Origin of the sequence: Rhizobium sp. S96 (assembly GCF_030382195.1) — a bacterium.
GTDB lineage: Bacteria > Pseudomonadota > Alphaproteobacteria > Rhizobiales > Rhizobiaceae > Rhizobium.
Map to the genome: position 1 here is coordinate 1 of NZ_JAUDRY010000009.1, position 228,537 is coordinate 228,537.

210 protein-coding genes, 5 tRNA genes and 2 other RNA genes are annotated in these 228,537 nt (G+C 60.3%); 127 read left to right on the forward strand and 90 right to left on the reverse strand.

Annotated elements, in window-relative coordinates; translation table 11 throughout:
• Positions 1-82: 82 nt before the first annotated feature.
• Positions 83-2,191 (reverse strand): type I restriction-modification system subunit M, encoded by a 2,109-nt coding sequence (locus tag QTL94_RS11050; RefSeq protein ID WP_289801569.1) that lies wholly within the window; start codon positions 2,189-2,191, stop codon positions 83-85.
• A 431-nt stretch (positions 2,192-2,622) separates the two neighbouring features.
• On the opposite strand from QTL94_RS11050, the gene QTL94_RS11055 reads away from it, so the two are divergent.
• Positions 2,623-4,233 (forward strand): capsular polysaccharide export protein, LipB/KpsS family, encoded by a 1,611-nt coding sequence (locus QTL94_RS11055; protein ID WP_289801570.1) that lies wholly within the window; start codon positions 2,623-2,625, stop codon positions 4,231-4,233.
• Entirely contained in the window at positions 4,230-5,405 is a 1,176-nt protein-coding gene (locus tag QTL94_RS11060) for an aminotransferase class I/II-fold pyridoxal phosphate-dependent enzyme (protein ID WP_289801571.1), read from the forward strand. The genes QTL94_RS11055 and QTL94_RS11060 overlap by 4 nt, the downstream gene beginning before the upstream one ends.
• Here the strand turns inward: QTL94_RS11060 and neuC are convergent.
• Positions 5,378-6,544 carry a UDP-N-acetylglucosamine 2-epimerase gene (neuC, locus tag QTL94_RS11065; protein WP_289801572.1) on the reverse strand — a complete coding sequence of 389 codons (1,167 nt, stop codon included), beginning with the start codon at positions 6,542-6,544 and terminating at the stop codon, positions 5,378-5,380. The two genes, QTL94_RS11060 and neuC, sit on opposite strands and share 28 nt — an antisense overlap.
• Before the next feature lie 92 nt (positions 6,545-6,636).
• Between neuC and neuB the strand changes: the two genes are divergently transcribed.
• Together neuB and QTL94_RS28320 are read left to right on the forward strand one after the other, a co-directional pair.
• Positions 6,637-7,659: an N-acetylneuraminate synthase gene (gene neuB, locus QTL94_RS11070; RefSeq protein ID WP_289801573.1), complete on the forward strand. Its 1,023-nt coding sequence runs from the start codon at positions 6,637-6,639 to the stop codon at positions 7,657-7,659.
• Positions 7,660-7,681: 22 nt separating this feature from the next.
• On the forward strand, positions 7,682-8,326 hold the full coding sequence (locus QTL94_RS28320) for an acetyltransferase (protein WP_354666059.1): 645 nt from the start codon (positions 7,682-7,684) through the stop codon (positions 8,324-8,326).
• On the opposite strand, the gene QTL94_RS11075 is transcribed toward QTL94_RS28320, so the two are convergent.
• Positions 8,314-9,540, reverse strand: coding sequence for a polysaccharide biosynthesis protein (locus QTL94_RS11075; RefSeq protein ID WP_289801574.1), 1,227 nt, complete (start codon positions 9,538-9,540; stop codon positions 8,314-8,316). The two genes, QTL94_RS28320 and QTL94_RS11075, sit on opposite strands and share 13 nt — an antisense overlap.
• A gap of 81 nt (positions 9,541-9,621) precedes the next feature.
• The gene (locus tag QTL94_RS28325; RefSeq protein ID WP_354666056.1) at positions 9,622-10,497 is read right to left on the reverse strand and encodes an acylneuraminate cytidylyltransferase family protein; all 876 of its coding nucleotides are present in this window, start codon (positions 10,495-10,497) and stop codon (positions 9,622-9,624) included.
• Here QTL94_RS28325 and QTL94_RS11080 point away from each other — a divergent pair.
• Positions 10,432-11,559: a nucleotidyltransferase family protein gene (locus QTL94_RS11080; protein ID WP_289801743.1), complete on the forward strand. Its 1,128-nt coding sequence runs from the start codon at positions 10,432-10,434 to the stop codon at positions 11,557-11,559. The genes QTL94_RS28325 and QTL94_RS11080 overlap by 66 nt on opposite strands.
• A 394-nt stretch (positions 11,560-11,953) precedes the next feature.
• Entirely contained in the window at positions 11,954-13,897 is a 1,944-nt protein-coding gene (locus tag QTL94_RS11085; protein WP_289801575.1) for an acyltransferase family protein, read from the forward strand.
• A 343-nt stretch (positions 13,898-14,240) separates the two neighbouring features.
• Here the strand turns inward: QTL94_RS11085 and QTL94_RS11090 are convergent.
• Positions 14,241-14,316: transfer RNA gene (locus QTL94_RS11090), tRNA-Ile, on the reverse strand.
• 152 nt (positions 14,317-14,468) lie between these two features.
• Between QTL94_RS11090 and QTL94_RS11095 the strand changes: the two genes are divergently transcribed.
• Together QTL94_RS11095 and QTL94_RS11100 are read left to right on the forward strand one after the other, a co-directional pair.
• Positions 14,469-15,209 carry an SIMPL domain-containing protein gene (locus tag QTL94_RS11095; RefSeq protein WP_289801576.1) on the forward strand — a complete coding sequence of 247 codons (741 nt, stop codon included), beginning with the start codon at positions 14,469-14,471 and terminating at the stop codon, positions 15,207-15,209.
• Positions 15,210-15,459: 250 nt separating this feature from the next.
• The gene (locus QTL94_RS11100) at positions 15,460-15,843 is read left to right on the forward strand and encodes a BRA0787 family protein (protein WP_065693537.1); all 384 of its coding nucleotides are present in this window, start codon (positions 15,460-15,462) and stop codon (positions 15,841-15,843) included.
• A gap of 65 nt (positions 15,844-15,908) precedes the next feature.
• Here the strand turns inward: QTL94_RS11100 and QTL94_RS11105 are convergent, their stop codons facing one another.
• A complete protein-coding gene (locus QTL94_RS11105; protein WP_289801577.1) occupies positions 15,909-16,622 on the reverse strand; it encodes a GntR family transcriptional regulator in 714 nt (237 codons plus the stop codon).
• Between the two features lie 267 nt (positions 16,623-16,889).
• On the opposite strand from QTL94_RS11105, the gene QTL94_RS11110 reads away from it, so the two are divergent.
• From QTL94_RS11110 to QTL94_RS11135, 6 genes are all read left to right on the forward strand, one after another.
• Positions 16,890-17,972: an ABC transporter ATP-binding protein gene (locus QTL94_RS11110; RefSeq protein WP_289801744.1), complete on the forward strand. Its 1,083-nt coding sequence runs from the start codon at positions 16,890-16,892 to the stop codon at positions 17,970-17,972.
• Between the two features lie 31 nt (positions 17,973-18,003).
• Positions 18,004-19,302: an ABC transporter substrate-binding protein gene (locus QTL94_RS11115; protein WP_065693540.1), complete on the forward strand. Its 1,299-nt coding sequence runs from the start codon at positions 18,004-18,006 to the stop codon at positions 19,300-19,302.
• A gap of 207 nt (positions 19,303-19,509) precedes the next feature.
• A complete protein-coding gene (locus QTL94_RS11120; protein ID WP_289801578.1) occupies positions 19,510-20,424 on the forward strand; it encodes an ABC transporter permease in 915 nt (304 codons plus the stop codon).
• Position 20,425: 1 nt separating this feature from the next.
• A complete protein-coding gene (locus tag QTL94_RS11125; protein WP_289801579.1) occupies positions 20,426-21,247 on the forward strand; it encodes an ABC transporter permease in 822 nt (273 codons plus the stop codon).
• Positions 21,248-21,251: 4 nt separating this feature from the next.
• The gene (locus QTL94_RS11130) at positions 21,252-21,992 is read left to right on the forward strand and encodes an aspartate/glutamate racemase family protein (RefSeq protein ID WP_289801580.1); all 741 of its coding nucleotides are present in this window, start codon (positions 21,252-21,254) and stop codon (positions 21,990-21,992) included.
• 120 nt (positions 21,993-22,112) lie between these two features.
• Entirely contained in the window at positions 22,113-22,601 is a 489-nt protein-coding gene (locus QTL94_RS11135) for a heme-degrading domain-containing protein (RefSeq protein WP_289801745.1), read from the forward strand.
• 133 nt (positions 22,602-22,734) lie between these two features.
• Here the strand turns inward: QTL94_RS11135 and QTL94_RS11140 are convergent, their stop codons facing one another.
• Positions 22,735-23,004 carry an antibiotic biosynthesis monooxygenase gene (locus QTL94_RS11140; RefSeq protein ID WP_065693545.1) on the reverse strand — a complete coding sequence of 90 codons (270 nt, stop codon included), beginning with the start codon at positions 23,002-23,004 and terminating at the stop codon, positions 22,735-22,737.
• Between the two features lie 208 nt (positions 23,005-23,212).
• Here QTL94_RS11140 and QTL94_RS11145 point away from each other — a divergent pair, with 208 nt between their 5' ends.
• On the forward strand, positions 23,213-23,794 hold the full coding sequence (locus QTL94_RS11145; RefSeq protein ID WP_289801581.1) for a hypothetical protein: 582 nt from the start codon (positions 23,213-23,215) through the stop codon (positions 23,792-23,794).
• A gap of 44 nt (positions 23,795-23,838) precedes the next feature.
• Here the strand turns inward: QTL94_RS11145 and QTL94_RS11150 are convergent, their stop codons facing one another.
• Complete coding sequence (locus tag QTL94_RS11150) at positions 23,839-25,098, reverse strand: AGE family epimerase/isomerase (RefSeq protein WP_289801582.1); 1,260 nt, start codon at positions 25,096-25,098, stop codon at positions 23,839-23,841.
• Positions 25,099-25,270: 172 nt separating this feature from the next.
• Between QTL94_RS11150 and metH the strand changes: the two genes are divergently transcribed.
• A complete protein-coding gene (gene metH, locus QTL94_RS11155) occupies positions 25,271-29,044 on the forward strand; it encodes a methionine synthase (protein ID WP_289801583.1) in 3,774 nt (1,257 codons plus the stop codon).
• 94 nt (positions 29,045-29,138) lie between these two features.
• On the opposite strand, the gene QTL94_RS11160 is transcribed toward metH, so the two are convergent.
• The 8 genes from QTL94_RS11160 to QTL94_RS11195 all read right to left on the reverse strand — a co-directional run bounded on the left by QTL94_RS11160 (position 29,139) and on the right by QTL94_RS11195 (position 36,931).
• Complete coding sequence (locus tag QTL94_RS11160; protein ID WP_289801584.1) at positions 29,139-30,008, reverse strand: hypothetical protein; 870 nt, start codon at positions 30,006-30,008, stop codon at positions 29,139-29,141.
• A 76-nt stretch (positions 30,009-30,084) separates the two neighbouring features.
• Positions 30,085-30,390 (reverse strand): NIPSNAP family protein, encoded by a 306-nt coding sequence (locus tag QTL94_RS11165; RefSeq protein WP_047505879.1) that lies wholly within the window; start codon positions 30,388-30,390, stop codon positions 30,085-30,087.
• Positions 30,391-30,459: 69 nt separating this feature from the next.
• Positions 30,460-31,800, reverse strand: coding sequence for an MFS transporter (locus QTL94_RS11170; RefSeq protein ID WP_289801585.1), 1,341 nt, complete (start codon positions 31,798-31,800; stop codon positions 30,460-30,462).
• Between the two features lie 147 nt (positions 31,801-31,947).
• Positions 31,948-33,009: an ABC transporter ATP-binding protein gene (locus QTL94_RS11175; RefSeq protein ID WP_289801586.1), complete on the reverse strand. Its 1,062-nt coding sequence runs from the start codon at positions 33,007-33,009 to the stop codon at positions 31,948-31,950.
• A 14-nt stretch (positions 33,010-33,023) separates the two neighbouring features.
• On the reverse strand, positions 33,024-33,812 hold the full coding sequence (locus tag QTL94_RS11180; RefSeq protein WP_289801587.1) for an ABC transporter permease: 789 nt from the start codon (positions 33,810-33,812) through the stop codon (positions 33,024-33,026).
• A complete protein-coding gene (locus QTL94_RS11185) occupies positions 33,809-34,702 on the reverse strand; it encodes an ABC transporter permease (protein WP_113520057.1) in 894 nt (297 codons plus the stop codon). Before QTL94_RS11185 ends, QTL94_RS11180 begins: the two co-directional genes overlap by 4 nt.
• Before the next feature lie 72 nt (positions 34,703-34,774).
• Positions 34,775-35,878, reverse strand: a complete 1,104-nt coding sequence (locus QTL94_RS11190; protein ID WP_113520056.1) for an ABC transporter substrate-binding protein — start codon at positions 35,876-35,878, stop codon at positions 34,775-34,777.
• 180 nt (positions 35,879-36,058) lie between these two features.
• Positions 36,059-36,931: a MurR/RpiR family transcriptional regulator gene (locus QTL94_RS11195; protein ID WP_065693555.1), complete on the reverse strand. Its 873-nt coding sequence runs from the start codon at positions 36,929-36,931 to the stop codon at positions 36,059-36,061.
• A 177-nt stretch (positions 36,932-37,108) separates the two neighbouring features.
• On the opposite strand from QTL94_RS11195, the gene QTL94_RS11200 reads away from it, so the two are divergent.
• The 6 genes from QTL94_RS11200 (at position 37,109) to QTL94_RS11225 (ending at position 44,668) form a co-directional block, all read left to right on the forward strand.
• Positions 37,109-37,882: an N-formylglutamate amidohydrolase gene (locus QTL94_RS11200; RefSeq protein WP_289801588.1), complete on the forward strand. Its 774-nt coding sequence runs from the start codon at positions 37,109-37,111 to the stop codon at positions 37,880-37,882.
• Between the two features lie 124 nt (positions 37,883-38,006).
• A complete protein-coding gene (locus tag QTL94_RS11205; protein WP_289801589.1) occupies positions 38,007-39,554 on the forward strand; it encodes an amino acid permease in 1,548 nt (515 codons plus the stop codon).
• Between the two features lie 149 nt (positions 39,555-39,703).
• On the forward strand, positions 39,704-41,071 hold the full coding sequence (locus QTL94_RS11210; RefSeq protein ID WP_065693558.1) for a glutamine synthetase family protein: 1,368 nt from the start codon (positions 39,704-39,706) through the stop codon (positions 41,069-41,071).
• A 108-nt stretch (positions 41,072-41,179) separates the two neighbouring features.
• Entirely contained in the window at positions 41,180-42,565 is a 1,386-nt protein-coding gene (locus QTL94_RS11215) for an aldehyde dehydrogenase family protein (RefSeq protein WP_289801590.1), read from the forward strand.
• Positions 42,562-43,713: an iron-containing alcohol dehydrogenase gene (locus QTL94_RS11220; protein ID WP_289801591.1), complete on the forward strand. Its 1,152-nt coding sequence runs from the start codon at positions 42,562-42,564 to the stop codon at positions 43,711-43,713. Before QTL94_RS11215 ends, QTL94_RS11220 begins: the two co-directional genes overlap by 4 nt.
• A 241-nt stretch (positions 43,714-43,954) precedes the next feature.
• A complete protein-coding gene (locus QTL94_RS11225; RefSeq protein ID WP_289801592.1) occupies positions 43,955-44,668 on the forward strand; it encodes an AAA family ATPase in 714 nt (237 codons plus the stop codon).
• 91 nt (positions 44,669-44,759) lie between these two features.
• On the opposite strand, the gene QTL94_RS11230 is transcribed toward QTL94_RS11225, so the two are convergent.
• The gene (locus tag QTL94_RS11230; protein WP_289801593.1) at positions 44,760-46,112 is read right to left on the reverse strand and encodes a L,D-transpeptidase family protein; all 1,353 of its coding nucleotides are present in this window, start codon (positions 46,110-46,112) and stop codon (positions 44,760-44,762) included.
• Positions 46,113-46,351: 239 nt separating this feature from the next.
• On the opposite strand from QTL94_RS11230, the gene QTL94_RS11235 reads away from it, so the two are divergent.
• The 3 genes from QTL94_RS11235 to QTL94_RS11245 all read left to right on the forward strand — a co-directional run bounded on the left by QTL94_RS11235 (position 46,352) and on the right by QTL94_RS11245 (position 48,012).
• Positions 46,352-47,191, forward strand: a complete 840-nt coding sequence (locus QTL94_RS11235; RefSeq protein ID WP_289801594.1) for a DUF4432 family protein — start codon at positions 46,352-46,354, stop codon at positions 47,189-47,191.
• A 69-nt stretch (positions 47,192-47,260) separates the two neighbouring features.
• Positions 47,261-47,599, forward strand: coding sequence for a protein tyrosine phosphatase family protein (locus QTL94_RS11240; protein WP_289801595.1), 339 nt, complete (start codon positions 47,261-47,263; stop codon positions 47,597-47,599).
• A gap of 71 nt (positions 47,600-47,670) precedes the next feature.
• A complete protein-coding gene (locus QTL94_RS11245) occupies positions 47,671-48,012 on the forward strand; it encodes a RidA family protein (protein WP_037178894.1) in 342 nt (113 codons plus the stop codon).
• A gap of 45 nt (positions 48,013-48,057) precedes the next feature.
• Here QTL94_RS11245 and QTL94_RS11250 read toward each other — a convergent pair whose 3' ends face one another.
• The 4 genes from QTL94_RS11250 to QTL94_RS11265 are packed head-to-tail and all read right to left on the reverse strand — an operon-like array spanning position 48,058 to position 52,836.
• Positions 48,058-49,716, reverse strand: coding sequence for a thiamine pyrophosphate-binding protein (locus tag QTL94_RS11250; protein ID WP_289801596.1), 1,659 nt, complete (start codon positions 49,714-49,716; stop codon positions 48,058-48,060).
• The gene (gene caiB / locus QTL94_RS11255) at positions 49,713-50,915 is read right to left on the reverse strand and encodes a succinate--glutarate CoA-transferase (protein WP_289801597.1); all 1,203 of its coding nucleotides are present in this window, start codon (positions 50,913-50,915) and stop codon (positions 49,713-49,715) included. The genes QTL94_RS11250 and caiB overlap by 4 nt, the downstream gene beginning before the upstream one ends.
• Before the next feature lie 18 nt (positions 50,916-50,933).
• A complete protein-coding gene (locus QTL94_RS11260) occupies positions 50,934-51,893 on the reverse strand; it encodes a DMT family transporter (RefSeq protein ID WP_065693566.1) in 960 nt (319 codons plus the stop codon).
• A 13-nt stretch (positions 51,894-51,906) separates the two neighbouring features.
• Positions 51,907-52,836 carry an alpha/beta hydrolase gene (locus tag QTL94_RS11265; protein ID WP_289801598.1) on the reverse strand — a complete coding sequence of 310 codons (930 nt, stop codon included), beginning with the start codon at positions 52,834-52,836 and terminating at the stop codon, positions 51,907-51,909.
• Between the two features lie 152 nt (positions 52,837-52,988).
• Here QTL94_RS11265 and QTL94_RS11270 point away from each other — a divergent pair, with 152 nt between their 5' ends.
• The 5 genes from QTL94_RS11270 (at position 52,989) to metF (ending at position 59,489) form a co-directional block, all read left to right on the forward strand.
• Complete coding sequence (locus QTL94_RS11270; RefSeq protein WP_289801599.1) at positions 52,989-53,726, forward strand: ribonuclease T2 family protein; 738 nt, start codon at positions 52,989-52,991, stop codon at positions 53,724-53,726.
• A 75-nt stretch (positions 53,727-53,801) separates the two neighbouring features.
• Positions 53,802-55,610: a hypothetical protein gene (locus QTL94_RS11275; protein WP_289801600.1), complete on the forward strand. Its 1,809-nt coding sequence runs from the start codon at positions 53,802-53,804 to the stop codon at positions 55,608-55,610.
• Between the two features lie 134 nt (positions 55,611-55,744).
• Positions 55,745-57,394 (forward strand): energy-dependent translational throttle protein EttA, encoded by a 1,650-nt coding sequence (gene ettA, locus QTL94_RS11280; protein WP_065693569.1) that lies wholly within the window; start codon positions 55,745-55,747, stop codon positions 57,392-57,394.
• Between the two features lie 167 nt (positions 57,395-57,561).
• Positions 57,562-58,587, forward strand: a complete 1,026-nt coding sequence (locus tag QTL94_RS11285) for an ArsR/SmtB family transcription factor (RefSeq protein WP_065693570.1) — start codon at positions 57,562-57,564, stop codon at positions 58,585-58,587.
• Positions 58,588-58,589: 2 nt separating this feature from the next.
• Positions 58,590-59,489, forward strand: coding sequence for a methylenetetrahydrofolate reductase [NAD(P)H] (gene metF, locus QTL94_RS11290; RefSeq protein WP_289801601.1), 900 nt, complete (start codon positions 58,590-58,592; stop codon positions 59,487-59,489).
• A gap of 520 nt (positions 59,490-60,009) precedes the next feature.
• Here metF and QTL94_RS11295 read toward each other — a convergent pair.
• The 4 genes from QTL94_RS11295 to QTL94_RS11310 all read right to left on the reverse strand — a co-directional run bounded on the left by QTL94_RS11295 (position 60,010) and on the right by QTL94_RS11310 (position 64,171).
• On the reverse strand, positions 60,010-61,251 hold the full coding sequence (locus QTL94_RS11295) for a lytic murein transglycosylase (protein WP_289801602.1): 1,242 nt from the start codon (positions 61,249-61,251) through the stop codon (positions 60,010-60,012).
• An 82-nt stretch (positions 61,252-61,333) separates the two neighbouring features.
• On the reverse strand, positions 61,334-62,131 hold the full coding sequence (locus QTL94_RS11300; RefSeq protein ID WP_289801603.1) for a glycoside hydrolase family 25 protein: 798 nt from the start codon (positions 62,129-62,131) through the stop codon (positions 61,334-61,336).
• A 130-nt stretch (positions 62,132-62,261) separates the two neighbouring features.
• Positions 62,262-62,930 (reverse strand): class I SAM-dependent methyltransferase, encoded by a 669-nt coding sequence (locus QTL94_RS11305; RefSeq protein ID WP_289801604.1) that lies wholly within the window; start codon positions 62,928-62,930, stop codon positions 62,262-62,264.
• On the reverse strand, positions 62,927-64,171 hold the full coding sequence (locus tag QTL94_RS11310; protein WP_289801605.1) for a BtaA family protein: 1,245 nt from the start codon (positions 64,169-64,171) through the stop codon (positions 62,927-62,929). Before QTL94_RS11310 ends, QTL94_RS11305 begins: the two co-directional genes overlap by 4 nt.
• Before the next feature lie 173 nt (positions 64,172-64,344).
• On the opposite strand from QTL94_RS11310, the gene QTL94_RS11315 reads away from it, so the two are divergent.
• Positions 64,345-65,736: a serine hydrolase domain-containing protein gene (locus tag QTL94_RS11315; RefSeq protein WP_289801606.1), complete on the forward strand. Its 1,392-nt coding sequence runs from the start codon at positions 64,345-64,347 to the stop codon at positions 65,734-65,736.
• Here QTL94_RS11315 and QTL94_RS11320 read toward each other — a convergent pair whose 3' ends face one another.
• From QTL94_RS11320 to QTL94_RS11335, 4 genes are all read right to left on the reverse strand, one after another.
• Entirely contained in the window at positions 65,737-66,654 is a 918-nt protein-coding gene (locus QTL94_RS11320; protein WP_289801607.1) for a transglycosylase SLT domain-containing protein, read from the reverse strand.
• Positions 66,655-66,768: 114 nt separating this feature from the next.
• Positions 66,769-67,404 (reverse strand): LysE family translocator, encoded by a 636-nt coding sequence (locus QTL94_RS11325; RefSeq protein WP_065693578.1) that lies wholly within the window; start codon positions 67,402-67,404, stop codon positions 66,769-66,771.
• Between the two features lie 58 nt (positions 67,405-67,462).
• Positions 67,463-68,674: a pyrophosphate--fructose-6-phosphate 1-phosphotransferase gene (locus QTL94_RS11330; RefSeq protein ID WP_289801608.1), complete on the reverse strand. Its 1,212-nt coding sequence runs from the start codon at positions 68,672-68,674 to the stop codon at positions 67,463-67,465.
• An 88-nt stretch (positions 68,675-68,762) separates the two neighbouring features.
• Complete coding sequence (locus QTL94_RS11335) at positions 68,763-69,638, reverse strand: DMT family transporter (RefSeq protein WP_289801609.1); 876 nt, start codon at positions 69,636-69,638, stop codon at positions 68,763-68,765.
• Between the two features lie 222 nt (positions 69,639-69,860).
• Between QTL94_RS11335 and QTL94_RS11340 the strand changes: the two genes are divergently transcribed.
• The 6 genes from QTL94_RS11340 to rnpB all read left to right on the forward strand — a co-directional run bounded on the left by QTL94_RS11340 (position 69,861) and on the right by rnpB (position 75,051).
• Positions 69,861-70,568, forward strand: coding sequence for a J domain-containing protein (locus QTL94_RS11340; RefSeq protein ID WP_289801610.1), 708 nt, complete (start codon positions 69,861-69,863; stop codon positions 70,566-70,568).
• On the forward strand, positions 70,565-71,329 hold the full coding sequence (locus QTL94_RS11345) for an N-acetylmuramoyl-L-alanine amidase (protein WP_289801611.1): 765 nt from the start codon (positions 70,565-70,567) through the stop codon (positions 71,327-71,329). Before QTL94_RS11340 ends, QTL94_RS11345 begins: the two co-directional genes overlap by 4 nt.
• A gap of 260 nt (positions 71,330-71,589) precedes the next feature.
• The gene (locus tag QTL94_RS11350; protein ID WP_065693583.1) at positions 71,590-72,111 is read left to right on the forward strand and encodes a lytic transglycosylase domain-containing protein; all 522 of its coding nucleotides are present in this window, start codon (positions 71,590-71,592) and stop codon (positions 72,109-72,111) included.
• Positions 72,112-72,210: 99 nt separating this feature from the next.
• Positions 72,211-73,398, forward strand: a complete 1,188-nt coding sequence (locus tag QTL94_RS11355) for an NAD(P)/FAD-dependent oxidoreductase (RefSeq protein ID WP_289801612.1) — start codon at positions 72,211-72,213, stop codon at positions 73,396-73,398.
• A gap of 12 nt (positions 73,399-73,410) precedes the next feature.
• Complete coding sequence (locus QTL94_RS11360) at positions 73,411-74,601, forward strand: NAD(P)/FAD-dependent oxidoreductase (protein ID WP_289801613.1); 1,191 nt, start codon at positions 73,411-73,413, stop codon at positions 74,599-74,601.
• A 54-nt stretch (positions 74,602-74,655) separates the two neighbouring features.
• An RNA gene (gene rnpB, locus QTL94_RS11365) (RNase P RNA component class A) lies at positions 74,656-75,051 on the forward strand.
• Between the two features lie 44 nt (positions 75,052-75,095).
• On the opposite strand, the gene QTL94_RS11370 is transcribed toward rnpB, so the two are convergent.
• Positions 75,096-75,287: a hypothetical protein gene (locus tag QTL94_RS11370; RefSeq protein ID WP_065693585.1), complete on the reverse strand. Its 192-nt coding sequence runs from the start codon at positions 75,285-75,287 to the stop codon at positions 75,096-75,098.
• Positions 75,288-75,565: 278 nt separating this feature from the next.
• Here QTL94_RS11370 and QTL94_RS11375 point away from each other — a divergent pair, with 278 nt between their 5' ends.
• The 13 genes from QTL94_RS11375 to murB all read left to right on the forward strand — a co-directional run bounded on the left by QTL94_RS11375 (position 75,566) and on the right by murB (position 90,128).
• Positions 75,566-75,904: a hypothetical protein gene (locus tag QTL94_RS11375; RefSeq protein WP_289801614.1), complete on the forward strand. Its 339-nt coding sequence runs from the start codon at positions 75,566-75,568 to the stop codon at positions 75,902-75,904.
• A 400-nt stretch (positions 75,905-76,304) separates the two neighbouring features.
• Positions 76,305-76,745 carry a division/cell wall cluster transcriptional repressor MraZ gene (gene mraZ, locus QTL94_RS11380; RefSeq protein WP_065693785.1) on the forward strand — a complete coding sequence of 147 codons (441 nt, stop codon included), beginning with the start codon at positions 76,305-76,307 and terminating at the stop codon, positions 76,743-76,745.
• Between the two features lie 14 nt (positions 76,746-76,759).
• A complete protein-coding gene (rsmH, locus tag QTL94_RS11385; RefSeq protein ID WP_289801615.1) occupies positions 76,760-77,785 on the forward strand; it encodes a 16S rRNA (cytosine(1402)-N(4))-methyltransferase RsmH in 1,026 nt (341 codons plus the stop codon).
• A 1-nt stretch (position 77,786) separates the two neighbouring features.
• Positions 77,787-78,197, forward strand: a complete 411-nt coding sequence (gene ftsL, locus QTL94_RS11390) for a cell division protein FtsL (RefSeq protein WP_065693588.1) — start codon at positions 77,787-77,789, stop codon at positions 78,195-78,197.
• A gap of 2 nt (positions 78,198-78,199) precedes the next feature.
• Positions 78,200-79,951, forward strand: a complete 1,752-nt coding sequence (locus QTL94_RS11395) for a peptidoglycan D,D-transpeptidase FtsI family protein (RefSeq protein WP_065693589.1) — start codon at positions 78,200-78,202, stop codon at positions 79,949-79,951.
• A gap of 67 nt (positions 79,952-80,018) precedes the next feature.
• Positions 80,019-81,479 (forward strand): UDP-N-acetylmuramoyl-L-alanyl-D-glutamate--2,6-diaminopimelate ligase, encoded by a 1,461-nt coding sequence (locus QTL94_RS11400; RefSeq protein ID WP_289801616.1) that lies wholly within the window; start codon positions 80,019-80,021, stop codon positions 81,477-81,479.
• Positions 81,476-82,909 carry a UDP-N-acetylmuramoylalanyl-D-glutamyl-2,6-diaminopimelate--D-alanyl-D-alanine ligase gene (locus tag QTL94_RS11405; protein WP_289801617.1) on the forward strand — a complete coding sequence of 478 codons (1,434 nt, stop codon included), beginning with the start codon at positions 81,476-81,478 and terminating at the stop codon, positions 82,907-82,909. The genes QTL94_RS11400 and QTL94_RS11405 overlap by 4 nt, the downstream gene beginning before the upstream one ends.
• A gap of 22 nt (positions 82,910-82,931) precedes the next feature.
• Complete coding sequence (gene mraY / locus QTL94_RS11410) at positions 82,932-84,032, forward strand: phospho-N-acetylmuramoyl-pentapeptide-transferase (RefSeq protein ID WP_065693592.1); 1,101 nt, start codon at positions 82,932-82,934, stop codon at positions 84,030-84,032.
• A gap of 7 nt (positions 84,033-84,039) precedes the next feature.
• Positions 84,040-85,452 (forward strand): UDP-N-acetylmuramoyl-L-alanine--D-glutamate ligase, encoded by a 1,413-nt coding sequence (gene murD / locus QTL94_RS11415; RefSeq protein ID WP_289801618.1) that lies wholly within the window; start codon positions 84,040-84,042, stop codon positions 85,450-85,452.
• A gap of 1 nt (position 85,453) precedes the next feature.
• On the forward strand, positions 85,454-86,608 hold the full coding sequence (gene ftsW / locus QTL94_RS11420; protein ID WP_065693594.1) for a putative lipid II flippase FtsW: 1,155 nt from the start codon (positions 85,454-85,456) through the stop codon (positions 86,606-86,608).
• A 6-nt stretch (positions 86,609-86,614) separates the two neighbouring features.
• Positions 86,615-87,745 (forward strand): undecaprenyldiphospho-muramoylpentapeptide beta-N-acetylglucosaminyltransferase, encoded by a 1,131-nt coding sequence (gene murG, locus QTL94_RS11425; protein ID WP_289801619.1) that lies wholly within the window; start codon positions 86,615-86,617, stop codon positions 87,743-87,745.
• The gene (murC, locus tag QTL94_RS11430; RefSeq protein WP_113520023.1) at positions 87,742-89,157 is read left to right on the forward strand and encodes a UDP-N-acetylmuramate--L-alanine ligase; all 1,416 of its coding nucleotides are present in this window, start codon (positions 87,742-87,744) and stop codon (positions 89,155-89,157) included. The genes murG and murC overlap by 4 nt, the downstream gene beginning before the upstream one ends.
• Positions 89,154-90,128 (forward strand): UDP-N-acetylmuramate dehydrogenase, encoded by a 975-nt coding sequence (murB, locus tag QTL94_RS11435; protein ID WP_289801620.1) that lies wholly within the window; start codon positions 89,154-89,156, stop codon positions 90,126-90,128. Before murC ends, murB begins: the two co-directional genes overlap by 4 nt.
• Before the next feature lie 3 nt (positions 90,129-90,131).
• Here the strand turns inward: murB and QTL94_RS11440 are convergent, their stop codons facing one another.
• Positions 90,132-91,229, reverse strand: a complete 1,098-nt coding sequence (locus tag QTL94_RS11440; RefSeq protein ID WP_289801621.1) for a metallophosphoesterase — start codon at positions 91,227-91,229, stop codon at positions 90,132-90,134.
• Positions 91,230-91,343: 114 nt separating this feature from the next.
• The gene (locus QTL94_RS11445) at positions 91,344-92,648 is read right to left on the reverse strand and encodes an MFS transporter (protein WP_065693786.1); all 1,305 of its coding nucleotides are present in this window, start codon (positions 92,646-92,648) and stop codon (positions 91,344-91,346) included.
• Between the two features lie 213 nt (positions 92,649-92,861).
• Here QTL94_RS11445 and aqpZ point away from each other — a divergent pair, with 213 nt between their 5' ends.
• The 9 genes from aqpZ to ligA all read left to right on the forward strand — a co-directional run bounded on the left by aqpZ (position 92,862) and on the right by ligA (position 105,095).
• Positions 92,862-93,548, forward strand: coding sequence for an aquaporin Z (aqpZ, locus tag QTL94_RS11450; RefSeq protein WP_289801622.1), 687 nt, complete (start codon positions 92,862-92,864; stop codon positions 93,546-93,548).
• Positions 93,549-93,785: 237 nt separating this feature from the next.
• A complete protein-coding gene (locus QTL94_RS11455) occupies positions 93,786-94,712 on the forward strand; it encodes a D-alanine--D-alanine ligase (RefSeq protein ID WP_113520020.1) in 927 nt (308 codons plus the stop codon).
• A complete protein-coding gene (locus QTL94_RS11460) occupies positions 94,700-95,632 on the forward strand; it encodes a cell division protein FtsQ/DivIB (RefSeq protein WP_289801623.1) in 933 nt (310 codons plus the stop codon). The genes QTL94_RS11455 and QTL94_RS11460 overlap by 13 nt, the downstream gene beginning before the upstream one ends.
• Positions 95,629-96,960 (forward strand): cell division protein FtsA, encoded by a 1,332-nt coding sequence (gene ftsA / locus QTL94_RS11465; RefSeq protein WP_065693602.1) that lies wholly within the window; start codon positions 95,629-95,631, stop codon positions 96,958-96,960. Before QTL94_RS11460 ends, ftsA begins: the two co-directional genes overlap by 4 nt.
• A gap of 56 nt (positions 96,961-97,016) precedes the next feature.
• Positions 97,017-98,759 (forward strand): cell division protein FtsZ, encoded by a 1,743-nt coding sequence (gene ftsZ, locus QTL94_RS11470; protein WP_065693603.1) that lies wholly within the window; start codon positions 97,017-97,019, stop codon positions 98,757-98,759.
• Positions 98,760-99,046: 287 nt separating this feature from the next.
• Positions 99,047-100,003 carry a UDP-3-O-acyl-N-acetylglucosamine deacetylase gene (lpxC, locus tag QTL94_RS11475; protein WP_065693604.1) on the forward strand — a complete coding sequence of 319 codons (957 nt, stop codon included), beginning with the start codon at positions 99,047-99,049 and terminating at the stop codon, positions 100,001-100,003.
• Positions 100,004-100,277: 274 nt separating this feature from the next.
• Positions 100,278-101,144 carry an outer membrane protein assembly factor BamD gene (locus QTL94_RS11480; protein WP_198928748.1) on the forward strand — a complete coding sequence of 289 codons (867 nt, stop codon included), beginning with the start codon at positions 100,278-100,280 and terminating at the stop codon, positions 101,142-101,144.
• Between the two features lie 6 nt (positions 101,145-101,150).
• Positions 101,151-102,824 carry a DNA repair protein RecN gene (gene recN, locus QTL94_RS11485; protein WP_289801624.1) on the forward strand — a complete coding sequence of 558 codons (1,674 nt, stop codon included), beginning with the start codon at positions 101,151-101,153 and terminating at the stop codon, positions 102,822-102,824.
• Positions 102,825-102,932: 108 nt separating this feature from the next.
• The gene (ligA, locus tag QTL94_RS11490; RefSeq protein ID WP_289801625.1) at positions 102,933-105,095 is read left to right on the forward strand and encodes an NAD-dependent DNA ligase LigA; all 2,163 of its coding nucleotides are present in this window, start codon (positions 102,933-102,935) and stop codon (positions 105,093-105,095) included.
• Positions 105,096-105,127: 32 nt separating this feature from the next.
• Here ligA and QTL94_RS11495 read toward each other — a convergent pair whose 3' ends face one another.
• Positions 105,128-105,655, reverse strand: coding sequence for a GNAT family N-acetyltransferase (locus QTL94_RS11495; RefSeq protein ID WP_289801626.1), 528 nt, complete (start codon positions 105,653-105,655; stop codon positions 105,128-105,130).
• 271 nt (positions 105,656-105,926) lie between these two features.
• On the opposite strand from QTL94_RS11495, the gene QTL94_RS11500 reads away from it, so the two are divergent.
• From QTL94_RS11500 to QTL94_RS11510, 3 genes are all read left to right on the forward strand, one after another.
• A complete protein-coding gene (locus QTL94_RS11500; protein WP_289801627.1) occupies positions 105,927-106,517 on the forward strand; it encodes a 3'-5' exonuclease in 591 nt (196 codons plus the stop codon).
• 99 nt (positions 106,518-106,616) lie between these two features.
• Complete coding sequence (locus tag QTL94_RS11505; RefSeq protein WP_289801628.1) at positions 106,617-107,111, forward strand: CreA family protein; 495 nt, start codon at positions 106,617-106,619, stop codon at positions 107,109-107,111.
• Between the two features lie 114 nt (positions 107,112-107,225).
• A complete protein-coding gene (locus tag QTL94_RS11510; RefSeq protein WP_289801629.1) occupies positions 107,226-108,095 on the forward strand; it encodes an aldose 1-epimerase family protein in 870 nt (289 codons plus the stop codon).
• A gap of 70 nt (positions 108,096-108,165) precedes the next feature.
• On the opposite strand, the gene QTL94_RS11515 is transcribed toward QTL94_RS11510, so the two are convergent.
• A complete protein-coding gene (locus QTL94_RS11515) occupies positions 108,166-108,636 on the reverse strand; it encodes a chemotaxis protein CheW (RefSeq protein ID WP_065693612.1) in 471 nt (156 codons plus the stop codon).
• Between the two features lie 2 nt (positions 108,637-108,638).
• A complete protein-coding gene (locus tag QTL94_RS11520; RefSeq protein ID WP_289801630.1) occupies positions 108,639-110,603 on the reverse strand; it encodes a methyl-accepting chemotaxis protein in 1,965 nt (654 codons plus the stop codon).
• 360 nt (positions 110,604-110,963) lie between these two features.
• Here QTL94_RS11520 and QTL94_RS11525 point away from each other — a divergent pair, with 360 nt between their 5' ends.
• The 3 genes from QTL94_RS11525 to QTL94_RS11535 are packed head-to-tail and all read left to right on the forward strand — an operon-like array spanning position 110,964 to position 113,592.
• Positions 110,964-111,566, forward strand: coding sequence for an SCO family protein (locus QTL94_RS11525; protein WP_065693614.1), 603 nt, complete (start codon positions 110,964-110,966; stop codon positions 111,564-111,566).
• A gap of 4 nt (positions 111,567-111,570) precedes the next feature.
• A complete protein-coding gene (locus tag QTL94_RS11530; protein ID WP_289801631.1) occupies positions 111,571-112,698 on the forward strand; it encodes an FAD-dependent oxidoreductase in 1,128 nt (375 codons plus the stop codon).
• Between the two features lie 15 nt (positions 112,699-112,713).
• On the forward strand, positions 112,714-113,592 hold the full coding sequence (locus QTL94_RS11535; protein ID WP_065693616.1) for a 50S ribosomal protein L11 methyltransferase: 879 nt from the start codon (positions 112,714-112,716) through the stop codon (positions 113,590-113,592).
• Positions 113,593-113,751: 159 nt separating this feature from the next.
• On the opposite strand, the gene QTL94_RS11540 is transcribed toward QTL94_RS11535, so the two are convergent.
• Complete coding sequence (locus QTL94_RS11540) at positions 113,752-113,925, reverse strand: hypothetical protein (RefSeq protein ID WP_198928749.1); 174 nt, start codon at positions 113,923-113,925, stop codon at positions 113,752-113,754.
• 275 nt (positions 113,926-114,200) lie between these two features.
• On the opposite strand from QTL94_RS11540, the gene QTL94_RS11545 reads away from it, so the two are divergent.
• Positions 114,201-116,036, forward strand: a complete 1,836-nt coding sequence (locus QTL94_RS11545) for an aminopeptidase P family protein (protein WP_289801632.1) — start codon at positions 114,201-114,203, stop codon at positions 116,034-116,036.
• Between the two features lie 15 nt (positions 116,037-116,051).
• Here the strand turns inward: QTL94_RS11545 and QTL94_RS11550 are convergent, their stop codons facing one another.
• Together QTL94_RS11550 and QTL94_RS11555 are read right to left on the reverse strand one after the other, a co-directional pair.
• Positions 116,052-116,360, reverse strand: coding sequence for an AzlD family protein (locus QTL94_RS11550; RefSeq protein ID WP_289801633.1), 309 nt, complete (start codon positions 116,358-116,360; stop codon positions 116,052-116,054).
• A 1-nt stretch (position 116,361) separates the two neighbouring features.
• Complete coding sequence (locus QTL94_RS11555; RefSeq protein ID WP_289801634.1) at positions 116,362-117,078, reverse strand: AzlC family ABC transporter permease; 717 nt, start codon at positions 117,076-117,078, stop codon at positions 116,362-116,364.
• Between the two features lie 68 nt (positions 117,079-117,146).
• Here QTL94_RS11555 and QTL94_RS11560 point away from each other — a divergent pair, with 68 nt between their 5' ends.
• Positions 117,147-117,458, forward strand: a complete 312-nt coding sequence (locus QTL94_RS11560; protein WP_502944123.1) for a DUF2164 domain-containing protein — start codon at positions 117,147-117,149, stop codon at positions 117,456-117,458.
• Here the strand turns inward: QTL94_RS11560 and pncA are convergent, their stop codons facing one another.
• Complete coding sequence (gene pncA / locus QTL94_RS11565; protein ID WP_289801635.1) at positions 117,459-118,085, reverse strand: bifunctional nicotinamidase/pyrazinamidase; 627 nt, start codon at positions 118,083-118,085, stop codon at positions 117,459-117,461.
• 107 nt (positions 118,086-118,192) lie between these two features.
• Entirely contained in the window at positions 118,193-119,467 is a 1,275-nt protein-coding gene (locus QTL94_RS11570; protein ID WP_289801746.1) for a sugar MFS transporter, read from the reverse strand.
• A gap of 315 nt (positions 119,468-119,782) precedes the next feature.
• Between QTL94_RS11570 and QTL94_RS11575 the strand changes: the two genes are divergently transcribed.
• Positions 119,783-120,289, forward strand: a complete 507-nt coding sequence (locus QTL94_RS11575; RefSeq protein WP_289801636.1) for a GrpB family protein — start codon at positions 119,783-119,785, stop codon at positions 120,287-120,289.
• A 22-nt stretch (positions 120,290-120,311) separates the two neighbouring features.
• Here QTL94_RS11575 and QTL94_RS11580 read toward each other — a convergent pair whose 3' ends face one another.
• The 3 genes from QTL94_RS11580 to QTL94_RS11590 all read right to left on the reverse strand — a co-directional run bounded on the left by QTL94_RS11580 (position 120,312) and on the right by QTL94_RS11590 (position 123,893).
• Entirely contained in the window at positions 120,312-121,952 is a 1,641-nt protein-coding gene (locus QTL94_RS11580; protein ID WP_289801637.1) for a Na+/H+ antiporter, read from the reverse strand.
• A 237-nt stretch (positions 121,953-122,189) separates the two neighbouring features.
• Positions 122,190-122,687: a hypothetical protein gene (locus QTL94_RS11585; RefSeq protein ID WP_289801638.1), complete on the reverse strand. Its 498-nt coding sequence runs from the start codon at positions 122,685-122,687 to the stop codon at positions 122,190-122,192.
• A 369-nt stretch (positions 122,688-123,056) separates the two neighbouring features.
• Positions 123,057-123,893, reverse strand: a complete 837-nt coding sequence (locus tag QTL94_RS11590) for a siderophore-interacting protein (RefSeq protein ID WP_289801639.1) — start codon at positions 123,891-123,893, stop codon at positions 123,057-123,059.
• Positions 123,894-124,179: 286 nt separating this feature from the next.
• Between QTL94_RS11590 and QTL94_RS11595 the strand changes: the two genes are divergently transcribed.
• A complete protein-coding gene (locus QTL94_RS11595) occupies positions 124,180-124,527 on the forward strand; it encodes a hypothetical protein (protein WP_289801640.1) in 348 nt (115 codons plus the stop codon).
• Positions 124,528-124,698: 171 nt separating this feature from the next.
• Complete coding sequence (locus QTL94_RS11600) at positions 124,699-124,959, forward strand: hypothetical protein (RefSeq protein ID WP_289801641.1); 261 nt, start codon at positions 124,699-124,701, stop codon at positions 124,957-124,959.
• Between the two features lie 316 nt (positions 124,960-125,275).
• Here the strand turns inward: QTL94_RS11600 and QTL94_RS11605 are convergent, their stop codons facing one another.
• The gene (locus QTL94_RS11605; protein WP_289801642.1) at positions 125,276-127,771 is read right to left on the reverse strand and encodes an ATP-dependent helicase; all 2,496 of its coding nucleotides are present in this window, start codon (positions 127,769-127,771) and stop codon (positions 125,276-125,278) included.
• A 223-nt stretch (positions 127,772-127,994) separates the two neighbouring features.
• Positions 127,995-128,423 carry a hypothetical protein gene (locus tag QTL94_RS11610; protein WP_289801643.1) on the reverse strand — a complete coding sequence of 143 codons (429 nt, stop codon included), beginning with the start codon at positions 128,421-128,423 and terminating at the stop codon, positions 127,995-127,997.
• 204 nt (positions 128,424-128,627) lie between these two features.
• Between QTL94_RS11610 and QTL94_RS11615 the strand changes: the two genes are divergently transcribed.
• From QTL94_RS11615 to QTL94_RS11630, 4 genes are all read left to right on the forward strand, one after another.
• Positions 128,628-129,782 (forward strand): efflux RND transporter periplasmic adaptor subunit, encoded by a 1,155-nt coding sequence (locus QTL94_RS11615; RefSeq protein WP_289801644.1) that lies wholly within the window; start codon positions 128,628-128,630, stop codon positions 129,780-129,782.
• Positions 129,779-132,934, forward strand: a complete 3,156-nt coding sequence (locus QTL94_RS11620) for an efflux RND transporter permease subunit (protein WP_289801747.1) — start codon at positions 129,779-129,781, stop codon at positions 132,932-132,934. The genes QTL94_RS11615 and QTL94_RS11620 overlap by 4 nt, the downstream gene beginning before the upstream one ends.
• A 251-nt stretch (positions 132,935-133,185) precedes the next feature.
• Entirely contained in the window at positions 133,186-134,181 is a 996-nt protein-coding gene (locus QTL94_RS11625; protein WP_065693631.1) for a flagellin N-terminal helical domain-containing protein, read from the forward strand.
• Between the two features lie 203 nt (positions 134,182-134,384).
• On the forward strand, positions 134,385-135,050 hold the full coding sequence (locus tag QTL94_RS11630) for a YiaD family glycine zipper/OmpA-like lipoprotein (protein WP_065693632.1): 666 nt from the start codon (positions 134,385-134,387) through the stop codon (positions 135,048-135,050).
• A gap of 51 nt (positions 135,051-135,101) precedes the next feature.
• Here QTL94_RS11630 and QTL94_RS11635 read toward each other — a convergent pair whose 3' ends face one another.
• Complete coding sequence (locus QTL94_RS11635; protein ID WP_065693633.1) at positions 135,102-135,509, reverse strand: DUF2000 family protein; 408 nt, start codon at positions 135,507-135,509, stop codon at positions 135,102-135,104.
• Positions 135,510-135,542: 33 nt separating this feature from the next.
• On the opposite strand from QTL94_RS11635, the gene QTL94_RS11640 reads away from it, so the two are divergent.
• Positions 135,543-136,430: an AraC family transcriptional regulator gene (locus QTL94_RS11640; RefSeq protein ID WP_065693789.1), complete on the forward strand. Its 888-nt coding sequence runs from the start codon at positions 135,543-135,545 to the stop codon at positions 136,428-136,430.
• Here QTL94_RS11640 and QTL94_RS11645 read toward each other — a convergent pair.
• A complete protein-coding gene (locus tag QTL94_RS11645) occupies positions 136,390-137,484 on the reverse strand; it encodes an AbrB family transcriptional regulator (RefSeq protein ID WP_065693634.1) in 1,095 nt (364 codons plus the stop codon). The genes QTL94_RS11640 and QTL94_RS11645 overlap by 41 nt on opposite strands.
• Positions 137,485-137,650: 166 nt before the next feature.
• Positions 137,651-138,553 carry a LysR family transcriptional regulator gene (locus QTL94_RS11650; protein WP_289801645.1) on the reverse strand — a complete coding sequence of 301 codons (903 nt, stop codon included), beginning with the start codon at positions 138,551-138,553 and terminating at the stop codon, positions 137,651-137,653.
• Between the two features lie 91 nt (positions 138,554-138,644).
• Between QTL94_RS11650 and QTL94_RS11655 the strand changes: the two genes are divergently transcribed.
• From QTL94_RS11655 to QTL94_RS11665, 3 genes are all read left to right on the forward strand, one after another.
• Positions 138,645-139,679, forward strand: coding sequence for an aldo/keto reductase (locus tag QTL94_RS11655; protein ID WP_289801646.1), 1,035 nt, complete (start codon positions 138,645-138,647; stop codon positions 139,677-139,679).
• Positions 139,680-139,785: 106 nt separating this feature from the next.
• On the forward strand, positions 139,786-141,198 hold the full coding sequence (locus QTL94_RS11660) for an FAD-binding oxidoreductase (RefSeq protein WP_289801647.1): 1,413 nt from the start codon (positions 139,786-139,788) through the stop codon (positions 141,196-141,198).
• Between the two features lie 201 nt (positions 141,199-141,399).
• On the forward strand, positions 141,400-145,155 hold the full coding sequence (locus QTL94_RS11665) for an AsmA family protein (RefSeq protein WP_289801748.1): 3,756 nt from the start codon (positions 141,400-141,402) through the stop codon (positions 145,153-145,155).
• 253 nt (positions 145,156-145,408) lie between these two features.
• On the opposite strand, the gene QTL94_RS11670 is transcribed toward QTL94_RS11665, so the two are convergent.
• The 5 genes from QTL94_RS11670 to ssrA form a co-directional block, all read right to left on the reverse strand.
• Positions 145,409-146,347, reverse strand: a complete 939-nt coding sequence (locus QTL94_RS11670; protein ID WP_289801648.1) for a hypothetical protein — start codon at positions 146,345-146,347, stop codon at positions 145,409-145,411.
• Between the two features lie 266 nt (positions 146,348-146,613).
• Positions 146,614-146,829, reverse strand: a complete 216-nt coding sequence (locus QTL94_RS11675; protein WP_065693639.1) for a ribbon-helix-helix domain-containing protein — start codon at positions 146,827-146,829, stop codon at positions 146,614-146,616.
• A 97-nt stretch (positions 146,830-146,926) separates the two neighbouring features.
• Positions 146,927-147,121 (reverse strand): DUF4169 family protein, encoded by a 195-nt coding sequence (locus QTL94_RS11680; RefSeq protein ID WP_289801649.1) that lies wholly within the window; start codon positions 147,119-147,121, stop codon positions 146,927-146,929.
• Between the two features lie 50 nt (positions 147,122-147,171).
• Positions 147,172-147,684, reverse strand: a complete 513-nt coding sequence (locus tag QTL94_RS11685; protein WP_065693641.1) for an SspB family protein — start codon at positions 147,682-147,684, stop codon at positions 147,172-147,174.
• A 130-nt stretch (positions 147,685-147,814) separates the two neighbouring features.
• Positions 147,815-148,184, reverse strand: a transfer-messenger RNA (tmRNA) gene (gene ssrA / locus QTL94_RS11690).
• Between the two features lie 115 nt (positions 148,185-148,299).
• On the opposite strand from ssrA, the gene QTL94_RS11695 reads away from it, so the two are divergent.
• The 5 genes from QTL94_RS11695 to QTL94_RS11715 all read left to right on the forward strand — a co-directional run bounded on the left by QTL94_RS11695 (position 148,300) and on the right by QTL94_RS11715 (position 153,589).
• Entirely contained in the window at positions 148,300-149,094 is a 795-nt protein-coding gene (locus QTL94_RS11695) for a thymidylate synthase (protein WP_113523613.1), read from the forward strand.
• Positions 149,095-149,106: 12 nt separating this feature from the next.
• Entirely contained in the window at positions 149,107-149,619 is a 513-nt protein-coding gene (locus tag QTL94_RS11700; RefSeq protein ID WP_289801650.1) for a dihydrofolate reductase, read from the forward strand.
• A gap of 156 nt (positions 149,620-149,775) precedes the next feature.
• Complete coding sequence (hflK, locus tag QTL94_RS11705; RefSeq protein WP_289801651.1) at positions 149,776-150,861, forward strand: FtsH protease activity modulator HflK; 1,086 nt, start codon at positions 149,776-149,778, stop codon at positions 150,859-150,861.
• Between the two features lie 3 nt (positions 150,862-150,864).
• Positions 150,865-151,800: a protease modulator HflC gene (gene hflC, locus QTL94_RS11710; RefSeq protein WP_289801652.1), complete on the forward strand. Its 936-nt coding sequence runs from the start codon at positions 150,865-150,867 to the stop codon at positions 151,798-151,800.
• 199 nt (positions 151,801-151,999) lie between these two features.
• Positions 152,000-153,589 carry a DegQ family serine endoprotease gene (locus QTL94_RS11715; protein ID WP_289801653.1) on the forward strand — a complete coding sequence of 530 codons (1,590 nt, stop codon included), beginning with the start codon at positions 152,000-152,002 and terminating at the stop codon, positions 153,587-153,589.
• Positions 153,590-153,620: 31 nt separating this feature from the next.
• On the opposite strand, the gene serB is transcribed toward QTL94_RS11715, so the two are convergent.
• The gene (gene serB, locus QTL94_RS11720; protein ID WP_289801654.1) at positions 153,621-154,511 is read right to left on the reverse strand and encodes a phosphoserine phosphatase SerB; all 891 of its coding nucleotides are present in this window, start codon (positions 154,509-154,511) and stop codon (positions 153,621-153,623) included.
• On the opposite strand from serB, the gene miaA reads away from it, so the two are divergent.
• Positions 154,510-155,403, forward strand: coding sequence for a tRNA (adenosine(37)-N6)-dimethylallyltransferase MiaA (gene miaA / locus QTL94_RS11725; RefSeq protein ID WP_289801655.1), 894 nt, complete (start codon positions 154,510-154,512; stop codon positions 155,401-155,403). The two genes, serB and miaA, sit on opposite strands and share 2 nt — an antisense overlap.
• A gap of 9 nt (positions 155,404-155,412) precedes the next feature.
• On the opposite strand, the gene QTL94_RS11730 is transcribed toward miaA, so the two are convergent.
• Complete coding sequence (locus QTL94_RS11730; RefSeq protein WP_289801656.1) at positions 155,413-157,509, reverse strand: ATP-binding protein; 2,097 nt, start codon at positions 157,507-157,509, stop codon at positions 155,413-155,415.
• A gap of 345 nt (positions 157,510-157,854) precedes the next feature.
• On the opposite strand from QTL94_RS11730, the gene QTL94_RS11735 reads away from it, so the two are divergent.
• Together QTL94_RS11735 and ilvN are read left to right on the forward strand one after the other, a co-directional pair.
• Positions 157,855-159,648 carry an acetolactate synthase 3 large subunit gene (locus tag QTL94_RS11735; RefSeq protein WP_289801657.1) on the forward strand — a complete coding sequence of 598 codons (1,794 nt, stop codon included), beginning with the start codon at positions 157,855-157,857 and terminating at the stop codon, positions 159,646-159,648.
• Positions 159,649-159,674: 26 nt separating this feature from the next.
• Positions 159,675-160,247: an acetolactate synthase small subunit gene (gene ilvN / locus QTL94_RS11740; RefSeq protein ID WP_065693651.1), complete on the forward strand. Its 573-nt coding sequence runs from the start codon at positions 159,675-159,677 to the stop codon at positions 160,245-160,247.
• A gap of 74 nt (positions 160,248-160,321) precedes the next feature.
• Here ilvN and QTL94_RS11745 read toward each other — a convergent pair whose 3' ends face one another.
• On the reverse strand, positions 160,322-161,299 hold the full coding sequence (locus QTL94_RS11745; RefSeq protein WP_289801658.1) for a LysR family transcriptional regulator: 978 nt from the start codon (positions 161,297-161,299) through the stop codon (positions 160,322-160,324).
• An 85-nt stretch (positions 161,300-161,384) separates the two neighbouring features.
• Between QTL94_RS11745 and QTL94_RS11750 the strand changes: the two genes are divergently transcribed.
• Positions 161,385-162,509: an alkene reductase gene (locus tag QTL94_RS11750; protein WP_289801659.1), complete on the forward strand. Its 1,125-nt coding sequence runs from the start codon at positions 161,385-161,387 to the stop codon at positions 162,507-162,509.
• 66 nt (positions 162,510-162,575) lie between these two features.
• On the opposite strand, the gene QTL94_RS11755 is transcribed toward QTL94_RS11750, so the two are convergent.
• Positions 162,576-163,424 carry an aldo/keto reductase gene (locus QTL94_RS11755; protein WP_289801660.1) on the reverse strand — a complete coding sequence of 283 codons (849 nt, stop codon included), beginning with the start codon at positions 163,422-163,424 and terminating at the stop codon, positions 162,576-162,578.
• 157 nt (positions 163,425-163,581) lie between these two features.
• Between QTL94_RS11755 and QTL94_RS11760 the strand changes: the two genes are divergently transcribed.
• A complete protein-coding gene (locus QTL94_RS11760) occupies positions 163,582-164,175 on the forward strand; it encodes a LysE family translocator (protein WP_289801661.1) in 594 nt (197 codons plus the stop codon).
• On the opposite strand, the gene QTL94_RS11765 is transcribed toward QTL94_RS11760, so the two are convergent.
• Both QTL94_RS11765 and QTL94_RS11770 read right to left on the reverse strand, forming a co-directional pair.
• Positions 164,167-164,643: a DUF2269 family protein gene (locus QTL94_RS11765; protein WP_289801662.1), complete on the reverse strand. Its 477-nt coding sequence runs from the start codon at positions 164,641-164,643 to the stop codon at positions 164,167-164,169. The two genes, QTL94_RS11760 and QTL94_RS11765, sit on opposite strands and share 9 nt — an antisense overlap.
• Positions 164,643-165,926 carry an SDR family oxidoreductase gene (locus QTL94_RS11770; protein ID WP_289801663.1) on the reverse strand — a complete coding sequence of 428 codons (1,284 nt, stop codon included), beginning with the start codon at positions 165,924-165,926 and terminating at the stop codon, positions 164,643-164,645. The genes QTL94_RS11765 and QTL94_RS11770 overlap by 1 nt, the downstream gene beginning before the upstream one ends.
• A gap of 98 nt (positions 165,927-166,024) precedes the next feature.
• On the opposite strand from QTL94_RS11770, the gene nthA reads away from it, so the two are divergent.
• The 3 genes from nthA to QTL94_RS11785 are packed head-to-tail and all read left to right on the forward strand — an operon-like array spanning position 166,025 to position 167,692.
• Positions 166,025-166,678: a nitrile hydratase subunit alpha gene (gene nthA / locus QTL94_RS11775; RefSeq protein ID WP_502944125.1), complete on the forward strand. Its 654-nt coding sequence runs from the start codon at positions 166,025-166,027 to the stop codon at positions 166,676-166,678.
• Positions 166,675-167,334, forward strand: a complete 660-nt coding sequence (nthB, locus tag QTL94_RS11780; protein ID WP_289801664.1) for a nitrile hydratase subunit beta — start codon at positions 166,675-166,677, stop codon at positions 167,332-167,334. The genes nthA and nthB overlap by 4 nt, the downstream gene beginning before the upstream one ends.
• Positions 167,321-167,692 (forward strand): nitrile hydratase accessory protein, encoded by a 372-nt coding sequence (locus QTL94_RS11785; RefSeq protein ID WP_289801665.1) that lies wholly within the window; start codon positions 167,321-167,323, stop codon positions 167,690-167,692. The genes nthB and QTL94_RS11785 overlap by 14 nt, the downstream gene beginning before the upstream one ends.
• 3 nt (positions 167,693-167,695) lie before the next feature.
• On the opposite strand, the gene QTL94_RS11790 is transcribed toward QTL94_RS11785, so the two are convergent.
• The 3 genes from QTL94_RS11790 to QTL94_RS11800 are packed head-to-tail and all read right to left on the reverse strand — an operon-like array spanning position 167,696 to position 169,392.
• Entirely contained in the window at positions 167,696-168,478 is a 783-nt protein-coding gene (locus QTL94_RS11790) for an anti-sigma factor family protein (RefSeq protein WP_289801666.1), read from the reverse strand.
• Positions 168,475-168,990, reverse strand: a complete 516-nt coding sequence (locus tag QTL94_RS11795) for an RNA polymerase sigma factor (protein WP_289801667.1) — start codon at positions 168,988-168,990, stop codon at positions 168,475-168,477. Before QTL94_RS11795 ends, QTL94_RS11790 begins: the two co-directional genes overlap by 4 nt.
• A 21-nt stretch (positions 168,991-169,011) precedes the next feature.
• Positions 169,012-169,392 carry a COG4315 family predicted lipoprotein gene (locus QTL94_RS11800; protein ID WP_065693661.1) on the reverse strand — a complete coding sequence of 127 codons (381 nt, stop codon included), beginning with the start codon at positions 169,390-169,392 and terminating at the stop codon, positions 169,012-169,014.
• A 135-nt stretch (positions 169,393-169,527) separates the two neighbouring features.
• On the opposite strand from QTL94_RS11800, the gene QTL94_RS11805 reads away from it, so the two are divergent.
• Complete coding sequence (locus tag QTL94_RS11805; RefSeq protein WP_065693662.1) at positions 169,528-170,655, forward strand: ATP-dependent DNA helicase; 1,128 nt, start codon at positions 169,528-169,530, stop codon at positions 170,653-170,655.
• A gap of 41 nt (positions 170,656-170,696) precedes the next feature.
• On the opposite strand, the gene QTL94_RS11810 is transcribed toward QTL94_RS11805, so the two are convergent.
• Complete coding sequence (locus QTL94_RS11810) at positions 170,697-171,392, reverse strand: MerR family transcriptional regulator (RefSeq protein WP_289801668.1); 696 nt, start codon at positions 171,390-171,392, stop codon at positions 170,697-170,699.
• Between the two features lie 429 nt (positions 171,393-171,821).
• On the opposite strand from QTL94_RS11810, the gene QTL94_RS11815 reads away from it, so the two are divergent.
• The gene (locus QTL94_RS11815) at positions 171,822-172,574 is read left to right on the forward strand and encodes a pyridoxine 5'-phosphate synthase (RefSeq protein ID WP_289801669.1); all 753 of its coding nucleotides are present in this window, start codon (positions 171,822-171,824) and stop codon (positions 172,572-172,574) included.
• Between the two features lie 50 nt (positions 172,575-172,624).
• On the opposite strand, the gene QTL94_RS11820 is transcribed toward QTL94_RS11815, so the two are convergent.
• Positions 172,625-173,512 carry an SDR family oxidoreductase gene (locus tag QTL94_RS11820; RefSeq protein ID WP_289801670.1) on the reverse strand — a complete coding sequence of 296 codons (888 nt, stop codon included), beginning with the start codon at positions 173,510-173,512 and terminating at the stop codon, positions 172,625-172,627.
• 119 nt (positions 173,513-173,631) lie between these two features.
• Here QTL94_RS11820 and QTL94_RS11825 point away from each other — a divergent pair, with 119 nt between their 5' ends.
• Entirely contained in the window at positions 173,632-174,051 is a 420-nt protein-coding gene (locus QTL94_RS11825; RefSeq protein WP_289801671.1) for a winged helix-turn-helix transcriptional regulator, read from the forward strand.
• Here QTL94_RS11825 and QTL94_RS11830 read toward each other — a convergent pair.
• From QTL94_RS11830 to QTL94_RS11845, 4 genes are all read right to left on the reverse strand, one after another.
• The gene (locus tag QTL94_RS11830; RefSeq protein WP_289801672.1) at positions 174,048-175,265 is read right to left on the reverse strand and encodes an MFS transporter; all 1,218 of its coding nucleotides are present in this window, start codon (positions 175,263-175,265) and stop codon (positions 174,048-174,050) included. The genes QTL94_RS11825 and QTL94_RS11830 overlap by 4 nt on opposite strands.
• A gap of 74 nt (positions 175,266-175,339) precedes the next feature.
• Positions 175,340-175,957, reverse strand: a complete 618-nt coding sequence (locus QTL94_RS11835) for a TetR/AcrR family transcriptional regulator (protein ID WP_289801673.1) — start codon at positions 175,955-175,957, stop codon at positions 175,340-175,342.
• Positions 175,958-176,018: 61 nt separating this feature from the next.
• Positions 176,019-176,936: a bifunctional helix-turn-helix transcriptional regulator/GNAT family N-acetyltransferase gene (locus tag QTL94_RS11840; protein ID WP_289801674.1), complete on the reverse strand. Its 918-nt coding sequence runs from the start codon at positions 176,934-176,936 to the stop codon at positions 176,019-176,021.
• A 69-nt stretch (positions 176,937-177,005) separates the two neighbouring features.
• On the reverse strand, positions 177,006-177,710 hold the full coding sequence (locus tag QTL94_RS11845; protein WP_289801675.1) for an aspartate/glutamate racemase family protein: 705 nt from the start codon (positions 177,708-177,710) through the stop codon (positions 177,006-177,008).
• A gap of 213 nt (positions 177,711-177,923) precedes the next feature.
• On the opposite strand from QTL94_RS11845, the gene QTL94_RS11850 reads away from it, so the two are divergent.
• Positions 177,924-179,189, forward strand: a complete 1,266-nt coding sequence (locus tag QTL94_RS11850; RefSeq protein ID WP_289801750.1) for an NAD(P)/FAD-dependent oxidoreductase — start codon at positions 177,924-177,926, stop codon at positions 179,187-179,189.
• Positions 179,190-179,233: 44 nt separating this feature from the next.
• Here the strand turns inward: QTL94_RS11850 and QTL94_RS11855 are convergent, their stop codons facing one another.
• Positions 179,234-180,280, reverse strand: a complete 1,047-nt coding sequence (locus QTL94_RS11855; RefSeq protein ID WP_065693671.1) for an NAD(P)-dependent alcohol dehydrogenase — start codon at positions 180,278-180,280, stop codon at positions 179,234-179,236.
• Between the two features lie 491 nt (positions 180,281-180,771).
• Here QTL94_RS11855 and QTL94_RS11860 point away from each other — a divergent pair, with 491 nt between their 5' ends.
• Both QTL94_RS11860 and QTL94_RS11865 read left to right on the forward strand, forming a co-directional pair.
• Positions 180,772-182,262 carry a hypothetical protein gene (locus tag QTL94_RS11860; RefSeq protein ID WP_289801676.1) on the forward strand — a complete coding sequence of 497 codons (1,491 nt, stop codon included), beginning with the start codon at positions 180,772-180,774 and terminating at the stop codon, positions 182,260-182,262.
• Between the two features lie 41 nt (positions 182,263-182,303).
• Complete coding sequence (locus QTL94_RS11865) at positions 182,304-183,539, forward strand: autotransporter family protein (protein ID WP_354666060.1); 1,236 nt, start codon at positions 182,304-182,306, stop codon at positions 183,537-183,539.
• A gap of 140 nt (positions 183,540-183,679) precedes the next feature.
• On the opposite strand, the gene QTL94_RS11870 is transcribed toward QTL94_RS11865, so the two are convergent.
• Entirely contained in the window at positions 183,680-184,069 is a 390-nt protein-coding gene (locus tag QTL94_RS11870; RefSeq protein ID WP_289801677.1) for a cupin domain-containing protein, read from the reverse strand.
• 271 nt (positions 184,070-184,340) lie between these two features.
• Here QTL94_RS11870 and QTL94_RS11875 point away from each other — a divergent pair, with 271 nt between their 5' ends.
• From QTL94_RS11875 to ilvC, 3 genes are all read left to right on the forward strand, one after another.
• Positions 184,341-185,249 carry an AraC family transcriptional regulator gene (locus tag QTL94_RS11875; protein WP_289801678.1) on the forward strand — a complete coding sequence of 303 codons (909 nt, stop codon included), beginning with the start codon at positions 184,341-184,343 and terminating at the stop codon, positions 185,247-185,249.
• A 165-nt stretch (positions 185,250-185,414) separates the two neighbouring features.
• Positions 185,415-186,065, forward strand: a complete 651-nt coding sequence (locus tag QTL94_RS11880) for a TetR/AcrR family transcriptional regulator (protein ID WP_065693675.1) — start codon at positions 185,415-185,417, stop codon at positions 186,063-186,065.
• A gap of 51 nt (positions 186,066-186,116) precedes the next feature.
• Complete coding sequence (gene ilvC / locus QTL94_RS11885; protein WP_065693676.1) at positions 186,117-187,136, forward strand: ketol-acid reductoisomerase; 1,020 nt, start codon at positions 186,117-186,119, stop codon at positions 187,134-187,136.
• 48 nt (positions 187,137-187,184) lie between these two features.
• On the opposite strand, the gene QTL94_RS11890 is transcribed toward ilvC, so the two are convergent.
• Both QTL94_RS11890 and QTL94_RS11895 read right to left on the reverse strand, forming a co-directional pair.
• The gene (locus QTL94_RS11890; protein WP_289801679.1) at positions 187,185-187,772 is read right to left on the reverse strand and encodes a class I SAM-dependent methyltransferase; all 588 of its coding nucleotides are present in this window, start codon (positions 187,770-187,772) and stop codon (positions 187,185-187,187) included.
• A 79-nt stretch (positions 187,773-187,851) separates the two neighbouring features.
• Positions 187,852-188,109 carry a GlsB/YeaQ/YmgE family stress response membrane protein gene (locus QTL94_RS11895; protein WP_065693678.1) on the reverse strand — a complete coding sequence of 86 codons (258 nt, stop codon included), beginning with the start codon at positions 188,107-188,109 and terminating at the stop codon, positions 187,852-187,854.
• 142 nt (positions 188,110-188,251) lie between these two features.
• Between QTL94_RS11895 and QTL94_RS11900 the strand changes: the two genes are divergently transcribed.
• Together QTL94_RS11900 and QTL94_RS11905 are read left to right on the forward strand one after the other, a co-directional pair.
• Complete coding sequence (locus QTL94_RS11900; protein WP_289801680.1) at positions 188,252-188,716, forward strand: YidB family protein; 465 nt, start codon at positions 188,252-188,254, stop codon at positions 188,714-188,716.
• A gap of 201 nt (positions 188,717-188,917) precedes the next feature.
• Positions 188,918-190,141, forward strand: a complete 1,224-nt coding sequence (locus tag QTL94_RS11905) for an aminotransferase-like domain-containing protein (protein ID WP_289801681.1) — start codon at positions 188,918-188,920, stop codon at positions 190,139-190,141.
• A gap of 21 nt (positions 190,142-190,162) precedes the next feature.
• On the opposite strand, the gene QTL94_RS11910 is transcribed toward QTL94_RS11905, so the two are convergent.
• Complete coding sequence (locus tag QTL94_RS11910; protein ID WP_289801682.1) at positions 190,163-191,221, reverse strand: aldo/keto reductase; 1,059 nt, start codon at positions 191,219-191,221, stop codon at positions 190,163-190,165.
• Positions 191,222-191,400: 179 nt separating this feature from the next.
• On the opposite strand from QTL94_RS11910, the gene QTL94_RS11915 reads away from it, so the two are divergent.
• The 8 genes from QTL94_RS11915 (at position 191,401) to QTL94_RS11950 (ending at position 199,972) form a co-directional block, all read left to right on the forward strand.
• Positions 191,401-192,378, forward strand: a complete 978-nt coding sequence (locus QTL94_RS11915) for an ABC transporter substrate-binding protein (protein WP_289801683.1) — start codon at positions 191,401-191,403, stop codon at positions 192,376-192,378.
• A 16-nt stretch (positions 192,379-192,394) separates the two neighbouring features.
• Entirely contained in the window at positions 192,395-194,089 is a 1,695-nt protein-coding gene (locus tag QTL94_RS11920; protein ID WP_289801684.1) for an ABC transporter permease, read from the forward strand.
• On the forward strand, positions 194,077-195,105 hold the full coding sequence (locus QTL94_RS11925) for an ABC transporter ATP-binding protein (protein WP_289801685.1): 1,029 nt from the start codon (positions 194,077-194,079) through the stop codon (positions 195,103-195,105). Before QTL94_RS11920 ends, QTL94_RS11925 begins: the two co-directional genes overlap by 13 nt.
• Positions 195,106-195,175: 70 nt before the next feature.
• Positions 195,176-196,285 (forward strand): endonuclease/exonuclease/phosphatase family protein, encoded by a 1,110-nt coding sequence (locus QTL94_RS11930; RefSeq protein WP_289801686.1) that lies wholly within the window; start codon positions 195,176-195,178, stop codon positions 196,283-196,285.
• A complete protein-coding gene (locus QTL94_RS11935; protein ID WP_289801687.1) occupies positions 196,282-197,028 on the forward strand; it encodes an NUDIX hydrolase in 747 nt (248 codons plus the stop codon). Before QTL94_RS11930 ends, QTL94_RS11935 begins: the two co-directional genes overlap by 4 nt.
• Positions 197,029-197,092: 64 nt before the next feature.
• Positions 197,093-198,004 carry a PhzF family phenazine biosynthesis protein gene (locus QTL94_RS11940; protein WP_065693686.1) on the forward strand — a complete coding sequence of 304 codons (912 nt, stop codon included), beginning with the start codon at positions 197,093-197,095 and terminating at the stop codon, positions 198,002-198,004.
• Between the two features lie 126 nt (positions 198,005-198,130).
• Positions 198,131-198,206 (forward strand) — tRNA-Lys (locus tag QTL94_RS11945).
• 359 nt (positions 198,207-198,565) lie between these two features.
• Complete coding sequence (locus QTL94_RS11950) at positions 198,566-199,972, forward strand: adenylate/guanylate cyclase domain-containing protein (RefSeq protein ID WP_289801688.1); 1,407 nt, start codon at positions 198,566-198,568, stop codon at positions 199,970-199,972.
• 71 nt (positions 199,973-200,043) lie between these two features.
• Here the strand turns inward: QTL94_RS11950 and QTL94_RS11955 are convergent, their stop codons facing one another.
• Positions 200,044-201,669 (reverse strand): arylsulfatase, encoded by a 1,626-nt coding sequence (locus QTL94_RS11955; RefSeq protein ID WP_289801689.1) that lies wholly within the window; start codon positions 201,667-201,669, stop codon positions 200,044-200,046.
• 294 nt (positions 201,670-201,963) lie between these two features.
• On the opposite strand from QTL94_RS11955, the gene QTL94_RS11960 reads away from it, so the two are divergent.
• The gene (locus tag QTL94_RS11960) at positions 201,964-202,248 is read left to right on the forward strand and encodes a BON domain-containing protein (protein WP_065693689.1); all 285 of its coding nucleotides are present in this window, start codon (positions 201,964-201,966) and stop codon (positions 202,246-202,248) included.
• A 94-nt stretch (positions 202,249-202,342) separates the two neighbouring features.
• Here the strand turns inward: QTL94_RS11960 and QTL94_RS11965 are convergent, their stop codons facing one another.
• Complete coding sequence (locus QTL94_RS11965) at positions 202,343-202,555, reverse strand: hypothetical protein (RefSeq protein ID WP_113523571.1); 213 nt, start codon at positions 202,553-202,555, stop codon at positions 202,343-202,345.
• A gap of 112 nt (positions 202,556-202,667) precedes the next feature.
• Entirely contained in the window at positions 202,668-203,849 is a 1,182-nt protein-coding gene (locus tag QTL94_RS11970; protein WP_289801690.1) for an MFS transporter, read from the reverse strand.
• Between the two features lie 178 nt (positions 203,850-204,027).
• Here QTL94_RS11970 and QTL94_RS11975 point away from each other — a divergent pair, with 178 nt between their 5' ends.
• The 4 genes from QTL94_RS11975 (at position 204,028) to QTL94_RS11990 (ending at position 209,859) form a co-directional block, all read left to right on the forward strand.
• Positions 204,028-204,792 (forward strand): TIM barrel protein, encoded by a 765-nt coding sequence (locus QTL94_RS11975; protein WP_502944126.1) that lies wholly within the window; start codon positions 204,028-204,030, stop codon positions 204,790-204,792.
• A gap of 124 nt (positions 204,793-204,916) precedes the next feature.
• Positions 204,917-206,143: an adenylate/guanylate cyclase domain-containing protein gene (locus QTL94_RS11980; RefSeq protein ID WP_289801691.1), complete on the forward strand. Its 1,227-nt coding sequence runs from the start codon at positions 204,917-204,919 to the stop codon at positions 206,141-206,143.
• Between the two features lie 122 nt (positions 206,144-206,265).
• Positions 206,266-207,597, forward strand: a complete 1,332-nt coding sequence (locus QTL94_RS11985) for an NAD(P)/FAD-dependent oxidoreductase (protein ID WP_289801692.1) — start codon at positions 206,266-206,268, stop codon at positions 207,595-207,597.
• Positions 207,598-207,792: 195 nt separating this feature from the next.
• Positions 207,793-209,859, forward strand: a complete 2,067-nt coding sequence (locus QTL94_RS11990) for an acyltransferase family protein (RefSeq protein WP_289801693.1) — start codon at positions 207,793-207,795, stop codon at positions 209,857-209,859.
• Between the two features lie 82 nt (positions 209,860-209,941).
• Here QTL94_RS11990 and QTL94_RS11995 read toward each other — a convergent pair whose 3' ends face one another.
• The 4 genes from QTL94_RS11995 to eco form a co-directional block, all read right to left on the reverse strand.
• The gene (locus QTL94_RS11995; protein WP_289801694.1) at positions 209,942-210,418 is read right to left on the reverse strand and encodes an NUDIX domain-containing protein; all 477 of its coding nucleotides are present in this window, start codon (positions 210,416-210,418) and stop codon (positions 209,942-209,944) included.
• A gap of 391 nt (positions 210,419-210,809) precedes the next feature.
• On the reverse strand, positions 210,810-212,219 hold the full coding sequence (gene chrA, locus QTL94_RS12000) for a chromate efflux transporter (RefSeq protein ID WP_289801695.1): 1,410 nt from the start codon (positions 212,217-212,219) through the stop codon (positions 210,810-210,812).
• Between the two features lies 1 nt (position 212,220).
• Positions 212,221-213,036, reverse strand: coding sequence for a chromate resistance protein ChrB domain-containing protein (locus QTL94_RS12005; protein ID WP_289801696.1), 816 nt, complete (start codon positions 213,034-213,036; stop codon positions 212,221-212,223).
• 140 nt (positions 213,037-213,176) lie between these two features.
• Entirely contained in the window at positions 213,177-213,680 is a 504-nt protein-coding gene (gene eco, locus QTL94_RS12010) for a serine protease inhibitor ecotin (protein ID WP_289801697.1), read from the reverse strand.
• Between the two features lie 297 nt (positions 213,681-213,977).
• On the opposite strand from eco, the gene QTL94_RS12015 reads away from it, so the two are divergent.
• Entirely contained in the window at positions 213,978-214,394 is a 417-nt protein-coding gene (locus QTL94_RS12015) for a hypothetical protein (protein WP_289801698.1), read from the forward strand.
• Positions 214,395-214,598: 204 nt separating this feature from the next.
• Here the strand turns inward: QTL94_RS12015 and QTL94_RS12020 are convergent, their stop codons facing one another.
• Positions 214,599-215,039, reverse strand: a complete 441-nt coding sequence (locus QTL94_RS12020) for a hypothetical protein (RefSeq protein ID WP_289801699.1) — start codon at positions 215,037-215,039, stop codon at positions 214,599-214,601.
• 214 nt (positions 215,040-215,253) lie between these two features.
• Between QTL94_RS12020 and QTL94_RS28445 the strand changes: the two genes are divergently transcribed.
• Positions 215,254-215,529 (forward strand): DUF7957 family protein, encoded by a 276-nt coding sequence (locus QTL94_RS28445; protein WP_502944127.1) that lies wholly within the window; start codon positions 215,254-215,256, stop codon positions 215,527-215,529.
• Positions 215,530-215,617: 88 nt separating this feature from the next.
• Here QTL94_RS28445 and QTL94_RS28450 read toward each other — a convergent pair whose 3' ends face one another.
• Both QTL94_RS28450 and QTL94_RS12025 read right to left on the reverse strand, forming a co-directional pair.
• Positions 215,618-215,737, reverse strand: a complete 120-nt coding sequence (locus tag QTL94_RS28450) for an immunity protein Imm33 domain-containing protein (RefSeq protein ID WP_502944128.1) — start codon at positions 215,735-215,737, stop codon at positions 215,618-215,620.
• A 60-nt stretch (positions 215,738-215,797) separates the two neighbouring features.
• The gene (locus QTL94_RS12025; RefSeq protein WP_289801700.1) at positions 215,798-216,439 is read right to left on the reverse strand and encodes a dihydrofolate reductase family protein; all 642 of its coding nucleotides are present in this window, start codon (positions 216,437-216,439) and stop codon (positions 215,798-215,800) included.
• A 114-nt stretch (positions 216,440-216,553) separates the two neighbouring features.
• Here QTL94_RS12025 and QTL94_RS12030 point away from each other — a divergent pair, with 114 nt between their 5' ends.
• The 3 genes from QTL94_RS12030 (at position 216,554) to QTL94_RS12040 (ending at position 218,755) form a co-directional block, all read left to right on the forward strand.
• Complete coding sequence (locus QTL94_RS12030) at positions 216,554-216,910, forward strand: ArsR/SmtB family transcription factor (RefSeq protein WP_289801701.1); 357 nt, start codon at positions 216,554-216,556, stop codon at positions 216,908-216,910.
• Positions 216,885-217,373 (forward strand): SRPBCC family protein, encoded by a 489-nt coding sequence (locus QTL94_RS12035; RefSeq protein WP_289801702.1) that lies wholly within the window; start codon positions 216,885-216,887, stop codon positions 217,371-217,373. The genes QTL94_RS12030 and QTL94_RS12035 overlap by 26 nt, the downstream gene beginning before the upstream one ends.
• 140 nt (positions 217,374-217,513) lie before the next feature.
• Positions 217,514-218,755, forward strand: coding sequence for a flavin-containing monooxygenase (locus QTL94_RS12040; RefSeq protein WP_354666057.1), 1,242 nt, complete (start codon positions 217,514-217,516; stop codon positions 218,753-218,755).
• 152 nt (positions 218,756-218,907) lie between these two features.
• Here QTL94_RS12040 and QTL94_RS12045 read toward each other — a convergent pair.
• From QTL94_RS12045 to gloA, 3 genes are all read right to left on the reverse strand, one after another.
• Positions 218,908-218,982: transfer RNA gene (locus tag QTL94_RS12045), tRNA-Glu, on the reverse strand.
• A gap of 196 nt (positions 218,983-219,178) precedes the next feature.
• On the reverse strand, positions 219,179-220,246 hold the full coding sequence (locus QTL94_RS12050; RefSeq protein ID WP_289801704.1) for a YcbK family protein: 1,068 nt from the start codon (positions 220,244-220,246) through the stop codon (positions 219,179-219,181).
• Positions 220,247-220,403: 157 nt separating this feature from the next.
• Entirely contained in the window at positions 220,404-220,844 is a 441-nt protein-coding gene (gene gloA, locus QTL94_RS12055; protein WP_289801706.1) for a lactoylglutathione lyase, read from the reverse strand.
• A gap of 193 nt (positions 220,845-221,037) precedes the next feature.
• Here gloA and QTL94_RS12060 point away from each other — a divergent pair, with 193 nt between their 5' ends.
• Together QTL94_RS12060 and QTL94_RS12065 are read left to right on the forward strand one after the other, a co-directional pair.
• Complete coding sequence (locus QTL94_RS12060; RefSeq protein ID WP_065693726.1) at positions 221,038-221,616, forward strand: cold-shock protein; 579 nt, start codon at positions 221,038-221,040, stop codon at positions 221,614-221,616.
• The gene (locus tag QTL94_RS12065) at positions 221,616-222,098 is read left to right on the forward strand and encodes a DUF192 domain-containing protein (protein ID WP_289801707.1); all 483 of its coding nucleotides are present in this window, start codon (positions 221,616-221,618) and stop codon (positions 222,096-222,098) included. The genes QTL94_RS12060 and QTL94_RS12065 overlap by 1 nt, the downstream gene beginning before the upstream one ends.
• Positions 222,099-222,161: 63 nt before the next feature.
• On the opposite strand, the gene QTL94_RS12070 is transcribed toward QTL94_RS12065, so the two are convergent.
• Both QTL94_RS12070 and QTL94_RS12075 read right to left on the reverse strand, forming a co-directional pair.
• Positions 222,162-222,800 carry an outer membrane protein gene (locus QTL94_RS12070; protein ID WP_289801708.1) on the reverse strand — a complete coding sequence of 213 codons (639 nt, stop codon included), beginning with the start codon at positions 222,798-222,800 and terminating at the stop codon, positions 222,162-222,164.
• A 207-nt stretch (positions 222,801-223,007) separates the two neighbouring features.
• Positions 223,008-223,223 carry a hypothetical protein gene (locus QTL94_RS12075; protein ID WP_065693729.1) on the reverse strand — a complete coding sequence of 72 codons (216 nt, stop codon included), beginning with the start codon at positions 223,221-223,223 and terminating at the stop codon, positions 223,008-223,010.
• 240 nt (positions 223,224-223,463) lie between these two features.
• Between QTL94_RS12075 and QTL94_RS12080 the strand changes: the two genes are divergently transcribed.
• Both QTL94_RS12080 and QTL94_RS12085 read left to right on the forward strand, forming a co-directional pair.
• Entirely contained in the window at positions 223,464-224,075 is a 612-nt protein-coding gene (locus tag QTL94_RS12080; RefSeq protein ID WP_289801709.1) for a L,D-transpeptidase, read from the forward strand.
• A 218-nt stretch (positions 224,076-224,293) separates the two neighbouring features.
• Complete coding sequence (locus QTL94_RS12085) at positions 224,294-224,560, forward strand: DUF2277 domain-containing protein (protein ID WP_289801710.1); 267 nt, start codon at positions 224,294-224,296, stop codon at positions 224,558-224,560.
• A 36-nt stretch (positions 224,561-224,596) separates the two neighbouring features.
• On the opposite strand, the gene QTL94_RS12090 is transcribed toward QTL94_RS12085, so the two are convergent.
• Positions 224,597-224,673: transfer RNA gene (locus QTL94_RS12090), tRNA-Pro, on the reverse strand.
• A gap of 171 nt (positions 224,674-224,844) precedes the next feature.
• On the opposite strand from QTL94_RS12090, the gene QTL94_RS12095 reads away from it, so the two are divergent.
• The 3 genes from QTL94_RS12095 (at position 224,845) to QTL94_RS12105 (ending at position 227,107) form a co-directional block, all read left to right on the forward strand.
• Positions 224,845-226,515 (forward strand): phosphoethanolamine transferase, encoded by a 1,671-nt coding sequence (locus QTL94_RS12095; protein WP_289801711.1) that lies wholly within the window; start codon positions 224,845-224,847, stop codon positions 226,513-226,515.
• Between the two features lie 157 nt (positions 226,516-226,672).
• Positions 226,673-226,978 (forward strand): ETC complex I subunit, encoded by a 306-nt coding sequence (locus QTL94_RS12100; protein WP_065693733.1) that lies wholly within the window; start codon positions 226,673-226,675, stop codon positions 226,976-226,978.
• Between the two features lie 52 nt (positions 226,979-227,030).
• Positions 227,031-227,107 (forward strand) — tRNA-Arg (locus QTL94_RS12105).
• 137 nt (positions 227,108-227,244) lie between these two features.
• Here the strand turns inward: QTL94_RS12105 and QTL94_RS28330 are convergent.
• Positions 227,245-227,454 (reverse strand): helix-turn-helix transcriptional regulator, encoded by a 210-nt coding sequence (locus QTL94_RS28330; protein ID WP_354666058.1) that lies wholly within the window; start codon positions 227,452-227,454, stop codon positions 227,245-227,247.
• Positions 227,455-228,537: the final 1,083 nt, after the last annotated feature.

A 228,537-nucleotide genomic window follows, 5' to 3' on the forward strand; every position in this document is an offset into this window, starting at 1 on the left:
TGCCGATAATCTGTTCGTCTGTGAAACGGCTGCGCTTCATTCCCTGGTCCTCTCAATGGGCCAGAGCTTACTTCAAAATGGATTATTTCAACGGGGCAAGGTCATCGTCAACAATAATCGACTCACTCTTGAAACGGGGCCCCTTGAAAATCTTGATGCCGGTCGACATTGCTCCAATGGTCGAGACCGACCATCCATCAGCACCATCAAGACCTTGGATGGCCTCCAAAGTCTCATTGAGGTGAGGAAGAAACAGTTGTGGATTGATGTTCAGATTCTTCTCAATCTTGCTCCGGTCGACCGCAAAGAAATAGCCTGAGCTCTTGAGCTTTCCCTGCCTGAAATCATCAAAGGCCTTTCCGATGTCTGCCAGGTCATCGTCAAGCTCGTCAGTTGGATTGTTGAGCGCGTCCTTCTTGTAGATTGGGACACCCTCGCTATCCTGACCAATTTTGCGCGAGATTGCCATGAATATCGGATAGTTCGAGGGCGCGCTTTCGCCTTCGGCTAGCTTCTGGACAAAAACAATACACGTTCGCACCCCAGTGAAGGGCTGGAAGGTGTTTTTGTGACAATTTATGATAGCCAACAGGCGGCATCGAGCGAAGAGGATCTCTCTACCCGGGCGATATGTTTGAGTATCTAAGAAGCTCTTGGGAAGAACGATTCCGAGTTTACCCCCAGGCTTAAGCCAGTCCACGCACCTTTCAAAGAAGAGAAGTTCAGGTGGCACTCCATCCGGTGCAAACTCCTCAGTCTTCCGGTATTCACCATCAACTTCTACCCATCGCTTGCCCGCATCAAAGCGACGAAGCACTTCTTCATGTGTGATCCGTCCATCGCCGACACCAGCAAACGGAGGGTTTGTCAGAATAACGGTAGGTACGCAGCGACCGGCCTGACTAACGATTGTCTTGTCAAATGATTCATATGAACCAAGGCTATCGCCAGCGGTCATGCCGGCGTGGCCGTCTCCGTTGAGGATCATGGCCGTTTTCGCGACCTTCACCAGTCGTCGGCTAGCGTCTACGAGAAACAGGTTCTTTTTGTGCCGTTCGAGTTGTCTCTGTTTGGCTATTTCGCTGCCTTCACTGTCGACGATACGATTGCGAACATATCGCATAGTCCCAGTTAAGAAGCCTCCCGAGCCTCCGGCAGGGTCCAGAATCACATCCATGTAGTCGGGCTGCACCATCGACACCATGAGATCGACCGCAAGCCGGTTTGTGAAAAATTGGCCTTTTTCGCGCTTCAGGTACACGGATGCGTACTGCTCGTAAGCATGCCCCATAAGGTCCCATTCGTGGGCTGCACCCGAGCTTGAAAGTAGGCTGTACTCTTGCAGTTCAACGACAACGTCGGCGACTGCTCTCGCTCCGACTGTGATCCGCTCGTGCTCGTTGAATACATCTCGGTTGGCCCGCTTCACGTCGTCGAATAGCTTCGCTATACGCCCTTTGACCGAATTTATGCCGGCTTCAGAGATGTATTCTTCTGGGGTGCAATAGAAGGATGGCAGGGGATCAGTGCCTTCTTCGTCCATCGCTTTTGCGAGCATAATCCTAACCATATCCATGGTCAGATCCTCTTCCTCGCTGTCATTGCCACGCCCGTGTAGACGATTGTGGCAACGCCGGAGCAGGCCCTTTATGTCCTTCGGTTTCTTGAGGTCTACTTTCTTGCGACGACCGAGCGCGTCCCATGCCTCCTTATAGCGCGGGATACCAATCCACTCTTTGAATTCGCTCTCAGGAGCAGAGACACGACGGAAGTAGGCAACTTCATCATCCTCTCCTGAGCCGTTAAACCAGACGCCACCCTCGGCGCTCGTATTGAAAACATAGGAGACAAGTTGGTTGTGGCCGGCTTTGATGCTCGGAGCCTTGCACTCTATGACGAGGTATATTCGCCCCTGGTCCTTAGATGCGCAGGCGGCAGCGTCTCTGTAGATAACGATATCCGCGCGCACGGGCCGACCGCGAGTATCGGTTAGCAGCGAGCTTCCGTGATGGATCGCCACCTCTCTTTTCATGAACTCCTTGGGATATCCATACTCATAGTGGAGAACGCGAAGGTATCGTTGACGAACGCGCTCTTCTGGGGTGGCGTCGAGAAGAGTCGAGGTTAGGAAATCGACGATTTTGCCATCGATATCAAACTCGACTTCAAAGTGGTTTTGATCTGACACCATGTGACTCGTTCCCTCGTGTTCAACGGGGTATAAAAGTCCACGGTTCGAGCGCCAACAAAAATGTGTGCCAGACCTAAACTAAGCTAGCTAGGCGGCGGCTCCTACCTCACATGCGCCAGACTCTGTTTCAAACGAAATGACGGGGCGGCGAGAATGTTTATTGTTTTTACTGAACAATCTTGAGAATTCAAACTTGATCTCAGCAAAATTTCATAAATGGCACAGCTTGCGTATGCAACCCCGCAATAAGCGCATCTAGTGTTGGTCAATCAATGGGTCCCTCACTTCCGATAGGTGATGCCTATCGATGATTTAAGCCTTAACTAGTCAATCCACTCTCGGTTGGTTCTGCGAACGTAAATTGGATTATTGCCTTGACCGCGTGCCTTTTTCCTGTTTTCCGAACACCCGGTAACGGAGAAGCTTAGCCGATGAATATTGACCGCGAGTCCGAAGGCCCTGCAGACGATATTACGGCAGACGAACAAGCGACGCGCAAGCAGTGGCTTTCGTGGTTGAGCAGGCTTGAAGGCGACGGAGACCTCGATGCGCTGCGGCGTCTTCAAATCGAGGGCCTTGATGTTTGGCCGATAATCAAGGCCACCATCATCATGGGAGAGCTCAATCGAAACCAGCGGACACGTTTCGTCGCAAGAGCGCCCATCAAAGCTGTAGATGTTCCTTCTGCGACCGATAGCTCGAGTTCGCCGGACCTCCACTTCGATTGTGATGTCTTGTTTCTTGCAAATGTCGCCCCGGCGATCGAGATAGACGGAATTCTTCTCAATCCACACCTCGACCCCCTTAGAAATGCCTTGGGGAAAAAGGGGATTCGCACGCTAACTGCCTACTATGACAGCGTGCCCGAAAATCGTGTTTGCGCCTTTCCGAGCATCAGTCTCTCGGACAAGGTGCGCCGAGCCAAGATAGATTCACGCTCGAAAGGCGAACTGAGCAAACTCCAGGAACGTCTATCAACCTCTCTAGGGGGCGACGGCGGGATCGATGATAAAACCCAAAAAAGCATCTTAAAACAAATCGAAAACACGCTGAAGCTGCGCGTCCACTACCAGCAGGTCTTTAAAAGCAACGCCGCGCTCAAGTGCCTTTTCGTAACTAACTACTATAGCGCCCACGGTTGGGGCGCAGTGTCTGCCGCGAAATCACTCGGCATACCTACCGTCGACATTCAGCACGGGCTTCAAGGTCGATATCACCACGCCTATTCCTGGCCGGAGTTGAAGAACGAGTCGATGTCTTGCGTTCCGGACCATTTTCTTTGCTGGACCAAGCATGACCACGAGAACCTTGATGGATATCCTCTCACTCGCGGCAGGTCTAAAATAATTGGTCCCGGACATTTTCAGCTTGAAAAATTGGTTGAAGCGTACGGCTCTGCTCAAGAACCGGCCTCCACAGGTTTTGCTCGGTACAGCCAACTTAGTGATGAATTACTGCATTTTGCTGAGCAGACTCGTAGTAAAGGCAAAAAGATCGCAGGGATTTTCTTGCAATACAAGGAAGATGAGAAGTGGCTAGAGTTGCTTCGCAACTCCGTTCCCAGTAATACCGAACTCTGGGTGAGGCGGCATCCCGGGGTGAGGCGACTGGATCCAAATCCCGCGGAGATGGACGGAATACATTTCGTAGATCGTTTTCCGCTCACTTCCGTGCTCAATTCTGTGGATGTTGTGGTCACGGGATATTCGTCCGTGGGGATCGAGGCATTTCACTTAGGACACCCGGTCGTTGCATATTCTCCTCTTTCGAAAGAGTTTCTTGAGCCATATTGCACTTCCACGGGTTTTCGGCTCAGCAGCGGTCACCCCAGTGGAATAGCTTCCGCCATTTCGGGGGAACTCTTGACTAGAACGACAGCTGTTTCTTCCATTCCGGACATCAACTCAGTTGCTGAATCGATTCAGCAGCTGATCGAAAAATCCCACCGTAGAAACAAATACATTACGCACGCAACACGTTACCTGCGTAAAGCCAGGGTAGCAGGCGAACTCTTCAAATCAGCCTACAGAAGGTTCCTATGATACAACTAGCCGTACCCAATCTCGCAGGAAACGAAGAAAAGTACTTATCCGATTGTGTGACGTCGACATTCGTTTCCAGTGTCGGGCCATATGTTACGAAATTTGAGGAAATGGTGGCCGCTGCGGCAGGCGCGCCCTATGCTGTCGCGACGTCAGCTGGCACCACCGCGCTGCATGCTGCGCTTTTGACGGTGGGCGTTAAGCATAATGATTTGGTTATCTGCCCAGCCCTGACGTTTATTGCATCTGCAAACGCCATCTCGCATTGCGGGGCCACTCCTTGGCTCTTCGACGTCGACCGAGATAGTTGGACTCTCGATGCTCGCCAGGTGGGCGAGCAGATCGCGAAGAACACAGAAATCAGGGCCGGAGAGCGAATTCACATACCATCGGGACGCCGTGTCTCCGCTATCGTGCCCGTTTTTACACTGGGAATTCCCGCAGACATGGATGCAATCATTCAGGTCGCAAAGAGTTCCGGATTGCCGGTTGTGGTTGATGGCGCGGCCGCATTGGGGGCGACCTATAGAGCGCATCGCTCGGGGGCCCTTGGTGCTGATTTCACCATGTACTCGTTCAATGGCAACAAAACCGTCACGGCTGGTGGCGGTGGTGCGGTGGTGTGCTGCAGCAAGGATCTCATGCAGGCCTTCCGTCACCTTACAACAACGGCTAGGGTCGGCACCGATTACGACCATGATGTTGTCGGGTACAACTATCGCATGACGAACTTACAAGCCGCCGTCGGCTGTGCGCAAATGGAACAGCTCGATGCATTCGTTGCGGCCAAGCGGCGAATTGCGGCTACTTACCAAGAGGCGTTTCAGGACATCTCAGGCGCTAAGGCCTTTCCCAATCCCAGTTGGGGAGAAAGTGCGGCCTGGTTCTCTGGCTTCTATTTCGATTCTCCGGATGGGGGCGCAAGAGGCGCCAGACTCCGCCAAGCGTTGCGCGAGCGGCACATAGATGCACGTCCATTTTGGAAGCCAATGCATCTCCAGGCGCCCTATAAGAACGCTCCTCGAGCGGCCTTGCCCGTCAGCGAATATCTTTGGGACAAGATCGTGACGCTTCCCTGCTCAACAAATCTGACGTCGGACGACCAAGCCTACGTCGTTGATGAGGTGCGTGCGTGGAGCCGCGCTCACGTGCTTTGCTCGGCGCCATCGTAAAACCGCTTAACTAGCAAGCCTGCATCCAAATCAACCTCTTCGAGAACCTTCACAATGCGGTCTGCCGCGTGGCCATCCCCATAGGGACTAACCAAACCAGCCAGCCCCGCCCTGAAACTCGGATCAAGCGCAGTCTGCAGACCCGCTGCGATGGCCTCGCTGGTGGCTTCGACGTCAATTACATTGCGGGCCCGTGTACGGCCCTGTTGTCTATCGCCGACATTGACCGTGGGCAACATGAATGATGGCGTTTCGATTAGACCACTTGATGAATTCCCCAACATCGCCGCGGAATAGCGCAGCATGGCCAAGTAATTGAGCGCGCCGAAGCTCTCGACAAAGAAGCTATAGGGTCTCTCCTGGCAAAATTCCTGAATTAGACGTCGGATGACATCACTCCCGGCATCTACATTGGGCGCGGTGAACACGATGGGGATGTCAAATTGCTGCAACGCCATGATAATCGCAGCAACCTCCTGTTGTACGGTCTCGATGCGTCTGGTCACTGGATGAAAGGTCACCAAAAGAGGTGCCCGCTCCAAAGAAATTCCAAATCTCTTTTCAAGGTCTGAACGTTCAGGGAGCTTGGCAATCAGGAGATTGTCGAGTGCCGGCGCCCCACTTACTGTAACCCGCCATGGTTCCTCCCCCATCCGGATGATCCGGCCGGCATATTCAGCGGTGCTCGCAAAATGAAGATGGGCCATCTTCGTGATGGCGTGGCGGAATGCATCGTCTATCGCACCAAAAGAAAGTTCACCACCATGGATATGAGCTATCGGAATATTGAAGGGGACTGATGCGGCAGCAATTGCGAACATTTCAAAGCGGTCGCCCAGCACCAAAATGATATCAGGCCGCTCCTGCGCAAGATGATCCGCCATGCTAGACATGGCGGTGGCCATTGCCCTGGTAGTCTGCGCCTGGCTGTCCAATGTATCCGGCAGAGGAAGCAACGCCGCGATTGGCTGCGCGTCGGCCTCTATTTCCTCGACAGTGTAGCCTGCTCGTCGCGATAGATGCCCTCCGCTGACCAATAGGCGGTAGTTAAGCTTAGACGAGGCTCTGATCCGCTCCAAAAGCGGACGGTAGATGCCGTAATCCGAGCGACCCACCGTTACGACGAGTACACTGCGCATGCGAAATTCCTTTGAAGGCCTATGTGATCTTGCGGCAGGTTCCAGAAAGAAGCTAATACCGGGAAAGTCAATCAAATAGGCGGATATCGATCGTGAAGACCTTTGTAATTGCGGAAATTGGCGTCAATCACAATGGCAGCCTCGATCTCGCTTTGAAGCTAATCGATGAAGCGGCGAAAGCAGGCGCACAGGCCGCAAAGTTCCAATCGTTCACTGCGGATACGATCGTCACCCCCAACACCGACACGGTGGGTTACCAAAAGGCTAGTGGCGCAGAGGACCAACACGCTATGCTGCGCGCCCTCGAGTTAAGCGACGAGGATCACCGCTTGCTGGCGGCTCATTGTGAGGCCTGTGGAATCGAATTCATGTCCACCGCATTCGACAGCCGCTCGTTGAACTTGTTGTGCGACATCGGTGTGAAGCGAATAAAGATACCTTCGGGAGAGATCACAAACATTCCCTATCTGCAGGATTGTGCTTCGAGAGGCCTGCCAATCATTCTATCCACTGGTATGGCGGATCTTGAAGAAGTGAAAGAAGCAGCTACCCTGATAAGCCAAGTCCAGTTGAATCGCGACATCGAGCATCCGGCATTGACCGTCTTGCATTGCACCAGCGCTTATCCCACGGCTGTCGACGATGTGAACCTGTTGGCGATGCAAACCTTGGCTCGCGAACTCAGACTTCCCGTGGGGTATTCCGACCACACCGACGGAATATTCGCTGCTCCGATAGCCGTCGCTCTCGGCGCGCAGGTCATTGAAAAGCATGTTACGCTCGATCGCACGATGAAAGGTCCGGATCACGCCGCCTCGATCGAGCCCCACGAACTTGCAAACATGATTACCGCAATTGACACCGTCGAAACCTTGCTGGGTGACGGTGTAAAACAGCCACGGCCGTCTGAGTTTGAGGCACGTAGGTTGGTGCGAAGGGGACTCAAAGCTGCGCGTCCTCTGCCTGCGGGGACGATTTTAACGGCAGGGGATGTTTCCGTGCTACGGCCGGCCACTGGACTTGCGCCTAAATACTACGCGACCGTCGTCGGGAGTCGCACGACGAGAGAATTGGGTCTCGGTGAACCGATCGAGTTGTCGGATCTCGAAAGGTGAGGGTAGGGTTGTGACAATACGGGTGGTTTGTTTTGGCGCGGGCGGCCACGCCCGGGTCGTGCTAGATGCCCTTTCTCTGATCGGTCGAGAAGAGCCTGTCGAGATCGTCGGACTGATCTGCGAGACTGCGACATCGCAATCCGTATTGGGGTTTCCGGTTCTAGGAGCCGATGCCGACATTGCGGCGATCTCTCAGAGGCACAAAGCCACGCATTTTGTGATTGGCGTTGGCAGCGTACGTGGCGGGTCGACGCTGCGTCCTCAACTCTATGGTCTAGCTTTGTCGGTGGGGCTTGAGCCGCTGACGGTGGTCCACCCTTCCGCTGTTGTCTCGCCGTCGTCTACAATTGGACACGGCACGGTGATTATGGCCGGCAGCGTTATTCAAGCGGGGACCCGGATAGGCAACAATACCATTGTCAACACCCGCGCGAGTATTGACCATGATTGCCGCATTGGTGATCATGTCCACATAGCGCCGGGTGTCACCTGCTCAGGCAATGTAGCTGTTGGATGCGGAGCACATGTCGGCGTTGGCGCCACGGTTGTCGAAGGCCTAACAATTGGAGACGGCGCCACAGTGGGAGCGGGCGCAGTTGTCATAGAGGACTGTGCAAGTGGGAGCACGATCTATGGTGTCCCCGCGCGGGTTCATCAAAGTCGTTGATCGAGGTAGGTCTTGGAGTCCCGATGTGTTTCTAGAAACCCGGGCTCGACGATTGCGATGATCTCCTTGAGAAGATCTTTGCTCACCACGGTTTTGGGATCCTCTAGCAGCTTGCAGACTTCAGCAACGACTTGGTCGACTGCCGCTTGGCTGGCCAGATCATACTCAACGGTTTCAAGGTTGGGTAAGCCCAAGTCTGCGCGACGCTCGGCAGCGGTCGTAAACTCCTCATACGGCTTCTCCCCGGCGGTATCAAGCGGGGTCAAAAGCAAGGGCCAGCGGCCACGGCTGCGCTCATTCTCGACATTGGCGCACGCCGCTTTTTCGTCTTGATAGATCGCCGGCGAAAAACCATGCCACTTCAAGAAACGTTCGGCGATATCGTGAAGCAATATGAGATGCTCGTTTGGATTGAGCTTGGGAATGACGATGGACATGTCCGGAACCACGGTCGAAGCGATTGCACAGATTTGTCCCGACTCCGCGAGGGAGACGAAGTAACGTCGCGTGTCGATAGGCGCGGCCAAGGGCTCGCCACGTGCAAGCCGGTTTTGAAATCCTTGCAGGAGGGATCCATTCGAAAAGGCCACATTCGCAAAACGTGCGGATGACTTTGGACCGCTAAGGGCGCGTGCGGCACTTGAACTGAAAAGCACGTGCTCCATGACGCGCTTCGTTGCTCCCATCATTGATGAAGGATTGGCCGCTTTGTCGGTGGAGACAGTGAATAGGCGCCCCGCGAAGCCGCGTTCGGCGAGCCACGTCATCAGACGAACTTGTTTGACGAGATTTGTCTCAAACATCTGCAAGGTCGAGAAGGGATCCTTCTCGGAGCGGACGTGCTTCAGCGCCGCGAAGTTTAGAACCAAATCGTATTCCTGCTGCGCGTAAAGGAAGTGTCTGGCGGCCGCCGAACCATAATCCAGCGGCAACGCCTGGAAGTCTTTGACTGACCAATCAGACGGTCTCGAGCGGAGCTGCCGGACGAGTTCAGCCAGCCCATTCTCATTCTGGTCAATTACATGGAGCGCTTTAGGCATTCGCGTGATGAGCTGTAGTACGGTACTTGAGCCGATAGACCCGGCTCCGCCCACGACGAGGATGCGCTTGCCGCTGATCGCATGCTGTAGCTTCTCCTCGAGCAAGGCAACGTCCACGTCGAAAAGAGAACTCAAACGACCAGTGGCAATTGTGTGTAGCGGCGTAGCGTTCATCTCATATCTCTTAAATTTCTCAATCCGGCTGTATCTGGCGCCGCCAACCGCGCGGACAATCCGCATGGTGCGAATCGTCGCCTAGTCCGATCGCATTGCTAAAAGGATTTCAGCGAGTCTGAAGTCCCACTCATGATCGATATCCACCGCTCGTTCGTGACCCATGACATATGCGACAGGGTGTTGGGACAACAAGGTTTGGCGTTCTCGAAATGTGCTCGGGCGCACCACGTAGACCGCCCCGTTCACATAGTACAAAGGATCAAGATCCTGGGTTCGAACATAGCCGTCACGCGGAGGGAGGTACGGGGACGCCTTCGGCCCGTCAAGCCTGTACATGAGAGCGGGGTGTGTCGTAACCGACGAAACGGCGAAAGCGCAGTCTGCCTCTGTTTCGATGATGAGGTCCAAGGTTGCATCAATATCCGATGCGCATCGCAGAGGGCTTGTGGGCTGCAACAGGCAGAGAAACTCCGGTAGTCGACCTTCGTCGCGCTCCAGCCAGTCTACTGCGTGCGCGACGACGTCCTGATGAGCGGCATGGTCACCGGAAAGCTCCGGCGGGCGCAGAAATGGTACTTCGCCCCCCGCTTGTCTTGCTGCCTCTGCAATCTCGACACAGTCGGTCGATACGATCACTCTACGAACATGAAGAGATTTGAGCGCTGCGGCGATGCTCCAGGCAATTAGTGGCCGTCCCCCCAATTGCCGGATATTCTTCCCAGGAAGGCGTTTTGAACCTCCCCGAGCGGTCACCAACGCTACACAATCGGTATGCCTCGTTCCGGACAATCGTTTTCTGCCTACCATGTTATACCGCGCTCGTATGCATCCACCGTTTGGGAACATCAAGTCTTTTTGGCTTCCTTGGCGAATCGGCAATTGAAATTCGTGGGCAAATGGGCCACTCCGTTGCCGAACTGCTTGAATGAACAAGGTTTGCAAATGAAGAGTCATTCGATCGCCGAAATCAGCCTTAGGGCGGACCAGCCGCTCTCGGTAGCCGTGTCGTGCATCGAGGCAAGCGGCGGTGAGATCGCTCTTGTAACCGATGAAGCAGGCAAACTCGTCGGCACGATTACAGATGGCGACATCCGTCGAGGTATCCTGCGTGGCGCGACGCTGGATACCATGGCTGCTGACGTCATGTATTCCGCGCCGCGGACTACCACTGAGGCCGCATCACGATCAGAGATCCTAGCGCTGCTCCGAAAGCACAGCTTGCGTCAGATGCCGATCCTCACACCTGCCGGCGTCGTCGTCGACATTGTTTATGCCGACGATCTGCAGCACCCGGCGATCGCCCTTCACCCCGTGGTAATCATGGCGGGTGGATTGGGAACACGACTTCGACCAGTTACCGAGACAGTGCCAAAGCCAATGATCTCGGTGGGGGGGCGACCGATCCTGGAGACCATCATCGAGCAGTTCCAGACGCAGGGTTTCCGTTCGATTACCCTATGTGTGAACCACCTTGCCCAGGTCATTGAGGAGTATTTCGAGGACGGCGCAAAGTTTGGAGTAGAAATCACTTATGTTCGCGAGAGCACTCGGATGGGAACAGCTGGGGCGTTGTCACTATTGAATTTCAAGCCAACTCATCCGTTGATCGTGATGAATGGGGATATACTGACCTCGGCTAATTTCGGGCAATTGCTTTCGTTCCACTATGAGAACATGGCGCTGGCAACAATGGGATTAAATCGATATCAATACCAGCTGCCCTACGGCGTGGTCGATGTCGAACATCAACACATCAAAAGCTTCACGGAAAAACCGGTATACGATTTCTTTGTCAACGCGGGCATCTATGTAATCAATCCTGAAGCGCTTCAGCTAATTCCAGCTGAAAAATACTTTGATATGCCCTCGCTGTTCGAAAATATCGACAACAGGAAAAGGGCGGCATTCCCGCTTCATGAGTATTGGCTAGATATCGGTCGCCATGACGACCTTGAAAAAGCGAACGATGAATACCACGCGCTTTTCAGCAGCAAACGCGACGAAGAGAAGAAATAATACGCGTCTTGTCCGAGAGCAGCCTCTGCCGAGTCAGCGCCTTTTGTTCGCTTTCGTGGATGCATGATATGGCGTTCTTATCGGCAATTCTGCACGAGACCTTGTTTCTTTGATATCCGGATGTGTGGGGCATCGGTCCCTCGGTGCACAAGATGTGGCGTGACGCATGTCTTCGCAGAAAGCCGCCTACTCCGGCAGGCTCTTTCGCGGTTTAGGCACGAACCGCTTACCCAAGAAGGCACTAAGACGCGTTTTCGCCGGCCTAGCCTAGCTCTGTCTCTGCAACGCAACACCCGAAAGGCGCTTGCGGGGAGTGGCCGAAATAATCGAGAGCAGAATATTGACGGAACTGCTCGCGGCCGCATTGTGCTGCCGACATCCAAGGACCAGAAAATTGGCAGAAGAGCGACCTAACATATTCCGCGCTGACATCGAGGGACTTCGAGCAATCGCAGTGTTGTTCGTTGTTATATTCCACATCAACGCGGCCCTGATTCCGGGCGGATTTGTGGGGGTCGATCTGTTTTTCGTTATATCGGGTTATATCATTACCCAACGGATCTACGCTGACAACCTGTCATCGATCGCGGACTTTCTCGAATTTTACCGGCGTCGACTTCGCAGAATTGCACCGGCTATGTTCTTTGTTACGGCAGCTACGCTGGCCGTGGGAGCCATCATACTTCTACCTAGCGACCTAGTCCGGCTTTCGCATTCCGCCATCGCGACTGTATTCTCAGCGGCCAACATCTATTTCTCTTTGTTCCTGGATACAGGCTATTTCGCCCCCGACAGCCGAACCATCCCGTTGCTGCATATGTGGTCATTGGGGGTTGAGGAACAGTTCTATCTTCTCTGGCCACTTTTGCTGTACGTCCTCCTGAAGCGCCCTCGCTGGGCCATCCCCAGTTTTATCGTTATCGTGGTAGCCAGCGCTGCTTGGGGTGAGTTTTGGTTAAGAACCTATAACTTCACCTCAGCCTACTACATGTTGCCATCGCGCGCATTTCAACTCTGCGCTGGCGGGCTCGCGTTTTCGCTGTCGCGAACGAAGATAGTGGAATGTGCCTCGCCAAACCTCTTACTGATAGCAGGCTTCTTGGGCTTGGGTGCCGTGGCGGGCAGCGCAATGTTCTTGCACGAGACCACACCATTCCCCGGTATTAATGCCATCCCGCTAACAGCGGGGGCCGTTGCGCTCCTTATATCTGGCACGAAGCCTCAATTTCTCACATCAGTTCTTTCTCTCTGGCCCGCCCGGCAAATAGGAAAACTGTCGTACTCTATGTATCTTTGGCATTGGCCACTGCTCGCATATATGCGCTATCTGGATATCGAGATCGGCTTAGTGTCCGGGATGGTTGTTTTTCTTACGATCCTGATCCTCTCTATTGGATCATACCGGCTGATAGAGGAGCGGTTTCGCCACTCTCAGCAATCGTTTTCTCGCATTTTCACGACGATGGCAGCAACTCCGGCCGCGGTAATACTCATTGCTGGTGTCATCATCATCAAGGCTGGTGGTTTCATACCAGTGCTAACACCTGCAGATTACAAGGAGAATGTTGCGCTGGTGGAAGAGCAGACAAAACAAGCCTTCCGATATTCGTACGTCTGCCAAGCATCCCGCCTTTCAGCAAAACAAACTCAAAATCCCAAGTGCTTGATTGGCAGCGGAGGTTCGGCGCGAACCCTCGTTTGGGGCGACAGCAATGCCTCGCATTACATTGGTATTCTGGGCGAACTGGCAAAAGTTGATGGCATATCGTTTCGCAACATTGCTCATTCCGACTGCCCACCGCTGTTGCAAAACGCTGGCCACTTTTCGTCCGGTCGAAGAGCGCGGGATTGCCAGTACTCCGCCGACCTCGTAACAAAAACCCTGCTTCCGAATTATGACCACATCATCATATCTGCGGCATATTCAAACTACTTCGCACGTGAGGACGAGGGCTTCTTGGCCGAATTTGCGAAGACGATTTCATCTTTAAGAAAGGCAGGTAAACGAGTCACCGTCCTAGGTCAGGTGGTGGCGTTTCCTGACTACGATCGGCTTTGTGCTGCAAAAGCTCTCCGATTGCCGATCGATTGCCAAGCAAAACAAGCAGATCTCTCTGCCGAAATTGCTTCCATCAATGCGTCGGTCAAGCATGCGATTTCTGGCATAGAGGGCGTCGAGTACTACGATTTCAATTCGCTTATCTGCCCGTACGGCGAATGCTCACCATACCTGGATGGGAAAGCTCTTTATTTTAATAGCACGCATTTGAGCGTAACAGGGTCATGGGCCCTTGGATCCGCGGCGGTGCGTTCCAATCTGTACAACGGAATATTCTGAAAGCGTGCCGGTGATATCCAACGTGGACGTGTGAGTTCTATCGCGGTAGGCGCCCGGAGGTTCTGAAGTGGTTCCCGTGACGTCTGCCTTCAGACGACTGGGGTAGCAGCCGGCTGCTGCAGAGTTCTTTGCTGCCGAATCCACGATTCCGAATCGCGCATTTGAAACGTTGGATCTCTGAGGGGCCGCGCGAAAAATCGTGACACGCACTCTTGTGGCTGGCGTGGCCAGACCTCGCGGTTTGGCCATTTATAGGTTTTATTACTACAACGCTGGAGCCACAGCAGCTAGTAAGCCTTAGTTTACAAGGTTTTTCAGCAATTCCAACGCAACAGAGGAATAATGGTGGGCCCGGAGGGACTCGAACCCCCAACCAAGCGGTTATGAGCCGCCGGCTCTAACCATTGAGCTACAGGCCCGCGACGACGGTGTCGTCGTGCGCTCGGCGCAATGGTTCGCCGGTGCGGTTTCGCTCTAACGCAATTCTTCAATCGTCACAAGGGACTGCCGCAATAGCTTCACAATCAAACGGCAAGAGGGAAGGCGTAAATCACAATCGGGGAGTGAAAACATGCCATTGCTGCAAAACAAAACGATTGCCTTCGGTCTTCTGCTCGGCTTGCCGATTGCGGCTTCCGCCAGTGTGCCTGCGCTGGCTGCCGATACGCCGCCGTCCGTTATTTCTGTTGCCGGTGAGGGCAGCTCGTCGATCGCGCCTGATATGGCGGTGCTCAACCTGTCGGTCGTCAAGGTGGAAAAGACCGCTCGCGAGGCGCTTGACGGAAACAACAAGGCGATGAGCGACGTTCTCGATGCCTTGAAAAAGGCAGGCGTGGCCGAACGCGACCTGCAGACATCCGGTTTCTCGGTTCAGCCGCAGTTTCGTTTTCCGCAGAGCAGTGACGGGCAGCCGCAACCGCCCGAATTGCTGGGTTACCAGGTTTCCAATTCGCTGACCGTGCGGGTTCGCGATCTCTCGAAGCTCGGGGCGATCATCGACCAGTCGGTGACGCTCGGCGTCAACCAGGGTGGGGATATCCAGTTTACCAATGACAAGCCGGAGAGCGCCATGGAGGCGGCGCGAAAAGATGCCGTCGCCGATGCGATGAGAAAGGCGAGAACGCTCGCCGAGGCTGCCGGCGTCAAGCTCGGCAACGTCATCGAGATCAGGGAAGACGGGCCGCGGCCGCAGCCTGTTCCTGTGTTTCGCGCGGCGATGATGAAGGCGGGTGCCGATTCGGCCGTGCCGGTTCAGGGCGGCGAGACGAGCTACAACATCACCGTCAACATGTCGTTCTCGATCGCCCGGTAAGGGCAGTCGCGGCATTTCGCACCTTAAGTTGATCTGAAATATGCCATTGGTATTGTCCATAATATCAATGGCATAACTGTTTTTATCGGCGCCGCTGCGAGGCTGGGGTGGATAAAAGGCTTTATCACGCAGATATTACACTATAACATTGATCGTGTTATTCGGTTCGGAAGGAGGCCAGAGTTCTGCCTCCAATGTGATGCCGACCGATGAGGAGGAATTGGCACTATCCCTACAAGAGGAGACAGACATGACGAATGCCTTGCCGCCACTTCACAACGGACACGCCCCGTTCACCCTTCAGGAACTCTTTCGCGATGCGCTTTATGCGTTCGAAGAATGGGATACGGAACTCACTGAACCGATCGTGACATTTGACGGGCGGGTCGTTCCCATCAGTCGCGTCTTCGAAGCGATGCGCGAATGCGACGACATCGTGCCCATGAACATCGTCGGCGCCGTCACCGAGCGGCTGACGAAACCATGGGAAGGCGAGGGACCGCTCGACCAGATGAGCTTCTCCACGGCTGCTCGCGTCATGGCCGTTCTCGTGCGTAAACGCCTTCATGCCACCGGAACCCCCGATATCGTCGCGGTTGCCGGCGCGCCCGCCGAGCGTCGCTCGCGCGGTTGACCTCAAGCATCGCGGCGACCGGTTCGGCGCCGCGATCGCCTCGAGCGGGAAATCCGGTCGAGGCCCTAGACGTCGAAAGCTTCCTTCAGCCCCTGGCTCTTTCGCTCGCGCAGGTCGAGATCGGCTTCGATGTGAGTGATATGATGCACCATGAGATGGCAGGCGTGGTCCAGATCGTTGCGCTCGATGGCGGCGACAATATCGCCATGCTCGGAATGGCCGCAGCTTGAAATCGTTGACTGTCCGTAGAGCGCGATCACCAGGGAAGACCTAGCGACCAGTTCATCCATGAACCTCTGCATGATCGCATTGCCGGAAATGGCTGCGATCGTCAGGTGAAAATCGCCCGATGCCTTGATTTCGGCGCGCCGCGCGGTCTGGCCGCGCTCGCCCATCAGCCGCGTCTCTTCGAGCAGGAGCTGCTTCAGATGCTGGATTTCTGAGGGGGTTATCTTGGCAGCCGCCTCGCGCAGGATGCCGGGCTCGATCAGTCGCCGGGCCGCAAAGATCTGGCGGGCTTCCTCCGGCGAGGGGTAGGCAACGAAGGCGCCGCGGTTCTTTTCGACGCTGACCAAGCCTTCATAGGATAGCGCCTGCAATGCGGCGCGCGCCAATGTCCGGCTGACATTGAAGAGGTTGCCGACATCGCTTTCCGACAGCTTCGTTCCTGGCGTCAGGCGGCGTTCCACGATTGCGTCGCGAATGGCATCGCGGATCTGCTGGGCGCCGGATTCGGCTGAATCATCGGTCGCTTGGATGGCATTGGTAGCGGTATTCATGAAATCTGGTACCCTTTGACCGGCAAATGATATCCGCCTTTGGTTGAAAAGTTAACCGGATTTTGTGATCAAAGTTGCGGCTAAATTGTATACGATCCTTTGCTTTAATTGCGGACAAAAGCCTATTTCGTGTGCACGTCGCTGGGCGGCTCAAGTTTTGCGCAGTTGTTGATCCGGCAGAAATTCGAGCTTTTGTAACGGGTTGTTGCGCCGCAATAGAAACTGGCACGGCAGATGCATCGTCTTTCTCGAACAGGGGAAGACATGATGTCGAAAGCGGCAGAGATCGATATTGCATCCGTTTCGAAGGTGTACGGGGCCACCACGGCCGTGCACGCGATCAGCCTGAAGATACCGGCTGGCTCCTATTGCTGCTTTCTGGGGCCGTCGGGCTGCGGCAAGACCTCGACACTTCGGATGATCGCCGGGCACGAGAGCATCTCCTCGGGCGATATCCGGCTCGGCAATACCGTTGTCACCGATTTTCCGCCGGCCAAGCGCGGCACGGCGATGATGTTCCAGTCCTATGCGCTGTTTCCGCATCTCGACCTGATCGACAACGTCGCCTTCAGCCTGAAGATGAAGGGCGTGGAGAAGGAGGAGCGGCGCGCCAAGGCGCTAGAGATGCTGAAGCTCATGCAGATGGAGGCCTATGCCAACAGGCGTCCGGCGCAGCTTTCCGGCGGCCAGCAGCAGCGCGTCGCTCTCGCCCGCGCGCTGATCACCGATCCCGAGGCGCTGTTGCTCGACGAGCCGCTGTCGGCGCTCGATCCGTTCCTGAAGATCCGCATGCGGGCGGAGCTCAAGAAGCTTCAGAAGACGCTCGGCATCACCTTCGTTCACGTCACGCACAGCCAGGAAGAGGCGATGGCGCTTGCCGATATCATTGTCATCATGAACGACGGCAAGATCGAGCAGGCGGCGACACCGCGCAAGGTGTTCGAGGAGCCGGCGACCGCCTTCGTGGCGCGCTTCATGGGCGACCACAATGTCCTGTCAGGCCGTGTCGTATCGGTCGGCGATGGCGTTCTGACGCTCGAGGCACCGGGCGGCCAGGCGTTTTCGGTGCGCGGCGAGGGCAGGCTTGCCGGCGAGCCCGTTGATATCGGCATCCGCACCGATCGGGTGCGCCTCGATACCGCTTCCGACAAGACGCTCGGTTTCAACGGCGTCGTCTCCAACATCGAATATCGCGGCGCCTCGGTGAAACTCACCGTGGCCGGCGCGGGCAGTGACGACTTCACGGTCATCGCGAGTGACGGCGATTACTTCGCCAAACCCGTATCGGTCGGCGATGCGGTGTCTCTGAGTTGGGCCCTGGAGGACGCGGTCCTCCTCGGCCGTGCATGAACCTCACCAGCCAAAAAGAAGGGGAACTGACATGACAACTGAAAAGAAGACGACCAAGACGGCAGCGGGGATTTCCCGCCGCAGCCTGCTGAAGACGGGTGCTGCCGCCCTTGGTGCGGCCGCCGGCTCCGGCCTGATCACCGGCTTCCCGACGATCTGGGCGCAGTCGAACATCACGCTTCGCCAGTTCGGCACCGGCGTTTCCAACATCAACGCGATTGCCGAGCAGTGCAAAAAGGACCTCGGCATCACGCTCGAGATGACGGCGACCGATTCCGACGCCGCCGCGCAACGCGCCGTCACGCAGCCTGACAGCTACGATATCGCCGACATCGAATACTGGATCCTGAAGAAGGTCTATCCGACCGGCGTCATCCAGCCGATGGATGTGAAGAAGCTGAAGTACTACGACAAGGTCGTTCCGCTCTTCAAGAACGGCAAGCTGAAGCCGGATAGCGTGATTGCGCAGGGCACGGCGCCGCACACGGTCGGCTATGTCGAGAGCGCGGACGCCAAGACCTTCGCAAAGGGCGAGACCGAGCTCTTCACCATGATGCCGACGATCTACAATGCCGATACGCTCGGCATCCGCCCCGACCTCGTCGGTCGCGAGATCTCGACCTGGGCCGATATCATGGACCCGAAGTTCAAGGGTAAGACCTCGATCCTCAACATCCCGTCGATCGGCATCATGGATGCCGCGATGATCATGGAAGCGCTCGGCAACATCAAGTACGCCGACAAGGGCAACATGACCAAGGAAGAGATCGACAAGACGATCGAGTTCCTGATCAAGGCCAAGCAGGACGGCCAGTTCCGCGCCTTCTGGAAGTCGTTCGACGAGTCGGTCAACCTGATGGCATCGGGCGAAGTCGTGATCCAGTCCATGTGGTCGCCGGCTGTCGCCGCCGTCCGCTCCAAGGGCATCGCCTGCAAGTATCAGCCGCTCAAGGAAGGCTACCGCTCGTGGGGCGGCGGTCTCGGCCTTGCCTCGCACCTGAAGGGTGCCGAGCTCGACGCGGCCTATGAATACATCAACTGGTACACATCAGGCTGGGTCGGCGGCTACCTCAACCGCCAGGGCTACTACTCGGCCTGCATGGACACCGCCAAGGGCTTCATGACCGAGGACGAGTGGGGCTACTGGATCGAAGGCAAGGCCGCCAAGGGCGATATCCTTTCGCCCGAGGGCAAGGTCATGGAGAAGGCCGGTGCGGTTCGCGACGGCGGCTCGTTCGAAGAGCGCATGGGCCATGTCGCGTGCTGGAACTCCGTCATGGACGAGGACCGCTACATGGTTCGCCGCTGGAACGAGTTCATCGCGGCTTAAGGCTGGGATGTGGTTGCCCTTCCCGTGCGAGGGGAGGTTTTGCCGTGGGGTACCCCCCTCTGCCCTGCCGGGCATCTCCCCCTCAAGGGGGGAGATCGACACGTGGTGAGGGCGCGCCCAGCCAATCTCCCCCCTTGAGGGGGAGATACCGGCAGGCAGAGGGGGGTGCCACGCAGCACTATGCCAACTGAACAAAAGGGACCAGCTATGGCGACGATCGCGTCAGCAGAGACACACGAGAAGGCCGCGCGGGTTCGCAGTCCAGGCTTTCGGCTTCCGGCCTGGGCCGCCTCCTATCTCCAGGCGGCGCCGCTGATCCTGATCCTCGGCTTCTTCTTCATCCTGCCGATTTTGATGATCGCGGTGGTCAGCTTCTGGGACTATGACTTCGCCGGTCTCTATCCGGCTTTCCTGACGATGAACTACACCGAGACGCTCGGCTCGTGGGTGACGTGGAAGACCTATCTCAACACGCTGAAGTTCACCGTCATCGTCTGGGCGCTCACCGTCTTCATCGGTTTCTGGGTCGCCTATTTCCTCGCCTTTCACATCCGCCGCACGTCGACGCAGATGATCCTGTTTCTCGTCTGCACCGTGCCGTTCATGACCTCGAACATCATCCGCATGATCTCGTGGATTCCGGTGCTCGGCCGCAACGGTCTGGTCAATTCGGCGCTGATCGAGATGGGCATCATCCCGCAGCCGATCGAGTGGCTGCTCTATTCCGATTTCGCCGTGGTGCTTGCGATGGTGCATCTCTACACACTGTTCATGGTGACGCCGATCTTCAACACGCTGATGCGCATCGACCGCTCGCTGTTCGAGGCGGCGCGCGATGCCGGCGCCAGCGGCTGGCAGATCCTCTGGAACGTCGTCATCCCGCTCGCCAAGCCCGGCATCGCCATCGGATCGATCTTCGTGGTGACGCTCGTGATGGCCGACTTCTCGACGGTGCAGGTCATGTCCGGCGGGCAGAGCGCCTCGGTCGCGCTGATGATGAAGAACCAGATGTCGCTGCTGCAATATCCGGCCGCCGCCGCAAATGCCGTCGTGCTTCTGATCGTCGTGTTGATGATGGTCGCCGCCATCCTGCGCGTCGTCGATATCCGCAAGGAGCTTTGAGATGAGCCACGAAAAGCGCACGCTCGAATTCTACGTGCTCGCCGCCTTCTTCCTCCTGTTCGTGCTGTTCCTCTACGGCCCGCTGTCGGCAATCCTGATCCTGTCCTTCCAGGGGCCGGATGGCGGCCTGACATTCCCGCTCAACGGGGTCTCGGTCCACTGGTTCTTCAACCTGTTCGAAAAGCAGGCGGTGGGCGATTTCGGGGCATCCTTCCGTCGCTCCTTCTCGCTCGGCCTGATGGTGATGGTGGTCACCGTCGTGGTGTCGCTGCTGGCGGGCCTCGCCTTCCGCCGTCGCTTCCGTGGCGCCACCTTGCTGTTCTATGCGACGGTCGCCAGCCTCGTGGTGCCGTCGATCATCATTTCGCTCGGCATTGGCGTGGTGTTCCAGCAGGGCGGGCTGAAGCCGGCGTGGTATTCGTCGGCCTTCGGCGCGCACCTGACCTGGACGCTGCCCTTCGGCGTGCTGATCATGTTCGCCGTCTTCAACCGTTTCTCGCCCGCCTACGAGGAGGCGGCGCGCGATCTCGGGGCGACGTCGTGGCAGACCTTCGTGCATGTCGTGCTGCCGATGATCGCGCCCAGCCTGATCGGCGTCGGCCTGTTCGGCTTCACGCTCTCCTATGACGAATTCGCCCGCACGCTGATGACCTCTGGCAGCTACAACACGCTGCCGCTCGAGATCTACGGGATGACCACCAACGTGACGACGCCGGTGCTCTACGCGCTTGGTACGGTGACGACGCTGTTCTCCTTCACCATCATTCTCGTCGCGCTCGGCATCATGATGATGCTGCGCGCGCGACAGGCAAAGATAAGCTGATCTGATGCGCATTCTCATCGTCAATCCGAACACGACCGCCAGCATGACCGAGAAGGCGGCCGCCGCCGCCCGGCTCGTGGCCGCCAGCGGCACGGAAATCATCGCCGCCACTTCGCGGATGGGGCCGGTGTCGATCGAGGGGCACTATGACGGCGCTTTGGCCATTCCCGGCCTTTTGACCGAACTGAAGGAGCGGGCGGGGACCTATGACGCCGCCGTGATCGCCTGCTTCGACGATACGGGGCTGGAGGCAGCGCGCAGTTTCGCCGATGTGCCTGTGCTTGGGCTCTGCGAATCCGCCGTCGCCACCGCCGGCTTTCTGGCGCAGCGCTTCACCGTGGTGACGACGCTGGAGCGCTCGCGGGTGCTGATCGACAACCTCGTGCGTCGCTATGGCATGGGTGAGCGGGCGAAGGTGAGGGCATCGGACATTCCAGTGCTGGAGCTGGAAGATGAGGCATCGGGCGCGATCGGCAAGCTTCGCGCCGAGATCGAGCGGGCGCTTGATGCGGATGGCGCGGAGGCGATCGTGCTCGGCTGCGCGGGGATGACCGATCTGGCGCGCGAGCTGCAGGAGATCTATGGCGTGCCCGTGATCGATGGCGTCGCCGCCGCCGTCAAGCAGGCCGAGGCGCTGGTGTCGCTCGGGTTGTCCACCAGCAAGCGCGGCTCCTATGCGTCACCGCTACCCAAGCCCTTTGTCGGGGCCATGAGCCAGTTTGCACCGATACGGGCGGCGAGCTGAAGGCATTTTCCCCCGGCGCCGACGTTCTGACATCATCCGTATCATCACGATTTTGCTTTACTTTTGCATTCTGCTTGCGATTGTTCGGTCAAAAGCATTGCAGGAGAGGAAGCAGACATGGTGACGGGCGAAGACGACCTCAAGCGGATCGCGGAACAGGAAAAGGCGCTAAGCTTCGACGCTTTCGATCTGAGCACGGCCTGGCAGCTTGGCAAGCTGCTACAGGAACTCGGTAGCGAACGCAGCCTTGGCATTGCCATCGACATCACACTGCATTCGATGCCCGTCTTTTATGCCGCGCTTCCCGGCGTGACACCCGACAATGTTCAATGGGTCCGGCGCAAGCGCAATCTGGTGCTGCGCTACTTCAGGAGCAGCTATGCGATCGGTCTCGATCTCAAGGAGAAGGGCAAGACGGTTGCGGATAACGGCCTTTCCGATGCCGACTACGCGCCGCACGGCGGCAGCTTCCCGATCAACGTGAAAGGCACCGGCTGCATCGGGGCCGTGACGGTGTCGGGATTGCCGCAGCGCGACGACCACAATCTCGTCGTCGAAGCGCTGGCATTGATGCTGGCGAAGGATCTGGACGCGCTGCGTCTCGCCTGAGACGGCAAGTTGCATCGTGCTCCCTGCAGGACGGGTCGTCCTGCAGGAGGTTGCCCGAGACAACGATCAGCTTCGCTGCGCACGTCTCGCCGCAGCGAAGCTTCAGCAGCCTCTTTCTCGCTCTGTCGTATTGTCAGGCTTTGGTGGTGAGCCAGACGGTGGGCGCGCCCAGCACGCCGCCCGTGCGCATCGCCGCCCTTAGCTCTTCCAGCTTGCCGAATGCCTGCGCCGCTTCCGGCGTGGCGAACTCGTGCGTGACGGTGACGTCGTTGGGGTTGTCGACAGCCTGAAAGACCGCCTCGGCGAGAACCCCATTCGCCTTCTGGACGGACCTGAACCCGTCGTAAATCTTGCGCCAGGCTGCGTAGTCCGAAACCTGATGCCTCACGAACAACGTCGTCATCTTACCCTCCTACTTTGCATTGACACGTTTCGTTGGGACGATTGGCCGTCACCATATCATCGAAGTCGTTTTCGGGCGTAGATAAATGCACTGCCTTCGGCCATCGAGCCAATCGGTCGCAGGTTGCGGATGTGCGCGGCATTGCCTGGCGGGTGGCCTGTTGAAATTCCCCGGATGCCTGCGATACTCGCTGGCAGGAGCGAGAGCGATGACGCGTCGTTGGCGAATTCTGGCGGTCCTGCTGTCACCGGCACTCATCAGTGCCGGACCGGCCGACGACGGTCGCTGGTATGCCGGAGCCTATTCCTTCTCGGACGAGCTTGGCGGCTTCCGCATCTTGTCGGTGTCAGGCACGGGTACGCGAGACGATCCGATCGAAATCAGCGAGGAGATGGATCAGGCAACTCCGCCGGTCACGCTTGTCATCAGGGCGGCAAAGCCGTCGCCATTGCAGTCAGCGGAACAAAGTTCATTTCATCTGCGTGTTACCGTCGTGAACCAGAGCGGGCTGGCCTGGATCGGTTTCGGGTTCGAACTTCAGGAGATTCGGGGCAAGCCAAGCGACTTCGATGATGGCCTGTCGTTTGGCCAGACAAATCCCAATCCCGATTTTATTTCGTCCGACCGGTTTGCGCGTTTTGTAAACCGCTTCGAGAGTTATGATCGGTTGAGCTTCGAGGATGGTTACGTCGATCCCCTGGGACGCACGAATTTCGGTTTCTTCGTCACCGACGTAACGCCGGTGCCGGAGTTCTATCTTGTGCAGGACCCGCGCATACCGTCGTCGTAAGGCATAAGAAAAGCGGCGCCATTGATGACGCCGCTTCCGTAGTCTCAGATCTTGCCGCCGGCTTCGGCGATGACCTTGGTCAGGCTGCCGTTTGCCGGGAAGAGGGGGATCAGGCAGGCCTGCAGGGCGTGGTAGATATCGCCCTTGCCGGGGAACAGGCTGTGCGAGGGAACGAGATCCTCCGTCAGTTCCTCATGCCAGCCGCCGTTCTTGTGATCGATGAAGGAGCGCTCGATGACGTTCCAGATCCGGCGGTAGTGTTCCTCGTGGTAGTCGCTCGGCAGGTGCTCGTTGAGGAAGTGCGCCGCGCCGGCGCCTTCGCAGGCCGGCCACCAGAGCTTGTTGCGCTTGGCGGGCTTGTCGTCCCAATCGAGCGTATAGAAGAAGCCGCCCTTGTCGTCGTCCCAACCAAGCGCGATCGACTGCGAGAACAGGCTCTTGGCCGCATCCGGCATCCACTCCTGCTTCTTGCCGCCGAGCACCCAGAGCTGCAGGAGGAGACGCGCCCATTCCAGCCAGTGGCCGGGCGTCGTACCTGCCGGACGGAACATCTCGTTCGGGTGGTAGTACTCCTTGTCGAGGCTCCAATCGGTGGTGAAATGTTCGCCGACGCGCCAGCCGACGGAACCGGCCGCGCGGCGGATGACGAGGTCGGCGATGCTCTCGGCCTTGGCGAGATAATCGCGGTCACCCGTTGCCTCGAAGGCGGCCATCAGCGCTTCGGTGAGGTGCATGTTGGAATTCTGGCCGCGGTAGTTGCCGCCGTCGAGGGCTTGCCAGTCGGCGGTAAATTCCTCGGCGATGGCGCCGTGCTTGGTTTCCCAAAACTTCGTGTTCAGGACTTCGGTGATGTCGGCAAGCATGCCGTCGGCCAGCGGATGGCCGACCGTCTTGGCGGACGAGGCGGCGAGCAGGACGAAGGCGTGGCCGTATCCCTGCTTGTTTGAATCGACAGGGCCGTTGTCATCGAGCGACCAGAAGTAGCCGCCATTCTTGGTGTCACGGTGATGGTTCCAGATGTACTGCATGCCGTGATCGACAACGTCGGCGGCGCCGGGGCGGCCGAGGAGGGTGCCGATCGAGAAGCAGTGAACGGCGCGCGACGCGATATGGATCGGACGCACCTGGCCGGCGGGATTGAGCGGTTTGCCGGTGTCATCGAGATCGACGAAGCCCCCCTTGGGGTTGATGGAGTCGTGCTGGAAGAAATCGAAGAGCCCGTTTGCCTGTGCAAGAAGCCAGTTGCGGTGATAGCTGCGGGTGGTCCAGTTTCCGAGCGCGGCGTCGCCGTTTGCAGGTGCCATGATACTCCTCCGATTTCGTGCACAAAGCCTTCGCAACCGCCTATATAGGGGCCGCTCGAGTCTGTCATCTGCCCAGCGCCGCAAAGGCGCCACATGAGATGGATATATTGACATAAAGATATCTTTATGTGATTGAACCATTTGGTCTGCAACGACGTCAAGGAGTCCGCCCGTGTTTGATACTCTGTTTGGTTCCGAAGGGGCAAAGCGCGACGGTAGTGAAGTGTTTGCTGCGCTCAAGAAAGCCGCGAGCGAACGCATCCTCGTTCTTGACGGTGCCATGGGCACGCAGATCCAGGGGCTGGGCTTCGATGAAGACCATTTCCGCGGCGATCGCTTCATCGGATGCGCCTGCCACCAGAAGGGCAACAACGACCTTCTGATCCTGTCGCAGCCGGATGCGATCGAGGAAATCCATTACAAATACGCCAAGGCCGGCGCGGATATTCTCGAGACGAACACCTTCTCTTCGACGCGGATCGCGCAGGCCGACTACGCGATGGAAGGCGAGGTCTATGCGCTGAACAAGGAAGGCGCCGAGATCGTGCGCCGCGCGTGCATCCGCGCCGAGCGCGAGGACGGCAAGCGTCGCTTCGTCGCCGGCGCCATCGGTCCGACGAACCGCACGGCCTCGATCTCGCCTGACGTCAACAATCCGGGCTTCCGCGCCGTCACCTTCGATGACCTGCGGGCAGCTTATGCGGAGCAGATCGACGGCCTGATCGATGGCGGCGCAGATATCATCCTGATCGAGACGATCTTCGATACGCTGAACGCCAAGGCCGCGATCTTCGCCTGCGAGGAGCGCTTCGAGGCCAAGGGCATCCGCCTGCCGGTGATGATCTCGGGCACGATCACCGATCTTTCCGGCCGCACGCTCTCCGGCCAGACGCCGACCGCCTTCTGGAACTCGGTGCGTCACGCCAACCCGTTCACGATCGGCCTGAACTGCGCGCTCGGCGCCAACGCGATGCGTCCGCATCTGCAGGAACTGTCAGGGGTTTCCGATACCTTCATTTGCGCCTATCCGAACGCCGGTCTGCCGAACGAGTTTGGCCAGTATGACGAGACGCCGGAGCTGATGGCCGCACAGATCGACGAGTTCGCCCGCGAGGGTCTCGTCAATATCGTTGGCGGCTGCTGCGGCTCGACACCTGAACACATCAAGGCGATCGCCGAGGTGGTGGCCAAGTACAAGCCGCGACCGATCCCCGAGCATCGGCCCTTCATGTCGCTGTCGGGCCTCGAGCCCTTCGAGCTCACCAAGGACATCCCCTTCGTCAACGTCGGCGAGCGCACCAACGTCACGGGCTCGGCTCGCTTCCGCAAGCTGATTACCAATGCCGACTACACGGCGGCGCTCGACGTGGCGCGCGATCAGGTCGAAAACGGCGCGCAGATCATCGACATCAACATGGACGAGGGCCTGATCGATTCCGAAAAGGCGATGGTCGAGTTCCTGAACCTGATCGCCGCCGAGCCGGATATCGCTCGCGTGCCCGTGATGATCGACAGTTCAAAGTTCTCGATCATCGAATCCGGCCTGAAGCGCGTCCAGGGCAAGCCGATCGTCAACTCGATCTCGCTGAAAGAGGGCGAAGAGAACTTCCTCGCACAGGCGAGGTTGCTGCATGCCTATGGCGCGGCTGTCGTCGTCATGGCTTTCGACGAGACCGGCCAGGCGGATACCTATGACCGCAAGGTCGAGATCTGCGCGCGCGCCTACAAGCTCCTGACCGAAAAGGCGGGCTTCCCGCCTGAAGACATCATCTTCGATCCGAACGTCTTCGCTGTCGCGACCGGTATCGAAGAACACAACAATTACGGCGTCGACTTCATCGAGGCGACGCGCACGATCCGCAAGACGATGCCGCTGGTGCATATTTCGGGCGGTGTTTCGAACCTCTCCTTCTCGTTCCGCGGCAATGAGCCGGTGCGCGAGGCGATGCACGCCGTGTTCCTCTACCACGCCATCCAGGCGGGCATGGACATGGGCATCGTCAATGCCGGCCAGCTCGCGGTCTACGACCAGATCGACGCCGAGCTGCGCGAGGCCTGCGAGGACGTGGTGCTGAACCGCCGCAGCGACGCGACCGAGCGGCTGCTCGAAGTGGCCGAGAAGTTCCGTGGCGGTGCCGCCCGCGAGGGACGCGTGCAGGATCTCTCCTGGCGCGAATGGTCGGTCGAGAAGCGGCTTGAACACGCTTTGGTCAACGGCATCACCGAATATATCGATGCCGATACCGAAGAGGCCCGCCTGAAGGCCGAGCGTCCCCTGCACGTTATCGAAGGGCCGCTGATGGCCGGCATGAATGTCGTCGGCGATCTGTTCGGCTCGGGCAAGATGTTCCTGCCGCAGGTCGTCAAGTCTGCGCGTGTGATGAAGCAGGCCGTGGCCGTGCTCCTTCCTTACATGGAAGAAGAGAAGCGCCAGAACGGCGGCGACGAGCGCAAGGCTGCCGGCAAGATCCTGATGGCGACCGTGAAGGGCGACGTGCACGATATCGGCAAGAACATCGTCGGCGTTGTCCTCGCCTGCAACAACTACGAGATCATCGACCTCGGCGTCATGGTGCCAGCGACGAAGATCCTGGAGACGGCCGTTGCCGAGAAGGTGGATATCATCGGTCTCTCCGGCCTGATCACGCCTTCACTCGACGAGATGGTGCATGTCGCCGCTGAAATGGAGCGCCAGGGACTGGATCTGCCGCTTCTGATCGGTGGAGCGACGACGAGCCGTGTCCACACGGCCGTCAAGATCCATCCGGGCTACAACAAGGGCCAGGCCGTCTACGTGACGGATGCGAGCCGTGCCGTCGGCGTTGTCTCGGCGCTGCTGTCGCCTGACAATCGTGATGGCTACGTGGCCGATATCCGCGCCGAATACGCCAAGGTGGCAGCCGCGCATGCGCGCAGCGAGGCCGAGAAGGTTCGTCTGCCGCTTCCCCGTGCTCGCGAGAATGCGCAGCAGGTCGATTGGGCAGCCTACAAGCCGACCAAGCCGAGCTTCCTCGGCACCAAGGTTTTCGACGGCTATGATCTCGCCGACATCGCCAAGTACATCGACTGGACGCCGTTCTTCCAGACCTGGGAGCTGCGGGGCCGGTTCCCTGCTATTCTCGAGGACGAGAAGCAGGGCGAGGCAGCGCGTGCGCTCTGGGCCGATGCGCAGGCGATGCTGAAGAAGATCATCGACGAGAAGTGGTTCCACCCGCGTGCCGTCATCGGCTTCTGGCCGGCGAACGCGGTTGGCGACGATATCCGTCTGTTCAAGGACGAGAGCCGTAAGGACGAACTTGCCACCTTCTTCACGCTGCGCCAGCAGCTGTCGAAGCGTGACGGCCGGCCGAACGTTGCGCTGTCAGACTTCGTTGCGCCTGTCGAAAGCGGCGTTCAGGACTATGTCGGCGGTTTCGTCGTCACGGCTGGGATCGAGGAAGTGGCGATCGCGGAACGCTTCGAGCGCGCCAACGACGACTACTCGTCGATCCTCGTGAAGGCGCTGGCCGATCGCTTCGCCGAAGCCTTTGCCGAGCGAATGCATCTACAGGTACGTCGCGAATACTGGGGCTACGCCAAGGACGAGCATCTTAGCAATGAGCAGCTCATCACGGAGGAATATGCCGGTATTCGTCCGGCGCCGGGCTATCCGGCACAGCCCGACCATACCGAGAAGAAGACGCTGTTCGGCCTGCTCGATGCGGAGAAGGCGGCAGGCGTGACGCTCACCGAGAGTTACGCGATGTGGCCCGGCTCTTCCGTGTCAGGCATCTACATCGGTCACCCGGATTCCTACTACTTCGGCGTCGCCAAGGTGGAGCGGGATCAGGTCGAGGATTACGCGAACCGCAAGGGCATGGATGTTGCCGAGGTCGAGCGTTGGCTTGGACCGGTTCTCAACTACGTGCCGCGCAAGCGCGACGAGGAGATCGAGGACGCGGCCTGATCGGCTGCGTCTTCAGGATCTGATTCAAGGACCGGACAGATTGATTCAGGTTGTCGCCGCAAGGCGCTGATCATGAATCGAAATCGGTGGTTGCTCAGGCGGTCAGTTCGACGAGGATTGCCGTCGTGTCATCGCTTTGCTTGAAGCGCGGGTAGCGAAGACCTTCAGGGTCTGTTTCCCGCTCGAAGCGCCGGAGCTCTTCGATCATCGGCGCGAGGCCCTTTTTGAGGGCTGTCCGAACGAGGCTCGCCGTATCGTAGGCGGCGTAGAGAACCACCAGATCCGCGAAGCCGTCGCTGCAGACGATGGCGTGCGCCTTGCCGTTGATCTCCAGCCGTTCCGAAACCAGATGGTCGGCCGATTCAGGCACGAGGCCGAGTGTCCAGATGCCTCCTGCGGTGTTCTGGCTTTCACGGTGCCGGCGCAGAGCCGCCAACGTTTCCGGATTGCCGAGCGCGCCACCATCCCGCGTGATGCCGCCGGTGCGGGCGATATGGCTTTGCGCATGGGCCTGCTCCCTGACGTATGCGTCGGGAATGGCCATGTGAAAGCTCATCGATCCATCCTCCTGCAGGAGAAAGACGCAGGAATCGCCGAGGCCATAGAAGGTCAATCCGTCGTCTGTGGCGTGGATCATCGAAAAGGCGGAAAGCGGCCAGGCGTAGCGCGGCACATCGGGGTTGCTGCCGAGGAATGTGGCCTTGGCCTCCAGCGACACAGCGCGGGCGATATCGGAGACCTGTGTCTGGCGCGTGATCTGCTGCTTGAAGCCATCCGCGAAACGTGCCGCGACCCAGGCGGCATCGCTGCCTGACGCATCCATGTATTGGCGGTCGCCGAGGCCTGTAGCGCCATCGATTACGAAGGCGCAGGCCTCGTTGTAGCCGAAGCGGTCGTCGTTCGGCTTTTCCGGATTTCCCGGTGCGGAGAGCGCGTCGAGGATCTTGATCTGAGGTGCCGGCATCGTTCTTCAGTTCCTCGTCATGGGTGCCAATGGAAGGCCGAGCGGGTCGGCCCTCGCGGATTTGGTGACGTCTCGGTCAGCCGAGAACCGGGCGCATGAAGCTGCGCTCATAGCTGATGATGCTGCGGTTGCGCTTGTCCAGATCGAAGGCCGCCTGGCATTCGGGATCGACGGCCATGCGGGTGCGGTAATCTTCGTAGGCGGCGAGGCTCGGGAAGGAGAACAATGCGACCGCGATGTTGTTGGCGCCTTCGGAGGGCAGGAAATAGCCGTGATGGTTGCCGCCCATGCGGTTGACGATCGGAATCCAGAGCCTGGCGTATTCTTCAAATTCGGCGACCTTGTAGGGGTCGATGACATAGCGCAGATGGCAAGTAATCATTGAAATATCTCTGATTGATAGGGCCGGCAGAAACGCCTGCCGGCCGGTTGCTAGCTTAGTGTGTTGTCGTCAGGCGCTCGTGGCAAGCCGTTCATTCAGCTCCTCGATGCCAACCTCGGCTTCGACGCTGTCGCCCTTGGCGATCAGGTATAGCCCGAGCGCGAAGGCAAGCGCTGCGATGAACAGCAGATAATAGGCATGCGCCATCGGGTTTAGCGGCAGAGCCGAGGCCACGGCAAGCGGCGTCAGGCCGCCGAAGATCGCGTAGGAGACGTTGTAGGAGAAGGAGAGGCCGCTGAAGCGGACGCGAGCCGGGAAGGCACGCACCATGACATAAGGCACGGCGCCGACCATGCCGACCGACAGGCCCATGATGGCATAGAGCACGAACAGGACCGTGAGCGACGTCGCCGCGTAGGTGTAGAAGGCGAAGGTTGCTGCGGCAAAGAAGATGCTGGAGACGACGAAGAAGCGGCCTGAGCCGACCCGGTCGACGATCGCGCCGGCGGCGGCTGTGCCGAAGATCAGGAAGAGCGTCCCGAAGCTGGTGGCGGCAAGCGACTGCTGCGCGGTGTAGCCATAGAGCTTCTGCAGGAAGGTTGCCGTCATCAGCGTCGTGACGACGATGCCGGCCGACAGGATCCAGGTCAACAACATGGAGATGATGACGCCGCGCGGGTAGTCACGCAGCACGGCCTTCAGCGGCAGTTCGGGTGTTAGCGAGCGGGCCTGCTTCATTTCAGCGAAGACCGGCGTTTCCTGCAGCCAGCGGCGCAGGTAGACGGCAACGAGACCGAAGATGCCGCCGAGCAGGAACGGGATACGCCAGGCGTAGGCCGCGACATCCTCAGGCGTGAAGACGGAATTGATGATCGTGGCGATGAACGATCCAAGCAGGATGCCGAGCGTCAGGCCGGAGCAGAGGAAGCCGCAGGCAAAGCCGACGCGGCGGAACGGGACGTGCTCGGCCACGAAGGTCCAGGCGCCGGGCACTTCGCCGCCGATCGCCGCACCCTGCAGAATGCGCATCAGGATCAGCAGGATCGGCGCGGCAACGCCAATCGTTGCGTAGGTCGGCATGGCGGCCATGCCGAGCGTCGAAAGCGCCATCAGCAGGATCGAGAAGGCGAAAACGCGCTTGCGGCCGAAGAGATCGCCGAAGTGGGCAAGCACGATGCCGCCGAGCGGGCGGACCAGATAGCCGGCGGCAAAAATCCCGAAGGTCTGGATGGTCACCAGCCACTCCGGCATGTCGGCTGGAAAGAACAGCTTGCCGATCACCGCCGCAAAGAAGACGAAGATGATAAAATCGTAGAATTCAAGCGCGCCACCGAGGGCCGATAGGCCGAGCGTGCGGAAATCCTGCGCGGTGAGGCGGCGGGGCGGGGCGACTGATGTGGTGGGGGACATGATGCTGACTTTGCTGGACGAAAAACGTTTAAGCAGTCGTTGCGCATCGAGGACGTCATTTCAAGCAATTTCCGGCGCCGCGAAATGCAGCGCCGGAAATGTTGGAAGCGAGTGTGGCAAAGCCGCAAAACTGGCGCGGCGGCCTGATCAGTCGCGAATGACGAGGAGGTCGGCCGCCATGAAGCGCAGCGTCACGGTCTCGCCGGCAGCCGGCGGGGCGACGCCCGGGCTGTTGAACATGTCGAAGGAAATGACATTGCCGCCGACGTTCATGCGGGTGCGGATGACCGAGCCGAGGAAGTGGGCGGAGACGACCTGGCCCGTCAGCTTGGTGTCGCATGGCGCGCTCTCGGCCAGCGATCCGGCTTCTGGACGAAGGGCGAGGGAGACGGTGTCGCCTGCCTTGAACGCCGCGACCGACTGCTTCAGCGTGACGCCCTGATCGCCGATCTGGATGCGGTTGACCGCGGGATCGACGACCTTCGCCTCGATCATGTTGAGCGTGCCGACGAAGGAGGCGACGAAGCGTGTGGCCGGCGTGTTGTAGATCTCGAAGGGGGTTCCGATCTGGTCGGCGCGACCGGCGTTCATGACGACGATGCGGTCGGAGATCGAAAGGGCTTCTTCCTGGTCGTGCGTCACGAAGACGGTTGTGATGCCGAGCTTCTGCTGGATGGCGCGGATTTCCTCGCGCAGCGACACGCGGATCTTGGCGTCGAGCGCTGACAGCGGCTCGTCGAGCAGCAGTACCTGAGGCTTCACCGCAAGCGCACGCGCGAGTGCCACGCGCTGCTGCTGGCCGCCGGACAACTGGTAGGGATAGCGATCGGCAAGATGATCGAGCTTGATCAGCCCGAGCATTTCCTTGACGCGCTGGTCGATTTCCGCCTGAGGCGCGCCGGCGACCTTGAGGCCGAAGGCAACGTTGTCGTGAACCGTCATGTTGGGGAACAGCGCGTAGGCCTGGAAGACCATGCCGATGTTTCGCTTGTTCGGCTTCAGATTGCCCTGTTCCTTGCCGCCGATCGCGATGCGACCGGAGGAAGGTGTTTCGAAGCCCGCGATCATGCGCAGGACGGTCGTCTTGCCGCAGCCCGACGGGCCGAGGAAGGAGATGAATTCACCCTTCTCGATCTGCATGTTGAAGTCATGCACGACCTGCGTTGCGCCGAAGGATTTCTTGAGGTTTGCGAGTTCGAGGAAAGCCATGAAAACCAGATACCTTACGACTTGGCCGGAGCGGCCCGGTGGAAGCGGGAGACGAGGTTGAGAAGGCCCATGCTGAGCCACGTGATCGAGAAGGCGATGACCGCCAGCGCCGACGGCTCGTAGGCGCGGTTGGCACCGACCAGCTGCAGGTAGGGGCCGAAGGCCGGACGATTGAGCAGGGCGGCCATGGTGAATTCGCCCATGACGATCGCGAGCGTGATGAAGGCGCCCGACAGAACGCCGCTCATGACGTTCGGAAAGATGCACTTGAACATGATGGTCGTCCAGCTTGCACCGAGGCTTTCCGCGGCCTCGGTGAGCGTGCGGACATCGATCGCGCGCATGGCGGTGTCAACGGCGCGGTACATGTAGGGCAGCGACAGCGTAATGTAGGATAAGACCAGCAGTATGTTGGTGCCCGAGGTCGAACCTGTGAGCGGCAGGATCGAGGACGAGTTGTACATTCTGAGGTAGCCGAAGACGATGACGATCGCCGGGATGACGAGCGGCAGCAGCGTGATGAACTCGACCACCGGGCGGATCTGCGGCAGGCGCAGGCGGACCCAATAGGCGGTCGGCACGACGAGCAGCATGCCGAAGACGATGGTCAGAAGCGCCATCAGCATCGAGTAGCCGAACGTCTCGCGGAACTGCGCCTCGGAGAAAACCGAGGCGTAGGCGTCGAAGCTATAGGCGCCGCGGCGCATCCGCAGCGAAAATTCGATCGTGGCGATCAGCGGCAGTACGAAGTAGGCAGCGCCAATTGCGACGGCGATCCAGGCGCCAAGGCGTGAAGTCTTCATTTTTGCCACCGTTCAGCGCGCATGCGCAGCAGGATATAGAGGAGGTTCGAAAGTCCGGTGATGACGATCATGCCGAGCGCCAGGGCATAGCCGAGGTTGGCGTTGTGAAGAACGTCGCCACGGATCTGCGCATAGAGCAGGATCGGTACGATGTTGAGCGAGCTACCTGTCAGGGCATAGGCGGTGGCAATCGCGCCGAACGCGTTCGCGAACAGAAGCAGCGTGGTGCCCATCAGGCTTGGCCAGAGGATCGGGAAGGCGACCATGCGCCAGTACTGGCCGTTGGTGGCGCCGAGAATGAGCGCGGCTTCCTTCCATTCCTTCTTCATGCCGTCGAGAGCCGGCGTCAGTATCAACACCATCAGCGGGATCTGGAAATACATGTAGGTGAGGGTGAGCCCGAAGAAGCTCAGCAAGTTGAAGCCGGTCGAATAGAGATTGAAGCCAAACCAGTCGCGCATCAGCACGGTCACCAGGCCGGTGCGACCCAGCGTGGCGAGGAACGCAAAGGCCAGCGGGACGCCCGCGAAATTCGATGCAACGCCGGAGAAGGTCAGAAGGCCGGACCGAACCCAGTTCGGAAGGCCGCCGAGCACCACCGCCCAGGCGAGGAAGAAACCGATCAGCGCGCCACCTAGGGCCGATGCGACCGAAACCTTGATGCTGATCCAGTAGGCGCTGAGGATCGTCGGCGTGAAGAGGTCGGCGATGTTCTGGAGCGTCAGGTTGCCCTCCGGCGTCAGGAACGCGCCGGCGACGAGATAAAGCGTCGGGATGATGAGAAACATCGCCGCAAAGATCATGAACGGCGCGATGCCGAGCCAGTCCATGACCCTGTCACGATTTATCAGGGGCGTGGTGCTGGCCACGGGTGTTGAAATGGTGCTCATAGACGACAGCCTTATCGGGGCAATGAAAGGAAACCTCTCCGCCACGGGGACGGAGAGGTCTTGTGTCAGCTATTACTTGACGTTGGCGCCAACAACGCTGTCCCACTTGCCGGTGATGGCGGCCTTGCCGGCAGCCTGTTCTTCGAGCGTCGGGAAGACAGCCTTTTCATAGGAGGCAGCCGGCGGCAGCTTGTCGAGAAGTTCCTGCGGGATCTTCTTGTTCTTCGCCAGGTCGTTGAAGCGGATCGGATGGCAATAGCCCTTCAGCCAGCCGAGCTGACCTTCATCCGAGTACAGGTATTCCATCCAGAGCTTGGCAGCGTTCGGGTGCGGAGCGAAAGCGGAGATCGCCTGGACGTAAACGCCAGCGTTGACGCCCGATGCCGGAACGATGACGTCAACCGGGGGGTTGCCCTTCAGGGTGTCGCGCCAGGACAGGCCGTTGTAGTCCCAGGCGATGACGATCGGGGTCGAGCCCTGAGCGAGCGAGGCAGACTTGCCGATGACAGGCACGAGGTTTCCGGCCTTGTTGAGTTCGGCGAAGTAAGCGAGGCCAGCTTCACCAGCCTTGGTCGCGTCCTTTTCACCAGCTGCGATACCGGCTGCATAAACAGCCTGGACAGCCTGGTTGGAAGCGCGCGGGTCGCCAGCGAGAGCGATGCTGTTGGCATAGTCGGACTTCTTCAGGTCGGCCCAGTCCTTTGGCGCGTCCTTGACGATGTCCTTGTTCACGACGAAGGAGAGAACGCCGTAGTAGTCGCCATACCAGAAGCCGTCGGCGTCCTTGGCGCTATCCGGGATGGAATCCCAGGTGGAGACCTTGTAGGGCTGGATCAGGCCATCGGCCTTTGCGGAGGGGCCGAAGGAGAGGCCAACGTCGATGACGTCAGGCGCCTGCGGGCCGGTGTTGCCCTTGTTGGCCTTGATCGCTTCGATTTCGTCGCCCGAACCGGCGTCCGGGTTCAGTTCGTTGACCTCAAGGCCGTACTTTGCCTTGAAGCCGGCAATGACGTCGCCGTAGCCGCACCAGTCGTGCGGAAGCGCGATCGTGGTCAGCGTGCCTTCCTTCTTGGCCGCAGCGATGAGTTCAGCGCTGGGTTCGGCAGCGGCAATAGCAGTTGAAGCCACAACAATTGCAGTCGAAAGCGAAAGCAGTCTAGAAATATTAGAGATCACTGTTGTTCTCCTTCAGGTTTCAGTGTCCGACGTTGCTGTTACTGACGTTACGTGAAGCTTTCGTGACAGTTCAATGACGTTCATTTTTCTTTGTATCGCAGGCAGTTGGCGGGGATGTTTCATTTACGACACCGTTCTTCGCTTCTACCGCGTTGTCATTTTTCTGTCGTTTTTTCCCTCCTAACCGAGTTTGCGGAAGAGCTTGGTCTGTTCGAACAAGCCTTCCAGGGTTTTCATGCGCTCCTTCGTTTCATCCCATGTCGAGTTCTGAACCGCTTCGATCAGCGCTTCGACAATGAAAAGAGTGACGACGGAGGAATCCCAGGCTGACGGCGCTTCAATCTGCACGCGAAATGTGTGGCGTGCGAGCTTGGCGGCCGGTGAGCTCCATTGGTCGGTGAAAAGGATGATCTCGGCGCCGCTCTTGCGCGCGGCCGTGGCCAGGCTGACCATCTCCTGCTCGTAGCGGCGGATATCGAAGATGATCAACAGGTCGCCCTGGCTCATGTTCAGCACATATTGCGGCCAGCTGCTCGAATTCGACGACAGCAGTGTCGTGTTCGGGCGAATGACCTGCATATGTGTAAAGAAGTATTCAGCCAGCGCGCCGGTGATGCGGCCTCCGACGAAATAGAGGCCGCGCTTGCGGTCCGACAGCAGCGCCGCGACGCTGTCGAATGTCGCGGTATCCAGGCCGCTCAGCGTCTGCCGGAGATTGCCCATTATGGCATCGGCAAATCGGTTCAGAATATGCGTGCCGGGGGCGTTGCTTGCCCAGCGATCGTGCTTGGCAATCGGGTTCGAGATGGTGGCCTCGACCTCCAGGTGGAGGTGGGCCTGAAAATCAGGATAGCCCTTGTAGCCCAGCTTCTGGACCATGCGCACGACTGTCGGCGTCGATACGCCGGCGTTTTCGGCGATCGTCGTGATGCTCCCCAGTCCGGAGACAGGGTAGTTGTCCAGCAGACTTTCAGCCAACTGCTTTTCGGCACGTGTGAGCGCGCCAAAATGCGAATGGATTACGTCCGAAACTGTCTTCGACGCAGCGGTCACGCGATCTTGCTCCCCGGGATTGGTCTTGTGCCACTTTCCCACTGAAAGTTAACAACGCTGTCACAATCCATGTCAACTGTTGTCGTGAAAAGAAATTTTCAGAGTGTGCTTGACAGGGCTCAGAACCTGAAGAATTCTTTTCTATAAATAATTTATTAATGTCGGGATGGTGCGCCTGTGGTGCCTGCTCAAGTCGAGGTTCTCAGCAAAGCGGATGGGGAATGCGTCGCGGTGGAACGACCGAACGGCACGAGCCCGCTGCTTGTCATTTGCGAACATGCTTCCCGACGGCTTCCCGAGCGCTTCGGCACGCTCGGCCTCTCCGAAGAGGCCTTGCGCAGCCATATCGCGTGGGATCCCGGTGCCTTGGCGGTCGCTCGCGGTATTTCCGAGGCTCTGGATGCGACGCTCGCCTACCAGCGGTTTTCCCGTCTGGTCTACGATTGCAATCGTCCGCCTGAATCCCCGGGCGCCATGCCTGAGAAGAGCGAAGTCTACGACATTCCGGGCAACGCGCGCCTCAGCGATGAAGAGCGCCACGCGCGGACGAAAGCGTTGTATATTCCTTTCCACGATGCCATCCGGGCGCTGATTCGCGACCGCAAGGCGAGGGGGCAGGAGACCGTGATTGCAACAGTCCATAGCTTCACGCCCATCTACCACGGCAAGACGCGTGCCGTGGAGATTGGTATTCTGCACGATGAAGACAGCCGCTTGGCAGACGGCATGCTCGAGGCCGCCGAAGCCGGCCCGCACCGCTATAAAATCGAACGCAACGAACCCTACGGCCCGGCCGACGGCGTGACCCACACGCTGATCCTGCACGGGGTTTCGAATGGGTTTCGCAATGTAATGATCGAGGTCCGCAACGACCTCATCTCGGACGAAACCGGTCAAGGGGTCATGGCCGGGTATCTGACGGGGCTGCTCCAGCAAAGCCTGGACGCCTGAATAGCAACGATAAGACCCCAGGGAGCAGTTTAACTGCGCCGCCCGTAGGCGAAGACGCCGCGGGCACTTTGGCACTGGATGATCATTCGCAATTCCGCGGCTGATCGCTATACAGGGGGAAGTCATGTCCGATTATACGGAACTCGACAAAAAGCAGGATGTGCACATCCTGCACTCCATGGGCTATGCCCAGGAGCTGGAACGACGCATGAGCTCGTTCTCGAATTTTGCTGTTTCATTTTCCATCATTTGCATTCTTTCCGGTGGTATCAACTCGCTGGCGCAGGCAACTGCGGGCGCCGGCGGTGCAGCTATCGGCATCGGCTGGCCGGTCGGTTGCTTCGTTTCGCTGGTGTTTGCCGTTGCCATGGCGCAGATCAGCTCCGCCTATCCGACGGCCGGTGGTCTCTACCACTGGGGTTCGATCCTCGGTAACCGCTTCACCGGCTGGCTGACCGCCTGGTTCAACCTGCTCGGTCTTGTCACCGTTCTTGGTGCGATCAACGTCGGTACCTACTACTTCTTCATGGGTTCCTTCGGCACGGGCTATTTCGGTTTGACGGATACCACCACCGTTCGCATTCTCTTCCTGGTGATCATCACCGGTGCGCAGGCACTCGTGAACCACATGGGGATCGGGCTGACAGCCAAGCTCACCGACTTCTCGGGCTATCTGATCTTCGCAACGGCGATTGCTCTTTCGGCGGTATGCCTGCTGGCAGCCCCCTCCTATGACGTGGCGCGCCTCTTCACCTTCGCCAACTATTCCGGCGAAGCGGGCGGCAACGTCTGGCCGGCAACGTCGGGTACCTGGGTATTCCTGCTCGGCCTGCTGCTGCCAATCTACACGATCACCGGCTATGACGCGTCGGCGCATACGTCGGAAGAAACGGTCAAGGCTGCCCATTCCGTTCCGCGCGGCATGGTCTCCTCCGTTCTCTGGTCGGCGCTCTTCGGCTACATCATGCTGTGCTCGTTCGTCCTGATGCTCCCGAACATGGACGATGCCGCCAAGCAGGGCTGGAACGTGTTCTTCTGGGCCATGGACAGCCAGGTCAACCCTGTCGTCAAGGATCTGCTCTACTTCGCCATCCTCGTCAGCCAGTGGCTGTGCGGTCTTGCGACGGTCACCTCGGTCTCGCGCATGATCTTCGCGTTCTCGCGTGACGGCGGTCTGCCGGCATCCAAGGCGCTCGCCAAGGTCAGCCCGAAGTATCGCACGCCGGTGGCTGCGATCTGGACGGGTTCGATCCTTTCGGTCCTGTTCGTCTGGGGTTCGTCGCTCGTCTCTATCGGTGATACGCCGGTTTACACGATCGTCGTCTCGTGCACGGTCATCTTCCTGTTCTTCTCCTTCGCGATCCCGATCACGCTCGGTCTCTTCGCCTGGGGCACGTCGAAGTGGGACAAGATGGGTCCGTGGAACATCGGCGAGGGCATGTACAAGCTCTTCTCCGTTCTCACGATCCTCGCGATGATCCTTATCTTCGTTCTCGGCGTTCAGCCGCCGAACGAGTGGGCGCTCTACATCACCGTGGGCTTCCTTGTGCTGACCGCGATCGTGTGGTTCGGCTTCGAAAGCCGCCGCTTCAAGGGCCCGCCGATCGGCGAGGAAGTGGCACGTCGCCAGGCCGAGATTGCGGCTGCCGAAAAGGCCGTTGGCGAACACTAAGCTTCAGACTTTTCATATCAATGGCGGGGCTGCCCTGTGCAGCCCCGTTCCCCCGGCTCAACGAAAATGCATCGGGCGCCTCAGCCTCGCGCCAAGGCATGCTCTTTCGTTGCCCCGATTTTCCTATTCAAAGTTCAGGCGGATTCAATATGAGCATCTATACTCTCGACGATCTCAAGCAGGATGTTGCCGACGGCCGCATCGACACGGTCCTGGCGTGCCAGGTGGACATGCAGGGTCGCTTGATGGGCAAGCGCTTCCAGGCGGAATATTTCATCGAGAGCGCCTGGAAAGAGACCCACAGCTGCAACTATCTGGTGGCCACCGACATGGAGATGGAAACCGTCTCCGGATACAAGGCGACAAGCTGGGAAAAGGGCTACGGCGACTACACCATGAAGCCGGACCTTTCGACGCTGCGCCGCATTCCCTGGCTTGAAGGGACGGCGCTGGTGCTTTGCGACCTGCTCGACCACCACACGCATGAGGAGGTGCCCCACTCGCCGCGCGCCATCCTGAAGAAGCAGGTCAAGCGCCTCGAAGACATGGGCATGAAGGCGTTCATGGCCTCCGAGCTCGAGTTCTTCCTGTTCGACCAGACCTACGAGTCGGCGCACGCCTCCGGCTATCGCAACCTCAAGCTCGCCAGCGCCTACAACGAAGACTACCACATCTTCCAGACAACCAAGGAAGAAGAGGTCATGCGGGCGATCCGCACCGGTCTTCAGGGCGCCGGCATTCCGGTCGAGAACTCCAAGGGCGAGGCGTCCGCCGGCCAGGAAGAGATCAACGTCCGCTACGCCGACGCGCTGACGATGGCGGACCGGCACGCGATCATCAAGAACGGCTGCAAGGAAATCGCCTGGTCGAAGGGCAAGGCCATCACCTTCCTTGCCAAGTGGCACTACAACGCCGCCGGCAGTTCGTCGCATATCCACCAGTCGCTCTGGAGCGCGGATGGCAAGACACCGTTGTTTGCCGACGACAAGGGCAAATACGGCATGTCGCCGCTGATGGAAAACTACATTGCCGGGCTGCTCGCGCATGCGAGCGAGATCACCTATTTCCTGGCGCCCTATATCAACTCCTACAAGCGTTTCATGGCCGGCACCTTCGCGCCGACCAAAGCGATCTGGAGCAAGGACAACCGTACGGCCGGCTATCGCCTCTGCGGCGATGGTACGAAGGCGATCCGCATCGAGTGCCGCGTCGGCGGGTCCGACCTCAACCCCTATCTCGCCTTTGCGGCACTGCTGGCGGCTGGCATCGACGGCATCGAGAACAAGATGGAACTCGAAGCGCCGTTCGTCGGTGACGCCTATGGCGCGCGCAAGGTTCGCGAGATTCCGCGCACGCTGCGCGCGGCGACGGTTTCCATGACCAAATCGAAGATGTTGCGGAATGCCTTCGGCGACGACGTCATCGATCACTACACGCGTGCTGCCGAGTGGGAGCAGGAAGAGTACGATCGTCGCATCACCGACTGGGAAGTGGCGCGCGGTTTCGAAAGAGCATAATAGGCGTAGCAAAGGCCGGACGACGTCCTGTCATACGATCTCCATATCTTGCGAGATTGTCTGTAGGCGGCGGCCGGCTTCGGCACGCGAAAACATAGGAAGATGATCATGGGAATGATCCAATGCATTTCGCCGATCGACGGATCGGTTTACGCCGAGCGTCCGGCGCTGCCGCTGGAGGCGGCGAAGGACGTTGTGGCGCGCGCCCGCAAGGCGCAGAAGTCCTGGGCGAAGCGTCCGCTTGAAGACCGCGTCCAGCTCGTCCTCAAGGGCGTTGCGCGGCTGAACGAGATGTCGGACGTCGTCGTTCCCGAGCTTGCCTGGCAGATGGGCCGGCCGATCCGTTATGGTGGCGAGTACAAGGGTTTCAACGAGCGCTCCAACTACGTCGCCTCGATTGCAGCCGATGCGCTGGCGCCGCTTGTTGTCGAAGAGAGCGACAAGTTCGAGCGCCGGATCGAGCGCGAGGCGCATGGCGTCGTCTTCGTCGTGGCGCCGTGGAACTATCCCTATATGACCGCGATCAACACGATCGCGCCAGCGCTGATGGCGGGCAATACGGTTGTGTTGAAGCACGCCTCGCAGACCCTTCTCGTCGGCGAGCGGCTGGTGCAGGCATTCGTCGAGGCCGGCGTTCCCGACGATGTGTTCCAGAACATAGTTCTCGACCACGAGACGACATCTGCGCTGATTGCCGCCGGCAGCTTCAACTTCGTGAACTTCACCGGCTCGGTCGAAGGCGGACGCTCGATGGAGCGTGCGGCGGCCGGTACGTTTACCGGTCTCGGCCTCGAGCTCGGTGGCAAGGATCCGGGTTACGTCATGGAAGACGCTGACCTCGATGCGGCGGTCGATACGCTGATGGATGGCGCGACGTATAACTCGGGGCAGTGCTGCTGCGGCATTGAGCGCATCTATGTGCACGAGTCGCTCTACGACAGCTTCGTCGAGAAGTCGGTCGCGTGGGTGTCGAACTACAAGCTCGGCAATCCGCTCGATCCTGAAACGTCGCTCGGCCCGATGGCAAACAAGCGTTTCGCCAAAGTCGTGCGCGAGCAGATCGCCGACGCGGTGTCGAAGGGCGCCAAGGCTCTGGTCGATCCCAAGCTGTTCCCGCAGGATGATGGCGGCGCCTATCTCGCTCCGCAGATCCTGGTCAACGTCGATCACTCGATGGCCTTCATGCGCGAAGAGACCTTCGGTCCTGCGGTCGGCATCATGAAGGTGAAGAGCGACGACGAGGCAATCGCCCTGATGAACGACAGCCAGTACGGCCTGACGGCATCGCTGTGGACGCAGGATGCGGAACGGGCAGGGCGGCTTGGTCGCGAGATCGAAACCGGCACCGTCTTCATGAACCGCGCAGACTATCTCGATCCGGCACTCTGCTGGACCGGCGTCAAGGAAACCGGCCGTGGCGGCTCGCTGTCGATCATCGGCTTCCAGAACCTGACGCGTCCGAAATCCTACCATCTGAAGAAAGTCACAGCATGAGCAGCAACATCACAGCCAACTGGAGCTATCCGACCGCCTTCAAGCTCGGCCGGGGCCGCATCAAGGAACTGGCGGACGCCTGCAAGAGCCTCGGCATGAAGAAGCCGCTGCTGATCACCGATCGCGGCCTGGCGTCGATGGCGATCACCCAGACGGCGCTCGACATTCTTGAAGACGCCGGTCTCGGTCGCGCGATCTTCGCTGACGTCGATCCGAACCCGAACGACAAGAACCTCGATGCCGGCGTCAAGGCGTTCAAGGACGGTGGCCACGATGGCGTCGTTGCCTTCGGTGGCGGCTCGGGCCTCGACCTCGGCAAGTGCGTGGCCTTCATTGCCGGCCAGACGCGCCCCGTCTGGGACTTCGAGGATATCGGTGACTGGTGGACGCGCGCCAGCGTTGAAGGCATCGCGCCGATCGTGGCCGTGCCGACGACGGCGGGCACGGGCTCGGAAGTCGGCCGCGCCAGCGTCATTACCAATTCCGAAACGCATGTGAAGAAGATCATCTTCCATCCGAAATTCCTGCCCGGCGTCGTCATCGCCGATCCGGAACTGACGGTCGGGATGCCGAAGATCATCACCGCCGGCACCGGCATGGATGCCTTCGCGCATTGCCTGGAAGCCTATTCCTCGCCCTTCTACCACCCGATGTCTGCTGGCATCGCGCTGGAGGGCATGCGTCTCGTCAAGGAATATTTGCCGCGCGCCTACAAGGAAGGCACGGACCTTGAAGCCCGCGCCAACATGATGTCGGCCGCAGCCATGGGTGCCGTTGCGTTCCAGAAGGGCCTCGGTGCGATCCATGCGCTGTCGCACCCGATCGGCGCCGTCTACAACACGCACCACGGCATGACGAATGCCGTCGTGATGCCGGCTGTGCTGCGCTTCAACCGGTCGGCGATCGAAGACAAGATCGCGCGTGCGGCGGCTTATCTCGGCATCTCCGGCGGCTTTGATGGCTTCTATGACTATGTGCTGCAGCTGCGTGCCGAACTCGGCGTTCCGCAGAATCTGTCGGCCATGGGAATAACCCCGGATCGTATCGATGAGCTTTCGGCGATGGCGATCGAGGACCCGAGCGCCGGCGGAAACCCCGTCGCGTTAACACTTGAGAACACCAAGGCGCTTTTCAAGGATTGCTTCTGAGACAAAAGGCGGACCTGAAACCTGGCCCGGAAAGCACTGACTTTCCGGGCTTTTTTGTTGCCCGCTCGCCTGGTTTTCATCCGACATTCCTGAGATGCGAGAAATGGTCTCCGCAATTTTCGGTCGCGATGTTTAGGTATTGTTAACCATGATTGGAAAGGATGCATTAACCGCACGATGCATCCGAAAGTGCGCAACAGAGCGATATCCAGCTCGTGCAAATTCCCTTCGAGGACCAGACATGCCTGTGATTACTTTTGCAAACACCAAGGGCGGCGCCGGCAAGACCACGGCCGTGCTTCTTCTTGCCACCGAACTTGCCCGTAAGGGTTATCGCGTCACCATCCTCGATGCAGATCCGCAGCATTGGATTTCCCGCTGGCACGAAGTTTCAGGCCACGTGCACAATGTTTCGGTCATCGACTTCGTGACTTCGGCATCGCTGCCGCAGCATATTTCAGAGAACAAGCACAACACCGACTATTTCATCGTCGACCTGCCGGGTGCGCGCAATCCGTTGCTGGCAACCGCGATCGGCCTGTCCGACCACGTCCTTATCCCGATCCAGGGCTGTGCGATGGATGCGCGCGGCGGTGCACAGGTGCTGGAACTGCTCCAGTATCTTGACGAGAAGGCGGGGATCAAGATCGGCCATTCGGTCGTGCTGACACGCGTCAACTCGATGGTCACGACGCGTGCGCTGTCGCTGGTGAAGTCACTGCTCAGCGAGCGTCAGGTGCCGGTTCTCGATACCGCCATCATCGAACGCTCCGCGTTCCGCGATATTTTCGATTGTGGTGGTACGCTGCATTCGATGGATCCGGCTCGGGTCAGCAACCTCGACCGGGCGCGCGAGAATGCCCAGTGTTTCGCCGAGGAGATCATGCGCAAGTTGCCGGTCCGTCTCCCGGCCGCTGCACGGATGACCGGCCCGCTGATCCGCTCCGCGGCTTAATCCGATCGCTTCGGGACATGAACATGCGCTCCAGTCCGCTGGGGCGCATTTTTGTTGGTGGGGAAGGTCTGCTCGGGAGCCCCGCTGAACGTCAGTCGACGAATTCGACCGTGACGCCGGGCTTGACCATCTTTGCCAGCTCGGTCGCGTCCCAGTTGGTCAGGCGGATGCAGCCGTGACTTTGGGTGCGGCCGATCTTGGAAGGCTCCGGCGTGCCGTGAATGCCGTAGGTCGGCTTCGAGAGCGCCATCCAAACCGTGCCGACCGGACCGTTGGGGCCCGGCGGAATGTTGAGGATCTTGTCGTTGGCGCCCTGCTGGAAATTGATCTTCGGATTGTAGGTGTAGCCAGGATTGAAGGCGACGCGCTCGACCGTCACCGTGCCCGACGGCGAGGGGGTGTCCGTTGAGCCGATCGAGGCCGGATAGGCGGCGATCAGGCCGCCTGAAGCGTCATAAGCAAAGACCTGCTTCTTGCCCTTGTCGGCGATGATGCGCGCAACCGCGCCGGTCTTCGCTTCGCCCGGGTTGACGACCTTGATGACCGTGCCGGGCAGCGTGAAGTCGGCGCCAGGATTGATTTCCTTCAGGAAACCTTCGTCCATATGGAAGCGTTCGGCCAGCGCCTCTGTCGTGGAGGTGAAGGCAAGCGACGACAGTGCCGCCTTATGGGCATAGTCTTCCGGGATTTCAGCGACATAAGGTCCGGCTGCATCGGACTGCGTGATGGTGTAGCTGACCAGCGGCAGGCCTCCGGACATGCGGAGCTGCTCGAGGATCGCGTCGGTGTTGTTCGGATCGAGCGTTTCGCCGGTCATCTCCTGGTAGGCATAGATTGCCTTGGTGACATTCGAGCCCATGTGTCCGTCGATTGCGCCCGGGGAAACGCCGGCGCGGTCGAGGAAGACCTGAAGCGCTACGATTTCGGACTTCGACTTGTTTTTGAGCGTGATTACCGGTTCAGCCTGCGGCTTTGGCTGCGTGATCTCCGGATTCTGCTGATCCGGTTCGATCGAGGCGTAGTCGCCGCTCTGCGGGTAGGGCTGGTCGTCCAGCGGTTGCCGGTCGATCGAGGCGTCGCGCGGGATCGAGCCCGTGACTGCGCCGCGCTCGGCATAACGGGTATCGCCGTAGACATCGCCATTGCCGTAATAAGGGTCGTTGCTTTCAGCCTCGCGAACCGGCGGGCGCGGGAAGTAATTGCGCGCGCGCGCTTCCGTTGCGATGATGTTGCCGTAGGGATCGATGAGGACACGGTTGCCGCGGCGGTCTCGCGCATAGCCAGTACCGGCCGGCACATAGTCGAGAATCTCACCCTCGGGGGTGACGAAAACGACGCTCGGGCGGCGGTTGTAGAATTGCTGCGCGCCCGCATCCGGGGCTGCCGCGGCAAAACCCACCACGATGATTGCCCCATGCAATGCCGATTTCAGAAAGCGATTCACGTCTTCGTATCCCTCAGTGACTTGGCCGACACACACCTGCGAATTTTGACGCTAGTGTGGAATTTATGAAATCGTGCTGAACAAAAGATAAAAAAATCGTGATTTTCCCTTTAGTGATAAACATTTGAGATCGCCATCCGTTCCAATGAAATTCCCGCTCGCCCTGCGGTTCGTGAAGATTGACGAAATGCCGCGCAGAACCTAACGCTACGGCGGTTCATGAATGGGGAGATGAGATCATGATGGAATTTGCCGCCGCCAGCGGACCGCGCCTGATGTTGGACGAGACCTCGCTGATGGATATCGGTGGCTGCATTGTCGGTGGCGTCGATATCGCACCGAAGAAGGCGGTCCCGGATGATGGCGATGCACGCATCTCGCATTCCGTCGAAGGTTTCCTGTTTACCTGCGGGCCTGACCACATTCGCCATCGCGATCCGATCCCCGGTCGCACCGATGGTTTGGTATTTCCCTTGCACGGTTCGGCCGCCGGGCACGCGGCCAAAATACTCTGGACGAAGTTCGAGAATGGCAACGCCGAGTGCCGCGCTGATATCGACATTACAACCGTGGAAGGACTGCCGGCGCGCATCGAGCGGCACTGGTTCATGGATGGCAGCACCGGCGAGACCCATCTCAGGGACACGGTGATCAACACCAGCAGCCAGACTGTCCCGACATTTCTGATGTACCACATGAACATCGGCGGGAAATGGTTCGACGCGGCGACGCGGCTTGAAGGGAAAATGCTCGACGGTGGCGGATTCCCTTGGAAGTTCGGCAAGGAAGGCGGCGACATATTCTGCGTCGAGGCGCCTGCGACCAACAATGGTCTGTCCGAAATCCGGCTCGGTCCGATCGCCGCCATCGGTGGCAAGACGCTGCGGGTTCGGGTGATGGCCGATACCCTGCCGCACATGCAGGTCTGGCGAAATCAAACGGCTCCCGCCGACGTGCTTGGCATCGAGCCTGTGTCGCATCGCTGGGTGCCACGCTCGGAGCTTGAAGCAGCGGGCGAGTTCGTGATGCTCAAGCCGGGCGAGAGCCGCAATTATGGCCTCAGCTTCGCTTTTGTGTAGGCGATGCGTGGTTGACGCTGGGCATCGGGCGGCGTAGTCATTCAGCCCACGATTTCAGGAGGATTTACGATGGACATTCGCCAGATCGACGACGAATATTCGGTGTCGGGACAGATCACGGTCGAGGACCTCGATCAGATCAAGGCTTTGGGCTTCAAGTCGATCGTTTGCCATCGCCCGGACCAGGAAAGCATGGACCAGACGCCATTTGCCGTGATCGAAGCACGTGCGAAGGAACTCGGCATCGAGATCGCGCATGTTCCGGTCGGTCCGATGGGTGTGACGGAAGAAGCCGTTGCCGACATGGTCGACGCGCTCGACGAATTTCCGCGTCCGATGCTCGGCTATTGCCGCTCCGGCGCACGCTCGACAGCGATCTATCAGAAGACCCATCACATTCGCGCTTAGCCCTAGGCTGAGCAGCCCATTCGGCGCCGCCTCTCGTGCGGCGCCTTTCATTTCATAACAAGGAGAACATCATGAGCATCAAGCGCATCGACGCCGGCGCCCGCATGAGCGGCGCAGTCATCCACGGCAACACCGTTTATCTCGCTGGCCAGGTTGGCGAAGGCGCCACCGTGACCGAACAGTGCAAGGACGCTCTGGGCGAAGTCGATCGCCTGCTGGCCGCTGCCGGTTCCGACAAGTCGAAGATCCTGCAGACGCTGATCTATCTCTCCGACATCTCGGATTTCGCTGAAATGAACGCTGCCTGGGAAGCCTGGGTCGATCCGGCAAACACGCCGGCACGCGCCACCAGCGAAGCCAAGCTCGCTGCTCCGAAGTACAAGGTCGAGTTCATCGTTACGGCCGCGATCTAAGATCGTCGTCTTTTCGATTCCTGAGGCCGGTGGGCGTTCAGCCGCTCACCGGCTTTTTGTTTGCGCAATTTCTGACAGCGTTCGCGTCGGCGTGATCGCTTCCGGATCGAGCTTGATCTCGATGATCGACGGCTTGCCGCTCGCTCGCGCCCGCTCGAACGCTGGGGCGAACTCGTCCGTCTTCGCTACCGTCTCTCCATGGCCGCCGTAGGCGACAGCAAGCGCCGCGAAGTCAGGGTTGGTGAGATCTGTCCCACTGACCCGGCCGGGGTATTCCCGCTCCTGGTGCATCCGAATCGTGCCGTAGATGCCGTTGTTGACGACAACAACGATGATGGGCAGTCCGTAGCGGACCGCAGTGGCGAATTCCTGCCCGTGCATCATGAAGCAGCCATCGCCGGCAAAGCAGATCACTTCACGGTCGGGGAAGAGGCGCTTGGCGGCAACGGCTGCAGGCAACCCGTAGCCCATCGAGCCGGAGGTGGGGGCGGCCTGCGTGTTGAACTGCCGGAACCGGTGGAAGCGGTGCACCCAGGTCGCATAGTTGCCGGCGCCATTGGTGAAGATCGTATCGGGCCGCGTGTTTTCCTCGATCCACGCCATGATCGGTCCCATCTGGACGTCGCCGGGGCCGGTCTGCGGTGGCTTCGACCAGGTCAGGTAGGCCTGATGCATGCGCTCGGTCCGCTCGGCCCAATGCGCCTCCGCCGGTGCTTCCAGGTCGGCCAGGGCCCCCACGAAATCCTGCGGGCTCGCGCAGATGGCGAGGTCCGGTCGGTAAAGGCGTCCCAGCTCTGATGCATCGGGATAAATGTGGACAAGCTGCTGCTGCGGGTAGGGGATGTCGAGCAGCGTGTAGCCTGACGACGGCATTTCCGACATGCGGCTGCCGATGAGGATCAGCAGGTCGCTTTCCTTGATCTCTCTTGCGAGCTCGGGGTTGATGCCGATCCCGACATCTCCGGCATAGCTTGGATGCAGATGGTCGAAGAGCATCTGCCTGCGGAAGGAGCAGCCGACGGGCAGCTTGAAGCGCTCGGCGAAGGTCTGGAAGTCGGCAACGGCATCGGCATCCCAACGCGTGCCGCCGAGAATGACCATCGGCCGCTCGGCTTTGAGAAGGCGAAGATAGAGGTCGTCGATCTGGCTGCTGCCGGGATGAGCCTCGACGCGGGCATAGCGCTTGGCGCGTGGCGCTTCGACCTCTTCGCGCAACATGTCTTCGGGCAGTGACAAGACGACCGGACCGGGCCGCCCGGAGGTCGCGATCGCAAAGGCGCGGGTAACGAATTCGGGAATGCGTGCAGCATCGTCGATTTCGCCTACCCACTTGGCGAATTCGGTGAAGGCGCGCCGGTATTCCACTTCCTGAAAGGCTTCGCGTTCACGTGCATCGCGCTGGACCTGGCCGATGAACAGGATCATCGGAATGGAATCCTGCCTGGCGATGTGCAGGCCGGCGGAGGCGTTGGTTGCGCCGGGGCCGCGCGTGACCATGCAGATCCCGGGCTCGCTGCTGAGCCTGCCCCAGGCATCGGCCATCATCGCGGCGCCACCCTCCTGACGGCAGACGACCACGTCGATGTCGCTGTCGTGAAGCGCATCGAGAACAGCGAGAAAACTCTCGCCGGGCACGCAGGAGAGGCGTTTCACCCCATTCGCTTTCAAGGCCTCGACGATCAGTTCCCCGCCGGTTCGTTTCATGATGGCTTTTTCCCCTCCAGTTCGGCGAGCTCCGCCAGAACTTCCTCGTGATGCTCTCCCAATCGCGGGCTGGGCCGCTCGTAGCGCAACGGCGTCTGCGACAGGACCACCGGTGTCCTCACACCGGGGATGATAGTACCAACTGCGTCTTCGAGATCGACACGCAGGCCGCGCGCCTTGATCTGCGGATCGGCGAACATTTCCTCGATCGTGTTGATCGCTCCGGCTGGAACGGCATTCGCCTCGCAAGCCTTCAGCAGATCGGCCTTCAGCCACTTCAGCGTTTCGGTCGTCACCAGCCGGCGGACCTCATCGCGATGCGCGATCCGGGCTTTGTTGGTGGCAAAGCGCGCGTCGTCGGCCACTTCGTCAAGGCCGAGGATCGTGCACAGGCGGCGGAACTGGCCGTCATTTCCAACGGCGAGGATGAGATAGCCGTCTGCCGTCGGTACGACCTCATAGGGCGAGATATTGGGATGGGCGTTCCCCAGCCGGGTCGGGGCGCGGCCTGATACCAGATAGTTCATGTTCTGGTTGGCGAGAACGGCGGACTGGACATCGAGCAAGGCCATGTCGACAAGCTGCCCCTGGTCGGTCTTCAAGGCATGGATGAGGGCCGCCTCAATGGCCGAGACGGCATAGATGCCCGTGAAGATATCGGCGATCGCAACGCCTGCCTTCATCGGCTGTCCATCCGGCTCGCCGGTGATCGACATGAAACCCGACATACCCTGTACGATATAGTCATAGCCCGCCAGTCCGGCGTAGGGGCCCGTCTGGCCGAAGCCGGTGATGGAGCAATAGACGAGCTTTGGATTGATCTTCCGCAAGCTCTCGTAATCCAGCCCGTATTTCACGAGCCCGCCAACCTTGAAATTCTCAATGAGGACATCGGCCGTTGCCACGAGGCGGCGAACGAGGGATTGTCCGTCTTCGCTTTTCAGGTCTGCCGTGATCGAGCGCTTGCCGCGATTGGCGGAGTGATAGTAGGCGGCGGAGAGGTTCTCGCCATCGGCGCTCTCGACGAATGGCGGCCCCCACTGGCGGGTATCATCGCCGCCATCGGGATTTTCCACCTTGATGACGTCAGCGCCGAGATCTGCCAGCATCTGGCCTGCCCATGGTCCGGCGAGCACACGGGCGAGTTCGATGACGCGAATGCCCGCAAGCGGTGCGTTGCTAAGCTTGGTCTCCGTCATGTTCCTCCCACGATCAGATCAAGGTGCCCGTGTCGATTGAGATGTATCGGATACGGGTTTCGATGCAAAGCGCCGCTCGCGCCAGATGATGTAGAAGCCTGACCCCATGATGATTGATATGCCGAGCCATTTGACCGCATCCGGGAAGTCGCCGAAGACGAGCCAGGCGAAAATGGTGGCCGAGACGATCTCGAAATACTGCAACGGCGCGAGGGTGGAGGCCGGCGCGGAGCGGTAGGCGTAGACGCCGAGAATGCCGGCGATCGCTGCGGAGACGCCAACACCGAGAAGGTACAGGAACCCGCGGCTATCCGGCATGACAGGATCAAGGACATCAGAACCGCTGCCGTGGCCGAAATATAGAAGCACCGCGCAGATCAGTAGGCCCCACAGACCCATATGAAACTGCATCAGCCAGGGATCCTCGCGCTGCGCAAGCGCGCGGTTCATCATCGCATAGATGGCGATGCAGAGAGCGCTCACGATCGGAAGCAGCGCCACGTAGCCTACCTCCTCGAAGCTGGGCTGGATGATGAGCACTGCACCGAAGAAGCCGACGCCGCAGGCGGTGTAGCGCCGCCAACCTATGGTTTCCTTCAGGAAGATGCTGCTGAGGATAGTGAGGATGATGGGCTCGACGAAGAAGATCGCGATCGCATCCGCAACCGCCATGTACTTCAACGTCGTCACGAAGGAGATCATCGATACCGTAATGATGGCGCCGCGGATCGCGTGAAAAAAGCTCTGCTTCCAGGTGATATTCGTCAGGTTGTTTCGCCACAGCACGATGGGGAGCATGCAGAGGGCCTGCACGGCAAATCGCGCGGCGGTGATTTGCGCGGAGGGAACCGTGGCAATGGCAAGCTTCGAGAAGATATCGATGATCGGCGAGATCAGGACCGACAGAGACATCAGCACGATCCCTAACATCACCTCGGAGGAGGCGGACATGGATCGGCTGGCATTGCTATTGCTCATTTCGGGTCCTTCTTCACGCCTTGGCGAGAACTGCGTCACACCAGTCGGCGAAATCAGCCATCGCTGCATCCGCACCGATCTCATTGAGGGTCTCGTGGCGCATATCCTGATATATCTGCGTGGTGATACGAGAGAAGCCGGCCGCTTTCAAATGGTTTGACAGCCATGTGACGGCTTTTCCGTTGTCTGTTGCCGGGTCCCGACCGCCGCCGACCAGATGGATGGGCAACTGTTTCGGCACGTTTACCAGATGCGATGCCTGCGGTGCCCGGAAGGTCAGTTCGAAGATGTCCAGCCATAGCGACACGGATGCGTCGAAACCACACAGCGGATCGGCGATGTATTTGTCGACCTGGGCTGGATCTCGCGACAGCCAGTCGAAATCGGTCCGGTGGTCGGCAATCGACTTGCCCCATGTGGTGAAGGTGAGTTTTGGAAGCAGGGCGCTCGGAACATCCGAGCCCTTCAGTGCGCGTTCCGTAAGCAGGATCGCCTGGGCCGCGCGTCCGGCCAGCCCAGGATTGAAATTGGAGTTCCAGATGGCAAGCGCATCGAACTTGCCGGGATAGGTCACCGCTGCATTGAGCGCGATCAGGCCACCCATCGAATGACCGAAGAGCACGATGGGAAGTCCCGGATGCAGCCGGGCCGCATGGTCGCGCATCGCTGCAACATCGTCGATGACTTGCCGCACGCCGTCGCGGCGGGCAAAGCGGCCGATCGGCGCATCCGGCGCCGTCGTATCTCCGTGGCCGCGATGATCGTGGGCATAGACATGATAGCCGCGCGCGGCCATGGTCTGCGCAAATCCGGCATAGCGCCTGGAGTGTTCTGCCAGGCCGTGGCAGATCAGGATGACGCCACGCTCATGTCCTGCCGCCGGTTCATAGTGAAATGCAAGCGACGCCCCCGTCGTTGCGACGCGCTGTGTTTCTGCGAACATTGTTTCCTCCGTCGCTGGAACTGACCAGATCGGACGGCAAAAGCAACAGACCGGGATGCCTATCCGATGGGAATTTGGCGGTCATCCACGAAGGGTTGCGAAACCCGAGATGACGTGCTTATCTGTTCATGGATTGTTCCTGAGGGGTCGAGATGAGCAATTTCAGGGCATGCGCGTCTGTTTTTCTTGCCATGATAACCGCCGCCGGCGGGGCCACGGCGCAGGAGCTAGGCCGCGGACACACGCGGTATATTCTCGCCGCGAGCTGGCAGCCGGCGTTTTGCGAAACCAATCAACGCAAGGCGGAGTGCGGCAGCCAGACCGGCGACCGCTTCGATGCGACGCACTTTTCGCTGCACGGCCTCTGGCCGATGCGGGACAATTATTGCGGCGTTTCCGGCAACCTGCGCACCGCCGACAAGGAGGGCGACTGGAATGAGTTGCCTGAAGTGACGCTTTCCGCACAGGGCAAGGCGGACCTCGACAAGGTCATGCCGGGCACACAGTCGGGGCTCGAACGGCACGAATGGCTGAAACACGGCACCTGCACCAAGATGAGCGCCGACGCCTACTTCGGCACTGCTGTTCGCCTCGTGGGCGAGCTGAACGCTTCGGCCGTTCGCGATCTCTTTGTCTCACGGATCGGTAAGACGCTGACGGCCCCCGAGATCAAGGCCGCATTCGACAAGAGCTTTGGCCCGGGCGCCGGTGACCGGGTGAAAATGAGCTGCCGCAGGGCAGGGCGGGATCGTGTCATCAGCGAGTTGACCATCGGGCTTTCCGAGAAGGCGACGACCAGCGATGGGGCGCCGCTCGGCGACCTGATCCAGGGCGCCGGCAAAACCTCGTTCGGCTGCGACGAAGGTGTGGTCGACGCCGCGGGTTTTTGAAGCGGTAGGATAATCTCAATTTTTGACCCATATCATCTCGGGCTGGCGGCGACCCAACAGCTCGAGTGACGATCAATGTCCGACATAGTTGCATCTGAAAGCAACGAGACTGCCGTACGGGAAACGCCATTGTGGCGGATGTTCATCGTGGTCTACGCGACCGCGCTGGCGATGCTGATGGTCGATCTTGCCGATGGCATCAGGTTCGTCGGCGATGTCGACGACCAGTTGCGCGAGCTACAGATCCGGCACTTGATGTCTCCACAAGGGCATTGGTTCGATCTGTCGCTGCCATTCATCTCAATGCCTGCGGTTTACGTCTCGCCCTGGTCCCGTTTGGTCGACTTCCCCTATGTTGCGATTGCCTGGCTGCTGCAACTATTCCTGCCGACCGCACAAGCGCTTACCGTTGCCTTTCATGTCTGGCCGCCGATGCTGCTGGCGGTTTTCAGCCTGCTGGTTGCATCGACGGCGCGCCGCCTGATGGCCGGGTTCGCGTTGACGGAGACGGCTCTTATTCTGTCGCTCATACTCATGACCATTCTCATGAGCATGGGCGTGCTGGAGTTTTCACCTCGGCGCATCGATCACCACAACGTTCAGATTGTCGCCCTTATGATGATCGTGGCAGGACTTGTCCGCTGGGGGCGGACAGGGGGCCTAATGATCGGCGCCGGGGCCGCAATCTCGACGGTAATCGGCCTTGAGTGCTTGCCATTTGTCGCGGTTGCCTATGGCGGACTCGTTCTTTGCTATCTCGGAAATGTTGCCCAGGTGCGCACGGTCATCGTTGCTGCGTCCGTTTCGATGGCGACCGTCACGCTTCTTTCGGCAATGGCATTCATCGGCCCGTCCGGTGCGGTTTCGACGCAATGCGACGCTTTCTCTGCTCCGTATATCCTGCTGCTATGTGGATTTTCCACGGTACTCGGCGTGTGTGCGTTCATCCAGAATGAGCGCACGGGGCCGTTCGCCCGGCTCCTCGCGCTGGCGCTTCCCGGCGTTGCTCTTCTGATCGGTGCGGCCTTCCTTTTCCCGTCCTGCATGTCGGGACCCTACGGCATCATCGATCCACTGTCGCGTGAGCTCTGGTTCAATCGAATCTGGCAGGAAAAGAGCATTCGGTACTTCTACGAAAACGGCCAATACGATCTCCTCATGCTCGTCGCATTGACGGCTGCCTTTGCGGCATATGTCGTTCCGCTGCTCCGGTTTAGAATGAGAGAGAAGTCGTTCGGCCCGGTTATTGCCTATCTTATGGTAATGAGCGCGCTCATCCTGACGGCCTTCGTGACGCGAAACATTCGCTTCCCGATAGCGCTTATGCCGGTTTTCCTGCCTGCCGTCGTCGCAATGATGACCATGAGGCCTCCGGGGTTCGAGAAGGCCTATCGGATCCCCACAATGGTTGCGGCCATGATTGCAGGCGCGCTTTGCCTTTTCTTCGTCTTGCTGCCGCCGCTCGAGCATGAGTTCGATGCCGTCGACTACATGGCGGCGAGTGAATGTCCGCAACAGGATTTCTCGGTGCTTCAAACCGTCCCTCCGGGGCGCGTTGCCGTGCCGCAGGGGATTGCGCTACCCGTGATCTTCGCTGCTCCATCGGGCTTTTCGGTTGGTGCGATACCGTTCCATCGCGCGTCGCCCGGGATGAAGCGCATGTTCGACGTGTTCATGACCTCGGATCCGCAGCTGCGTCGGGAGGCACTCGCACCTTTCGACTATGTCGCCGTCTGCCGCTTCCCACTTAAAGCCGATCCCGCACAGGCGCCTCTTTATGCCGCGCTCGCGGGTGGTGATGACTGGCCGGGGCTAGAGCGGGTGGTTTCTCCGACACCCAGCAATTTCCAGCTTTTCCGGATTGATCATGCCGCGCTGCGATAGGCTGAGGTGATCTTCAGCCGTTTCCCGCAGGCCATCTGCGACAAAGCGCTTGGATTTTGCCTCTAGCGCGTTGCTCCCGGGCGCCAATTCGCCTACATAGCGGCAAACCAATTTCCCCCGGAGCAGAATTACCGATGGCACGTCAGTTCATCTACCACATGTCGGGACTGAACAAGTCCTACGGCGCCAAGAAAATCCTCGAGAACGTCAACCTGTCGTTCTACCCCGACGCCAAGATCGGTATCCTCGGCCCGAACGGCGCCGGTAAGTCGACCGTGCTGCGCATCATCGCCGGCCAGGACAAGGAATTCACCGGTGAAGCATGGCTCGCCGAAGGTGCGACCGTTGGCTACCTCGAGCAGGAGCCGAAGCTCGATCCTGCGAAGACCGCTTTCGAAAACGTCATGGAAGGCGTTGCCGACAAGCAGGCCGTGCTCGACCGCTACAACGAACTGATGATGAACTATTCCGACGAGACCGCGGACGAAGGCGCGAAGCTCCAGGACATCATCGACAGCCAGAACCTCTGGGATCTTGAACAGCAGGTCGAAATGGCGATGGAAGCGCTGCGCTGCCCGCCGAAGGATTCCGCCGTCGACAACCTGTCGGGTGGTGAGCGTCGCCGTATCGCGCTCTGCCGCCTGCTTCTGTCACAGCCGGACCTGCTGCTGCTCGACGAACCGACCAACCACCTCGACGCCGAAACGATCGCCTGGCTGGAAAAGCACCTGCGCGATTACCCGGGCGCCGTGATGATGATCACCCACGATCGCTACTTCCTCGACAACGTCACCGGCTGGATCCTCGAGCTCGACCGCGGCCGTGGCATTCCTTACGAAGGCAACTATTCCGCTTACCTGCAGGCGAAGGCCAAGCGCATGCAGCAGGAGAGCCGCGAAGAAGCCGGCCGCCAGAAGGCGCTGTCGCGCGAACAGGAATGGATCGCCTCCAGCCCGAAGGCCCGTCAGGCAAAGTCTAAGGCCCGTATCAAGGCCTACGAACAGCTGGTGGATGCGGCCGAGAACATCCGGCCCGGCGACGCGCAGATCATTATTCCCGTGTCCGAGCGTCTCGGTCAGGTTGTCATCGAGCTTGATGGTATCAACAAGGGCTTCGAAGGCCGCACGCTGATCAACGATCTCACGATCAAGCTGCCGCCGGGCGGTATCGTCGGCATCATCGGCCCGAACGGCGCCGGCAAGTCGACGCTGTTCAAGATGATCACCGGCCAGGAAAAGCCGGACGCGGGCTCGATCCGCATCGGTGAAACGGTTCATCTCGGCTACGTCGACCAGAGCCGCGATGCGCTCGACGGCAACAAGACCGTCTGGGAAGAAATCTCCGGTGGCGCCGAAGTCATCAAGCTCGGCAAGTTCGATATGAACAGCCGTGCTTATTGCGGCGCCTTCAACTTCAAGGGTGGCGACCAGCAGCAGAAGGTCGGCAACCTCTCGGGTGGTCAGCGCAACCGCGTTCACCTCGCCAAGATGCTGAAGGCGGGCGGCAACGTTCTCCTGCTCGACGAACCGACCAACGACCTCGATACGGAAACGCTCGGTGCGCTTGAAAGCGCGCTCGAAGCCTTCGCCGGCTGCGCCATCATCATCAGCCACGATCGCATGTTCCTCGATCGTCTGGCGACGCACATCCTCGCTTTCGAAGGCGATGGCCATGTCGAATGGTTCGAAGGTAACTTCGAAGACTACGAGGAAGACAAGGTTCGCCGCCTCGGTGCCGACGCGCTGAACCCGGGCAGCCAGGCTTACAAGCGCCTGACGCGCTAATTCCTGCATTCTAGGGATGACGACAAAAGCCCCGGTTCGCCGGGGCTTTTTTGTGGGGTGCCCTATGTCGCTATTTGCGCAGCGAATTTCGTGAATGGGTGGAATTGCTGCTTGCCAGCCCAATGCAATTCACATAAAGATATCTTTATATGTTGATTGGATCGAGTATGGGTGAGCCTATCAGACTGGGATTGGATGCGTTGGTGGACGTCTTGAGGGCGGCCGGAGAGCCGACGCGCCTTCGTCTGCTTTCGCTTCTCGCCGCCGGCGATCTGACGGTGACCGATCTTACCGAAATTCTCGGCCAATCCCAACCGCGCATCTCCCGCCACCTGAAGCTGCTTGGTGAGGCTGACCTCATCGATCGTTATCAGGAAGGCGCCTGGGCCTATTTCCGACTGCGTCAGGAGGGCAAGGCGGTCGCATTCGTCCGGAGCCTGCTGACGCACGCCTCGGAGAACGACCCGGTCATCCAGCGCGACGGCGAGCGGCTCGCTGCCGTCAAGCGCCAGCGTGCCGAGCGTGCGCAAGCCTATTTCAGTCGCAACGCCGCCGAGTGGGACGAATTGCGCCGGCTGCATGCGGCCGACGAGGAGGTCGATGCCGCGGTTATCCGCTTGGTCGGCAACCAGCCGATCGACTCGCTGCTGGACCTCGGTACCGGTACCGGCCGCATCCTCGAGCTGCTTTCGGGTATCTATCGCCGCGCAATCGGTGTCGATGCCAGCCGTGACATGCTGAGCGTGGCGCGCGCCAACCTCGATAAGTCAGGCATTAACAAGGCCTCGGTTCGTCATGCCGACATCCTGAACCTTCCGTTCGAGGCGCAGGATTTCGATCTGGTCACGATCCATCAGGTTCTTCATTTTTTCGACCAGCCCGAAATCGCCATCGGCGAGGCGGCGCGTATGTTGCGGCCCGGTGGGCGGCTGGTTGTGATCGATCTGGCGCCGCATACGCTGGAATATCTTCGCGACGAGCACGCGCATGTCCGTCTCGGTTTTTCGCATCAGTCGATGTCCGACTGGCTGCGCAAGGCCGGGCTCGACGTCGAGCAGGTCGTCGATCTTCATCCGGGGCATCAAGGCGGGCAGGGGCTGACAGTCACTATCTGGCTCGCCCGCGACCCGAGGCGCCTGATGGCTTCCATCGAGAGCGACAGCGCCGTACCTACATTTGCCGGGAGAGAGTAAACATGGCTTCGAACACCGACGCACGCCGCAGGATCGGCATTTCCTTCGAGTTCTTCCCGCCGAAGTCGGAAGAGATGGAAGGCCAGCTGTGGAATACGGTCAACGAGCTGCAGGACTGGAACCCGGACTTCGTATCGGTGACCTACGGCGCCGGTGGCACCACCAAGGCGCCGACATTGGCGACAGTCTCGCGGTTCCTTTCGGCGACGCCGCTTGCCACAGCCTCGCACCTGACCTGTGTCGGTGCGACGAAGGAAGAGACGCATAGCGTCATCGACAGCTTCCGCAATGTTGGGGTCAAGCATTTCGTCGCACTGCGCGGCGATGCGCCTGGCGGCGTCGGTGCGCCTTACCAGCCGCATCCGGGCGGCTACGCCAATGCGGCCGAGCTTGTTGCCGGGTTGCGTGATATCGGCGACTTCGAGATTTCGGTCTCCGCCTATCCGGAAAAGCATCCGGAAAGCCGCGACACTGCCGCTGACATCGAGATGCTGAAGCGCAAGGCGGACAACGGTGCCGATCGCGCACTGACACAGTTCTTCTTCGACAACGACAATTTCGAACGTTACCTCGAAAAGGTCCGGGCGGCCGGCATTCGCATCCCGATCGTCCCGGGCATCATGCCGATCCAGAACCTGACGCAGCTGAAGCGCTTTGCCGGCGCCTGCGGCACCGTCGTTCCGCAATTTCTCGACGAGCGCTTCGCGGGCTTCGACGACAAGCCGGAAGAGCGGGCAAAAGTTGCTGCTGAGGTCGCCGCGGAGCAGATCGAAGATCTTGCCCGCCGGGGGATCGAGGATTTTCATCTCTATACGATGAACCGCGCGCCGCTGGTATCGGCGGTTCTGACTAACCTCGGCTTCAAGCGCGAGGCGACGAAAAAGGCCGGGGCCGCCGCATAGACCTGCCGGGTCGTTCAGGACACTCCAGACGTTAAAAAAGCGCATGCTCTCAAGGCATGCGCTTTTTTAATTCCGCAGAGATGTTCGCTACTCAGGAGTCTCGGCATAGTCCATTTCGGGCGGCAGGCAGGTCAGATGAAAAGCATCGACAACACAAATAAAAACGCCGCACCGATCAAAAGGACATTCAAGGATCGTGTGAGTCCCATGTCTGTCTCCTCGCGTTAACAGCCGGATAATATGTCGGGAAAACGACGCTTGAAAAGCACATTTTATGCTGCGGTGCGGCGAAAATGTCACATCGCTGGGCCGCTGGAAGCGCCAAGCATCTGAAATTCAATAGAAAACCTGGGTACGAAATTATTCACAGATTTTAACGAAGTGTAAAATCCGGCGAATGCGGCGTTTACCGCTGCGGCAAGATCAGGGCGCCCCCGAACCCGCTGAAAACATAAGGGAAATCCGGAAACTGAAAAGCCGGGCCAATGGCCCGGCTTTTGCAGTAGATTTCAGCCTGTTCTCAGAGCGCGCCGAGCAGGGCTGGCGTTGCCCAGCCGTCGGCAGGCATACCCAATCGCTGCTGCTGCTTCTGGATGGCTATGCGCGTGCCCGAGCCGAGAATGCCGTCGATCGCGCCGACATCATGACCGAGGGTGTCGAGCTTGGTCTGAAGCTCTTTCATCTGGTCGTTGGTCAGGCCCTGTTCCGGGGTGCCCTTCAGGTAGGGCTCCGCGCCAGCAAGCCGGGTCGCAAAGTAAGCCGCTGAGGTGGTGTAGATGAACGACTTGTTCCACTCGAGATAGATCCCGAAGTTGGGGTAGGCGATGAAGGCAGGTCCGAGACGACCCTGCGGCAGCACCAGGTCGCCGCGCAGGCTACCGAAGCTCGTGTCGCCGTTGCGCGGCTTGACGCCAAGTGCGAACCACTCGCCAGCGGTCATCGTGCCGCCGAGGCCGGACTTCTCGAAGGGCAGGCTTTCAGGAATGGTGACTTCCTGCAGCCACGGCTGGCCCTTCTGGAAGCCGAGGTGCTGGATGAACTTGGCGGCGGTCAGGATGGCGTCCGGGCCGCTCTGCTTGAGGCGCACGTGGCCATCGCCGTCACCGTCCATGCCGTAGGCGACGATATCGCGCGGCAGCATCTGAACCTGGCCGATTTCGCCGGCCCAGGCGCCGGTGTTGGTTGCCGGGTCGAGGTCACCGTGCTGAACCATCTCGATGAGTGCGATCAGCTGCGGGCGGAAAAGTTCGGGGCGGCGGCAATCATGAGCGAGGGTCACGAGGGCATTGCGGGTGTTGAAATCGCCCTGCACGGCGCCGAAGTCGGTCTCCATCGCCCAGAAGGCGGTGATGACGCCGGCCGGGACGCCGAATTCCTGTTCCGCGCGAGCGAAGACGTCGGCGTGCTGCTTCATCTTCTGGCGGCCGATATCAAGACGCGCCTGGCTCACGGTGCGCTGCGAGAATTCCAGGAAGGTCTGCTTGAACACACCCTGGGCGCGGTCGCGGCTGATCACCTTGGGATCGATCTGTGCGCCGGCAAGCGCCCTGTCGGCTGCTTCGGCGGATGCGCCGGCAGCGATCGCCTCGGCCTTGACGCCAGCCAGGAACGCGGAGAGGTCGCCATCGCAGGCAGGGGCCGGTGCGGCAGCTGCTGCGGGAGCCTGAGCGGCAGGTGCCGCTGTTTGTGCTGCAGCACCCGTGGCGATACCGGCGGCGAACAGGAGAGCGAGCGCAGAACGGCTTGCGGGCGTGCGGAACATAGCTTTAATCCTCGTCATTGCTAAAATTGCTGTCGATGTCCCAAATGATTGTGACAGAAGCAAGAAAGAAGGCGGGACGTTACTAAGAATTCGTGTCTTTGGAAACCGCCGCTACCCAGTTGTTCCAGTTCTTCGCCGAACCAGCGAACACATTAATGTCAGTCGGCCCCTTGATGCCGGGAATGACACCCGTGGATGTGTATTGCCAGAAGGCCCAGCGGCGGTCGGCATAGGTGACTTCGGGGTGCTTCGCGACCGAACGGACCCAGAAGTGATAGTCCTGGAAGTATCCGACCAGATTGTCGCGGTGGAAGTCCACGGAGGTGTAGATGATCGGGCGCTTGCCGTAATAGGCCTCGAGCCGATCCATGAAGCGCTGCAGCTGCGCGCGTACCGTCGCCGGATCCGGGCGGAGGCGGCACGTCTTGGATTCCGAGTTCCATTCAACGTCCAGCACCGGCGGCAGGCGCATGGATTCCTTCGGCACGTTGCTGATGAACCAGTCGGCTTGCTCATCCGGCGTCGAGCAGAAGTAGTAGAAATGATAGGGGGCGTGCGGGATGCCGACCGCCCGGGCACGCTGCCAGTATTCGTTGAAGCGAGAATCGACGCGATCCTTGCCTTCCGTGGCCTTGATGAAGGCGAAGGCAACGCCGGAATTCTTGACCGTCTGCCAGTCGATATCGCCCTGCCACTTGGAGATGTCGATGCCGTGAACAGGGTTCTGCTGCGGATGCTTCGGTCCGAAGTCCTGCGGATCGGTGTCCTGGAACCGGGTTTTCGGCTTTACGGACGCTGTTTCGAGATAGTCATAGCCCGACGAAGTGCAGCCGGCGAGCAAGACAGCCAACGGCAAGACGCAAAACAGGAGCCGGCGCATAGGTGTTCCATCGTAAACCGAATGATCTTTGTGCCCCACAGCTCGACCTTCGTGAAAGACGCGTCCAGCAGAGAGATGCCCCTCTTTTAATCATATCAACGTAAAAAATCGGTTAGTTTCAAGCGAAATGTTAGCGCTTGGTAATAATGCACGCCTGCCACGCGTAGCCGCCATAGACCGAAGTGAAGCGCAATTGCGCATTATTTTCAGTGGCTTGCACCTGGAGTGCCTCACGCAGGGTGGCGCGCGGCGTGACATGAAATTTGCACAGCCAAGATTTCAGGACCGCTCTGAACCAGCCGGGCAGGCGCTCCTGTTGGCCGAAATCGACGATGTGCAACTCGCCGCCGGGGTTGAGCGCGGCGATGGCAGACGCGATCGCACGCTCCCAATCGGGAATCATCGATAGCGCATAGGAGACCAGGATCCGGTCGAAACCCGTGCAGCCGAATTCGCCTGGCGTGAAAGCGGTGGCATCGGCCACGCGGAACTCCGGGACGACTGCCTTGCCGGCAAACGTCTTGCGCGCGGAGATCAGCATCTCCTGTGATATGTCGAGGCCGTAGAGGGCCGCCTGAGGGAAGTGCTGGTGCGCGAGCGCCAGGTTGCGGCCGGTCCCGCAGCCGACCTCGAGCAGGGTGCCTCCGACCGGTACATTGAGACCGCGAATGGTGCGGTCACGGCCGAGCAGGTAGTATTTGCGGGTGAGGTCATAGATATGCCGCTGGTACCTGTACATGCCGTCCATAAGGCCGGCATGATCGTCGGAGGGTGCGGTGGTCGTTTCGACTTTGCTCACGCCGTCTTCTCGTAGATGTGGAAGCCGCCATAGATCGCCGAGCGGTCTAGGGATGTGAGTTCGCGCGAGCGATCTTCCAGATAAGTCCACTGGTCGCGGAGCGCCGGCGACAGCCGTCCTTCAATGATGCTCTTTTCAGCCGCCGTGCGGAAAATGACCCGGGCGCCGCTTCGGGCCGTGCGCGTGATTTCCGTCCATAGGTCGTTCAGCTGCTGGTCCGTCATCCAATCCTGGGCATCGAGCAGGACATAGCGGTCGCGCGATGCGGCCGGTTCGCGCGCGAGCAGTTCAGTGAAGCTTGCGTGGTGAACGCCGACACGGTCGATGTTGTCGCGGATCGTTTTATAGTGCTCCGGCTTCAGATAGGTCGGCAGCGGACCTTCGCCGGCCGGCGCATAGCGGCGCGCAAACGCCTGCCAGGCGAAGTAGTTGTCGCGCATCGGGAAATGACAGGCGAGCTTTTCCAGGCGGTGGCGAAGGACGGGCGCGATCGATTGATCGGCGGCAAGGCTTGCCAGCTCGTCATACTGCTGCGGCGGAATGCCAAGGCCGAAGAGCGAGCTCTTGCGGCTGGTGATCCAGCGGACGATGGGCTTTTCAAACAGCGGAGCGATCTTCTCGTCAAAGAACTGGCGCTGTTCGCGAAGCGAGCGGGTTCTGGTGATCTCGGTGAGGTCGATGCCGTGCAGGCGCGCCAGCAGGTGGGCGGCGCCGATGAAGCGGCCGAGAAGGCCCGTCTTGTAAATGTTACGGTCGAATACGGTGATACGCCGACGTCCGAATTTGCGGCCGTTCCAGTAGCTGCGCGTGGTCTCGTCGAGGTTTGCCGCGAGAAACTGATTGAAAGCGCTGCTGTTGGTGGCTTCGTTCGGCTGGGCAAGGAAGCGCACGAGGTCGGCATGGCCAGGAAGGTTGCGGAATGCCGCGAGCTTCAGGCGATTGAGGGCGATGTGGTGCGGGTTGAGGTCGACGACGTCGATCGAGGCTGGGCTCTTGGAGAGGTAGGCGAGCATGTTGCAGCCGCCGGAGCCGATCGTGACGATACGATGGTGGGGCTGGAGCTCCATCGCCTGCATGTCCAGATCGGGGTCTTCCCAGATTTGCGGGTAGACGAGGCCGGAGAACAGCAATCCGAACAGGCGCTCCGAGAGGCCGTCCTTGGAAAGTGCCTTGTGGCGGAGAAGGGCTGCCTTGAGTTTCCGGTTCTTGCGGAAGCCGGCATCCGGTGCAAATTCCGTCATGTGAGTCTTTCACCCATTTAGCGTTCAGGGCGTTTAGCGCGCCGGGACTACAGTTTGATGACGCGGGCTGTGGACGCGATCGAGTGGGATTTTAGGAGTGCTGGCGGTGCCAACGTTCAGGGGGCTTCCGTGTCGCGTGATTTCCTGCTTCTCTAGGGCGATGGAGGAGACATATGCGACTTCTGCGACGTATCCTTAAAACACTGGCCGTTGTGGCCGTTTCCGCAATTGTCGTTGGCGCTGCCTGGCTTTTCGTGACCCTGTCGGATCTCCTCAAGGTCGGTGATGGCTATGCCGCTAAGATCATGTGTTCAAACGTCTTTATCGCTGGGCGGGATCCCGATGCGATCTTGTCCAAGGACGTTCAGGCTCCGGGCAATCCGCTGCTGAAGCTGGTTCGGGTCGATATCGATCGCGAGGAAAAGCGGGTGACGGCGCGCATCCTCGGATGGCTTGCGCCGAACTACGCGGTCTATCGTGGGACCTTCGGCTGCGCCAATGTGCCCGACGGAGACTTTGAGGCGGCGCGGCGCTCGGTTCCCGACGAACCTCGCCAGCCGCTCGCAGAACGCCGTGCGCCTTGGCCCGATGGCGATGATGTCGCCGACGACGGTGATCAGCGAATCGCAACGCTGCTGACAAGATCCGCGCTCACGGGCGAGGGGATGCGTGCCGTCGTCGTGGTTCATGACGGGCGCATCGTGGCTGAAACCTACGGTGACGGATTCGGGCCAACGACACCGCTCATCGGCTGGTCGATGACGAAGACGGTCAACGCGGCCATCCTCGGGCGTGCGATGGAAGAGCACAAGGTCGGGCTCGACGACGCAAATCTTCTGCCACAATGGGCGGGCGACTGGCGATCGAAGATCACTGTCGCAAATCTGCTGGCGATGGAGAGCGGTCTCGAATTCAGCGAAGACTATGACATCGTCTCCGATGTCACGCGCATGCTGTACTTGAATACGGATCAGACGCAGCTTCCGGCCGGCAAATTGCTGAAAGAGGCCGACAGAGGGACGTTCAACTACTCGAGTGGCACGTCGGTGTTGCTCTCGCGGGTCTGGATGGATCGCGTCGGTAACCCGCAGACCGCGTTTGACTATCCGCGGCAGGCGCTGTTCGGGCCTCTCGGCATGTCGAGTGCGGTCTTTGAGGTGGATGCGCACGGAACCTTCGCTGGCGGCTCCTACCTCTACGCAACGGCAAGGGACTGGGCACGCTTCGGTCAGTTCCTGCTGATGGATGGGAAATGGAAAGAGCAGCAGCTGTTGCCGGAGGGATTTGTCGCCATGATGCGAACGCCGACGGAGGCATCCGACGGACGCTATACGGCTGGCCAAGCATGGGCAAAGTTGCCCGGTGCTGTGACCAATGCGGAGGCAGGGCTTCCGTCCGACACCTTCTGGATGGAAGGGCATGATGGGCAGAGCACTGCGATTGTGCCATCCGCCAAGCTCGTTGTCGTCAGAATGGGACTGACGCCGTCCAGCTACAAATACACATCGCAATCACTGTTGAAGGAAATTCTGGCGGTCTTGCCGGCAGGCGATCAGTCGACCTGATCAGTAGCTGCCCTGGGCCACGTCGGACATGCCCTTGCGCTTGGCATCGTAATAGTAGCCGCGCGCATAGAGACGGACCGCATTGTCTTCGCTGCTATCCGACACCAGCCATGCGCCGCGCAGGTATTTCGCGGCGTATTTGATGTTGGTTTCCGCATCAAACAGGCCTTCCGGCTGTCCCTCGTAACCCATGGACTTGGCAGTATTGTACTTGATCTGCATCAGGCCGAAATAACCGCGCTTGTTATAGGCCTTCGGATTGTAACGGCTTTCGCGATGAACGACGCGGTGAAGCAGCGATGCCGGGACCTGATAGATCTTCGAGTATTTCTCGATGATCTTCGTGATCTCGCTCTTTTCCACAGTCGGAGCGCCATCGTCGGTGTCGTCATCGCTGAACATCGGCGGTGCTGTCGGCGGATCCATCGGGCCGGATGTGTCGAAGCCATAGTCCATCATCGCGTGCGGGGTCGTATCGATCGCCGACAGTGCGGCAATCGCGCCGTTCTGCGGTGTCGCTGCGAAAGCAAGCTGGGTAGACGGAGACGGCGTACCGGGCCGTGGCGTCGGGACGACCGACTGAATCGCGGTCATCTCGGGCGTGAGCGGAATCTGTGCATAGGCTGCGGGCTGGAGCTGGGCACCCGGTTGAGCCGGATCGGTGACCGGCATGGCGGCTGTCGCAACCGACGGCGCTATCTGATCGGCGATCGTGGACGAGGCAGGCGTGCCTTCGCCTGCGGGAATGGCTGCGAACGTCGCATCTTCGCCGGGCTTCGGTGTTGGGATGACCATTTGCTCGGCCATCAGGTCCGCCTGGGACGTGTATTCGACACTGGAGCATCCAGCCACTACGCCACACAGCATCGTGGACACGATGAAACTGCGTCTAAGGCCGGAAAATCCGATCGCTACCATACTCTCACTCTCGTGAAACGCGCCGCCCCGGCAGCGTTAAAAGTTACCAAGAACCTTATGCCCTGATTTGCCAATTAACCTATTCGTTGCTTCCCGGCAACCCGCCGGATTTCTTTACGCAGCGATACGCCGGTATCCTGCTGTAACGGCGCCCGCGGCGATCAGCAATGTGCCGCCTGTCCTGTTGACAGCGCGTTGCACGCTCGCCTTGCGGATCAGGCCACGCGCCGCGTGGGCGGCCAGTGCGTAGGTGGAGGCATTGATGGTCGCAAGAACCAGGAATGTCGCTTCCATGATCAGCATCTGGCCGAAGAAGGGCAGGGCCGGATTGAGAAATTGCGGAACGAATGCAACGAAGAAGACGATGCTCTTCGGGTTCAGGGCCGTAACGATGTAAGCATGGAGGAAGATCTTCAGCGACTTCTGCTCCGGCAGATTGTCGTTGTCAGCCATCGGCTCACTCAGGATAGGCGCCCGCCAGAGCTTGATGCCGAGCCAGATGAGATAGGCGCCGCCGATCCACTTGAGCACTGTAAAGAGCGTCGCCGATGCCGCGAGAACAGCACCGAGGCCGAACAACGATGCCGTCATCGCGGTGAAGTCGCCGAGTGCCACTCCGCTGACCGTCGCAAATGCCGTCTTCTTGCCATGCCCGAGCGCATAGGAAACGACGAGCAGGATCGTCGGTCCGGGAATGGCAAGCATAATGGCGGACGCGGCGGCGAAAGCGAGCCAGGCTTCGAGCGACATGGAATCTCCTCCTATCCATTACGATAGAAGCAAAGACACCATATCGGCCTTGCGTCAATCATGCTTCTTTGTATTTCTGCCCGATCGTGTCCATCACTTCCGCAAACCAGGCAACCGACGTATCGAAGGCCTTGCCGCCCTTGATGCGCGGGAATTCGATCGTGCGGAGCTTGCCATTCTGCGCCTCGTCGTGGCCGGTGACGCCGGAGACCTTGTTGAGGGCGCTTTCGACGGCAAGGTCGGTCATGCTCTGGATCAGGCGCAGATCGTCGGCATTTGCCGGTGCGGAGCGCGCGAAATAACCGGACTTTTGAACCAGCGAGCGTTCGGCATCCAGAAGGCTTGCGAACTGCTTCTGGAACCAGGCGCCGACATTGATCGTGTCGATCTTGACGTGGCCGAAAGCGTCGCGCTTGACGGTATCGCCGGCTGCTTCGCGCTCGGCGACGATCGCGTCGAGGCAGGCGCCTTCCGAGACGAACACCGTTGCGTGGCCGGTCCGGTCCATGACCTCCTTCAGGCGCGCGGCTTCCTGGTCGAGGTCGAAGACCGTTTCCGGCAGGTAAACGGCATCGATGCTCTTCATCTTGGCATTGGTCATGAAGCCATCGACATATTCATAATGCTTGGTGCGCTGCAGGTAGGCGCGGGCGGTGGCAGCCGTCAGCCAGCCGCAATGGCGTCCCATGACTTCATGAATGATCAGCGTGCGCGGCGCGGCCGTCTGCTCGTTGCTGACATTGTCGAAGAAATGAGCACCGACTTCGGCCGCGGTCCATGCGCCGAGCGATTGCCGGATCGGAACAACGTCGTTGTCGACCGTCTTCGGCAGGCCGACGACGGTCAGATTGTAGCCGTTTGCGGCCAGATAGGCAGCAAGGTCGGCGGCGGTGGTGTTGGTGTCATCGCCACCGATGGTGTGGAGGATGGTGACGCCATCGTTCGCAAGGCGCTCGGCGGCGACGCGCAACGGGTTTTCGCCTTCCTTGACCAGTCCGCGTTTGACGCAGTCGGCGGCGTTGGTAAGCTTGACGCGGCTATTGCCGATCGGCGAGCCACCATAGCGGTGCAGGAGAGGGGCCTTTTCCCGCATCTCGGGGGTGATCTTGATGCTGTCGCCCAGCAGTACGCCCTGGTAGCCGGAGCGATAGGCAATCAGCTCGAGGTTGGGAGCTACGTCGCTGTAGCGTTCGATAAGGCCGCCGACGGCGGAGGAGAGACAAGGGGCCAGGCCTCCGGCCGTGAGCAATGCGACTTTCTGTTTGGCCATGATCTCTCCTCGATCGTATCTGCACTGTTATGTGCGGCGTAGGTAACGCATGGATGCGGCAGGGAAAGAGACCTGTAAAGTGTTGTTTCTATGAAAATCGAGCCTTTCGCCCCAGCCAAACCACGAAGGCGACGAGAAGTGCGAATATAATCGTTTCAAGCCCGAGTTGCTCTTTCAGCAGGGTTGTGGAAATCGCCAGCGTCACGAAGGACTGGAGCAGCTGGACCTGTGCCACCCGCGCAATTCCGCCAATCGCAAGCCCGGCGTTCCAGAAGACGAAACCGCCGAACATCGACATCAGGCTGAGATAGGCAAGCGCTCCATATTCACCGACGCCGGGGGCGTGAATACCGGATGGCGCGACGAGAATGGTGCCGAGCAGCGACAGCGGAAACGTGACGACCAAGGCCCAGGAAATCGCCTCCCAGCCGGAAAGGTCGCGCGACAGGCGGGCAAGGAGCACATAGCCGAGCGCTGCCGACACGGCAGCGGCAAGAAGCCAGAGATCGCCGGCTGAGAGATGAAAGCCGCTGCCTCTTACCGAGAAGATGATGACGATCAGCGCGCCGGCCACGCCGCATGCCCAGAAGAGCGGGCCCGGTCGCTCGCCGTCGATGAGCGCCGCGAAGATCGATGTCAGCAGCGGCAGGACGCCGAGGACGACGCCGCCGTGGCTCGCCGGGATCGTCTGCATGGCGATCGAGGAAAAGCCGGGAAAGCCGAAGACGACGCCGATGCCGGCGCCGAAGAGGGCAGGAAAGTGCTTCTTCGGAAACGGGCGGCGGAAGACCGCGAGGGCGATCATGGCGGCAACGGAGGCGATCGCGGCGCGCCCCAGAGTGATGAAGTACGGCGAGAAACCTTGCAGGGCGATGTGCGTCATCGGCAGCGTCGCGCCAAAAATGAGAACCCCTATAAAGCCCAGAATGAGCCCGAAGATCTGCGGTCGGTCGGAAAATGGCATGGAATCTCTCGCAAATGAATGGCGAGAGCGCTGCCATCGTCACGCGATTGTGTCCAATTCATTTGATTTATGCGACGCCACGCGAATGCGATGAATGCGCAATCCACGGCGATAATTACCGAATTGTGAAAGATGTTTTCAACGCTACGACCAATCGTCGTCTTGCAAACGCAACCTTTATTTGGTCAAGGTGTTTCTCCTTTTGCTACACGCGAGACGTTGATGTCCTTCTGGGAAAAACTGCTGAATGCCATCGGAAATGCCGCCGGAAACGCGCTTTCCGCAGTGGTTGAGGCAATCCGCACGGTTTTTGAAGGCGATCCGGAGACCCGCCGAAAGGTCGCGTTCTCGGTGGCGATTATCGCGCTGTCTGCCAAGATGGCCAAGGCTGACGGGATCGTGACGGAGAAGGAGGTCGACGCGTTTCGCGAGATCTTCGAGTTTCCGCCGGAGCAGGCCAAGAACGTTGCCCGTCTCTATAATCTCGCTCGTCAGGACGTCGCCGGATACGAAGCCTATGCGGAGCGTCTGTCGTCGCTTTGCGTAACCTGTGCCGCGAATTGCCCCGTGCTGGAGGAAGTCCTCGACGGGCTTTTCCATATCGCCAAGGCCGATGGGCTGATCCACGAGAAGGAAATGGAGTTCCTGAGGCATGTGGCAGCGATCTTCCACATGAGCGACGAGCGCTTCGACCGCATTGCTGCGCGCCATGTTTCTATGGGCCGGGATCCTTACAAGGTGCTCGGTGTCTCGCCGTCGGATGACTTCACGACCATTCGTCGGCGCTACCACGGTCTTGTCAGTGAACATCACCCCGATCGGCTGATTTCGCGTGGCGTTCCGGCAGAATTCCATGCAATCGCCAATGAACGCATGGCGGCTCTCAATGCCGCCTATGAAGCGATCGAGAAGGAACGCCGGGCAGCATGACCTCGTTTGAGGCGGATTATCGGAAGGCGACCGTAAAGGCATCGCCGAACCATGGTGAACGCGTGGGCGATCGTCGCCCCGATATGATCCTGCTTCATTATACAGGAATGCCGACGCCAGAGGGCGCTCTCGAGTGGCTCTGTCGGGAAGAGAGCCAGGTTTCCAGCCACTATTTTGTTCACGAGAACGGCGAGGTCGTGCAACTCGTGCCGGAGGCGCGTCGCGCCTGGCACGCGGGCAAGAGCACGTGGCGTGGCGAGAGCGATATCAATTCCATGTCCATTGGCATCGAGATCGCCAATGCCGGACACTCGGGCGGGTTGCCCGACTATCCTTCAGAACAGATCCAGGCGGTGATCGAATTGTGTCGCGATTGTGGCGAACGTTGGTCAATTTCGCCTGAAAGGGTGCTTGGACACTCCGATGTGGCACCAGTTCGCAAGGTAGATCCGGGTGAAAAGTTCCCTTGGGCGGAGCTTCATCGCGCGGGTGTGGGCCATTGGGTCGAGCCTGCGCCCATCACCGGAGGCAGGTTCTTCCAGCGCGGCGATCGGGGACAGCCGGTCGAAGCATTGCAATCAATGCTCTCGCTCTATGGTTACGCGACTGAGATATCAGGCGAATTCTCGGACAAGATGGCCGGAGAGGTCGAGGCCTTCCAGCGTCACTTTCGACCTGAACGTGTTGACGGAATTGCGGATTTTTCGACCATCGATACGCTTCACCGGCTTCTGGCAACGCTCCCGGAATACTCGGCGTAACGCTGCGTCCCTGCAGCGCCTGACATCCCTAGATTTTAGGGGTAAAGGTCGCTGCCACATCATTTCCCTATTATCTCCTCATTGCGATGGTCTAAACGCCTCGCTGAACGGCGCCGTTCGTCTTGTTTTGGGTTTGGGTGTGCGTCAATTGAAAACATAAAAGAATGTCTGCGGCATAAATGAATAATGCTGCCGACTTGTACCATGGCATTGCTTTTATTGTGCCATGGCAATTCTTTTTGTCGGAGAAAATAGACTACATGAGAAAGATTATTTCTGCTGTGGTGTGCGCCAGCGCACTGCTGATGGGATTGAATTGCGCCTTCGCGGGTGAATTGGGGCCTGAGTCAGAGAAGACAGTGCTTTTGAAGACTGTCGATCGTACCACCGGTTTCGCAGTTCCAAATTATGCAGCTAACAAGTATTCGGCTATCATCGTAAAATACGCCAAGCAGTACAATGTTCCAGTCGAGCTTGCGAGCGCGGTCGTTCGTGTCGAGAGCAACTTCAATCCGAATGCTCGCGGCAGCGCCGGCGAAATCGGGCTCATGCAGATCAAGCCTGCGACAGCACGCATGATGGGCTATTCGGGAACGCGCAAGGGCCTGTTCGACCCGGAAACCAACATCAAGTACGGCATGAAGTATCTGGCAGCGGCGCACCAGCTGGGCGGCGGCGAAACCTGCGGCACGATCCTGAAGTACAATGCAGGACATGCAGCAACCCGGATGAACCCGGTTTCGAAGGCTTATTGCGGCAAAGTGCTCGCAATGATCGACTGATCCTCTGCAAATCCTTGTTCGTGAATCACTTAAGGCTCCCACTTAAGAATGTGATTCAACGCGGCAGCCGTGCTATCTGACCTCGAAACGAGGTGAAGCATGGCAGTCGATTTCAAGGTAATCGTGGTCGGATGCGGAATGATGGGCGCGGCAGCTGCCCGCCATCTTTCCGGGATGATCGAAGGCGTCGCGCTGATTGGTCCGCGCGAGCCGGCGGAGCGCAAGAGCCATCATGGTGTCTTCGCCAGCCATTATGACGAGGCGCGTATTACGCGCACTTTCGACGATAACCTGGTATGGGCAACGCTTGCGGCACGCTCTCTCGATCGCTACGCGGACATCGAGGAAAAGAGCGGTATTTCCTTCTATACGGAAGCCGGTTGCCTGTTCGCCGGACCTTCGCCGCGTCCCGGCGAAGGGTATATCGGTCGGGCACTTCAGCTCAGCGAAACGCTCGGCCTGACTGTCGAGACGCTGGAGCCTTCCGCGTTGCGCGAGCGCTTCCCGCAATTTTCCCTCGATCCGTCTTTCAAGGGCTATTTTGAGGGACGCAGGGCGGGACATGTCAATCCGCGAGCGCTCGTCAAGGCTCAGGCAAAACTCGCCAAGCAGGGTGGGGTCGCGATCATCGACGCGACCGTTACCGCCGTTCGCGACACGGGCTCGCATGTCGAGGTCACAGCGGCTGGCGTGATCCACACCGCCGAGCGGGTCCTCGTGGCGGCCGGCGGGTTCAGCAATTTCAATCAGCTTCTTCCTGCGCCGGTGGACATTCGCGTAGCAGCGCGCACGGTCGCCTTCTTTGAACTCGGCGAACGCGAAATGGCGCTGTTCGGGAAAATGCCTTCCAGCATCGTCTTCGGCGATCGTGACGAGGATCACGTCTATATTCTACCGCCAGTGCGCTACCCCGATGGCAAGACCTACCTGAAACTTGGTGGAGATACGGAAGCCCGGGTTTTCGATACGCTCGAAGACGCCGGTGCCTGGTTCCGCTCGGATGGCGATGCCGCCGAGCGTGACCTGTTGGTCGAGACCGCCTTGCAGCTGATGCCGGGACTTGAGGGATGCCCTGTCACCGCGGCGCCCTGTGTCGCGACCTTTACGCCGACGAGCTATCCCTATGCGGGCTACACGGATTCGCCGCGGATTGCCGTTCTGACCGGTGGCAACTTCGTGGCCGCGAAATCCTCCGACGAACTGGGCCGCCTTGGCGCGGTCGTCATGACCCAGGGATGGTTGGGCGAGGAGGATTTCGGCCGGGAACTGACGCCGGTATTTCGATAGATGCAGGCGGCCATGATCGGGAATTACAAGTACATCGTTGTGGGTCGCGGGCTGATGGGCGCTGCTGCGGCACGCCATCTCGCGCGCAGGGTGGATGGCGTTGCGGTCATCGGCCCGGATGAACCCACCGATCGGAAGCATCACACAGGCGTCTTTGGAAGCCATTACGACGAAGGCCGGATCACGCGCACGATCGATCCGGATCGCGATTGGGCCTTGCTCGCGCACCGATCGATCGCGCGATATCATGAAATAGAGCGCGAAAGCGGCATCGGCTTCTACACGCCGGCGGGCTGCCTGGTGGTTGGCCCGGAACGCGGCGGCGTCGATGACTATGTGGCCCGGACGGTCGCGGCGGCGGCCTCGCTCGATATCGAGACGTCGATCCTGAGCGACGACAGGCTGCGAGAGAGATTCCCATTTTTCGCCTTTCCTTCCGCAAGCGAGGGCGTTCACGAGGCGACAGCGGCCGGCCATGTCAGCCCGCGCAATCTCGTGAAGGCGCAATCGTTGGCGGCGGAGAGGGCGGGTGCCACCGTCATCACGGATTTTGCCGTCTCGATCCGCGACACGGCCGATGGCGTCTGTGTCGAGACATCGGATGGCGCGTGCTATCGCGGGGAGAAGGTGCTGTTGGCGGCCGGCGGTTTTTCCATTGCGGAGAATCTTTTGCCGCGGCCAATTGACATGAAGGTTCATGCCCGCACCGTCGCTTTCTACGAGATCAGCGAAGCGGCCGCCGAGGCTTTCGGCGAGATGCCGGCGCTGATTGCTCATGATGGCGATGGGCGGGACAGCATCTACATGCTGCCGCCGATCCGCTACCCGGATGGCAGGCTCTATCTGAAGATTGGCGGCGACCCCGATGATATGGTGCTCGGCAGCGAACCGGAACTGCGTAGCTGGTTCAAGGGGGATGGGCGCGAGAGCGTTCAGGCGCACCTGACCCGCATCATATCGCGGCTGGTGCCATCGCTGGAGCCAATTTCCACATCCACGGCGTCTTGCGTCGTATCGCATACGCCGAGCGGCTATCCGATGATCGGGTTTACCTCGTCACCGCGCATTGCCGTCCTGACCGGCGGCTGCGGAACAGCGGCCAAGAGTTCCGACGAGATCGGAAGGCTGGGCGCTGAACTGCTGATCGAGGGAGAAATCGGCGATCAGGGCTATGCGACCGATTTCCGTCCGCACTTCCGGTGAGTGCTGCCGATATTTCGGTAGCAATCGTCAGGACAGTCCGTTAAGGGAGCCATGCCAGTTGGCCGGGCAGCCGCGCTTTACCAATGTCGAAAGACGGTAAGGTGAGGAAAGTCCGGGCTCCACGGAAACACGGTGCCGGATAACGTCCGGCGAGGGCGACCTCAGGGAAAGTGCCACAGAAAGCAAACCGCCTGCCTTGGCAGGTAAGGGTGAAAGGGTGGGGTAAGAGCCCACCGCATCTCCGGTAACGGCGATGGCAAGGTAAACCCCACCGGGAGCAAGACCGAATAGGGATGACGCGGTCAGCGAAAGCTGGCCGGCTGGTTTCCAGGCCAGTCATCCGGGTGGGTTGCGAGAGGCAGCGTGCGAGCGCTGTCCCAGAGGAATGGCTGCCACGTTCCGGTTTCGGCCGGAGCCATACAGAACCCGGCTTACAGGCCAACTGGCGATTATCCCTGCACACGCCGACGTGTCGGCCACGAGCCCTGATCGGGTCAGTGAGCCGTCGGCAATTTCGCCAGGCACTCTTCGCAAAGAGTGCTGCTGTGTGCGAGAACGGACCAGCGCTTGAATATCGTTCCGCAGCCGTCGCATCGGATGTCGGCGGTCATGCCCTTCTTGATCGGGACCGGCACCTGTGCGTGTGCCCACCCGGAAAGAAGCCCCTTCAATGTGAAGTTCGTCATCGCATTACTCCACCGTCTTTGTTTTAGAGGTTGGTAATATGTGGTCGGATGGCGGGTAATCAATTGCCCGGTGCAGCGCTATTTTAGACTATCTAAACTCATCCGAAGGTAGTGCGGTGGAGCCCTTGAAAAAGGCGCGTACGGCTGTCTTTCGATCGGATTGGTTAGTTTTGTCTCGCCCAGGTTGTCGGTTTGGCAGTGGCTGTTGTGCCGTCTCGCTGAGGTTGCGAAGTCTCGATCCATCGCATAGTTCTCTCACGTTCTGTTGGGAGATCGGTATGCGCCGCATTGCAGCGTTTATTTTTGTGGCATGTGTAACGGCAAGCGGTTGTTCTTCTTATGGCTCGGAATATGACGCCGTTGCCTACTATCTCAGGGGTGGCAGCGCGGCACGAAGCTCCGTCATCCAGACATGCATCGAGAGACGCGTTTCGGAAAAGTCGCGCAAGGAGGCGGCTGCGGCGCTGAAGGTGTCGGAAGATCGTGTGGGTGTCGTGGCCTGCAACCGCATCATCAGCGGTATCGCTTCCGGGCGCATCACCCGCGAAGACTACATCGCTCTATATGGCGAGCAAAAGATAACACCCAACATGGAAAATGTGCTGCTTGCTCGATGAGAGATTGCAGGCACCGCGGCTAATTGCCTGTTTCTGGTCACTTATTTCCAGTCGTAATCCATTTCTGGCGGCGCACTCAGGGCGCGCAAAAGGGGCGGCCTGCCTGCCCCATAATCAGTCGATCCTAACCCTTTGTTAAACTTAACAGCTTATAAATTTCGATACTGCGCTCATCGTGAGACGGGCGTTTCCCATTGACGCCCATATGGTCCCATGTTATCCCATTCATGCACTGCGCAAGGGCAATCAGGTGCCCATTCATCGCAAAGCCAAGGCGCCTCCCGCTGTGGGAGCGCCGAACGAGGTTTGTCTCGTTCGGCTTGCGAGGCCGTGTCTGAATTTCGAGGTTCCGGGCGTCTGATTTTTGTCCGGGCTCTTTCGGGAACGGATGTTTCGTGTCATGAGCCGCTTCCTTTCAAATGCGACCAACGGGATCGATTCCAAGGGCCGGGTTTCCGTGCCGGCGGCATTTCGTTCCGTACTGGCGCAGCGCAACGTTCAGGAGCTTTATTGCTTTCAGGACTTTGTGTTTCCGGCGATCAGCGTCGGCGGTTCGGATCTTCTCGAAAGGTTCGAGCGGCAGATTGCTGCGGAGGATCCGTTTTCGCCGGACGCGAACGAGATGTCGCTTCTTGTTCATGGGGGCGGGGTCTTCATGAAGCTCGACGCCGAGGGGCGGCTGATGGTCACGGATTTCATTCGCGACTTCACCGGTATCTCGGACGAAGTGACATTCGTTGGTCGGGCGGATCATTTTCAGCTGTGGCAGCCGCAGGCATTTCAGGCTGCCCAGGCACAGGCACGAGGGGAACGCAGGCTGGCGGGCAGGCGTTCCAACTAGAACGAGGGAACGGAATGGTGGCGAATCCTGGCGGAGGTTCATCTGATGCCGGTGGCGGATCGATTCGCCATATTCCGGTTCTTCTGAACGAGGTTCTTGCGGCGCTTGAGCCGTCTTCCGGTAAGATTATTCTGGACGGGACGTTTGGTGCCGGTGGTTATACCTCGGCGATCCTGGCGGCCGGTGCCGATGTGGTTGCGCTCGATCGCGATCCGACGGCGATTGCCGCCGGTCAGGCATTGGTGGCGGCGCACGGCGGCCACCTCCGGCTTGTTCACTCGCAGTTCTCCCAATTGGCCGATCACGCGCCCGCCGGTGGGCTGGATGGCGTCGTGCTCGATATCGGCGTGTCGTCGATGCAGATCGATGAGGCCGAGCGCGGCTTTTCCTTCCAGAAGTCCGGGCCGCTGGATATGCGCATGTCGGCCGCGGGTGTGTCTGCCGCGGATGTCGTCAATCGCGCCAAGGTGGCCGAGCTTATTCGGATCTTTCATTTCCTTGGCGAGGAAAGCCAGGCGCCACGTATCGCTCACGCGATCGAGAAGCGCCGCGCTGAAAAGCCGTTTGAAACGACGCGCGATCTGGCTGGTCTGATCGAGATCGTTACCCCGCGCAAGATGAAGGACAAGATTCATCCGGCGACGCGCGTATTCCAGGCTCTGCGCATCTTCGTGAACGACGAGCTTGGCGAGCTGGCGCAGGCGCTGTTTGCGGCCGAGCGCGCGCTGAAGCCAGGTGGTCGTCTCGTCGTGGTCACCTTTCATTCCCTGGAAGATCGCATCGTGAAGACGTTCTTCTCAGATCGCGCCGGCAAGGCCTCCGGTTCGCGCCACCTGCCGGTCGCGCATGAACGCGCTGCGACGTTCGATCGGATCGGAAAGCCGATGGTGTCCGCGAGCGAAGCGGAAGCCGAGGCAAATCCGCGGGCGCGTTCGGCCAAGCTGCGCGCCGGGCTGCGGACGGATGCCGCCGCCGAACCTCCAGATCTCTCGATCTTCGGTCTGCCCAATCTTGCAAGTCTCGGAAAGCTCGGAGCCTGATATGCTGAGAACCTTCGATCTTATCCTCATCGGCGTCATGACGGCGGCAGCCGCCGTGACCTATACGATCAAGCATCGTGCCGAGCTGAAGCTGGAAGAGGTTCATCGCCTCGAAGCCGAGATCAAGCTCGAGCGGGACACGATCGACCTCCTGAAAGCGGATTGGGCGCTGCAGTCGCAGCCGAACCGGCTCGAGCGGCTTGTCAATAATTACAACAGTGAGCTCCAGCTGCAGCCGACGCCGTCTACGTCGCTTGTCCATGCCAAGGAGTTGCCGATGCTGAAGTCGCAGGTTCCCGTGCCTGACGTGACCGAAGCGAAGGCGGGCGGTACGAAGAGCAAGCCAAAGGCTGTGCCCGCGAAGCCCGAAGCTGAGGACGACGATTTGATGGCAACCGGATCTGTGGAGTAGAGATGTCCTTTCTTTCACGCATCATGGTTTCAAAGAGCCAGGCGCATTTTTCCGCCGGCGTTTACAGTCGTTTTGGCGGCCCCTCCGGCAACGTCGCGATCCAGGGATCGCGCAAGAAGCGCGCCGGACAGGCAAAGAGCCGCGTCGGTCTGCTGATCGTCGCCTTCCTTGGCGTCTACTGCGTGATCGGCGGTCGTCTGGTGGAATATGCGATCCGTGATCCCGATGTCGTATCGAGCATCCTGCCGCCGGATCGCCTGATGGCGTCCCGTCCCGACATTCTCGACCGGAATGGCGAGGTTCTTGCCACCGATATCCGCACCGTTTCGCTGTTTGCCGAGCCGAACAAGGTCGTCGACGCCGATGAGGCCGTCGAAAAGCTTTCGACTGTTCTGCCCGACCTTGATGTGAAGGGTACCTATAAGAAGCTCGCCAATCGCAACTCTCACTTTGCATGGCTGCGCCGCCAGCTTACGCCGAAGCAGCAGAGCCAGATCCTGGCGCTTGGTATTCCGGGTATCGGCTTCCGCCCGGAGAAGCGTCGCTTCTATCCGGGCGGCGCGACGGCCGCGCACATTCTCGGTTACGTCAATATCGACAACCGCGGCGTTGCCGGCATGGAGAAGTATATCGACGACCAGGGGTTGGCCGATCTCGCTTCCGTCGGCATGACCAGCGACCAGCCGCTCGAGCCGGTCAAGCTGTCGATCGATATTCGTGTCCAGAATATCGTGCGTGATGTCGTTGCCAATGCCGTCACCAACTACGAGGCCAAGGGGGCCGGTGCCGTCGTCCTCGACATTCACACGGGTGAAGTGCTGGCCATGGCCTCGGCACCCGACTTCGATCCGAACAACCCAATGGAAGGCGCCAAAGAAGGCTGGCTGAACCGCATGTCGAACGGAACGTTCGAAATGGGCTCGACCTTCAAGACCTTCTCCCTCGCGATGGCGCTCGATACCGGCAAGGTCAAGCTGACCGATAGCTTCGACGCGACGCAGCCTATCCATATCGGCGGTTTCACCATTCACGACTTCCACGGCCAGCGCCGCTGGCTGACGCTGCCGGAAGTGTTCCAGTACTCGTCCAACGTCGGTACTGCGCGCATCATCGACATCGTCGGCATCGACGCGCAAAAGGACTACCTGACGAAGCTCGGCCTGCTGACGAAGATGCAGACGGAGCTGCCTGAGGTGAAGATGCCGAGCCAGCCGAAGGTCTGGAAGAAGATCAACTCGGTGACGATCTCCTTCGGTCACGGTGTCTCCACGACGCCGCTGCAGACGGCTGTTGCGGGTGCGGCACTCGTCAACGGCGGCAAGCTGATCGAGCCGACCTTCCTGCCGAGAACGCGCGAGCAAGCAGACGATGTTGCCGAAGTGGTCGTCAAGAAGACCACGAGCGATGACGTGCGCTACCTCTTCAAGCTGAACGGCATCAAGGGATCCGGCCGCAATGCCGACGTGCCGGGCTTTAACGTCGGCGGCAAGACCGGTACGGCCGACAAGGTCGTCAACGGACGCTATGCGTCGAACCTCAACTTCAATGCCTTCCTGGCGGCATTTCCGATCGACGATCCGAAGTATGTTGTGCTGACATTCTGCGACGAACCTCACAATGGCGAGAAGGGGCAGAACATCGCCGCTTATACCGCTGCTCCGATGGTCAAGAACATCATTGCACGTGCCGCACCAATCCTTGGTGTGGAACCGAAGTTCGGTGACGACGGATCGGCCATGTTGGTGTCTTATTGAGTCTGAATGAATGTCGCAGCCGATTCGCCATGGGGGCGCGGCGGCTCGAAGAAGAAAAGTACATTCGATGAGATTGAGAGACCTCGCGGGAAACGCGTTTCCTGAACTCAAGGACCAGCTGGACGGACCGGTAGGCGGGCTGGAGATTTCCGGCCTTTCCTCCGATAGCAGGAAGATTGCGCCCGGCATGGCGTTCGTTGCCGTTGCCGGTACCAAGGCCGATGGCGCCGCCTTCATCGCCGACGCGGCAGCGCGCGGTGCTACCGTTGCGATCGCTGCCCACGGTGTCGATGCCTCCATTCCGGTTCTTGTGGTGAGTGAGCCTCGCCGGTTCCTGTCGATCGCCGCCTCGCATTTCTACGGCAAGCAGCCGAAAACGATGGTGGCGGTCACTGGCACCGCCGGCAAGACGTCCGTCGCCTCCTTCACCCGGCAGATCTGGGCCCATGCGGGGCATCCGGCAGCGATGATCGGCACCACCGGCGTCGTCTCGCCAACCCGCAACGAATACGGTTCGCTGACTACGCCCGATCCGGTTTCCTTGCATGCGCTTCTGGCGGAGCTTTCTGACGAGGGTGTGACCCACGCGTCGATGGAGGCATCCAGCCACGGCCTTGACCAGTGCCGGCTCGATGGCGTGAAGCTCGCGGCTGCCGCCTTCACCAATCTCGGTCGCGATCATATGGACTACCATCCGACGATCGAGAGCTACATGGCCGCGAAGATGCGGCTGTTCGATACGCTGTTGCCAAAGGGCTCGCCGGCGGTGATCTTCGCCGATGATGCCTGGTCGGCGCAGGCCATCGCGGCGGCGAAGGATGCCGGGCACGATGTTCGCACCGTGGGTCGCAAGGGTGACTACCTGACGCTGAAGCGCGTCGAGCATTTCCGGCACAAGCAGGTCGCGGAGATCCATGCCGACGGCGAGATCTTCGAAGTGGATATTCCGCTCGCGGGCGATTTCCAGGTGGCCAACGCGCTCGTTGCCGCGGGCCTTGCGATGTCCACAGGTGTTCCCGCCAAGGTTGCCATGGCAGCGCTGGAGAAGCTTCAGGGCGCCTCCGGTCGTCTCGAACTCGTCGGCCATACCAAGGATGGCGCGCTGGCCTATGTCGATTACGCGCACAAGCCCGATGCGCTGGCCAATGTTCTGGAGTCCGTGCGCCCGTTCACGACAGGTCGCGTCATCGTCGTGTTCGGCTGTGGCGGCGATCGCGATCGGGGAAAGCGTCCGATCATGGGCGAAATCGCCTGCCGTCTGGCTGACGTCGTGATCGTGACCGACGACAATCCGCGCTCGGAAGAGCCGGCTTCGATCCGCGCCGAGATCATGGCGGCTGCGGGCTGCGCGTCCGAAATCGGCGACCGCGCAACGGCCATCCGTGAAGCAGTCGGCATGCTGACGTCGGGCGATACGCTGATCGTGGCCGGCAAGGGCCATGAGGAAGGGCAGACGATCGGAGGCGTCACCCTGCCGTTTTCGGATCACGCCGAATTGCGTAAGGCTTTGGAGGAGCTGAAATCGTGAACTGGCTTTGGACCACGGAAGACATGATTGCCGCGATGGCGGGGCGTCCCTTCGGGACCCTGCCTGAGGGCATTACCGGCATTTCCATCGATAGCCGCTCCATCGGTCCCGGCGAGGCCTTCTTCGCCATCAAGGGCGATCGTGTCGACGGCCATGATTATGCGTCGATGGCGATGGCCAATGGTGCATCTCTTCTCGTCGTCAGCGAGTCACGTCTTCCGGCCATGGGCCGCCTGACCGTTCCCATGATCGTCGTCGAGGACGTATTGGCGGCGCTCGGCAAGCTCGGTCTGGCCGCACGTGCGCGTTCCCGCGCACAGATCATTGCCGTCACCGGCTCCGTCGGAAAGACGACCACCAAGGAAATGCTGCGGCGCGTCCTTTCTCCGTCGGGCAAGGTTCACGCCTCCGTCGCATCCTTCAATAACCACTGGGGTGTACCGCTCACGCTCGCGCGCATGCCGCTCGACACCTATTTCGGCGTCTTCGAAGTGGGCATGAACCACCCCGACGAAATCCGTCCGCTGGTGAAGATGATCGAGCCGCATGTCGCCGTCATTACCACGATCGCGCCGGCGCATCTCGGCAATTTCAAGAGCATCAAGGAAATCGCGACCGCCAAGGCCGAGATCTTCGAGGGCGTCGTGCCCGGCGGCCATGTGGTGCTCAATCGCGACAACGACCAGTTCAATTTCCTCGACCGCACGGCACAATCGCTCGGCATCGGGCATATCCACTCGTTTGGGCAGCATGCGAAGGCGGAGTTCCGGCTTGCGGAATTCAATGGCGCCGATCAGAGCTCGACGCTCTGGATCACGATCGACGGCGAGACCAAGGAAGTCGCGATCGGCGCGCCTGGTCGTCACATTGCCGAAAATGCGCTTGCGGCGCTCGGCGTGGTGACCATCGTTGGTGCCGATCTGCAGCAGGCGATCGCGGCGCTCGCGACGCTCCAGCCGGAAAAGGGCAGGGGCCGACGCCACAAGCTGTCGATCAATCACGGCACCTTTACTGTTGTCGACGAAAGCTACAATGCCAACCCGGCTTCGATGCGCGCGGCGATTGCCGTGCTCGCAAGCTCGGTTCCTACGGGAACCGGCCGCCGCATCGCCGTGCTTGGCGATATGCTGGAGATGGGCGACTACGCCCAGAAGGTGCACTCTGATCTCGCTGGACCGTTGCTTGCGGCCGGCATCGAACATGTCTGGCTTGCTGGTCCCGAAATGGTCGCGCTCAAGGAATCGCTTCCGGAGAGCGTACAGGTCGAGCACCGCGAGAAGACGGAAGATCTCATCGAATATGTATTGGACTCGGTCGCGCCAGGCGACGTGCTGATGGTAAAATCGTCACTGGGCATCGGTTTCGGCAAGATTGTCGCCGCGCTCCTTGACAAGTTCCCGCCATTTGCCGACACGCAACGCGAATTTTGAGCGGGTAAACAAGGGGCCCTGAATGCTGATTTGGCTAGTCGAACTGTCGGAACACCTGAAGTTTTTGAACCTCTTCAGGTACATTACCTTCCGCACGGGCGCCTCCCTGTTTACCTCTGCGCTGATCGTCTTCCTCTTCGGACCCATGATCATCAATTCGCTGCGCATTCGGCAGGGCAAGGGCCAGCCGATCCGCGCCGACGGGCCGCAGACGCATTTCAAGAAGGCCGGCACGCCGACCATGGGCGGCCTGATGATCCTCGCCGGCATCGTCGGTTCGTCGCTGCTCTGGGCTGATCTTTCCAACGTCTATGTCGTCGCGACGCTGCTCGTCACGCTCGGGTTCGGCGCGATCGGCTTCTATGACGACTATCTCAAGGTCAGCAAGCAGAGCCACAAGGGCTTTTCCGGCAAGGCTCGCCTTGGCATCGAGTTCGTGATCGCCGGCATCGCGGTCTTCTTCATGATGCGGGCAGCGCTTGCATCGGGCACGGCCGGCTCGACCTTCGGATCGTCGATCGCCTTTCCGTTCGTCAAGGACTTCATGCTCAATCTCGGCATCATGTTCGTCGTCTTCGGCGGCTTCGTGATCGTCAGCGCGGGCAATGCGGTGAACCTCACGGATGGCCTCGATGGTCTGGCGATCGTGCCCGTGATGATCGCAGCGGCATCCTTCGGCGTCATCGCCTACCTCGCGGGTAACGCGGTCTTCGCCAATTATCTGCAGATCAATTTCGTACCGGGTACCGGCGAACTTTCGGTCGTTCTTGGCGCCGTTATTGGTGCGGGTCTCGGCTTCCTGTGGTTCAACGCACCGCCGGCGGCTATTTTCATGGGCGACACCGGTTCGCTGGCGCTGGGCGGCACGATCGGCACGGTTGCCGTTGCCACCAAGCATGAGATCGTCATGGCGATCATCGGCGGCCTGTTCGTCATGGAAACGCTGTCCGTCATCATTCAGGTCGGCTTCTTTAAGCTGACGGGACGCCGCGTGTTCCTGATGGCGCCGATCCATCACCACTTCGAAAAGAAGGGCTGGACGGAAAGCCAGGTCGTGATCCGCTTCTGGATCATCGCGGTTGGCCTTGCTCTGCTCGGCCTTTCGACCCTCAAGCTGCGGTGAGACGGTCATGATTCCGGTCACCACGCTTGCAGGAAAGAAGGTCGCGCTCTTCGGGCTCGGTGGCTCCGGTTTTGCCACCGCCCGCGCGCTGATCCTTGGCGGTGCTGACGTCACGGCCTGGGACGACAATCCTGATAGCGTGACGAAGGCTGCTGCCGAGGGAATTCACACCGCCGACCTCAGAACGATCGACTGGGGCGTCCAGTCGCTTTTCGTACTTTCGCCCGGCGTGCCGCTGACGCATCCCAAGCCGCACTGGACAGTCGATCTGGCGCGCGCCGCAGGCGTCGATATCGTCGGCGATGTCGAACTCTTCGTTCGCGAACGCCGCGCACACGCGCCGGATTGCGCGTTCATCGCGATCACCGGCACCAACGGCAAATCGACGACCACGGCGCTGATCGCGCATATCCTTGAGGCGAGCGGACGGGATACGCAGCTCGGCGGCAATATCGGGACCGCAGTGCTGACGCTGGAGCCACCGAGGGCCGGGCGCTTTTATGTCATCGAGTGCTCGTCCTACCAGATCGATCTGGCGCCGACGCTCAATCCGTCCGCCGGGATCCTGCTCAACCTGACGCCTGATCATCTCGATCGGCACGGAACGATGCAGCACTATGCCGACGTCAAGGAGCGGCTGGTGGCCGGCAGCGGCGTTGCCGTGATCGGCGTCGACGACAGCTATTGCGAGATGATCGCCGATCGCGTCGAGCGGGCTGGGACCAAGGTCATGCGCATTTCCAGACGCCAGCCGCTGGCCAATGGCATCTACGCGGAAGGCGCAAAGCTTTTTGAGGCCTCTGAGGGCGCAGCCCATCTGATCGCCAACCTCGATGGCATCCAGACCCTTCGCGGGAGCCACAACGCGCAGAATGCCGCCGCTGCGATCGCAGCCTGTTTGGCCGTCGGTGTCTCCGTCGAGGACATCCGCATCGGCTTGGCGTCGTTTCCGGGTCTCAAGCATCGCATGCAGCCCGTGGGTCGTCGGGGCAATGTCGTTTTCGTCAACGACTCGAAGGCCACGAACGCGGACGCCGCCGCTCCGGCGCTGTCGAGCTACGACCGTATATACTGGATCGCAGGCGGCTTGCCGAAGGCTGGCGGGATTACGACGCTTGCTCCCTTCTTCCCGCGTATCGCCAAGGCCTACCTGATCGGTGAGGCGGCGGCGGAATTTGCGGCGACCCTGGGGGACGCCGTTGCCTACGAAATCTCGGGAACATTGGAACGAGCCGTCGCACACGCGGCCGCGGATGCCGAAAAAGATCAAAATGGCCCATCGGCCGTGATGTTATCCCCGGCTTGCGCAAGCTTCGACCAATATAAGAACTTTGAAGTCAGGGGCGATGCATTTGTCAGCCATGTGGCAGCGCTCGACGGAATCACCATGCTGATCGGTTCGGCAACAGGAGATAAATGACATGGTAAGCCGCGCGGAACGTGGGCCTCTGGCCGATTGGTTTTGGACCATCGACCGCTTTTTCCTGGCGATGTTCATCTTTCTGATGGGCATCGGCTTCATGTTGTCCTTCGCCGCGTCGCCGGCGGTGGCTGAGCGCATCGGGCTGGAGCCATTCCACTTCGTCAAGCGCCACGCGGCTTTCATGATCCCGTCGCTCTGCGTGATGTTCGGCCTGTCGTTCCTGACGCCGCGCCAGGTGCGACGCACCGCCATCATCCTCCTCATCGTCGCGCTGGGGATGATGCTGCTGGCGCTCTTCTTCGGCGTCGAGGTGAAGGGATCGAGGCGCTGGGTGACGCTTGCCGGCATTTCCATTCAGCCATCGGAATTCATGAAGCCCGCTTTCGTCGTGGTCTGCGCCTGGCTGTTTGCCGAGCACGCGCGCCAGCCGGAAATTCCGGGCAATCTCTTTGCGATCATTCTCTTCGGTATCGTGGCCGCGCTGCTTGTGGCGCAGCCTGACCTTGGCCAGACGATCCTGACCACCGCCGTCTGGGGCGGCATGTTCTTCATGGCGGGGATGCCCTGGCTCTGGATCATCGTGCTCGGGGCTCTTGGCGCGGGCGGTCTCGTCAGTGCCTATTATGTCTTCCCGCACGTGGCTTTGCGCATCGACAAGTTCATGACGGGCGAAGGCGATACCTTCCAGATCGACACCGCGCGCGAAGCCATCATCCGCGGCGACTGGTTCGGCCAGGGGCCGGGTGAGGGTATCGTCAAGCGCATCATCCCTGATGCGCACACCGACTTCATCTTCTCGGTCGCGGCCGAGGAATTCGGCATCGTCTTCTGCATGGCGCTTGTGGCGCTGTTTTCCGTGCTCGTTTTGCGCGGTTTGTCGCACGCCTACAAGGAGCGGAACGACTTCAACCGGTTCGCGGTCGCTGGTCTCGTGCTGCAGATCGGCATACAGTCCATCATCAACGTGGGCGTCAATCTCGAACTGTTGCCGGCAAAGGGCATGACCTTGCCCCTGATTTCCTATGGCGGTTCGTCGATGGTCGCTATCTGCGTCACCGCCGGATTCATTCTCGCGCTGACGCGTCACAGGCCGGAAAAGCGTGCGCAGGATCGGAGCCTCTTCCGCGTCGCGCATGGAATGCCGGCGGAGTAAGAGTACATGAGCAAAGGCATCGTCCTGCTTGCCGCCGGGGGAACCGGCGGCCACGTGTTTCCGGCGGAAGCTCTGGCCTACAAGCTGAAGGAGCGCGGCTATTCCGTGCACCTCGTTACCGACAGCCGCGCCGAGCGCTACGCGGGCAAGTTTCCTGCCGATGAAATCCATGTCGTGCCATCGGCAACGATCGCGTCGAAAAACCCGGTGGCGGTTGCCCGTACGCTCTGGATGCTCTGGAGCGGCATGCGGGCGGCGAAGAGGCTCATTTCTCGGTTGAAGCCAGCCGTCGTCGTGGGCTTCGGCGGTTATCCGACCGTGCCGCCGTTGCTGGCGGCAACCCGGCTCGGTGTGCCCACCATGATCCACGAGCAGAACGCCGTGATGGGACGCGCCAACAAGGCGCTGGCATCGCGCGTTCAGGCGATTGCCGGCGGGTTTCTGCCAGATGGTGGCGGCCAGTTTCCCGACAAGACGGTGGCGACAGGCAATCCGGTCCGTCCCGCGATCATCGAGGCGGCAAAAACGCCCTATGCGCCGTCGCATGCGGGCGAGCCATTCAATCTCGTGGTCTTCGGCGGTAGCCAGGGCGCGCAGTATTTCTCCAAGGCGATGCCGACGGCGATAAGCTTGCTCGAAGACGATCTTCGCGGACGCCTCAGGATCACGCAGCAGGTTCGGTCCGAGGATATGGGCATGGTTGGCGATTGTGTCGCCAAGCTTGAAATGGGCGCTTCGTCCGAGATCGCGCCGTTCTTTACCGACATGGCCGAGCGGTTGGCCAAGGCGCATCTGGTGATCTGCCGTTCCGGCGCGTCGACGGTCTCGGAGATTTCGGTCATCGGCCGCCCGGCAATCCTTGTTCCCTATCCGCATGCGCTCGATCACGACCAAGCGGCGAACGCCGCGGCGCTGGCGGCAACGGGTGGTGCCAAGGTGATCGTGCAGGCCGAGTTGTCCTCGGAGAAGATCGCCTCGATCCTGACCCATGTGATGAACGACCCCGAAAAGCTTGCGCGAATGGCCGCTGCCGCCAGACAGGCGGGCAAACCCGATGCTGCGAACTTGCTTGCCGACATGGTAGAGGCTATTGCGGCACGACGTACAATTGCAGAGTTCAAGGGGAAACGCGCATGAAAATGCCGAAGGCCATCGGCCTCGTCCATTTCATCGGCATCGGCGGCATCGGGATGAGCGGCATCGCCGAGGTGCTGCACAATCTCGGGCATCGCGTGCAGGGATCCGATCAGGCCGAAAGCGCGAACGTTCAACGCTTGCGTGACAAGGGCATTGAAGTCTTTGTCGGCCACAAGGCGGAAAACCTGGGTGACGCGGAAGTCGTCGTCGTGTCGACCGCCATCAAGAAGAACAATCCGGAGCTCGTGGCGGCGCGTGAAAAGCTGCTGCCGGTCGTTCGCCGCGCCGAAATGCTGGCCGAATTGATGCGCTTCCGTAACGCCATCGCGATCGGTGGTACACACGGCAAGACTACGACCACATCGCTCGTGGCGACGCTACTGGAAGCCGGTGGGCTCGATCCGACCGTGATCAACGGCGGCATCATCAATGCCTATGGTACCAACGCCCGGATGGGCGAGGGCGAGTGGATGGTGGTCGAAGCCGACGAGTCGGATGGCACCTTCCTCAAGCTGCCTGCCGATGTCGCTGTCATCACGAACATCGATCCCGAACATCTCGACCACTACGGAAACTTCGACGCCGTGCGGGCTGCATTCCGCCAGTTCGTCGAGAACGTGCCGTTCTACGGTTTTGGCGTGCTCTGCCTCGATCACCCTGAAGTTCAGGCGCTGGTTGGCCGCATCGAGGACCGCAAGATCGTCACCTACGGCGAAAACCCGCAGGCCGACGTTCGCTTCATGAATGTCCGCATCGATGGTCCGCGTTCGATTTTCGACGTCGAGATCCGTCGCCGCCGCACGGGACAGGTGATCAGGCTCGACAATCTCGTCATGCCGATGCCTGGCCGTCACAACATCTCCAATGCCACCGCCGCGATCGCTGTTGCCAACCGTCTCGGCATGTCGAGCGAAGATATCGCAAAGGGGCTGGCCTCGTTCGGCGGCGTCAAGCGCCGCTTCACGCTGACCGGCGAATGGAACGGCGTGCAGATCTTCGACGATTACGGCCATCACCCGGTCGAGATCAAGGCTGTGCTGAAGGCTGCTCGCGAGGCCTGCAAGGGCCGCGTCATCGCCGTGCATCAGCCGCATCGCTATTCTCGCCTTGCGAGCCTCTTCGAAGAGTTCGCCGCGTGCTTCAACGATGCCGACAGCATTTTCCTCGCGCCCGTCTACGCTGCCGGCGAGGATCCGATCGAGGGTGCTGACGCCGAGACGCTCGTCGCTCGCATCAAATCCGGCGGTCATCGCGACGCGCGCTTCCTCGCTTCTCCGGAGCATTTGGCGCAAATGGTCGCAGAGATTGCAAAGCCGGGTGATTTTGTGGTTCTGTTGGGGGCTGGGAGTATCACATACTGGGCGGCAGCGCTGCCCAAGCAACTGGAAAGCCTTTCGGGAATATCTGCATGAAACAGGTGAATGGGGAAAAGCTGCTTGCGTCGCTCGGCGACGGTGTAAAGGACATTCGCGGGAGGCTGACGCCTGATGCGCCGATGGATCGTGTCACGTGGTTCCACGCCGGTGGCCTTGCGGAGCTGATGTTCCAGCCGCACGACGAAGACGATCTCATCGCGTTTCTGAAGTTGCTGCCGGCCGAGGTTCCGCTGACGGTGGTCGGCGTTGGATCGAACATCCTCGTTCGCGATGGCGGCATTCCCGGCGTTGTGCTGCGCCTGTCGGCCAAGGGTTTCGGTTCGGTCGAGCTTGCGGGCGAAAACCGCATTCGCGCCGGTGCGATCTGCCCGGACAAGTACGTGGCCGCCATGGCGATGGACAACGGCATCGGTGGGTTCCATTTCTACTACGGCATTCCCGGCAGCATCGGCGGCGCCGCCAAGATGAATGCTGGCGCTAACGGCGCAGAAACGCGGGACCGCGTCATCGAGGTCACCGCCATTGATCGCCAGGGCAACAGGCACGTGCTGTCGAATACGGACATGGGCTATGGCTATCGGCATTCGTCTGCGGCAAGCGACCTGATCTTCACCTCGGTGCTGTTCGAAGGATACGCGGAAGACCGCGCCAAGATTCGGGCGGAAATGGATGCCGTTCGCAGTCACCGTGAAACCGTGCAGCCGATCCGCGAGAAGACCGGTGGTTCGACCTTCAAGAACCCGGAAGGTCATTCCGCATGGAAGCTGATCGACGAAGCAGGGTGCCGCGGTCTGGTGATCGGTGGCGCGCAGATGTCGTCGCTTCATTGCAACTTCATGATCAACAACGGTCAGGCGACCGGCTATGACCTCGAATATCTCGGCGAGCAGGTACGCCGCGAGGTCTTCGAGAAATCCGGTATCAAGCTCGAGTGGGAGATCAAGCGTCTGGGCGTCTTCATGCCGGGCCGCGAGGTTCGCCCTTTCCAGGGCGTAACGACCGAGTGATCGTTAGGCCAGGCGTTTGGTGAAGGCGGTCGTAAAGACAACGCCGCCGTCATCGTCGCTTGCTTCGCCTATGGTAACATACATCGTCGCGCTTGTCACACGAACAAGACAGAAGCCGCCCATGTAGGCGGCTTTTGCTTTGAAGATATCCATCGCACCGACGCTGTAGGCCATCGGCGTTTCGTGTTCATGCCCATGGAAAATGCCGATTACGTTGTAACCACTGAGGGTTGCGAGCAGATCCTGACGATCTGAATCACTCCACCAATGCGGAGCGCCGCTGCCGCTGTCGGTGAAGGTCTTGGCATTCGGGTCCCAGCGCTCCACGGAGAACCTGTCCCAGCCATAGTGCTGGAAGATGACCACCGGTCGGCCGTCGGCCGCATTGGCCGCAAGGTCGCGCTTCATCCAGTCGAGACTGCTTGCCGTTCCCTTGGTGTCGTCGCCCCCATATCGCTGGGCCTGGATGAGGTGAAGTCCGCCCCAGTTCCAGGAATAGTTGTCGGAACCTTCGTCGTAGTTGTCCACCGGGACAATCGGCTTGAAGAAGACGCTCGGCTTGTGGTTCATCTGGACGTAATCGCGCAACTCGTCGCGATACCAATCAACCTGTGGCGGCTTGCCGTCCTGGTCGAGGTCGTGGTTGCCGAGGCCGACATAAACCGGGAAGTGGATATGATCGGCGCCCGGGCCCTGCTGATAGCGGTGCGAGAACTGCAGCAGCTGCGAGCCCTCTTTCAACTCCGCCATCTGTCCGCCGCCGTCATCCGTGACGTCGCCGCACACGATGACACCCTGCGGCTTGGCGATCGGCTGACCGGCAAGGCTGAAGCCGCTCGGTTTGCCGGAGATCTCTTCGGGCCATGTCTGGTGATGAATGGTGTTCAATGCCCTGATGTGACGCAGGAGGTTGGCGTCGGTCTTGCCTTCGGCGAGGCAATTCGGGCTCAGCCCATCGCCAACACGGCAGGCGTGGACATCATTGATCACAAGGAAGGTAACGTCGATCGAGGGGATGGCTGCGGCACGGGCGAATGGTGGCAGCGCCATCGAAAGACCTGCGCCAAATCCATTCATGAGTATCGATCGTCTTGTCAGCATCCCGGCCTCCGCATTTCATGCGGTGGAAAAATAGAGACAGGGCGTTAACAGACCGCAACAAAAAGGCCGCGGCGGTTTCCCGTCGCGGCCCTTTGATTTGAGATCGTTGTCGCGTCAGACTTCGTCGCGGCCGGAGGCCAGGATGCAGACGAGGGTGATGACAGCGGCGATACCGAGATAATAGCCCACATAGGTCATCCCGTAGTTCGCCTGCAGCCAGGTGGCGATATAAGGCGCGAGCGATGCGCCGAAGATGCCTGCGAGGTTGAAGGTGATCGATGCGCCGGTATAGCGAACGGCGGTCGGGAAGGGGGCTGCCAGCGCCGTGCCGATCAGGCCGTAGGTCATGCCCATCAGTGCCATCGCGACAATTGCAAAGACAACGATGCTACCTTCGCCGCCGGTCATCAGACCGGGCAGGAAGAAGGAGAAGACGCCGATCAGGACGGTCGTCAGGATCAGCATTTCGCGGCGTCCGAAGCGCTCGGCGAGCTTGCCGATGAGCGGAATGAAGATACCAAAGGCGATCGAGCCGACGATCTGGATCTCGAGCGCGTCGAGGAACGGGATCTTCAGGACTTTGACGTTGTAGGACAGAAGATAGGCCGAGCCGATGTAGAAGAGCACGAAGGTGGCGAGCGCCACGAAGGTGCCGAGGAACAGGCTGCGCTTGTGCTTGCGGAACAGTTCCGCGACTGGCACGGCAACGCGCTCGTGCTTGTCGATGGCCTTCTGGAAGGCTGGGGTCTCGGTGATCGAGAGACGAACCCACAGGCCGATGACGATCAGGATGATCGACAGGATGAACGGTACGCGCCATCCCCAGCTCAAAAGCGCGTCCTGAGACATGACCTGCAGCAGCAGCCAGAAGATACCCGAGGAGAGGAACAGGCCGACGGGGGCGCCGAGCTGCGGGAACATACCGTACCAGCTGCGCTTGCCTTCCGGAGCGTTCTCGGTCGCGAGTAGGACGGCACCGCCCCATTCGCCGCCGAGGCCGAAGCCCTGGCCGAAGCGGCACAGCGCCAGCAGAAGCGGCGCAAGCACGCCGATCGAATCATAGGACGGCAGAAGACCGATGACGACCGTGGAAATACCCATCGTCAGCAGCGCTGCCACAAGCGTGGTCTTGCGGCCGATCCTGTCGCCGAAGTGGCCGAAGACCACGGCGCCGAGCGGGCGGGCGAAGAAGGCGATCGAGAAGGTGGCAAAGGAGGCGAGAAGCGCTGTGGTCGGATCGCTGTTCGGGAAAAACAGCGTCGGGAAGACCAGCACGGCGGCCGTCGCATAAACATAGAAGTCGAAGAATTCGATCGTGGTGCCGACGAGGCTCGCGATCAGAACGCGTGCCGGCGAGTTGAGCGGTGCACTGTTCGATGATGCGGAGGTCGGCGATACTTTGGATATCGCGTCTGACATTTTCATTCCATTCGGGATTTCATTCTATGCCTCAAAGGGCATCCGGCTCTTAACGCAATTTTAATTCGGCGCAAATGCAAAACGCGCAATAAACGGACAAAAAATAGGGTGCTTCCATTTCAGCCGGCGAGGGGGCTCTCGATCCCGTTACTTGACCAGAATCAATATGGGCGGAATCTTCGGTAACGCTCTGGTTGAGCGCAGGAGGGAAATATGCAGAAAAGTCTTGTTGCAGAATTTCTTGGTACATTCTGGCTCGTGTTCGGTGGTTGTGGCAGTGCCGTACTTGCGGCGGCATATCCCGAGCTTGGAATAGGTTTTGTGGGTGTTGCTTTTGCTTTTGGCCTCACCGTGCTTACCATGGCGTTTGCCGTCGGCGGCATCTCCGGCGGTCATTTCAACCCGGCGGTCTCGGTTGGCCTTGCTGTTGCAGGCAAGTTCTCTGCCGGGCGCCTGATACCTTATATCCTAGTGCAGGTCATCGGGGCCATCGTTGCTGCGGCGGTGCTCTATGTCGTCGCGAGCGGCAAGGCAGGGTTCGAGCTCGGGGGATTCGCCGCCAATGGCTATGGCGAGCACTCGCCTGGCGGCTATTCGCTTACCTCGGCGCTGGTGATCGAAACTGTCCTTACGATGCTCTTCATCTTCATCATCCTGGGTTCCACCAGTAGCAGGGTGCCTGCCGGATTTGCGCCGATTGCAATCGGGATGGCGCTGACGCTGATTCATCTGATTTCTATCCCGATCACCAACACATCGGTCAATCCGGCGCGCTCGACTGGCCAGGCCCTGTTCGTCGGAGGATGGGCACTACAACAGCTCTGGCTGTTCTGGCTCGCACCGATTGTCGGCGGCATCATCGGCGGCGTTCTCTGGAAGGCGGTCGGCGAGGAATCCTGAGCCCATTCCTTCAATTTTTCATAACCCCGTGCCGCCCGTCGGTGCGGGGTTTTTGCGTTTCCGCTTCCCCGGTCGCTAGGTCGTCGTGCCGGTCCAGAGGACAGAAGTTAACGAAAGTAAACGCTTCGTTAACCATAATGCTGCTCTAATACACGGGCGCCAAGGATTGGGATTCGGAGAGAAACAAGCTTGGAGCAAGCATCGAATTTCAGACTGCCAGTTATTTTGGGGGTATCTATGAGTCGCAAGCATGTCGCTGTCCTGATGGGCGGATTTTCCTCGGAGAGGCCTGTCAGCCTTTCGTCCGGGGCGGCGTGCGCTGATGCGCTCGAGGCTGAGGGCTTCCAGGTAACCCGTATCGACGTCGATCGCGACGTATCGGCAAAGCTCTCCGCGCTTCGTCCCGATGTGGCGTTCAATGCGTTGCATGGGCCGTTTGGCGAGGATGGTCTGATTCAGGGCATCCTCGAATATCTGGAGATTCCCTACACGCATTCAGGTGTGCTTGCGTCCGCGCTTGCGATGGACAAGGGCAAGGCAAAGGGCGTTGCTGCCGCGGCCGGCATTCCGGTCGCTCAGTCGCAGGTGATCAATCGATTCGCTTTCCCCACCGAGCACCCGATGAAGCCGCCCTATGTGGTGAAGCCGGTGCGCGAAGGTTCCAGCTTCGGTGTCGTGATCGTTCAGGAAGATCAGGCGAACCCGCCGCAGATCATCGGCTCGCCGGAATGGCGTTACGGTGAAGAGGTTATCGTCGAGCGTTACATCCATGGTCGCGAGCTGACATGCGGTGTCATGGGTGATCGTGTGCTGGGTGTGACCGAGATCGTGCCGCAGGGACACAGTTTCTACGATTATGATTCCAAGTACGTCGCGGGTGGCTCGAAACATGTCATTCCGGCGAAAATTTCACCGAATATTTACCAAAAAATACAATCATTGGCCTTAAGGGCGCATCAAGCAATTGGTTGCCGTGGGGTTAGTCGCTCCGACTTTCGTTACGATGATCGTTTCTCCGAAGATGGTGAAATCATCTGGCTGGAAATCAACACCCAGCCGGGCATGACTCCAACCTCTCTTGTGCCTGAAATGGCTGGTCATGCCGGCTACTCGTTCGGTGAGTTTCTTCGTTGGATGGTGGAGGACGCTTCTTGTTCTCGGTGACGGTCAAAAGGATAGGGCGCCCCAGCCATCATGCCGAGCCTTCGTATGCCGAGGGTGATGGCCGGATGGTTCTGCCGCGTCCGCTGCGCCGTGTCGTCCGCTTCCTTGTCAGTCTGGGAAGTGGTCGTATCCATATTCCGGCGCACACCGGCACTGTTTCAGCGCTGGCGTTTTTTGCTGCGACCGGCCTCTATGGCATGTCTCTGGGTGGTCACACGGAAGTCGTTGCGCAGGCGACGACGACGGCCGCCGGCTTTGCGATTGAAGACGTGAAGGTCTCCGGTAATTCCGAGACCTCGGAAATCGATATCCTGCAGCTGATCGGTCTCGATGGGACGACCTCGCTGGTCGCTCTCGACGTGGACGCTGCCCGCCAGAAGATTGCCAAGCTGCCTTGGGTCGAGAACGTCGAGGTTCGCAAGGTCTACCCGAAGACGATCGAGGTGAAGCTCAAGGAGCGCCAGGCCTATGCGATCTGGCAGCACGGGCAGGAACTCTCGCTGGTGGAGAAGGGCGGGGCGGTCATTGCTCCGCTTCGTGACAACAAGTTCTCGCAGTTGCCGCTGGTTGTCGGACGTGGCGCTGAAGTCGCTGCCGCCTCGCTCGAAGACGAGTTTGCGAAGTGGCCGGATATCAAGTCGCGTGTGAAGGCCTTTGTTTGGGTTTCCGGTCGCCGCTGGGATCTGCACATGGATAACGGCGTCGTCGTCAAGTTGCCGGAAGACGACATCGATTTGGCGCTGACGCGGCTTTCGAAGTTTTCCAAGGAGCAGGATCTGCTGGATCGCGATATCGCGGCAGTCGATCTCAGGCTCGCCGACCGCACGGCCATTCAGTTGACTCCCGAAGCGATGGCTCGGCGCCAGCTGGTGCTTGATCAGCGTACCAAGGATTTGAAAAAGGCGGGGCAGAATATATGAGCTTGTTCGGTTCATCCCACTTTGGATTGCCGCGCCTGAAGCCGCTTTCGTCGAAGCGGTCGCATGTCGTTTCCGTCCTCGACATCGGCTCGACGAAGGTCGTCTGCATGATCGGGCGGCTGACGCCGCGCGAGGAGAGCCAGGTTCTACCCGGCCGCACGCACAACATCGAAATCATCGGCATCGGCCATCAGCGTTCGCGCGGTATCAAGACCGGCGCGATCTCGGACCTCGATGCGCTTGAGAGTGTCATCCGCCTGGCAGTCGATGCGGCCGAGCGTATGGCGGGCCTGACAGTCGAAAGCCTGATCGTCAACCTGACGGCGGGCCGCCTTGCGAGCGACATCTACACCGCGACCATCGACCTCGGTGGGCAGGAAGTGGAGCTCAACGATCTCAAGAAGGTTCTGGCGGCAGCCTGCCAGCAGTCGCTGCGCCAGGATCGCTTCGTCCTGCACTCGCTGGCCACCGGCTTCTCGCTCGACGGCGAACGCGGCATCCGCGATCCGCTGGCCATGTACGGCGACGTTCTCGGCGTCGACATGCATGTCGTGACGGCGGAACGCACGGCGCTCAAGAACCTTGAGCTCAGCGTCAACCGCGCTCACCTTTCGGTCGAAGGCATCGTTGCGACGCCCTACGCATCGGGTCTTGCTGCTCTGGTCGACGACGAAGTCGAGCTCGGCTGCGCCGCGATCGACATGGGCGGCGGCACGACCACGATTTCGGTTTTTGCCGAAGGTAAGCTGGTTCATACGGATGCCGTCAGCCTCGGCGGTCATCACGTCACCACCGACCTGGCCCGCGGTCTTTCGACCCGCATCGAGGATGCCGAACGGCTGAAAGTGGTCCACGCTTCGGCCATGCCGAACTCTTCGGATGAGCGCGAGCTGATCTCGATCCCGCCGATCGGCGAGGACGATCGCGATCTGCCGACACAGGTGCCGCGCGCACTGGTGTCGCGCATCGTCAGCGCCCGTATCGAAGAGACAATGGAATTGATTCGCGACCGTATCCAGCGTTCTGGCTTCAGCCCGATCGTCGGCAAGCGCGTCGTGCTGACAGGCGGCGCGAGCCAGCTGACAGGCCTTGCCGACGTTGCCCGCAAGATCCTTGCCCGCAACGTTCGCATCGGCCGACCGATGGGCGTCTCGGGCCTGCCGACGGCGGCCAAGGGTCCGGCCTTTTCGACGGCTGTCGGCCTGATGATCTATCCGCAGGTTGCGGACATGGAAACACATGCGTCACAGAGCGGTCTGCTCATGTCGCTTGGCGGAAATAGCAGCCGCATTGCCCGGATGGGCCAGTGGCTGAAGGAAAGCTTCTAGAGATTTAATGAATTGGCCGGCGTGGCGATGCGGCCATAAAGAGAAGGAACGGTACCATGACTATCAAGCTGCATAAGCCTGACATCACAGAGCTGAAGCCGCGGATCACCGTGTTCGGTGTTGGCGGCGGCGGCGGCAATGCTGTCAACAACATGATTTCCGCAGGCCTCCAGGGCGTCGACTTCGTTGTCGCCAACACGGATGCACAGGCTCTGACGATGACCAAGGCAGAGCGGATCATCCAGCTCGGCGCCAGCGTCACCGAAGGTCTCGGTGCTGGTTCGCAGCCGGAAGTCGGTCGTGCAGCTGCTGAAGAGTGCATCGACGAGATCGTCGATCACCTGAACGGCACCCACATGTGCTTCGTCACCGCCGGCATGGGCGGCGGCACCGGTACCGGTGCTGCTCCTGTGGTCGCACAGGCCGCCCGCAACAAGGGCATCCTGACGGTCGGCGTCGTCACCAAGCCGTTCCACTTCGAAGGCGGACGCCGCATGCGTCTGGCCGAATCGGGCATCCAGGAACTGCAGAAGTCGGTCGACACCCTGATTGTCATTCCGAACCAGAACCTCTTCCGCATTGCCAACGACAAGACGACCTTCGCCGATGCGTTCGCGATGGCTGACCAAGTGCTCTATTCGGGCGTTGCCTGCATCACCGACCTGATGGTGAAGGAAGGTCTCATCAACCTCGACTTCGCCGACGTTCGTTCGGTCATGCGCGAAATGGGCCGCGCGATGATGGGTACCGGCGAGGCTTCCGGCCAGGGCCGCGCAATGCAGGCTGCGGAAGCCGCGATTGCAAACCCGCTGCTCGACGAAACCTCGATGAAGGGCGCGCAGGGCCTGCTGATCTCCATCACCGGTGGTCGCGACCTTACCCTCTTCGAAGTCGACGAAGCTGCGACCCGTATCCGCGAGGAAGTCGATCCGGATGCGAACATCATCCTCGGCGCAACCTTCGACGAATCGCTTGAAGGCATCATCCGCGTCTCCGTCGTCGCCACCGGCATCGACCGTGCGATGAACCAGGACTCCGGCAAGAACTTCCAGCAGGTCCAGAAGCCGATTATCCGTCCTTCCGCGGCCGTTGCTCCGGCTCCGGCCGCAGTTCAGCCTGCACCAGTCATGCAGCAGGCACCGAAGGCCGTCGATCCGATCGCACAGGCGATCCGCACCGCGGAAGCCGAGATGGAACGTGAACTCGAAATCCACGCTCCTCGTGCGGCAGCGCCGGTACAGCAGCCTGTGCAGCAGGAAACCTTCCGCCCGCAGAGCCGGATCTTCGCTGCTCCGGAAGCCGCTCCGATCATCCGTCCTGCCCCGGTTCAGCAGGCTCCTGTCCAGGCGCCGATCATGAGCCAGCCGGCTCCTGTTATGCAGCAGCCAGCGCCTGTCATGCAGCAGCCGGCGCCGGTTATGCAGCAGCCGATGGCCGCTCAGCAGCAGCCGGTTCGCATGCCGAAGGTTGAAGACTTCCCGCCGGTCGTTCAGGCCGAGCTCGACCACCGCGCACAGCCTGCAGTCGCCGCGCAGGTTCACGAAGAGCGCGGTCCGATGGGTCTTCTGAAGCGAATCACCAATTCGCTCGGACGCCGCGACGAGGAAGTCGTTCCGGAGATGACATCGGCACCTGCCGCTGCATCGCAGCAGCGCCGTCCGCTGTCTCCGGAAGCCAGCCTTTACGCTCCGCGCCGTGGAAACCTTGACGATCAGGGCCGCAGCGTTCCTCAGGCCCGCATGATGCAGGAAGACGATCAGCTGGAAATTCCAGCCTTCCTTCGCCGCCAGTCGAACTGAGGTCGACACAGAATCGCCACGCTCAGGCCCGGGAGTTCGCTCCCGGGCATCTGTGTTTCAAGGTGCCGAAATTCAGGCAAATTACGCAGCAATTTCAAAAGCATGCTTTCGTAACAAAGCGAAAGAAACAGTGATTTGGATTGGAGCGCGGGCGCACGTATGTATGGACTAACAAAACCGTCTTCGTGCGCTCATTGCAGGACTTGGACGGAGCGAAATAAACCTCGGTAGATGGGTTTCGGCAGATAAGCCGCAGCGGATCGCCGGGGATAATAAAGGCAAGATTTATGGTTATTGGCATGTTGGGTTTTCAAACGACGGTATCACGCCCGGTCACGCTTTCTGGGATCGGCGTTCATTCTGGTGCTGACGTTTCGATCACCTTCAACCCGGCTGAAGCAGATACTGGTGTCGTATTCAACCGTATGCACGAGAACGGTGAAGTTACCGAGCTGCGTGCCGTTTCCTCGCAGGTCGGCAATACAGACCTCTGCACGGTTCTTGGCTTCTCGCCGGCGCGCTCCGTCGCGACGATCGAGCATGTCATGGCAGCCGTCTATGCGCTTGGCCTCGACAACGTCCTGATCGAAGTTCACGGCGCGGAAATGCCGATCATGGACGGCAGCTCCATGCCTTTCATTGAAGCAATCGAACAGGTCGGTTTGGTATCGCTCGGCGTCAAGCGTCGTTACATCCGCGTCACCAAGCCGGTTCGTATCGAACATGGCGGTTCGTGGAGCGAATTCCGTCCCTATGACGGCATGCGCTTTGAAGTCGAGATCGATTTCGACACGCCGCTGATTGGCCGCCAGACTTGGGAAGGCGACATGACCGCTGCGACGTTCAAGTCGGAACTGTCGCGCGCCCGTACCTTCGGCTTCATGCGCGATGTCGAGCGTCTGTGGGCTTCGGGCCACGCGCTCGGCTCGTCGCTTGAAAACTCGGTTGTCATCTCCGACGACAACACCGTTATCAACGTCGAGGGTCTGCGTTACGCAAAGGACGAGTTCGTCCGTCACAAGACGCTGGATGCCGTTGGTGATCTGGCGCTTGCCGGTGCTCCGTTTATCGGCTGCTACCGCTCTTATCGCGGCGGCCACAAGATGAATGCCAATGCCCTTAAGGCGCTGCTCAACGATCCGACAGCCTATGAAGTTGTCGAGACATCTGCACCGCGCCAGCGTGTTGCTCCCCGGGACTTCATCCGGGTCAACGCACCGGAATTTGCTCCCTGGTCGGCTTGACCTCCACCGCATTTTTTAAGGCCAGGGCCGCTTCCTTCGGGAGGCGGTTTCTTTATGAGGATGGCCCATTGCGATTCCCGATAGGTGTTTTGCAGCAGATGTTTAGCGGCAACAGATGCGTCCTTCTCTGGGCAAAACTCAACATTATGGCCGGTGCCGCCACAAAAATGCGTTAATGCATCATCATTGCGTTGCTCTGGCCATACATTTGTGGCTAGAAACGCCAGCAAGGCGTGGCCGCCGTTGAGGGATGGCGGCGGTTGGGATTGTTCCGATGGGTTATGCAGGGTCTGAAAGTATGATGAAGACAGCGCGCGCTTTGTTCGCATCGCTCTTGGTGCTGAGCGCAGGTGCCTTGGTTTCCGGATGCCAGTCGGACCCCGATATCGACATTACCAAGCTCGGCGTTGAAAACGATCCGCCGGACGTTCTTTATACGCAGGGCCTCGCCAACATGAAGGCGGGCAACATGAACGAGGCGGCGCGCAAGTTCGACGCCATCGATCGGGAGAACCCGTTCTCCGAGTGGGCTCGCAAGGCGCTTGTGATGAGCACCTTCGTGAAATACCGCCAGAGCCGCCTGGATGACGCGCTTGCCTCCGGCAATCGCTACATGGCGCAGTACCCGAAGTCGAAGGACGCACCCTATGTGCAGTATCTGATCGGCTTGACCTATTCCAAGCAGATCGTGGACGTGACGCAGGATCAGCGCGCAGCGGCCAAGACGATCGAGGCCATGCAGGCCGTCGTCGACAACTATCCTGACTCCGAATATGTCGACGATGCGCAGGCGAAGATCCGCTTCGCGCGCGACCAGCTCGCCGGCAAGGAAATGCAGATCGGCCGCTATTATATGGAGCGCAAGGAATACCTTGCCGCCATCTCGCGTTTCCGCAACGTCGTCGAGAAATATCCGAGCACGAACCAGATCGAAGAAGCGCTCGCCCGCCTGGTCGAGGCCTATTACGCGATGGGTATCGTCGAAGAAGCCCAGACGGCTGCTGCCGTTCTCGGCCACAACTATCCTGACAGCCAGTGGTATGCAGATTCCTACAAGCTCCTGAAGAGCAACGGCACCGAGCCGCGTGAAAATCAGGGCTCGTGGATTTCGGCCGCCGGCAAGAAACTGCTCGGTTCCTGAGGCCAAATGCTGATCCAGCTTTCGATCCGCGATATCGTCCTGATCGAGCGGCTGGATCTTGCCTTCGAGACCGGCCTCTCGGTTCTGACCGGTGAGACGGGTGCGGGCAAATCCATCCTGCTTGACAGCCTTTCGCTCGCGCTTGGCGGGCGCGGCGACGGTGGCCTTGTCCGCCACGGCGAAGACAAGGGGCAGGTGACTGCCGTCTTCGACGTGGAGCCGGACCACAGGGCGCGTCGGCTGCTTCGCGAGAACGGCATCGACGATGATGGCGATCTGATCTTCCGTCGCGTGCAGACCTCCGACGGCCGCACCAAAGCATATGTCAATGACCAGCCCCTGAGCGTGCAGCTGATGCGCCAGGCCGGCCAGATGCTTGTCGAGATCCATGGCCAGCACGACGATCGTGCGCTTGTTGATACGCATGCTCACCGGATCCTGCTCGATGCCTTTGCCGGCATCGGCGACGAGGTTGCTGCCGTTTCCGAGCTTTACCGTAAGTGGCGCGATACCGAACGGACGCTGAAGAAGCACCGCGAGAAGGTCGAGGACGCTGCCCGCGAAGCGGATTATATCCGCTCGTCGGTCGAGGAACTCGAAAAGCTCTCGCCGCAGGACGGTGAAGAAGACGAACTGGCCGAGCGCCGGCAGAAGATGATGAAGGCGGAGCGAATCGCTGGCGATATCGCCGAAGCCTCCGAGTTCCTCAACGGCAACGCCTCTCCTGTGCCCCATATCGCCTCGCTGGTGCGCAGGCTGGAGCGCAAGAGCCACGAGGCGCCCGGACTGCTGGAAGACACGGTGGCGCTTCTCGATGCCGCGCTTGATCAGCTTTCCAATGCGCAGATGGAGGTCGAAGCGGCCCTGCGCAAGACGGAATACGATCCTAAGGAACTGGAGCGGGTCGAGGAGCGGCTGTTTGCGCTGCGTGGCGCCTCGCGGAAATATTCCGTTCCGGTAACGGAGCTGCCTGCCTTGGCTGTCCGCATGATCAACGATCTGGCGGATCTGGACGCCGGCGAAGAAAGGCTCGCGAAGCTCGAAGCCGAAGTCGGTGTTCACAAGGCAAGCTATGACGTGGCGGCACGATCGCTCTCCGAGAAGCGTCACGTCGCCGGGCAATCGCTGGCCGCTGCCGTCATGGCGGAATTGCCGGCGTTGAAGCTTGAACGGGCGCGTTTCATGGTGGAGATTACCACCAACCCCGACGAGGCGGCGGCCGAGGGAATCGACGTCGTCGAGTTCCACGTACAGACGAACCCCGGTACGCGTCCGGGTTCGATCATGAAGGTTGCTTCCGGTGGCGAACTGTCGCGCTTCCTGCTGGCGCTGAAAGTGGCGCTTGCCGACCGTGGTTCGGCGCCGACGCTGGTTTTCGACGAAATCGACACAGGGGTCGGCGGCGCGGTGGCGGACGCGATCGGTCAGCGGCTGAAGCGGCTTTCCGACCGCGTGCAAGTGTTGTCGGTAACGCACGCGCCGCAGGTGGCGGCACGCGCGGCGACGCATCTCCTTATCTCGAAGGGACCCGTTTCAGATGGCTCCGAAAAGATCGCGACGCGCGTGGCGACCATGGAGCCGGGTGACCGCACGGAAGAGATTGCCCGTATGTTGGCCGGTGCATCGGTGACGGAAGAGGCGAGGGCGGCAGCTGCCCGGCTGCTCGCCGGCAACGGCTGATCTCGCAAGCCTCGAGTTGGGGAGAGGCGTTGCAGATGTCGTCTCGCTCTCTTTCAATCCATCCATTTTGCTCTAAAACGACTCCACATTCCGTGGAGCGAGAGCCTTATGTCGACCGAAGCCGTAGCCGTTGATGCCCTGACGATCGAGGAAGCCGCCGTCGAACTCGAGCGGCTTGCCAAGGAGATCGCCCGCAACGACGCGCTTTATCACGGCGAGGATCGGCCGGCGATTTCAGACGCCGAGTATGACGCGCTGAAACGCCGCAACGACGCGATCGAAGCGCGCTTTCCGGAGCTCATTCGTGAGGACAGCCCTTCGCGGCGCGTCGGCGCAGCACCCTCGGTCACCTTCGCATCGGTCGTGCATGCGCGGCCAATGCTGTCGCTCGACAATACTTTCTCGCAGGAGGATGTGCAGGACTTCGTAGGGAGCGTCTATCGCTTCCTCGGTCGCCTGCCCGACCAGTCGATCGCCTTTACCGCCGAACCGAAGATCGACGGCCTCTCCATGTCAATCCGCTACGAGAACGGCAGGATGGTGAGCGCGGCGACGCGTGGTGATGGCACGACAGGCGAGAACGTCACCGCCAATATCCGCACCATCAAGGAGATTCCGCAGACACTGCCCGCGGGAGTGCCTGACATCGTCGAAGTGCGTGGTGAGGTCTATATGGCCAAGAGCGACTTTCTCGCGCTCAACAAGCAGATGGAGGCGGAGGGCAAGCAGACCTACGTCAACCCGCGCAACACGGCCGCCGGATCGCTACGCCAACTCGACGCCAAGGTGACCGCCAGCCGCAAGCTGAGATTCTTCGCCTATGCCTGGGGCGAGATATCCGAGCCAAACGATTTGCCGAAGACCCAGTTCGAGATGGTGCAGACATTCAAGGAATGGGGCTTCCCGGTCAATCCGCTGATGAAGCGCTTGAACTCGGTCGCGGACATCCTTGCCCACTATGACGACATCGGCCTCAAGCGGCCGGATCTCGACTACGACATCGACGGCGTCGTCTATAAGGTCGACAGTCTCGAGCTGCAGGCCCGCCTCGGTTTTCGTTCGCGCAGCCCGCGCTGGGCGACCGCGCACAAGTTTCCGGCGGAGCAGGCCTTCACTCGCCTGCAGGCGATCGACATCCAGGTCGGGCGCACCGGCGCGTTGACCCCCGTTGCGCGTCTTGAGCCGATTACCGTTGGCGGGGTCGTCGTCACCAATGCGACACTGCACAACGAGGATTACATCAAGGGCATCGGCAACAGCGGTGAGCCGCTGCGCGAGGGCCGCGACATTCGCATCGGTGACATGGTGATCGTCCAGCGGGCAGGCGACGTCATCCCGCAGATCGTCGACGTCGTCATGGAAAAGCGCGAGGCGGAGAGCAAGCCGTATGTCTTCCCGAAGACCTGCCCGGTTTGCGGTTCGCATGCGGTGCGTGAGGTGAACGAGAAGACCGGAAAGGTGGATGCGGTGACGCGCTGCACCGGCGGCTTCATCTGCCGGGCACAGGCGACCGAGCATCTCAAGCACTTCGTTTCCCGCAACGCCTACGACATCGAGGGGCTCGGCTCCAAGCAGGTGGATTTCTTCTTCGAAAGCGAGGATCCGTCGCTGCAGATCCGCACGGCGCCAGATATCTTCACTCTGGAAAAGCGACAGGCGGCTTCGACGCTCACCAAGCTCGAAAACATCGACGGCTTCGGCAAGGTCAGCGTCGGTAAGCTCTACGCAGCGATCAACGAGCGTCGCAACATTAGGCTGCACCGTTTCATCTACGCGCTCGGCATTCGTCACGTGGGCGAAACCACCGCCAAGCTGCTGGCACGCTCCTACGGCACCTATGAAGCCTTCGAGGCGGCAATGAAGGAAGCGGCTCCACTCACCGGAGACGCGTGGAACGATCTGAATGCCATCGAGGGCATTGGCGAGATTGTCGCTCGCGCCATCGTCGAGTTCTACAAGGAACCGCGCAACGTCGAGGTCATCACGCGCCTGTTGCAGGAGGTGAAGCCGGAGGTGGCGGAGCAGCCGGTAACATCGGGCAGCCCTGTTGCCGGCAAGACCGTGGTCTTTACCGGATCGCTGGAAAAGTTTACCCGCGACGAGGCGAAGGCGAGAGCCGAAAGCCTCGGCGCCAAGGTTGCCGGTTCGGTATCCAAGAAGACCGATATCCTCGTTGCAGGCCCCGGTGCGGGTTCGAAGCTGGACAAGGCGCGCGAACTTGGCGTCCAGACCATGGACGAGGATGAGTGGCTGGCCTTGATCGGCGGATAGCGCGACAGGCCGCCGTCACGCTACGTGGGAAGCTAGTCGCGCAGCCGCGCCATCGCATGGGTGTCGACGTAGTGGCCAGCCCGGAAGGCATAGGCGCGCAGCGTGCCTTCCGTCTCGAAGCCAAATTTTCCGTAGAGCGCGATGGCCGGTTCGTTGTCGGTGAAGACGGTGAGCTCCAGCCGCCTTATGTTCAGCCAATTGTCGGCCGCATCGATGACGGCGGCGAGGAGGGCGCTGCCGGTGCCTCTGCCGGTGAAGTCGTCATGCACGCCCATGCCGATGCCTGCAACATGGTTGCGGCGGCCGCGATATCGCGTCATGCCGATGTCGCCGACGATGATTTCGTCGATGACCGCCACGAGGCGCATGGCATCCGCATTGCCGCTGTCGAGATGGCGGCGTGTTTCCTCGATGCTCTGGTAAGGCGGCCGCAGCGTTCCGGCGCGAAAGCCGGGGAGGTTGACAAGCGTTGTCAATCCCTCGGCATCAGACGGGCGGACGGCACGGATGAGCAGTCCTTGCGGGCCTTTGGATATCGGTTTCACGGGTGGTTCGGACATTCGACTCTCCATTTTCTGATAGGAGGAGAGCCGGTTCCCAAACCCTGCTCGCCTCGGCAGGGTTTTCGGGATGAACGGATTGCTCTAACGCGCCATCGCTCCCGGCAACCCCGCAAGGGTCGTCGTGATCTGCATAAGCGTGGCTGTCATCAGCGATCTGTTCATGGATCGCACTGTCTCGCGACAGGGCTGTTGATGTCAAGGTACCGATGTTTGCACCGGCAGGACGGGGGCGTTATGCCTGATTGAAGCAATCGAATCGGACCTTGCCTTGAAGACTATCGCCATTGATTTCGAGACGGCCAACGAGCAGCGCGGCAGTGCCTGTTCCGTCGGTCTCGCCTGGATCAAGGACGGGCGTGTCACGCGCGTCGAGGAGCGCCTGATCCGTCCCAAGCAGATGCGTTTCTCGGGAATGAACATTGCTATCCACGGCATCCGTCCCGAACATGTCGAGGACGCGCCGGAATTTCCCGAGGTGATGGACGAGTTCGAGGATGATTTTCGTGGCGCGACGATGATTGCGCATAACGCGGCCTTCGATTTCAGCGTCTGGCGGTCGTGCCTCGATCTCTACCGTCAATCCTATCCGGAACTCACCTATCTCTGCAGCCTGAAGATGTCGCAGCGCGTCTGGCCGCATTTTCTTTCGCACCGGCTGAATATCCTCGCGGAGCATCTTGGGCTGCGTTTCGCGCACCACAATGCCGCCGAAGACGCTGCGGTCTGCGCGCAGGCCGCGATCGAGATCGCCCGGCAAGTGGGGGCTGCGGCCGTTCACGCCATTCCTGATTTGATCGGCATGAAGCCAGGCCGGCTGTTGGCCAACGGCTACGAACCCTGCACCTGCCGCAAGGGCTGACACGGCCCGGGAAGGGCGAGCCTTCCCGGGAAAGCCTAGCCTTTCTTGCAAAGGCGTGCCCCGCACTTATCTTAGATGCGGAGCAGCCAAGGAGCCGTCATGTCCAGAAAACGCAATACAATGCTTGCCGTAGCCTCGCTGGTCGGTCTTTGCGCCGGCTCGGCCTCCGCGGATGTCGTCGGCAAGGTCGGCGTTGACTGGATCGGCAACGATATCATCGTCGATGCCGTGGCCGACCCCGAGGTGAAGGGCGTCACCTGTCACGTCACCTATTTCGACCGCAGCGTTATCGATCGCGTCAAGAACGGCAACTGGTTCGAGGATCCGTCGAACAGCGCGATCTCCTGCCACCAGACGGGGCCGATCGAGATCGGCAACATCGATCTGTCGAAGGGAGGCGACGAGGTTTTCAAGTCGGGCATCTCGCTTGTCTGGAAGAAACTGGTGGTCAACCGGATCTACGACAAGCAGAACGACACGTTGATCTATCTTGTGCATTCCCGCGAGCTGACCGACGGCTCGGCTAAAATGGCGATATCGACCATCTCGCTGTATGGGCAGAATGTGGTCTGGAAAAACGGCAAGCCGCAATAGGCACGAGAGGCTGAGCAACTCTTGGTGAGCGGTTGCGCCAGCGCTGCTCGGAAGATGGAAATCGCTGGCCGGCGCAGATATGGTCCGGCCGGAACAAACCGAAGAGGACCACCGATGCCAAGCTCCACACGGATCGCAAATCAATATCTGACCGTCGATGTCTCTTCACTCGGCGCCGAGATGCAGGCGCTGACGACAGGGGATGGGCGGTCCTGGCTATGGAGTGGTGATGCGGCCTTCTGGAGCGGTCGTTCACCGGTGCTCTTTCCGATCGTGGGCAAGGCTCCCGATGATACCGTGGGGGTCGACGGTCAAAGCTATGCAATGGGCCAGCACGGCTTCGCAAGGCGCTCGGAGTTTACCCTTGCATCGTCGAACGAGACGATGTGCCGGTACGAGCTTTCGTCCTCTCCCGCGACCAAGGCTGTCTATCCGTTCGATTTCCTGCTTGCGGTGGAGCACGTCATCGAGGGGCCGGTGCTGACCGTTTCCGCCGAGGTGACCAATCGCGACCAGCGACCAATGCCTTTCGGTATCGGCTTTCACCCGGCCTTCGTCTGGCCGCTGCCTGGTGCGGCAGGGCAGGACCATGTCGTCACGCTCGACAATCGCGCAGAGCCACAGCTGGCGCGGGTGGAGGGCGGTCTGCTTGCGCCCGCAAGGCTTGCCTCGCCGTTCAAGGCCGGTCGCCTCGTCCTGGAACACAGCATGTTCGATCTGGACGCCATGATCTTTCCTGAAGGCGCAGGTAACGGGTTGAGATACGGCGTCGAAGGCGGACCGGCGATGCAGTTCCATTTCGACAATCTGCCAAATCTGGCGCTGTGGCAAAAACCGGGTGCGCCGTTCATCTGCGTCGAGCCGTGGCACGGCATGGCAGCGGAGAAGGGGGCCTCGAATGAGTTGTCCGCCCGGCCGTACACAGAGACCATTGCGCCAGGGGCCACGGTGCGTGTCGCGTTCTCCGTCGAAATCGTCGAATAGGTCCTGCCGGAGCTAAGAGAAGGCCGCCCGCAACGATCTGTCGCGGGCGGCTTGATGTGTTCGATAGGCCTTAGGCGGCTTCGCGGGACAGTTCGTCGGCGATGACGGTGTCGAGGTTCAGGAAGCAGACCATGGTCTTCTCCAGGGCGACGATGCCACGGCAGAAGGCGCGCTGGGTTTCCGGAATGATTTCCGGCGCCGGCTGCAGGTCTTCGCTCTTGATCGTCATCATGTCGGAAACCTGCTCGACCAGAAGGCCGACCAGCTTGCCGGCGATATCGGTGACGATGATGGCGGAGCGCTCGGACGGTTCGGTCATCTTCATGCCGAGGCGGCAGGCCATGTCGATGACGGGGATGACGGCGCCGCGCAGGTTGATCAGGCCGAGAACGTAAGGCGGCGTATGCGGCATCGGGGTAACAGGCGCCCAGCCGCGGATTTCGCGGATGGCCATGATGTCGATACAGAATTCCTGCTCACCGAGATGGAAGGAGACGATCTCGAGATGCGAGCCGGTCTGGTTGATGACATTGTTATTCATGATCAGAATTCTTCCCAGTTGTCTCCGGCCGGTGCGGCCATTGCTCTGGCGGCAGCGCCGCCGCTGAATGCGCCCGCGACTTTGCCGATCAGGCTTCGTGCGGGGGATGGTTTCGGATGCGAGACGGCTGTTGCTTCCCGCGGCGTTTGACGGGCCTTCATGCCCTCGCCGATCTTGAACGTCTCGATCAGGTGGATCAGGTTGTCGGCGTCTGCCGCAAGCGTATGACTTGCAGCGTTCGTCTCTTCCACCATGGCCGCGTTCTTCTGCGTGACCTGGTCCATCTGGCTGATGGCCGTATTGATTTCGTTCAGTCCAACCGATTGTTCGCGTGCAGAGGTTACGATTGATTTAACATGTTCGTCGATCCGCGAAACATCTTCGCCGATCTGGCGCAATGCCTCGCCGGTCGCCGTTACAAGTTCACCGCCGATCTTCACCTCGGCGCCTGACTTTCCGATCAAGGCCTTGATATCCTTGGCTGCGCCCGCGGCGCGACCGGCAAGCTCGCGCACTTCCTGGGCGACGACCGCAAAACCCTTGCCGGCTTCGCCGGCGCGGGCCGCCTCGACGCCGGCATTGAGGGCAAGGAGATTTGTCTGGAAGGCGATCTCGTCGATGACGTTGATGATGGTGCCGATCTCACGGGAGGCCGCCTCGATTCGCTCCATGGCCGCCATGGCGTCGGTGACGACGATGTCCGACTTGGTCGTGTTTTGGCGGGTATGCGCGACCATCTTGCCGACTTCCTCGGCGCGGTTTGTCGCGCTGCGAACGGTGGCAGTGATCTGGTCGAGGGCTGCGGAGGTCTCTTCGAGTGAGGCCGCCTGCTGTTCGGTGCGCTTGGCAAGATCGTCAGCTGCCGAGCGCATCTGCTGGCTGCTTGCCTGGATCGAGGTGCCATTCTGGGCGATGCCGAGCATGGCCTTGCGCAATGTCACTGTCGTCTGGTTGAAGTCGTCGCGCAGCCGCTCGAGTTCGGGCTTGAAGGACCTGTCGATGGTCACGGTAACGTCGCCGCCGGCAAGCCGGGTGAGGCCCTGGCCCAGCGCAGTGACGGCAGCGTTCAACGCTTCGGCGTCGGCGAGTTTCGCCGCTTCACGGCTTCTGCGCTCGGCCTCGCCTTGCTGGCGCTCGCTTTCGCTGCGGCTTTCCAGCGCCCGCTTTTCGATCGCGGCGAGACGGAAGCTCTGGGCAGCGCGCGCCATGTCGCCGATCTCGTCACCGCGATCGGTGGCCGGCACATCGCTGTCGAGGTCGCCGTTCATGATCCGCTGCATGCTGCGGCGAACGGCCTCGATGCCACGCCGGATCGAGCCGCCGTGAACATATTGGAGGGCGGCCATAGAGAGGATGGCGAGGAGACCGAGGCCGATCTGGATAGAGACGGCACGCTGAGATATCGCGTTTGCCTGATCGATCCGCTTCTTGGCGACATCGCCGCCGTCCAGTGCCAGCTTGTCAAGCGTTGCCGTCAGCTTGTCGCCGCCTGCATCGATTGCATCGTCGAGCTTGTCGAACGCACTGTCCGGCGCGCCCGCTTCAACGGCGGCCTTCAGGTCGCCGACGATCGACTTGTTGAGCGAGGCGACATCCCCGTCGTAGCTGGAGAGCAGCTGCGTTGCGTTCAATTCGTCGGCGAGAAGGCGCATCTCCTTCGATCCGCTCGACAGCTTCGCGACAGAGTCGTTCATCAGCTTCAGGCGTTCCGGCGCGACGACCTTGTCGCTGCGATCGACGATCGTATCCATCGCGGCCAGGATGAGTGTCAGGTTGGCCGTGCGCATCTCATTGATGTGATCGACGCTTGCCTGGATTTCGTTCGCGCGGTGCAGCGCGTTGCCGACGATTGCATTTTCATACCACCCGACCGCCAGCATCGAACCGAAACCGATGAATGCGGCGCCCGCCAGCGTCCAGAGCCTCTGGCTCACGGAGAGGCTCCTGCGCATTGTCATGTCTGCCATGTGAAGACTGTCCCCTCCGCGATGAGACGCGGGATGTTCTCGTTCGCCTACATGCGGATATCCGGGATTTTGGGACACCAGAAAGACGTCATGTCATGGGAACGGCGGGCGTTCCATCCATAGCTAAATATAGATATGATTTTTTAAGTATTTCCTAACGATCTGAAATATCCTGATTTCCTGGTAAGGCGAGGATTGCTTTGAAAACCAAAGACATATTCAGCTTGCCTATGGCGGAGCCTGCAAAGACGGTGGGGCAATCGACCACGGCGAGAAAACGTCTTGTTGAATTGCCTGACGGGGCACGACGCGATATCAGGCAAGGGAGGGGACGGTCCCCGCCTGCGAGGAATTTGATCGATGAAGAGTGTCCGCATTGCGGTCTGGGTTGCGGTGCTGCTGATGGCCGGCATTCTCGGCTGGCTGACGTTGAATGTCACCAAGACGAAGGAAGCCCTGTCGGACGGGCCGTTCGGCGTGCCGTTCACGCTGGTTGCGCAGAATGGCCAGCCGATCACCGAGCAGGCGTTCCGCGGCAAGCCGACGGCTTTGTTCTTCGGTTTTACCCATTGCCCGGAGGTCTGCCCGACGACGCTCTTTGAATTGAATGGCTGGCTGGAGAAGATCGATCCCAAGGGTGAGAAGCTACAGGCTTATTTCGTGACCGTTGATCCCGAGCGCGATACGCCTGATGTGATGAACCAGTACGTTTCCAACGTCTCGAAGCGCATCATCGGTATCTCAGGGGCGCCGGACAAGGTCGCCGACGTGATCAAGGGTTATCGCGTCTATGCCAAGAAGGTGCCCGTCGACGAGAACAATCCGAACGGCGATTACACAATGGACCACACGGCATCTGTTTTCCTGCTGGATTCGGCCGGCCGCTTCTCCGGAACGATCGCCTATGGTGAAAATCCCGATACGGCGGTAAAAAAGCTGGAGAACCTCGTCAACAAGGGATGACGTCATGGCGCCTGGGCATCGCAGCATCCTGATTGCCGGAGCCGGCGCGACTGGTCTGGCTGCTGCCCTGGAACTCGCCAGACGGGGATTTCACCCGCGCATCGTCGATAGCGATGCCGGCCCAGTTCCTCTGATCGAAAGCCGGGCGCTGGGCGTCAATGCCCGGACGCTCACCCTCCTTGCGCCGTCGCGGGTGACCGATGCGATATTGCAGGAGGCGCAACAGATCGCGCGTTTCCGTGTCGTCTCGAAGGGGCGGAGGCTCGCAGATCTCGATACAACGACTATTGCTGGCCCCTACAGTGCATTGCACGCCCTCGCGCAAGGGCACACGGAGCGCCTGCTCGTCGGCAAGCTTTCCGACTATGAGGTCGTGCCGGAATGGGAGACGTCCATCGTCAGCGTTTCAGATGATCGTTCCAAGCCGCGGGTGACACTTCGGAAGGCCGACGGCTCCGTGGAAAGCGGAAGCTTCGATATTGTCATCGGCGCTGACGGCGCTCATTCCACGGTGCGCAAGGCAATTGGTATCAGCTTTCCCGGAGAGGCGCTGGAAAGCAGCTTTTATCTCGCCGATTTTCGCTACAGCCAACCGGTTGACTCGCACTTTGCCGAGATCAGCCTTGTCGACCCCGGCATGATCGGCCGGTTGCCGCTGGAGCGCGATGTGTTGCGCTACATTTCGACACTTCCGGATTTCGAAACGCGCATCCAGCATCCGGCCTCCATTGCCGAGCGTGTCTGGGCTTCGAACTTCCGTGTTCATTTCCGCCATGTCGAGACGATGTCGAAAGGCAATGTGTTTCTGGCCGGCGACGCGGCCCATATCCATTCGCCCGCGGGCGCGCGAGGCATGAACCTTGGGATTGAGGATGCATGTTGGCTTGCCTGGCTGATCTCGGAAGGCCGCGAGGCCGAGTACACCGCGCTGCGCATGCCTGCCGTCCAGACAGTGCTCAAGCAGACGCGTCAGCTCACATCTCTTATCACGATGCGGAATCCGCTGGCGATCGCGATCCGCAACCTTGCGGTACCGGTGCTTTTCAGACTACCTGCATTTTCACAAAGATTGCTTCACGGCGTTTCGGGATACGACACGCCGCCACCGCCATGGATCGATGGCGCGCTATAAACGGAAAGACCGACCTTGAGTGAAATACGCCTCTACGTGACGACCACCGAAGTGCTGGCCGGGCAGATCTTGGATCTGCTGTCCGACGTCTTCGGCGAAGAAGATTTCGCGATCGCGACCACCGAGATCGATGAGAAGAAAGATATCTGGGAAGCATCCGTCTACATGATGCGCGAGGACGAGGACGAAGTCCGCGTCCGCGTCGAAGAGGCGCTGGCGCACAGCTTCCCGGATGCCAAGGTCGAGCGCGAGGTCATTCCGGAGATCGACTGGGTGGCCAAGTCGCTCGAAGGGCTGAAGCCGGTGCGGGCAGGGCGCTTCCTGGTGCATGGCTCGCATGACCGCGACAAGGTGCGCTCCGGCGACATCGCAATCGAGATCGACGCGGGGCAGGCATTCGGAACCGGCCACCACGGCACCACCGCGGGCTGCCTGGAGACGATCGACCGCGTGGTGCGGTCGCGCAAGGTGCGCAATGCGTTGGACCTCGGAACGGGAAGCGGCGTTCTGGCGATCGCAGTGCGGAAGCTGAAGAATATTCCTGTTCTGGCCACCGATATCGACCCGATCGCCACGCGGGTCGCTGCCGAGAACGTCCGACGAAACGGCATTGCCACGGGCATTTCGACCGAAACGGCGCCGGGCTTCCATTCGACAGCCTTCTCGTCGCATGGTCCGTTCGATCTGATCATTGCCAACATTCTGGCGCGGCCATTGATCAAGATGGCGCCGCAGCTCGTGACGCATCTGGCGCCCGGCGGCTCGGTGATCCTGTCGGGTATTCTCGCGTCGCAGCGCTGGAAGGTACTGGCGGCCTATAACGGCGCGCATCTGCGCCATGTTCGCACCATCTGGCGCAATGGCTGGGTCACGATCCACCTCGATCGCCCCTGAGGCGAGGGCAAAAGAAAAGGCGGTGCCGATGGCACCGCCTTGAGACCGGTTTCCCGATCAATGCCCGCGAGCTCAAAGGAGGAGAGACGCTCGAGCGGGCTTCTACTTGTTCTGATCGCCGGTCCGGTGAGGGAGGAGGAGAACGGAGCGGCGAGTTGCTCAGAACGCGTAGCTGGTTGCGCCCTGGTGGCGCGTAACCTGGTGGCGGGCGCCGAGCATCGTGAGGGTTCCCTCATTCTGCGGACGGTGCGAGCCGATGATATGACGGACAGTCTGGCGCTCGCCAGCCTGCACCGGGCTGCTGTAAGCGAAGCGCGACAGAGAGGCAGTCATTTCAAAATTCCTTTTCGTTTGAGGTTCGTCTCGAACCCGTTTGATGGCGCCTATATAGCTATTTAGAAAAGTTGAGGCAGAGGGTTTCGTTCATGGGAGCCATGCAGCGAATGCATAAAGCGTGCCAGTTTGATTTTTGCCGCCCCATTTCCGCCCAAATGTTGCGCGGTCTGCGGGGATGTCGGGCGGCTCTTCTTTCGCATTTTGTCTGATTTTCCGATAACATAGCCGCTATCCGCCTTTCGGGATTCGCAGCAAACACCAGGTTCTTGAGCATGTTCCAGTCTTTCGAAGTCACTTCATCGCCGCAATTCGGCCGCGATCGCGTCACGGCTCTTCGCGAAAGTTTCGATGCGTTGGGTATCGATGCCTTCCTTGTGCCGCGCGCAGACGAGTTCAACGGTGAATATGTGCCCGCCTGCGCCGAGCGGCTGGCCTGGCTGACGGGCTTTACCGGCTCGGCCGGGATGGCGCTGGTTACGCGTTCGCAGGCAATCGTCTTCGTCGATGGGCGCTATGTGACGCAACTTGCCGAACAGGTGGATGGCGCGGTCTTCACCGGCGGCGACCTCGTCAACGAGCCAGCGCATCTCTGGTTGAGCAAGAATGGTTCCAAGGGATTGCGCCTCGGTATTGATCCCTGGCTGCACTCGGGAGCCGAGGTTCGGCGTCTGGAGAAAGCCCTGGCCGAAATCGGCGGCTCGCTTGTGATCCTGCCGCACAATCTGCTCGACAAGCTGTGGACCGGCCGGCCCCAGGAGCCGCTCGGCGCCGTTGCAATCCAGAACATCGCGCAGGCCGGCGTGCTGGCGACGGACAAGATCGCAACGATCGCGGCTGACCTGTCCAAGAAGAACCTGAGAGCAGTGCTGATCGCCGATCCGTCATCGGTTGCGTGGATCTTCAACATTCGTGGTGCTGACGTGCCGCACACGCCGCATCCGCTTGCGCGCGCGATCGTCTACGCGGACGGGAAGGCAGACGTCTTTCTCGACAAGCGCAAGACCGGCATCGAGGCCGAAGCCTATCTGGCGCAGATGTGCCTGCAGCTGCCGCCCTCGGCGCTCGACGAGAGGCTTGTCGCCGTCTCGAAGGATGGAGGGCGCATTCTTGTCGACCCCGATCTGACGTCCTTTGGCTTGGCCGACATCATTCGAAAGGCTGGCGGCGAAGTCGTCGAGGGGAACGACCCGGCGAAATTGCCTCGGGCGGTCAAGAACGGCGTCGAGATCAACGGATCGGCTGCTGCGCATCTGCAGGACGGTGCGGCGATGGTCGAGTTCCTCTGCTGGCTTGCGCAGACGAAGCCGGGGACCGTTACCGAAATCGAAGTGGCGGAGAAGCTCGAGGCTGTGCGGGCGCGCGTTGGCGATCTGATGCAGAACCCGCTCAAGGACATTTCCTTCGACACGATCTCGGGCGCCGGCGAACATGCGGCGATCATGCACTATCGCGTCACGACCGAAAGCAACCGCAAGCTTGAAGCGGGCGAGTTGTTTCTTATCGATTCCGGCGCGCAGTATATCAACGGGACGACGGACATTACCCGGACGGTCGGCGTCGGCACGGTTTCGGAAGAACACAAGCGCTTCTTCACGCTTGTTTTGAAGGGCATGATCCAGATCGGCACGGCGCGTTTTCCAAAGGGTACGCGCGGCTGCGATCTCGATCCGCTGGCGCGAATTGCGCTGTGGCGGGCCGGCGCCGATTTCGGCCATGGCACCGGCCATGGTGTCGGTTCCTACCTCTCCGTGCATGAGGGACCGCAGCGGATCTCGCGGCTTTCGACACAGGAGCTTCTGCCCGGCATGATCCTCTCGAACGAACCCGGATATTATCGCCCGGGCGCTTTCGGCATTCGTATCGAAAACCTGATCTATGTGCGTGACGCCGAGGCGATCGAGGGCGGCGACACGCCGATGCTCGGCTTCGAGACGCTGACCTTCTGCCCGATCGACCGCAACCTCGTCATTCCCGAGCTGCTGACGCACGACGAGCTGCACTGGCTCAACGACTATCATCAGCGGACCCGCGAAGCGCTGATGCCGCTGATCCACGACAATGACGTCAAGGCGTGGCTGGAAAACGCAACGCTGCCGCTGGAATACTAAAAGGCGGAGAGGGCGTCACACTCCGATGGTGTGACGCCAGGCCATGACGACGACCCAGGCGGCAACCAGCATCCAGCTATGGGACACGCGCAGGCCGACCAGCAAGGCGACCACGAGCGCCAGTTTCGATTCCCATCCACCTGAAAAAAACGCCGGGGCGACCAGCGTTGTCAGCACGGCTGCAGGCACGGCGGCCAATGCCGCCTCCATGCGTGGCGGTATGCGCTTCATCGTGGTGATGAGGATGTAGCCGCCGATGCGAGTGGCGTATGTCGCGACAGCCGCAGCGAGGATGATCAGCACCATGTGAAGATCCAATGTCATGTCACACCTCGTGCAGATCGGTTTCGAGTTCCTGCTCGTGCGGCGGCGGGGGCAGCAAGGCAGCAAGTAGAATGCCGGCAGCCGCGCCTAGGCTGACATGCCAGGGAGACCCGACGTAGCGATAGGCGATGATCGAGGCGACGGCGCTTACCAGCGATACGGGCAGGAAATTGTCGCGGTGGCGAAAATCCAGCACGATGCCCAGGAAGTAAGCCGGCAGGAGAATATCGAGGCCGATCGACTTCGGATCGCCGATGAAGCTGCCCAGCAGCCCGCCTATCAGGCTGACGATCACCCAGGGAACATAGATGGCGAGACCGAAGCCGAGGTACCATGCAAAGGTCACCAGTTTGCCGGCTTCGCCGCGCTTGACCGTCTCTGCAAACTGCGGGTCGACAAGCAGGAAGAAGGTGAAGAACTTCTGCACCGGCGTGAAATGCTTCACATAGGGCGCCAGGGCAGCGGAATAGAGCACGTGGCGGAAGTTGACGGCAAGGATCGAGGCGACGATCAACCAGGCCTGAATGTCATGGCCGAAAAGCTCGATACCCACCATCTGGCTCGCGCCGGCGTAGACAGTCGCACTCATGAGCGTGAGCTCGGCAAGCGACATGCCGTGATCTGCGGCGAGCGCACCGAAGAGCGCGCCGAAAGGAGCAGCTGCTACGGTGATGGGAAAACCGCCGCGCAGACCGTCGATAAAATTCGCACGACTCATCGGCGACCATCCTTCTGGAATTTTCGCTCCGTCTACGGTGATGGGGCCGCTGCCGCAAACGAATTTCCTTGATTGAAAGATCGATTTCGCTGAACGGTTCCCGGGAAGGTAAGACGCAGGCGAGGGAACAGATGAAGGCGATCGAACTCACGAAGGAAGAAAAGACGGCTCTGATCGGGCGCGTACAGCATTATTTCGATGCCGAACTCGACCAGAAGATCGGGCTGCTGAAGGCAGAGTTCGTGCTCGATTTCTTCGCGAAGGAGATCGGCGCGGCTTACTACAAGCAAGGCATCGACGACGCGCAGACCGCCTTGGCTCGCCGCATCGACGACTTCGCCGAGGATGTCTACCAGCTGCAGCGCGACGCCACGGAATGACTAGCCGGCGATCGCCTGGTCGCTCGTGACGATGGCGATCCCGCGCGAACGCATTTCCTCGATCGCGGCCGCAACGCCATCCGGCGTGATGCCGCGGCTGGCATCCTCGATGAAGCGAACTCTTACGCCCGGCAGCATCTCCACAGCATCGAGGGCCGAAAACTTCACGCAGTAATCGGTCGCAAGGCCGCAGACATCGAGATCGGTCACGCCTTGTTGTGCGAGGTAGTCGGCAAGGCCGGTCGTCGCGTCCTGATCGTTGTCGCGAAAGGCCGAGTAGCTGTCGACCGCGCTATCCTGACCCTTCTGTTGGATGAAATGTATGTCAGCGGTTCTAAGGTGGGGATGAAATTCTGCGTCGGGTGTGCCCTGTACGCAGTGGTCGGGCCACATCATTTGCGGCTTGCCGGAAAGTGTTCCGATCTCGAAGTGCGCCTTGCCGGGATGGGAGGATGCGAAGCTGCCGTGGTCAGCAGGGTGCCAATCCTGGGAAGCGACGATGAGATCGTATGTGCCACTGTCGATCAGCCGGTTGGCGACCGGAACCACCTCGTCGCCCCCAGGGACTGCAAGATTGCCTCCCGGGCAAAAACCATTCTGGATATCGACCAGCAGCAAGGCCTTCATGAAATGCGTCTCCAACTGTCGTTGCAGCGCAAGATGCCAAGCCGGTCGATGACGTGCAAGGGCGGAAACGCTTCGCCGCGTGGGCGGCGAAGCGTCATGAGTGCGGATCAGGTGGGGCGGTGCCCCTTGAGGCCGTAGAACGCGATGTAGGCATAGCAGACGATCGGCATCAGGAAGGCGAGATGGATGCCGATGGTATCGGCGAGCCCGCCCTGAATCAGCGGTAGCAGAGCGCCGCCGACGATGGCCAGGCATAGAATGCCGGAGCCCTGGCTCGTGTACTTGCCAAGACCGTAAAGCGCCAAGCTGAAGATCGTCGGGAACATGATCGAATTGAACAGTCCGACCGCCAGCACGGACCACATGGCCACATGGCCGCCGGAGAAGACCGTCAAGAGGAGAAGGGCGATGACGACAACTGCGTTGAAGGCGAGCGCCTTGCCGTCGTCAACGTAGCGCATCGCAGCCGAACCGATGAACCGGCCGATCATGGCGCCGCCCCAGAAGTAGGAGACATAGTGCGCCGCCTCGGCTTCAGAGAAGCCTGCGATGTCGGGCTGGCTCATGAAGTTGACGAGAAAACTGCCGATGCTGACTTCGGCGCCGACGTAAAGGAAAATGCCGACAGCGCCTAGGACCAGGTGGCGATACTGCCAGGCGGATCCGCCGCCGGTGATCGGCTCGAGGTCTTCGCTGCCGTCGACTTCCGGCAGCTTCAAGGCCGCGAACAGTGCTGCAAGTAGCAGGAAGGCGATGGCCAGCAGCATGTAGGGGAATTTCACCGCGCTTGCTTCCGCGAGCTTGATGGCGTCGAGCTGTTCCGGCGTTGCGCCGGCAACGGCCGCTGTCGCTGCCGAAAGAATGAGAAACGCACCGAACATCGGCGCCAGTGTTGTGCCGAGCGAGTTGAAGGCCTGGGTGAGGTTCAGTCGGCTGGCAGCTGTATCCGGCGGGCCGAGCACGGTCACGTAAGGATTGGCCGCGACCTGGAGCAGCGTGATGCCGCTCGCCAGCACGAACAATGCGCCGAGGAAGAGGGCGTAGACACGATAGCTCGCGGCCGGGATGAACAGGCCGCAGCCGATCGCGGCGACGACGAGGCCGAGAACGATGCCCCATTTGTAGCCGATGCGCTTGACGAGGGCGCCGGCAGGCAGTGAGGCGACGAAATAGGCGCCAAAGAAGCAGAACTGGATGAGCATGGACTGCGTGTAGTTCAGCTGGAACACATTCTTGAGGTGGGGCACGAGAATGTCGTTCAGGCAGGTGATGAAGCCCCACATGAAGAAGAGCGACGTCAACGCCACAAGGGCAAATTGATAGTTCGCAGCGGGGGAGGATGCAGGCGAAGCCGGGCGTGTCGTCGCGGCATTGTTGGTGATGATACCAGCCACTTTCTTATACCTCTTGTTCTTGTTGGCGCCGGGTATTTTCCGTTGAAAGCCGTCTGATACGACGGGCCGGCGGTGGCTCGGCGAGCACTGTGGGAGTAAGCGTGCAACAAGCCACAGGGCTCATATAAGCTGCGGCGAATAATTTCGATAGTATTCAAACGATTTTTATTGTGCTTTGCGAAAAGATTTTTGCGATTGCGAACAGGATGCGCGCAATACTGAACAACGTTGCGGCTGCCGTCCCGAAGTCTACGCTGTGGCGCAGACTGTTGATTCGACCGGTGGGGAGCGGAGACGCGTTCGATGGCAACGTTGGTCGAAATCGTTCAGTATGACGAGAACTGGCCGAGACTATTCCATCAGATCGCCAATGATCTGCATCGGCTGTTGGGAACGGTCGTGCTGGCGATCGATCATGTTGGGAGCACCTCGGTTCCGGGTCTTTCCGCCAAGTCGGTGATCGACGTGGATATTACTCTGCGCAGTCTGCCGGATGTTCCCGCAGCAAGCGAAAAGCTCATCGCTTCGGCCTATGAGCCGCGTGGAAATCGCTGGAATGACGACATGTGGGCGTTCATGCAGCACGCAAGTGTGCCGAAGCAACGTGTCTATCTTTGTCCTCCAGACAATGAAACGCATCGGCGTCGCATGGTGTTTCGCGATTATCTGCGCGCCCATCCTGATGCCGCGGCGGAATACGCTGCTCTCAAGCAAACGCTGGCGGTTGCGTTTTCTTATGACGGGGATCGATACACTGCGGCTAAGCGGGCGTTTGTCGAGGACATCCTTCGAAAAGCCAGTCACCGCTAGGCTTACCGCTGCGGCGATCGGGTCAAGATGAGCCGAACCTTGCCTCGGCGAGGTCTGTCTCGCGCACCAGCTTCTTCATCAGCTCTTCTGAAAGCTTGCGTGATTTCCGCAAGCGGAAGAACTCGGCGCGTTCGGCCTTGACGCCGGCGACCCACAGCTTGCGTTCGATCTCTTCGACGCGTCTTGCCAGTTCCGCGTCGTCACCGGTCTTCGAACGGCCGTCGATGCGGCGCCGGTAGATGTCCATCAACCGCGCGCCGGCATCCGCATAGATATCCGCATCGGCCCTGCCTTCGCTCATGTCGTGTTGCAGGGCCTCGATGGCCCTGATCGCTGCTTCTGCACCCTTGATACGCGCCTCATCCTCCTCGCGCTGATGCGACGGCTCGGGCGGTATCTGGAGGTCCTTCAGGAGGAAGGGGAGACCGATGCTGGCAACGATCAGCGATACGATAATGACGCCGGCGGCCAGGAAGATCGCAAGATCGCGGGCAGGGAAGGCCGAGCCGTCCGGCATGGCCAGCGGCAGTGTCAGGACACCCGCCAGTGTGATGGCACCGCGTACGCCCGCGAGCGAGGTGGCCGCAATCAGACGCCAGCCCGGGCGGACGATGACCTGGCCCCTTTTCGCGGCACGGTACAGCGTAAAGCGCAGGGAGACCCACACCCAGACGAAGCGAAGAAGACCGAGCGCCAGATTGATGGCAATGACATATGCAATCAGCCAGATCGGATCATGATGCCCGGTTTCGCGGACGACGCGAGCGGCACCCGACGCGATCTGGGGCAACTGCTCGCCGAGCAGCACGAAGATGATGCCGTTCATCGAAAACTGCACGGTGTCCCACACGGCGGTCCGACGCACGCGCGTGATCGCCAGCGTCCGGCCGCCTTGCTCGCCATAGCTCATGGTGACACCAGCGGCGACCGCCGCCAAAATGCCTGAACATTCCAGATGTTCGGCCACGAGATAGGCCGCGAAGGGTATGAGAAGGCTGACGAGGATCTGCGATCCGGTCTCCTCGCCGAGACGACGGGTGAAGAAGCTCTGGGTCCGCAAAATCACCCAGGTCAAGCCGACACCGATCAGGATGCCGCCGACCGCGACCCAGACAAAGGTTCCAGTCGCCTCGACAAGCGAGAAGGTGCCGGTCAGCGCTGCGGCAACCGCAAAGCGCATACAAACGAGGCCCGACGCATCGTTCAGCAGCGATTCCCCCTCCAGGATGTGCATCAGCCGCTTCGGGATCGGGACGCGTGTTGCGATGGCCGAAACCGCGATGGGATCGGTCGGCGAGACGATGGCGGCCAGCGCGAAGGCGACGGCAAGCGGCATCGACGGGATCAGCCAATGAACGAAGAGACCGACGCCAAGGACGGTGAAGACCACGAGGCCAAGCGCCAGCTCGAGGATGACGGCCTTGTCGCGAAACAGGCCTTCCTTGGGGATACGCCAGCCATCGAGCGCCAGAAGTGGGGGGAGAAACAGAACAAAAAACAGGTCTGGATCAAGGCTGACGCCGAGATCCGCAAAGGCTGTTATGACGGCGCCCAAGACGATCTGCACGATTGGTTGTGGTACGGGGATCGGGGACAGGCGCGTGAGCGTTCCGCTGACGACGACCGCGGACAGGAGCAGCAACGCAACACCGATACTTTCCATGACCCGTCGACCCTTCATCATTCGCGATGGATCGTTTCTGCGTCTTTTCGGCTGCCCGTGCAACCGCGAGAACGCCTTTTTCCGGATGGCCCCGCTGATCGGCGGTATTTCCGGTCATGGCCTTCATGGTAGCCACGGCGTCGAAGCAAAAATGGTTCCGCCTGACCCGAACACGGTAGGCGGCGATCTTATCGCGGGTGGCTTTGGCTCCCCCGGCGGAGCCGTGCCACGCGGCAATCAGACGGACTGCACGTTGTCGCTTGTCGTATCGGCTGCTGCCGAAGAGCCGTATGTGCTCTGGTATGCGCGAAGCGCGGTCTGCATGTCGTTCAGCACCTGCGTCAGGATCGGATCGTCGCTGCCATTGGCGCTGCTTGCAATGCTCGACGTATCCGCGGAAAGGATTTCGTCAGTGGTCAGCTTGCCGTCGCCGTTGGAATCCAGCGAGGCAAGAATGCCCTTGCTGCTGTCGTCGCCACTATCGTCGGCGCTGCTGTCGTCGCTGGCGCTGGACTGCTGCATCTGCAGCATGATCGAGACGATGTCGGCTGCGATCTTCTGCGTGACGCTCGCACTGTCGCTGCCGCCGCTGGCCGTCGATTTAGTGGAGGTGGTCGACGTGGAGCTGCCGTTGGCGGCCGCCAGTTCGTCAGCGGAAACGATGCCGTCGCCATTCTTGTCGAGGCTGGAAATATATGTGGACGTGTTGCTGCCCAGGGAGGAAACACTGGTCACCTGAATCTCCTTTAGAGTTCATCGTGAAACCCGCCTTTCATGGGCGGACGCAAACGGGCTAAGATGATTTGCCCCCGACGTCAAAACGGGAATGTTGTGATGAATTTCAGCCGATTGACCAAATGGGCCGAAGCAGTTTAACCTTTCGTTTACACCTTGTATTCTCTTAAAATCGCTGACGTTTTTGACGCGGCAAATCCGGCCCGTGAGGCATATTCCGTTCGAATGACCACCATTTTGTCATGGAATGATGGGCAACGCGCGCTGAGGCGGCTGGCGCGTTGGCGATCGGCCTGCGGCATTTCGTCTTCTTCTGCGCGTCGTGGCGTTGCCCCGCCCTGAAAGGCGGAGCAAACATCTGGCTGCGACTCAATCGCCGTGCGTTTCGTGGAAGTCGGCCTGGCCACGCTTCCAGTACCCTGCTGCCTTGATCCAAGCCTTGGGATGCTGCCGCTCGTCGACCATGACGGCGCGCAGACGCTTGGCGATGACGGTTTCGCAGGCGATCCAGACATAGCCATCGCCCGTGGGCAGGGCGAGGCCACGCAGTGCCTGGTCGAGCCTATCGGTCGTGCCCGCGGGTTCGGCGCCGCGATGCAGCCAGATGTAGGAAACCTCGGCGTTGCTGGTGAACGCTTGTTCCTCTTGCGGGCCTGCCACTTCAACGACGACGAGCGCCTTGGCGGTGGCGGGCAGTTCTTCTAGGCGACGACCGATGGCGGGCAGGGCGGTTTCGTCGCCGGCCAACAGATACCAGTCGAAATCGGTGGCGACGACGAAGGAGCCGCGCGGGCCGCCGAGGCCGAGCTTGTCGCCAGGCTTGGCATTGATCGCCCATTCGGTGGCGGGACCTGCCTCATGCAGCGCGAAGTCGATGTCGAGTTCCCCGGTCGCGGCATCGTATCGGCGCGGTGTGTAGTCGCGCAGCGACGGACGATTGGCCGGATCGATCATCGGCTTGCCGTCGGGGCCGATCTCCGGAAAGCTCGGCTCTTCGCCGGGTCGGGGAACAAGCACCTTGACGTGGTCGTCGTGGCCGAGGCTGACGAAGCCGTCCAGGTCCGCGCCGGCAAGGGTCACACGCAGCATCTGCGGCGTGACATGCGCGACGCGGCGGACAGTGAGCACGCGGCGCTTGAGTTCGTGGCGGACGCGTTCGATCAGATGGCGCTTTTCGGGAGAAGTGGAGGCGGTGTTGGCCGTCATCGGTGGTTCCTTTGATAGAACCGGGAATGCGTAAGACGCAGGCACGCCGCGCCGCTCGCACCCCGGATTCGGGTTCGATCAGCGCGTTGGTTGACGTTAACGCTTACGTGCAACGTCCCTCTTTGAGGGGACGGGCAGATGTCATCCCTGATCTAGCGGCGCCTTGCCGAACTGGCAAGAAGAAAACATGATTTTAATGTGAAGGATTTGTAATCTTTTGCGGCTCTTGCCGTTTTCACGGATTTCTGCCTTCCTTGGCAGGCGTGATCAGCCGGAAACAAAAGCCATGGTCGAGCCCGGTCCAGAGGAAAAGATCGATTCCACCTTCCGCAACGGCTCGTTGACGGCGGCCGGCATCATTCTCGGCTTTTCCCTCAATTTTATCAGCCATTGGGTGTCCAACCCGAACGACTGGAGCAAGATCGACATCCTGCCGATGCTGTTGCTGATGGTGGGCATCGCCATCCAGGTCAAGGTCTTCGCCGACCTCCTAGCGCGGGACTCCCTGATCGCGGCGAAATACGACCGCTCGCGTCGGCTCTTCCTGATCGGCCTGGCCATCGTGGCCGCCGGGATCGGACTGGCGTTGCTCAATGATATATTGGGACTGGGATCGATGCCGATCTTGGGGTGACGGCATGTTAGGCGCCTGCGGCCGTTTTTAACTCTAAATTGTATTTATGTTTTTGTTGCGCGCTTGATTTGATATGATCCAACTAATTCAAGCAGAGGTGGAGTAAGGTCTTTGAGAGCGGAGCCAAGTGGTCGCAGACTCGACGAATTCGACGCCGCGTTGGTCAAGGGTATGGGTGCTCGCTATGATCGTCATCACGATATAGCTGCGTGGTTCGGCGTTAATCAGGGCCGGGTTGCCGACATTCTTTCTGGAAAGAAGTTCCAATGGGTTGCCGCTGCGCCTATCGAGCAATTGCCGCCCCGCGGGCCGTATTCATCTGGCAGAGCTGCCCATCACTCGCTGAAGGCTTTGGAAGACGCAAAAGCTGCACTTGAACTAGCAATTGAGAATATTGATCTAGCTTTAGAAGAGGTCAAAAAGCTTGGATAGGCTCGCAGCAATTCTGCGGTTATGTTGAGCGGGCTGCTCGCCCGCTCATGCCTTGTCTCCACAAATCACGTGCCGATGATCTTGTTGCAGGCGAGCGCGATGCTGGGGTTGCTCACGATGGCGATCACCAATGATAGTCCGATCAATGATAGTGAGTAGCGTTTCATCTGCATCCTCCTATTCAAGCCCGCAAACAGCATCTGCGGGAGTCTAGTATGTCGCAGAAGAGGCCCGATACGAAGTCACGAATGGGTGACACGGCATGCGGGTAGCGGCTGCCAGAGCCGCCATGCCAACGGTCGGTGAACGGGCTGCGCTACGAAACCCGCTCCACAAACCCATCCAGCACCCGCTTTTCCCCGGCGCGGTCGAATTCGATTGTCAGCTTGTTGCCTTCGATGGACTTGATGTTGCCGTTGCCGAACTTGAGATGGAAGACGCGGTCGCCGGTCTTGAACTTCGAGGGTTCGGTGGCGGTCGATTTGGCAATCAGTTCGCCGTCGATGGTGCGGGTCTTCGGTCCGCTTTCGCCGTAGCCGATGCGTTCGACGGAATGGCCGGAACGGGAGCCCCAATTGTCGCGGGTGGCGTCGTTGCGGTTTTGCTGGGCGCGCTTCCAGCCGGGCGTGGAATAGCTGTTGGCGAAGGGCTCGGCCTTGTCGAAGCGCGACTGACCGTAACCACCGCGGCCGTAGCCACCGTAGCTCTGCTCGACTTCGGCGACCTCGACGTGAGTATCCGGCAGTTCGTCTAGGAAGCGCGAGGGGATGGTCGATTGCCAGAGGCCGTGGATGCGGCGGTTGGAGACGAACCAGATGTGGCAGCGGCGCTTGGCGCGCGTCAGGCCGACATAGGCGAGGCGGCGTTCCTCCTCCAAGCCGGCACGGCCGGTTTCGTCCAGAGAGCGCTGATGTGGGAAGAGGCCTTCTTCCCAACCGGGCAGGAAGACGGTGTCGAACTCGAGACCCTTGGCGGAATGCAGCGTCATGATCGAGACGGCATCGAGATTCTCGTTCTGCTCGGCGTCCATGACCAGCGAGACATGCTCGAGGAAGCCGCGCATGGACTCGAAGCTCTCCATAGAGCGGATGAGTTCCTTGAGGTTGTCGAGGCGTGTGGGCGCGTCTGCCGACTTGTCGTTCTTCCACATGTCGGTATAGCCCGACTCTTCGAGGATCTGCTCGGCAAGCTCGGTATGTGGTGTGTTTTCAAGTCTTTCCTGCCATCTGCGGAAAGATTGAATCACGTCGAACAGCGCCTTGCGGGCCTTCGGCTTGAGCTCGTCCGTCTCGATCATGTCGGCGGCTGCCGCCAGCATGGGGATATCGCGGGCGCGGGCATAGTCGTGCAGCGCGCGCACCGTCGTATCGCCGAGGCCGCGCTTCGGCGTGTTGATGATGCGTTCGAAGGCGAGGTCGTCGGCGGGCTGGGCGACGAGGCGGAAATAGGCCATGGCATCGCGGATTTCGAGGCGCTCGTAGAAGCGTGGGCCGCCGATGACGCGATAGTTCAGGCCGAGCGTGACGAAGCGGTCTTCGAACTCGCGCATCTGGAAGGAGGCGCGCACGAGGATCGCCATGTCGTTCAGCGCATGGGGTTGGCCGGAGGCACCGCGCTGGAGCTGTTCGATCTCGTCGCCAATGGCGCGGGCTTCTTCTTCCGAATCCCAGGAGGCGTGGACCTGCACCTTGATATCGTCGGGGTCTCTACGGTCGGTGAACAGCGTCTTGCCGAGGCGGCCCTCATTGTGGGTGATCAGATGCGCTGCGGCGCCCAAGATATGGGCGGTCGAGCGGTAGTTGCGCTCGAGCTTGATCACCTTGGCGCCGGGGAAATCCTTCTCGAAGCGCAGGATGTTGTCGACTTCGGCGCCGCGCCAGCCGTAGATCGACTGGTCGTCGTCGCCGACGCAGCAGACGTTCTGCGGCTCGCCCTTCGGACGCTGGGCGAGCAGGCGCAGCCACATGTACTGGGCTGTGTTGGTGTCCTGATACTCGTCGACGAGGATATAGCGGAAGCGCCCGTGATATTCCTTCAGCAGATCGGGGTTCCGGCGGAAGATCGCGATCGGATGCATCAGCAGATCGCCGAAATCGCAGGCGTTAAGCGTCGACAGGCGCTGCTGGTAGGCGAAGTAGAGTTCGCGACCCTTGCCGTTGGCAAAGGCACGTGCGTCACCTTCCGGAATGTCCGCAGGGCCGAGACCCTTGTTCTTCCATGTGTCGATCATGCCGGCGAACTGCTTGGCAGGCCAGCGCTTGTCATCGAGGCCCTCGGCCTGGATCAACTGCTTGACGAGACGCACGACGTCGTCGGTGTCGAGGATGGTGAAATCCGAGCGCAGGTTGACGAGTTCGGCATGGCGTCGCAGGAGCTTGACGCCGATCGAGTGAAAGGTGCCGAGCCAGGGCATGCCTTCTACGGCGCCGCCGACGAGAACGGCGATGCGTTCCTTCATTTCGCGTGCGGCCTTGTTGGTGAAGGTCACGGCGAGAATCTGCGAGGGGAAGGCGCGGCCGGTATTGAGGATATGGGCAATGCGGGTGGTCAGCACGCGCGTCTTGCCGGTGCCAGCGCCTGCAAGCACGAGAACGGGGCCTTCCAGCGTTTCGACGGCTTCCGTCTGTTCTGGGTTGAGGCCATCGAGATAATCCGGCCGCTGCTGAGCACCGCCACGGGCGGCCATGGCACGGGCGGCGAGACCTCCCGAGGTGGGGGCTCCTCGTGCGGGAGCGGCGGGGGCCTGCTGCTTGCGCGGCGCTTCGCCCGGCTCTTCATCGAAGAAGGGGATATCGTCGAAACTATTGCTCATGGCGCGTAATGTAGTGATTCGGGATGGAAAGACCAGAAAAGATGTTCTGCTTTCATTCCGCGTCTGCCGCTATCCTCAAGTCGCTGGCGCTGCGGGTCGGCGGCGAAGTGCGCGAGATCGATTGCCTTAACCTATTGTGTGGTCCGGCCCGGCAACTGGCCATGCCGTCCTGTGATTGTGCTGTCAGCCCTTGATGAAGGCGAGAACGTCGGCGTTGAGCCAGTCATGGCCTCCGCATAGTCGCCCCTGAGAGCGCCCTGACGCAATCATGTCCACCCTTGATGCCGCCGATTGTAGCCATCAACCGAAAGGTTTCGCGCAGGCTCTCGTTCACCTTGGTGCTGTCGCGATTGAGGCGATATAATGGGATACCGAGATCCTTGAAAAATTGCGAGCATCGCCGCTGAGCGGCCGTGCGAAAAGAGATCTGCTGCGCCGGACCCCAGTCGTTATGGAAAATCCTGCTTCCATCTTTGGTGGTAATCTTCGCCACAATCGTCATTCCGTTGGCGGTTGATGAATAGAGCCGGTACGGCTTTGCGCCGGTAGCGTCAGCAGAGGCAGGGAGCAGCGTAATGATAGGAAATAACAGCGTTATTTGATTTGACATAGCCGAAGCGCATGAGGTGCGCTTGCTGACAGGCATTGCCATGCAGGGCAGAACCGACGTGGTGCTTGTGAATTGCAATTTGCGCGCGGTCGCCGGCTACCGAATATTGACATGACAATTGCGTTATCAAGGTCTGGTAAGCTTGCTGCGGGCCGCCGGAGAGTGGATACTGCAGCCGTGTGGCGATTTCGCCCGCGACGCCCCCGCTTGTTGAACGAACCGGTTCACGGTTCATCGGAGACGTGAATGCCCTTACGCAAACAGTTCGTCCTCTGCCTTGGCATTGTTGTTGCCGGCTTCGCGGCATGGGTCGTGTTCGTGCCCGGTGCGACGGATTTCCTGCGAAAGGTTGGCGTGTCTGAGCGGCTGGTTGGTGCTGCGACACCGGTCAAGGCGGTAGGCGGGGCACAGGAGAGGCGCAGTGGCAGCGGGCGGTCCGATGCAGTCCTCATCGTTACCCAGCCTGTGGTGCAAGGCATCGTCAACGACCGCCTCAACGCGATCGGCACCGGCGAGGCAGTTCGCTCGGTTGTCGTGACGCCCCAGGCCAGCGGTATCATCCGCGAGATTCTGATCAAATCCGGCGAACGGATCTCCAAGGGGCAGATTCTCGCCAAGCTCGATAGCGAAGAGCAGGTGATCGCCCAAGGTCAGGCGGAGGTCGTGCTGAAGAGCGCGATCGAGAAATCCAGCCTCTATCACAACATCAAATCCAGCGTGTCGCGCATGGATGTCTTCGATGCGGAGATCGCCGAGCAGGGTGCGAGACTGCAGCTTCAGGCGGCTGAACTCAATCTGGAGCGGCGCAACATCGTCGCGCCCATCGATGGGATCGTCGGCATCATACCGATCAATATCGGGGACAATGTTTCGACCACAACACCGATCGCAACGCTCGACGATCGCAGCGAGATACTGGTCGACTATTGGGTGCCTGAGCGCTTCGCAAACTCGGTGTCGGTCGGCCAGGCGGTAGAAGCGACCTCGGTCGCGCGTCCCGGCCAAGTCTTTTCGGGTGTCGTCGAAGCCGTCGACAACCGCATCGATGCGGCAAGCCGGACGCTGCGTGTCCGTGCCCGGATCGACAACGCCTCGGACGAGCTGCTGGCCGGCATGTCGTTCAATGTCGGCATGCGGTTCAAGGGCGACCAGTATCCGGCCGTCGATCCGCTGTCGGTCCAGTGGGACGCGCAGGGTTCCTTCGTCTGGCGGGTGGTCGACGGAAAGTCGCGCAAGGTTCCCGTGAGCATCGTGCAACGCAATCCCGACTTCGTCCTCGTCAAGGCCGATATCCAGGATGGCGACCTGATCGTAACGCAGGGTCTGCAGCGCGTGCGTGACGGCGGCGCAGTGCGATGGGCGGACGAGGTCGCATCCACGAGCGGGGTTGCGACGCGATGAAGGTGGTCGAGACGCCCGAGAAGCCGGCTGGCGGCAAGGAGACGTTTACAGCGCTTTTCGTGCGGCGGCCAATTCTCGCGCTGGTCTTTAACACCTTGATGATCGTCGCCGGCCTTGCCGCTTACTTCGGCATCGAAGTGCGCGAATTGCCAGAGGTCGATCGCCCAGTTGTCACCGTCCAGACGAAGTTCGATGGCGCGGCGCCGCAGACGATCGACCAGGAGGTGACGAAGGTCATCGAAGGCGCCGTTGCACGGGTCAGCGGGCTCAAGTCGATTTCGTCCAGTTCCCAGTTCGGGCAGAGCCGCGTGACGCTCGAGTTCTCGGATGCTGTCGATCTTTCTGTTGCGGCCAACGACGTGCGCGACGCTGTCGGGCGGATCACGCAAATTCTTCCCGATGACGCCGATACGCCGCAGATCGTCAAGGCGGACGCGGATTCGCAGCCGATCCTGCGGCTCGCGGTCACATCGACCAAGCTCGACATGGACGATCTGACGTTGCTGGTCGAGAACGAAGTCGTCGACAGGTTGGCCGCCGTCGAAGGCGTTGCCGATGTGGAAACATACGGCGAGCAGGAAAAGGCTTTCCGCGTCGACATCAATCAGGGCGAGCTTGCAAGCCGCGGACTGACCATCGGCGACCTCACAGAGGCGCTGTCGAGTGCGGCCTTCGACGTCCCTGCAGGCTCCCTGAAGAGCGGTTCGCAAAGCCTGGTCGTACGGGCAACAGCCACGCTGCAATCGCCGAGCGATTTTGCCAATCTGATCCTGAAGAACCGCATCAGGCTTGGCGACGTCGCGACCGTGACGCTTGGCCCGCGCGATGGACAGACGGCGCTGCGTTCGAACGGCAAGCAGGGTATCGGCCTCGGGGTGATCCGCCAGGCGCAGTCCAACACTCTGAACATATCGACCGGCATCAAGGCCACGGTTGCACAACTGTCGAAGACCTTGCCGGAGGGCACTCAGATCGTCATCACCAGCGACGATGCGGTCTTCATTCAGGGCGCAATTCACGAGGTCGTCCTCGCTTTGATCCTAGCGGCGGCAATCGTTACCGTCGTCATCTACCTTTTCCTGCGGGATTGGCGGGCGACGGTGATCCCGGCAGTGAGCATGCCGGTTGCCTTGATCGGGACGCTGGCTGCGATCTACCTCGCCGGCTTTTCGATCAATATCCTGACACTGCTAGCGATCGTGCTGGCCACCGGTCTTGTGGTCGACGATGCGATCGTCGTGCTCGAGAACATCGTCCGGAGGCGCTCGGAGGGCATGGGACCGCGCGCCGCGGCGGTGCTCGGTACGCGGGAGGTCTTCTTCGCCGTCATCGCAACGACGGCGACGCTTGCGGCCGTCTTCATCCCCCTGTCGTTTCTGCCCGGTCAGGTCGGAGGGCTGTTCCGTGAGTTCGGTTTCGTCCTTGCCATCTCCGTCGGCCTATCCTCGATCGTTGCCCTGACGCTCTGCCCCATGCTGGCTTCGCGAATGCTGACGAGGGAAATGCTCGAGGATCACGGCGTGCTCGGCCGGTTCGGCGAGGGGTTTGCGGCGCTTTACAAGTGGGCGCTCCAGCGGTGCCTCAATGCGCCGCTCGTTGTGATCGTCTGCTGCCTGATGTTCGCGGGCGCTGCCGTGGTGTCGTTCATGACGGTCAAGAGCGAGCTTACGCCGAACGAAGACCGCGCGATGGCGATGATGTGGATGGCCACGCCGCAGGGCTCGAGCCTGGAATATACGGCTGACAAGCTGCAGTTGGTCGAAGAATATCTGCAGCCTCTTCGCGACAGCGGCGAGATCCGCAATATCTTTGCGATGTCGGGGCGCGGTGGCCAAGACAACGGTGCCTTCCTGGTCCTGACGCTGGCGCCCTGGGGAGAGCGCGAGAGAACCCAGGCGCAGATCATCGATGACATCAACGCCGTGGCGGCACGCGTTCCGGCGCTGCGAGGCGGCGCATTCCAGTCGAACAGCCTGCGCATTCGTGGAGCCGGCAGCGGCCTGCAAATGGCGGTCGTTGGGAGCGATTATGAAGCACTGACGGCGGCTGCCATCAAGCTGGTGTCGGCGCTGGAAGCCACGGGTCACTACGAATCCCCACGTCTCGCCAACGAGCCGACGCAGGCGCAGGTCTCGGTATCGATCGACCGTGAACGGGCATCGGATCTCGGTATCAATATCTCGGGTCTCTCCGTCGCGATGCAGTCGCTGCTGGAAGGCCGGTCGGTGGTCGACGTCTTCGTCAAGGGCGAAGCCTATCCCGTTGTTCTGACGTCCAATACGCGACCGCTCGACGATCCGACCGATCTCGAGAACGTCTTCCTGAAAACAGGCGACGGCAAGATCGTGCCGATGTCGGTCATTGCCTCGCTGACGGAGGGCGCGGTCGCCCCGCAGCTCAATCGCGAGCAGCAACTGGCATCCGTTGCGATCACGGCGGGCCTGAAGGACGGTATTTCGCTCGGCAATGCCGTTGAAGAGGCGACGGCACTTGCGAAGCCCTTGCTTCCGTCCGGCGCGCGGCTCGTGCCGCTCGCCGAAGCGGCGACACTTGCGGAAAATTCAAACGGGATGGCGCTGACCTTCGGGTTCGCCATCGTGATCATCTTCCTGGTGCTCGCGGCCCAGTTTGAAAGCGTGCTGTCCTCGCTGATCATCATGTCGACGGTGCCGCTTGGTCTTGCCTGCGCGGTCTTTGCGCTCGTGATCACCGGCTCGAGCCTGAACATCTACAGCCAGATCGGCCTCGTGCTTCTGGTCGGGGTCATGGCGAAGAACGGCATTCTCATCGTCGAGTTCGCCAATCAGCTCCGCGATCGCGGCGTGGATGTGCGCACGGCGATCGAAAGTGCCTGCGAACTGCGCCTTCGCCCGGTCATGATGACGATGATTGCGACCATTCTCGGCGGCGTTCCGCTTGTTTTCGCCCATGGCGCCGGTGCCGAGGCGCGCGTGGCGCTTGGTTGGGTTATCGTCGGCGGGCTGGGCTTTGCGACGCTGGTGACGCTCTTCATCACGCCGGTCGCCTATCTTCTGATCGCCCGCTTTGCGAAGCCTCACGCGCATGAAGAAGCGCGGCTGCACGAAGAGATGGCGCATGCGTCGCGGCCACGCCCGGTTGCCAAGCCGAGCAGCCTGGAAGCCGCCGAGTAAGGCCATCCGCGGAGCAAGGCGTTGTCGGATCTGTCATGGTTTACGAGACGTCCGCAAACGTGGTGAATTAATTTCAACCTTTAGCGGTTTTTTAAGCGTAACCGGTAATCATCCTCGATAGTAACCGACAGGTTTCTCCCAGCGTTTCGGGGGGCCGTCCAGCGCTGTGTTTGGCGCTCCCGGACATGAATGTTCGCGGTACCGGTTGATTTGTATCAGTTGCGTATTGTTGTGTTCGGAGTTCAGTATCCGTGAGTATTTATCGGCGCACTTCGGTGGATGCCGCGCTTTATGTATTGCGCGACATCGGTCGCGATATGACGAAGACCCAGAGGCAGGTATCAACCGGGCTCAGGGTGGAAAAGGCGTCGGATAACGGCGCCTATTGGGCCATCAGTTCCTCGCTGAAGGGTGACCAGAAGGCGCAGTCCGCGATCCGCGACGCGCTGGGGCTTGCAGCCGCGACGATGGGAACGGCCTCCGAGGCTGTCGACAACACCATCGATATCGTCAGCCAGATCAAGGAAAAGCTTGTGGCGGCGACGGAATCCGGCGTCGACAAGGACAAGATCAATCTGGATATCACCCAGCTGAAGGACCAATTGCGCTCGGTCGCGCAGTCGGCGACGTTCAACGGCGAGAATTGGGTCTCGATCGACGATTCCGACGATCCATCGAAGCCGCGCGAAATCCCGGCGTCGTTCACGCGCAATTCCGATGGCACGATTACGGTAGGCACGCTCACCTATGAGGCGGATCTCGCTCCGGTGGGGTCTGTTTCGTCGAAGGACGCGCGATACCTGATCGACGATCGATCGACCGGTTCCGGCGAATACGGAGCGCTTACGTCGCAGTATTTCGCGACGGAGGTCGGTGCGTCCCAGAACTACGTGATGCTGACGACCGCAGGCAATTCCGGCGGGCAGGTCGAGATCGGCATATCCTCCAGCACGACCACCGATGAGGTCAACGAAATGATCTCGGTCGTCGACAAGATGCTGAACCAGATGACCACCGTAGGTGCTGCCTTTGGAGCGCTCGAAACGCGCATCAGCTTGCAAAGCGACTTCGCGCAGGCGCTCGACGATTCGTTGTCGCGCGGCATCGGGCGCCTGGTCGATGCCGACATGGAGGAACAATCGAGCCGGCTTGCTGCCCTGCAGACACAGCAACAATTGGGGCTGCAGTCGCTGAATATCGCCAATGCGAGCTATGACACGGTCCGGCAATTGTTCCAGAATTTCTGACGGTTGCCTTTGATCCCCAAGCGCCGCCCGCTCTGCTTGCTGGCGGCGCTTTTTGCACGACTTAAATGAGACACTGCTGTTAAAACCCCGCTAGGGCTGTGCAATTCCGGGATTTTTCGGTATCGAACTCGTCCGCTTCATCTTGTTGCCGCATTCCTTAATACTGCTCGCATCACCATTTCGAACCGGAGATACGCCTGTCCATGATCAAGAAATTCATACTTCTGGCCGTTGCCGCAACCTATCTCAGCGCGTGCACCACCACTGACCCCTATACGGGTGAACAGAAGATGTCGAACACGGCTGGCGGCGCCATGCTCGGCGCAGGCGTCGGCGCGCTGGCCGGCCTTGCTGTCGGCGGTTCCGCACACGGACGCCGCAACGCCGCGCTGATCGGCGCAGGTGTCGGCGCCTTGGCAGGTGGCGCGATCGGCAACTACATGGATCAGCAGGAATCCGAACTCCGCGCGCAGCTGCAGGGCACCGGCATCTCCGTGACCCGCAATGGCGACAACATCATCCTGAACATGCCGTCGAACATCACGTTCGATGTCGATCAGGACGCAGTGAAGTCCGGCTTCTATCCGACGCTGAACTCGGTCGCGATCGTGTTGCGCAAGTTCAACCGCACGCTGATCGACGTCAACGGCCATACCGACTCTACAGGCAGCCTGCAGCATAACCAGGATCTGTCGCAGCGCCGTGCCGCCTCGGTTGCGGATTATCTCGGTACGCAGGGCGTCGATCCGCGCCGTGTGTCCGCTGTCGGCTTCGGTCCGTCGCAGCCGATCGCTTCCAACGCCACGGAAGCGGGTCGCGCCCAGAACCGCCGCGTCGAAATCCAGATCGCGCCGGTTACCCAGAGCTAATCGGGGTTGCCTTGAATTGCAAACGGCCGGGTTTTTCCCGGCCGTTTGTCGTTATTGGTGCATGGTCGCGCCCTTGGTGATCTTGTCGACCGTCTTCTTGTCCGCCCTGATGGCGATGCCGACCACCTTGGCATCATCGGGGGCATACTCGGCAAAGACAGCGCGATTGGCCGCGTCGTGGCCAGTCGAGAACATTTCCTCGATGAACAGCGATGACGTCACGCCGCGCTCCAGTGAGCGCCGGTGGATCGTCGACATCGTGTCGTTCTCCGCCGACAAGACGATGATCGGCTGGATGGATAGCGGATTGTAGAGATTGCCGGCGCGATCCTTGTAGGCTTCGCCGATAATCTCCGGGTTCTGGCCAGCGATGCCGCTCATCAGGAAAGCCGTGACGTTCAGCTTCTGCCAGGATGCAAGATTGTTTCGCAGCACGATCGCAATTTTGGTATCAAACATTTCAGTCTCTTTCATGCGGGTTTGGACGTCGCGTTGAGCCAGGATGTAAATCGTCACGCCTATGAAGGTCTTGAACGTTTGTGCACGGAGCAGAGCGCGGACGGGATTACGATCGCGCCTGCGTTTCCCGGTATCGAGCGCATCGGTGCGCAATTTGCCGGCAACGCCTACGAGCCCCATCGACACGATACCTATGCGCTCGGGGTGACCACCAAGGGCGTGCAGACCTTCTCTTATCGCGGCGAGCGGCGGTTCAGCATGCCCGGGCAGGTGATCGTGCTGCATCCGGACGAAGAGCACGACGGGGGAGCTGGGACCGATGACGGCCTGCAATATCGCATGCTCTATCTGGAGCCGGCGATGCTGGTCGAATGCCTGGAAGCCGCACGGGTCGGCCTGCCGTTCGTGGATGAGCCCGTCATCGGCGATCCGCTGTTGGCCGGAACCCTGCTGGCGGCGCTCGGTGAACTGGACCGTGAACTGGATGAGCTCTTCGTCGATGACTTCGTGTCTCGTGTGGCCGACGGGCTGGCACGGCATACAAGGACGCCGCAGCGTCCGCTTGGCAGTGTCGCCTGGCGGCGCGCCAGACTGGCGCGCGACTACCTCGAGGCGCACGCGACGGAGACGGTTCGGTCCGGTGAGCTTGAAGCGGTGACGGGGCTCGATCGCTTCGCGCTGGCGCGGCACTTCAGGGCGGCTTTCGCCACGAGCCCGCACCGCTATCTCCTGATGAGACGGCTGCAGCAGGCACGTGCGATGATCGGAGCGGGAGATGGATTATCCGACGTCGCAGCGGCGACTGGATTTGCCGATCAGAGCCACCTTCATCGTCACTTCAAGAAGGCGTACGGCATGACGCCGGGCCAATGGGCGACGCTCAGGCGGGATTTTCGGCAAGACCGGATCGCCGCGCGATAAACCGCGCAAGCATCGGGCCGGTGAAGAGGATCACCAGAAATCTGCCGGTCTGCATGGCCATCACGAACGGCATATCGACGTCGCTCGAGGCGGCGATGATCGCAACGGAATCGGCACCGCCCGGGCTGGTGGCGAGATAGGCGGTCAGGGGATCGACGCCGGCAAACTTATGCAGGGCAAAGGCCATGCCGCCGCAGAGTGACATCAGTACCAGGATCGAAGCAGCAACGCGGGGAAGGGCGCGTGCTGCGTGCATGATGATACCGCGCGTGAAGCGCAGGCCGATGCTCCAGCCGATCAGCGCATAGCTGAGAGCAAGAAGCCACATCGGCAACTCGATCTTCATCAGACCGAAGCCTTGGAGAACCGAGCCGAGTATCAGCGGTACGATGATGGTGCCGCCCTGGATACGGAAGCGCACCGCCACAAAGGCAGACAGAGCGGTCAGGGCAACCGTCAGCGCGAAGGCCGGCCAGTCGATCGGCGGAAACAGGATCAGCGGCGGCGGTTCGCCACCGTCGGCGGCAACCCAAAGGCGCGAGACGACGGAGGCGGCGACGGCCACGAACACCACCCGCAGATACTGCATGAAGGCAACCAGCCGGGCGTCCGCGCCGTAGGCCTCCGACATGATGACCATCGCCGACGCGGCACCCGGGGAAGAACCCCATACGGCCGTTGTCCCGGGCAGAACCTGCCAGCGTGTCAGAACCCAGCCGAGCAGGGCGGCTGCGACGATGACCGAGAAGATCATCGCGAGAAACAGCGGGGCATCGGCAGCCATCGTCTGCAGGATATCCACGGTGATGGCCCTGGCCATCAGGAAGCCGACAAGCGCCTGCCCGAAAAGCAATGGCCAGCGCGGAACGCGCAACGGGCCCTGGCCGATGGTGAGTGCAAGAACGATGGCCGCCACCATGGGGCCGATGAGGAGCGAGGCGGGCAGGCCGAGCAGTTCCAGTCCGAAGACGAGCAAGGCGGAGAGGGACAGGAGCAGCGCCCAACGCGGCAGGCTGGCTTTGGGGCGTGCGCGGCTGGCATCCTTCAACGGCATGGTCCTGTGCATGTCTTGCCAATGCCGGGATCTCGGTCGATGGGACGGAGAGCAGGGGAGCAGCACCAGCCGGGAAAGGAAATCGGCCAAAGAGGCCGGATGGCTTGCCAGCGATATAGGCTTCGTGGGCGCGGTAGGTCAATTGCCAAATCCGCCTTCGACATCCTCAGAGCCGGACGTGTTCGGCCAGGAAATCAAGCAGAGCGCGGACGCGGGCGGGCAATGGGCCGCCCTGACCAATGTAGACGGCGTAAAATTCCTCGATATCGCCGGGATTGGCATCCTCCAGGACCGGGATTAATCGGCCTGCCTCCATATCAGCGCGCACGGTAAAGCTCGTGAGCCGTGCCAGGCCGGCACCTGATATCGCCAGATGCCGCATCGCTTCGCCATCTCCCACCTGTATCGCCGGCGTGACCGGCAGCTCGACAACTTGCCCCTCATGCAGGATCGGCCATCCCGCGATGCTGCGTGCATAGGACAAGCCGATGCGGCGGTGGTCTTTCAGGTCGGTGGCCGATTTAGGTGTGCCGTGTTCTTGAAGATAGGTCGGCGACGCGACGATGATCTTGCGGGTCGCGCCGAGCTTGCGTGCGATCAGGCTTGAACTCTTCAGCGGACCGGCGCGAATGGCGACGTCGGCCCGATCCTCGACCAGATCGATCACCTTGTCGGTGTGCGTTATGTCCAGGGTGACCGCCGGGTGGAGCGTAAGGAAAGCCGGCACGAGCGGTGCAAGCACATGATTGCCGAAAGAGGCGCTGGTGTTGATCCGGATCGGGCCGGCTGCCTGCTCGCCGGCGGAGGCATATCGTTCGGCCTCGGCTATATCGGCGAGGATTGATATGCTGCGCTCGTAAAAGGCGCAGCCCTCGGGTGTGAGCTGCAGTTTACGCGTGGAGCGGTTGACGAGGCGGGTGCCGAGGCGCGTTTCAAGACGGGCCACGAGCTTGCTGACCGCGGATGGCGTCATGTGGCAGGCGTGGGCGGCTGCGGTGAAGCCGCCAAGTTCGACCGCGCGCACGAAGATTTCCATTTCGCCGGAGCGATTGACGTCCTGTCGGCTCATGATGAATTCAATTCATGAATGCATTTCCTCAGGCAATCTATGTCATCGTATGCGCAGTGTCTATCTATCTTGAAACAACAGGAGACAGACCATGGAATACAGAAATCTTGGTGCATCCGGTCTTCGGGTGCCGGTGTTGAGTTTCGGTGCCGGCACCTTCGGCGGCTCGGGGCCGCTTTTCGGCGCCTGGGGCAATACCGATGCGGCGGAAGCTCGGCGCATGGTCGATATCTCGATTGAAGCGGGCGTGAACCTCTTCGATACCGCCGACGTCTATTCCGCCGGCGCGTCGGAAGAGGTTCTCGGCCACGCCATCAAGGGGCGGCGGGATGCGGTGCTGATCTCGACCAAGATGGCTCTGCCGATGGGCGATGGCCCGGCGGACTGGGGTACGTCTCGCGCCCGCCTGATCCGCTCGACCGAGGACGCCCTGAAGCGGCTCGGAACCGATTATGTCGATCTGTTGCAGCTTCATGCCTTTGATGCATCGACGCCGGTGGAAGAGGTACTTTCCACGCTGGACGGGCTGATTGCTGCGGGCAAGATCCGCTATATCGGCGTCTCGAACTTCTCCGGATGGCAATTGATGAAGTCGCTTGCCGTTTCCGAGCGCGACGGTTACGCGCGCTATGTCGCCCATCAGGTCTACTACTCGCTCGCCGGCCGCGATTACGAGTGGGAGTTGATGCCGCTTGCTGCCGACCAGGGCGTGGGCGCCTTGGTATGGAGCCCGCTCGCCTGGGGACGGCTGACCGGTAAGATCCGGCGCGGTGTTCCGCTGCCGGCGGAGAGCCGCTTGCACCAGACTGCCGACTACGGGCCGCCGGTGGACGAACAAAAGCTCTACGATATCGTCGATGCGCTCGACGATATTGCCGCCGAGACCGGCAAGACCGTTCCGCAGATTGCGCTGAACTGGCTCATCGGTCGCCCGACGGTGGCGAGCGTCATCATTGGCGCGCGCAACGAGGAGCAGCTACGGCAAAACCTTGGTGCCGTCGGCTGGTCGCTGTCGCGGGAGCAGGTCGAAAAGCTCGATAGAGCCAGCCTTGCGACCGCACCCTATCCGTATTTCCCGTACCGTCGGCAGGAGGGTTTCGCGCGGCTGAATCCGCCGCTCGTCTAAGGACCACCCGACAGGGCTGTTGCGTCGATTCTTGCACTAGACAGGCGCCGTCTCATGTCTCATACCAACCTGCCTCCGGGCGGCGAAGGTTATGGAGATCAACGAGATGGCGCTCAAAGACGCAAAGGCTGGAACACGAAACGAGGCCGGGATCGCAGCCGCTCTCGGCATTCTGAAGCAAAGCTTCGGCGAGCGCTTTCAGACCGGCGAAGCCTTTCGCGCCCAGCATGCGCACACGACGACCTACATACCCCCGCAATTGCCTGACGGCGTGCTCTTTGCCGAAAGCGCCGATGATGTGAAGGCGGCGGTAAAGATCTGCGCCGAACACAAGGTGCCAGTTATCGGTTTCGGTACCGGTTCGTCGCTCGAAGGTCAGGTGAATGCGCCGAACGGCGGCATTTCCATCGATTTCAACAGGATGAATCGTATCCTCGAGGTCAATACCGAAGACCTCGACTGCACTGTCGAACCCGGCGTGACCCGCGAGCAGCTGAACACCTACCTCCGGGACACCGGCTTGTTCTTTCCCATCGATCCGGGCGCCAACGCGTCGATCGGCGGCATGACCTCGACGCGCGCGTCGGGAACGAACGCCGTTCGCTACGGCACGATGAAGGACAACGTGCTCGCCGTGACTGTTGTGACGGCCAACGGCGAGGAGATCCGTACGGCACGGCGCGCCCGCAAGTCCTCCGCCGGTTACGACCTGACTCGACTTTTCGTCGGCGCTGAGGGCACGCTCGGTATCCTGACGTCGGTGACGTTGCGGCTGCAGGGCATACCGCAGAAGATCGGTGGCGGCGTCTGCGCGTTCCCGACGGTTCGCGCCGCCTGCGATGCGGTCATCATGACGATCCAGATGGGCATTCCCGTTGCGCGTATCGAAATTCTCGATGCGCTGCAGATCCGCGCCTGCAACGCCTACTCGAAACTCAGCTACGACGAGAAGTCGACGCTGTTCCTCGAATTTCACGGCACCGACGAGACCGTTGCGTTACAATCGGAACAGTTCGCCGAGATCGCCGCAGAGTGCGGGGGCGGTGAATTCGCGTGGACGGTCAACGCCGACGAGCGCAACAAGCTCTGGAAGGCGCGTCATGATGCATACTGGGCATCGCGCGCCCTTGCGCCGGAGATGGCAGCGCTTTCAACGGATGTCTGCGTGCCGATTTCCCGCCTTGCCGATTGCATCGATGAAACCCAGGCCGATATCGAGGAGCATGGATTGCTGGCGATGATCGTCGGTCATGCAGGAGACGGTAACTTCCATGTCCTGCTGCTGTTCGACGACAAGACGGATGCCGGGATCGCCGTCGCCGAAGAATTCGTGGGCAGGCTCAACAAGCGAGCGCTGGCGATGGACGGCACCTGCACCGGGGAGCACGGCATCGGGCAGGGAAAGATGGCCTTCCTCGAACAGGAACTCGGCGGTGCCGTCGACCTGATGCGGCAGATCAAGCAGTCCCTTGACCCGGACAATATCTTCAATCCAGGCAAGATTTTCCACCGTGCCTGAAAATCAACATTCTATTGCTCTTGGCTTACCCGCTGGGTGAGTGCCACTAGAGATGAGGGATCGGATATCGATTCGGGCCGGCGTCCCGAAGGTACCGTTAAAGCAAGGAATTAGAGCATGATGTTGCCGGAAAGCCGCTTCACACCTTTCGGTTTAATGCTCTAGTGTCCGCGATGATATCCCGAATGGAGAATGACTGACGTGGTGGGCCGGTTCCTCGTCGTGCTGGGTGGTGTGGTGGTCGTGGCGCTGTTCGTGGCGCTGCTGGCGCCGCTGTTCATTGACTGGACCGGTTTCCGCAAGAATTTCGAGGATCAGGCCAGCCGGATCATCGGCAAGAAGGTCGTCGTACACGGTTCGGTCGATGCGCGATTGCTGCCATTTCCGTCGGTAACAATGCATGATGTGCGCGTTGGCCAGGAGACGGACGGCTCGCCGATCGTGCAGATCGAGCAGTTCTCGATGGATGCGGAGCTTGCACCCTTCCTGTCGGGCGAAGCACTCATTTTCGATATGCGCGTGGTCAATCCGAAGGTGAAGCTCAGGCTTCTCAAAGACGGCACGCTTGACTGGACGCGCGGCAGCCAGCCGGAGATACCGGCCAAGACGGTCGTGCTCGAGAGGGTTCACGTTACCGGCGGTGACATCCAGTTCATCGACGATCAATCCGGCCGGTCACGCCATGTGACGGGACTGAATGCGGAAATGTCGGCAAAATCGCTGGCAGGGCCCTGGCGTATCGACGGCGATGCGGCGTTGGATGGGGAGCATGGAAGCTTCCTCATCTCAAGCAACCAGCCGGACGACAACGGCGTGTTGCGAATGCGCACCCGGCTGCAGCCTGACCGGCATCCCGTAACGGTCGATCTCGACGGCGAACTGAAGCTTGTCGACAGCAAGCCTAACTACCAGGGCACGATTTCCGCCGCGATCGAAAACAGCGCTAAGGGAGCCGACAGGGCTCATGTTCCGCCGAGGCTGAAGGGCAAGTTCGAGCTCACCAACGAGAGCATCCGCATTCCCGAGTATCGGCTGGAGATCGGCGCCGAGGACGACCCCTATGTCATTACCGGCGAAGCGACGCTCGACACCGGTGCCAAGCCGCAATTTCTGCTGATCGCCGACGGTCAGCAGATCGACGTCAATCGGATCGGCAACCAGGGAGCAGGCGGGAAGACAACGCGTGATCCCGCCTTGTCGGCCCGCCAGCGGTTGAACACTCTTATTCAGATCGTGTCGCAGGTGCCGGTGCCGCAGGTGCCGGGCAAGGCGAGTGTCAGGCTGCCCGCGATCGTTGCAGGCGACACGACGATCCGCGACGTGCAGCTCGATCTGCAACCGGCCGGAAACGGCTGGACGATCGACAATGCGTTCGGCACGCTGCCGGGACGTACCCAGGTGGAGGCGCAAGGGCGTCTCAACCTGCAGGGCCAGCCATCCTTCGCGGGGCAGGTCACAGTTGCATCGAAACAGCCGACAGGACTGGCCGCTTGGTTGGCTGGTTCCGTCGATCCGGCAATCCGGCAGCTACGGCAGGCGGGATTCTCCGCCAAAGTGAACTTGACGCACGCGCAGCAGACGTTTGACGACCTGGAAATCGCCGTAGGGCAATCGACGCTGAAGGGACGGCTCGAACGGCGGGTGGTCGCAAACCAGCCATCGACACTGGATGTGTCGCTCGCCGGCGACGCGCTTGATCTCGATGCCTTGCGTGCACTGACCGGCCTGTTCACTGGGCAGGATGCAGGCGACAACGTGCTCGATCACAAGATCCGGGCGCAGCTGAAGGCCGACAAGTTCACGGCCTTCGGTGTCGAGGCCGGGGATGTCGAAACCAGTTTCACCATTGCCGATGGTGCGCTTGCCATCGAGAAGCTCGCGGTCAAGAATCTGGCGGGCGCCGAGCTGACGGCAACCGGTCGGGCCGAAGGTTCGTTGCTCGATTACAAGGGATCGGGGGAGATCACCTTCAAGTCAGCCGATCCAGGACCTTTCTTCGCCATGCTCAAGCAGAAATTGCCGCAGCATCCCGTCATGGACCGGCTGGTGCGCAATGCTGCATGGTACACGAATACAGCCCTTCGGGGCGCGCTGACGCTTGGCGGCGATCAGGGGGACGGGCTCTCCTTGACGCTGGCGGGCGTTGCAAACGGCAGTCGCGTCAATCTCGACTACCGGATGTCGAACATCCTTGCGCTGACGGGCAAGGGGACGACAAGCCTCGAGGCGACGCTCGAGAACAACGTGACGTCGATCCTCTTCGGCCAGGCTGGGCTCGACCCGCTGCCGGTGGATGCCGACGCCAACGGTCGCCTGACGCTCAAGGTTCAGGCGGAAGGGACGGATCCGGCAGACGCTGCACTGACGTTCGCCACCGATCGGACGTCGTTTACCGCGAGCGGCAAGGTCGACGTTCATCCGCAGACGTTCATGAACGGCCAGTTGGCGGTTTCATTGGAGAGCGCCGATCTCGATCCATACCTGGTGATGAACGGCATCGGCGTGCCACAGATGGGCACCGGATTGCCGTTCAAGCTCACCACGACGGCGACCATTGACGGCGACAAGATCGCCTTGACCGATATTGCGGGCCACGCAGCCGACAACCAGTTCGGTGGCTCGCTCACGGTCGATAGGAAGGCCGATAACACGACGGCAAGCGGTGATCTGGCGCTTTCGAAGGTCGATGCGACCTGGTTGGCGGAAGCCATCTACGGTCCCGTTACCGACGCCACGAACGGCCAGCTGTCTGGTGGGGCGCTTGGACTGCCGGTGTTCAAGGACATGGATGTCAATCTGAAGCTCTCGGCAAAAGAGTTCTGGCCCGGCTGGTCCGGTGCGATTTCCGACTTTACCTCGACCGTCGCCTACAAGGGCGACGAGCTGCAGCTGAACGAGATGAAGGGCGGATGGGACGGCGGCCATATCGATGGCAACCTGCTGTTCACCAATGCGGATGGGACCGGCTTCTTTCAGACGAAGCTTGAGCTGACGGATGCAGACCTGGCGGGTGTCGTATGGAGCCGCGATGGTGCTCCTGTCGCAAACGGCAAGTTCGGCCTGAGCCTGTCGACGGAAGCTTCCGGCAAGTCGGCCAAGGATATCGCGGCGTCCCTCAATGGTTCGGGCGAGTTGCGCCTGGCTGAGACGAGTGTTCGCGGCCTCAATCTCGGAATGCTGGCTCCGCTGCTTGCGGCGACCGATCCGATGCAAGATCAGCTCAATGCCGGCAAAGTCCATCCGATCGTTGAGACCTTGCTCAACAACGGCGAAGCCAAGCTGCCGCCGATCGCCATCCCATTCAATGTCACCGATGGCATGCTGCGCGTCCAGAACGTGGGGGTTCAAACCGAACAGGCGAAGCTAGCAGCAAATGCGCAGCTCGACTTGCCGCAGAGGCGGATCAATGCTTCGCTGAACGTCGTCCTCGATCCCGGCAGTGAGGCGTTTGCAGGAGCCGAACCCGCCGTCCGACTGGATTTCTCCGGCTTGCTCGCCTCGCCTGGACGGACCGTCGATGTCACCGATATCACCGGTTTCCTGTCGTTGCGCGCCTTCGAGCGGGAGCGCAGGCGCGTGGAGCGTTTGCAGTCTAACGTGCTGGAGAAGCAACGGCTTCGCCGCGAGACGGCGCTCTACAAGTTCAATGACATGGAGCGGGAGAAGGCTGCTGTCATCGAAAAGCAGCGCCGTGACGAAGAACTGAGACTGCGCGCGCTCGCCGCCGAGGCGGAGCGGCAAAGGTTCGAGGCGGAGCAACGGGCGCAGGCTGAAGCCGCGGCGCGCGCAAAGGCAGAGGCCGACGCTGCTGTCGCCAAGGCAAAGGCGGAAGCAGAAGCGAAGGCTGCTGCCGACGAGACTGCCCGGCGCACCCGCGAGCAGCTCTCCCTGCCGCCGATAAATTCGCAAAACAATAGCAGCATACCCGGGCTTCCCGGGGTGCAGATGCCGCAATAGCGCCGATCGTCGTCCTCGCGAGGGCTGTACACGTGCCCGCGGGCTGCTGCTCCCTCAGGTGCGGTGCCCCGTGAAGGGGCACCTATGGTCTGCAATTACCCAATTTACAGAGTTCGCGTTTTATCGACTTGAAGGGCGTGCTTGAGACGGCCAAGCGCTGCCCACCTTTCGTGACAGCGGCTCGTCAAGTTACGATGAGTGCTTCCGCCAAAGGGGCGCCGATCGGGTGATTGAAGGCCTCTACTAAAAGCGATTATTCGGCCTCGGTTACCTGCGCTGTTGCAGTTGGCTCAACGAGTTTGTCCGCGTCTTCGGTTTCTGGTTCGGTCACGGGGTCCGTTTCCGTTGCCTCGTCAGTCGGCTGCTTGGTCGCCATGTCATCGCGCACCTGGTCGATCTTGCCAACGGCTGGGCCGACACCGAGGACGTCTTTCGCCCATGCCATCACTTCAGGATCTACCGTTCCGAGAGCGGCAGGCGGCTGAGCCGTACCAATATCCTTGTTCGCTGCTGCCTGCAGCGCGGCACTCAGAGCCTCGTCGCTGAGGGCGGGATCGGTCGGAACGGCATCGATCCCGTTGTCCAGCTCAAACTGAGCGTAGGCAACGACATAAGAGCGGATGGCGGCCATGCGCGGATCGTTGGAGTTGAGGTAGGCATGATAGTTGCGTTGCAGGGAGTGTAGCCCCCCGAGCTTTGCTGCGAGATCGGGTTTATCCTTCAACGCCGGCTCTTCCGTTTCGACCGCAGCTACTTCCGTTACGACAGCTGGCTGCTCCGGTCTGGGGGTCGGCTTGACTCCCTTTATAACGTTTTTTTCTGCCTTCGCGGTTCTCGTTGGCGCCTTTTTACCGTGCGTTTCTTCGCTCTTGCCGGTGCCAAAAAGCTTTCCAAGCGTAGTTGCTATCGGGTCATCGGAAGAGCTCTGCTCGTTCGCTCCACGCGACGAAAGCCCGGATTTTCCATGACTGGCTGAGGCATGCCCTTCACTGCTGCCGCGACCGTTTCCGCCACCGTTGCCGCCGCCATTGCCGCCACCGTTTCCGCCACCATGGCCGCCGCCGTTCCCATTGCCTGCGAAAACGATCGACGTCGTGAGCTTCAGCGGGCTGTGCAGATCGATAACGACAGGCGCGGCGGCGAAGGTCGCCGACAAACAGCTCACAATGGTCAGACTACCGATTTTGCGCATGCGTTATTCCTCCGAATCATTTGATGAGCCCAGCCATGCCTTTTCTAGTCGTTCCGGCGTTGGTTTATGGCAACCACGCGACAGTTGAATAATGGCTAAATTAGAATGCAACCCCTGCAGTAATGGTTAGGATGAAAGTTAAACTTTGTCATGATCGCTGATAAGGCTGCGGACCCGAGTGTCGGACAGATGGCATTCGATGAACGCCCCCGAGGTCGGCAACGACCAAGACCTGCTTGCTGAACTGAGGACTGTCGGTAGTCCTGCTAAACGACGCTGCGTTTCAGCCACGCCAGGACATACAGGCGAAGCGCGGAGGAGAGGTTGGCTTCCGGCTGCCGCTGATCGTCGATTTCCGAGATGAGGACGGCAAGTGGGATCGAGCGGGCGGCTGCAATGGCCCGCAGCTCGTTCCAGAACTCGTCTTCGAGCGAAAAGCTCGTGCGATGTCCATGCAAGGTGGCGGAATGCTTTCGGATCATCCTGGGGTTCGCTCGCTGGGCAGGTGAGTTGAGAAAAAGAGTCCGCCAGTATAGCCAAGTCTATGAATAAAGGTTCTTTTCGAGCGGCGGTCGGGCGTCACTCGCCGCCGTCTTTTTTCTCGATCTTGCCCTGTTCAATCGCGCGCTCGGCTTTCTCGTTGAGCGCCTTCGTCAGCTGCTTTTCGGTTTTCGTGCGACCGAAGGATATACGGTTCTGCTCGGCCTGCTTCTCCTTTTCGGAGCGGGCCTGCTTCTTCTTGAACTGACGGAGATTGACGATTTCGGCGCTCATGACTGCCTCAATCCTGTACTAAAAAAGGGAAGCTTCCGCTTCCCTTGCCGTTACTGCTTCTTACGGAACGCGTCGAGTGAGACGACCGAGCCGGGCTTCTTCTCGTCGCCGTCGGCAGGCTTTGCTGCTTGCGCGTCTTCCACTTTTTCCTGGCCGACCGGGTAGGCGGTGATCTCCGCATCCGGCAGCTCCTCGCCATCGGCCAGCGGTACGTCGAATTCCAACTCGAAATTGACAGACGGATCGTAGAAGCCACGAATGGCGTTGAACGGGATGAAGAGCTTTTCGGGAACGTCGGAGAAGGACAGGCCGATCTCGAAGCTCGTTTCCGTAACCTTCATTTCCCAAAACTGGTGCTGAATGACGATCGTCATCTGCTCCGGATAGCGTGACTTCAGGTGCTGGGAAATCCGAACGCCCGGTGCGCCGGTCAGGAAGGTGATGAAGAAGTGATGCTCGCCCGGCAGGCGGCCCGTTGTCGCGACTTCAGACAATACCTTACGGATGACGCCGCGAAGCGCGTCCTGTGCCAGAATGTCGTAACGGATATGATCCTGCCCCATGCTTTATCCTGTCTTTCTTTTCGTTCGGACGTCTTTTCTCGAGGCTATATGGCACGCCAGTGCGCCGTCGAAAAGGCCGAAGCCGAGTCATGCTTTCGGAAAGCATACATGATTTGAACGCGAGGGAGAAGGTGAAGGCTTCTGTTGCCAGGTGCCTTCGGACCCCGCCTAGAGGTGCGAACCACTAGGGCTTTATTTGAAGTGTCACACCGCGATTAAGCAGCGAGACGAGCTTCCGCATAGTTGTCATTTGCAACTACAATTTTAGCCCGATAACGGTGGTACAATGCCGAGCAAAAAGACGATCTTTACACCCTTGTCGATCCTGTTTCGCCCCCATCAAAAGCCGGCCATCTCATTGCGAGGCCGCCGGTTTTTGGTGGAGGCGCCGGGTACCGCCCCCGGGTCCAATAGGTTTATTACACCGCTCATTTATCGCCATAGCCGATCCGAGGACCGGCAAGGCTGATATAGTGTTTTCCGATCCCCATGGGAAGAGCCATCGTCACAAATCCATCGCTGCTGGGCGGAGATTTACCGGGATAAACAGGGGTAACGATTGGTTTTGACGCTCGATGCGCTTAAATACGGGGAAATAGGAATCGGCGGCAGACGATGAAGCAGTATCTTGATCTCTTGGACCATGTGATGGAACGCGGAACCGATCGCGGCGATCGGACCGGTACCGGCACGCGGTCGGTATTCGGTTATCAGATGCGTTTCGACCTCGAAGAGGGCTTCCCGGTTCTGACAACCAAGAAGCTGCACCTTCGCTCCATCATTCACGAGCTGCTCTGGTTCCTGAAGGGCGAAACCAATATCGGCTATCTCAAGGATAACGGCGTTTCGATCTGGGACGAATGGGCCGATGAAAACGGCGATCTCGGCCCGGTCTACGGCGCGCAGTGGCGCTCCTGGCCGGCACCTGATGGTGGTCATATCGATCAGATCGCCAATCTCGTTGCGGGTATCGTGAAAAATCCGAACTCGCGCCGTCACATCGTCTCGGCCTGGAACCCGGCTGAGGTAGACAGCATGGCATTACCGCCATGCCATTGCCTGTTCCAGTTCTATGTGGCCGACGGCAAGCTCTCCTGCCAGCTGTATCAGCGATCCGCTGACATCTTCCTTGGTGTCCCCTTCAACATCGCGTCCTATGCGCTGTTGACGATGATGGTGGCGCAGGTAACGGGGCTGAAGCTGGGCGATTTTGTCCATACACTCGGCGATGCGCACCTGTATCACAATCACTTCGAGCAGGCGAAGCTGCAGCTGACGCGCAAGCCGAAGCCTTTGCCGTTCATGCGCATCAATCCTGACGTAAAGGACATCTTCGGCTTCAAGTTCGAGGATTTCGAGCTGATCGGCTACGAGGCCGACGCCAGCATCAAGGCGCCGATCGCCGTCTGACCAGGGAAATACATGTCCGATATCCGTAAGACGATCCTGGTTGCCGTCGCCGAAAATGGCATTATCGGCCGCGATGGCGACATGCCCTGGCGGCTGTCGACCGACCTCAAGCGCTTCAAGGCCCTGACCCTTGGCAAGCCGGTCATCATGGGTCGCAAGACCTACGATTCGATCGGCAAACCGTTGCCGGGCCGTCCAAACGTGGTCATCTCCAGGCAGGCCGCAATCGATCATCCCGAGGTGACGACGGTGTCCTCGTTGGCGGACGCCATTGCGATCGCGGAGACCATGGCCGCGCAGAAAGGCGAGGACGAGATCTGCATCATCGGGGGTGGGCAGATATACGGGCAGGCGATCGGTCTTGCCGACCGTCTTTGCGTTACCCATGTCGAGACGACGGTTGCTGGCGATACTTCTTTCCCGGCTATCGATCCCTCCGTCTGGGGCGCCGGGGAGACGATCGAGGTGCCCGCTGGCGACAAGGACAGCTATCCGACGCGTTTTGTAGTTTACGACAGGCGCTGAGGGCGCAAAAATCCACTATTTTCCAATAAATATCGCCAAGTTCCTCATGCCGCGTTGAAAGCCGATGCGGCGATACCTATAACGGTCACGATCGCGGATATCCGTCGCCCCCGTGGGTTGAGCGATCGCAAGTTTTTAACGAACAACGAGGTTTTGATGCCCTGGAGCAATCAGAATGGCGGCGGCGGCCCTTGGGGCGGCGGCGGCGGTAACAATCAGGGACCATGGGGGCAGGGGCCGAACCGCCCGCGCGGCGGTGGCGGCGGAAAGGGTGGTCCGCCCGATCTCGAGGATATCATCCGGCGTGGCCAGGATCAGCTGCGCGGCATCGTGCCCGGCGGCTTCAATACCGGCGCACTGCTTATCGCTGCGGCGATCATCGTCGCATTCTGGCTTTTCCAGTGCATTTACATCGTCCAGCCGGACGAGCGTGGTGTCGAACTGCGCTTCGGTAACCCGAAGCCGGAAATTTCCATGCCCGGCCTGCATTTTCATCTGTGGCCGATGGAAACGGTCGAGATCGTCAAGGTGACGGTCCAGCAACAGAACATCGGCGCGACGTCGTCTTCGTCGTCGACCGGCCTGATGCTTTCGGGTGACCAGAACATCCTGAACGTCCAGTTCTCGGTCTTCTTCACCGTGACTGACCCGAAGGCCTATCTCTTTAACGTCGAGAACCCGGCAGAAACGCTGCAGCAGGTCGCCGAGAGCGCCATGCGCGAAGTCGTCGGACGTCGCCCGGCGCAAGACGCGTTCCGTGATAACCGTCAGCCGATCGAGACCGAGGTCGCCAACATCGTGCAGGGTACGATGGATCGCTACCGCAGCGGCATTTCGATCAACGCCATCACGATTCAGGACGTTGCGCCGCCGCGTGAAGTGGCCGATGCGTTCGAAGAAGTGCAGCGTGCCGACCAGGACAAGCAGCGTTTGGTCGAAGAGGCCAACCAGTACGCAAACCAGAAGCTCGGACAGGCCCGCGGTGACGCGGCTCAGATCCGCGAAGCCGCCGCGGCCTACAAGGACCGCGTGGTGAAGGAAGCGGAAGGTGAAGCGCAGCGCTTCAACTCCATCAACGACGAATACTCCAAGGCTCCCGAAGTGACGCGCAAGCGGCTGTTCCTCGAAACGATGGAACAAGTGCTGAAGAACTCCAAGAAGGTCGTGATCGACGAGAAGCAGGGGGTCGTACCCTATCTGCCGCTCAACGAGATCGGCAAGCCGGCACAGCAGGGAGGTTGAGCCATGACATCGAACAAACTTCCCGTCATTCTGATTGTCCTCGCCGTTGTTCTGCTCGGCCTCTATTCGTCGATCTTCGTCGTCAATGCCCGTGAGCAGGCCATTGTCGTCCGCTTCGGTCAGATCCAGTCGGTGAAGACCGAGCCGGGCCTGTACTTCAAGCTGCCGTTCACCTTCATGGATGCCGATCGCGTTCAGATCGTTGAAAGGCAGGCACTGCGCTTCGATCTCGATAACATCCGTGTCCAGGTGCGCGGTGGTGCGACCTTCGACGTCGATGCCTTCGTGATCTACGACATCAAGGATGTCCGCCGCTTCCGTGAAACGGTATCGGGCGATCGCGAGTCTGCCGAAGCCCGCCTTCGCACCCAGCTCGACTCGTCGCTGCGTCGTGTCTACGGTCTGCGTGATTTCGATGCCGCCCTTTCCGAAGAGCGCGTCGCCATGATGCTCGAAGTTCGCGATGACCTGCACCGGGATGCCGAGGCGCTTGGCCTCAACATTCAGGACGTTCGTATCCGTCGCACCGACCTGACGCGCGAAGTTGCGCCGAAGACCTACGATCGCATGCGGGCGGAACGCCTTGCTGAAGCCGAACTGCTGCGTGCACAGGGTGGCGAAGAGGGCCAGCGACGTCGCGCTATCGCTGACAGACAGGTTGTCGAGATCACCGCGGAAGCGCAGCGTGACTCGGAAATCCTGCGCGGTCAGGGTGATGCTGAGCGGAACCGGATCTTCGCCGATGCCTTCAACAAGAACCCGAGCTTCTTCGAGTTCTATCGTTCGATGGCAGCCTACACCACAGCGATGTCCTCGACCGACACCACGCTGGTGATGTCGCCGAATACAGAGTTCTTCCGCTACTTCAACAGCGCATCCGGCTTGCCTGCCGCCGTACCTCCGGCTGCCCCGGCTGCTCCGACGCCGCCGGCGAACTGATCGGCTATCATCGACCATCCTACTGGGGGCCGGCATCTTGCCGGCTCCTTGCTTTTGAGGGAATACCGGCCACTTCCAGGCGCTTGGAAGCAAGCGCACGCAGATTGCACGGGATTTCTCGAAAAGGTGATTTCGTACTCCATCATTCCGCCTTATGCTCATGGTCAGAGTGCGCTTTTGACCGAAATGAGGATGCTTGATGGCCCCCACGATACGCCCGACCTACAGACGATCGCTCGCTCTTATGGCCGGCGCTGCACTTCTGGCTAATATCGGTTTCACCGGGGTGGTCCACGCGCAGGGCACACCACCGACGAACGGTCCGGCATCCGTTGCCGATCTTGCCGAAGGGCTTCTCGATGCGGTGGTAAACATCTCCACGTCTCAGAACGTGAAGGACGACGAAGGAGCAGGGCCAGCGCCTCGCGCACCGGACGGATCGCCCTTCCAGGAGTTCTTCAACGACTTTTTCAACAAGCAGAAGGGCAAGCCGGGCGGCAATCACAACGTCAATTCGCTAGGCTCCGGCTTCGTCATCGATCCGCAGGGCTACATCGTCACCAACAACCACGTGATCGAGGGCGCGGACGACATCGAGGTGAATTTCGCCGACGGCAGCAAGCTCAAGGCAAAGCTGATCGGCACCGACACGAAGACCGATCTCTCGGTTCTTAAGGTGGAGCCGAAAACGCCGCTGAAATTCGTCAAGTTCGGCGATTCCAGCACGATGCGCATTGGCGACTGGGTCATGGCGATCGGTAATCCGTTCGGCTTCGGCGGATCGGTGACAGTCGGGATCATTTCGGGCCGCGGGCGCAACATCAATGCCGGCCCGTACGACAACTTCATCCAGACCGACGCCGCGATCAACAAGGGCAATTCCGGCGGCCCGCTCTTCAACATGAAGGGTGAGGTCATCGGCATCAACACGGCGATCATCTCGCCGAGTGGCGGATCGATCGGCATCGGCTTTTCTGTTCCCTCCGAACTTGCAGCGGGCGTCGTCGAGCAGTTGCGGGAATTCGGGGAAACGCGGCGCGGTTGGCTCGGCGTTCGCATTCAGCCGGTGACAGATGACGTCGCCGATAGCCTCGGGCTATCGAGCGCCAAGGGCGCGCTTGTGGCCGGCGTCATCAAGGGAGGACCGGTCGATGACGGCTCGATCAAGGCTGGCGATGTCATCCTGAAATTCGACGGCAAGGCCGTGAACGAGATGCGCGATCTCCCGCGCGTCGTGGCGGAAAGCCCGGTCGGCAAGCAGGTCGATGTGGTCGTGCTGCGCGATGGCAAGGAGCAGACGGTCAAGGTCACGCTCGGTCGTCTTGAAGACAGCGACCAGGCTGCGTCGAATGACGCCGATTCCGATAAGCCCCAGGGTGGCGTGATCAATCCGGATCCTGGCGAGAACCAGGATATGGACGAGCCGGATGGCGATCAGAGCCAGCCGGTGCCGGATGGAAAAGGCAAGCCTGCCGAAACCGTGCCGGACGCCAAGAACGTTCTCGGGCTATCGCTATCGACGCTGAACGCCGAAACCCGAAAGACCTTTGGTATTGCTGAAAGTGTCGACGGTGTTCTGGTTGCCGAAGTGGCGCCGGGATCGCTTGCCGCCGAAAAGGGTCTGAAGGCCGGCGAGGTGATCGTCGAGGTGGCGCAGGAGTTCATGCGCACACCGGAGGCAGTGGCTGCAAAAGTACAGTCCCTGAAGCAGGAAGGCCGGCGCAACGCGCAGATGATGATTGCTTCGGCGAACGGCGATCTTCGTTTCGTCGCCGTCCCGATGGAGTGACTTTCGTTGATGGGGCCTGGGCCCCATCGCTTCAGGCCGTTACGAAGTCAGTCTTTCTGTAGCCTTGGATGTAGAGCAGGGCGGTCAGGTCACCGTGGTTGATCTGCATCTTCGCTTCAGCTGCGACAGAAGGCTTGGCGTGAAGCGCGACGCCCGATCCGGCGAGGTGGAGCATCCCGAGATCGTTGGCCCCGTCGCCCACGGCGATGGCGTCCTCGGGCGTGATGCCGAGCTTCGCGGAGATGTCGTTCAAGGCATCCACCTTCGCCTGCTTGCCGAGAATGGGCTCTGCAACGAAGCCGGTCAGGCGACCGTCGTCTTCAAGCAGGATGTTCGCACGGTTCTCATGGAAGCCGAGCGTCTCACCGATACGGCTGGTGAACACCGTGAAGCCGCCGGAAACCAGGGCAGTGTAGTGGTTCCTGGCCTTCATGGTCGCGATCAGCTCCGGGCCACCCGGCGTCAGCGTAATGCGCTTGGCGATCACCTCGTCCACGACCGAAATCGGCAGGCCCTTGAGCAGCGCCACGCGCTCGCGCAGGGCCGGCTCGAAGGCAATTTCGCCGTTCATGGCGCGCGCGGTGATGGCAGCGATCTTGTCCTTGAGGCCGACTTCGGCGCCGAGTTCGTCGATGCATTCCTGGCCGATCATGGTCGAATCCATGTCGGCGATGAGCAGTTTCTTGCGACGGGTTTCCGCCTGCTGGACAACAAGGTCGATAGCGACCGAGCCGATGATGGCGCGGATGGCAGCTTCCGCCGCCTCGGCATCAGTGTCGTCGCGAAGCGCTATATCGCAGGCAATTCCGTCGGCCAGCCAGTAAAGACCCGAGGCCTTGATGGCTTCGGCCGCCCGTTCGGCGACGTCGGTTGTAAGAACGGGATTTGACGGATTGGCAACAAGCGTGGCAACGAGAGCCATGATGGAAAACCTTCTGAACACAGCGAACGCGATCCTGATAACCGGGCCGACCGCCAGCGGCAAGTCCGCGCTGGCCGTGGAATTGGCGAAACGTCATAACGGCGTGGTGATCAATGCCGACAGCATGCAGGTCTATGACACCCTGAACGTCCTGACCGCGCGTCCGTCGCAGGAGGATATGCAGGGAGTTCCGCACTACCTCTACGGCCATGTGCCGGCGGGTGCCTCCTATTCGACGGGCGCGTGGTTGCGTGATGTGACGGAGCTCCTGCCGCGCCTTCAGAGCGAAGGACGCCTGTCGGTGTTCGTCGGGGGCACGGGATTGTACTTCAAGGCTTTGACCGGTGGGCTCTCCGATATGCCGGCAATCCCCGATGACGTCCGGACGCGTCTGCGCGCCGAATTGCAGGAGGAGGGGCCGGCCGGCCTGCACGCCCGCCTGGCCGAGCGCGACCCGGCAATGGCGGCTGCGCTCAGCTCGCAGGATGGGCAGCGGATTATCCGTGCGCTGGAGGTCCTTGAAACCACCGGGCAATCCATTTCCGCTTTTCAGGGGAAAGCCGGACCGGTGATCGTGGAGCCGGATACGGCGCAGAAAATCGTTGTCCTGCCGGAGCGTGCGGTTCTGCATTCGCGGATCAACGGGCGGTTCGAAAAGATGCTCGAGCAGGGGGCCGAGGACGAAGTCAGGGCGCTTCTCGCCCTTTCCCTGCAGCCTGAATCGCCGGTGATGAAGGCGATTGGCGTTTCGCAAATTGCGGCGATGCTTGATGGCGTCATGACGCGCAAGGACGTGCTCGAGAAGGGCGCCGCTGCCACCCGCCAATATGCCAAGCGGCAGATGACGTGGTTCCGCAACCAGATGGACGTCAGCTGGGTGCGCCGCAGCTAGGCGTTCGCCTCAATCCTTGTCGTAGAGACTGCTGAGTGGCTTCTTCAAGATGCTCTCCCTCAACGAGACGCCCGGTTCCCGGCGAATACTGGCCTGCTGCGTGGGTTGTTCGGCTGGGCGTTGTTGCGTCTGGCGGATATCGGCGCGCATTTCGCGGCGCAGGGCTTCCAGCCGGCTGTCGATCGATGTTTCCGTGGCGCTGCCGAACGCTTCACGTGTCGGGGCCAGCGGAGAGGGCTCACGCGGCGCATAGCCGGTTGGCAGCATGTCCTGACGATAGGGCTCAATCGGTACGAGCGGCGGCGTGTTCAAAACAGGTGTAGCGGTGAACTCGGGGGCGACCGTATCAGTAAACTGTGGCGCGTAGGCATCGTCGTCGTCTGGCTCCATCCCGGCGGTCGCTGCCTTGAAGCTTTGCTGGAAGGCCGAGATATCGGGGCCACTGACGGCGCGCATGCGTGTCACGATCTTGCGCAGGTCGACATTGTCAGGATCTTCGTCCGTGACCTTGGCGCTTACGGCGGCGCCGTTTGCCTTTGGCAGCAGGTTTTCCGAGACGCGGGAGAAGCGCATGCGCATCGGCACGCTGATCGCTTCACCAAAGGCGATGGCTTCGCCATTGCCAATGGAGGAAATGAAGCTCGTCGTCGAGATCGACGAATTCGGAATGGCCGAGCGAATGATTTCCTGGTCACGATCGTTGGCAAGGCGCATGGCGAAGAGCGTCGAGCACTGTGACAGGATGGTCTGATCCAGTTCCCCCGGTCGCTGGGTGATGATGCCCAGGGACACACCGTACTTGCGGCCTTCCTTGGCGATGCGGGCGATTGCCTGCCGCGTCGGGAAGAAGCCGAGGTTCGGGTCGGACGGAATGTAGCGGTGCGCTTCTTCGCAGACGACCAGCATGTGAATGGCGCCATCGCTCCAAAGAGCGATTTCGAAAGCCATGCGGCAGAGCACCGACGCTACCGAGTTCACGACTTCCGACGGGATGCCGGATAGCTGGAAGGTACAGATCGGGCGGTTGTCGCCGGGGACTCGGAAGATCTCGGCGACCGTCTCCATGATCGTGTCACTGATCGTGTTGTTGGAGAACATGAAATGGTAACGAGGATCGTTGATCGCGGCGATGATGCGCATTTTCAACGATCGAAGCGCCGGCTTCTCGCTGCGGCCTTCAAGGCGACCGATTCGCTCGTCGATCAGCGCCAGCAGGTCGGCCATGCGGTATGGAACCGGCGTATCGGCTGTGATCGAGCTTTTCTCGGTGGTGCGACGCACCAGTGAATTGTCGCTGCCGCGGAAGGCACGCTTTGCTTCCGGCAGGATGTCGCGCAGCATGTCGAGCTCTTCCGGCACCGGCGTTCTGCCGCGGAAGACGACTTCGGCGAACTCTTCCAGTCGCATTAGCCAGAAGGGCAGGTCGAGCGTGTCGGTATCGACGACGACCGAGTGCTTCGGGAATGCAGCGGCGAATTCGTTGTGCGGATCGAGAATAAGCACGCGCAGCTTCGGGTCGGCTTCGATCGCCTTGTGAAGCAGCAATGAGACTGCCGTCGATTTGCCGACGCCGGTCGAGCCGACGATGGCGAAGTGCTTGGAGAGCATCGAAGGGACGTGTATCGATGCATCGATGCTTTCGTCCTGCGTGAGCTTGCCGATGACGGCTGTCGTGCCAGTGCCTGCATCATAGATGCGCATCAGGTCGGTCGAGCGAATACGATGGGCAACAGCGCCAAGATAGGGATAGCGCGAAATGCCGGTCGAAAACTCCTCGTGCCCGTCTTCATCCACGCGGACTTCGCCAAGCAACTCGGTTTCGATCTTGAAATAGTTGTCTTCGCCTTCGCCCCACGCGTGGCTGCCGGTATTCATAGAATAGACGAGCGCGACGACGCGGTTGCGTCCGACGCTGATCGAGATCAGCTTTCCGACGGACCAGAGTTCCGTGAGATCCGTGCCACCGGCTTCGGCGATGGCGGCGATGGTTGCCCGAGAACCGCTACACGCAACAACGCGACCGAGGAAACGGTTCCCCGGCACTTGGCTGTCGCGGCGGTCATGCTCGCCTGCTTCACCTGACGTCTGCAAGTCGTTGTTGAGCAAAGGGCTACTCCCTGCGGTAGTAACGGAGGATAAGAGGGAACATTTAACAAAGTCTTTTGTGGCCCTCGGAGCGCCGCCTACCAGTGTCAACGGTGGTGAAAGATGGTCGATTTTTTATTGCGGCAAGCGTTGACGATGCGAAATTTTCTGTCTATCACTTCGGCCCATGAAAATCGCAGTAGCTCTTATCGTGGTGGGAAGGCGCATGGGCAGGATGGTGTAACCATCCGGCGATAGCCACCCATGCGCTAGACGAAGGCTCCCTCAGGGGCCTTTTTTTATGCCCGAAATTCGGGCTTCCCTGCTACAGAACTCAAATCCCAGCAGTCAAAACGGAAAAGAAACATGACGGGCACGGACAACAAGACGGACGAAAATCGGATGACAGGCGCGGAGATCGTTATCCGCGCACTCAAGGACAATGGTGTCGAACACCTGTTCGGCTATCCGGGTGGTGCCGTGCTTCCGATCTATGACGAGATCTTCCAGCAGGACGAGATCAAGCACATCCTCGTTCGCCACGAGCAGGGTGCCGGCCACGCGGCCGAAGGTTATGCCCGCTCCACCGGCAAGGTTGGCGTCATGCTCGTCACATCAGGTCCTGGCGCCACCAATGCCGTCACGCCGCTGCAGGACGCCCTGATGGATTCCGTTCCGCTCGTCTGCCTCTCGGGCCAGGTTCCGACCTCGCTGATCGGCTCCGACGCCTTCCAGGAAGCCGATACGGTTGGTATCACGCGTCCCTGCACCAAACACAACTGGCTGGTCAAGGACGTCAACGATCTGGCGGCGATCATTCACGAAGCCTTCCGCATCGCGCAGTCCGGCCGTCCGGGTCCCGTTCTGGTCGATATTCCGAAGGACGTTCAGTTCGCCACTGGCACCTACACGCCGCCGGCAGCCCATGCGATCCAGAAGAGCTATCAGCCGAAGGTTCAGGGCGATCTCAACCAGATCCATGCGGCGATCGAGCTGATGTCGAAGGCGCGTCGTCCGATCATCTATTCCGGCGGTGGTGTCGTTAACTCTGGTCCTGAGGCTTCGAAGCTGTTGCGGGAGTTGGTCGAGCTCACCGATTTCCCGATCACCTCGACGCTGATGGGTCTCGGTGCCTATCCGGCCTCCGGCAAGAACTGGCTGAAGATGCTCGGCATGCACGGTTCCTACGAGGCGAACATGGCGATGCATGATTGCGACGTCATGGTCTGCATCGGCGCGCGCTTCGACGACCGTATTACCGGCCGCCTCAACGCATTCTCGCCGAACTCGAAGAAGATCCACATCGACATCGACCCGTCTTCGATCAACAAGAACGTTCGCGTCGACGTTCCGATCCGTGGCGACGTCGGCAATGTCCTGGAAGACATGGTCCGCCTGTGGCGCGCCCTGCCGAAGAAGCCGGAGAAAAGCCAGACCGCCGAATGGTGGGCTGACATCACACGCTGGCGTGCGCGCAATTCGTTTGCCTACACGCACAGCAACGACGTCATCATGCCGCAATATGCGCTGGAGCGTCTCTACGCGCTGACCAAGGATCGCGATACCTACATCACGACCGAAGTCGGCCAGCACCAGATGTGGGCGGCACAGTTTTACGGTTTCGAAAAGCCGAACCGCTGGATGACCTCGGGTGGTCTCGGCACGATGGGCTACGGCCTGCCGGCCGCACTCGGCGTGCAGATCGCGCATCCGGAGAGCCTGGTCATCGACATCGCCGGCGATGCCTCGATCCAGATGTGCATCCAGGAAATGTCGGCGGCCATCCAATACGAGGCGCCGATCAAGATCTTCATCATGAACAACCAGTACATGGGCATGGTTCGCCAGTGGCAGCAGCTTCTGCACGGCAACCGCCTGTCGAACTCCTACACGGAAGCGATGCCCGACTTCGTCAAGCTGGCGGAGGCCTACGGCGCCGTTGGCCTGCGCTGCGAAAAGCCCGGCGATCTCGACGCGACCATCCAGGAGATGATCGACGTCAAGAAGCCGGTCATCTTCGATTGCCGCGTCGCCAATCTCGCCAACTGCTTCCCGATGATCCCGTCGGGCAAGGCGCACAACGAGATGCTGCTGCCGGATGAAGCCACGGACGAGGCGGTCGCCAATGCGATCGACGCCAAGGGCCGCGCGCTCGTTTGATAATAAGGTAGAGGAAACCCAAGACTATGAACGCACACCTACAGCCGACGGGCTCTGCCTATTTCATCTCGCCTGAGACGGCGGCGGTCGAAAGCCACACGCTTTCGGTCCTCGTCGACAACGAGCCGGGCGTCCTTGCCCGTGTCATCGGCCTTTTCTCCGGCCGTGGCTACAACATCGAGAGCCTGACCGTCTCGGAGACCGAGCATCAGGCGCATCTGTCGCGCATCACCATCGTGACACGCGGCACGCCCCACGTTCTCGAACAGATCAAGGCACAGCTCGAGCGTATCGTTCCTGTTCATCGGGTGGTCGACCTGACGGTTCGTGCCCGCGAACTCGGCCAGGAGCGCCCGATCGAGCGGGAAGTGGCACTCGTCAAGATCGTCGGCACAGGCGAGACCCGCGCCGAGACCCTGCGGCTTGCCGATGCCTTCCACGCGAAGGTCGTCGACGCGACGGTCGATCACTTCATTCTCGAGATCACCGGCAAGTCTTCGAAGATCGACCAGTTCGTTTCGATCATGAAACCCCTTGGCTTGATCGAAGTCTGCCGCACTGGTATCGCCGCCATGAACCGCGGCCAGCAGGGCATGTAAGCAAACAGATATGCCGGGCACTCTGGTCTCCGGCATATCTTTCGTCCCGACGCCTCCGATGGGGCGGGGCGACTCTACTCGGCGGCGATCATCGTGATGTCGGATCCCGCATTTGCCTGAAGCACCTTGGCGCGAACCGGTTCAAGAGCCGAAAGGACCTGTTGGCGTAGCCACGCGTGGCCGGCGTTGCGGTCGGACGAGGTGTGCCATCCGAGCGAGATGTCATAGGGTGGAATGTCCACGGGCCCCGGGCTGATGGCCAAGCCGAACACCGGTGCCCAGGCTCGAGCGAAGCTCGCCGGTACGGCGGCGATCACGTGCGTATCCCGAACCAGGATCGGCAACGTGAAGAGGTGCGGTGTGGTCACCGCTGCGCGCCGTTTCAATCCACGCTCAGCCAGCACTTCGTCCACGAGCCGGCAGCGACCGTCCTTGCTGACGATCACGGCCTGCGGGGTAGCAAGAAACGTTTCGAGGTCGATCGCGCCGGGACCGCCGGTTGTCTCGGGATTGCTGAGGATGACATAGCGCTCGGCCCAGAGCTTGCGACGTTTATGGAGCTCGTTGCCTGTCTCCACCTTGCCGATCGCGAGATCGATCTCGCCGCTGTCCAGGAGGTCCGCGGGATAATCCTGATCCAGCGACCGTATCACGAAATCCACATGTGGCGCCTGCTCGCGAACGCACGCGAGAAGTGGCGGCATCAGCAGGCTTTCGAGATAGTCGGTCATTCCCAGCGTGAAGGTTCGCTCATCCGTTGCCGGGTCGAATTGCTCTGGTTCGATCAGGCGGGATTGGATCGTGCACAGGATCCCGCTCACGGTTTCCGCGAGTTCCTGCGCCCGTGGCGTCGGTTCGATCCCACGCGCCGAGCGAACAAACAGCTCGTCCGATAGAAGCGCTCGCAAGCGCCCAAGATTGTGGCTCAAGGCGGATTGGGATGTGCCGATGCGCTGTGCCGCTCGCGTGACGTTGCGCTCGCTCATCAGGGCATCAAACGCCACCAGCAGATTGAGATCGAATTTCAAGATATGAGCGTGATCGATCGACATCATGATTTCCATCTGTTGGATTTATGAATGCGCCAGAGATATCTACTCGGTCGATGATAATCAACCGAATTAAGGAATGACGCTCATGAAGTCTCTCTTTGAAGTCCACGACCTTCGTGGCCAGACGCTTCGCAATCGCGTTGTCATGGCTCCGATGACGCGGGCAAGGGCCAAGGACGACATCGCCGACCAGCAGACTGCCGACTATTATCGCCAGCGCGCCGGCGCCGGTCTGATCGTTTCCGAGGGAACGCCGATCTCGCAAGAGGGAACGGGTTTCGCCTTCATCCCCGGCATCTGGTCTGACGATCAGGTTCGCGGCTGGCAGGGCGTGACGAAGGCCGTGCATGAGGAGGGCGGGAAGATCTTTGCGCAGATCTGGCACGTCGGTCGCATGTCGCACACCTCTCTTCAGCCGGGTGGCGGACAGCCGGTCAGCGCCAGCGCGAAGCCCGCTCGTGACGACAAGAGTACGGCCTATGCATTCAACGAGGAGGGCATTGCCGGTTTCGTCGAAGCGAGCGTACCGCGACCGCTCGGAACCGATGAGGTCTCACGGGTCGTGGACGACTTTGCAAATGCTGCGGCCAATGCCGTTGCGGCCGGATTCGACGGCGTCGAAATCCACGGTGCGAACGGCTATCTCCTCGAGCAGTTTCTCAATCCGGAAATCAACGACCGTGCCGACCGATACGGCGCCGGCAATGTCGAGGATCGGACGCGTTTCGCGCTTGAGATTGTCGATGCTGTCGTGGCGCGGATCGGTGCCGAGAAGGTTGGCATCCGGCTTTCACCATTCGGCAAACTGTTCGATATGCCGCATCATCCGTTGATCGAGGAAACCTACCTGCACCTTGCCGCGGCGCTCGCTGAGCGAAACCTAGCCTACGTGCATTTGAAGGACCAGGGTCCTGCGAGTGCTCCGGCTCTTTCGAGAGATTTCCTGCGCAAGTTCCGCCAGAGCTACTCCGGTACGCTTATACTTGCTGGTTCCCTCGACAAGGGTCGCGCCGAGCGGTTTCTGCGGGACGGTTTGATTGATCTTGCCGCTTTCGGTCAACCGTTCATCGCAAATCCCGACCTGGTGGATCGACTGCAGCGGGACTTGCCGTTGGCGACGCCGAACCGCGAGACCTATTATGGCGGCGGTGCCGAGGGATACACTGACTATCCGGTCTATGCTGAGGTGTCGGAGACAAAGGCGGCCTGATGTGGTGCCCCTGACGAATTCTTGACTACTGCCAGCTCATCTTCTGGACACGGAAGCCGCCGGGGATCACAGCATCTCCAGCGGCTTCTTTCGTACCGGAGGCGGAAAGGCGGCGTCGAGCGCTGCCCAATCCTCGTCGGTGATATCGAGTGAGACGGCCTCACGATTCTCCGCGGCGCGGGCGGCATTCGCCGTTTTCGGAATGACGATCACGCCGTCACGTTCCAGCAGGAAGGCAAGCGCCACTTGGGCCGGTGTCGCCTGGTTGGCCTTGGCGATGCGGATCAACTCGGGATTGTGGAGGATGCGGCCCTGCTCGATCGGCGAATAGGCCATGACGGGGATGTTGCGCTTCTGGCACCAGGGCAAAAGGTCGAACTCTATGTCGCGGCGGGCGAGATTGTAGAGCACCTGATCGGCGGCCACGTTTTTTCCGGAGGGGACGGCAAGCAGTTCTTCCATGTCTGATGTATCGAAATTGGAGACGCCCCAGGCGCCGATCTTGCCTGAGGCCTTCAGTTCCTCGAAAGCCTCGACAGTTTCGGCAAGCGGATGATTGCCACGCCAGTGCAGGAGGTAGAGATCGATGCGGTCTGTTCCCAAGCGCGACAGGCTGTTGTCGCAGGCCTCGATCGTGCCTTTGCGGCTGGCATTCCAGGGGTAGACCTTGGTGACGAGGAAGACCTCGTCGCGGCGGCCGCGGATCGCTTCGCCGACGATCTTCTCCGCTCCACCTTCGGCATACATTTCCGCCGTGTCGATCAGCGTCATGCCGAGATCGAGACCCGCGCGCAGGCTTTCGATCTCGCGCTTCGCCTCCGAGGCGTGCTCGCCCATGTTCCAGGTTCCCTGACCGAGAACAGGAATTTCCCTGCCGTTTGGCAGCAGCGTGGTGAGGATAGGATCGTCTTGCATCGCGTGGCCCGTTTTTCGGAACAATATTGGAGTCGCAGCTATCTTTCGACCAAACCTGTCACCGTGACAATGCAAACGTGGCATCTCGAATATAGGTCAAATAGGCTGACCTAAATCAACAAGGCCCGTTGCATGAACTGCGGGTTCGGGAGGCCCCATGCCGCTGGATACCTTTCTGGCCCTCTTTCTGTTTGCCTTTACGACGTCGATCACGCCGGGGCCCAACAACATGATGCTGTTTGCGTCGGGCGTGAATTTCGGTTTTCGCCGGACAATTCCGCATATGCTGGGCATCGGCGCTGGCTTCTTCTCTCTGCTGTTGGGCGTTGGATTGGGGCTTGGCGCGCTCCTGCATACGGTGCCGGTATTGTACACGGTGCTGAAATTCGCCGGCGGGGCCTATCTCGCCTGGGTCGCCTGGAAGATCGCCACATCGCGCTCGCTGAGCGAAGGAAAGAGCGCTGCACAGCCGATGTCCTTCGTGTCTGCTGCCGCGTTCCAGTGGGTCAATCCGAAGGCTTGGGTCATGGCCGTCACGGCGATGGCGACCTATACCATTCCCAATATCTACTTCGCGAGCGTGCTCATGGTGGGCGCTGCCTTCGCGCTGGTCAACGTGCCGAGCGTTTCCACCTGGGCGGGCTTCGGTTCGGCGCTGCGCGAATGGTTGTCAGACCCGGTGCGGCTGAAATGGTTCAACATAACAATGGCGGTGCTTTTGGTGCTGAGCCTCTGGCCGATGCTAAAATAGTGCGATCGATGGCTTGGTCAGCATCAGCCACAGAATGCCGATGACAGCGAAGAAGGCAGGGAAGCCGCAGGCGAACCAGATCCTGTAAAGCCGGAAATAGGCTCTGGGCAGCCGTTCTCCCTCTGACGCGGCATGGCGCGCAAGATCGCGCAGGCGAATTTGAATCCACACCACCGGCAGCCAGAACAGGCCGGTGAAGACATAGAGCAGCGGCGACAGCGAGATCCAGCCTTCCGTCAGCGGCCAGCCGATCAGTCTTGCCAGAAGGTAGCCCGTCACGGGTTGAAAAATCGCTGCCGTCGCGGTGAAGATCGCATCAGCGATCACCACCGTTGCGGCGACATGTGCGATCAGCACGGGATCGTGCGTCCTGTGCGCCATCGTCATGAAAAAGGCGATGCCGGCACCTGTTCCGAAAAGGACGGTCGCGCCGATCACATGCGCCAGCAGGAGCAGTTCTTCCAGCATCACCGTTCATCCAGGATGGCAAGGGTGGTAAGCGTCAGGATGAGTGCCGGTATCACCTTGACCATCGGCCCGAGCGGATCCAGCCACAATGCAGGCTCTAGGACGACAGAGCCCGCAACGTAGGCAAGAGAAGTGGCAAGCATCGCGAGGAGCGCACGCCGCGCAAATGGGCGTACAAGGATCGCGGCCCCCAATGCCACATCGAGAAGGCAGGTCAGGACCGTCAAGGCAGTCGCTGCCACGGCGGGCATGAATGGCAGGAAGTGGGCGCTTGCTTGTTCGAACCTTGCAAGCGTTATCAGCCCAGACAGCAACCAGAAGATCGAAAAGCCGCCGATCATCAACGGCTTTGCCAAGTACAGTCTTGCGAACCACAGATCCTGTACGCCCGCCGGGTTGGCGGCGAGTGTTGCCGCTGCCGTTTTTACGTGGGCATAGGTGCCCGTTGCTGACGATGTTCTCACGCCCTCCGACATGACGGTCATTGCTGTTGAACGCAAAGGCGAGCGCCAGCCGAGGCGGCCGGCAAGGTCAGCCAGCAAGGTGATCGGCCGCGCCGCGGCGGGTGGAATGGAGATGACGGGAGCAGAAGGCAAGCCAAGCCATTGTCGGTGGAGCCCGACGAGCTCGGAGAGCGAGAGTGTCTGGCTGCCAGCCACATCGATATCCGTGCCGACAGGGAGCCTCCCTGCCACTGCGTCGCTGACAGCAGTGGCAACATCGTCGAGGGATACCGTCTCAACCGGATTGCTTGCGTGGACGAGAGGCAGGCAGAAGGGGAATGCGGCGAGCGCTCTCAGCAGCGCAGAACCGCCATGCGCGTTTCGGCCGAGCACAAGGGCGGGACGAATGATGACATAGGGCAGGCCGCTCGCTGCCAGCGCATCGTCAGCCCGGCGCTTGGTGGCGAGAAATGGCAGGTCGCTTGCTGCGCCGCTTGTGCGGGCCGATATCTGCACGATTAGAGGCCGCGTGGACTTCTGGGCGGCTGCGTAGAGCGCCAGCATCGCATCGGTCTGAGTGGCGGCGAGGGGATCGGAAAGGCCATCCTGCAATGCGCCGGCACAACTGATCACGACATCCTGGCTGTCCAGTACCTGTGTCCAATCGGCGGCCGTCGTCATCGTCGACAGATCGGCGGCGATCCACCGTATGGCTGGCTGCCGTATGCGCATGCGGCCGGGCTTGCGCGAAAGACATGTGACGATGTGGCCTTCGGCAGACAGGCGTGCTGCGACGACCGCGCCGATAAAGCCAGTTCCTCCGAGAATCAGTATATGCATGCGCCGAGACTATCCGAAAAGTTGCATGCGCATAGGAGGTCTTGGCAGTGTCTCCGCGTCGGCCTAAGAATGAGGTGCCACTTCGGAGGACTATTCTCGTGCACGATGATGACCACCACCACGATCACGATCATCCCCATGATCATGACTATCACCACGATAATCACTACTCCGACATGCAGGCGCGGGTGAGGGCGCTTGAGACGGTTCTGACCGAGAAGGGCCTGATCGATCCTGCGGCGCTCGATGCGATCGTGGAGACCTACGAGACCAAAGTCGGGCCGCGCAACGGTGCACGTGTCGTCGCCAAGGCCTGGAGCGATCCGGATTTCGCCGATTGGCTGAAGCGTGACGCGACGGCCGCGATTGCTAGCCTCGGCTATACCGGTCGTCAGGGCGAGCATATGCGTGCGGTGTTCAACACCGGCGATACCCACAATCTCGTCGTCTGCACGCTTTGCTCCTGCTACCCGTGGTCCGTGCTCGGGTTGCCGCCGGTCTGGTACAAGGCGCCGGCATACCGGTCGCGCGCTGTGATCGATCCGCGCGGCGTGTTGGCCGAGTTCGGCGTCGTCTTGCCGGAGAGCAAGAAGATCCGCGTATGGGATTCGACGGCCGAATTGCGATATCTCGTCATTCCCGAGCGGCCTGATGGCACCGATGGCTGGAGCGAGGAGCGACTGGCAAACCTCGTCAGTCGCGACGCGATGATTGGCACCGGTGTCGCGGCAGCCGCCGGAGGCCCGGCATGAACGGTCCTCACGATCTAGGCGGGCAGATGGGTTTCGGTCCTGTTGCTCCCGAAAAGGATGAACCTTATTTCCATGCCGAGTGGGAAAAGCGGGCGCTTGGCGTTACGCTGTCCTGCGGCGCGTTTGGCGCGTGGAACATCGATGAAAGCCGCCATGCGCGGGAGAACATTCCGCCTGCGGATTACCTTGCCGCCAGCTACTACGAGGTCTGGATCCGGGCGCTCGAAGTGCTGCTGACGCGCCATGGCTTCGTCGCGGACGGCGAGATCGAAGCCGGCCACAAGCAGAGCGAGGGCGCAAGCCCCAAGCGTGTTCTCAAGGCTGACATGGTCGCGGGCGTGCTTGCGAAAGGCGGTCCCTGCGACCGGCCGGTCGAGACGCTGCCGCGCTTTGCAGCCGGCGACAGAGTTCGGACGAAGAACTTCAATCCAACCGGCCACACGCGACTGCCCCGCTATGCGCGCGCCAAATCCGGGGTCGTGGAGGCCGTCCAGGGCTCCTTCGTCTTTCCCGACGACAATGCACATGGCAGGGGAGAGAACCCTCAATGGGTCTATACCGTCGTCTTCGATGGCGGCGAGATCTGGGGCGAGGGCGCCGATCCGTCGCTCAGCGTTTCGATCGATGCATGGGAGAGCTACCTTGAGCCGGTGTGAGACCTCATCGCCGCTGGCGCAATCGCCGCAACTACCGATCTCGGCAGACGGAGAGCCGGTCTTTCCGGAACCGTGGGCGGCGGAAGCCTTTGCCATGACGGTGCATCTGCACGAGCGTGGCCTGTTCAGCTGGAACGAGTGGGCGGAGAACTTGTCGCGGGAACTGCACAAGCCGGGGCGCGCCGTGGACGGCAGCGACTATTTCGACTGTTGGGTTACGGCCTTGTCTGCGGTTCTGGTCGAGCGCGGCGTTGCCGATGCCGACGCTCTTCTTGCCCTGCAGCGCAGCTGGCAACGCGCGGCGGAGGCGACACCACACGGTCACCCGATAGAGCTTGCCAACGACCCGCTTCGCTAGGGGTCAGGAAGGGAACTGCCGGTAGCATTCCTCCGCCACTTTTCTCAACGTGTCGCGGGATATTTCGCCGGTCACGGCATAGCCTAGTTCGCCATCGATCCAGTAGAACGTCTCGACATTGTCGGCGGAGGCAAAGCGGAAACTCGTCGTGCGGTTGGCAGGGTTGCGACCGACGAGAACGGTCAGTCGTTCGCCAGCCTGATCCTCGTACATGAACATCGCGCCGGGTCTGCCGTCGACCGGCAGCAGACGACCGCCGACAAGATGGAAGCCGATGGTCTGCAGATTCGGCACCTTGAGATTGGGAATGTTCAGACGCTTGCCGAGCCAGGTCGCCAGATGCGCCTCTTCGTTGGCAAAGACTTCCACGGGATGTCTGACTTCGCCGGCATAGACCAGAAAGGCGTTCTGGGCCTCCTGTGGGAACGTCTGAACCTCGGTCAGTTGAAGCTGCGGCTTGTCGAAGATTTGCGGCCCATAGTAGCCGCTCAGCGCGCCGAGCCCGAAAAGGACGACCGCGCAGGCGGCGATGGCCGAGTACCTTGGCCAGACGATAGCGAAACGCCGGCGCGCGACGAGGGCGACATCGCTGTCCTTGCTTGTCTCGAAGCCTGCGAACAGCGTGCGGATTTCGGCGTTCTGAGCCCGCCACGTGGCGACCTTGCTGGCCTCGTCGGGATTGTCGCGCAGCCAGATTTCGACACGTGCGCGTGTGGCCTCGGGCAGTTGGCCGTCGACATAGGCGTGAAGGTCCGCTTCGGTCACGGTGGGGATGGGTTCGTTCATTTCGGTCTCCGAAGCGTAATGATATTGTCCGCGCGCAATTGCTCCGCGATCTTCTGGCGGGCACGCGACAGGCGGGACATGACGGTTCCGATCGGGATGTCGAGCATGTCGGCCACCTGCTGGTAGGTGTAGCCCTCCATGACGACGAGCATGAGCACCGCCCGGTTTTCCTCCGACAGCGCATTCAACGCGCCTTCCAGCCGGGAGCGCTCGAGCGGGTCCGATGGTTGTTCCACAGCTGCCAGGTTCTCCGCCCCGTCCATGTCCACGAATGCGTTGGCGGTGTTCTTGCGACGCCCGTTGCGGTAGAGGTTCGTCATGATCGTCAGGACCCAGCCGCGCAGGTTGAGGCCACGCCACTGGCCGCGCCGGGTCAGGACCTTTTCGACGCAATCCTGCAGCAGGTCTTCGCCGTCGCTATCGGAGCGCGTCAGGCTCCTGGAATAGCGCCTTAGCGATGGGAGGAGGGCCAGGACCTGGCCCTCGAAGGTTTCAGGAGCGGGTGGCTTCATGCGTGTCGCCCCGTCCGCCGCTCAAGGCTTTGCAACATCCCAGACATCCTTGAAGCCATCACCGGTGACATCGCCCATCTTCTTGTCCTTGACCCAGAAATAGAGCGGCATGCCATCCTTGGCCCATTGCCTTGTCCCGTCCTTGCGTTCGATGAGCGAGTATGCCCCTTCTGTCTTCACATTGCCAACTGCCAGCAGCGGAGGCCATGCCTTGGCGCAATCGTCATAGCAGTTGGATACGCCCATCGTGTCCTTCTTGAAGGTATAGAGCGCCATGCCGTTTTCGCCGGCCAGGATCTTGCCCTTGGCGGAATCGACTGTCTTGACCGGAGCGTCGGCGAAAGCGGGTGTTGCAGCGGCTGACAGCGCAGCCAATACGATCAGCGTGGTTAGGGACTTCATGGTTTTCTCCTCACACGTTACGGCAGGCTTTCTTGCGTTGCCGGACATGAGACACGGGCGAGGGCCATTTTATTCCCGGCATCTCAGGAGTTTTTGAGTTGCCTATCCCAAGCGAATCCTGCCAAGTCGCTGACCATGCAATTCGCTCCGCAACAAGACGACGCCCTGAAGGCCGTTTCCAAATGGCTGAAGGAGGGGAAGTCACCGATTTTCCGCTTGTTCGGCTATGCCGGAACGGGGAAGACCACGCTTGCGCGGCATTTCGCCGAACATGTCGACGGCGATGTGCTGTTTGCGGCGTTCACCGGCAAGGCGGCGCAGGTCCTGCGTTCCAGGGGCGCCAGCAATGCCAAGACGCTTCACTCGCTGATCTATCGCCCTCGCGGTGAGGAGGCGGTCGAGGACGAGGAGACGGGCAAGACGTCGATCGCCCCGATGTTTTCCATCAATCGGCAAAGCCCGGTGGCAAAAGCCGCGCTGATCATCGTCGATGAATGCTCGATGGTGGACGAGGCGCTCGGCAAGGACCTGATGAGTTTCGGTACGCCGATCCTCGTTCTCGGCGATCCCGGCCAGCTGCCGCCCGTTTCCGGCGGCGGATACTTCACCAACCAGGATCCCGACTACCTGCTGACCGACATCCACCGCCAGGCGCGCGACAACCCGATCATCAAGCTTGCGATGCAGGTGCGTGAGGGCAATGAGATCGCCTATGGCGACTATGGCACCGCGAAGGTGATTTCCAAGAACGACGTGACGCAGTCACTGGTGCTGGATGCGGATCAGGTTCTGGTCGGAACCAATCGGACGCGCCGCCGCTACAATCAGCGCCTGCGCGAATTGAAGGGCTTCACGGCCGACTATCCGCAGACCGGCGACAAGCTCGTGTGCCTGCGTAACGACCCGGCGAAGGGGCTGCTCAACGGTTCGCTATGGCAGGTCATGACCTCCTCCCGAGAGACGACGAAGCCCGGCATCAACTTGCTGATCCGTCCCGAGGACGACGACATGGATCGCGGTGCAGCCAAGATCAAGCTGCTCAAGCAGGCCTTCGAGGACGTCGAGGGGGAAATCCCTTGGAATACCCGCAAGCGCTACGACGAGTTCGACTATGGCTATGCGCTGACCGTGCACAAGGCGCAGGGTTCGCAATGGAACAATGTTGTTCTGTTCGATGAAAGCTGGGCGTTTCGAGACACCCGGGAGCGCTGGCTCTATACGGCCATCACGCGTGCTGCGGAAACGCTGACAATTGTTCGCTAGGAGTTTGATGCGGTGGCGGCCGCTTCAAGCGTTGCGGAACGTCAGACTTGGACCACCCCGAGCAGAACGGCCTTGGTAATGGCCTGAAAACGATTGTTCGCCCGGAGTTTGGTAATGATCGATGCTTCGATGGACTTTGCTTCGCTCTCGTTGAGATCGAGGTGGCGGGCGATTTTCTGCGTCGACAGACCCTCCGCCATCAGTGCCAGGCAGCGAAGCTCCTGATCGGTCAGAGCCTGCTCGGCCGCATTGTCGTTGTGCGGACCATCGCCTTCCGTGTTGCTATCCAGCAGTTCGGCAACCTGCTGCAGCTGGCGATGTAGTGTCGACATCTCCGCGCTCAGTTCCCGCTTGCGGGCCGCAAGTGCCGAGCGAAACACGGCTTCGGCGGTGTGCTGTGATTCCACCGAGCAGAGCTCGTTCATTAGTTCCTGGATGACCGCGACGGCCATGCCAGTTTCGCGACATACGTTGATCACGGCCATCTGCATGACTTCGGATGCGTCATAGACCCGCATCAGCCCGATCCTGCTGGAGGAAATCAGCCCCTTTTCCTCGTAGAAGTGCAATGTTCTGTGCGTCACCCCAAACGCATTGGCCATGTCGGCGATCGGCACGCGACCCGGCGGCAATTCCCGCGGCAGCGCAATGAACGGCAGAAACGGCATTTTTGCTCGAGGACGCGGCGGAGCGCCTTGCGACCCCTGAGTAAGCGTCTGCTTGAAACTGTCTGCCATGAACCCTCCTGTTGTGCACATCGTGCAGCACACACACTGCGACGAAAGGAACGCGGTCGAGTGGGGTTTTCCTCTAGGCGTACTATTTTGTTCTTCGAAGCAACGGTCGCGTATTTCTCTGTTGCATTGTGCTCAGATTACCCGTGCCGGATACCTTTTGTTAGTCTTAAAAATAGTGACTTCTAATTTGGATGGCAATGTAATCGGCTGATTGCAGTCGGTGCCGGAATGTTTGCTTTGGTTGCGCAGGTGTTTGTATTTTAATCGTTTAATCTCCGGAAATCGAACGGATAGTACTTTCTGCCGTCGCGTCCGAGACGTTTGCCGCCGGTCATCAGAAAATCACATGCACTCATGCATGAATCTCGTTGGCCCTGAGCGTTGCATTGGCTTAAAAGCGGTGCAGCCATCGCTTCAATGGAAACACCAATGCCGACAACCCTTTCCGTGAATCTCAATGCCGTCGCCATGCTGCGCAATCGCCGCGACCTTCCTTGGCCGAGTGTCGAGCATCTCGGGCGAATAGCGTTGAAGGCAGGGGCAAGCGGCTTGACGGTGCATCCACGGCCGGACCAGCGGCATATCCGCTTCTCCGATCTGCCTGTAATTCGCAACCTGATCGATGACGAGTTCCCAAATGCCGAATTCAACATCGAGGGATATCCGACGGACGAGTTTCTGGAGCTCTGCGCTAGTGCTGCGCCGGAACAGGTGACGCTGGTGCCCGACGATCCGTCACAGGCGACCTCAGACCACGGTTGGGATTTCCGCAAGCATGGCGATCTGCTGACCGATGTCATCGCGCGCCTGAAGAAGACAGGAACCCGCGTGTCGCTGTTTGCCGATGGCGACGGCGATGCGGAGGCCGTGGCGATTGCCAAGGCCGTGGGGGCGGACCGGATCGAACTCTATACCGGTCCCTATGGCGGCTGCTACGACGCGCCGGAGCGGGCCGCGCCGATCCTCGAAGCGCTTGGGAAGACCGCGGATACGGCGCTTGCGCTTGGGTTGGGCATCAATGCCGGACACGATCTGACCGTTGCCAATCTTCCGCCGCTTGTGAAGCGCATTCCGAAGCTTGCCGAAGTGTCGATCGGCCACGGTTTGACGGCCGATGCACTTGAATATGGCATGGCCGAAACGGTGCGGCGCTTCTGCCGAGCCTGCGGACAGAAGATCTAGTATAGGGTCAACGCCCGCCCATGCCGTGCAGGGCGGGCGCTGTCAAAAAATCAAGCGATCAGGGCGGCCTTGTGCGCCACGAAGAAGGCCTTCAGCGTTTCGGGCTGCTTGCCCGTGAGCTTGGTAAAATCGCTGGTCACAAGGTCGAAGTTGCCGGCACGGATGTTGGCATCGGCGGATACCAGCATATCGGCGACAAAATCGGGAAGGCCTGCTCCGCGCATGCCCTGTCCAAGCTGTTCATCAGTGACCGCCACAGCCGCTAGGGGCTTGCCGGCAGCCTCGGCGACGATGGCCGCGATCTGGTTGGCGTTGAGCGATTCCGAGCCCGTCAGCGTATAGGTGGCGCTGTCGCTGGAGCCCGACGCCAGGGCTGCTGCAATCGCAAGCGCGCAGTCTTCACGAGAAATGTTTGGTACCTTGCCGTCACCGCTGGACGTGTACCACGTGCCGGACTGCAAATTGTGCGGCATGCCATGCAGGTAGTTGTCCATGTACCATGCGTCGCGAAGGATCGTGTAGGCTAGGCCGCTTGCCTTGATCGCGTTCTCTGTTCCGAGGTGGTCCGGTGCAAAGGTCACCAGCGACTTGTCCGGCGACGGCATCGAGGTGTAGGCGATGTGCTTTACGCCGGCCTTGACGGCGGCGTTGACGGCGGCCGTGTGCTGCTTCAGACGCTGACCCGGTACTGCGAGCGCGTCCGTGCTGATGATCAGCAGCCGGTCGACACCCTGGAATGCCGCTTCAAGCGTTGCCGCATCGTCGAAGTCCGCCTTGCGCGTGGCGACGCCCTTGGCAGCGAGCTCTGCAAGCTTTGAGGGATCGCGCGTGGCGGCGACGAGTTTGGCCGCCGGAACCTTGTAGGTTTCGAGCAGATGATGGATCACGCGCTGGCCGAGCTGGCCGGCTGCGCCGGTAACGAGAATGGTGTCGCTCATGTGATTGCCTCTAGGTTCGCTTTATGGTCTCAAAAAGAGACTAGCACTAGAATAGGAATTGACGCGGCGCTGTAAAGCAGGCAGTTTTTGGGCCATACGTTACCAAAAGGGAACCACGCATGAGTGGCGCAGTCGTCAATCTGAAGGGCAAGTCCGAGGCACGGATCCGGCGTGAGGTCGATCTCAGCGCGCTCGACTTCAACAACTGCCCCGTGAGGGACATGATGCAGCAGATTGGCGGGAAGTGGTCGACGCTGATGCTGGAGGCACTATCGCAGCGCCCCTACCGTTTTGGCGAGCTGCGACGGATGATCCCGGATATTTCGCAGCGCATGCTGACACAGACGCTGCGCGATCTGCAGCGTGACGGTTACGTCGAGCGTGAAGTGTTTCCAACCAAGCCGCCGAGCGTCGAGTATCGCCTGACGGACCTCGGTCGATCGCTGTATGGAACGCTGGCGCTGCTGCTAAATTGGGCGGAGGCGAACCATGATGCGGTTCGCTCCGCCCGTCTGCGCTTCGATTCAGCTGAAGCCTAAGCTGCCTTCAGCTGGCGGCCTTCCGTCAGAAACAGCAGGAAAGCGAAGGTGGGGAAGCACAGGCCGATCCAGGCCGTCATTGCCCAGCCGCCGGTGGCAAAGGCCCAGCCGCCGATCGCCGAGCCGAAGGCGCCTCCTGCAAAGAAGGTCGCCATGAAGAGCCCATTGAGGCGGCTTCGGTGTTCGGGGCTGATCGCATAGATCGCTCGCTGACCGACAACGAGATTGGTGGTGACGCCGAAGTCCAGCAGGATTGCTGCGGCCGTGAGCAGAAGCAGGGCTGCCATCGAACCATCGGCGGCAAAGTGACCGATGAGGAACGCGGTCATTCCGAGCAGCATGGCGAGGGCCGAGGCGATCTTCGTCAGGCCACGATCGGCAAGACGTCCCGCGATCGGCGAGGCGATGGCGCCGGCGGCGCCGGCCAGGGCAAACAGCGCAATGCCGTTCTGCGTCAAGCCGAACTCCGGGCCGGCTAGAAGCAGCGGCGTCGTCGTCCAGAACAGGCTGAAGGCGCCGAACATCCCGGCTTGATAGAGCGCGCGGCGCTGCAAGACTCGAGAGTGGAGGGCGAGGTGAGCCATTGAGGCAAGCAGCTCGCCATAGCTCAGCTTGGTGTGGGGAACGCGTACCGGCAGTTTGACGCGCAGGATTGCGACCAGCAGGACCATGGTCGCTGCCGTTACGAAGTAGACCGTGTGCCAGGAGGTCGCTTCCGCCAGGAAGCTCGCGAAGGGGCGGGCAAGCATGATGCCACAGAGAAGGCCGCTCATGACGTTGCCGACGACCCTGCCGCGTGTGGCGTCGGGCGCCATGTTTGCCGCGAAGGGAACAAGCACCTGCACCGCAACCGATGCCAGGCCGATGCAAAGCGATGCGGCAAGAAACATCATCGGCGTCGACGCCAATCCCGCACCGACGAGAGCCAGCGCGGAGACGGCGATCAGCGTCAGGACGAGCTTACGGTTTTCCAGAAGGTCGCCGAGCGGAACGATGAGCAACAGGCCGAGGCCATAGCCGATCTGCGTCAGCGTCACGATCAACCCGGTTGCCGCCGGGCTGAAGCCGAGCGAGGCGCTGATCGGGCCTGCGAGCGGCTGGCCATAGTAGAGGTTGGCGGCAACCAGGCCGCAGGCCGCGGCAAACAGGAATGTCATCAGGGGCGAAATCGACTGGGGGCTGACGGCTTCGCGCGTTGTGGCAGATAGGCTCATGCTAGGACTCCGGTGGGAGGATCAGATTATCGTTGTGTCGGCGAGCGGGAGGGGGCGCTCGCGTGATGAAATGGTCACCCCAGAAGCCTCATGGCTGCCTCGGCAACATTTGCCATGTCGTTCTCGGTGCGTCCGGTCTTTCCCACGACGCGCATGCCTTTTGTCAGGCACAGCAGTGCGCGGGCGGTTGTTTCACTGTCGATCGCTATGGAAATCGTGCCGTCCGCTTGGCCGAGCCGAACAAGATCCAGGATCAGTTTTTCATTGGCATCAAAGGCCGCAGCGACACGTTCGGCGGCTTCCTCATCGAAAATCGCCAGTTCGCTGGCGCTGCCTACGACAAGGCATCCGCGCCGGCCGGATTCGCCGTGGGAGGAGGAGGCATAGTAGGCAAGGACTTCGCGGACCTTCTCGCGGCCAGTCTCAACCTTTGCCAATCGCGCATCGAGGATGCTCCGCCGGACCTTTCGGTAGCGATCGAAGGCGGCAAGAAAGATGCCGCGCTTGTCCTTGAACGCCTTGTAGACACTGCCGGAAGCGAGTTCCATCGCTTCGGTCAGTTCGCTGATGGAGGCGGCGTGGTAGCCGCGCTCGGAAAAGACGGCAAGCGCCTTGTCCAGCGCGGCATCCGCATCGAATTCGCGCGGGCGGCCACGTGCTCGGTTCTTTGATTCAAGAGTTTCGGTCGTCATGACGACCTAATTAGGGAATGTTCGTTTCCAAATCAAGCGAAGCTTTCGAGCGGGGTGCGGATTACAGATCCAGAACCCAGGTCTGGCCGTTTTCCTCGCGGCCGAACATGCGATGTCTCTCTTCGGAGACAAGGCGGAAGCCTGCCTTGACATAGATGCCGCGGGCCGCGTGGAGGATGTCGTTCGTCCACAGCGACAGCTGGCGATATTGCCTTGCCTTGGCGAAGCGAATGCATTCATCGACCAGCGTTTTGCCAAGCCCAAGGCCGCGCGCTGCCTTGTCGACATAGAGCAGCCGAAGCTTGGCGATGCTGTCGCCGCCGTTTGCGATCAGGACAGAGCCGATGTTGACGCCGGCGCGCTCGGCGATCCAGCAATATTCCATCGCCGGATCGAAGTTGGTCAGGAACTTGCCAGCCACGTCCGCAACCAGTCCTTCGAAGCGCATGTCCCAGCCGTATTCCTCGGTGTAGGCTTTCGCCTGGCTCTGCACGATCCAGCCCATGTCGCCGGCGCGATGCGGACGAAGTATCGTCGCCGGCGGCGCGGCGTTCGGTTCCAGCAGTGCGCGGATCGTGGTCATGGCGGTGACGATGTTTTGCGGTGCTCCCGCCGCCAGCGTTTCGAAGCGCTCGGCGATCTGGACATTCGAACGCCTTCCAAGCTCCTGAAATTGATCCCGTCCCCTGGCGGTGACATTGATGATCTGGCTGCGCATGTCATCAGGATCGGATGCCGTCTCGATCAGTCCCTCACTGCGAAAACGCTTGAGGATGCGGCTCAGATAGGCAGCGTCGAGCTGGAGGTCGCGCGTCAAGGCAGAGGCGCTGACGCCGTTGCGCGAGCCGATCTCGAAGAGCACCCGCGCATCCGTGAGGGTGAACGGCGTATCGAGATAGGCTCGGTTCAGGACGCCAAGGAAGTTGGTGTAGAAGCGGTTGAAGTCGCGAACGGTTTCGATCAAGGCGGAATCGGGCATGGCAAAGATCTCCTGATGGAAGACTTTGTCATGCAATTAGTTGACTGAGTCAAATAAAATTACACGGACTTAAGCCGCTGCTGTTTGCCTCAATGCGAAATCGATCGCGGCCGTCGCGTGGATCTTTGTCGTATCGAATCCGGGCAAAGGCAGATTGTCCGGATCGAGGATCAGGCAAATCTCGGTGCATCCCAGGATGATGCTGTCGGCGCCTGCGGCGCGCTCGCGTTCGATGATGCGCATCAACTTTTCGCGCGAGCTTTCCAGCACCTTCCCGGCGCAGAGTTCGTTGAAGATGATGTCGTGGACGGTCGTGCGATCGGCTGCTTCAGGGACCGCGATATCGAGTCCGAGGCGCTTCATGCGATCGGTATAGAAGCCGTGTTCCATGGTGTAGCGGGTAGCAAGGAGCAATGGTCGTTTGCAGCCGGCGGCCTTCAGCGATGCTGCCGTCTCGTCGATGATATGGAGGAAGGGCACCGAAACACGCGACGCGACTTCATCGGCGACGAGGTGCATGGTGTTGCTGCAGATGAGAATGCAGGCGGCGCCGGCCGTCTCCAGGCGCGACGCGACATCGCCGAGCCGCGCGGCCGCACCAGCCCAATCGCCGGCCTTCTGCATCACGACAATCTCTTCGAAGTTGACGGAATAGAGCAGCAATTCGGCCGAGGCGAGGTCGCCCAGGCGCTCGCGCACCATCTCGTTGAGCAAGCGATAGTAGACGGCCGAGCTCTCGAAGCTCATGCCGCCGATGAGGCCGATTGTCTGCATCCGGTGGTGCTCCCATGGCATTTTGTTGTGCTGAGTACGCGCGGGTTGGTGCGCGTTTCTGCGTTGTCGTCATTGAAAGGCAAAATTGCAGCCCAGTCCATCGCCCGCCCGCCGTTCCCGCGCAAGTGCAGATGAGCTATGCCTAAACGGCAGTTGAAAACTGTGTTCGATCAATGACTAATCGTCGTCGCGTATCGAGCGAAAGGGCAGATGATGAGCGAACACCACGTCGTCGTTGTCGGAGGCGGCTTTGGCGGCCTTCAACTGGTGAACGGCCTGAAGGGCGCTGGCGTACGGATCACGCTGATCGACCGGCGCAACCATCACCTTTTCCAGCCGCTTCTCTACCAGGTCGCGACGACCATTCTATCGACCTCCGAGATCGCCTGGCCGATCCGCCATCTCTACAGCGACAGGCCCGAGGTGACGACATTGCTCGGCGAGGTGTCGGCTGTCGATTCGGCGGCGAAGGAAGTGAAGCTGCGCGACGGAACGGCCTTGCATTACGACACGCTCGTTCTCGCCACCGGCGCCACGCATGCATATTTCGGCCGGGACGATTGGGAGCCGGTGGCGCCAGGCCTGAAGACCTTGGAGGATGCAACGACGATCCGTCGTCGCGTCTTGCTGGCTTTCGAACGCGCCGAGACAACGACGGATGCGGCTACCCGTGCTGCGTTGCTCACTTTCACGATCGTCGGCGCCGGGCCGACTGGTGTGGAGCTTGCCGGCATCATCGCCGAGCTGGCGCACAAGACATTGCCGAAGGAGTTTCGCAACATCGACACCAGGACCACCAAGGTGATCCTGGTCGAGGCAGGACCCCGCGTATTGCCGAGCTTCGCGCAGGAGCTCTCGGCCTATGCGCAAAAAGCACTGGAGGATCTCGGCGTCGAGGTGCGTCTCGGCAAGGCGGTGACGGAATGCTCGGTCGATGGGGTTAAGATCGGCGAAGAGTTCATCGGCAGCAGGACGATCGTCTGGGCTGCCGGCGTGCAGGCGTCGCCGGCGGCGCGGTGGCTGGATATTCCGGCCGATCGTGCGGGGCGGGCGATTGTCGAAAAGGACCTGACCGCGCCGGGCTTGCCGGAGGTGTTCGTGATCGGCGATACCGCCTCGGTCATGAGGGATAACGGCACGCCGGTGCCGGGCATTGCGCCTGCCGCCAAACAGCAGGGCGGCTATGCCGCCAGGGTCATCCGCGCGCGACTGGCCGGAAAGGCGCCGCCACCGGCGTTCCGCTACCGGCACCAGGGAAGCCTTGCCACGATCGGACAAAGTGCGGCTATCGTGGATTTCGGCAAGATCAAGCTGAAGGGATGGTTGGCCTGGTGGATATGGGGTCTCGCCCATATCTACTTCCTGATCGGAACGCGCTCGCGCTTTGCAGTCGCGTGGAGTTGGCTATGGATCTATCTCAGCGGCCAGCATAGCGCCCGGCTGATCACGCAAAGGGAAACGATGCGCGACGAGGGGTAGGCGGCTCTTGCGAGCCGCCCAGGTCTTCTTGACGCTTGGCAGCCTCAGGCCGCCAGCGACGCAATGTCGATGACGAAGCGGTAGCGAACGTCGCTCTTCAGAACGCGCTCATAGGCTTCGTTGACCTGCTGGATGTTGATCTTCTCGATCTCCGAGACGATGTTGTGCTCGCCGCAGAAGTCCAGCATTTCCTGGGTTTCCTTGATCGAGCCGATCATCGAGCCGGACAGGCTCTTGCGGCCCGGGATCAGCGAGAAGGCGTGGACCGGGATCGGGTTCTCGGGAGCGCCGACGACGACCATAGAACCGTTGACCTTGAGCAGGCCGAGATAGGCATTCCAGTCAACCTCGGCGCTGACCGTGCAGATGATCAGGTCGAAGGTGCCGGCGAGCTTCTCGAAGGTCGCGGCATCGCTCGTGGCGTAATATTCCTTGGCGCCAAGCTTCAGTCCGTCTTCCTTCTTGGAGAGCGACTGCGAGAGAACGGTGATATCCGCGCCCATGGCCGCACCAAGCTTCACGCCCATGTGTCCGAGACCGCCCATGCCGACGATCGCGACCTTCTTGCCGGGGCCGGCATTCCAGTGCTTCAGCGGCGAGTAAAGGGTGATGCCGGCGCACAGGAGGGGCGCGGAGGCGTCGAGCGGCAGGTTTTCGGGGATCGACAGGACATAGCCTTCCTTTACGACGATCGAGTCGGAATAACCGCCCTGCGTTGCCGTCTTGCCGTCGGCTTCGACGCTGTTGTAGGTGCCGACGAGGCCCGGCATGTACTGCTCGTTGTCGAGATCGCGGGTGGCGCAGCCGACGCAGCTGTCAACGAAGCAACCGACGCCGACGTGATCGCCGACCTTGAACTTGGTGACGTTGGCACCGACAGCCGAAACGATGCCGGCGATCTCGTGGCCCGGCACGATCGGATAAACGGCATTCTTCCATTCGTTGCGAACGGTGTGAATGTCCGAGTGGCAGATGCCGGCGAACTTGATGTCGATGACGACGTCATCGGCGTTCGGCTCGCGACGCTCGAAGGTAAAGGGCGTCAGAGGTTTCGACGCGTCGGTCGCGGCATAGCCTTTTGCAATAGCCATGGGAGAACTCCATCTGTTTGTGGTCGGGAATCTGATGGTGAGACTTATGCCGCATGGACCGCCATCGGCGTTAGAGCGATCCTCCTAGCTTTTTGCACGATCCTGCAAATGTCCGGCTTTGACGAAGATCGCCGCCGACACAAAACCCTGACTCTGAGGCGCAAGCAGATATCCGACGGCCAAGTCGGCCAAGCCGCGTGATTATCGATCCCGTCAACGCTCAAAGCCGGCAGCAGGGGGCATCGGTGACCTTTCTAGCGGAACGATATTCGCGAGATTCCAGTTAAGCTTTAATCAACTATGACGATAGTGACGTGAAGTGGATATCCTAATTAAGTACCTGTGAAATTTGATAATTATCAAAACTCATGATCGCCAATAGGTAGCAGATATATCGAAATCTGCATGGGAATCTGATCATGGCATTGTGGTTTGGGGCGCGGGCTTCAGGCGAAACTGATCGAAAGTTACGGTTCCTTTCAGGTGTTTCCTTGGGTGTCCTAGCACTCGGCTGTACCTTTCAGCCCTCTTTTGCTGCCACCTTCACAGCCTCGAACCAAGCGGAACTCTATCAGGCGATAGCGGACGCTCAGGCCAGTGCGGATGCGTCCTCCACCATCACTCTAACGGGAAGCTTCGCGCTCACCAGTGCCTTTCCCGCCGTCACTGGCAAAACCATCACTGTCGAGACCGGAACCAACACGCTGACATTCTCGATGGCACCGGCCTTCGATGTGGCGGCTGGTGCTATACTCACCTTTACCGGTCAACTCCTGGACGGCAATACAGTGCTGGGTAAGACTGGCAGTGGTACACTCGTACTGGACAGTACGGCCTCCGGGATCAGCAGGATCAACCTGAACGGCGGTCAGACGATCATCAACGGTGGTGGGTTGGTCCAATTTGGCCCGTCCAGTGCCAGCGGGACGGCACATCTCGCCCTCGCTTCGGCTGCTGGCTCGGTAGCAAGCCTCACAATCACGGGTGCGGGTACCAGTGTGGTTACGACAAGCACCGAACCGACTGATCTCAGTCGCGGGGGCTTGAGCACATCGGTCTTCACGGTCGAAGATGGGGCGTCTTTCAGTACTGCTGGCGCTATCCGGATCCACACAACTGGTTCTCAGGGCACTGCAACCATCAACGTTCTCGGTGAGAACTCATCGTTCAGCACCGCCAATTTAGGATCCTACTACGGTACGACCTATATCAACGTGCTCGACGGCGGCGTGATGAACGTCAACGGTCTCACTAATCTCGGTGGCCTCACAACCACAACCTACGCCGGAGCACTGGTTTCGGTCATCGTGTCGGGTGAAGGTTCCGAATGGACCAACACGGGCGCCATGAACCTCTACAGAGGTTCGCTGTCGATCCTCGACCGCGCTGTCTTGGACGCAAAGGCCGCAGTAAACATCGCGACGAGCACCGGTTCGATCGTTCCCACTTTCGCTGTCCTAGTGTCCGGCGATGGGTCGGAATTGAAAGCGTTGGCGTTGAATGTCGGGACTTACGGGACCGGTACTGTCACGATTGCGGACGATGGTCAGGTCCTCATCAATGGTGGCGCTTCCGCGCTCGTCCTTGGTGGCACCGATCCGGACAGCAACGCTACGCTGAACATCGGTGGGGCAGTCGGCGCGGCGGCAACGGCGGCAGGTACGCTTGTTGCCTCTGCGGTGACGCTTGCTGCCAGCGCGGAGATCAATTTCAACCATACCGAAGCCGGCTACGCATTCGATACGGCGATCAACGGCAGCGGCGCGATCAACCAGTATGCGGGCCGGACCATCTTCAACGCCGACCAGACCGGTTTTTCCGGCTTGGCGAGCATCTACGGCGGCATGCTGGAGGTGAACGGCATTCTCGGCGGGACAATCAACATCCTGGGCGGCACACTTCGCGGTATAGGTAGGGTCGGCGATACGACGACAATTCCGGCGGTTCGATCGCGCCTGGGGTCAACGGTATCGGTACACTGACGATCAATGGTGACTATACGAGCAATGGCGGTGCCCTCCAGATCGAATCCGTGCTCTATGATGACTCATCTCCGACCGATCTTCTCGTGATCACCGGCGACACCATTCTTGGCGCCGGTTCGACCAGGATCTTCGTGACCAACCTCAGTGGGGTCGGCGGCGAGACGACGGGCGACGGAATCAAGGTCGTCGACGTGGACGGTATTTCGGCGTCCGACGTCTTTGTCCTCGGCTCTCCTGCGATCGGCGGAGCTTACCGCTACAACCTCTATCAGAACGGCATCACCGATCCGACGGATGGTGACTGGTATCTGCGCAGCGCTGGCCTCGCCCCAACCGTACTCGTCTACGAAAGCTATCCGGTCATTCTCCTCGGCATGACGGACTTGCCAACGCTGCGGCAGCGCGTCGGCGATCGCTATTTGTCTGATCAGGAGGAAGTTGGTGCCGCCAATGGCTACACAGGACCTCGCAATTTCTGGACCCGGATCGAAGGCGGACATAGCCACGAGGAAGGCAGTTCGACCACGGGCGCGTCCTACGATAGCAACCACTATCTGGTGCAGGTCGGTATCGACGGGTTGCTCAGTGAATCCGACAAGGGACTGCTGATCGGTGGCTTGAACGTTCAGTACGGCCAGACGCACGCCAACGTCATCTCGCCAATCGGGAACGGGGTCAACGATACCGACAGCTACAGCATCGGCGCGACGCTGACATGGTACGGCAACGACGGTTCCTATGTCGATGGGCAAGCCACGCTCGCACGACTGTCGACCGATCTTTCCGCTGACGAAGTCGGCAGGCTCGTGGACCGGAACGACGGCAATGGCTATGGCGTCAGCATCGAAGCCGGTCGTAAGATGCCCGTCAACAACAACTGGTCCATCATTCCCCAGGCGCAGTTTTCGTACAATTCGGTGAACTTCGACAGCTTCACCGATCGTTTCAATGCACATGTAAGCCTTGATAGTGCTGACAGCGCCAAAGGCCGCATCGGGGTGGCTGTGGACTATGATGAAGGCGCGAGCGCCAACAACAGCCATGTCTATGCCATCGCCAACCTGACCTACGATTTTCTTGATGGAACCCGTGTCAACGTGTCGGACGTCGTCACCAAGTTCGAGCCGAAGTCCCTTGGCGCCGAGGTTGGCGTCGGTGGAACCTACAGGTGGGCCGACGGCAAGTACAATCTGTATGGCGAAGCACTTGCCGCGACACGCTTCGACGGCAGCAATGGCTTCAAGGGTACGGTAGGATTCAGCACCGCGTTCTGACACTGCCTCACGGAGGAGTTCACCGCTTTTGGCGGTAGACCACGACCCGACCAGAGCGTAGACGTTTGCCATCGGCGAATGGTGTCATGCCGTGGGATGCGTTTGCCTCAGTTCCTGATGCCGGCGTTGTATGAAAGAGACTATACAGGTGGCAGATCAAGGCCGTTTGGCAGTGAGATCCAGATGACGGTCTGGGCCTCCGGCGAATGACGCGACAGATGGCCCTTGCCATGTGTGTCCTCTACCAGCACGAAGCTGCCGGCCCGGACGTGACGGATCTCTCCATCGCTCGTCTCATATTCCACAGATCCGTCCAGCCTTACAGTAAGCACCGGTTCAGGGACCGTGTGCCAGGCAACCTCTCGCATTCCGGCGGGGATATGGGTGAGGCGGACGCGGGACGCTGGGTAGCTGGCCGTAACGTCAAACGGGGTGGCGTCGGGATGCACCGACCTCTTAGTCGTCGGCAAGTCGACTTGGTCGAAATGCGATTCGCCATCCGGGGTGGCATAGATGCGCAGGCTTTTCATACCGACAGCTCCCTATCGTTCGCGCTACCGTCGCCTGCATACCATGAACAGGCGAGGTGGCATCAAGAGATCTGTTGAACGTCCGCTTCGGGCCATTGCAACCATCGTGTGGAAGGCGGCAGTTCTTTCGGAAGTGCCGTCTCGTCTGCTCGGCTGTGAGTGACCAGCTGGCCTCTACCACATGATTGCGCCGATATCCCTCTCTTGCAGTGGCGCGGCATTGTCCTAAATAAACGCAGCTTCCATTGCATCGAGACACGGATTCCCGCGCATGACCTTGCCCTTCAGTCCTTACCAGGAAATAGCCTCGATCGCGGCGCGGTTCGTCTCCGAGGATGGTGAGGTCGCGACACCGATCGACAATCTGTTCCTGAGCCGACGATCCAGTCCGACACAGCCGCTTCATACGGCTTACCGGCCTTGTTTTGCGCTGGTCCTGCAGGGCGCAAAGAGCCTGCGGCTCGGTTCCGATACGTTGAATTACGGCACTGGCGACTATCTGCTGACATCTCTCGACCTGCCCGTGGCTTCCCGGGTCACGGAAGCGAGCGAACAACAGCCGCATCTCTGTCTGGCGCTGGCCATCGACGGCGAGACACTGGCAACGCTGCTCAGACGGATCGATGTGCCGCGGCAGACGACGGACGCCAGCGTCCTGCGCGGCATGGCGGTCAACGTTGCGCCTCCCGAATTGCTAGATGCCGCCGTGCGGCTGCTGCGGCTGCTCGATCGTCCAAACGAGATCGCCGCGATGGCCCCCTTGATCGTTGAGGAGATCCTCTATCGTATCCTGATGGGGCCGGATGGCCCGCGCCTTCTCAACATCGCAATGGCAGAAAACCAGGGCAACAAGATTGCCCGCGCGGTGGCATGGCTGCGCGGAAATTTCTCCAAGCCCTTGCGGATCGAGGAACTTGCCGAGCGCGTCAACATGAGCGTGTCGTCGTTTCACCACCATTTCAAGTCGGTGACGGCCATGACGCCGGTCCAGTATCAGAAGCAGCTTCGGCTGCACGAGGCGAGGCGCCTGATGGTCGTCGATCGGCTGGATGTCGGGACGGCGGGCTTTCGTGTGGGCTATCAGAGCCCGTCGCAGTTCAGTCGCGAATACAGCCGGCTTTATGGCTTGTCACCACTGAGGGATGTGGAGTCGGCGCGCGATCCGGTGGCCGCGGAGTAGCCTGCGGCCGGTACCGTATGCCCGTCCACCTGTTTCGGTGGACGATGCTGTTTCAGGACCGGTTTTCCGGTCCGCGATTTCGTAAAATGCTGCTTGACGCACACGGCGGTTTGCAGCATAAAGCCCACGAACCGTACCGTACGGTACTTATCGGGAGCTTACGTCGTGTCTGTCGAAAACTTGGAGCCCAGCGAATTTTCGCCGCGCCAGAACGCTGTTCTGGAACAGGCGTTGCGGCTGCTCGTGGACGGCGGCGAAAAGGCTCTGACGACCTCGGGCGTCGCTCGTGCGGCTAACTGCTCGAAGGAAAGCCTCTACAAGTGGTTCGGTGATCGCGACGGCCTTCTTTCGGCGATGATCGCCTACCAGGCGAGCAAGGTCCGTACCTTCGAACGCAATGGCGAGCGCCTGACGGCGACCTCCCTGCATGACCATCTGGTGATCTTCTCGCGTGACCTTCTCGAAGTGCTTGCGGGCGATGTGTCGCTGGCGCTGAATCGCCTCGCGATCGGCCAGTCGCACCGCGACGGCTCCAAGCTCGGCAAGCTGCTGCTGGAGCGCGGTCGGCGCCAGATCGATCGCCGCGCCATGGGGCTGATCGATTCCGGCAAGCGTGCCGGGTTGCTTCGTTTCAACGATGCCGATGAGGCGTATCATACGCTCTATGGCCTGATCGTTTCCGACCTTCATGTCCGCATGCTGCTCGGAGAGCCGGGCAGCAAGGATACGGCCCGCCAGGCGGAGAAGGCGGTGACCGCCTTCCTGCGGCTCTACGGCTCGGAAAAAGCTCTCGCGGAGATGCCGCTTATCGGCTGATTTCGCTTTTACTGACAGTCAAACAAGACAAGCAAAGGGAAGGACATTCAAATGCGCGTCTATTACGATCGTGATGCAGATCTCAACCTCATCAAGTCGAAGAACGTCGTCATCGTCGGCTACGGTTCCCAGGGTCGCGCACACGCCCTGAACCTGAAGGACAGCGGCCATGCCAACGTGGCGATCGCTCTCAAGGCCGGCTCGCCGACCATCAAGAAGGCAGAAGCCGATGGCTTCAAGGTCATGACCGTTGCCGACGCCGCCAAGTGGGGCGACCTGATCATGATGGCGACGCCTGACGAACTGCAGGCCGAAATCTACAAGACCGACATCGCCGGCAACATCCGTGATGGCGTTGCTATCGCTTTTGCACACGGCCTCAACGTCCACTTCGGCCTGATCGAGCCGAAGGCTTCGCTCGACGTCGTCATGATCGCGCCGAAGGGCCCGGGCCACACGGTTCGCGGCGAATACCAGAAGGGCGGCGGCGTTCCCTGCCTCGTTGCCGTTCACCAGAACGCTTCGGGCAACGCTCTTGAACTCGCTCTCTCCTACGCTTGCGGCGTTGGCGGCGGTCGTTCGGGCATCATCGAAACCAACTTCCGCGAAGAGTGCGAAACCGACCTCTTCGGCGAACAGGTCGTTCTCTGCGGCGGTCTCGTTGAGCTGATCCGCGCCGGCTTCGAAACGCTGGTTGAAGCTGGCTACGCGCCAGAGATGGCCTACTTCGAGTGCCTGCACGAAGTGAAGCTCATTGTCGACCTGATCTATGAAGGCGGCATCGCCAACATGAACTACTCGATCTCGAACACGGCTGAGTGGGGCGAATACGTCACCGGTCCGCGCATCATCACCGCTGAAACCAAGGCTGAAATGAAGCGCGTCCTGCACGACATCCAGACCGGCAAGTTCACGTCCGACTGGATGCAGGAATACAAGGCTGGCGGCTCGCGCTTCAAGGGCATCCGCCGCATGAACGACAGCCACCAGATCGAAGAAGTCGGCGCCAAGCTGCGCGGCATGATGCCTTGGATCGGCAAGAACAAGCTGGTCGACAAGTCCGTCAACTAAGCGTTGCGATCGCAAGATCTTTGAGGGCCGGTGCGAAAGCGCCGGCCCTTATTTTTGTGCGCGCATCGCGAGCCACCGTGTCGGCTTGCGGTCGTAGCCGGTGCCATCGGTCTCCGATATGACGATCTGGTGCCAACCGCTGCCGCCCAGCATGTCTGAAAGCAATTCTGCGGAGAGATAATTGTAGTAGCGCCCGAAGCCGTCATGCCCTTCGGCATCGCCGGCCTTGAACGTGGCGTGCAATATCCCGCCGGGTTTGAGAGCCCGCCTGATGCGCTCGAGAACGCCCGGCAGCTCCGTGCGCGGTACATGCAACAGAGAGGCCTCAGCCCAGGTGCCGTCGAATGCGTCTTCGGCATCGAGCTCATCAAAGCGCATCACCTGCACAGGGCGTCCGAGCAGGGCTTCGGCTTTTGCCGCCAGCTCTGCCGATCCGTCCGTCGGCGTGACCTCAAAGCCTTGCGACAGCATGTAGACACTGTCCTGACCACCACCGCAACCGAGCTCGATGATCGATGCGCCTGCCGGGAGGGCCGAGAGGAAGGCATCAAGCCGCCGGATGGGAAGCGTTCGATTGCGCGCGGCATAGTCGACCGCGTTCTGTCTGTAGAATGAGAACGTGCCTTCGCTGCACATGCTGGCTCATTTCAATCGCTGAGATCGCGCGCCAGCCTTCACCGACGCGCGGCGCCCGAAGGGCATTATCCGACAGGCATCAGATCGACCGGCGGCCACTCACGGCATGGTAGAGCCAGAGCACGACGACCGCGCCGATGACGGCGACCACCAGGCTGTAGATGTTGAAGCCGGTGACGCCGGATGCCCCGAAGAAGGTGAAGATCACGCCGCCGACGATGGCGCCGACGATGCCGAGCACGATGTCCATCAGCATGCCCGAGCCCGTCTTGTTGACGATCTTGCTGCCAATAAAACCTGCAATCAATCCAAGAATAATCCAGCCGATAACAGACATCTGTGAAGTCCCTCCTTGAATGGCCGAATAATCCGACCATTTCCGTTTCGTAGCTAAAGTGAAGATGCGGGAATTCAAGCCTCGGCTGGCTGGATATTGCGTCTTTACTCTTCTCGCCGAGAAATTGAAAAAGGAGGATGACATGGGAATCTTTGATGACGCCGTTCCCGGCGGCAATATCTCGAAGCCGATCATGATCGCGCTCGGCGCGTTGCTTGTCGGCAAGCTTCTCGGCGGTCGTGGTGCACCGGAGGACGCGGCACCCCAGCAGCAGCCGAACGCGCAGGCGGGTGACGATGGAGGCCTGCTCGGAAGTCTGGGCGGTCTTGGTGGATTGGGCGGCCTGCTCGGAAAACTGGCTGAAGCAGGGCAGGGATCCACGGTCGACTCCTGGGTCAAGCCTGGCCAGAACCAGCCGATCGCACCGGGAAGTCTCGAAAGTGCGCTTGGCTCACAGACCATCAGCGATCTCGCCCGGCATGCCGGCATCAGCGAGCAGGAGCTGCTGAAGCAGCTTTCGACGGTCCTGCCAGGTGTCGTCGACAAGCTCACGCCGCAAGGCCAGATTCCAAGCCAGGAGCAGGTTGCTTCGCTCTTCCGCTCCTGATCGGCACATCACTCAAATGCAAGTCCTGCCCTTGCTCCCGGATGGGAGCAAGGGCAGGAAGCGCATGCTCATTGACCTCGATTTTTTGGACTGACGGCCGCGAAAAATTGTCACGGTAGCAAACTAATAGGTCAGTAATGTTGACTTATCATTTGTTGCGTGTTTCTCTGCCTTAAAGACAAAAAATTACGAGGAAACCCTATGTTGAATTGGGACGGCATCTTTGCAACGCGCTCGTCGCGGATGCGCGCATCGGAAATTCGCGAGCTTTTGAAGCTGCTTGACCAGCCTGATATCATCTCGTTTGCCGGTGGCATTCCTGATCCGGCCCTGTTTCCCGACAAGGAATTCAAAGCCGCCTATGTCGACATTTTCGACAGCACGGCGGTGAATTCAGCGCTGCAATATTCCGTCAGTGAGGGCTACAAGCCGTTGCGCGAATGGCTCGTCGGCGAACTGGGCAAGCTCGGCATCCCGTGCGGCGTCGATAACGTCTTTATCGTCTCCGGCTCGCAACAGGGGCTCGATTATCTCGGCAAGCTCTTCCTTTCACCGAACGATACGGCGCTGGTGACCTGGCCAACCTATCTTGGCGCCCTGCAGGCCTTCAACGCCTACGAGCCGACCTATGACCAGCTGACGCCCAACGGCAACCGGACGCCGGATTCCTATCGGGCGCAGGCGGCTCAAGCGGGCGGGAAGGTAAAATTCGCCTATCTCTCGGCTGACTTTTCCAATCCGACCGGCGAGACGGTGGATCTGGCCGGGCGCGAAAAGCTAATAGCGCTCGCCAACGAGATGGATATCGCCATTATCGAAGATGCGGCGTATCAGTCGCTGCGCTATGACGGCGAGGCGATCCCGCCGATCCTGTCGCTTGAAATTGCCGAGAAGGGCGACATCGACAGGACCCGGACGATCTATTGCGGCTCGTTCTCCAAGACGCTGGCGCCGGGCCTGCGCGTCGGCTTTATCGTCGCCAACGCGCCTGTTATCCGCAAGCTGGTGCTGATGAAGCAGGCGGCCGACCTGCATTCCTCGACGATCAACCAGATTGCGATCGCGCAGGTCGCGCAAAGAGGTTTCGACGCTCAGGTCGCGAAAATCAGGGCAGCCTACAGCAAGCGGCGCGACGTGATGTTGGCCGCGCTCGCCAGGCACATGCCCGAGGGCGTGAGCTGGACGAAGCCGGAGGGCGGCATGTTTGTCTGGGTCACGCTGCCGAAGGGCATGGATGGTGCCAAGCTGCTCGCGAAATCGATCGAGACAGTCAAAGTGGCCTTCGTGCCGGGACGTGCCTTCTTCGCCGATGGTTCGGGCGAAAACACTTTCCGCATGAGCTTCTCTTCGAGCAACGAGGAGAAGATCGAGGAAGGCATCGCCCGTCTCGGAAAGCTGATCGCAGGCGAGATCGGCGGCCAGTGAGCCGCCGACCGTTTCGGTCTCTTATTGATTAAGGTGCGGGCTGAGCAGGGATAGATCGGCGTCGCCAAGCCTGTCGCTGGCGGTGTTGCGCTGGTGCCAGTAGGGATAGAGCAGCTGCGGCAGGCTGACATCGTCTAGACGCTTGCGCTCTTCCGCCGAGAGCTTCAGCTCGGCTGCCGCCAGATTATCCTTGAATTGCGCTTCCGTGCGCCCGCCGATGATGACTGATGTCACCGCCTGGCGATCAATGAGCCAGGCGAGCGCCACCTGGGCGGCCGAGACATTGCGGCTTTCGGCGATCGATACCAGCGTCTCGACGATATTCCACAGGCGGTTCTCGTCGCGGATCGGCGGCTCGGTCCAGCCGGCGAACTGGCGCGTGCCTTCGGGGGCTGCCTGGTCGCGGCGGTGCTTGCCGGAGAGAAGGCCGCCGGCGAGCGGGCTCCAGACCAATACGCCCAACCCCTGGTCGAGGCTGATCGGCAGCAGCTCGAATTCGGCGTCGCGGGCTTCCAGCGTGTAGTGGATCTGCTGGCTGACGAAGCGTTCGCGGTGCTCGCGCTCGCTGATGCCGAGTGCCTTCATGATGTGCCAGCCGGAGAAGTTGGAGCATCCGACGTAGCGGACCTTGCCCTGCTTCACGAGCGTATCGAGCGCCTCCAGCGTTTCCTCGAGCGGCGTCTGGCCGTCCCATTCGTGAACCTGGTAGAGATCGATGACATCGGTCTTCATGCGCTTGAGGCTGGCTTCGCAGGCGCTGATCAGGTGGTAGCGCGAATTGCCAGCGTCGTTCGGACCTTCGCCCATCGGGAACCGAGCCTTGGTGGCGATCAGCGTGCCGTTCTTTCTGACGCCGCCGAGGATTTCGCCGATGATCTCCTCGGACGCGCCCGCCGAGTAGACGTCGGCCGTATCGATGAGGTTGACGCCGGCGTCGATGCACATGTCGACCAGACGGCGGGCTTCCGAAACGCCGAGGTCGCCCACGGTCTTTGCCCAGCCCTTGCCGCCGAAGGTCATGGTGCCCATCGTAAGCGTCGAAACCCTCAGGCCCGAGCGGCCCAATTGGCGGTATTCCATAAGTCTTCCTCCGATCCCGAAAAATGAACAATCAAAACGCGCGCTAGAAGATAGAGGTGAGGTGACGGGGTCAAGGGCGGTTTGGTCGGTCCATTGGCTTCTCGCCAAAGACCGACTGTCACAATCATGTTAATCCAGCTGTCTATGGAACAGGCCTTCCATCACCGAGGGCATTATCCATGAAGACCATTGTTTCCGCCGCAGCGCTTCTCGCCGCGAGCCTGTTTGCCATTCCTGCGAACGCCGCCAATCTCGTGCTCTACACGAGCCAGCCGAACGAGGATGCGCAGGCAACTGTCGATGGCTTCATGGCTGCCAATCCAGATATCAAGGTTGATTGGGTGCGTGACGGAACGCCGAAGATCATGGCGAAGCTGCAGGCCGAGATCGAGGCCGGAAACCCGGTTGCCGATGTTCTCCTCATCGCCGATACGGTGACGCTCGAGCGCTTGAAGGAAGCAGGCAAGCTGCTTGCCTACAAGTCGCCGGAAGCTGCCAACTACGATGCCGCGCTCTATGACGCAGACGGCTACTATTACTCGACCAAGCTGATCACCACCGGGATCGTCTACAACACGTCCGCAACCCTGAAGCCGACCAGCTGGAAGGACCTGACGAAGCCTGAGGCCAAGGGTCTGGTGACGATGCCGAGCCCGCTGACCTCCGGCGCCGCTCTCATCCACGCGCAGACGCTGGCCGGTGTCGATGGTCTTGGCTGGGACCTCTACAAGGATCTTGCTGCGAACGGCGCAACCGCTGCCGGCGGCAACGGCGCGATCCTGAAGGCGGTCGCCTCGGGCGAAAAGGCATACGGCATGATCGTCGACTACATGCCGATCCGCGAAAAGGCGAAGGGCGCTCCTGTCGAGTTCGTCTTCCCGAGCGAAGGCGTCTCGGCAGTGACCGAGCCGGTGGGCATTCTTTCCAGCAGCAAGAACGCCGACGCGGCGAAGAAATTCGTCGATTACGTTCTGTCGGAAAAGGGCCAGGAAGGCTTCCTTAAGCTCGGCTATATCCCGGCTCGCAATGGCATGTCGGTTCCGGAAGGTTTCCCGGCGCGCGACAGCATCAAGGTGCTGCCGATCAACGCTGCCGCGGCGCTGAAAAGCACCGATGCCGACCTGAAGACCTTCTCGGGCATCTACGGCTCCAACTGATCGACGCAGACAGTCGATGCACGGATATGTTCGTCCCGGAAACAGCCAGCCCGTCTGGCTGTTTACTTTTATCATCCTGATCGTCCTGATTCTCAGCGTTCTTCCGTTGGCGCGGCTGGCGATGACAGGTGCCGCAGCGCTTGCCAATGGTGGAGCTGCCGCGGTCCTTGCCGATCCGGCGCTGTGGTCGGCGACCTACTACACCCTGGTGACGGCTCTGTTCGGTACGATCATTTCGCTGATGATCGGCTGCGCCTTTGCCTTTCTGCTGACGCTGACGGATGTCGGGGCAAAAGGCCTGCTGAGCTTTCTGTTTGTCTTGCCGATGATGATCCCGCCGCAGGTCACGGCCCTTGCCTGGGTGCAGATGTCGGGGCCTTCGAGCCCGCTTCTGAAGGCGTTGCACATCGCGCCGCCGCTCGGTTCGCCGCAGCCTCTCTATTCGGTCGGCGGCATTGCGCTTCTCTACGGCGTTCAGCATGCGCCGCTCGTCTTCCTGGCGCTGCGGGCAGGGCTGATGGCCCTGCCGCGTGATGGCGTCGAGGCGGCAAGGCTGTCGGGCGCTTCCAGTTTGCGTGTGTTTCTCGATATCATCCTGCCGCTGTCGCTGCCGGGGATCATCGCAGGGGCCGCGATTTCCTTTGTTTCCTGCACCGGCAATTTCGGTATTCCCGCCATCCTTGGCATTCCTGCCTCGATCTACACCCTTCCGACTCTGATCTTCACGAAGTTCTCCGCGTTCACCAGCCGGACGTTCGGCGATGTGGCGCTGTTGTCGGCGATCATCGCGATCATCTCTGTGACGGGTCTTGCCATCCAGGATCGTGCCCTGCGCGGCCGTGATTATCGCGTGCTCGGCCTTTCGGGTGCGACGGCGGCGTTCCAGCTTGGCCGCTGGAAGTTGCTCGTGGCGCCGCCTCTCTGGCTGACGCTGTTCTTCATGCTTGCCGCGCCATTCTTCGCGCTTCTGGCAGGTGCGCTCGTTCCTGCTTACGGTGTGCCGCTCACCTTCAAGACGATGTCGTTCAATGCCTTTCATGAAATCCTGTTCCGGCAGGCGGTAACCAGGACTGCCTTCGTCAATTCATTGTCGCTGGCGAGCGGGACTGCCATGTGTCTCCTTCTGGTGACAGTGCTTGCCGCCTACGCGCTGACGAAGCGCAAGGATGTGTTGAGCCGGGTCGTTTCGAGCGTCATCGAGATCCCGTATTCACTGCCCGGCATCGTAATGGCTGTATCGTTCATTCTCGTCTTTGCCGCACCGATCCCGCTCCTCCATGTGACCTTGTATGGGACGATTTGGATCATCCTGATTGCCTATCTCTCCAGCTTCTTTGCCGTCAGCCTCAAGCCTGTCGTGAGTGCTTTTCACCAGCTCGATCCGGCACTTGAGGAGGCGGCGCGATTGTCCGGCGCCGGATTCTTCCGGCGCCTGAAGGACATCATCGTGCCTTTGATCGCACCAGCGGCGGGCGCCGCCGTCATCCTGGTTTTCCTGATTGCCTGCAACGAGCTGACGATTTCGGCTCTGCTCTGGTCGGCAGGGACGCAGACGCTCGGCGTTGCAATCTACAATCTCGATGACAGCGGCAGCTCCGATCTTGCCTCGGCGCTCTCCGTGCTTGTCGTTCTCATGGTCGTTTTCATGATGCTGTTGCTGGAACTGCTGGCAAAGCGGCTGCCGAAGGGAGTCGTTCCGTGGCGAAGCTGATCCTCAATCGTGTTGCAAAGGATTTTGGCACGGGCCGGGCGGCCGTCAGCGACCTGTCGCTGGATGTCCGGGAAGGCGGCTTCCTGGCGCTGCTCGGGCCCTCCGGCTGCGGCAAGACGACGGTGCTGCGAATGATCGCGGGGTTCGAGACACCCACGGACGGTTCCATCCACCTCGGCGAGCGCCTGCTGGCCGATGCGTCCCAGGCGCTGCCGCCGGAAAAGCGCAACATGGCTATGGTATTCCAGTCCTACGCGCTGTGGCCGCACATGAGTGTTGCCGACAATGTCGGCTACCCCCTGAAGGTGCGTGGCATCTCGGGCGACGCCTATCGGCAAAAAGTGGGCGAGGCGCTGTCGACGGTGAGGCTCGGCGACTACGCGGACCGGCGTCCGGCTGATCTGTCGGGTGGCCAGAGGCAGCGTGTGGCGTTGGCGCGCTGCCTCGTGACATCGCCTGACGTCGTCCTGCTCGACGAGCCGCTCGCCAATCTCGACCGGCATCTGAAGCAGGAGATGGAAGAGACCTTTCGTGAGTTCCACCAGCGCTCCGGCGCTACGATGGTCTACGTTACGCACGACCAGAGCGAGGCGATGGCACTGGCCACGGACGTTGCGGTGATGTCAGAGGGGCGGTTGTTGCAAGTGGCGCCGCCAGCCGACATCTATGCGCGACCGGAAGGACGCATCGTGGGCGAGCTGATCGGGCGCGGGGCTATCCTTTCCCTTCCGTCTCCGGATGGTGACATCAGGCGGCTGGAGTGGAAGATGATCGCGCCATTGCTGGCGCGCAGCGCGAACGGTGACCGGAGCGCGGATATTCTCGTGCGGCAGGAGGATGTCGTTCTGGATGCCGAGGGCATCGCCGCCACCGTCGAATCCATGCTTTACGAGGGCGAGCGGTACGCCGCGCGGTTGCGGCTTGCTGACGGCCAGGTCCTGCGCGCCTACAGCCGCCTGCCGTTATCGGTCGGCGAGGAGGTCAGGGTGGTCATTCGTGGTGCGTGGCGGTTGTGAACGGCGAACCGGGCTTTTCGAACCGGTCGTTCGTCTCTACTAATGGTGTAGTGCCAATCGGAAATGCCTGATGTCGTTACGCATTGCTACGTTCAACGTCGAAAACCTCATGACGCGTTTCGACTTTACCGGGTTCCGCAACCAGTTGCGCCAGGATCGCGTGATCAAGCTCTTCGAGGTGCGCAGCGAAGGGGTTTACCAACAGCTTGAGCAGGCCCGTGTGATCGCCTCCACCGACGACACGCGGCAGATGACGGCATTGGCGATCGCTGATGCCGACGCCGACATTCTGTGCCTGCAGGAGATCGACAACATGGAGGCATTGCAGGCCTTCGAATACGGCTATCTCTTCCGGATGGTGGGCACCGGCTATCGGCAGAAGTACCTGGTCGAGGGAAATGACAGCCGTGGCATCGATGTCGCCGTGCTGATGCGCGAGGAAACCCGTGACGGTCAAAAGATCGAACTCAAGGAGATCAAGAGCCACGCGATGACGACCTATCGCGATCTTGGTCTTTTCGACGAGAATCTGGCCACGACCAGCCATATCGACGACAAGATCTTCAAGCGGGATTGTCTTGAGCTCGATCTTCTTGTCGGAGGTCTCCCGATGACCCTCTACGTCGTCCATTTCAAATCCATGGGGTCGCCGCGGGATGGGCTCGACGGTCGGCGCTACACGATGCCTGTCCGGCGTGCGGAGGCGAGGGCGGTGCGTCGCATCATCGAAGACCGCTTCGGGGCCGGGCACACTGTCGGCAAACGCTTCGTGATCTGCGGCGACATGAACGATTATCAGGAGCGCGTCGATGTGATTGGCGCGCGCCGCGCGGGTTACACCTTCGACCACCAAGTCGAGAGCGAGAGCGCGCTCGATGTCTTCAGCCATGACGGGTTTGCTGAGAACGTCGTTCGCCGTCGCGATCCGCTTGATCGCTGGACGCTCTACCACGCCCGCGGACCGGAGGAACAATGGCTGTGCCAACTTGATTACATCTGGCTGTCTCCGGCGCTTGCGAAAGCAAACGCCGGACGGCTCCCTGAAATTGTCCGCAATGGCCAACCCTACCGGACGGTCTTTCCGCCGGGGCAAGAGGTCGAACGCTATCCTCGAACGGGGTGGGACCGACCGAAGGCCTCCGACCATTGCCCCGTCGTCATGACATTGGATCTGATATGAACGCACCTGTACCTGATGACTTCATAGGCTGGCCCGCCGAACGGACAGTCTTTCCTCTCTCAGGGCTCGATCTCCGGGTGGTGCCCGGCGATCATCCGCTTTACCTTGCTGAGCAAGAAGCGATTGCCGAAAACTGGGCCAGGGAAACGGCTGCCAACCCGGCGTTGTTCGACGGGCGGATGGTCTTTCAAAGGCGGTTGACGCTGACCGATCAAGGCTTGGTGGGCGAGGGGCATGTCATTCCTTTTTCGGCCTTCATGTGGTGGCGCAAGCAGTCCGACCGACGTGGCGGCATCCATCTCTTCGCCTATCCGGTCCTGGAAACATCGGACGGCGCGCTTGTCGCCATCCGCATGGGCGCGCACACAGCCAACCCGGGTCAGGTCTACTTCGCCGCGGGCTCGCTGGAGCCGGAGGATGTCGTGGACGGGCGCTGCGATCTGGAGGCCAACATGCGGCGCGAAGTCCTCGAGGAAACCGGCCTCGATCTCAAGGCGGCTCGGGCTGGGGACCGATATTTCGCAAGCCGTATCGGGCGGACAGTGGTGGTGATGCGCCTCTTCCGGTTCGACCTGACCGCCGATGAACTGACCGACCGTATCCATGCACACATGCTGGTTGCCGAGGATCAGGAGATATCAGGTGCGGTTGCAATCCGGTCTGCCGATCACACTGCGCAACCCTACAATATTGCGATGCTGCCGGTGATCGACTGGTACTTCGGTGGAGAGCGGGGCGCCTGACGCCTTGCACTTGCTTTCGGTGTCGGGCAGGTTGACGCACGAGGATCGACAGTAGGAGGCCGATGTGGCGCGCAGCTACAGCGTCTATGACGTGTTCACCGATCGCCGGCTTGCCGGGAACCCACTGGCCGTTATCTTCGACGGTGACGGCTTGAGCGACGAGGCGATGCAGGCAATCGCCAAGGAGTTCAATCTCTCGGAGACGGTCTTCGTCCAGCGTGCCAGCAATCCGGCCTATACGGCGCGACTTCGCATTTTCACGCCCGGCCGCGAACTGCCGTTTGCCGGGCATCCGACCGTGGGAACGGCCATTGCGCTGGCCGAGCAGGCGCATGGCGGCAGCACGATCGATATCGTCTCGGTGCTGGAGGAGAACGTCGGGCCCGTGCGGTGCGCGGTCAAGCTCAAGGCTGAGGATGCGAGCTTTGCGGAATTCGACCTGCCGCGGAAGTCGCAGCAGATCAACATGCCGCTCGACCGGCTGGGCATCGCCAATGCCCTATCGCTCAAAGTGACCGAGATCGGGTTCGAGAACCATTTGCCCTCACTGTGGAGCGCCGGCGTTCCGTTTCTGATGGTGCCGGTGCACGACGTCGGTGCGGCACAGCGACTCGATTTCGATCCGCAGCTGTGGGAAACGACCGTGCCATTCGTCGACGGCGCGCTTGCCTCGGCCTACATCTACTGTCGCGGTGGCGTGAACCACGTCGCGAAGTTTCACACGCGGATGTTTGCCAGCGGCATGGGCATTGTGGAGGACCCGGCGACCGGCTCGGCGGCGGCGGCGCTCTCCGGCGCGATCCACCACTTCGACCGTCTGACGGATGGCCACCATGGCGTCTTGATCGAGCAGGGTGTGGAAATGGGCCGCCCCTCCTTCATTCACCTGCACATGGATATCGAAGGAGGGGCGATTTCCAACGCGCGGATTGGCGGCCAGGCAGTGCGTCTCGCAAGCGGCACATTGGACCTTTGATTTCATTGCATTTCAGCCATGCACAAAAACTTCGCGATTGTTGAAAGAATTTTCGGAAGGGCGCTAGACAAGCTGAACGATCCTGTTTATACGCCCTCTCACACCACGCAAACAAGCGCGGCGGACGGGTGATTAGCTCAGTTGGTAGAGCAGCTGACTCTTAATCAGCGGGTCGTAGGTTCGAGCCCTACATCACCCACCAAACTCTTGTTTCTACTCTCAAATAGCAGATAGAAACGCCCTTTGGGCGCAAGTGGTAACAGGTCGAAAAATATCCCTGTCACCTGATTTTTCTCGCAAAGTTTCTGACAGAATCACTCCTTTAAATTGAAGCGCTAACGCGATCGAAAGCGACTCGGTTTTTGTCGTAGGCGAACGAACCTCGGATGATTCGCCGTTGGTGTTCCGGCGCCGTCATCACGGCCGCCGGGTGATTTTTTGCTGGCGGGACCAAACGATTCTTTGAGCCAAGGCACCGCGATATCGGTGAGGAATTTCTCGTGCTATAATTTTGTCAGGCTGGCGTTGTTCGCCATCGCGTTACACGCGGAGACCTGTCGAATGAGCGAAGTAGACGTGCTTTTTGTCACCTTGCGACAGGCTGCCGATCCGCAGACGGTCGAGTGCATCGAGAGCGTGGTCATGCGCGGCTCCGACCGCGATCTCAATCGTATCAATGCGCTCGCCTTCGCCGACAAGCATCATCTCGATCAGGAGAAAACCATCGCGGCGCTTCTCCACGCAGCCCGAATAGGTCTGTTCGAGATGACATGGAATGTCCTTTGTCCGGGGTGTGGCGGCGTCCTGGATAGCGGCACGACATTGAAAGGTGTCGACCAGGAGAGCTACCATTGCGCGCTCTGTGCGGCCGGATATGAACCGACCCTCGACGAGATGGTCGAGGTTACGTTTACCGTCAGCCCGCGCGTGCGCAGGATTGCGGCCCACGAACCCGATCTGCTGCCTCCGATGGAGTACTATCGGCAAATTTTCTTCTCGTCCGGGGTCGATCTGCCGGAGGACTTCGAATCGCGGTTTGGAAGCAGCGTATTGGAGATGATCGAGCTCGATCCGGGCGAGAAGGCTTTCGTCTCGCTGCAATTGCCGGCGCAATTCGTCATCATTTTCGATGCCGTGACGCACTCGGCGCAGTTCATCGACGTGACGGGTGAACCCACCGCCGAACGGCAGAACCTGTCGATGGTCATCAGCCCTGGTCATGCCTCGAACGAAACGCTTACGCTGCGGCCCGGCCCGCTACGCCTTACGCTGGAAAATCATACCGACCGCAGGGTCGTGCCGAATGTCTGCGTCGCGGGAGATGAGTTGCATGACATTCTCGGTCGAAGGCGCGCCTTCCTCACGGCCAAGCGTCTGTTGACGAACCAGAGTTTCAGGGACATCTACCGGACCGACACGCTGGATGTCGACCAGCGCCTCAAGATCACCAGCCTGACGTTTCTCTTCACCGATCTGAGGGGGTCGACCGCTCTCTACGAGCGCGTCGGGGACCTCGCGGCGTTCGATTTGGTGCGGGCGCATTTCAGGGTTCTTCACGAGATTGTCGCCGCGGAAGCGGGGGCAGTGGTCAAGACGATCGGGGATGCTGTCATGGCAACCTTCCCAAGCCCGGATCGCGCCGTGGCGGCCGCCCTGCGGATGCGGGAGGCCATGCTGCGGCTGAATGCCGAGCGCGGTAGCGAGGACCTCCTTCTCAAGATAGGCATCCACGAGGGGCCATGCCTTGCCGTCAGCCTGAACGACCGGCAGGACTACTTCGGCCAGACTGTCAATATCGCGTCACGGGTTCAGGGGCTTGCTGATCCCAATGTGATCCTGACGACGGAGGCGATCGTTGCCGATAGCCACGTTTCAGAGATCCTGCATGACAGGAGCATCAACTCGGTCTCGCGGATGGAGGAACTGCATGGCATCGCGAGGGAAGTGAAGATCTTCGCGCTGTCATGAGGGGAGCGACACTCGATGCAGTTGGAGCCGCGCTCCCGTTCCAGAGATCGGGTGCGCGGCTCCTTGTCTGATCATTTCTCGATGCCGCGGTCCTTGAAGGACTGGTCGATCGCCTTGTCCACCTCGGCGCGGGCACCTTCCATGTTGAAGCTGGCGCCGCGTTGGCTCGGCGGATACTTCACGAAGGTTTCCAGAAATGCCACGGCCTTCAATTGAGCCTTCACCAGCAGATAGTCGTTTCGTGCGAGGAAGTCGTTGTACTGGTCGGAAACGATATCGGCCCGCTCATAAGGATCCATGCGCAGGTTGAAGAGCTTGGGAACGCGCCATGTCACGAACGGCGTTTGCCAGACTGCGAAACCGCCCGGTGCCGGCTGCTCCTTGAAGACAACTTTCCAGTCGTCGAAGCGGGTCGCGACAAGGTCGCCGTCGTCATCGAAATAGTGGAACTCGGTGCGAGCGCTCTTGTCCGATTTGCCGGTCAGGTAGTCGAGCTGGTTATAGCCATCCAGGTGGTCCTTGAAGGTCGTCGCGCTTCCTTCAGGCTTCCAACCATCCAGCAGGCGATTCTTTACGTCAGGGTCGCCGGCTGCGGCAAGAAGGGTGGGGAACCAGTCGAGGCCAGAGAACATCTGGTTCGAGACCTGGCCAGGCTTGATGTGGCCGGGCCACCGTACCATTGCCGGGACGCGGAACGCGCCTTCCCAGTTGGTGTCCTTTTCACTGCGAAACGGCGTCGTCGCAGCGTCCGGCCAGGACCATTGGTTCGGACCGTTGTCGGTAGTGTAGATGACGATGGTGTTGTCGGTGACACCAAGGTCGTCAAGCGCCTTGAGAAGCTTGCCGACATCGCCGTCATGCTCGACCATGCCATCGGCATACTCGTTGCCGACCATGCCGCTTTGACCCCGCATGGAGTCGCGGACGTGGGTGAAGGCATGCATGCGCGTGGTGTTCATCCAGGTGAAGAACGGCTTGTTTTGCTTGACCTGACGGCCGATGAAATCGATCGCTGCGGCGGTGGTTTCGTCATCGATGGTCTCCATGCGCTTCTTGGTGAGCGCACCGGTATCCTCGATCTTGCCATCGGCAGACGCCTTGACGACGCCACGGGGGTTATAGGCCTTGAGGAAGGCCGGATCGTCCTTCGGCCAGTAGGGAGCCTCCGGCTCTTCCTCGGCGTTCAGGTGATAGAGATTGCCGAAGAACTCGTCGAAGCCGTGGTTGGTCGGCAGGTATTCGTCCTTGTCGCCCAGGTGGTTCTTGCCGAACTGTCCGGTGGCATAGCCGAGTGGCTTCAGCGCCTGGGCGATCGTGATGTCGCCGGGCTGCAGGCCGACAGGAGCACCGGGTGCACCGACCTTGCAGAGGCCGGTGCGCAGGCATGCCTGCCCGGTGATGAAGGTCGAGCGTCCCGCCGTGCAGCTGTTCTCGGCGTAATAATCCGTGAAGATCATGCCCGACTTGGCGATGCTGTCGATGTTTGGTGTCTGGTAGCCGACGAGGCCCATCGAGTAGGCGCTGATGTTCGTCTGGCCGATGTCGTCACCGAAGATGACGAGGATGTTCGGTTTCGCGCCGCTGGCTGCGGGAGTTGCCGTCTGGGCAAGCGCCGTCGAGGCAAAGGGCAGGGACGAGAGCCCCAAGGCGACCGCTGCGGTCGCACCAAGAAGTCTTCGCGAAAAAGAAGTGGTCATGACAGCCTCTTCCTATGCTGCAGGTCATTCAACATTACGCTCTCCTTTGGCAGCGGTCTTTCAGACCGCCGGAATGGGATGGTCGCAGTTCGACGTCTGCAGAGTTCTTCAGAACGGCGCCGGAGGTAAGTACGTTACTGTAAATTCGGACCGCATTTACGTTGCGACGGCGTTTGCGCGTCCGTCGCGGGGCAGAGGCGGGTAAACGGAGCGTGATACCCCGACATGTCATAGTTAATGGACGGCTGTTCTATCGACCGGTAGCCTTCCAGCTTACCGAAGTGGGAGGAACACATGGTCTTACGTTTGGACGCTCATGGTTGGTCGCTCAGCAGCTTTGAAGCTGGGCATAGCTCATCAGCCACCAAGGCTGCCGTGCGGTGCGCGCTGGAGGCATCGTCGGACTTCGACAGCACGCGCGTTATCGTATCCACGCTCGGCGATTATGTCGTTCTGGAAGGATTTGTGCGGTGTCAGGGCGACGATGCGCTGGCCGTCGATATCGCGGCCTCGATCGTGGGGCCCGCCCGCGTTCACAACAGGCTGATATGCCGGGGCTTTCCCAAGAATACCAACTAAGCGCTAGCCGTTACCGGCTGTCTGGCGGAGGAGCACGGACTGTTGCCCATGCGGCTCCGGCCTGCGGACGACCGCCGCTGCAATAAGCGCCAGCTTAGAATTTCGTGTTCTTCGACAACTGCCACGTTCCTGTGTCATCCGGCTCGACGCGCTTGTTGCCGCGGTAGAAAATCGGCAGCCCCGTCTTCTTGTCCATGGAGAAACGGCTGGGCGTGAACTTTTCATCCTCATGGCCAGCGATAGCGAGGTTAAGCGCCTCCTTGAACTTACCGGCCTTGCACAGGCTGATAAAGAGTGTCTGATCCATCGCTTGCTCCACTGTCCTTGCGCATTCCAAGGATTGTCTGTCAGCATCGGTTGATCGGGTCAACCGTCAACGAGCCTCTCCATATCGATGTCCCGCCGGCGCGGACGCCAAATCAGGTCGCGCTGCGTTCGGGAAGCTCCGGAAGAGAAGGGTCGGCCTTGCGACCGGCCAGCGATTTGATCGAGACGAGCGCATAGACGATGAACGGCAGACAGACGAGGTAGGCTGTCCTGATGCCGGCGTGCTCGGCGATGAAGCCGAGAAGCGGAGGCGCCAGGAAGAAGACCACGAACGACATCTGGCCAAGGGCCGCGACGTTGATATGCGCCGGGCGGTCGGTACGCTGTGCGGCCGCGGAGACTGCCAGCGGGTAGACGGCGCTGCATCCGCCGCCCATCAACGCAAAGCCCATGAGCGCGACATAGGGATGTGGCGCTGCCCAGACGGCGCAAACGCCGATCGCCGCCAAAACGAGGAGGACGCTGGCCACTGCATGGGCGCCGAAACGGTCGACCTGCGGGTCGATGAACAGGCGCGCACCGGCCATGAAGAAGGTGAAAAGCGTCAGCCCGAGACCGCCAACGAAAGGTTCGGACGCGAAGACGTCGCGCATGTAGATGGCCGACCAGTCGATGCCGGCACCTTCGACGAGGAAGGCTGCGATACCGATGCCGCAAAGCGGCAGCAGGCCCCAGGTCGGAAGCGCTATCAGAGGCGCCTTTACCTCTTCGCCCGTGTCTCTCGCGGGCGCATTGCGCATGCCGGCGATGGCGATGGTGCCGACGATGGCAACGGCGGTGAAGGTCAGGGCAAGATGCAGCTGCATCGGCACACCTGCCTGCCGGATCGCGGACGCCGCAAGAGCTGTCAGAAAGAAGCCGAGGCTCCAGAAGCCATGTGCCCGGTTCATCACGCCGCGACCGAGTTGCGCCTCGATGCGGTCGATCTCGACGTTGAGATTGATTTCCAGAGCGCCGGCAAGAAGTCCCTCGAAGAAGAGAATGGCGAAGACAAGCGGTGCGCTCGTTGCCCAGGGCACGGATGCCAGCAGGGCGGAGCTTCCCAGGACTGTGATGAAAGCCGTGGTTCTGGCGCCCAGGCGTGCGATGATCGGCGACGCGAAGGTCAATGAAATCAGCGCCCCGATTGCAGCACCGATCAACGTCAGCCCAAGTTCGGACTTATCGACCCCAAGCGCCATCTGCAGGTCGGGCATGCGAGCGAGCAACGCGCCCATCGACACGGCAAACAGGAAGAAACAGACATAGATTCTGTGCTGCGGTGCAAATCGCATTGCGCTACTCCGGGAGGCGATACGCACGATCGTGCGCGGCTGATCTTGTAGGTTTGGTATGCGGCCGACACAACCCCTGATCAGCCAGTTGCGCGTAAAAAGCCACCGGGAGTCTTTGTCCTATTGCAATCCGGTGACGATTGCGTCCTGATCAGTGCAAATTCGGGAAGAGGGCATCATGAAATTATCCGCATGCGTAGAGTGGCTGTTTGCAGCCGAGGCTGACAATTTTGCCGACCGTATCCGGCTGGCGCACACGAGCGGCCTGGAGGCGGTGGAGTTCTGGAAGTGGACGAACAAGGATCTCGGCAGCATCGAGTGGGCCTTGAACGAAACCGGCATCGAACTCGCCAGCTTCGTTGCCGAGCCGATGATTCCGCTCACGGACAGTGCCAATCGCGATGCCTTTCTCGATGGATTGAAGCGTTCGATCGACGTCGCAAGGCGACTGGGCGCACGCACGCTGATTGCGCAGGCGGGCGATGATCTGGAAGGTAAATCGCGGGAGGGGCAGAAGGCTGTGCTGGTCGAGACGTTGACCCGCGCCGGCGAGGTGCTGGAGGGTAGCGGCGTGCGGTTGGGCGTCGAGCCCTTGAATACGCTGATTGACCACGTCGGTTACTTCCTGCACTCGACGGTGGAAGGGATCGAAGTGGCCAAGGCGACCGGTCGCGCCGAGATCGGCATCATCTACGACGTCTATCATTCCGCCGTGATGGGAGAGCATACCCCGGCGGTGATCGACGACAATATCGACCGCGTCTTCCATGTCCACATCGCCGATCACCCTGGGCGCAACGAGCCTGGCAGCGGCGAGATCGACTTGCGCAAGCGCGTCGGCTGGCTGATCGAGCAAGGCTACAGCGGCGCGATCGGCCTTGAATACCGGCCTTTGGCGTCAAGTGCAGAGACAATTGCCGCAACGCGGCAGATTCTCGGCTAAGGGGTAAAAATTCCACCGATCTTGTGGTGGTGGCCATTCCATTCCACGATGGGGAACCCCATCTTGCGAAGCAGGAACGTTTTTCCAGTTGTACCCGTTTTCTGGCATCTCCGGAGTGTCCGCCATGCAATCCTTTCCGAGCCCCACGCCTGATTTGCGCGACGAGAGCGAACCGGCGTGGCCGCGGCAGCGCACAAAGATCCTCGATTGGCTGGTGAAAGAGACTCGCGATGAACGCTTCATCGACAATATCCTGGTGCAGCTGTGCCAAAGGTTGCGGGACGAGGGTGTTCCGGTGGCCCGGGCGACGATGCATTTCCGAACCCACCATCCGCAGTGGCTGGGCGCGCGGATTTTATGGAGCACGGGTCTGAAGGAGGCGAAGATCGCCACCTTCGGCTACGGCATCGAAAACACACCGCAGTTCCTGAAGAGCCCGGTGAACGAGATATTCAGCGGTGCGCACGAAGTCCGCAAGAATCTGGCGACGATGCGCGAGGGCGATGGCCATCACGAGTTCTACGACGAGCTACGGCAGGAGGGGTTGACCGAGTATATCGCGTGGCCGATGGAGCACACGCTTGGCAAGCGCCATATCGTGACGTTTGGCAGCGACCGGCCCGGCGGCTTTACCGACGCGCACGTCGCAATGCTCGAAGACCTTCTGCCGGCGTTGACGCTGGTGACCGAGATCCGGCTGAAGAACATTCTGGCGCGTACGTTGCTGCAGACCTATGTGGGCCCACATGCCAGCGAGCAGATCCTGGCGGGGGCAACGACCCGCGGCAGCGGCGCAACGGTCGGGGCGGCAATCCTCATTTGCGACCTGCGCGATTTCACGACCATATCGGATCACTGGCCGCGCGATGATGTCATCGAACTGCTCAACGCCTATTTCGACGCGATGTCCGAGCCGATCGAGCGGCATGGCGGCGAAATACTGAAATTCATGGGCGACGGCATGCTGGCGATCTTCCCCTTGACCAATCCCACCGCCTGCGCGGATCTGCTGAGCGCCATAAAGGAGGCCGAGGTGGCAATCGCGGCCCTAAATGAGCAGAACAGGAAAGACGGTCGCCAGGTGCTTCGCTACGGCATCGGAGTCCATGTCGGGGATGTTATGTATGGCAATATCGGTTCCCGCCGCCGCCTCGACTTTACGGTGATCGGCCCTGCCGTCAACGTGGCTTCGCGGCTTGAAAGCCTGACGAAGGAGATCAAGCGACCCGTGCTTCTCTCCGGGGCATTCGTGGAAATGGCGTCCTGCCAGGCCGATATGGAGTCCCTTGGTTCATTCCCGCTGCGGGGGCTCGGGCAGCCCGTCGACGTCTTTGCGTTTCCGAACGAATGAGGCTCCATCAGGAGCTCTGTGGCCTCGCGGCGCTGGGATCGGATGGCTGTTCCTAAACACGCTCTGACGCGATAGGAAGGTGAGCGACTGAGTCCCACCCGCCTGCCTGGAGATCTATCCCTATGCCTGGTCCCTATGTCGTTCCCGTCCATGGAGACGCGGAGCTGCCGAAGGAATGCGATGTCGTCGTCATTGGCGGCGGCATTGTCGGTAGTTCCACGGCGCTGGAGCTTGCCGAACGCGGTTTGCGCGTCGCGCTCTGCGAAAAGGGCGGCATTGGCCAGGAGCAATCGAGCCGAAACTGGGGATGGGTGCGTATCTCGATGCGCGATCCCCGGGAGGTGCCGCTCATGGCGGAAGCACTGCGTATCTGGGACGGGTTGGACGCACGGACTGGCCGCGATACGGGCTTCAGACGTGCCGGCATCGTCTTTGCCTGCGCGGACGAGAAGGAGTTCGATGCCAACGACCGCTGGCGGGCGAATCTCGAAGCGCATCAGATCGAGACGCGCATGCTGACGGCGAGCCAATTCCGCGACCTGTTGCCGGGCTCGCGGCTCGCTCAGGCGGGTGCACTCTATACCCCAGCGGATGGCCGCGCCGAGCCGCAACGCGCGACGCCAGCAATTGCCGAGGCGGCGCGTGATCGCGGAGCGGCGATTTTGACGGAGTGCGCCGTTCGCGGGATCGAGACGGCCGGCGGCGCGGTGAGCGGCGTGATCACCGAGCGCGGTCCGATCGCCTGCAAGGCCGTGGTGCTCGCAGGCGGCGCGTGGTCCAATCTGTTCTCCGGGCGCTTCGGAATCGATCTGCCGCAGCTCAAGGTGATCAACAGCGTCATGCGCAGTGAGCCAATCGACGGCGGACCGGAGCAGACGATCTGGTCGAAGGACGTTGCGATCCGCAAGCGGCAGGACGGCGGCTATACCATCGCTTCGGGCCACGACAACATCGTCGACATCGTGCCGGCATCGTTCCGCTACGCCAAAGCCTTTCTGCCGGCATTGCGCGCGGAGTGGCAGTCGCTTTCCTTCCGCCTCGGGTGGCGGTTCCTTGATGAACTCAGGCTTTCCAGGACATGGTCGATGGATGAGGCCAGCCCGTTCGAATACAATCGCGTGCTCGATCCGGTGCCATCGCGGCGGTTGGCGGACAAGGCGCTGGCCGATCTCAAGCGGGATTTTCCGGTCTTCGAGAATGTCAGGATCGCGCAGCGCTGGGCAGGGTGCATCGACGTCACACCGGATGCGGTGCCGGTCATTTCCGCGGTGGACAGCGTTCCGGGATTCCATATCGCCACCGGTTTTTCCGGGCACGGTTTCGGCATCGGTCCGGCTGCGGGACGATTGATGGCCGATATCGTGACCGGCAGCCAGCCTGTCGTCGATCCCACGGCATTCCGGCTGTCGCGCTTCAGCGACGGCTCCAAGATTGAGTTGATCACCGGTTTTTGAATGCGGCGCGGGCGAGGGGCGAGGCCGTACGGCGTGCGTCGGCGCGCCCCGGTTTGCTGAGCAGAAACCGGGCTTTGAGGAGTGACACCCTGCGGCAAGATGCGCGCGGGATTGATTGTTCAGCTTTCCGTCAGTTCAAGCGGCTACCGGTGACCCACCAATCCCCAGGGCGCAGCCGGACTCAGAGGCCAGCATTTGAACATCATCGCAGAGCGCTCGGCGCATTTGGTCGCGATCAGCACACCTCCGCACGGCGAGATTTCCTACCGGCCCGACATTGACGGGCTGCGCGCGCTGGCGATCCTTCCGGTCGTTTTCTATCACGCGGGCATCCCGGGATTTGGCGGTGGATTCGTTGGGGTCGATGTCTTCTTCGTCATCTCCGGCTTCCTGATGGCATCGCTGATCTCAGGAGAGCTCGATCGCGGCACCTTCAGCCTGACGCGCTTCTACGAACGCCGCATTCGCAGGATCTTTCCCGCGTTGTTCGCCCTCCTTGCGGCATCATCCGTGGCTGGCTGGTTCCTGCTGATGCCTGCCGAATTCGCCTACTTCGGGCGCAGTCTGAAGGCTGCCGCACTGTTCGCATCGAACATCCAGTTCGAGAAGGAAAACGGCTACTTCGACATCGGCGCGCAGATGAAGCCGTTGTTGCACACTTGGTCGCTCGCTGTAGAAGAACAGTTCTACATCCTGTTTCCATTGTTGCTGCTTGCCGTCCATCGATTTGCGCGGCGATACGCGGTGCTTGTGCTGGGAGCCTTGCTGGCAGTGTCGTTCGCAGCGAGCACGTGGATGCTGTTCCGATCTCAGGCAGCGACGTTCTATCTCCTGCAGTTTCGTGCATGGGAACTTCTTCTGGGAGCGCTGCTGGCTCTCAACGCCGTGCCAAGGCCATGGCAGCCCAGGACGCGGGCAGGGCTGGCTTTCGCAGGTATTCTGCTCATCGCTGTGGCGGTCTTCACGTTCAGCGATCGGATGTTGTTCCCGGGCCCGGCAGCGCTCCTGCCGTGCCTCGGGGCAGCACTCGTCATTCATGCTCGGGACGAATGGAGTTCCGCTGGCAAGATCCTTCGATCCAGACCGATGATCTTCGTCGGCCTGATCTCCTATTCCCTCTATCTATGGCATTGGCCGATCATCGTGTTCACCCGCGAGATGACTGGACGACAGCTCTCTGTGTCACAAGGTGGCCTCGTCATCGCCGCGTCCTTGGTGGTCGCCACGGTGTCGTGGCGTTTCGTCGAGCAGCCCTTCAGGGGGCACGCGAGCCCGGTCGCGCGCAAGCCGCTATTTGCCGGTGCCGTGGCCGTTGTGATGGCCGCCATCTCGCTCGGTGCCTATGTTGCCGGAAACAGCGGCCTGCCGGGTCGCCTGGCGCCCGATGTGCAGCGCGTCTATGCCTCGACCTACGACGAGAGCCGCTTCAGCCTACCGCCATGTTTTGCCGATTCCGACACCGACGGCCCTGCCGTTGCGGATATTCGTGCCGGTAGGCTCTGCAAACTTGGTATTGAGGACGCAAGCAAGCCATCCTTCCTCGTGTGGGGAGACTCCCATTCCGGCGCGATGGCTCCGGCGATCGATGCCGCCGCAGCGCAGGTAGGCATGCAAGGGCTGTTTGCCGGGCATTCATCCTGCCCGCCACTGCCTGGCGTCGAGCTCTCGCACGGCAACACCGAACGCTGCGGACGTTTCAATGAAGCAGTGCATGATTTCGTCGTATCACACCACATCCCGCTGGTATTTCTCGTCGCCTATTGGCCCAAATATGTCCACGATGCCGAGATGCCGAATGAGGGGCCATATTTCGATGCCTCCGTACCACCTCCATTGGCGGACCGCTCTCAATCTGTGGTGAAGGCGCTCGACAGCCTGATGGCGGAACTGCAGAGGCAGGGCACCAAGGTCGTGCTCGTCTCCGATGTTCCGGAGATGGGTCGTTACATGCCCGAGGCAGTCGCCAAGGCGATGATGGAGGGCGCCTCCACCGACGTTGCGCCGCCCTTTGATTATATCGAGAAGCGCCAGGCGCTCTCGCGTTCGATCCTGGCCCGCGCGGCCGCCCAATATGGCGCCTCGATCATCGACCCTCTTCCGGCAATCTGCCACGACGAACATTGCGACGCCGTGCGAAACGGGCTGCCACTCTACAAGGATGCGGATCACCTTGCCGCTACCTTTGCGAAAGGGCTGAGCGCACTCTACCTGCCGGTTATGACCGACGCTCACAACAGGCTGGCTGCGGCGGGGGTGTTGTAGCGGTGACGACGCGCGATCCTGTGCCCTCGGTAGACACTGACCTTACTGAGTGAGGTGTTGTGATATTTCGGGTCGCCCGCTGCTAGGCGTCAAAAGGCGTTGCGACCTGGAAACGCTCTAGCACGTCGACGCACATGTGGCTGGTTTCCGAGGACTTCAGGGCCTCAATCGCATCCGTGATCGGAAATAATCGTCGCTCCCGCACCCCTTGCTCGGGGTATTGGTCAACGATCCGCTCTTGCACAAGAACATGAACCGCCAGTCGATACCGATTGAGATTTCCGTGTTTTGTGTAACTGAAGTGCCCGACCGGTGATGAGTTGGCGACGCCGACTACTCCTGCCTCTTCAAAGGCTTCACGTTCGGCAGCCTTCCAGCTCAACTCCCCAGGCTCTATCCCGCCCTTCGGAATCCCCCACTGCCCTGTTCGCTTGCTGCGCACAAGCATCACCTGAGGATCCGCATTCTCCCGAAGGACCAGGCAAATGGCTGCCGCTTGCGGAACTACTCTATTGGCGATCAACAATTGATCCTCGGCACGACGACGTTGATGCAACATGTCGGCTCTTCCTGTGGGACGTTAAGACCGAACACTTGAAGCGCCCTTATGTCACAAAACCGTCATGAAAAGAAAGGCCCCGGTCAATCAGTAAGTCATGCCCAGCTCTCCGGAAGCTGATTTGGAACAAGGGGCAAGCCCACTCATGCTGCGCGAGGGGACGTCATGATCACATCTGCGTCAACATGGCTTATGTCGTATGCAGCAGTTCTGAGGTAGTGCTCCCTCACGATAGATAGTGTCAAATAATAGCCTGGAATATCCGAAATGTGGGATTGGTTCCCTATAGTCTTCTTTCCGCTCAAGATTCTCGTTTTAGGCACGGGTATGTTCTTCGCCATCAAGTGGCACCACGATCAAGAGAAGAAGAAATAACGCGGGCGTGAAGCGCTCACGGATGGACTCCAAACGTCAGGCCATAGGCCAGTCCCACAACTGCGCTTGACGCCAGCACTGTCAGCATGCCGACCTTGAAACGGAACACCGCAATGACGGCAGCAATCGTCAGCACCAGCGACGGCAGGTTGACGGAACTCAGAACCGGCACGTCGAGCGTCATTCCAAAGCCGCTCACCTTTCGGACTTCTGAGAACAGGACGTGCAGGGCGAACCATACGGCGAGGTTGAGGATGATGCCCACCACCGCGGCCGTGATGGCCGCCAGTGCCGCAGAGAGGGCCTTGTTGCGACGCAGAGTCTCCATGAACGGAGCGCCGAGCAGGATCCACAGGAAGCAGGGAACGAAGGTGACCCACGTCGTCAGCAGGCCCCCAAGCGTTCCGGCAAGCAACGGCGAGAGTCCGCCGGGCGCGCGATAGGCGCCCATGAACCCAACGAACTGGGTCACCATGATCAGCGGACCGGGTGTCGTCTCCGCAAGGCCCAAGCCGTCCAGCATCTCGCCGGGCTTCAGCCAGCCGTAGTGGTTCACCGCCTCCTGGGCAACGTAGGACAGCACCGCGTAGGCCCCGCCGAATGTCACCATCGCCATCTTGGAGAAAAACACGGCGATATCGGAAAAGACGTTGTGGGAACCGAGGAACGCGAACAGGAGAATGATCGGTCCAAACCATGCGACCGCACCAACCGCTGCGACCTTCAGCAACCAGACGGCATTTGGACGCGTATGCGCCGGCACACCTTCACCGAGCAAACTGTCGGCGTCCGCGACCTGTCTGCCGCTGATCTTTCCATGGCTTCCCCCTGTCGAGAACGCAGCCCAGCCAGCCTTGCCGCCGATAAAGCCGATCAGGCCGGCGGTGACCACCACCAATGGAAACGGAGCCTGGAAAAGCCAAAGAGCAACGAAAGCAGCGGCCGCAAGGCTCATCATCACCTTATTCTTCAGTGATCGGCTGCCGATGCGAAGGACTGCCCCGAGCACGATGGCCAGAACGGCCGCCTTGAGCCCGAAGAACAATGCTTGAACCGCGGCGGCATTGCCGAAGATCGCGTAGATCCAGCTCAACCCCATGATCGCGACCGCGCCGGGAAGCACAAACAGTGTTCCGGCGACGATGCCTCCCTTGGTCTTGTGCAACAGCCAGCCGATGTAGATCGCCAGTTGCTGTGCCTCGGGGCCGGGCAGGAGCGTGCAGTAGTTCAGAGCATGCAGGAACCGTTCTTCGCCGATCCAGCGCTTCTCCTCCACGATGATCCTGTGCATGACGGCGATCTGGCCGGCGGGGCCGCCGAAGCTCAGTGCCGCCACTCTTGCCCAGACCTTCACTCCCTCGGAGAACGGCAGTTCATGATCGCCCGTTCCGGACGATCGGGCATCTTCGTTGACCACGGCTGCCATGTTACTGTCCTGCCTTGGCGTTGGGCCAGTTATGGGTTTCGCTGGTCGCGTCCCGGCACCACCGATAGAAAGCGTCGTAAAGCGTCAGGCCTGCTTCCAGTTGCTCCAGATCGTCGTTGAACATGCGGGACAGTCCGAGTGATGCTGCAAGCAGCCCCGCGACCTCGGGCGCAAGCTCCGGCCGCGCCGTGTCCGCGCCCCGTACGATGGTCGCCAGGTGCAGGAGAGGGCGGGATTTCAGGCCGAACTCCTCGATCATGACGTCGAAGGTGCAGAGTTCGCCCCGGTGGGACCAGAACACCTCTTCGATGTCGAAGGGCGTCGCCCCGAAGCGATCGCCGACAAGCGCAACTTCCGATGCCGGAACGAAGAGGAAGACGGCATTAGGGTCAACAAACCGCCGGATCAGCCACGGGCAGGCGATCCTGTCGATCTTCGGACGCGAGCGCGTCACCCAGACGGTGCGGCCGCGATCATCGCGACGGGGGAGCTTGTCTTCCGGAACGAGAAGCCCGTCTGCCTGCCGCCATGCCTCGAAGCCACCCTCGAGCACTTCGGCGGCGATCCCGGCGTGTCGGAGATGGGCAGCCACGCCGTGGCTGAGCTTGCGGCCCTGTTGGCAAATGATGACGGCCGATCCGGTAAGTGACGGTCCCCATTCCCCGACCGTACGGTAGTCGTGCCTGACGGAGCCGGGGAGCAGACGCGCGTCGGCATCGAAATCCTCGTCGATCCGGACGTCGATCAGCGTCGGCGCGCCAGGCGTGCCCACGATGCGGTTAAGCTTGTCTGATGTGATTTCAAGAAATGACGGCATGATGGCGCGTCCTCCGTTGAAGCGGGTTTACAGGACGCGATTCTTCGGCCGTGGCCTCGTGGGGCGATCGCTGCCCCATCAAGCGAAATTCTCAGAGCCGGACCGCCCTGTCAAGCACGAGAAGCGATGAACGAAGCTGGTCAGTCTGCCGTTCGCTCTGGGCCGGCTTTCCAGATTCGGTACCGGATTTCCACGTCGGCAGGTGCGAACACGACGAGGGGAAGTCTGCTGTTGTATCGTAAGAGTGGCTCGTCCGAGCTACGCACGAACGCTTTTTTCTTGGCGCTACCTGGGCAGGCCATTTGCGTACTCGCGACGGCGCCAACCCCGGTGACGACGTAGTAGTCATATCCCCAGCCATCGACCGTACGCGTCTCCAACCGGGCGCCAAAGGTATGCCGATTGCAGTCCACCAATTCGGTTCGGCCAACGATCACGCCAACCCGTCGCGCATCTTCGTCTGTACGCTTTGGAAGGAAGATGACGTGCCGTTGCTGTCCCGCGGGCGCCTCGGGAAATGCCTTCAATTCGTCCCGTGCCAGCCGGGACTCAGTCGCTAAGACCCCGCTGACTGCGAGCGAAAGGAAAACCAGAACTCGAATCGCGTGTTTCGCTGCTCTAGCCACCCAAAATGAAGTTGCCATCTTTGACCTGTTGCCCTTCTTGATGCCGAGGTTGGGTTGCCGACAGTGCTATCGTCCTTGATCAAGAAGCGTATAGCCAGTTTTGCAGTCTCGCAATGCTCTCACCTCGGGAGATTTTACGAGGGCCTTCGACCGACCGTTTTGCGCCAAGCAGACATTGCAATCATCGGGAGAACAGACCTAATTAGGGCGCCATCTGGCCCCAGCTGTGTATCCATTCTAGTGGATTATCATAGGTAAGTTATGTTGGCGACAAACCAGCCCTATCGAGGAACAGCGCCTATGAGATTTTGGGTAATGCTTATGCTTCTTTTCCCTCTATCGGCGGCGATGGCGGTGGAGCAACCGGGGCCGCCACCATGGTCGTGCTCTGTATGGGGAGCGTGCAACGCTGCGGACACATGCGTCAGCCTGAGCACCCTGCCGATGAAGTTCAAGCTTACCCAGATCGGGGATGATGCAAGAAAATATCATCTGCAGGGTCCTGACGGCTATGAAGGGGTTGCGTTGCAACTTCCCAGCCTGGACGACGCGAAGCATTTTGCCGAAACCTATCGCTCGGATGAGCCCGCCCCATTCATCCTGGTCCCCAACAGCAGGATGTCTGACACGCATAGTTTTTGGCTCCAGAGCATGTGGCAGCGCGGTAACGGTCAGCGCGTCATAGCTGACGAGAAGATGCTTGTTGCGTGTAATAGCGTTCGAAGAAACTAGGCTGATACCATCTGGGCGGCAGGCACGGGCGTATGATAAAGACGAAACCGGGCGGCCAAAGTCCGTTAGGCGTGCAAGCTGCGTCGGCAACAGATTGAGAATGTTGCCATGCAGCCCAGGATCGCCTCGGATGATGGACGACTGCTGGAACGTGAGACGGATGTTCCGCTCCGGTGCGATTTCCCGCTGGACTGGGGCCGGCGTCTAAATCCTATGATAGCTATCTGCCAGGAGCCTGAATATGGCAATGATCCTCGGGGCGAGCATTGCTAGGATCGGCGGTGCAAGAAGGGCGATCAGCCTGGCTTTTTCCAGATGCTTCACTGGCGGATTCAAGGCGATGACAGCCAATCCCCCCGCAAAGAGAACTGCGATAAAGACACATCCCGCAGCAATCTTGAACAGCCGTGTAAACTCATCCTCAGAACTGGCTTTAGCTTGCTGAGCTTGGAATGCGAGGTCCAAGCCGGGACGGAAGTTCCAAATAAATGAACCGATTGCCATTGGTATACCAAGCAATAGGCAATCGGATGGCGATAGGTTCAGATCGAAAGCGAATATCGCGATACGAAGCAATATGAATGCCCCAAGGTTTGCGAATATCGTGAGTTCGCTGCGTCTATTGTAGGTCGCTTTGTTGATCATTCTCGCTCGGGAGTCTTCATAGGGTTCCATCTATGAAAATAACCTGGGCGCGATAATGCATTCCATAATGCAACCAGTAAAAATCTATCCACGATGGCGTGATGGCTGGTTGGACCGTATGCAGACGAACGCCAATTGCGGACATTGTACCTGTATGCTCTATGCTAAAGCACATTTAGTGCCACGACTGCGCAAACGCCCAAGTTGAAGAAAAATGCTTCCAAGCCAACCAGTTCTGGCCAGCGTCGAAATAGGCGACACCAAGCTTTGGCTGCTTGACGTGTCGGGTAGTGCTCCTGCGACGGCATGTCTGTGGGCTACTGGCGAGAGCGGCAACATCCTTTGGTCTGCCAATGGCGACCGAGCAACGGAGCAGTACGTCTCAATCTGCTTAGTTGAAAAACATCTTTATGCCCACACCTACAGCGGCTGGCGCCATCTCATAGATGTACAAACGGGCTTCGTGCTTGAACGGTCGTTTACGAAGTAGTGACTGCGAGCGTGGCGAACGCCGCTAAAGCCAATGGCCGAGATCGACAGTCGATCGCTTTGCGCCAGGAGCGATCATTTTCAAGCTCTCAATCTCTGGCGACAAGTCCGCTGTCGAACCAGACGTCCTCATAGTCAAGCGCAGCCAGAAAGCGCCATCCGGGCGGAAGGGCCAGATAGCGGATTGAGGCCGGGCATCGCCTGTTCAAGTGCGCGACTTGCCAGCCCCGGGCAGCTATGCAGCCCAGGGGCGCCTCGGGTCATAAAAACTAGCGCTGGAAGGTGAGGTGGATGGTGCCGCTCGGTGCGGTGTCCGCCTTGACGGTGTAGCCGGTTTCCAGGCCGCGCAGCTCGTCCCACAGGCGTATCCCGCGCCCGAGCAGGATGGGGGTGATTGCTACATGCAGACGGTCGACAAGGCCTGCCTTCAGGAAGTCGCGAACGACCGTTGGGCCGCCGCCGATCCGCACGTCTTTGCCGCCCGCGACCTCGATAGCCTGCTGGAGCGCATCGACCGGGGTGGCGCTGATGAAATGGAACGTGGTGCCGCCAGCCATTTGCAGGGAAGGGCGGGTTTTGTGAGTGAGAACGAAGACCGGGATCCGGAAGGGCGGCTCTTCTCCCCACCAGCCGCGCCAGTTCGGGTCGTCGGGGAAGGCGTGCAGACCGAACATGCCGGCGCCCATGATCTCGGCGCCGACGTCAGCAAAGTATTCTCTCGCATAATCGTCATCGACACCGGTGGTCCCAGCCCCACTGGTATCCTTGAGCACGCGCTCGCGGAACGTTCGCGTTGCAGTGTAGGCGCCGACGAGACGCGGCCAGTCCTCGCCGAACGGGACTTCTGGCGTCTGGTCCGTCGTTGTCGCGAAACCGTCGAGCGAGATCATGAGATCGACACGAACTGCCACTGGAGTTCTCCTTGCGAAGTTGTTGGCTAACCGCCCCGATCTTACGTGAACTCAATAGTAAGGCAAGTGCCTTATTATTCTTGACTGCAGCTCCAACCCGTCTTAGTGAGTCACATGCCCTACCATTCGACCCCTCTCGATCTTGCCTTTCACGCTCTCAGTGACCCGACGCGCCGCGCGGTGGTCTCGCGGCTGTCCGAGGGTGAGGTGCCGGTCAGTGTTCTGGCCGAGCCTTTCGACATGGCGCTGCCATCCTTCGCCCAGCATCTGAAGGTGCTCGAGGATTGCGGGCTGATTGCCAGCGAGAAGCGCGGGCGCAGCCGCTGGTGCCGGCTGGTGCAGGCGCGGTTCGAGGAAGCGGCGGACTGGATGCAGGCGGAGCGCCGGCGCTGGACCGAGCGGTTGGACCGACTGGAAGTCTATCTTGATAAGACGGAAGAGGAGGATGGAGATAATGGCAAACCTGTTTGACACCTGGTCGCTGGATCGCGAAGTCGTATTGGTCAAGGTGTTGAACCACCCGCGCGACAAGGTCTTTGCCGCCTGGATGGACCCCAATGCACTGGCGCAATGGTACGGACCGGCGGGTCTTGCGATCGAGAGCCACGAAGCCGATATCCGCGAGGGCGGGCTCTGGCGGTTCGATATGGTGGGCGTGTTCGAGGGCCGGGAGCAGCGCTTTGCGAACCTGATGCGCTTCCTGACGATCGTGCCGAACGAGCGGATCGTGATGGATTATGGCACGCCCGATCCCGATGATCCCGATCGTTTCCGCGTCACGGTAACCTTCGATGAGCAGACCGACGGCAAGACGGTGCTTACGCTGCGCCAACTCCATCCCACTCCCGAGCGGCGTCGCTTCGTCATCGGCTTCGGCGCGGTCGAATACGGTCTGCAGACGCTGGAGGGCCTTGCTGCCTGGCTGGACGGCTGAACGGCCGGCCAATCTGCCGGTGGTGTCCGGCACGCGTACTGAGGGTGCGGCTGGACAGGCTGCGATGAACAAGGCTTAATGCCGCGCGGGGATGGCTGGGGATGCCGATCATGCGATCACCACGGCAACTGAATGGCAGCTTGGATGTTCTAGATGCTGTCGTCGTCGGAGCCGGCTGGGCGGGCCTTGGTGTCAGCTATTGGCTGGCGCGGAAGGGTCTGCGCCATCGCGTGCTGGAGCGGGGGCGCATAGGAGAGACCTGGCGCACGCAGCGCTGGGATGCCTTTCACATGAATACGCCCAACGTGCAGACGATCATGCCCGGCGACCGTTATGACGGGCCGGACCCCCAGGGTGTTCTCAGGCGCGACCAGTTCGTGGCCCTGCTTGAGGATTTCGCCGGTAGGAATGCGCTGCCGATCGAAACGGATACCGTGGTGAGCGAACTTGTGCAGAAGCATGGCGTCTATCGGCTCACCACCTCGCGCGGCATGCTCAAAGCACGCAACGTTGTCGTCGCAAGCGGCAACCTGAACTGTGCCGTCCGTCCGAGCGCGTCGGATGCATTGCCGGCTGGCATCTATCAGGTCGACGCTTCCGGCTACCGCAGTGCCGCCGATCTGCCTGCCGGAGCGGTGTTGGTGGTCGGGAGTGGTCAATCAGGCGCCCAGATCGCGGAAGAACTGGCGGAGGCGGGGCGGGCGGTCTTCCTTGCGACCAGTCGAGTGGGGCGGCTCCCGCGGCGGTATCGGGCGCGCGACGTCATGCTCTGGCTCGAGGAAAGCGGGTTTCTCGACGTGCGGCGAGAGGAGGTTATACGGCTTGCTGGCCGTATCCCTCCGCGTGGCGTGCTCGGGTCGGAGCATACGATCAGCCTTCAGTCGCTCGCTGCCCAAGGTATCGTGCTTCTCGGGCGGCTGACCGGCGTTGCCGATAATGGCAGCCTGTCGTTCGCGGACGAGGTCGGGCCGAATGTGCGCTTCGGGGATGAAGCTTCCTCCAACGCCAAACGCCATATCGACGACTATATCGACCGAGCGGGAATCGACGCGCCGGCTGCGGAGCCCGATCCGGCGGAGACGGTCGTATGGCGTAAGCCGGATACCGCCATCGTTTCGCTTGATCTCGCGCGCTCCGGAGTGACCAGCGTAGTGTGGTGCACAGGTTTCAAGGGCGATTTCGGCTACGTCGGGCTTCCCGGAGCGCTCAACGCTGCCGGACAGCCGGTTCACACGGATGGCGTGAGCGCTCTACCGGGACTCTACTTCGCCGGACTGGATTTCGCGTCCACGCGCAAGTCAGGCATCATATTGGCGATCGCGGAGGAGGCGCCTCGTCTTGTCGAACACATAGTGAGAGATTCGCGATCGTCGATGACCTGAATCGCGAAGGACCCTGCCGCTAGGCTAGGCGTGTGATCGGTACCTGCGGTGATCGAAGGCGCAGGCGACGCTGCCGGGCTACCGGATGCATTGATGCGGCTCTCGAAACCGCTCTCTATTCATTGTGATAAAAATCAATGAAATCAGAGAAGTGGCACGCCCTAGGGGAGTCGAACCCCTCTTCCCAGAATGAAAATCTGGTGTCCTAACCGATAGACGAAGGGCGCTTCCTTCGTGGTGGCGCCCTTATAGTCAGGCATCGCGAATCCCGCAAGCGCCAATTTCGATTTTTTACAAAAAAATGACGGGATATTTTTGCAGGCGCGAAAAAGCTATTAGCGGTTGTAAATCAAGCGCCTATGTGTGGATCTTCTTAAATTCGTGACGGTGCTGACGTAACGTCAGCCTATTCTCGGCCGGGCGTCAGAGGGCCCGTGCGATGGTCGTTTGAGGGCCTCTGCCGCCACATCCCCAGTTCCAGTCCCGGTTCTTGCCGGTGTCGAGATGGACGGAGTCTGTATGGCAATAGGTTCCGACGCCGCCGCGGTTTGGCAGCGAGCGGATGTAGCTCGCGACATCCCACTTCGAGACGCCGGAGATCTGGATGTCGGCCGCGTCGCAGGTCTTGTGCATCGATTCTTCCGCGCCGCCGACCATCCGGTTGTGTTCGGCATCGCGATAGCCCGACGTGACGACGACGGGCTTTCCGAAATGGGTTTCGACGGATTTGATGACATTCATCAGATCCGGCTTGAAGCAGCCGACTTCCACCTTGTCGTTCTGGATCAGCAGGCCGTTCGGCGCCGTTCGCGTCATTCCCGGCAAGGATGCTTTCTGCAGCAGACCGGAGAGGCTGCCGAGGAGGTTCTGCTTCGGCGCCGTGTAGAGCGCGTTCATCGTCTGGCCGGGGAGTGCGTTCGTCGCCAGCGACGCGGTCTGGGCCGGCGCGAACTGCGTGCTGGTATTCTGCGAGGATTGCTGTGGCTGGGTTGCCTGACCCGCCTGCGGCGTCTGCTCGATGGGAAGCTGACTGCTGTAGACGCTGGAGCGCACTGCGTTGACGCCGCCCGGTGCGTAGGCATTTCCCGGCTGCAGCTGTGTCGATGTGGAATTGTTCTGCGGCACCGTGCGCACCGAAAAGATGCTCATGGCTTCGGCGTTGATACCGGTCGACTGCATTGCGAGACCACCGATATTGGCGGGGGCCGAAGCCGCGGAGCCCACGGCGGCGGGTTGGGCGGTCGCTGGGTCTGTGGTCGCGGAAGCGGCGCCGGACACATTGGCAATCATCGGATCGCGATAGCCGGACGCTGCAGGCGCCGCGCCTTGTGCCGCCTGCGCTGCGGCCGTGGTGGCAGCAGCTTGCGCCGGTGTCACTGCCAAGACAGCGTCAACCGAGTTCTTTTCGGACACGCAGCTGCAAAGCGTCATGGCGGACGCAGCGATCAGAAAGGTGGCCCCGAGGGGCATCCGCTTTTCAACAGCGAGCAAGCGAGCATTCTCCAATGGATGGCGGAGAACGCAGCAGATGATGCGCTCTTCGCCTCGAGTCGTGCGGAGAGTGCCCGCGTGGGCCGGCGGCTACAAGCGTGATCCGGACACGCGGTCAGGAAATCGCAAAAGCCGCAAGCCTCGCAAAAGCCTCGGCCTACCAGGCGCCGGTATTGGCCATCGAAGCCCATGGCTCGGCGCTTGGAAGGCTGCCGCCCTTCTGGAGAATCTCGATCGAAATGCCATCCGGAGACCGCACGAAGGCCATGTGGCCGTCACGCGGCGGACGGTTGATCGTGATGCCGTTGTCCATCAGGTTCCGGCATGTTGCGTAGATGTCGTCGACCTCGTAGGCGAGGTGGCCGAAATTGCGCCCGCCGGTATAGTCTTCGGTGTCCCAGTTATAGGTGAGCTCGAGGCACGGGGCGCCTTTCGATGTCGCATCCGCCTTGTCGTCGCGAGCGGCGAGAAAAACCAGGGTGAACCGGCCTTTTTCGTTGTCGATCCTGCGAACTTCCTCCAGGCCGAAGAGCGTCCCATAAAAATGCAGGGAGGCGTCCAGGTCCTTCACGCGGACCATCGTGTGTAGATAACGCATTCTGTTTCCTCTCTAAATGCAGGCCCGATGTTATGTGGCAGAACGTCAGCTTCGGGCAAGACACAGGGGTATGATTATGAACTGCGAATAATCGGAAAGTAGGACTTGCGCTAATCCGTTACCAACATGTTAATCTTGATCTCAAGAATCAGTTAACCGTAACAGTGTGACGCGTATTGAGGGGGCTGGCGAAATGGCTGACAGGATTTCATCGAAGGAATTCACCGACCTCGATCAACTCGCGGGAGACGCGATCGATCTCATTGAGATCACCGGCGTTGTGAAGTGGTTCGACGTGGCCAAAGGGTTTGGCTTCATTGTCCCCGACAACGGTATGCAGGACGTTCTTCTGCATGTGACCTGCCTTCGCCGCGACGGCTTCCAGACCATTCTCGAAGGTACCCGCATCGTCGCGCTCATCCAGCGCCGCGAGCGTGGCTATCAGGCGTTCAAGATTCTTTCGATGGATCAGTCCACGGCGGTTCATCCGTCGCAGCTGCCTCCCGTGCGCACCCATGTGCAGGTGACGGCAACAAGCGGCCTCGAGCGGGCGCTGGTCAAGTGGTTCAACCGCACGAAGGGCTTCGGCTTCCTGACACGCGGCGAGGGGACTGAAGACATCTTCGTTCACATGGAGACGCTGCGTCGTTTTGGTCTTACCGAGCTGCGGCCCGGTCAGGTCGTGCTCGTTCGTTTCGGTGACGGTGACAAGGGCCTGATGGCGGCGGAAATCCACCCGGATGTTCCGAGCCCCACGAGCCGCGCGCACTGATGCGTACACTCTCTGCCCATACGATCAGAAGCGCCCTTGCGGCGCTTTTTTTCATGCTGGTCTTTCCTGTGTTCGCCCAGGAACCCATGACCTTCGACAAGGAGCCGTTGGTCATCCAGACGGCATCCGGCAAGACATTCAATTTCATCGTTGAGGTCGCCGATACCAACGAACAGCGTCAGCGTGGCCTGATGTATCGCAAGCAGATGGCGCAAGACGCGGGCATGATCTTTGATTTCGGCGTTTCTCGCCGGGTTCAGATGTGGATGGAAAATACCATTCTGCCGCTCGATATGCTGTTCGTGGATTCGACAGGGACGATCCGCAACATCAAGCAGAACGCGGTGCCCTATTCGGAAGATATCATCGACTCGATGACGTCGGTGAAATACGTCATCGAGCTGAATGCAGGCGTGACCGCTAGGCTCGGTATCAAGACCGGTGACAGGGTCATGAGCGCTACCACGACCAAGCGTAAGTAGCGCCGCACCAAACGACCGCCGGATCAGGCGTCGAGCGCGTGTGCTGCCGGTGACGACGGCAGCCTAGAACTTGAGACCGATACCGGCCGAGACGAGATGTTGGTCGAGATCAACATCGGTGCCGCGAATGGTCTTGCTGCCGTAGTCGTTGTAGCGATACTCGGCGCGTCCGAAGACGTTGTCCGTGAACGCGTAATCGACGCCAGCGCCGATCGTCCAGCCGTTGAAGGTCTTGTCTTCCTTGTCGCCGTTGGTCTCGATGTAGGCGCGCTGGCCCGTCCAGCCGGCCGTGGTGTAGAGCAGTGCGCGGTCAAAGGCGTAGCCGAGGCGTGCGCGAACAGAGCCCGATAGATCCGTGCCAGCTTCGACGCCGGAGCCGAGGAAATCGGATTCCTTCTGATCCCAGGTGTAGCCGAGATCGCCTTCAATACCGATGACAATCGTGTCCATCTGGTAGTTCGCACCAAGGAAGCCGCCGATCTGGCCGCCGTTATAGTGCTGCGAAGAATCTGTGCCGAGGACGTTGAAGTCACCGTTGGTGAAGCTCATGCCGCCTCTCAAGCCACCATATGGACCTGTCCAGCTAAACACCGGAGCGGCCACCGGGGCAGGCTGCATCGGCACCTCAACGAGATCTGCAGCATAGGCCGGCATTGCAAGCACGACCGCGAGCAGCGCTGCACTTGCGCTCAAGGACTTCATTCGGCACTCCCAAGGTTAATGATTTACCATGCAATATGGTAAATATACGATATACAACCTTAACAATGGGTTTCCGACTGATGAGGCGCGAGGCTTTCGCGACGCGTGTATTTTTTGCATGCGGGGCCAAGCCATCTGCCCGCCATGGGTGCGGGAATGACGAGAGGACGGCAGGAGACCCTGCCGCCGGACGAGCGCTATCCGGTGCTAGACGCCGAGGATGGCGTCGATCTGCGCAATCAGCGCGGCATAGCCCTCGATATGACGGTGATACTCGTCTTCGATCTGTTTCGTGATGTTTTTCAAGGGGCCGTTACCCTCCTGCACGAAGTGCTGTGCCTTGTTTTCCCGAAGCGTCTGAATGTGCTCCTCGTGTTCCTTGATCTTCTGCTGGTAGTCTTCTCGAAGTTTCGGCAGGTCCATTTTTCCCTCCAACCTTGAGGCTCGTCCGGCACCGCCGGAACGGAGATAGTAATCAGTAAGTTCGCGCAAAATCAGAAAACGGCAATGGTCCCCGTCAAGAGATTTTAACAGGACCTGCCGTCTCGCCTGTATCCCGGGGAGCGTGCCGGGATGGGAACACGGCACTCGTCATGGCAGTTGGCCATAGTGCCGCCATAGAGTTCGGCCCAACCATGCTTTTACAACAGTGGATGGCAAAAAATGAGATTGCTGGCTCTCCTCGCTGCAGCGCTTTTGCTGACAGTGTTTCAGGCGCAGGCCCAGGTTTATGGGCCCTACGACGGCTATGACGGGTATGGCGGCTACGGCTATGACGATCCGTATGGCGCTTATCCGCCACCGCCTGTTTATGAGCCAATGCCTCGTTATCGCGAGCCGCCGCGGGAGCGGAGGGCGCCGTCGACACGGCGGACAGCTGGAACCATCGTCATCGCCACGCGGGAACACACGTTGGTCTACACGACATCATGGGGCGAGCAGTACGTTTACCCGATTGCCGTCGGCCGCGACGGCAAGCAATGGTACGGATCGACGCGGGTAGTATCGAAGCGGGAGCACCCCGAGTGGCGACCGACAGCGAGTATGCGCCAGAAGAATCCTAGGCTCCCCGCGGTCGTCGGGCCGGGGCCGAAGAACCCGCTTGGGACCCGAGCAATTTATCTGGCCGACGGGCTGCTGCGCATCCACGGCACGAATGATCCGTCCTCGATCGGCACCAATGCGTCGAGCGGATGTTTTCGCATGTATCGCCAGGACGTCGAGGAACTGTACGAGATGGTCCAGCCGGGAACGAGGGTCATCGTCGAGCGCTGAAGTCATCTCGTCATCGGCGCGCGGCATGCGCCTAGGTTTGGTCTCGGTGGCCGCCGTAGTCCATGTTTCTGTGGCGCTCTGCCCGGCAGGCGTTCGAAACCTGCCGCGATGCAGAGGAGCGTTCCGTCCGGTACCGGTTGCCACCTTCCGTGATTCGACTACTTCTATTCCGGTCAGCTGCCTTTCGACGGCAGAGGCAGGTGTTCAGGAGGCGAAACATGTGTCGAAACATCAAGCCGTTGTTCAACTTCGATCCGCCGGCAACGGATGACGAAATCCATGACGCCGCGCTCCAGTTTGTTCGCAAACTGAGCGGAACGACCAAACCATCGAAGCGCAATGAAATCGCATTCGACCAGGCAGTCAGCTCCATCGCAGCATGCGCACGCGCGCTGCTCGATTCGCTGGAAACCTCGCAGCCACCCCGTGACCGCGAAGAAGTCGCGGCCAAAGCGCGCGCAAGAACGGCGGCCCGGTTCGCTTAGGAACCGGCGAATGATGATGATAAACTAGGGGGAAAGTGGTCGGAGTGGAGAGATTCGAACTCCCGACCCTCTGGTCCCAAACCAGATGCGCTACCAGACTGCGCTACACTCCGTGCCGACGAGGAGCGCAATACACGGTTCGTTCCTAAGCCGCAATAACTAAAATGATTTGTCCGGAAGGTTCTTCACAGCCGTTCAGGTCGATGTCAGAAAAGATTGACATCTCCGTCTGGAAGGCGTGATGGCTGCGGCCAGCCCTCGGTTCTCGCATCCGGAGATACATTTTGGAAGATTTCGACGTAGCGGCGCCGGCGCGGAGCGCGCGTCCGCGTATTGGCAGCGTGACGCTGTCGGTTCTGACTGCCATTTACATTCTTGTTGTTGCGAACCACACATTCTGGACGCGAGCCTACGGGTATCTCGCGCCAACACCCTATGCCTTTGTGGCGTTCGTTGTTGCAATCGCCGCACTCATGATCGCAGCGATGACGACACCGTCGGTAAAATATCTTATCAAGCCTGCGCTCATCATCTTCATCCTGATTTCGGTGATCGCTGCATGGTTCAACGATCAGTTCGGCGTCATTATCGACAAGGAGATGATCCGCAACGCGGCGGTGACGACGCGCGCTGAATCGGCGCATCTGATTACGCCCGCATTTCTCTTCCACGTTTTCCTGACCGGCATACTGCCGTCGCTCTTCATCATCTGGGTGAGGGTGGTGCACCGGCCGTTCCTGAAGAAGTTTGCCTGGAACATGGCGGTGATCGTGCCGTGCCTAGCCATTTTCGTCGCCGCGGGCCTGGGGTTCTCTCAGACATTTGCGGCGGTCGGGCGGCTGCACAGGGATATCATGCTGACGCTCAATCCGTTCCTGCCGATCGGCAGCGTTGCACGGTTTGTGTTTGCGTCGGAGGAGGATCGCAACATTGTGCGTCGGCCGCTCGGTACCGATGCCCATCAGCGCTCGGCGAGCGCCAACGGCAAGCCGCGCGTGACAGTGATCGTCGCCGGCGAGACCGCGCGCGCGCAGGACTTTTCGCTCGGGGGATATGCACGCGAGACCAATCCCGAGATGAAGGCGAGGGGCGTCGTCTATTTTGCTAACGCGACGAGCTGCGGGACGGAGACGGCCGTTTCCCTTCCCTGCATGTACTCGGTCTATCCGCGGCAAGAGTACACGCATCGCAAAGGCCTGGAGACGGACAATCTGACGGATATTCTCGGCCACGCCAAGGTCAAGGTCGAATGGTGGGACAACGACACCGGCAGCTACGGCGTCGCCAACCGGGTCTCCTACAAGTTCCTGCCCGATGCCGCCGATCCGCGCTTCTGCACCGACGGGGAATGTCTGGATACGGTGTTGCTCGACAAGCTCGATGATTGGCTTGCGAATGTGAAGACGGACAGCGTTCTGGTGCTTCACCAACTCGGCAGCCATGGCCCCGCCTATTATCGCCGCTATCCAGACGATTTCCGTAAGTTCACTCCGGATTGCCGGACAGGGGAATTCGGTTCCTGCAAACCGGAAGAGATCGTCAACGCCTATGACAATACGATCCTCTTCACCGACCACGTCGTCGCCAAGGTGATCGATGAGTTGAAGCAGCATGCGAACTCGGTTTCGGCGTCGATGCTCTACGTCTCCGACCACGGCGAGTCGCTTGGCGAAAACGGCCTCTACCTGCATGGCACGCCCTACATCATCGCTCCTGACGTTCAGACCCGTGTTCCGATCATTGCCTGGCTGTCGCCGGATTTCAGCGCCGCATCGAAGATCGACATGGGTTGCCTGGCGGCAAGAGCAGCCGAGCCGGCGTCGCATGACAATTTCTTCCACAGCGTACTTGGCCTGATGGACGTGGCGACCAGCGTTTACGACGCCAAGCTCGATCTCTTCGCAACCTGCCGCAAGACATCCGATACGCTTGCCCAAGCGACGAAGAAGGGCTGACGGCCGCAACGTTCTGGAGCCGTGGCTTTTTTCTTGAAAAGGCGGGGATTCGCGGCTAAGCAAAATTCACCTCTTCGTGCGATGGTACGAAGACAGCGCTCCGGCAACGGCGTGCAGGATTTGAATACGAAGGCCCTAATTCGGAGGCGTTGCAGCAATGTCTGCCAAGATCTATCGTCCAGCCAAGACCGCGATGCAGTCCGGCAAGGCAAAGACCCATATGTGGGTGCTCGAGTTCGATCAGGAGACCCCACGGACGATCGATCCGATCATGGGCTATACCTCGTCCTCGGATATGCGCCAGCAGGTCAAGCTGACCTTCGAAACGCAGGAACTTGCCGAAGCCTATGCGACGCGCAACGGTATCGACTATCGTGTGATCGCGCCGAAGGATCCGCAGCGACAGGTAGTGGCCTATCCCGACAATTTCCGCTATACGCGGACGCAGCCCTGGACGCACTGAACCGCTTCCGGGCATACCGATATGACCGTCGTGATGAAACACGTGGTCACGCGGCCCCTTAGCTCAGCTGGATAGAGCACCTGCCTTCTAAGCAGGTTGTCGCAGGTTCGATTCCTGCAGGGGTCGCCAAAAATTTCCGATACTTAGATGATGATTTCCGGTTTGAGCGACGACCGCCGAGGTCGTTTTGAGGTCGCAACAGCGACGTGACCGCTGTTGCTCGACGGAGGGCGGCCGCCCCGGGGAAAGATGCGTTTCCGCCCGCTCTAACGTCCGGCCTGGCGTATCCAATCATGTACGTAATCTTTTGCCCAATGGTGTCCCCGCCGATAAAACTTGAACGGCTTCTTGAACAGGCCGGCTTTAACCATCTTGATGAGTGTGCCCCGGCACACCCCGAGCAATCGGCAGACATCCTTCGTGTTGTAAAAGCCGCCTGGGTTATCCGGGCCTCCAGGACCATCCGAGTTACTCATTGCGGGTTCCTCCTTAGGGTCTGATGCTATGCACTAGGCGTCACGTTGGGCGTTCATCCGGTGCACATGGGGTTCTGTCCGGTGCGTCTTGCGCGTGTAACTCACAAACAAAGTTACACCTGGAATGCCCCCCAATCAAGCCGGCTTACCTAAAGTATAGTCAACAATTTCGTTCATAATCAATGGTTTAGTAGGATTCGTCCTCGCTCGTCGGGTGCGACTACTGCTAATAGTTGCATTGACTGAGCGTTGAATCCATTGAGCGGTTTGGAGAGAATATGAGAAGCAATGCCGGCGCGATTTGCGGATCGTTACTGGTTGCGGCGCTCGCATCCCGCCATTGACAATCGCTCCAGGTTGAATATAATGATCACATCGTGAGCAAAATGATCTTATAGCAAGCAGTCAAGAAGGAGCCAAGAAGGGACCGCCCACTACCGATGGCGGAGTCCGCATAACAGGTCGACCAATTTCGCTGGTTCCCGTGAGAGCGAGGAACGTCGAATGGATTCGTATTCGAATCCTACGTGTTCTCGGATTCCTCCAGGCCTGCGCAATTAGCACGTACATCTCACGCCCCCGTTCCTTGGCAGAAGAGCCTTATGGAAGGATGGACGCGATTGGAATCCTGCACGTGTTCCAAACGGCAACGTCGAAATCGGAAAACTGGCATGTCACGCAAAGGAAAGAACGATGCCGGAGTCCGAGGCGTTGGTAAGGAGACTGCGCAAGACAGAGAAACGCGTAGTGAAGCGCTTTCAAAGCCGGGCCTCGAAGCCGACCAGGCCAAACGCAAGATCGTGCGGCAGGGGAAACCCCGAGAAACGCTAAAGAGGTGGGGTGCCAAAGACCCCCCGTAAATAAAGCGTCGGGCAATTGGCTCCGTCCGGGCGTCCGGGCGCCGCATTATATCGGAGGAGCCGGTCAGAAGTGGTTTGCGAATGCCTCCAAGACCATTGTCATCGTACCGTCCGTGGTATCCAGGCGTCTGCCATGCCACGCCACGCTTTCGAGGAGCCATAAGGGGCAAATGTCAAAACTCGGCGAGGCAATCGTTTTAGTTGAATGCCACCTTAATGCGGT

Bases quoted from the DNA above. Each gene is read 5' to 3' on its own strand.
- QTL94_RS11050 (WP_289801569.1), bottom strand. From the start codon at position 2,191: ATGGTGTCAGATCAAAACCACTTTGAAGTCGAGTTTGATATCGATGGC.
- QTL94_RS11055 (WP_289801570.1), top strand. From the start codon at position 2,623: ATGAATATTGACCGCGAGTCCGAAGGCCCTGCAGACGATATTACGGCA.
- QTL94_RS11060 (WP_289801571.1), top strand. From the start codon at position 4,230: ATGATACAACTAGCCGTACCCAATCTCGCAGGAAACGAAGAAAAGTAC.
- neuC (WP_289801572.1), bottom strand. From the start codon at position 6,544: ATGCGCAGTGTACTCGTCGTAACGGTGGGTCGCTCGGATTACGGCATC.
- QTL94_RS11075 (WP_289801574.1), bottom strand. From the start codon at position 9,540: ATGAACGCTACGCCGCTACACACAATTGCCACTGGTCGTTTGAGTTCT.
- QTL94_RS28325 (WP_354666056.1), bottom strand. From the start codon at position 10,497: ATGACTCTTCATTTGCAAACCTTGTTCATTCAAGCAGTTCGGCAACGG.
- QTL94_RS11095 (WP_289801576.1), top strand. From the start codon at position 14,469: ATGCCATTGCTGCAAAACAAAACGATTGCCTTCGGTCTTCTGCTCGGC.
- QTL94_RS11100 (WP_065693537.1), top strand. From the start codon at position 15,460: ATGACGAATGCCTTGCCGCCACTTCACAACGGACACGCCCCGTTCACC.
- QTL94_RS11105 (WP_289801577.1), bottom strand. From the start codon at position 16,622: ATGAATACCGCTACCAATGCCATCCAAGCGACCGATGATTCAGCCGAA.
- QTL94_RS11110 (WP_289801744.1), top strand. From the start codon at position 16,890: ATGTCGAAAGCGGCAGAGATCGATATTGCATCCGTTTCGAAGGTGTAC.
- QTL94_RS11115 (WP_065693540.1), top strand. From the start codon at position 18,004: ATGACAACTGAAAAGAAGACGACCAAGACGGCAGCGGGGATTTCCCGC.
- QTL94_RS11120 (WP_289801578.1), top strand. From the start codon at position 19,510: ATGGCGACGATCGCGTCAGCAGAGACACACGAGAAGGCCGCGCGGGTT.
- QTL94_RS11125 (WP_289801579.1), top strand. From the start codon at position 20,426: ATGAGCCACGAAAAGCGCACGCTCGAATTCTACGTGCTCGCCGCCTTC.
- QTL94_RS11130 (WP_289801580.1), top strand. From the start codon at position 21,252: ATGCGCATTCTCATCGTCAATCCGAACACGACCGCCAGCATGACCGAG.
- QTL94_RS11140 (WP_065693545.1), bottom strand. From the start codon at position 23,004: ATGACGACGTTGTTCGTGAGGCATCAGGTTTCGGACTACGCAGCCTGG.
- QTL94_RS11145 (WP_289801581.1), top strand. From the start codon at position 23,213: ATGACGCGTCGTTGGCGAATTCTGGCGGTCCTGCTGTCACCGGCACTC.
- QTL94_RS11150 (WP_289801582.1), bottom strand. From the start codon at position 25,098: ATGGCACCTGCAAACGGCGACGCCGCGCTCGGAAACTGGACCACCCGC.
- QTL94_RS11160 (WP_289801584.1), bottom strand. From the start codon at position 30,008: ATGCCGGCACCTCAGATCAAGATCCTCGACGCGCTCTCCGCACCGGGA.
- QTL94_RS11165 (WP_047505879.1), bottom strand. From the start codon at position 30,390: ATGATTACTTGCCATCTGCGCTATGTCATCGACCCCTACAAGGTCGCC.
- QTL94_RS11170 (WP_289801585.1), bottom strand. From the start codon at position 31,800: ATGTCCCCCACCACATCAGTCGCCCCGCCCCGCCGCCTCACCGCGCAG.
- QTL94_RS11175 (WP_289801586.1), bottom strand. From the start codon at position 33,009: ATGGCTTTCCTCGAACTCGCAAACCTCAAGAAATCCTTCGGCGCAACG.
- QTL94_RS11180 (WP_289801587.1), bottom strand. From the start codon at position 33,812: ATGAAGACTTCACGCCTTGGCGCCTGGATCGCCGTCGCAATTGGCGCT.
- QTL94_RS11185 (WP_113520057.1), bottom strand. From the start codon at position 34,702: ATGAGCACCATTTCAACACCCGTGGCCAGCACCACGCCCCTGATAAAT.
- QTL94_RS11205 (WP_289801589.1), top strand. From the start codon at position 38,007: ATGTCCGATTATACGGAACTCGACAAAAAGCAGGATGTGCACATCCTG.
- QTL94_RS11210 (WP_065693558.1), top strand. From the start codon at position 39,704: ATGAGCATCTATACTCTCGACGATCTCAAGCAGGATGTTGCCGACGGC.
- QTL94_RS11215 (WP_289801590.1), top strand. From the start codon at position 41,180: ATGGGAATGATCCAATGCATTTCGCCGATCGACGGATCGGTTTACGCC.
- QTL94_RS11220 (WP_289801591.1), top strand. From the start codon at position 42,562: ATGAGCAGCAACATCACAGCCAACTGGAGCTATCCGACCGCCTTCAAG.
- QTL94_RS11225 (WP_289801592.1), top strand. From the start codon at position 43,955: ATGCCTGTGATTACTTTTGCAAACACCAAGGGCGGCGCCGGCAAGACC.
- QTL94_RS11235 (WP_289801594.1), top strand. From the start codon at position 46,352: ATGATGGAATTTGCCGCCGCCAGCGGACCGCGCCTGATGTTGGACGAG.
- QTL94_RS11240 (WP_289801595.1), top strand. From the start codon at position 47,261: ATGGACATTCGCCAGATCGACGACGAATATTCGGTGTCGGGACAGATC.
- QTL94_RS11245 (WP_037178894.1), top strand. From the start codon at position 47,671: ATGAGCATCAAGCGCATCGACGCCGGCGCCCGCATGAGCGGCGCAGTC.
- QTL94_RS11250 (WP_289801596.1), bottom strand. From the start codon at position 49,716: ATGAAACGAACCGGCGGGGAACTGATCGTCGAGGCCTTGAAAGCGAAT.
- caiB (WP_289801597.1), bottom strand. From the start codon at position 50,915: ATGACGGAGACCAAGCTTAGCAACGCACCGCTTGCGGGCATTCGCGTC.
- QTL94_RS11260 (WP_065693566.1), bottom strand. From the start codon at position 51,893: ATGAGCAATAGCAATGCCAGCCGATCCATGTCCGCCTCCTCCGAGGTG.
- QTL94_RS11265 (WP_289801598.1), bottom strand. From the start codon at position 52,836: ATGTTCGCAGAAACACAGCGCGTCGCAACGACGGGGGCGTCGCTTGCA.
- QTL94_RS11270 (WP_289801599.1), top strand. From the start codon at position 52,989: ATGAGCAATTTCAGGGCATGCGCGTCTGTTTTTCTTGCCATGATAACC.
- QTL94_RS11275 (WP_289801600.1), top strand. From the start codon at position 53,802: ATGTCCGACATAGTTGCATCTGAAAGCAACGAGACTGCCGTACGGGAA.
- ettA (WP_065693569.1), top strand. From the start codon at position 55,745: ATGGCACGTCAGTTCATCTACCACATGTCGGGACTGAACAAGTCCTAC.
- QTL94_RS11285 (WP_065693570.1), top strand. From the start codon at position 57,562: ATGGGTGAGCCTATCAGACTGGGATTGGATGCGTTGGTGGACGTCTTG.
- metF (WP_289801601.1), top strand. From the start codon at position 58,590: ATGGCTTCGAACACCGACGCACGCCGCAGGATCGGCATTTCCTTCGAG.
- QTL94_RS11295 (WP_289801602.1), bottom strand. From the start codon at position 61,251: ATGTTCCGCACGCCCGCAAGCCGTTCTGCGCTCGCTCTCCTGTTCGCC.
- QTL94_RS11300 (WP_289801603.1), bottom strand. From the start codon at position 62,131: ATGCGCCGGCTCCTGTTTTGCGTCTTGCCGTTGGCTGTCTTGCTCGCC.
- QTL94_RS11310 (WP_289801605.1), bottom strand. From the start codon at position 64,171: ATGACGGAATTTGCACCGGATGCCGGCTTCCGCAAGAACCGGAAACTC.
- QTL94_RS11315 (WP_289801606.1), top strand. From the start codon at position 64,345: ATGCGACTTCTGCGACGTATCCTTAAAACACTGGCCGTTGTGGCCGTT.
- QTL94_RS11320 (WP_289801607.1), bottom strand. From the start codon at position 66,654: ATGGTAGCGATCGGATTTTCCGGCCTTAGACGCAGTTTCATCGTGTCC.
- QTL94_RS11325 (WP_065693578.1), bottom strand. From the start codon at position 67,404: ATGTCGCTCGAAGCCTGGCTCGCTTTCGCCGCCGCGTCCGCCATTATG.
- QTL94_RS11330 (WP_289801608.1), bottom strand. From the start codon at position 68,674: ATGGCCAAACAGAAAGTCGCATTGCTCACGGCCGGAGGCCTGGCCCCT.
- QTL94_RS11335 (WP_289801609.1), bottom strand. From the start codon at position 69,638: ATGCCATTTTCCGACCGACCGCAGATCTTCGGGCTCATTCTGGGCTTT.
- QTL94_RS11340 (WP_289801610.1), top strand. From the start codon at position 69,861: ATGTCCTTCTGGGAAAAACTGCTGAATGCCATCGGAAATGCCGCCGGA.
- QTL94_RS11345 (WP_289801611.1), top strand. From the start codon at position 70,565: ATGACCTCGTTTGAGGCGGATTATCGGAAGGCGACCGTAAAGGCATCG.
- QTL94_RS11350 (WP_065693583.1), top strand. From the start codon at position 71,590: ATGAGAAAGATTATTTCTGCTGTGGTGTGCGCCAGCGCACTGCTGATG.
- QTL94_RS11355 (WP_289801612.1), top strand. From the start codon at position 72,211: ATGGCAGTCGATTTCAAGGTAATCGTGGTCGGATGCGGAATGATGGGC.
- QTL94_RS11360 (WP_289801613.1), top strand. From the start codon at position 73,411: ATGATCGGGAATTACAAGTACATCGTTGTGGGTCGCGGGCTGATGGGC.
- QTL94_RS11370 (WP_065693585.1), bottom strand. From the start codon at position 75,287: ATGACGAACTTCACATTGAAGGGGCTTCTTTCCGGGTGGGCACACGCA.
- QTL94_RS11375 (WP_289801614.1), top strand. From the start codon at position 75,566: ATGCGCCGCATTGCAGCGTTTATTTTTGTGGCATGTGTAACGGCAAGC.
- mraZ (WP_065693785.1), top strand. From the start codon at position 76,305: ATGAGCCGCTTCCTTTCAAATGCGACCAACGGGATCGATTCCAAGGGC.
- rsmH (WP_289801615.1), top strand. From the start codon at position 76,760: ATGGTGGCGAATCCTGGCGGAGGTTCATCTGATGCCGGTGGCGGATCG.
- ftsL (WP_065693588.1), top strand. From the start codon at position 77,787: ATGCTGAGAACCTTCGATCTTATCCTCATCGGCGTCATGACGGCGGCA.
- QTL94_RS11395 (WP_065693589.1), top strand. From the start codon at position 78,200: ATGTCCTTTCTTTCACGCATCATGGTTTCAAAGAGCCAGGCGCATTTT.
- QTL94_RS11400 (WP_289801616.1), top strand. From the start codon at position 80,019: ATGAGATTGAGAGACCTCGCGGGAAACGCGTTTCCTGAACTCAAGGAC.
- mraY (WP_065693592.1), top strand. From the start codon at position 82,932: ATGCTGATTTGGCTAGTCGAACTGTCGGAACACCTGAAGTTTTTGAAC.
- murD (WP_289801618.1), top strand. From the start codon at position 84,040: ATGATTCCGGTCACCACGCTTGCAGGAAAGAAGGTCGCGCTCTTCGGG.
- ftsW (WP_065693594.1), top strand. From the start codon at position 85,454: ATGGTAAGCCGCGCGGAACGTGGGCCTCTGGCCGATTGGTTTTGGACC.
- murG (WP_289801619.1), top strand. From the start codon at position 86,615: ATGAGCAAAGGCATCGTCCTGCTTGCCGCCGGGGGAACCGGCGGCCAC.
- murC (WP_113520023.1), top strand. From the start codon at position 87,742: ATGAAAATGCCGAAGGCCATCGGCCTCGTCCATTTCATCGGCATCGGC.
- murB (WP_289801620.1), top strand. From the start codon at position 89,154: ATGAAACAGGTGAATGGGGAAAAGCTGCTTGCGTCGCTCGGCGACGGT.
- QTL94_RS11440 (WP_289801621.1), bottom strand. From the start codon at position 91,229: ATGCTGACAAGACGATCGATACTCATGAATGGATTTGGCGCAGGTCTT.
- QTL94_RS11445 (WP_065693786.1), bottom strand. From the start codon at position 92,648: ATGTCAGACGCGATATCCAAAGTATCGCCGACCTCCGCATCATCGAAC.
- aqpZ (WP_289801622.1), top strand. From the start codon at position 92,862: ATGCAGAAAAGTCTTGTTGCAGAATTTCTTGGTACATTCTGGCTCGTG.
- QTL94_RS11455 (WP_113520020.1), top strand. From the start codon at position 93,786: ATGAGTCGCAAGCATGTCGCTGTCCTGATGGGCGGATTTTCCTCGGAG.
- ftsA (WP_065693602.1), top strand. From the start codon at position 95,629: ATGAGCTTGTTCGGTTCATCCCACTTTGGATTGCCGCGCCTGAAGCCG.
- ftsZ (WP_065693603.1), top strand. From the start codon at position 97,017: ATGACTATCAAGCTGCATAAGCCTGACATCACAGAGCTGAAGCCGCGG.
- lpxC (WP_065693604.1), top strand. From the start codon at position 99,047: ATGGTTATTGGCATGTTGGGTTTTCAAACGACGGTATCACGCCCGGTC.
- QTL94_RS11480 (WP_198928748.1), top strand. From the start codon at position 100,278: ATGGGTTATGCAGGGTCTGAAAGTATGATGAAGACAGCGCGCGCTTTG.
- recN (WP_289801624.1), top strand. From the start codon at position 101,151: ATGCTGATCCAGCTTTCGATCCGCGATATCGTCCTGATCGAGCGGCTG.
- ligA (WP_289801625.1), top strand. From the start codon at position 102,933: ATGTCGACCGAAGCCGTAGCCGTTGATGCCCTGACGATCGAGGAAGCC.
- QTL94_RS11495 (WP_289801626.1), bottom strand. From the start codon at position 105,655: ATGTCCGAACCACCCGTGAAACCGATATCCAAAGGCCCGCAAGGACTG.
- QTL94_RS11505 (WP_289801628.1), top strand. From the start codon at position 106,617: ATGTCCAGAAAACGCAATACAATGCTTGCCGTAGCCTCGCTGGTCGGT.
- QTL94_RS11510 (WP_289801629.1), top strand. From the start codon at position 107,226: ATGCCAAGCTCCACACGGATCGCAAATCAATATCTGACCGTCGATGTC.
- QTL94_RS11515 (WP_065693612.1), bottom strand. From the start codon at position 108,636: ATGAATAACAATGTCATCAACCAGACCGGCTCGCATCTCGAGATCGTC.
- QTL94_RS11520 (WP_289801630.1), bottom strand. From the start codon at position 110,603: ATGGCAGACATGACAATGCGCAGGAGCCTCTCCGTGAGCCAGAGGCTC.
- QTL94_RS11525 (WP_065693614.1), top strand. From the start codon at position 110,964: ATGAAGAGTGTCCGCATTGCGGTCTGGGTTGCGGTGCTGCTGATGGCC.
- QTL94_RS11530 (WP_289801631.1), top strand. From the start codon at position 111,571: ATGGCGCCTGGGCATCGCAGCATCCTGATTGCCGGAGCCGGCGCGACT.
- QTL94_RS11540 (WP_198928749.1), bottom strand. From the start codon at position 113,925: ATGACTGCCTCTCTGTCGCGCTTCGCTTACAGCAGCCCGGTGCAGGCT.
- QTL94_RS11545 (WP_289801632.1), top strand. From the start codon at position 114,201: ATGTTCCAGTCTTTCGAAGTCACTTCATCGCCGCAATTCGGCCGCGAT.
- QTL94_RS11550 (WP_289801633.1), bottom strand. From the start codon at position 116,360: ATGACATTGGATCTTCACATGGTGCTGATCATCCTCGCTGCGGCTGTC.
- QTL94_RS11555 (WP_289801634.1), bottom strand. From the start codon at position 117,078: ATGAGTCGTGCGAATTTTATCGACGGTCTGCGCGGCGGTTTTCCCATC.
- pncA (WP_289801635.1), bottom strand. From the start codon at position 118,085: ATGAAGGCCTTGCTGCTGGTCGATATCCAGAATGGTTTTTGCCCGGGA.
- QTL94_RS11575 (WP_289801636.1), top strand. From the start codon at position 119,783: ATGGCAACGTTGGTCGAAATCGTTCAGTATGACGAGAACTGGCCGAGA.
- QTL94_RS11580 (WP_289801637.1), bottom strand. From the start codon at position 121,952: ATGGAAAGTATCGGTGTTGCGTTGCTGCTCCTGTCCGCGGTCGTCGTC.
- QTL94_RS11590 (WP_289801639.1), bottom strand. From the start codon at position 123,893: ATGACGGCCAACACCGCCTCCACTTCTCCCGAAAAGCGCCATCTGATC.
- QTL94_RS11595 (WP_289801640.1), top strand. From the start codon at position 124,180: ATGGTCGAGCCCGGTCCAGAGGAAAAGATCGATTCCACCTTCCGCAAC.
- QTL94_RS11600 (WP_289801641.1), top strand. From the start codon at position 124,699: ATGGGTGCTCGCTATGATCGTCATCACGATATAGCTGCGTGGTTCGGC.
- QTL94_RS11605 (WP_289801642.1), bottom strand. From the start codon at position 127,771: ATGAGCAATAGTTTCGACGATATCCCCTTCTTCGATGAAGAGCCGGGC.
- QTL94_RS11610 (WP_289801643.1), bottom strand. From the start codon at position 128,423: ATGGCAATGCCTGTCAGCAAGCGCACCTCATGCGCTTCGGCTATGTCA.
- QTL94_RS11615 (WP_289801644.1), top strand. From the start codon at position 128,628: ATGCCCTTACGCAAACAGTTCGTCCTCTGCCTTGGCATTGTTGTTGCC.
- QTL94_RS11620 (WP_289801747.1), top strand. From the start codon at position 129,779: ATGAAGGTGGTCGAGACGCCCGAGAAGCCGGCTGGCGGCAAGGAGACG.
- QTL94_RS11630 (WP_065693632.1), top strand. From the start codon at position 134,385: ATGATCAAGAAATTCATACTTCTGGCCGTTGCCGCAACCTATCTCAGC.
- QTL94_RS11635 (WP_065693633.1), bottom strand. From the start codon at position 135,509: ATGTTTGATACCAAAATTGCGATCGTGCTGCGAAACAATCTTGCATCC.
- QTL94_RS11645 (WP_065693634.1), bottom strand. From the start codon at position 137,484: ATGCCGTTGAAGGATGCCAGCCGCGCACGCCCCAAAGCCAGCCTGCCG.
- QTL94_RS11650 (WP_289801645.1), bottom strand. From the start codon at position 138,553: ATGAGCCGACAGGACGTCAATCGCTCCGGCGAAATGGAAATCTTCGTG.
- QTL94_RS11655 (WP_289801646.1), top strand. From the start codon at position 138,645: ATGGAATACAGAAATCTTGGTGCATCCGGTCTTCGGGTGCCGGTGTTG.
- QTL94_RS11660 (WP_289801647.1), top strand. From the start codon at position 139,786: ATGGCGCTCAAAGACGCAAAGGCTGGAACACGAAACGAGGCCGGGATC.
- QTL94_RS11670 (WP_289801648.1), bottom strand. From the start codon at position 146,347: ATGCGCAAAATCGGTAGTCTGACCATTGTGAGCTGTTTGTCGGCGACC.
- QTL94_RS11675 (WP_065693639.1), bottom strand. From the start codon at position 146,829: ATGATCCGAAAGCATTCCGCCACCTTGCATGGACATCGCACGAGCTTT.
- QTL94_RS11680 (WP_289801649.1), bottom strand. From the start codon at position 147,121: ATGAGCGCCGAAATCGTCAATCTCCGTCAGTTCAAGAAGAAGCAGGCC.
- QTL94_RS11685 (WP_065693641.1), bottom strand. From the start codon at position 147,684: ATGGGGCAGGATCATATCCGTTACGACATTCTGGCACAGGACGCGCTT.
- QTL94_RS11695 (WP_113523613.1), top strand. From the start codon at position 148,300: ATGAAGCAGTATCTTGATCTCTTGGACCATGTGATGGAACGCGGAACC.
- QTL94_RS11700 (WP_289801650.1), top strand. From the start codon at position 149,107: ATGTCCGATATCCGTAAGACGATCCTGGTTGCCGTCGCCGAAAATGGC.
- hflK (WP_289801651.1), top strand. From the start codon at position 149,776: ATGCCCTGGAGCAATCAGAATGGCGGCGGCGGCCCTTGGGGCGGCGGC.
- hflC (WP_289801652.1), top strand. From the start codon at position 150,865: ATGACATCGAACAAACTTCCCGTCATTCTGATTGTCCTCGCCGTTGTT.
- QTL94_RS11715 (WP_289801653.1), top strand. From the start codon at position 152,000: ATGGCCCCCACGATACGCCCGACCTACAGACGATCGCTCGCTCTTATG.
- miaA (WP_289801655.1), top strand. From the start codon at position 154,510: ATGATGGAAAACCTTCTGAACACAGCGAACGCGATCCTGATAACCGGG.
- serB (WP_289801654.1), bottom strand. From the start codon at position 154,511: ATGGCTCTCGTTGCCACGCTTGTTGCCAATCCGTCAAATCCCGTTCTT.
- QTL94_RS11735 (WP_289801657.1), top strand. From the start codon at position 157,855: ATGACGGGCACGGACAACAAGACGGACGAAAATCGGATGACAGGCGCG.
- ilvN (WP_065693651.1), top strand. From the start codon at position 159,675: ATGAACGCACACCTACAGCCGACGGGCTCTGCCTATTTCATCTCGCCT.
- QTL94_RS11745 (WP_289801658.1), bottom strand. From the start codon at position 161,299: ATGTCGATCGATCACGCTCATATCTTGAAATTCGATCTCAATCTGCTG.
- QTL94_RS11750 (WP_289801659.1), top strand. From the start codon at position 161,385: ATGAAGTCTCTCTTTGAAGTCCACGACCTTCGTGGCCAGACGCTTCGC.
- QTL94_RS11755 (WP_289801660.1), bottom strand. From the start codon at position 163,424: ATGCAAGACGATCCTATCCTCACCACGCTGCTGCCAAACGGCAGGGAA.
- QTL94_RS11760 (WP_289801661.1), top strand. From the start codon at position 163,582: ATGCCGCTGGATACCTTTCTGGCCCTCTTTCTGTTTGCCTTTACGACG.
- QTL94_RS11765 (WP_289801662.1), bottom strand. From the start codon at position 164,643: ATGCTGGAAGAACTGCTCCTGCTGGCGCATGTGATCGGCGCGACCGTC.
- QTL94_RS11770 (WP_289801663.1), bottom strand. From the start codon at position 165,926: ATGCATATACTGATTCTCGGAGGAACTGGCTTTATCGGCGCGGTCGTC.
- nthB (WP_289801664.1), top strand. From the start codon at position 166,675: ATGAACGGTCCTCACGATCTAGGCGGGCAGATGGGTTTCGGTCCTGTT.
- QTL94_RS11790 (WP_289801666.1), bottom strand. From the start codon at position 168,478: ATGAACGAACCCATCCCCACCGTGACCGAAGCGGACCTTCACGCCTAT.
- QTL94_RS11795 (WP_289801667.1), bottom strand. From the start codon at position 168,990: ATGAAGCCACCCGCTCCTGAAACCTTCGAGGGCCAGGTCCTGGCCCTC.
- QTL94_RS11800 (WP_065693661.1), bottom strand. From the start codon at position 169,392: ATGAAGTCCCTAACCACGCTGATCGTATTGGCTGCGCTGTCAGCCGCT.
- QTL94_RS11805 (WP_065693662.1), top strand. From the start codon at position 169,528: ATGCAATTCGCTCCGCAACAAGACGACGCCCTGAAGGCCGTTTCCAAA.
- QTL94_RS11810 (WP_289801668.1), bottom strand. From the start codon at position 171,392: ATGGCAGACAGTTTCAAGCAGACGCTTACTCAGGGGTCGCAAGGCGCT.
- QTL94_RS11815 (WP_289801669.1), top strand. From the start codon at position 171,822: ATGCCGACAACCCTTTCCGTGAATCTCAATGCCGTCGCCATGCTGCGC.
- QTL94_RS11820 (WP_289801670.1), bottom strand. From the start codon at position 173,512: ATGAGCGACACCATTCTCGTTACCGGCGCAGCCGGCCAGCTCGGCCAG.
- QTL94_RS11825 (WP_289801671.1), top strand. From the start codon at position 173,632: ATGAGTGGCGCAGTCGTCAATCTGAAGGGCAAGTCCGAGGCACGGATC.
- QTL94_RS11830 (WP_289801672.1), bottom strand. From the start codon at position 175,265: ATGAGCCTATCTGCCACAACGCGCGAAGCCGTCAGCCCCCAGTCGATT.
- QTL94_RS11835 (WP_289801673.1), bottom strand. From the start codon at position 175,957: ATGACGACCGAAACTCTTGAATCAAAGAACCGAGCACGTGGCCGCCCG.
- QTL94_RS11840 (WP_289801674.1), bottom strand. From the start codon at position 176,936: ATGCCCGATTCCGCCTTGATCGAAACCGTTCGCGACTTCAACCGCTTC.
- QTL94_RS11845 (WP_289801675.1), bottom strand. From the start codon at position 177,710: ATGCAGACAATCGGCCTCATCGGCGGCATGAGCTTCGAGAGCTCGGCC.
- QTL94_RS11850 (WP_289801750.1), top strand. From the start codon at position 177,924: ATGAGCGAACACCACGTCGTCGTTGTCGGAGGCGGCTTTGGCGGCCTT.
- QTL94_RS11855 (WP_065693671.1), bottom strand. From the start codon at position 180,280: ATGGCTATTGCAAAAGGCTATGCCGCGACCGACGCGTCGAAACCTCTG.
- QTL94_RS11870 (WP_289801677.1), bottom strand. From the start codon at position 184,069: ATGAAAAGCCTGCGCATCTATGCCACCCCGGATGGCGAATCGCATTTC.
- QTL94_RS11875 (WP_289801678.1), top strand. From the start codon at position 184,341: ATGACCTTGCCCTTCAGTCCTTACCAGGAAATAGCCTCGATCGCGGCG.
- ilvC (WP_065693676.1), top strand. From the start codon at position 186,117: ATGCGCGTCTATTACGATCGTGATGCAGATCTCAACCTCATCAAGTCG.
- QTL94_RS11890 (WP_289801679.1), bottom strand. From the start codon at position 187,772: ATGTGCAGCGAAGGCACGTTCTCATTCTACAGACAGAACGCGGTCGAC.
- QTL94_RS11895 (WP_065693678.1), bottom strand. From the start codon at position 188,109: ATGTCTGTTATCGGCTGGATTATTCTTGGATTGATTGCAGGTTTTATT.
- QTL94_RS11900 (WP_289801680.1), top strand. From the start codon at position 188,252: ATGGGAATCTTTGATGACGCCGTTCCCGGCGGCAATATCTCGAAGCCG.
- QTL94_RS11905 (WP_289801681.1), top strand. From the start codon at position 188,918: ATGTTGAATTGGGACGGCATCTTTGCAACGCGCTCGTCGCGGATGCGC.
- QTL94_RS11910 (WP_289801682.1), bottom strand. From the start codon at position 191,221: ATGGAATACCGCCAATTGGGCCGCTCGGGCCTGAGGGTTTCGACGCTT.
- QTL94_RS11915 (WP_289801683.1), top strand. From the start codon at position 191,401: ATGAAGACCATTGTTTCCGCCGCAGCGCTTCTCGCCGCGAGCCTGTTT.
- QTL94_RS11920 (WP_289801684.1), top strand. From the start codon at position 192,395: ATGCACGGATATGTTCGTCCCGGAAACAGCCAGCCCGTCTGGCTGTTT.
- QTL94_RS11930 (WP_289801686.1), top strand. From the start codon at position 195,176: ATGTCGTTACGCATTGCTACGTTCAACGTCGAAAACCTCATGACGCGT.
- QTL94_RS11935 (WP_289801687.1), top strand. From the start codon at position 196,282: ATGAACGCACCTGTACCTGATGACTTCATAGGCTGGCCCGCCGAACGG.
- QTL94_RS11950 (WP_289801688.1), top strand. From the start codon at position 198,566: ATGAGCGAAGTAGACGTGCTTTTTGTCACCTTGCGACAGGCTGCCGAT.
- QTL94_RS11955 (WP_289801689.1), bottom strand. From the start codon at position 201,669: ATGACCACTTCTTTTTCGCGAAGACTTCTTGGTGCGACCGCAGCGGTC.
- QTL94_RS11960 (WP_065693689.1), top strand. From the start codon at position 201,964: ATGGTCTTACGTTTGGACGCTCATGGTTGGTCGCTCAGCAGCTTTGAA.
- QTL94_RS11965 (WP_113523571.1), bottom strand. From the start codon at position 202,555: ATGGATCAGACACTCTTTATCAGCCTGTGCAAGGCCGGTAAGTTCAAG.
- QTL94_RS11970 (WP_289801690.1), bottom strand. From the start codon at position 203,849: ATGCGATTTGCACCGCAGCACAGAATCTATGTCTGTTTCTTCCTGTTT.
- QTL94_RS11975 (WP_502944126.1), top strand. From the start codon at position 204,028: ATGAAATTATCCGCATGCGTAGAGTGGCTGTTTGCAGCCGAGGCTGAC.
- QTL94_RS11980 (WP_289801691.1), top strand. From the start codon at position 204,917: ATGCAATCCTTTCCGAGCCCCACGCCTGATTTGCGCGACGAGAGCGAA.
- QTL94_RS11985 (WP_289801692.1), top strand. From the start codon at position 206,266: ATGCCTGGTCCCTATGTCGTTCCCGTCCATGGAGACGCGGAGCTGCCG.
- QTL94_RS11995 (WP_289801694.1), bottom strand. From the start codon at position 210,418: ATGTTGCATCAACGTCGTCGTGCCGAGGATCAATTGTTGATCGCCAAT.
- chrA (WP_289801695.1), bottom strand. From the start codon at position 212,219: ATGGCAGCCGTGGTCAACGAAGATGCCCGATCGTCCGGAACGGGCGAT.
- QTL94_RS12005 (WP_289801696.1), bottom strand. From the start codon at position 213,036: ATGCCGTCATTTCTTGAAATCACATCAGACAAGCTTAACCGCATCGTG.
- eco (WP_289801697.1), bottom strand. From the start codon at position 213,680: ATGGCAACTTCATTTTGGGTGGCTAGAGCAGCGAAACACGCGATTCGA.
- QTL94_RS12015 (WP_289801698.1), top strand. From the start codon at position 213,978: ATGCTTATGCTTCTTTTCCCTCTATCGGCGGCGATGGCGGTGGAGCAA.
- QTL94_RS12020 (WP_289801699.1), bottom strand. From the start codon at position 215,039: ATGATCAACAAAGCGACCTACAATAGACGCAGCGAACTCACGATATTC.
- QTL94_RS28445 (WP_502944127.1), top strand. From the start codon at position 215,254: ATGCTTCCAAGCCAACCAGTTCTGGCCAGCGTCGAAATAGGCGACACC.
- QTL94_RS12030 (WP_289801701.1), top strand. From the start codon at position 216,554: ATGCCCTACCATTCGACCCCTCTCGATCTTGCCTTTCACGCTCTCAGT.
- QTL94_RS12035 (WP_289801702.1), top strand. From the start codon at position 216,885: ATGGAGATAATGGCAAACCTGTTTGACACCTGGTCGCTGGATCGCGAA.
- gloA (WP_289801706.1), bottom strand. From the start codon at position 220,844: ATGCGTTATCTACACACGATGGTCCGCGTGAAGGACCTGGACGCCTCC.
- QTL94_RS12060 (WP_065693726.1), top strand. From the start codon at position 221,038: ATGGCTGACAGGATTTCATCGAAGGAATTCACCGACCTCGATCAACTC.
- QTL94_RS12065 (WP_289801707.1), top strand. From the start codon at position 221,616: ATGCGTACACTCTCTGCCCATACGATCAGAAGCGCCCTTGCGGCGCTT.
- QTL94_RS12070 (WP_289801708.1), bottom strand. From the start codon at position 222,800: ATGAAGTCCTTGAGCGCAAGTGCAGCGCTGCTCGCGGTCGTGCTTGCA.
- QTL94_RS12075 (WP_065693729.1), bottom strand. From the start codon at position 223,223: ATGGACCTGCCGAAACTTCGAGAAGACTACCAGCAGAAGATCAAGGAA.
- QTL94_RS12080 (WP_289801709.1), top strand. From the start codon at position 223,464: ATGAGATTGCTGGCTCTCCTCGCTGCAGCGCTTTTGCTGACAGTGTTT.
- QTL94_RS12085 (WP_289801710.1), top strand. From the start codon at position 224,294: ATGTGTCGAAACATCAAGCCGTTGTTCAACTTCGATCCGCCGGCAACG.
- QTL94_RS12100 (WP_065693733.1), top strand. From the start codon at position 226,673: ATGTCTGCCAAGATCTATCGTCCAGCCAAGACCGCGATGCAGTCCGGC.
- QTL94_RS28330 (WP_354666058.1), bottom strand. From the start codon at position 227,454: ATGAGTAACTCGGATGGTCCTGGAGGCCCGGATAACCCAGGCGGCTTT.